This window comes from Mycolicibacterium arcueilense (genome assembly GCF_058536225.1).
The window spans coordinates 113,590-342,762 of sequence record NZ_JBZTYL010000026.1 but is presented as its reverse complement, the minus strand read 5'-3'; the positions used below and the strand labels follow the sequence as shown (position 1 = coordinate 342,762).

Below are 229,173 nucleotides of genomic sequence, written 5' to 3'. Positions count from 1 at the left end.
AGTGCCCGTACAGCGGCGGCGGTTCGACTCGATCCGCATGAGCGACCGGATACCCGATCGCTACAGTCCCGGCCGCGAACGCACCGACGAGGGCCATCCGCACGGCACTAGTCATCTTTGTCGTCATCACGGTGCGCAGCCTCGATCACTTCGGGTGGCACGGGCTTGGCGAGCCAGGCACGAATCCGCAGCAACCCACCGGCGACGGCCCCGATGGCGAACACCGCGGCAAGCACCCAGAGCGCAACGGACACGAGGCCGATTATCGCGCGGTCATAGCGGTCTACGTGCGGTTTCGGACCCGACGGGCCCGACCGGTTTACCGACGGGTCGGCGACTGCTGGGTATCGACTACATCTCGGCGCGGGCCGACAACCGAATTTCGGAGGACAGTGGTGTACATCACACCGACGAAAAGGAAGTCGGCTTGAACGAAAGGCAGCGAGATGATCGGAGCAATTATCAGCGCAATCGTCGTCGGCGCGATTATCGGCGTCCTTGCGCGACTCATCATGCCCGGTAGGCAGAACTTGAGCACACTCATGACCGTTTTGCTCGGGATCGCCGGAGCCCTGCTCGGCTCCTGGATCACTTCGGCCTTCGGATACAGCAACGCGAACGGCGGGTTCCAGATCATCCCGTTCGTCGTGGGCGTCGTGGTGGCGATCGTGCTGATCGCGGTCTACACCGGCCTTTCGGGCCGACGTGGCACGCCCGTCGGTCACTGAAGCAGGGCACCTGGGCTCCGCCGATCCCTCCCAGGATCGGCGGAGTCGCTCGTGCATATGCCGTACATATGCCGTGGCCGAGCAGATGCGAATTCCCGGGAGACGTATCGCCGATAATCGCGGAGCCGAAATTCGTACCTCTGCCCGTCAAAACGAATATGGCGGTTCTAGGTTGCGCATCCGACCGAATCGCCGGAGCCCGAGCCTCGTCTCCCGTTGCGACCTGATTAGATCTCGTTGACTAAGTCAGGCTTTTGAGCAACGGGGGCGACGATGGGTGATCCGCAGGGAGGCAGCGGCTGGCAGCAGATTCCGTCGCCGAATATGCCGCCTCAGCCGTACCCGGGCCAACCTGTCCCCGGGCAGCCCTACGCCCCTGTCTACTACGCTCCGCCCCCGCCGCCCAAGAATCAGAAGATCTGGCTGTGGGTTCTGCTCGCGATCCTGACCGTCATTGTCCTCGCCGTCGGGGGCTTCATCGGCTTCAAATTCTACGAACGGAGCCGCGGCGTGACCGTCAGCTACGAAGTCACCGGCACCGGCACTGCACAGATCGTCTTCCCAGGCAACGAATTTGTGGAAAAGGTCGACCTGCCGTGGAGTAAGGAAGTCACTCACACCCGGCCTAATGAGTTCCTGCTGATCGCACGTCCCCTGACCGCAGGCGCCGTCGTGACCTGCACGGTGAAAATCGCCGCCAAGGTCATCGTCACGGACACCACGAAAGATTCGTCACCTGCCCTTTGTCAGGGACGCGTTGAGATCCGCTGAACCTGGAGCACCAGGAAATGCCTAGCCGACCAGACTCGCCACCGACCAGAACTGGTCGGCCGGCCGCGGGACCGAGATCCACGGACCGGGCGAGGCCCTGCTGCTGGCGATGACGGGACGGGTCGGTGCGGTCGCTGCCGAGTTACAAGGTCCGGGCCTGGCGCACCTGCGCAGACGATGACACCCAGCCAGAACTTCCCCTCGTCGATTTCCACCTGAGGGTCGTCACCACGCGCAATCTGCGACCCTGGGGTAGAAATCGGCGCGCAGCGGCTCGCAGGGTCGAGAAGCGGCACCGACCATCACGACCCCGTCTCGAACGGCTTGCGATCTGTGCCGCAGGGATGCTCCAAGGTTGCCATCCGCCTACCGTGAGTAACAGGTGCGGACCGTCGACCGATCTTGAAGATGGCAGCGCAAGCAGACAACTACGCGCACCGCTGCCGTAAAGCCACCGCACTTGTGCAGGAGACGAATGCCCGCTACGACCCTGATCGCAGGCACCTGCGCACCGGAATTCGCCCGGGTGCGCGATGCCTTCGCGGACAACTTCGCCCACCACAAAGAGGTCGGCGCCGCTGTCGCGGTCTGGGTTGAGGGCGATCTGGTGGTCAACCTGTGGGGCGGATCGGCCGATGCCGCAGGCAGCCGGCCATGGCAGCAGGACACCCTGGCCAGCGTGTACTCGGGATCCAAGGGGTTGTTGAGCACCTGCGTCCACCTGTTGGCCGACCGCGGTGAGATCGATCTGGATGCACCGATCGCGCGGTACTGGCCCGAGTTCGGCCAGGCCGGAAAGCAGAACATCACCGTCGCGATGGTGCTGGGCCATCGCTCGGGCGTGATCGGTCCGCGCGAACCGATGGACTGGCGACAGGTGACCGACTGGGACGCAGTGTGCGCCCGGATCGCGGCCGCGACTCCGTGGTGGCCGCCCGGCAGCGCGCAGGGCTATCAGGTGGTGACGTTCGGGTTCATCCTCGGCGAGGTGGTGCGCCGGGTAACCGGCCGCACCATCGGTCAGTACCTGCGCACCGAGGTCGCCGAACCGTTGGGCGCCGATATCCACATCGGTTTGCCCGCCTGGCAGCATCACCGGTGCGCCGAGATGGTGAACAAGCCGTCGGTACGCAGCCTGCTGGCCGACAACCACGTCGACGGACCGCCGGCCTCGCTTGCCGACCATCCGATGGCCGGCTGGGCGGTGTCGATGGACTTCGTGCCCGATGACGAACTGGGCGTGCAAGCTCTGGACGCGTGGCGCGCAGCGGAATTCCCGAGCACCAACGCACACGTCTCGGCACTCGGCATGGCGACCGTCTACAACGCACTGGCCCAGGAGAAGTTGCTCACCCGGGAGCACATGGAGCGCTGCCGGGTCTCGCAGGGCGGTTTCGACGCCGACGTGGTGTTGGGTGCGCGGGTCGCCGATCACGGCTGGGGTCTGGGTTACATGCTCAACCAGCGCGGGGTCGCCGGACCCAACACCGGCATCTTCGGGCACGGCGGGTCGGGCGGTTCGTTCGCCTTCGTCGACCTGGAGCACCGGATCGGATACGCGTACGTGATGAACTATTTCGACGCCACCAAGTGCAATGCCGACCCCCGTACGGTCGCCCTGTCGAACGAGGTTTACTCCGCTCTCGGCGTAATTTGAGTTCCCTTCGAGAACCCGGAAGCACTGGTTCCCGTCGGTACGCTAGACGCCATGAACAGCGTTTTGCTGGTACTCATCGTCCTGGTCATCGCTGCGATCGCGTTCGCTGTCTACAGCTCGTCGCAGGCCAACGGTCGCCGCTCCGCGGAGTCACTGGCCGACGCCAAGGCTGACGCCCGCCGGCTGATCGAGCGTCTCGGCGGGCAGGTGCTCAACCTGACCGGCTCCGACGACGCATCCAAGCAGGCGCTGGCCGACGCCTCGGAGCGCTACACCGCGGCGTCCTCCCAGATCGATCAGGCCACCACCACCAAACAGGCCGCGCTGGCCAAGGAGAGCGCCATCGAGGGGCTCTACTACGTGCGCGCGGCCCGCACCGCGATGGGCATGGATCCGGGTCCGGAGCTGGAGTCGTTGACCGGGCAGCGCTCGGCCGGCGAGGTCACCGAGGACCGCCGGGTCAACTTCGAGGGCCGCGAGATCGAGGCCTCCCCCACCCCATCGCAGCGCACCCCGAACTACTACCCCGGCGGCCGCGTAGCCGGGCGCCCGGTGCCCGCCGGCTGGTATTCCGAGCCGTGGTGGAAGCCGGCGCTGGTGGCCGGTGCCTGGGGCCTGGGCTCGGTGCTGCTTTTCGACGCGATGTTCTCGGGTATGCACGGAGTCGGCTACGGCGCTCAGGGCTTCGAAAGTGGTTACGGTGACGGCTATTCCGATGGTTTCGCCGCAGGCCAGGACGGTGGCGGCTTCGACGGTGGCGATACCGGCGGAGCCGACGGCGGCGGCGACTGGGGCGGCACCGATGCCAGCGGCTGGGACAGCGGCGGTTTCGATGGTGGCGGCTTCGGCGACTTCGGCGGTGATTTCGGGGGCTTCTGACCCGCGGAACCCCTAGAGGCGGCTCTCCAGACGCGCCGAGACACCGGCCTCTTGCAGATCCAGGCGCTCGAGCATGGCCCGCACCGCTTCGTCCTCGATCCGGCCCTCGTCGCGCTCGGTGATGAGCGCCCCGCGTTGTGCCGCAAGCACATCGCGGTACAGACTCGAGAACACCGTGGCCCGTTTGGTGAGCGCCTCGGGGTCCGGCATCTCGTCGGCGTCCTGTGAATGCCGGGCGATCACCGCCCGAATCTCGGTCACCAGATGGGGATCCAGTCCGTCGGGCGGGTCTGCCTCGAACGCGTCGAGCACGTCGTCGGCCGCGTCGTGCACCACCCGTTCGGCCTTGATTTCCTCTTCCCGGTCGGCGGCATGGTCGTCGCAGAACCGGGACAGGTTGAGCCGGCGGATCAGCAGCGGCAGGGTCCAGCCCTGGATCAGCAGAGTGCCCACGCTCACCACGAACGCGATGGCCTGGATGGTGGCGCGTTCCGGGAACGGCTCGCCGGTTGCCGTGGTGGCCGGGATCGCGGCGGCCGCCGCCAACGTCACCACGCCGCGCATCCCGGTCCAGGACACCACGAGGTTCTCCCGCCAACTCAGCGAGCGGCGATCGATCATCCTGCGCCAGCGCGCCCTGGGCTTTCGTCTGCGCACACCGAGTGCGCCGCGTGAGCCGTCGGGCACCGGCACGCTGAACTTGCTCTCGACGTGCCGGGAAAGCTTGTTGCGCCCGAACATCAGGAACACCGACAGCGGGCGGATGAACAGCACGATCACCAACACGATCATCGAAGCGATCGCCACCTCGGCCAGCGACTCGTGGGCCTCGTTCAGATGTTCCAGGACGAACCGCAGATGCAGCCCGATGTAGGCGAACACGAACGCCTCGAGCAGCACATCCAACGAGTTCCAGACGTACCGCTCCTGCAGCCGGGTCTGGTACCCCGCTCCCATCGCACCGTTACCGACGACGAAGCCCGCGACCACCACCGCCAACACCCCGGAGGCGTGCAGTTCCTCGGCGGTGATGAACGCCGCGAACGGGACCACCAGGCCCTGCACGGTTTCCAGGCCCGGATTGTCCAGATGCTTGCGAATCCACAGCGTCAGATATCCGAGCAGTGCCCCGACCAGCGGGCCGATGGTGGCGCTGTAACCGAACAGCAGGAACGGATTCTCGATGAAGGTGTGGCTGCCTGCCACCTGCGCCACCGCGATGGAGAACAGGGTGAGCGCGGCCGCGTCGTTGATCAGGCTCTCGCCGGTGAGGATCGCCATCACCCGTTTGGGCAGACCGAGCTTGCGCCCGACCGCGACGGCGGTCACCGCGTCGGGTGGCGCGACGATCGCACCGAGGACCAGCGCCAGGCCGAAGGTCAACGGCACCAACACCAGCCAGGACGACACCGCTGCCACGGCGAAGGCCGTCACCACGACGAGACCGACACCGAGGCCCAGGATCGGGCGGATGTTGCGGAAGAACGTCGGGAACGAGAAGTCCAGCGCGGCTGAATACAGCAGCGGAGGCAGCACCACCGTCAGCAGGATGTGGGAATCGAGTTCGGGAGGTTCGAAGCCGGGGAGGAACGAGACCAGGCTGCCGATGACAACGATGATCAGGGCGGGTTCCTGGCCACGCCGATGCGCGGCCGCGGTGACGAGGATGGCTCCGACGACGACGAGGATCAATTCCACCGGGAGATTGTCCCGTGTCCGTGACGCCGGCGCGCACTCACACCTGGCAGTCGGGGCACCAGAACAGGTTGCGGGCCTCCAGTTCTGCGGTACGCACTGCTCCGCCGCACACCCGGCACGCCTCCCCTGCCCGGCGATACACGTAGGTGCGGGGCCGGCCGGGACCGTAGGACGGCGCCCCGTGATCGTGCTCGGGGCGGACGACGACGATCTTGCCGCGGCGCACGCCGACCTTCATCAGCTCGACGAGATCGGTCCACATGTCGTTGAATTCGGTCTGGCTCAGGTGGGTGCCCGGCCGGTACGGGTCGATGTGATGACGGAACAGCAACTCGCTGCGATATACGTTTCCGACGCCGGCGATCACCGACTGGTCCATCAGCAGCGCACCAATTGACCTGCGCGACTTACTGATCCGCTTCCAGGCCAACGAAGGGTCGGCATCTTTGCGCAGCGGGTCGGGACCGAGCCGCGCGACCACGTCGGCGATCTCGGGCTCGGCGATCACCTCACACACCGTGGGGCCGCGCAGATCAGTGCCGTACTCGGTGCCGACGATCCGCATCCGGACCTGGCCGACCGGCAGTCCCAGAGGAACGGGCGCCTCGGTGAACGTCCCGTACAGGCCGAGGTGGATGTGTACGACGTGCCCACCGGCGTAGTGGTGGAACAGGTGCTTGCCCCAGGCGTCGGCTTGCTTGAACACCTGGCCGTTGACCGCGGCCGCACCGTCGGCGAAGCGGCCCTGCGGGCTGGACACCACCACCGGCGCCCGGCCGAACCGCTTCTGGTGCAGCCGGGCCAACCGGTGCAGGGTGTGCCCTTCGGGCATGGGTCAGGCAGGCGCGCCGGGGACCGGCGGGGCCACGTGGTCCTTCTCGTACTCGGCCAGGATGTCGATGCGGCGCTGGTGGCGCTCGGCCTCCGACCACGGCGTCGACAGGAACGCGTCGACGATGGCCAGCGCTTCCTCCTCGGTGTGCATGCGGCCGCCGAGGCCCATCAGCTGCGCGTTGTTGTGCTCGCGGGCCAGCTTGGCGGTCTCGACGCTCCAGGCCAGGGCGCAGCGGGCGCCGGGCACCTTGTTCGCGGCGATCTGCTCACCGTTGCCGGAGCCGCCGAGCACGATGCCCAGGCTGCCGGGATCGGCGACGGTCTTGACCGCGGCGTCGATGCAGAACGCCGGGTAGTCATCATCGGCGTCGTAGGTGTAGGCACCGCAGTCGATCGGCTCGTGGCCGGTCTTCTTGAGGTGCTCGATGATGGTCTGCTTGAACTCGAATCCGGCGTGGTCGGCACCGATGTAGACGCGCATGCCGGTAACCCTAACGCGTCTTCAGGTCGCCACAGCACCAGCTCGAATACCTGCCAGCAGCAGATCGAGCATTCGCTGCGCCTGCTCGGCCGAGCCGCTGGCCAGGAAGATCCCGAGCAGGCTCGACACCACGTCCTCGACCCGCACATCGGCGCGCAGACTTCCATCGGTGATGCCGGCGTCGAGCAGGGTCTGGACGGCACCGGTGACGCTCGCCTTGGTGTCGCGGTGGTCGACCGCGCCGGATTCGAAGATGGTGCGCAGCGATTCGGCCATGCCCTTCTTGGCCGCGACGAACGTGGCGTAGCGGTCCATCCAGCGGCGCAGTGCGACCGGCGGTTGGTACCGGCTGGACAGCTCGGCCGCGGACGCGGAGACCTCGGCCAGTTCGGCACGGTAGACGGCCTCGGTGAGGGCCTCGCGGCTGGGGAAGTGACGGTAGAGCGTCCCGATGCCGACACCGGCGTCGCGGGCGATGGCCTCCAGCGACACGGCACCGTCCGATACGGCGAACGCTGACGCGGCGGCCGCGAGCAGGCGTTCCCTGTTGCGTCGCGCGTCGGCCCGTTCAGCCATAGCGGAGGCTCCTCCGTTTTGCTAGCGTGGTGAAACGGAGGTCCCTCCGCATCACTTCCGAGTATCGCATCCCAGGAGCGCACCATGACCACATCGCACCCCGGCGGCACCGGCACGATCGGCGGACACTTTGTCGGGCGGATCGGCTACGGCGCCATGGGGCTCGGACGCGAGCTCCCCCAGGCCGACGCCACCGCCGTGCTGCACCGTGCCGTCGAGCTCGGCGTCAACCACATCGATACGGCGTCCTTCTACGACGACGGTGTGGTGAACAGCCGTATCCGCGACGCGCTGGCCCCGTACCGGGACGATCTGCTCATCGTGAGCAAGGTCGGCGCCCGGCCGGCCACCGGACCGATACCTCTCGCACTCGCCCAGCATCCGGCCGACCTGCGCCACGCCGTCGAGCTGGACCTGGCCGGCCTCGGCCTGGACCAGATTCCGGTGGTGAACCTGCGGCGCGCCGACATCGGCCCCGGGTTGGTCGCCGAGGGCGATCAGATCGTTGATCTGGACGATCAGTTGGCGGAGATGATCGCGCTGCGCGACGAAGGCAAGATCGGCGCGATCGGGATCAGCAACATCGACCTGGAGACCCTGCGCCGGGCGCTGCCCGCCGGCATCGTGTGCGTGCAGAACGCCTACAGCCTGATCAACCGCAGCCATGAGGACGAACTGGCGCTGTGCGTCGAACAGGGCATCGCCTGGGTGCCGTTCTTCCCGCTGGGCTCGGCATTCCCGGGCTTTCCGAAGGTCGCCGAAAACGCTGTGGTGCAACGGATCGCCGCGGACCTCGGCGTCAGCGGCGCACAGGTCGGGCTGGCATGGTTACTCGCGCACGCGCCCAATACCCTGCTCATCGCCGGGACGACGTCGATCGCCCACCTGGAGGAGAACCTGGCGGCCGGCGACCTCGTGCTCAACGAGCAGCAACTGGCCGATCTCGATGCCGTCGATGCCGTCGATGCCGCGCTACCCGATGGTGATGGCGTCCAGGCGTTCCTTGATGAAGGCCGATGACGTCACGGGCTCCAGACCCGCGACCTTGCCGATGGGCGGCTCCAGCGGGGTGACGAGCGCGTCGTGGTTGGCCTCGTAGAAGTAGATCAGCGAGACCAGGTCCTCCTCGGGGGCGTGCGACTGGGGCGGCAGCACGCGGTGCCGGCCCGACGGCCACCGCCGGCCGCTCCAATACTCCAGCAGGTCACCGATGTTGACCGTGAGCGATCCCGGCTCCCACGGCGCGTTCTCCCAACCCTCCTGCTCGGAGTACACCTGCAGCCCGCCGGCACCGGGTTCGCGGTCCAGGATCGTCACGGTGCCGAAGTCGGTGTGCGGTCCGATCCGGAACTGTCCGGGCTCGGGCTCCCCGACCACGCTGACCGGCGGGTAGTGGTTGATGTTCATCGTCCACGTCGGCCGGTCAGCCAGTGCGACAAAGGGATTGCCCGTCAGTCCGAGGGCGTGCGCGAACAGCGCCAGCAGGTCGTCGGAGACCTTGCGCATCGCGGCGGTGTACTCGTCGACCAATCTCTGCAGCGCGGGCACCTCGGCCGGCCACACGTTGGGGGCGAACCAGATCCGGTCCACCTCGGAGTCGCCGGTCGCGGTTTCGGCGCCCAGGCTGTAACTCTCCTTGAGATCGGGCGGGGTCTCGGTGCCCTCGGCGTAACCGTTGGCCTCGGCCCCGGGCCCGATCCAGCCGTGCCCGCCGACCGGTACCGAGTAGCGCTGTTTGACCTCGTCGGGCAGGGCGAAGAACTCGCGACTCGCCGCGCGCACCTTGCTGGCCAGGTCAGTGTCGACGCCGTGTCCGGTGACCACGATGAACCCGGCGCGCTGCAGGCCGGCGTCGACCTCGGCGGCAACCGCGTCGGCTTCTGCCCCACCGGCATACCAGCGAGACATGTCCACAGTTGCGATGGCACTCATTCGCCGATGTCCTCCGCCCACAGATCCGGCCGCTCGGCGATGAAGTCCTCCATCATCGCCACGCAACGTTCGTCGTCGAGCAGGGTGACCGCGACGCCGTGCTCGGCCAGCCAGTCGTGCCCGCCGGTGAAGGTCCGGCTCTCCCCGATCACCAGGGCGCCGATGTTGAACTGACGCACCAGCCCGCTGCAGTACCAGCAGGGCGAGAGGGTGGTCACCATGATGGTCGACCGGTAGCCGCGTTGGCGCCCAGCGGCCCGGAAGGCGTCGGTCTCGGCATGGATCGACGGATCGTCGTTCTGCACGCGCCGGTTGTGCCCGGCGCCCAGCAGTGTTCCGTCCGAACCGAACAGTGCCGCGCCGATCGGAATGCCGCCTTCGGCCAACCCTTTTCGCGCCTCCTCGACAGCGACGTCGAGCATCTGCTCCGGGGTCATGCCGGCACCTTCCGTTCCGCGGTGAGCTTGGACCGGCACAACAGAAGATAGCTTGCTCCGGCGATGAGGAAGCCGACGAAGAACGTGATGTCACCCAACTGCGGAACCTCCCGCGCGATGTACCCGACGAACTTCGTCTGGTTGCAGAACAGTGTCACGGACACCACCAGGCCGAGCAGGAACGACACCAGGCCGGCCCAGTTGGTGTAGGACCGGTCGTAGAGGAAGTGCGCCACGGGCTGGTCACCGCGCAGGTACTCGTCGGCGAACATCACACCGAGCCACGGTCCGATCCAGTACGCGATGATCAGCAGGAACGCCTCGTAGCTCGCCGCCGCGTCGGCCAGTGCCCACCAGGCGATGAGAAATCCGACGATCCCGAAGAATGCGGTCGCCAGGGCCCGCGCGATGTGATGCGGCAGTTTGATCCCGATTGTCACGAAAGCCATTGCGCCCGAATAGATGTTGATCGCGTTGGCGGCAATCGCCCCGATGGCGATGGCCAGCAGGGTCAGGCTGGCCAGCCACGGCGCCAGCTCTGCGGTGAACGCGGACGTGGGATTGTCCGAGATGGCGGGACCGATGGTCACCGACGCGGCACCCACCGTCTGCAGCAGCATGCAGGACACGAACAGTCCTGCCGCAGCGAAGAATCCGGTGCGTGGGCCGGCCTCGGACCGCGGGAGGTAGCGCGTGTAGTCGGCGGCATAGGGCGCCCACCCCGCGACGTAGCCGAACGCGGTGCCCACGGTGAGCAGGAAACCTCCCATGCCGCCGACACCGCCCGTGACCGCCGGTGCGCCCAGGTCCGCTTTGCTCAGGATCACCACCGAGGTGATGGCGAAGATGACGGCGAGTACCGGGAACGCCCAGCGTTCGAAGGCCTGCACCAGGTTGTGCCCGAACACTGCCAGCGCGGTCTGCACCACGACCACGAGAACCAGGGCGAGCACCGGCGCGATGCCGAACAGTGTGGACAACGCGAATGCGCCGCTGACGCTGTTCGTGGCGAACCAGCCGATGCCCGCGGTCACCGTCATCAGCAGCGACGGCACGGCATTGCCCCGGAAGCCGAATGCCAGCCGGCCCAGCACCATCTGCGGAACACCGTGCAGTGGCCCGCGTTTGGACAGGAAGTAATGCGCAAGCGCGCCGAGTCCGGTGCCGACCGCCAGGCCGGCCACCGCCTGCCAGAACGTCATGCCGTAGACGGAGACCGCCAGCACACCCAGGAAGATGGTGGCGAATTCCAGGTTCGGCGACGTCCAGGTCCAGAACAACTGGCTGGGTTTTCCGTGCCGGTCGGCGTCGGCGATGTGCTCGTTGCCGCCCGGTTCCACGGCGGCGATTCGGTCCCGGTACGAGCCGTCGGTGCTGGGCTCAGCCGCTGTCATCCGTACACCGTGGCGTGAGCCACGGTGTTACGCAACCGGAATCGCGATTTTGGGTGAAGTTCACCCTCACTCGAACTGCGGCGCCTCGGTACGCGACCGCTTGAGCTCCCAGAAATGCGGGTAGGACGCGAACGTCACCGATGCGTCCCAGAGCTTGCCGGCCTCTTCGCCGCGCGGGATCTTGGAGAGCACCGGGCCGAAGAACGCGACGCCGTTGACGTGGATGGTCGGGGTGCCGACGTCGTCACCGACGGCGTCCATGCCGGCGTGGTGGCTCTTGCGCAACGCCTCGTCGTACTTGTCGGTGTCGGCAGCCTCGGCCAGCTCGGCGGGCAGGCCGACTTCCTCGAGTGCCTGCGCGATGACGGTGTCGAGGTCCTTGTTGTCCTGGTTGTGGATCCGGAAGCCCATCGCGGTGTAGAGCGGGCCGAGGATCTCCGGCCCCTTGAGCTGCTCGGCGGCGATGGCGACCCGAACCGGGCCCCACGCCTTCTTCATCAGTTCCTGATAGTTCTCGGGCAGGTCGCGGCCCTCGTTGAGCACAGCGAGGCTCATGACGTGGAACTGCACGTCGATATCGCGGACCTTCTCGACTTCGAGGATCCAGCGCGAGGTGATCCAGCACCACGGGCACAGCGGGTCGAACCAGAAGCCGGCGGTGTCCTTGTGGCCTGAGGCCTTCTGATCTTGGGGAGCCATCTACGCGTTCCTCTCGGTGTGGTTCAAGGCACAGCTGCGTTCAACACAACTGTGCCCCCGTATTGAGATGTTCCCGATGCGAGTAACTATCCGGGGACCGTTTACGACAACAATGGTGACTGACCGCTCGACAAGCATGTCGACGTCACGGCAGTGGCACAGGAAACGCATAGTGCGCGAACTTTTATCGAAACGTGTTGTTCCTGTGACCCTGGTGAACCACTGTTGCCCAAGTGAGCAGAGCGATCTAAGGGTTCTGCGTGACAGCTGAGGAGCTGAATATGGCCGCTCGCGCCCTCCTGACCGCCGTAGGTGTTGTTTCCGTCGCTCTCGCGGTGGCCGTCCCGGCACAGGCCGATCCGGCCCCGGCACCGGTCCCGGACCCGACGACCGACAGCTCGTTCTTGAACGCCCTGAACAACGCCGGGGTGGGCTACGGCGACCCCGGCGCGGCCGTCCAGATGGGCCAGGAGGTCTGTCCGATGTTGGTCGAGCCCGGCAAGGACTTCGCGTCGGTGGCCTCCCAGATGCGCGGTGACGGCGGCATGTCGCCCCAGATGGCGTCGTTCTTCACGGGCATCGCCATCCAGATGTACTGCCCGCAGATGATGTCGTCGATCGGCGACGGCTCGATCCTGAACAACCTCGGCGCGCTCAACGGACTCGCCGGGATCGCCGGCTTCCCCCAGTAGGCCGACTCCAGCCGACGTCCAGCCACTAGGTTGGACGCGTGGCACTTCCGAATCTCACCCGCGATCAGGCCGTAGAGCGCGCAGCTCTGGTGACGGTCGACAACTACCACGTCGTCCTCGACCTCACCGACGGCAATGGCAAACCCGGCGAACGCACCTTCCGGTCCACCACCACCGTGAAGTTCGATGCCCTCGCCGGCGCCGACACCTTCATCGACCTGGCGGCCGATACCGTCCACAGCGCGACGCTCAACGGCACCGCGCTCGATGTGTCGGGCTACGACGAATCCACCGGCATCGCGCTCACCGGGCTGGCCGCGAACAACGTCCTGGTGGTCGAAGCCGACTGCCTGTACTCCAACACCGGCGAGGGCCTGCACCGGTTCGTCGACCCTGTCGACAACGAGGTCTACCTGTACTCGCAGTTCGAGACCGCCGACGCCAAGCGGATGTTCGCCTGCTTCGACCAGCCCGACCTGAAGGCCACGTTCGACGTTCAGGTCACCGCACCGTCGCACTGGCAGGTGATCTCCAACGGCGCGACCGCCACCGCCGAACCCAACGGCTCGGGCACCGTGCACACCTTCGCCACCACGCCGAAGATGAGCACCTATCTGGCGGCGCTGATCGCCGGACCGTACGCGGTGTGGCGCGACTCGTATTCCGATGAGCACGGCGAGATCCCGCTGGGCATCTTCTGCCGGGCCTCGCTGGCCGAGTTCATGGACGCCGAGCGGCTTTTCACCGAGACCAAGCAGGGCTTCGGTTTCTACCACGCCAACTTCGGCACGCCGTACGCCTTCGGCAAGTACGACCAGCTTTTCGTGCCCGAGTTCAACGCGGGTGCCATGGAGAATGCCGGCGCGGTGACGTTCCTGGAGGACTACGTCTTCCGGTCGAAGGTCACCCGGGCCTCCTACGAGCGGCGCGCCGAGACCGTCCTGCACGAGATGGCACACATGTGGTTCGGCGACCTGGTCACCATGCAGTGGTGGGATGACCTGTGGCTCAACGAGTCCTTCGCGACGTTCGCGTCGGTGCTGTGCCAGGCCGAGGCCACCGAGTACGACACCGCCTGGACCACCTTCGCCAACGTCGAGAAGTCCTGGGCCTACCGCCAGGATCAGCTGCCCTCGACCCACCCGGTCGCCGCCGACATCCCTGATCTGGCCGCCGTGGAGGTCAACTTCGACGGCATCACCTACGCCAAGGGCGCCTCGGTGCTCAAGCAGCTGGTGGCCTACGTCGGGCTCGAGCAGTTCCTGGCCGGATTGCGCGACTACTTCCGGGACCACGCCTTCGCCAACGCCACGTTCGGCGACCTGTTGGGCGCTCTCGAGAAGTCCTCTGGCCGTGACCTGTCCGGCTGGGGCCAACAGTGGCTCAAGACAACGGGTTTGAACACGCTGCGGGCCGACTTCGACGTGGACGATTCGGGTGCATTCACCCGGTTCGCCGTCGCACAGTCGGGGGCCGCCCCGGGCGCCGGGGAAACCCGCGTGCACCGCCTGGCCGTCGGCATCTACGACGACGACCCGGCCGGCTCGGGCAAGCTCGTCCGCGTACACCGCGAGGAACTCGACGTCGACGGACCGATCACGGATGTCCCTGCCCTGGTGGGCATTTCGCGCGGAAAGCTGATCCTGGTCAACGACGATGACCTGACCTACTGCTCCCTGCGGCTCGATCCGGCGTCACTGTCGACCGTGGTGTCACGGATCGCCGACATCGCCGATCCCCTCCCCCGGACGCTGGCCTGGTCGGCAGCCTGGGAGATGACCCGCGAAGCCGAGATGAAAGCCCGCGACTTCGTCGCGCTGGTGATGAGCGGCATCCACGCCGAAACCGAGGTCGGCGTCGCGCAGCGACTGCTGATGCAGGCCCAGACCGCGCTGAGCTCCTACGCCGATCCGGGCTGGGCCACCGAGATCGGCTGGCCCGCATTCGGCGATGCTCTGCTCGATCGGGCGCGCGAGTCCGCCCCCGGTTCTGATCATCAGCTCGCCTTCGTGAACGCGCTGTGCACCTCGGTGCTGTCGTCCAACCACGTCGCCGTGCTGTCGACCCTGCTCGACAACGAACCCGCCGCGGTGAACATGGCAGGCCTGGTGATCGACACCGATCTGCGCTGGCGGATCGTCACCGCGCTGGCCCGCAACGGGCAGATCGACGCGGACGGCCCCGAAACGCCGTTCATCGACGCCGAGGCCGAGGCCGACCCGACCGCGGCCGGTAAGCGTCACGCCGCCGCGGCCTCGGCGGCCCGCCCGCAGGACGAGGTGAAGTCCGCGGCCTGGGAGCAGGTCATCGAGGACGACACGATCGCCAACATCACCACCCGCGCGATCGTCGGCGGTTTCGTGCAGCCCGGCCAATCCGAGTTGCTGGCGCCGTTCACGACGCGCTACTTCGCCGCGATCTCCGGGGTCTGGGAGCGGCGGTCCAGCGAGGTCGCGCAGACCGTGGTGATCGGCCTGTATCCGTCGTGGGACATCAGCCGCAACGGGCTCGACGCGGCGGACGCGTTCCTGTCCGATCCCGAGGTGCCGCCGGCGCTACGCCGTCTGGTGATCGAGGGACGCGCCGGTGTGGAGCGCTCCCTCCGCGCCCGCGCCTTCGACGTCAGCTGATTCGTACCGCGAGCGTGCGCGTCTGCACCCCGACACGCCGTGTCAGAGCAGCACTCTGCGCACGCTCGCGGGCCTCATACCCTTGATCGGTGGCCGTCAGCAGAACCCGCGCAGCGCGGGCCGCCCGCAAGCGCAAGCGTCGGATGGATCTCGTCGTGCACGACCTCACCGACGAGCAGTGGGATGCCATCAAGACGGCATGGGGCGGGTGCGCCTACTGCGGCAGCACCGGTGGACCGTTCCAGAAGGACTGCGTGATGGCCATCTCGCGCGGCGGGCGCTACACCGTGGACAACGTGGTGCCGGCCTGCGCCTCGTGCAACGCCAGCAAGTGCAACTTCGAGGTCAGCACCTGGATGCGACGCAAACGGTTCGACGAGCGGATGTTCTTGACCCGCTATGTGGAGATCCGCCGAGAACTGACGGGTTAGCGGCGCCCACAAAAGCAACGAGCGTGCGTGGCCGTCGGTCGACAGCCACGCACGCTCGCAGTGCGTAAGTAGAAACGATCAGGCAGGAGAAACGCCGGCCGACAGCACGCGTACGGCGCTGATCAGACCGTCGATCAAGTTGCCTTCCTTGAAGGAGGCGGCGGCCGCCGAGACGCCCAGCGGGGCAGCCTCTTCGATGCCACGGCCCTTGACGTCGGCGCCGTAGACCACCTCGATGGCGTGCTGGTCGGGTGAGACCGCGAGCAGCACCGCGTTGTCGGGGGTCGGCACCTTGGCCAGGATCGTGCGGGCCGTGGCCGCGGTGTCCGCGCCCAGGTCGCCGATGTAGATCGCGAACCGGGCCTTGGCCGCGCGCGAACCGTACTTCAGCGCGTCGTCGAGGACGACGAGGTCCATCGTCGGGAACGGGTAGTGCACCGACAGCTCACCGGGCTCGGTGACGCCCGAGATCCGACCGCTGTACGTCAGGGCGTAGCCGTAGGGCAGGTCCAGGTCCTGCGTGGCAGTCGCCAGTTCACCACTTGCCACTTGCGCCGCCTCCGATCGTCACGCCGTGTGAATCATGCCCGCCGTGCCCGTGATCCTGTGGCTCCTCGGCGGCCCACAGGATGGGCTCGTGGGTCCACGGCTCGGACATCTTGTAGGTAGCCGGGTGCGGTCCCTTGCGGGTCATGAAGATCAACGCCAGGACCACGAACAACAACAGCGGAACCCCTCCGAGGAGGGAATGGGTAAGTGCTGTGCTCACGCGCAAACCGTATCAGCCGCGATGCGCCGGCGCGCCGAGTGTGCCCAGCAAGTCGGGCATCATGCCGCTCCCTCGCCGAGATAGCGCACCCAGGCCGGGTCCAGCTCCTTGATCGTCGACAGCAAGCGCCAGTGCTGCCCCTTCGGCGGCATCGGCACGCACCGCAGTGACCAGCCCAGTTCAGCCAGCAGCCGGTCGGCCTTACGGTGGTTGCACGGTCCACAGGCCGCCACACAGTTCTCCCACGAGTGCTCGCCACCGCGGCTGCGCGGGATCACGTGGTCGACCGTGTCGGCCCGCCCACCGCAGTACGCGCAGCGGAAGCGGTCGCGGTGCATGAGCGCCGCGCGGGTCATCGGGATGCGGGCCCGGTACGGCACCCGGACGAAGGTGCGCAGCCGGATCACCGAGGGCACCACGATCGTGCGGGTGGCCGAGTGGATGACGGGCCCCGCCGGGTCGTCGTGCACGACGTCGGCTTTGCCGCACATCACCATGATCACCGCGCGCCGCAGCGGAAGTGCGGTGAGCGGTTCATAGGTGGAGTTGAGGAGCAGGACGCGACGGCGGCCCCACAAGGACGCATCGGGCGCGGCGGTCGGAAGGATCTCGACGCTGTGGAGGGGGCGATTTGGCACATGGGGTCCCGATGGGCCGGGAATGTGGCCGGTCCGTCGTATATGGCCTTTTTTGCTGTGCGCCATGGAGCCTCCGAGGAGACAGTCCACCACGGATCCCGGCAATACGCACGAAAATTCTTCGGGTGTTCGCAGGTCAGTCCAATGAACATGAGGTGACCAGACCTCCGTGACCGGCCCCGACGGCCTCTCGGGTCACAATGGACCACAATGAGTGACGTGACGCAGGTGCAGCGATCTTTCTACGACGAAGTCGGGGGCCACGAGACATTCGCAGCGATCGTGTCGCGGTTCTACCAACTGGTGCGCGAGGACGAGATCCTGCTGCCGCTGTATCCCGAGGACGACATCGACGGCGCCGAGGAGCGGCTGCGGATGTTCCTTGAGCAGTACTGGGGCGGGCCCAGGACGTACTCCGACCAGCGCGGCCACCCCCGGCTGCGGATGCGGCACGCCCCGTTCCGGATCGGGTACCTCGAGCGGGACGCCTGGCTGCGCTGCATGCACACCGCGGTGGCCTCCATCGATTCGGAGACGCTCGACGACCCGCACCGCCGTGCGCTGCTGGACTACCTGAACATGGCCGCAGACTCGATGGTCAATTCGGCGTTCTGACATGCGCCGGTGGTGGGCGGACGCGGTTTTCTACCAGGTCTATCCCCGCTCGTTCGCCGACAGCAACGGCGACGGGGTCGGCGATCTCGACGGGGTGACCGCCAGGCTCGACTACCTCGCGGCACTCGGCGTCGACGCCCTGTGGCTCAACCCGGTCATGGTCTCGCCGATGGCCGACCATGGCTACGACGTCGCCGACCCGCGTGATGTCGACCCGCTGTTCGGTGGTCTCGATGCGCTGGACCGTTTGATCGGCGCGGCACACTCCCGGAACATCAAGGTCACCATGGACCTGGTGCCCAACCACACCAGTTCGGCGCACCCGTGGTTCGTCGAGGCGCTGGCGGATCCGCGACGGCGCGACCGCTACATCTTCCGCGACGGCCGCGGCCCCCGCGGTGACGCACCACCCAACAACTGGGTGTCGGTGTTCGGCGGGCCGGCCTGGACGCGTGTCACCGAGCCCGACGGCACACCGGGCCAGTGGTACCTGCACCTGTTCGACCCGGCCCAGCCCGACCTGAACTGGAACCACCCTGAGGTGTTCGAGGATCTGGAGAAGACCCTGCGGTTCTGGCTCGACCGCGGAGTCGACGGGTTCCGCATCGATGTGGCCCACGGCATGGCCAAGCCACCCGAACTGCCCGACATGGCGGTCACCGACACTGCGCTGCTGCGCAACAGCGAGGACGACCCGCGATTCGACAACGACAGCGTGCACGACATCCACCGGTTCATCCGCACGGTGTTGGACGACTATCCCGACGCCGTGGCCGTCGGCGAGGTGTGGGTGCACGGCAACGAACGCTTCGCCAGGTATCTGCGCCCCGATGAGTTGCACCTGGGCTTCAATTTCCGTCTGGTGCAAGCCGATTTCGACGCCGGCGACGTTCACGACGCGATCGACAACGCTATGGCAGCGGCCGACCTCGCCGGGGCGACACCGACGTGGACGCTGTCCAACCACGACGTCGAACGCGAGGTCAGCCGATACGGCGGCGGTGTCCGAGGGTTGGCGCGGGCCCGGGCGATGGCCCTGGTGATGCTGGCCCTGCCGGGCGCGGTGTTCGTCTACAACGGCGAGGAACTCGGGCTGCCCAATGTCGGACTGCCCGATGACGTGCTCCAGGATCCGGTGTGGGAGCGCTCGGGGCACACCGAACGCGGGCGTGACGGGTGCCGGGTGCCGATGCCGTGGTCGGGTGACACCCCGCCGTTCGGGTTCTCCACCAGCGCCGACACCTGGCTGCCGATGCCAGCCGAGTGGGCATCGTTGACGGTGCAGCGCCAGCAGACCGATCCGGCGTCGACGCTGGAGTTCTACCGGCGGGCCATCCAGTTACGTTCCAGCCGTGCGGAATTCGCCGACGGAATCGAACTGGTTACCTCCGACGGACTACTCTCGTTGCGGCGTGAAGGTGGCCTGCTGTGCGTGCTCAACGCGGGCACCGCTGCGGCGCCGCTGCCGCCTGGTGAAGTTCTGCTGACCAGCGCAGAGTTGATCGCCGGAAGTCTGCCGCCGGACGCCGCCGCCTGGCTTACCGGGAGCTGACCGAAAGTCGAGTAGCGAACTACTCATGTTTAGCGCCGCGTCGGCATCGCAGTATCGAGACAGTCACAGAACCGAACTCGATACCACCGGAGGACGACATGGTCGATGCGAACTACGCCAAAATGCTGTGGCTGCAGGCGAACACGGTGCGGGACCACGACGGTGCCGACGAAATTCAGGTCAGCAGGGCTGACGGGGTCATCTTCGAACGGCTCCGGATGAGGCCCGGTGATGTCTATTCGTTCGACGATGACCGCCTGCTGCCATTCAACGGATCCCAAGCTCCCATCGACATCGAATTGTTCGAGGTGGATGAGACCGGGCCGGACGACCGCAGAATCGGGGCGGCGAGGATCACCGCTGCCGAGCTCGGCCGTGGCGAGCGCACCCAGCGAATCGCCGGCGCCGGATCCGTGTACTCCCTCACCTACAAGGTGATCTGACCTCCGGTGAACGACCGGATCCGTTTCAAACCACAAGTACGACAGAAGGATTCATCATGCCTTTGCTCTCGCTGTATTCCAACGACCTTCCCGATTTCTACATCGTCGAACGGAGCGGGCTCGCCGATATCGCCAAGATAGAGACCGACACCGACCGCGGCGACGCCACCTTCGAATGGACCGGGGCCCACCTGCGTATCGGCGAAACCGGCCAACTGCGCCGCGCCGCTGCACCACTCGGCTTCGTCCTGCGTATCGCGACATTCGACAACTACCGCATTCACGGCAAGTACTTCGACGGCATCATCGACCCCGATGTCAAAGAAGAGGTTCGGGAGGAATCGACCTTCGTCCTGGAGAAGGGCGTCATCGATCCCAACCAGTTCTCGTTCCGGTCGGTGAAGTTCCCGGACCTGTACATCCGGCACCAGAACTTCCAACTCTTCGCGACACCTGTCAACGCCCCGGCCGAACTGCAGGCCGCTACATTCAGGCCCGCGGCACCTCTGCAACCGGCCAACCCCTAGGGGCACGCTCAGCCCAGGATCAGGGCGGCACTCTCGCGGCGGCGGTACACCGAACCGAACCGCGCGTCGATGCGCAGCCACGAGGGGTGAGCGCGGACCCGGACGATCTCCTCTTCGCTCACCTCGTTGCCGGTCTGCGGCAGAAAACCCATGGCGGTCAAAGCGAATACACATCGCATGGGCACCCCGACAGCCTCGTCGCCCGAGCTGACCGCGATGACCTCCTGGTCCATCAGAGACGCCGGCGGCCCGTGGGCACTGCCGTGTTCGCGGGCCAGTGCACCGCCCTGCTGAGCCAGGTCGAGCATCACCCGGGCCGGAACGTCGTCGAGGTGGACGAATCCTTCCTCGGGCGGCAGACCACCGCGCCAGGCCGAGTCCATCGGGAAGCCGGGGTCGACGTATCCGTCTGCGGCAGTGGACAACCCGGCCACCAGGGCGTCGGCTCCCGCGGACAGGTCCGACGGGCGCACCTGACCGGTCACCACTCGGCTGGCCAGCACCTCCAACCCGGTGGCCACCCAGGCCACGGCCGCATGGGTCCCGGCGCGCTCCCGCAACCGCACCACCGCAGCATCGTCCAACCGCAGGGCACGGTCGAGGAACGTCGCGAGATCCTCACGGTCTCGCGGATTGTCGATCCACAGACCGCGCTCGGGTGTGGTCATCGCAGATGGCTCTCCAGGTAGCTGCGCTGCTCGGGAGTCAGGCGTTCCAGCCGTTGCTCGGCGATGTGCACTGCGGCCAACTGGGTCTCGCCGATCACCGACGGCTTGGAGTCAGGAGCGGCGTGAAGCGAGCGCACCTCGTAGCCGATGGTGAAATCCACGGCCCGCACCCGCTTGCACCACATGGTCACCTGCAGCGGTGAGTCCACGAGCCGCAACTGCCCCTTGTAGGCGATGCTGACGTCGGCGATCAGCAGGCCGATGGTCTCGATCGTGGCGCCGAACGGTTCACGCAGAAACGGAATCCGGGCCTCTTCGAGCAGCGTCACCATCGTGGCGTGATTGATGTGCTGGTACATGTCGATGTCCGACCAGCGCACGTGCACCGGCGTTGTAAAACTCACGCAGTCGTTCCCGTTCCACTCGTTCGTGTCATGCTGCGGATCTGCCGCGCCGCCACAGACAGCGTCGCCAGGTCCTGCTCACCATCTTCGTATATCTCGGCCAGCGTGCGGCGAGCGCGGGTCACCCGGGAGCTGTTGGTCAACTCCCACTCGGCGATCTTCTCCTCACCGGTCTCGTTGGGTTCGCCGACGGCGAGCACATCGAAGCACAGGGCCCGCAGCGAACCGTAGATGTCGTCACGAATAGCCAGCCGCGCCAACGAATGCCAGCGATCGTCGCGGCTCAGCCGGGAGACCGCAGTGAGCAGCCCGTCAGAGCTGAGGTGGTCCATCAACGCGAAGTAGGCGTCGGCCACTTCGGTGGGCTCACGGTCCACGATGTCGGAGATGTCGATCACGTCGAGCAGGCTGTACTGGTAGAGCCCGGTCGCCACCGCATAGGCCAGGTCGTTGGGCACGCCCTGTGCGGCGAACTCCCCGGCTTCTTTGGCCACGATCGCCTTGTCATCGCCGCGCAGCCACTGCGCCATGTCGGGGCGCAGGGCGGCCACCTTCGCGGCGAACCGGTTGATCTCGGCGCCGACAGCCAACGGCTGCGGCCGGTAGTTGAGTAGCCAGCGCCCGGCCCGGTCGACCAGCCGGCGCAGATCGAGGGTCATCCGGTCGGTGACTGACACCGGCACCCCGGCTTCTCCGGCGGCCTGGATCTGGCGCCACACGTCGCCGATCCCGAAGATGGCATCGGTGGCGACATAGCTGCGCACCGCGTCGACCGGACCGACACCGACGTCCTCGGTGATGCGGTAGGCGTAGCTGATCCCGCTCGTGTCGACGAGATCGTTGACCAGCATGGTGGTGGTGATCTCCCGGCGCAGCTGGTGCGACCGGATCTCGCCGGGGAATTGTTCGCGCAGCTTCTCCGGGAAGTACTGCGGTAGCCGGGCGGCGAACACCTCCTGATCGGGCAGATCACTGGCCAGCACGTCGGCTTTGAGCTCGAGCTTGACGTGTGCCATCAGCGTGGCCAATTCCGGTGAGGTCAAACCGATTCCGGCGTCGGCTCGGCGTCGGATCTCCTTCTCCGAGGGCAACGCCTCCAGCTCGCGGTTGAGCCCGCGGTTGGCCACGAACTCCTTGATCATCCGGGCGTGCACCGACAGCATGCTCGCGGCGTTGGCCCGGCTGGTGCCCATCAGATCGTTCTGATGCTTGTTGTCGGTCAGCACCAGCGCGCCGACCTCATCGGTCATCGACAGCAAGAGACCCGTTCGTTCCTGCGCGCTGACCTTCTCGGCGGTGACCAGTGAGTCGATCAGGATCTTGATGTTGACCTCGTGGTCCGAGCAGTCGACGCCTGCGGAGTTGTCCAACGCATCGGTATTGATCCGTCCGCCGGCCAGGTCGAACTCGATCCGCCCCAGCGATGTCACGCCGAGGTTGCCGCCCTCGCCGATCACCTTGGCGCGCACCTCGTTACCGCACACCCGGATCTGGTCGTTGGCGCGATCGCCGACGTCGGCCTCGGTCTCGGCCTTCACGTACGTGCCGATGCCGCCGTTCCACAGCAGGTCTACCGGAGCCTTGAGGATGGACTTCATCAGCGCCGGCGGCGTGAGTTCCTCGATGTCGTCGTCGATCCCGAGTGCCGCCCGGGCCTGCCGGCTGATCGGGATGGACTTCTGCTGACGGCTGTAGACACCGCCGCCCTCGCTGATCAGCGTGGCGTCGTAGTCTTCCCAGCTGGACCGTGGCAGCTCGAACAGGCGCTTGCGTTCCACCCAGGATGTGGCGGCGTCGGGGTTGGGATCGAGGAAGATGTGCCGGTGGTCGAATGCCCCGATCAGCCGGATGTGCTTCGAGAGCAGCATGCCGTTGCCGAACACGTCGCCGCTCATGTCGCCGACGCCGACGACGGTGAAGTCCTGGCTCTGGGTGTCCACCCCCATCTCGCGGAAGTGCCGCTTCACCGACTCCCAGGCGCCCTTGGCAGTGATGCCCATGGCCTTGTGGTCGTACCCGATGGAACCGCCGGAGGCGAACGCGTCACCCAGCCAGAACCCGTAGGACTTGGCGACTTCGTTGGCGATATCGGAGAACGTGGCCGTGCCCTTGTCGGCCGCAACCACCAGATAGGCGTCCTCCCCGTCACGTCGCACCACCTGCGGTGGCGTGACGACGGCGCCGGTTCCCTTGTCGACGTTGTCGGTCACGTCGAGCAGCCCGGAGATGAAAAGTTGGTAGCAGGCAACCCCTTCGGCGCGGGTGGCATCCCGGTCGACGGCAGCGTCGCCGGTCGGCTCAGGCGGCCGTTTGACCACGAACCCACCCTTGGCGCCGACCGGCACGATGACGGCGTTCTTCACGGCCTGTGCCTTGACCAGGCCGAGGATCTCGGTGCGGAAGTCTTCGCGACGGTCCGACCAGCGCAACCCGCCGCGGGCCACGAACCCGAACCGCAGGTGCACGCCCTCCACCCGCGGCGAGTACACGAAGATCTCGAACTTGGGCCGTGGCAGGGGCAGCTCGTTGATCAGGCCGGGGTTGAGCTTCATCGCCACGACACCGCGTTGCCGCGCCGAATTCGGGTCCTGCACAAAATAGTTGGTGCGCAGCGTGGCCTGGATCAGGGTGGCGAAGGCACGCAGTACCCGGTCGGTGTCCAGACTCACCAGGGCATCGATGTCTTCGGCCACCGCCGCGGCGGTTCCCTGTGCGTCGCGGGTCCCCGAGGTGTCCTCGGACGGATCGAACAGCGCCTCGAACAGCTGCAGCAGCGACTGTGTGGTGTGCGGATTCTCGTTGACCACCGATTCGATGTGCGACTGGCTGTACGGAAAACCCGCCTGGCGCAGGTATTTCGCGTAGGCGCGCAGGATCACGACCTGCTGCCAGGTCAAATCGGCGCGCAACACCAGTTCGTTGAACCGGTCCACCTCGACCCAGCCGTTCCAGATCGCGGTCACCGCATCGGCGAATCGTTGGGCCGTGGCCTCGCGCGAGGCCGCATCGGGCGCCGCGGGCAGACTGCGCTGCCGGGCGACCTTGAACTGGTAGATCCAGGCCGGCAGGCCGTCGGCCCGGGTCACCGTGTAGGGACGTTCTTCGAGCACCACGACGCCCATCGACTGCAGCATCGGCAGCAGCTCGCTCAGCGAGGCCGACTGACCGCCCAGGTACCAGGTGAGCTGGGCGAGGCCGTCGTCCCCGCCTTCCCTGAACACCAGCTTTACTGAATTGTCCTGCAGCGCTTCGATGATCGCAATGTCAGCGATGGCATCCACCGGAGCAACGGCTTGCTTGTAGTCCTCTGGAAAGGCCGAGGCATAGTGCTCGACGGCGGCCGGGGTGAGCGCCGCGTGTGCCGCGGCGCTGGTCATGCGGTCACCCCAGTTGCGGGTGGCCTCGGTCAGTAGGTTCTGGATGCGGTTCTCGTTCTCGGTGGAGGTGTCCACAGCGTGCGAGACCGTACCGTCGGGCAGGCGCACGATGAAATGAACTACCGCCCACGGTGATTCACTGACCCGAGCCGAGTAGTCGATGCTCTCCCCGCCGAGTTCGCGCACCAGGATGTCCTGCATTTCCAACCGCACCGCGGTGGTGTAGCGGTCGCGCGGCAGGTACACCAGGCAGGACACGAAGTGCGCCAACTGATCCGCGCGCAGGAACAGCAGGGTACGGCGGCGCGACCCGAGGTCGACCACGGTCAGCGCCATGTCCAAGAGCTGTTTGGAACTCAACGCGAACAGTTCGGGGCGCGGGATGGTCTGGACGATGTCACGCAGCAGCTGGGCGGGATGGCTGGGATCGCGCCGGGCCATCGCCAGCGCTTCCTCGACGCGCCGCGAGATCAGCGGGATCTCCAGCACGTTGGCGTTCATCGCGGCCACCGTGAACAACCCGACAAAGCGGTGTTCTGTAGCAATGACATCACTCCGCCCGCCGGAGCTCTCGCGTACCACGACGATGTACGGGTAGGCGCCGTAGCGCACATAGCTCGGCATCGTGGCCTGCGCCAGCACCATCAGGTCGTCGGCGGCGGTCAGCGGCGGGAGCACATCGTCGCGCAACTTGAGTACACCGAGCCGGCTGGCCGGATCGACGGAGGCCTGCCCGTCGCTGATCGCGCACTGCTGGTAACCCAACAGCACGAAGTGTCCGTCGGACAGCCAGCGCAGTAGGGCTGCGACGTCCCGGCGGTCGGCGTTGGGAAACCGGCCCTCCACATCGGTGGCCACGTCATTGGCCAGGGCATGCAGGGCGGCGCCCATGGCTGCCGCATCCAGCCCGATCTGACGGGCCTCTGCCAGTACCCCGGGCACCAGCCCGACCACCTCGGTGAGCGCGGGCCCGTCGGCCGCCCCGTTGACCGGGACCAGGATCCAGCACTCGTCGACGCCGTCGACTCCGGTTGCTTCGGACGCGGGCTGGAAATCCTGCAGCACCCCGTCGGCATCGCGGTGCACCCGGAAGACCGGGTTCATGATGGCGGGATAGGCGACGCCGTGCCGGTGCAGCAACACCGTCACCGAATCCACCAGCATCGCCGCCTGCTCGGTGACGATCTGCAGCGCCGGGCCGGAATCACTGTCGCCCGGATACACGATGACCTTGGTCTCCCCCGGCGCACGCTGGCCGCCCAACGCGTAGTGGGCGGCCACCGTGCCATCGGAGACCAGTCGTTCGGCCGCCGCGGTCTGCGGACCGGTCGCGGCGAGGCCGGGCGCATCAGCCTGCGGAGCCCGGTATGTGGACAGGAACGCCACCGCGAGCCGGTGGATCACCTCAGGCGGCGCCTGCGAGCGATCCCGGTCGCTAACTACCTGTCCCCGAAGAGCTCCCGGTTCGGCCGCCATACGGATCACTCCTGACTCACGCCCATACACCGGCATTGGTGCATAGCTGCGACATTAGTAGCGTCACGGATCCCGCTGCGCTGATTATCCCGTCACGGGTCAGTCGCGGGTCAGTCTCCGGTGGGTCACCCGGTGCGGACGTGCCGCTTCGGCACCGAGACGTTGGATCTTGTTCTCCTCGTAGGCACCGAAGTTGCCCTCGAACCAGAACCACTTGGCCTCGTTGTCGTCGTCGCCTTCCCACGCCAGGATGTGCGTGCAGGTGCGGTCCAGGAACCACCGGTCGTGGCTGATCACCACGGCGCAGCCGGGGAATTGCTCGAGTGCGTTCTCCAGCGACGACAGCGTCTCGACGTCGAGATCGTTGGTCGGCTCGTCGAGCAGGATCAGGTTGCCGCCCTCTTTGAGCGTCAGCGCCAGGTTCAGCCGGTTGCGCTCACCGCCGGACAGCACACCCGCGGGCTTTTGCTGGTCCGGTCCCTTGAACCCGAACGCCGACACGTAGGCCCGCGACGGGATCTCGTTCTGGCCGACCTCGATGTAGTCGAGCTTGTCGGAGACCACTTCCCAGACCGTCTTCTTGGGGTCGATGCCCGCACGGCTCTGGTCGACGTAGGACAGCTTGACCGTGTCGCCGACCTTGACCGTGCCGCTGTCGGGCTGTTCCAACCCGACGATGGTCTTGAACAGCGTGGTCTTGCCGACGCCGTTGGGGCCGATGACGCCGACGATGCCGTTGCGCGGCAGCGTGAAGGACAGGTCCTTGATCAGCGTGCGGCCCTCGAAGCCCTTGTCCAGGTGCTCCACCTCGACCACGACATTGCCCAGCCGCGGCGGCGTGGGGATCTGGATCTCCTCGAAGTCGAGCTTCCGGGTCTTCTCGGCCTCGGCGACCATCTCCTCGTACCGGCCGAGACGGGCCTTGTTCTTGGCCTGACGGGCCTTGGCGCCCGAGCGGACCCAGGCCAGCTCGTCCTTGAGCCGCTTCTGCAGCTTCTGGTCCTTCTTGCCCTGGACCTCAAGGCGCTCGGCCTTCTTCTCCAGGTAGGTCGAGTAGTTGCCCTCATACGGGTAGGCCCGGCCGCGGTCGAGTTCGAGGATCCACTCAGCGACGTTGTCGAGGAAGTACCGGTCGTGGGTGACGGCCAGGATGGCACCCTTGTAGGCGGCCAGGTGCTGCTCGAGCCACAGCACGCTCTCGGCGTCGAGGTGGTTGGTCGGCTCGTCGAGCAGCAGCAGGTCCGGCTTGCTCAGCAGCAGCTTGCACAGTGCGACGCGGCGGCGCTCACCACCGGAGAGGTGGGTGACCGGCTCGTCCGGCGGCGGGCAGCGCAGCGCGTCCATGGCCTGCTCGAGCTGGGAGTCGATGTCCCAGGCGTCGGCCGCGTCCAGTTCCTCCTGCAGGTGGCCCATCTCCTCCATGAGCTCGTCGGAGTAGTCGGTGGCCATCAGCTCGGCGACCTCGTTGTACCGGTTGAGCTTGCCCTTGATCGCCACACCGGCCTCGACGTTCTCGCGGACCGTCTTGGTCTCGTCGAGCTGCGGCTCCTGCATCAGGATGCCGACCGAGGCGCCGGGTGCGAGCAGCGCGTCGCCGTTGTTGGCATGGTCGATGCCGGCCATGATCTTCAGCACACTCGACTTACCAGCCCCGTTGGGACCGACGACGCCGATCTTCGCGCCGGGCAGGAAGTTCAGGCTGACGTCGTCAAGGATGACCTTGTCGCCGTGCGCCTTGCGAACCTTGCGCATCGTGTAGATGAATTCGGCCATGCCGTGATGTGCCTTTCTGAAACTCTTCGGGGATATCGGATGGGCGCTCGCGCGAAAGGTTGCGTCAAGCCCAACTCACTCGCGCCCATCCTATGCGCGCCCGAAACCCGCTAAGCCGACAGTGGCAGGTCGCCCTCGTCCGGCTCGGTCTCGGGCGCGTCGCCGGCGACGGGTTCGGGCTCGAGTACCGGGCCGGCCGACGGCTTCGGCAACGGCGCCACCCTGGCCGTGCAACGCGACAAATCGGGCCCGACCGCGGTCGCGCGCACCTCGACCGACGACCGGCGGACACCCTCTTTGTCCTCGTACTCATCGGTGTGGACCTGCCCGACCACGATCACGGCGTCGCCCTTCATCAGAGAGGCGCTGGTGCCGGTGGCGAGATTTCCCCAGCAGTTGACCGTGACGTAGAGCGAGTTGCCATGCTCCCAGGTGCCGTCAGGCATGCGGCGCCGCGAATTGCTGGCCACCCGGAACTTGTACAGCTCCTGATCGCCGAATCGCCGCCGGACCGGGTCGGTGATGATGTTGCCCACGATGGTGAACGGGGTCTCGAACATTTCTGATTCCTTTCGCTTCATCCAGTGGCCGGCGCCGAAGCGTCGTGACCGCCTTACGCAGCCATTGACCGTCGGGACCCCGACGCTCGGCCGGCACGCGAACCCGACGAAGACGTCAGTTGTGGATGAAACGCGGGCTGGGGATGAATCCCAGGAAGTCCTATCCGGACTGGTGATCGCGGCGCGCCATCTCGGCGAGCATGGCGTTGTAGGCCGCCAGATCGGCGTCGTCATCGCGGTCCGCGGCCCGGTCCAACCGCTTGGCGGTGCGTTGATCGCTGCGCCGCCACTGGATCAGCAGGGCCAGCATCACGATCACCAGCGGGACTTCCCCGGCCGCCCAGGCGATGCCGCCGCCGAGGTGCTGGTCTCCGATCAGGTCGGTATGCCACGGCAATTGCAGTGACCGGTAGAAGCTTTCGCCCAGCACAGTCTGCATGCCCATCATCACCACGCCGAAGAAGGCGTGCAGCGGCAACGAGGCGAACACCATCCCGATCTTGACCAGGTGCGGGACCGGCCTCGGGGTGGGGTCCACGCCGATGACCACCCAGTAGAAGAGGTAACCCGACAGCAGGAAGTGCACGTTCATCAGGATGTGTGCGGCGTGGTTGCTGACCGCGGCGTCGAATATGCCGCCGAAGTACAGACCGTAGAAACCCGCCACGAACAGCACAGTCGCTACGACGGGCTGGGTCAGGAACTGCGACACCTTGGAATGCAGCGCCGCGAGCAGCCATTCTCGGGGACCGGGTGGTGATCCCCGGCCCACCGCGGGTAGCGCCCGCAGCGCCAGGGTCACCGGGGCGCCGAGCACCAGCAGAACGGGTACCAGCATCGACAGCAGCATGTGGGCGATCATGTGCATGCTGAACATCGCCGGCATGTAGCGGCCGAGCCCCGACGAGGTGGTGAACAGCAGCGCCGCGCAGCCCAGCAGCCAGGCGAACGTGCGGCCCACCGGCCAGGCGTCACCGCGCCGCCGCAGCCGGTACACCGCGGCCAGGTATGCCACCGCCGCGATGATCGCCGTCGTCCCGAACAGCAAGTCGAACCGCCAGTCGAACAACACCCGCGCGACCGTCGGCGGCCCGGCGAAGTCGTATCCGATCGCGACCTCGGTGGGGCTGGGAATTCTCGGTTCCGGCGGCGGTGGGGTACGGCCCAGGCCGACGGCGATACCGAACGTGACGCCGAACAGCGCGGCCTCGGTCAGCGCCAGCCGGATCAGCGGTGTGCGTGCGCCGGGATCGGTGGCCAGGGCGGTCAGACTGACCCGGCGCTGTCGCCAGCCCAACACACCGAGCAGGCTCAGCGCGACGATCTTGCCCACCAGCAGCCAGCCGTAGTTGGTGCGCACCAGATCGGGAAGCTGGATCCGCACCAGCGCGTTGAGCACGCCGCTGATGGCCATCGCGACGAAACACCACAGCGCCAGCGCCGAGAAGCGTCGCGCGGCCAGGGCGGTGTTGGAGCCGTCAGAGGCGGCCCCGCCCCCGGCCCGGATGGCGTGGGCCAACAATGCCAGCAGACCGCCGGCCCACAGCGCGGCCGCCACCAGGTGGATCAACAGGCTGTTGGTGGCCAGATCGTGCGCGCCGCCGGCCGACGAGTGTCCGGTCAGGACCAGCGGCATCAGCGTGAGCAGGGATCCGGCCAGCAGCACCGGTGTCCACCCCCACCGCAGCACCGGAAGGCTTGCGATAGTGACACCGGCGGCCAGGATCGCCGTCCAGCGCCAGGCTGCGGAGACGTCGACCAGACTCGCGGCCGACCACACGTCCACCGGGCCGAGGTGATCGAGCAGTGGCTGGCCGGACACGTCGGAGACGGTCAGCGGGACCAGCAGCGCGGCGCACACCGTCCACACGCCCGAGGCGGCCGTACCGAGCCGCAGCGCCCGGTATCCGGCCACGTCGAGCACGCCGTTGGTCTGGGGTGCCACCAGGAACGCGGCGAACAAGAAGGATCCGACCGCGACGACGGCGGCAATCTCGCCGGCGGCCCGGACGAAGGGCAGTCCGTAGGTGGTGACGGGGCCGGGATCGGGCAGACCGGTGGCGGTCAGGGCGTCGGCGAGCGCCAGCGCCCCGATGCCTGCGGCCACTGCCCCGGCCAGCAGCCCCACGCCGACCAGCACAGGCCACACCACGCTGCTGCGCACGCTGGATGCGGTCACCTGGCCGGCAGAAGTCATGGTCCAAGGGTATGGCGTGGGGACCAGCACACCCCGGCCGCCAGACGAAAGGTGAGTCCGGCGGCTAGTCCGACGGGTCCGACTCGGCGCGCCGTTGCTTGTCCCGGTAGTAGAACTGCTCACGGGCGATCTCGTCGACCTTGTCCATATCGGCAACGATCCCGCGTAGTTCATCGCGGAAAGCGTTGCGGCGCTCTTGCAGATCCGGACCGCTGACCAGCAGGTTCTGATCGGCTGCCACCTGCCGCGCCGTGGCGAACAGCAACGCCGACACGGACTCGTTGCTGCCCACCCGGCCCTGGGCGACGTACTGCCGTCCCACACCCAGCGCGCGCTTGGTCAGATCCCGCTCACCGATCTCGGCCGGTGCGTCGCGCAGCACGTCGGCGACGATCCCGTAGGCCTCGAAGAACGGACGCAGCATGGCGCCCACCAACAGCGGTCGCTTGCTGCGCAACATCTGATAGATCTCGTCACCCCCGGCGGAGACCTTCGCTTCCCAGCCTCCGGCCGCCTGCCCTTCGGGCGTGCGGTCGTACCACGACAGCTCCTCGGCGACGTTGTCGCGGAACGCCGCCGAATCGGCGAAGTAGAAGTCGAACTTGAGCAGGTCACGCAGCCGCATCACCTGGTCCCAGAACGCCTGCAGCGGATCGGTCGCCGCACGGGCCGAGTACGCCAGAGCCAGCTCCACGATCGAGGTCTCCTGGAAGGCGTGGATCAGGGAGTTGCGGTAGAAGGCCGCCTCCAGTTCGTCCTCGGGGGCGATCCGCCACACCGGCTCGCGCCCGCTGTCCACCAGCGTCACCGGGTGCCCGCCGGAGAGCGCGTCGACGGCCGAGCGCACGCCCTCGGCGGTCCGTAGCCGCAGCGCACTGTTGGTCATCGGGGTGTTCTTGCGTTCCAGGTAATCCAGTGAGTCCTGCAGCGTGTGGTGCAGTTGGTCGAGGGTCAGGGCGACGCCGCGGGCGCCCAGCAGCAGCGCCGAGACCAGGTTGGTCGCGTTGACCGGGGTGACCCGCAGAATCCGCCAGGCCACTTCGAAGGCCATCTTCTGCATGGCCAGGCGTTTGGCTGCCTCGTCGTGGGCCATCTCACCGTTCGGCTCACCGAGGTGTTCGCGCATCGAAACCGCTTCGGGGAAGCGGACATAGATCTTGCCGTAGTTGCGTTCGCCCTGCGCCTTGATGAAGTTGTACAGCCAGCTCAGACCCTCGGGGGTCTTCTCGCCACCCCGGGCGTATGCGGCGTACTCGGCGGTCTCGTGCAGCTGGTCGAAACTGATCGACACCGGTTGCAGCAGGATGTCCTCACTGCGGCCGTCGAGATAGGCGTTGGCGACGTAGGCGAGCAGTCCGAGCTTGGGCGGCAACATCTTTCCGGTTCGGGACCGGGTGCCCTCGATGGACCAGTTCAGGTTGAACCGCTTCTCCACGATGTAGCCGACGTACTGCCGCAGCACGTACTTGTACAGCGGGTCGTCGAGCTTGCGACGCAGGAAGATGACACCGGAATGCCGGAACAACGGACCCATCAGGCCGAACGAGAGGTTTATCCCGGCGAACGTGTACACCGGGGGAAGCCGGTTCTCCTGCATGGCCACCGGGACGATGACTCCGTCGAGATACGACCGGTGGGAGAATAGCAACACCGCCGGATGCTGTTCCAGGGCATGGCGCATCGACTCGATCTCGGAACGGTCGTAGTCGATACGCGGATCGAAGCCACGACTGAAGATGGCCCGGCCCATCGTCGGGATCAGGTCCACCGAGAACCGACTCCACCCCGTGGAGAGCTCGTCGAGCATCTCCCCGGCCTTCTCCACCGTCGCCCCCGGAATCTGCTCCAGGCCTTGACGGAATCGCGCCGAGTCCAGCATCTCCGGCTTGACCAGCCGCGGCGACTTGTACTCGGGGCCGAGCAGCCGAAGCTCCACCCGTTCGATCGCCAGTACCGCCCGACGAAGGACGAATCGGGCGAATTCCCTGGGGTTTTCGGCGACCGTGGTCTCGCTCCACTGCTTGCGCAGTTCCGATACCTTGGCCGGTTCACCGGCGACGATCCGGGCGCGCGACGGGTCCTTACGCAGGATGCGCCGCTGCAGGGCCTCCGGCGGCCGGTAGGTGTCGCGGCCGGAGATCAACCCCACCACCTTCAACCGGGTGGGTAACCCGCCGGGCACCCAGAACACCCGGACCGGAACCACCAGCCGGTCCTCGTCCGATTCCAGCTCCTCGACCAAGCGGGCCACCGCCCCGGGGGCGGGTTCGTCGGTGGCCGGCAGCTGCAGTACCTCGACGGTCGTGTCGGGATGTTCACGCCGCTGTGTCTTGAGCCAGTCGTTGAGCAGTTCGAGCTCGGCCGGTGACGACGCCGATGCGAGCACCAGCGCGTCGTCGGTGGTGCTGAAGCTGGGGTAATCGTCGATACCCGTGGTCACGGTCGGCCCTTGGGAGTCGACCGTGAGGACGAGCCGGAGGGTGAGGTATCCGGTTCGGGGGCAGCCTTTTTCGCGGACGCTTTCTTCGCGGACGCTTTCTTCGCGGGAGCTTTCTTCGCCGGTGCCTTCTTGGCCGCCCGGCGTGGAGCGGCCTTCGCCACCGGCGTCCGGGTGTAGATGTCGAAGGTGGGCAGCTCGTCGTCCGGCCAGGATCTCAGGGTGTCGAGATAGATCTCGCGGACCTCGGCGATGCGGTCGGAGATGTTCTCGACGGTCCAGTCGTCCACCGAGATCGGCGGATACACCGCGACGTCCACCTTGCCCGGGTTGAATGTGCTGGAATCGCGGGCCGCGATCACCTCGGCGTTGCGGATCACGATCGGCACGATGGGCACACCCGCGGCCATGGCGATGCGGAACGGCCCCTTCTTGAACGGTCCCACCTCGGTGGTGTCCAGCCGGGTGCCCTCGGGGGCGATCAGGATCGAGAGACCCTTGCGGGCAAGCTCTTCCACGCGGTGCAGGCTTTCGACGGCCTTCTCCGGGTCGTCGCGGTCGATGAATGCCGCATCCATGACCTTCCCGAGTGGACCCATCAGCGGGTTGCGCTCGAGCTCCTTCTTCCCGACGCCGGTGAAGTCCACGCCGACCAGCCGGCCCGCGATCATCGGGTCGGCCTGATTGCGGTGGTTGAAGATGAAGACCGCGGGGCGTTGCGCGGTCAGATTCTCCTCGCCGAGGACGTTGAGCTCGATGCCCGTGGTGAGCATGAGCAGCTTGCTCCAGTTCGAGGTGAAGAAGTTGACCCCGGTGCGCTTGTTGCGGGTCAACAACCCGAGTCCGATCGCGCCGGCTGCGACGGTCGGGATGGTGGCCAGGCTGGCGAGCGTCCGCAGTTGCGAGACCGGGCTGCTGCCGCTGCGGCTGCTGAACTTCAGCACCGGCCAGCCACGCTTGGCGGCGACGGCGGCCAACTTGCCTGCCGGATTCGTCGGCCGCGGATGGCCCACCAGATACATCAGGGCGACGTCCTCGTCGCCGTCGGCGTAGAAGTAACTCTTGGTCAGGTCCACTCCGTTGGCGGACGAGAAGTTCTGCACCGCGCGGGCTTTGCCGGCACCCCAGATGACCGGTCTCTCGACTTCGCCGGTGATCAGGCCGTCCTCGTCGGTCTCGAACTTGTTGCACAGCACGTTGTCGATGCCGAGAAAGCGGGCCACCGGCTCCACTTGAACCGTCAGCGCCGAGGAACTCAGCACCACGGTGTGGCCACGGGCCATGTGCGCACGCACCATGGCCCGCATCTCCGGGTACATGCGTCCCTGCACATGCTGGACGAACAACCGCTCGCCCAGCTCGTCGAGATCGCTGAGCGAGTTGCCCCGCAGCATCCGGGCGCCCTTACCGATCAGGTCCTCGAACTCGGAACGCCCGAGCTGGTGGTTGAGCCCGGCCTGCACCATCCCGATGAACTCACCGACGCCCATCTGACCGCGGCGCAACCGGTCCCGGGTCATGATCACTCCGGTGAAGCCGGCCACCAGCGTCCCGTCCAGGTCGAAGAACGCGCCGATCTCCGGACCCTCGGGGCTGCCCTCGATCTCGGCCAGGGTGCCGGGCAGCCGCATCTGCTTGGTAACGCGGGGCTCCGGGGACGGGTCTTTCGAAGTCACTGTGCCGCACTCCCGTTCGTCGCCGAAGTGTCATCACTGAACGAGGCCGGCTCCGCGCGGCCGTCGCCGCCGAGCGCCAGCACCTCGTCGAATCCCGCGAGCAGGCACCGGGCGAACAGCTGATCGTCGGTGATGGCGGCGCGGTCGTAGCGGGCGGTGACCGTGATGTACCCGGACCTCGAGATCAGCACCACCATCATCGCGACGCCGGGCAGCGGGCCTATTCCGTAGTGGCGCAGGATCTTTGCCCCGGCGATGAAGGTGTCCCCCGGCCAGACCGGGACATTGCTGGCCTGCACGTCGGAGTTCACGACCGAACCGGCCACCGTCTCCAGTACGGCATCGGGCAGCAGGCTCAGCACGGGTGCGACCGCGCCGACCACGTCGATGGCGCGCTCCTCGCGCTTGCTCGTCATCTGCGACCGAACCGCCTTGATCCGGGTCTCCGGGTCGACGATTCCGACAGGCGCGGCGAGGTTGATCCCGGCGAAGCGGTTGCCGCCCGCCGGGTCGTCCTGCGAGCGCAGGTTGACCGGTACGGCCATGGGCAGCGTCTCGATCGAGATGCCTTTGGCGTCGTGATAGAGCCTCAGTGCGCCGCACAGCCCGGCCAGGTAGGCATCGTTGATCGAACCGCCGGCGGCCTTGGCTGCCCGGTGCAGGTCGGAGAAAGGAATGTCGATCGCCTCCGTGCGCGACGACAGGCTTCGGCGGCGCAGCAGCGGCGAGGGGTGCGCGGCCGGCCCCATCACCCGAGCGCCGGACATCGCGTAGTCGACCACCCCACTGACCGCCGAGACCGGGTCGCGCACCACCTTGGTCACCGTCCGGGCCGCCTGTCCGAGCACGCCGAGCACGCCGCCGGCGATCGATCCGGGGAGCCGGTTGATGCCCTCCCGCATCAGGTCGTTGGGCGACAGGTCCTGCGGGATGGGTAACGGTGCAGCGGCGGCCGGTTCGGGATCACGCTCGAGGTCGTAGATGTTGGCGAACATCTCGACCATCCCGACACCGTCGGACACCGCGTGGCTCAGATGGAGAATGGTCGCCGCCCGGCCATCGGGCAGCCCTTCGACCAAGGTGGCGTTCCACAACGGCCGGTTGATGTCCATCGGCGACTGCAGCGCAACCTCGGCCAGATCGAACACGTCGCGCAACGTGCCGGGCGCAGGAACCCGCACCCGTCGCACGTGGTAGTCGAGATTGAAGTCGGGGTCGACGACCCAGCGCGGAGCGGCCGTCGGCAGGGTGGGCATGACGACCTTCTGGCGCAGCCGCAGAACCTTGCGCGACGCGTGATCCAGACGGGCCCGGAAACGGTCCCAATCCGGTGTGGTGTCGAGGATCTCGACGCCGAGGATCCCGGACCGGGTGCGCGGGTTTGCCTCTCCCCGATGCAACAGCTGATCGACTGCGCTCAGTTCTTCGGGCAGTCCCGCCGCGTCCAACTCCGGCACGTCGCTCATCGCGTGGTCCCTCTCCCCTCCCCATGGCGGCCAATGCAGCGTCCACGCTAGTCCGCCACCGGCCCCGTGGGTCCGCTTTGCCGGGCGTCCGTGGCGCGTCACCGCCCCTTCACGCCGAAGTACGGGTTTCGCCGATCGGCGGGAGGCGTTTGTCCGGTAGGTCACGAAACGAGGCGGCCGTCAGAATCCGTTTCTGCTGACCGTTCTTGGTCGGCGTGATCCGGAGATTGACGGAGACGCCGTGATCGGTGGGCCGGATGTAGTAGCACTCGTCGGTGTCCGGGCAGTAGATGCAGATGAGGTCGATCGCGTCCTTGTCGATCGGCGTGCTGTGCGCGCCACGGCGATCGGCCCAGGTGGACCGGAAGTTGAGTCTGACCGGAACAGCACGTAAAAACCCATGCCAACCAGGTCGGCGTGCGCCTTGGCGACGCCGAGGTCGCCTTTGTCTTTGGTGTGATGTCGACCCACTTACTCGCCCGTTTCATCGGTTGGGGTTCGAGCAGCCCACGTGGTGCATATCCGTTTCGGTAACGACACCCCACGCGGTGTAAATTGTGGTGGTCCGACTTGCCCCCGTGGCGCAACGGATAGCGCATCCGGTTTCTACCCGGTCGGTTGCAGGTTCGAATCCTGTCGGGGGTGCCACGTCTCGTTCGTTTGACGTGTGCTTCTCATTCTTGAGCGCACGATACCCCGCACATCCGACAACTCCATGTCGGTCGAGTGCTCGCTCAATACAACTCGCTCGATACAAAAGGCGAGCCTGAATCTCACGCAGCTCGTCTGATTAGCGGACGCGCTCGGCAGCATGCTCGCTTCGACGCAGGGGCCTTCAACGTTGCCGCCTACTCGGCGGATATGACCGAGAACCACTTTCCATCTGTGTGACGTCGGCTGATGGTTGACACTTGTCTCGGTTGATCCTTGACGCGGCACGAAGCCCAATCTCCACAAGCTGAAGATTGACGTGCATTAAGGTCTGTCTGTCCTGGTACCCGACAGTTCGGAGACGACATGAGCACCTATCGGACGATCGTTGTCGGGACCGACGGCTCCGACTCGTCGCTACGTGCGGTCCACCGCGCCGCCGAGATCGCCACGCAGGAGAACGCGAAGCTGATCATCGCGAGCGCTCATCAGCCCGTGGCCGAAAAGGGCGGCTGGTCGCGACCACCGTCGCCCGATCATGTGGTCGATACCCGTGCGGAGGACAGCCTCAAGAGCGAGGGCTACCGGATGCACGGCGCTGCCCCGGTCTACGAGATCCTCCAGGTGGCGCGCGACCGGGCCAAGGCCGCCGGTGCCGGGGACATCGTCGAGCGGGCGGTCGAGGGTGCGCCGGTCGACGCCCTGGTGAGACTCGCCAAAGATGTCGACGCGGATCTGATCGTCGTCGGCGACATCGGGCTGGACTCGGTCGCCGGGCGCCTGTTGGGCTCGGTGCCTGCGACCATTGCTCGTCGAGTGAAGATCGACATTCTCATCGTCCACACCGCGAACTAGGACGCCTCGCCTACATCGCCACCCACATCAGCTGGTCGTCGTCGGCGACGACGGTGCCTGCGGTCGGGGCGGCGAAGTGGGTGCCGAGCAGCAGGGCCTGTTCGCCGGCGACGCTCTGCAGTAGCCGGGCGCGGGTCACCGCAGCCGCGTCCGGATCGTCGTCGGGCAGCGCCTGTACGTCCGGATGCGTGATCTGCAGCGGATGGTGGATGACGTCCCCACTGATCACCGCCACCTCGCCGCCGGATTCGAGCCGCACCGCGGTGTGCCCCGGGGTGTGACCGGGCGTCGCGATCAGCCGGATCTCGTCGGTGATGGCGTGGTCCATCTCGGTGAGCCGCAGGACATCGTGTGCGACAAGCGGTTCGACGGTCTCGTCGGCCGCGCGGTTCGGCGCCGAGGAATGGCGCCACGACGTGTACTCGTTGGCGGTGAGGAGGTAGGTCGCGTTCGGATAGGTGGGGATCCAGGCGCCGTCGTGCCGGGTCGTGTGGCGTCCGGCATGGTCGAGGTGCAGATGGGTGCAGACGACGGTGGTCACGTCGTCGGGGGTGAATCCGACTGTGGCCAGCGACTGTCGGTACTGGTCGGGGTCGATGGGGATTTGGTAGGGCAGGTCGTGGCCTTCGCCGAAGCAGCAGTCGACCACGACGAGATCCTCACCAGATTCGATGAAGAACGACTGGATGGCCACCAGCAGATTGCCGGCGTCGTCGACGTAGTGGGGATGTAACCAGCGCGGGAGTTCCGCCGGCAGCCCGCGAAACACCCGGTCAGGCCGGGTCGGCACCACCGTCTCCAGGACGGAATGAACTGTCAGCGTGCCGATGGTCCACTTCTGCATGGCTCACCGTATGAGACAAATCATTTGGATACAAGGCTCGGCGTGGCCGCCTGAACGGTCGGTCATCTGGCACACTCGGATGCGTGGCGCAGCCAAACGTCCGGTTCCAGCGACTCGCCGAACAGGTCGCCGACCAGTTGCGGCGCCAGATCCTCACCGGGGAACTACCCGACGGCAGCATCCTGCCCAAGGAGGACGAACTTCTGGTCGAGTACCCGATCAGCAAGCCGTCCCTACGCGAGGCGATGCGCATCCTCGAGGCCGAGGGGCTGCTGACGGTACGACGCGGCAAGCTCGGCGGTGCCGTGGTTCACCGGCCCGATTCCGCAAACCTGGCCTACACCATGGGGCTGGTGCTGGGCGCCGGGCAGGTCGGGCTCGCCGATGTGGGTACCGCGCTGCTGCAGGTCGAGCCGGCCTGCGCCGCACTCTGCGCCCAACGCGCCGACCGGAAACGCACCGTCGTCCCGATTCTCCGTGAGCTACACGAAGAATCGGTCAGGTCCGTGTCAGATCTGCTGCAGGCCACCTCGGCGAGTCGGCGTTATCACGAGGCGCTGGTGCGCCACTGCGGCAACGAGACGATGATCATCCTGGCGGGCGCCTTGGAGGCTTTGTGGTCCGCCCATGAGCAAAACTGGTCGGCCCAGGTGACGGATCACTCGACGGTGCCGGTCGAGGAACGCAGAGCGGTCCTGGAAGATCACCGTCAGGTGATCGACGCGATCGATGTGGGCGACGCGCAACGGGCCCGCGATCTGGCCGCGGCGCATCTGGTCAGTGCCCAGCAGTACCCGGGTGTCGACGGCATCGTCGATCCGACGATGGTGCGCACCTGGGCGCAGTCGAGTCCGCGGCGACCGTGAGCGGGGCCGCCCCGTGCGACCGTTGACAGCGGTTCTTATTTTCATATGATTTGGTGATGAAGGCTGGCGACGCCGCGCATGCTGCCGACGCAGCCCACTACCGCACGGCCGGATGGTGGTCGGACCGCACACTCTCGCAGACCGTGCGCGAACACGCCCTCGCCCATCCCGACAAGCCGGCCTATGTCGACTACCCCAACACCACGTTCACCTGGCGCGAATTCGACCGTGCCGCATCGCTACTCGCTGCCCAACTGGCCGGCCTTGGCGTCACGCTCGGTGATCGCGTCGCGGTCTGGCACGGCGACACCGCAGCCATCCATGTGTTGTTCGTGGCGATCGAACGGTGCGGCGCCGTCGTGGTCGGGATCGGCGCCCGCGCCGGGACCCGCGAGGCCACCCAGATCCTGCGGACCACCCAGCCGCGTCTGCTGATCAGTGACGCGGCGCGGCACCCGTCGGCCCAAACCACCGTGTCCGGACTGACCGACGAGATCAGCGCGCTGGTGTTGGACGGTTTGTCCCTCGCCACTGACACCCCGTCGCGACCACCGGCCGCGGGTGTCGGCGCCGACGAGGTATTCCTGATCAACTCCACCTCGGGGACCACGGGCCTACCCAAATGCGTTGTGCATACCCAGAACCGGTGGCACTACTTTCACCAGCGGGCGGTCGCCAACGGCGCGCTGACGTCGGATGACATCTTCCTGCCCGTCATCCCAGCACCGTTCGGGTTCGGCATCTGGACCGCCCACACCACCCCGATCTACCTCGGTGCCACCACGATCCTGCTGGAAAAGTTCGACGCGAAGGCCGCATGTGAGGCGATCGCACGCCACCGGGTAAGCGTGTTGTGCTGTGTCAGTACCCAATTGATGATGATCATGGCCGACCGGGCGTCACGCGAGTACGACCTGAGCTCGCTGCGCGTGGTCTTCACCGGCGGCGAGGCCCTGCCGTATCGGCGCGCCGCCGACTTCGAGGAACTCACCGGCGCCACCATCCTGCAGTTCTACGGCTCCAACGAAACCGGTCTGCTGAGCGGGACGACACTGCAGGATTCCCGGGAACGCAGGCTGCGCACCGCCGGCCGACTGGTGCCGGAGATGGCGGTGCGCCTGTTCGACGGTGATGACGACGTGACTTCGACCGGGCGTGGACAACCGGCCTGCCGTGGGCCGGCCACCAGCCTCGGTTATCTCGGCGGGGTCGACCACGACAAGCTCTACACCCCGGACGGCTGGATGCGGATGGGCGACATCTGTGAGGTCGACGCCGAGGGCTATCTGTCGGTCACCGGCCGCACCTCGGATTTCATCGTGCGCGGCGGCAAGAACATCAGTGCGGGTGAGGTCGAGGATGCGGTGACGACGCATCCGGCCGTGGCCGTCGCGGCCGCGGTGGCCATGCCCGACCCGGTCTTCGGCGAGAAGGTCTGCATCTACGTAGAACCTGCCAATGGGCAGGCGATCGATCTCCCTGGGCTCGTCGAGCACCTCCTGGCCGAGGGCATGTCGAAGGAACTGCTTCCCGAGCAGCTCATCGTGCTCGATGAGCTGCCCCGGTCATCGGGCGGAAAGATCGCCAAAGGACAACTCCGCGAAGATATCCGGACGCGGTTGGGAGACAGCTATGAGCGTCGGTGAGATGCGCGAGGGCGGGCTGAAAGTGTGGTCTCCGTCGGTGACCCCGCCGATCGGGGTCGACCTGACCGAGGAGCAGACGCTGGCCGTGGCGTTCCGGCACCTTGCCGGTATCGGATTCGCCGAGAACATGGCCGGCCACATCACCTGGCAGCCCGAAGGCCGCACCGAGATGCTGGTCAATCCGTGGGGCCTGTGGTGGCAGGAGCTCACCGCATCCGACATCTGCGTCGTCGACGAGGATGCGCACGTGGTGCGGGGACGCTGGGATGTCACCCCGGCCATCCACATCCACACCGAACTGCACCGCAGGCGCGCCGACGCCCGCGTCGTGATCCACAACCATCCCTATTACGTGAGCCTCATCGCGGCGCTGGGAAAGCTGCCGGACCTGGTGCATCAGACCGGGTCGCTGTTCCTCGACGACATGTGTCTGGTCGAAACCTATGACGGTGAGGTCGATTCGGCGCCGCGGGCCAGTGAACTCGCCGAGCGGATCGGCAGTGCGAATCTCACCGTCCTGGCCAATCACGGCGTCATCACCACCGGAGGCACCGTGGCCGAGGCGGTGTACCGGGCCGCATCGATCGACCGGGTGTGCAAGCTGGCCTACCAGGTGATGCTGACCGGCCGCGAGCCCACCGCGATGAATCGGTCCGACATGTACGGCATGAAGGCCTCGCTCATCGAGCGGGCCGCCGATGTGTACTGGGCCGGAGCGGCCCGCATGACCATGAAGGCCGACCCTGAAGTTCTGACCTGAGGCAGCAAGGAGATTCAGCCCATGAAGTCCATCGACGAACTCGCCGGCAATCTCGACTTCACCACCGCGCAGAAGGGGTCGGAACGCACGGTCACGTTTCTGCCGGAACCCGAACGGGCCGAACGCCTCTACACCGTGATCTCCGTCGACGATCACATCGTCGAGCCGCCCGACACCTTCACCGGCCGCGTGCCCCGCAAGTTCGCCGACCGTGCCCCGAAGGTGGTCGATACCGAGAACGGCGGGCAGACCTGGATGTACGACGGGCAGTCGCTGCCCAACGTGGGATTCAACGCCGTTGTGGGACGGCCCGTGGACGAATATGGTTTCGAGCCCGCCCGTTTCGACGAGATGCGCCGCGGTGCCTGGGACATTCACGAGCGCGTCAGGGACATGGATCTCAACGGCGTGTACGCCTCGCTCAACTTCCCGTCATTCCTGCCCGGGTTCGCCGGCCAACGGCTGCAGCAGGTGACCAAGGACCGGGACCTGGCGATGGCGGCCGTGCGGGCCTGGAACGACTGGCACCTCGAAGCGTGGGCCGGGGCCTACCCCGATCGGATCATCCCGTGCCAGCTGCCATGGCTGCTCGACCCCGAGGTCGGCGCGCAGATGATCTACGAAAACGCCGAACGCGGCTTCCACGCCGTGACGTTCAGCGAGAACCCGGCCATGCTCGGGCTGCCGACCATCCACTCCGGGTACTGGGAACCGATGATGGCGGCGTGCGCCGAGACAGGCACCGTGGTCAACCTGCACATCGGCTCCTCCGGTTCGGCGCCGTCCACCACCGACGACGCACCACCGGACGTGCAGGGTGTGCTGTTCTTCGCCTACGCCATCACCGCCGCGGTGGACTGGCTGTACTCGGGTCTGCCCAGCCGGTACCCCGATCTCAAGATCTGCCTGTCGGAGGGCGGAATCGGTTGGGTCGCAGGGCTACTCGACCGGCTCGACCACATGCTCAGCTACCACCAGATGTACGGAACCTGGAAGGCGTTGGGCGAAACCCTCTCCCCCGCCGAGGTGTTCACCAGGAACTTCTGGTTCTGCGCGGTCGAGGACCAGTCGTCGTTCATCCAGCACGAGCGCATCGGCACCGGCAACATCCTGCTCGAAGCCGACTACCCGCACTGCGATTCAACCTGGCCGCACACCCAGCGCATCATCCACGAACAGATCCAGGGCCTGCCCGCCGAGGTGATCCGGAAGATCACCTGGGAGAACGCCTCCCGGCTCTACCAGCATCCGGTGCCGCCGGCCGTGCAGAACGACCCGAACGCCTACTGAGCGATGACCGAACCGCTGCGCATCGCCGTCCTCGACGACTACCAGGGCATCGCCGACACCGTCGACTGGTCACCGATCCCCCGCCCGGTGCAGATCACCGCCCTCAGGGAACACGTCACGCCCGGCCCGGTATTGGTCGAGACCCTGGCCGACCACGAGGTCGTCGTCGCGATGCGGGAGCGCACCCCGCTCGACGGAGTACTGCTCGCCGAGCTGCCCGCGCTCAAACTGCTCGTGACGACCGGGCCTTTCAACGCCGCGATCGACGTCGCCGCGGCAGGGCGCCTCGGCATCACCGTCTCGGGCACCGGCGGTGCCGTCACCCCGACCGTCGAACACACCTGGGCACTGATCCTCGGGCTGCAGCGCCACCTGACCACCGAGGATCAGCGCATCCGCGACGGGCTGTGGCAGAGCACCATCGGCGCCGACCTGCACGGGGCGACCCTCGGCCTGGTCGGGGTGGGGCGAATCGGCAGCCGGGTCGCCGCGATCGGCAAGGCCTTCGGCATGGAGGTCATCGCATGGAGCCCCAACCTCACCGACGAGCGCGCTGCCAAGGCCGGTGTCGCACGGGTGGACCGCGACACCCTGTTCGCAGACGCCGACGTGGTGTCGCTGCACATGGTGCTGGCCGATTCGACCCGTGGACTGGTGGGCCGCGCCGAGCTGGCCGCGATGAAGCCGACGGCGATCCTGGTGAACACCTCGCGAGGCGGCCTCATCGATGAGCCGGCCCTCGTCGAAGCCCTGCACAGCAACCAGATTCGCGGTGCAGCGCTCGACGTCTACCAGCACGAGCCGCTACCGGCGGGCAACCCACTGACGTCCTTGCCCAACACGCTGCTGACGCCGCACCTCGGCTACGTCACCCACACCGTCATGTCCATCTTCTACCGCGACATCGTCGAGGACATTGCCGCCTACTGTGCCGGCGCCCCTGTGCGACTGCTGACCGCGTAGGGGCGTCACAGGTCCGAGGCGGCTCTCGATTGCGGCGGCAAACCGCGAACAGTGTCGACGGGCTTCCTAGGCCGTCCACTTCGACGCCCAATCTTGTTCGCTGGAGCCAGATCCCGGAGGCCGTGTGCGCTGCACACTGCCTCGTGGGGGGCTAAAAATTCCGTTTGGGAAGTAACTGTGAGGAAGATCAAAATTCCTTAATGGAACGTTGTCGATCCACTAAGGGCCTGTTACGTTCAGCCGATCAAAACGCGGTCGGATGGGGTTTTCCGTCGGCATGCGCCGAACCGGAGAGGTGGATTTTGCCGTGGCTACGCTATTTCGGCTCGCCAAACGCTTCTGGATTCCCTTGGTGTTGGTGGCAGCGCTTGCCGTCAGCGGCTTCGCGATGAACCGGATGCACGGCATCTTCGGGACCCACATCAACACCGATCCCGGTCAGTCGGCCGGGGACGACATCGTCGAGTTCAACCCCAAGCGCGTCGTCTATGAGATCGAGGGCCCGAGCGGGACCAGCGGGCACGTCAGCTTCCTGGATGCCGACGCCCAACCGCACACCGAGAGTTTCAGCACGCTGCCCTGGCGGCACGAGGTGGTCACCACCTTGCCGACAGTGTTCGCGAATGTGGTTGCACAAGGAGATAGCAACGTGATCACCTGCCGGATCATCGTCAACGGCGACGTGCGTGACGAGCAGACCGTGAACCAGCACGACGCCCAGGCCTTCTGCTTGGACAAGGCCGCATGAGCAACCACGCCGCCACCCCTGAACACAAGGGAATCGCCCGCGTCATCCGCGTGGCCGCGATCCCGATCATCCTGGCGTGGGTCATCCTCGTCGTCGTCCTGAACGCGGTGGTCCCCCAGCTCGAGGTCGTCGGACACGAGCACGCCGTGTCGCTGTCGCCACAGGACGCACCGGCGTTGGTGGCGATGAAGAAGATCGGCGAGCGCTTCGACCAATTCGACTCGGACACCATCGCGATGGTGGTGCTGGAGGGCGACCAGCCGCTGGGCACCGAAGCCCATCACTACTACGACAAACTGGTTCGCACGCTTCAGGCCGATACCGAACACGTTCAGCACGTACAGAACTACTGGGGCGACCTGATCACCGCTGCCGGCTCGCAGAGCACCGACGGCAAGGCCGCCTACGTACAGGTCAACCTCGCCGGCAACCAGGGCGAGACGCTGGCCAACGAATCGGTCGCCGCAGTACGCAAGATCATCGACGACTCGCACCCGCCTGCGGGCGTGAAAGCCTATGTCACCGGCCAAGGTCCGCTCACCACGGACATGAACGAGGCCGGCGACAAGAGCATGGTCAAGATCACCTTCGTCACGATCGCGGTGATCGCGGTGATGCTGATCGTCGTCTACCGGTCGTTCGCCACCATGCTGCTGATGCTGATCGTGGTGCTGTTGGAGATGTCGGCCTCGCGTGGTGTGGTGGCCGCGATCGGCCACGCCGGGATGCTCGGTTTGTCGACATTCTCGGTGAGCTTGCTGACCTCGTTGGCCATCGCGGCGGGCACCGACTACGCCATCTTCCTCGTCGGCCGGTATCAGGAGGCCAGACAAAAGGGCCAGGAGCGAGAAGATGCCTATTACACCGCATTTCACGGTGTCGGCCACGTCATCCTCGGTTCCGGTCTCACCGTTGCCGGCGCCATGCTCTGCCTGCACTTCACCCGCTTGAACTACTTCAGCTCCATGGGTGTCCCCAGCGCCATCGGCATGTCCGTGGTGGTGCTGGCCTCTCTCACGCTCGCACCGGCGATGCTGGTGGTCGGCAGCCGGTTCGGCTTGCTCGACGCCAAGCGCGAGATCCGCTCGCGGGGTTGGCGCAGGCTCGGCACTTCGGTGGTGCGCTGGCCGGTGCCGATTCTGGCCGCCGCCATCGCCGTGGCGCTCGTCGGACTGCTGGCGCTGCCCGGCTACAAGACGTCCTACAACGAGCGGCTCTACATCCCCAAGGATCTGCCGTCCAACGTCGGATATGCCGCCGCTGAACGACATTTCACGTCCGCCCGGATGAATCCAGATCTGCTGCTCGTGGATGCGGGCCGGGATCTGCGCAACCCGGCCGACATGATCGTGCTGGACAAGATCGCTCGTGAGCTGATCCGCGTTCCCGGCATCGCCCGCGTGCAGAGCATCACCCGACCGCTGGGCCGTCCCATCGCGCACAGCTCGGTGCCCTTCCAGGTGAGCATGCAATCGGTGTCGATGACCGAGAACCTGCAGTTCCTCCGTGAGCGCATGGGCGACATGAACACGCTGACCGATGATCTCGGCCGAATGATCGTGATCATGGAGAACATGCTGGGTCTGATGAACCGGATGACCGGCATCACCCACGAACTCACTGCAAGCATGAACGACATGCAGGCCAGCACCAACGAAATGCGGGATCACATGGCTGATTTCGACGATTTCATGCGGCCGATGCGGAACTACCTGTACTGGGAACCGCACTGCTACGACATCCCGATGTGCCAATCCATGCGCTCACTGTTCGACGGGCTCGACGGCATCGACACCATGACCGAAACCCTCGCGGAATCGGTGAAGAACATGAACGAGATGGACCAGCTGATGCCGCAGCTGGTGGCGCAACTACCGCCGATGATCGCCATCTCGAAGTCCATGCAGGGCACCATGAAGACGATGTTCAGCACGTTCAACGGGCTGGTCGACCAGATCGGCAAGATGACCGACACGGCATCGGTGATGGGTCAGGCATTCGACGACGCCCGCAATGACGATTCGTTCTACCTGCCGCCCGAAGCATTCGACAACCCGGACTTCAAGCGCGGGCTTGACCTGATGGTCTCTCCGGACGGCCAGGCCGCGCAGTTCATCATCACCCACGACGTGGATCCGGCTACCTCCGAAGGCATTTCGCACGTCGACCCGCTCCTGAAGACGGCGCGCGAAGCGATCAAGACGACGCCGCTGGCCGACGCCAAGATCTACCTCGGCGGCACCGCGGCCACCTACAAGGACATCCAGGTCGGCGCGCAGTGGGATCTGCTGATCTCAGCCTGCGGCGCGATCACGTTGATCTTCATCGTCATGCTGTTGATCACCCGCGCCCTGATCGCATCGTTCGTGATCGTCGGCACCGTGATCCTGTCCCTGGCAGCGTCGTTCGGCCTGTCGGTGCTGGTGTGGCAGTACCTGCTCGGAATCGATCTGCACTGGATGACGCTGGCGTTCTCGGTCATCATCCTGCTGGCGGTCGGATCCGACTACAACCTGCTGGTGGTCTCCCGGATGAAGGAAGAGGTCAGCGCGGGCATCAACACCGGCATCATCCGGGCCATGGGCGCCACGGGCGGCGTGGTGACCGCCGCCGGCCTCGTGTTCGCCTTCACGATGGCTTCGATGGCCACCAGTGATCTGATCGCGATCGGCCAGGGCGGCACCACCATCGGCCTGGGCCTGCTGTTCGACACCCTCGTCGTTCGCTCGCTGATGACTCCCACGATTGCCGCGATCCTCGGCCGCTGGTTCTGGTGGCCGCTGCCGATACGTCAGCGGCCGGCGCGTTTCCTCTCCGATCGGACCACACCGATACCGGTGACGAGAATGTCGTGACCCGCGTCGATACCATCGACGCATGAGCACAGGCGAGCTCTCGGCCACCCAGGCGCGCACCCGTGGTGCGATCATCGAGGCCGCCGCCGCAGTCCTAGCTGACGACCGGACCGCGACGTTGCCTGATATCGCCAAGGCGGCCGGGGTCGGCCGCACCACGGTGCACCGCTACTTTCCCGACCGGGAATGCCTGATCAACGCGACGATTCTCGACTCGGTACAGGTCGTGACCAGCGCCGTGGCCGCTGCCGCACCCGAGGATGGCTGCGCGGTCGACGCCATGCGGCGCGTCATCAACGCGATGATCTCGGTCGGCAACCGGCTGCTGTTCCTGTTCGACGACCCGAACGTTCTGCGCGGACTGCCACCCGAGGCGGTGCCGGACAACAGCTATCTCACCAGCCTGATCGAACGCGGCCAGGCGGAGGGGGTATTCGATCCCGAGTCGAGCACCCAGTGGCTCGAACACGCGCTCTACGGTCTGGTGATGTGGGCGTGCCAGGACTCCAAGGACGGCCTCATGCCGCAGCATGCGGCCGCACCCGCCGTCATCCGCACCTTCGAGCGCGGCGTGCGTTGCCGCGACTGACTCAGTGCGCCCCTCGATGCGCCCCGAACTCCTCGGCGAGGAACGCCAGCAGCACGTCGTTGAACTCTCCGGCATGGCTGATCGGGATCCCGTGGGGCCCACCGGCGATGACGTGCAGGCGGCTGTCGCGCAACGCCTCGTGGGTGCGTAGCCCGGACCCCTCCAACGGCACAGTCGTGTCCGCGTCTCCGTGAATCACCAGACTAGGCACTGTGACTCGAGGCAGGTCCTCGCGGAAGTCGGTATTGCCGAAGGCGGTGAGACAGGCGAGCGCGGCGTGCTTGTTGGCCTGACCGCACATCGCCAGCGTGTGCCGGCGTTGATCCTCGCTGATCACCAATTCTCCGTTGACCGAGAAGACGTCGGTCATCAACTGGTCGTAGAAGGCATCCTGGTTCTTCGTCAACGACATTGCCATCTGGGCCGCCTCCGCCTTACCCAGCGGCCCGGCGGGATTGTCGCGAGAATGCAGCATGTAGGGAGTTACCGACGACGCAAACACCGCACTGCGGACCCGTGCGGTGCCTTTGCGGGCGCAATAGCTGGCCACTTCTCCCCCACCCATCGAGAAGCCGACCAGTGTCGCATCGTGCAGGTCGATTTCCTCCATCAGTACCGACAGGTCATCCGATAGGGATTCGTAGGTGTATCCCACCAACGATGTGTCGCTGCGACCGAAACCTCGGCGGTCATAGGTGATCACCCGGTAGCCGGCCGCTGCCAGCGCCTCGACCTGTGGAGCCCAGGACTCCCCGGTGAGTGGCCAGCCATGGATCAACACCACAGGCCGCCCGTCACCGCCGGTGTCCTCGACGTGCAGATCGATCGATCGAAGCAGACCGCGATATGCGGTGATCGCCGTCATGGGCAGCATCCCTCCAGCCGTCTCGGTATCCGGTCAGCTCAGTGCATTACCCGGTCGCCTCCGGCCGAAACCTGCGTCACAACAGGCTCACGCCCGGTCGGCCACGCCCGGCTTGTCGCTGTCTGCCAGTTCGCGGAACGCCGCGGTGAAGACTGTCGCGCCGCGGAGAAGGTCGTCGCGCTCACGGCGCCCGATTGCCGCGGTCACGTCCCGGAAGAGCGCGACACGATGAGCGACGAGATCCTGCAGGATGGCTCGGCCGTCGTCGGTCAGATCCAGCCGGGTGGCCCGGCGGTTCTGCGGGGAGACGCCCCGGCTGATCAGCCCGGCCTCGGCCAGCCGGTCGGCGAGACGGCTTGCCGTCGACACGGCTACCTGGAGATCTTGAGCCAGCTCGCTGACCAGGCACGGACCTATCCGTCCCAACGACTGCAGAGCCCGCAGCGAGGACAGTCCGATGCGTTTCTCGAAATGCTCAAGGGCCATGACGTTGACCGCGAGAAGGCCGCGCGTGGCGCGTTCGAGCCGCACGGCGTATTCGTCGGCGTCGTCCACCCCGTGGGGGTCGGTCATCGAGGAGTCGGCTTTCACTATTCGCACAGCTTACTTGCAGTTCGCAAATTATGCGGGTCGCATAACTTGCCGGTTTGGACCACCGCGGCAATGGAAACCCTTGCCCTATCCCCCACCCAGTACTCGAAGCGGAGGGCAATGTCTCGAGATCGTCGCAGTGCAACAGCCGACGTGGGACGGCTGCGCCGGGTGAGCCTGAATCCGCCGCACTGGCGTCAGGCGCGGTGGATGTTGCGCAGTGAGGCCGTACCTGCGATCGCCATCGGAATCGCCGGACTGGTCGACACTTACCTCGGACCGTCCTGGCTTCCGCTGACCCCCGCGTTGAGCGGGACCCTGCTCGCCATCGGGGTCGCGGCGGCGATCGCATCGGCGTGGCGACGCGTTGCCGTGTACTTCACCGCAGCACTCGCCACTGCGTCGTTGTTCTTGGTGATCATCTCGGCGGTCGCGGCCGCCCACCACCAGCCCGGCCCGCTGGCCCTCACCAACGCCGCCATCCTGCTGTGGGCACTGCTGTTCTGCTATCACGTCGCGGTCGGAATGTGGCTGGTACCAGACCGCATCGGCGGACCGGCCTGGGTTCCGCAGCGGAACGCATCCCGCACTCCACGCGGCGCCTCTGGATACCGACCATGACCGGGCGAATCTACGAACCGCACGTGTTGCGGGAGTACGCATTGTTGGCCGACGGGCACCGTGGAGCGCTGATCGGACCCAGTGGCGACGTGTGCTGGATGTGCGCCCCCGGATGGGACGACGACGCGGTGTTCGCGTCCCTGATCGGCGGACGAAGCGTTTTCGCGATAACTCCCAGCGAGCAGTTCGTCTGGGGTGGGCATTACGAGGAAGGCAGTCTGATCTGGCGATCCCGCTGGGTCACCCGCGACAGCATCATCGAGTGCCGCGAAGCCCTCGCCTTTCCTGGTGACGTGCGGCGAGCGGTTCTGCTGCGCAGGCTCACGGCGGTTCGCGGGGACGCCCGTGCCGAGGCGGTGTTCTCACCGGCGGCCCGCTTCGGGCAGCGGGCCATGACGCACCTCGCCCGCGACCACGAGGACCGCTGGCATGCCATGGTCGGAGAGTTGCAGATGCGGCTGACGGGACTGCCGCACGCCGCGGTGTCCCGTGATCGCGGGGTCTCCCTGAACGCCGAACTCCACGTTCCTGAAGGCGCGTTCGTCGACCTCGTCGTGGAACTGTCGGTCCCGGGCCCTGCCGGTCCGCCCCCTGACCCCGACGTGCTGTGGGCGCGCACCGAAACCCACTGGCGCGCAGAAGTTCCCGCGCTGAGCATGAGCATCGCGCCCCGGGACGCCCGGCACTCCTACGCGGTGCTGCGAGGCATGACGCCTCCCGGCGGGGGAACTGTGGCGGCGGCGACGATGAGCCTGCCCGAACGCGCCGATGCCGGCCGCAACTACGACTACCGCTACGTGTGGATCCGCGATCAGTGCTACGTCGGACAGGCTGCGGCCGTCGATGCCGCGCATCCCCTGCTCGATGATGCGGTGGGCTTCGTCGCCCGGCAGTTGCTCGCCGACGGCGCGGATCTCAAACCGGTGTACACCGTCAACGGTGGGCCCGTCCCCGACGAACGCTCGCTGCGGCTGCCCGGATACCCCGGCGGTTCCGACGTTCTCGGAAACCGAGCCCACAGTCAGTTCCAGTTGGACATCTTCGGCGAGGCGCTGTTGTTGTTCGCTGCATCGGCCCGCCACGGCCACATCGACGGCCCGTTGCTCCGCGCCGGCAGTGCAGCCATCGACGCCATCGGATCGCGATGGCGTGAACCGGATGCCGGCATCTGGGAGATCGAGACACAGCGGTGGGCGCACTCACGGCTGATGTGCGTGGCTGGGCTACGGGCGATCGCGCCGTACGTCCGGGGATCCGAAGCCGCCTCGGCCGAATCTCTGGCCGAGGCCATACTCGCGAGCTGTGCGGACTGCCATCACCCGAGCGGCCGCTGGCAACGCGCACCCGACGACCCGCGGGTAGACGCGGCGCTGCTGATCGCCGCGATCCGCGGCGCGATACCGGTGGACGACCCGCGCAGCATCGGCACGCTGCGCGCGATCGCCTCCGAACTCACCGACGACGGCTTCGTCTACCGGTTCCGCCACGACGATCGTCCATTGTCCGCCACCGAGGGTGCATTTGTGTTGTGCGGCTTCTGGTCTGCCGTGGCCAACCACCAGCTGGGCAATGCGGTGATCGCCGGACGCTACTTCGAACGCAACCGCGCGGCCTGTGGGCCCCCGGCGCTGCTCTGCGAAGAGTACGACGTGATCGAACACCAGCTTCGAGGCAACATCCCGCAGGCATTCGCCCACGCACAGCTCATCGAAACGTCGCTCCGGCTGGCCGAGGAGCCCGCCGTCCACGGAAAGGAGTCACCGTGTCCACCAGATCATCTCGATCGCCTCGCACCGTCGTGATCACCGGGGCCAGCGCCGGCGTCGGCCGCGCAGCGGCCCGGGCATTCGGGGCTCGCGGCGACCGCGTCGCGCTCCTGGCGCGCGGCGAGGCCGGCCTGACGGCCGGCGCCGAGGAAATCGAAAAGGCCGGCGGGAAAGCCATTCCCATCGTCACCGACGTGTCCGACCCGGATCAGGTCGAAGCGGCCGCGGCCAGAGCCGAGGACGCTTTCGGGCCCATCGATGTCTGGGTCAACTCCGCGTTCTGTTCGGTCTTCGCTCCATTCGCCACCATCACCCCCGAGGAGTTCCGGCGGGTCACCGAGGTCACCTACCTCGGATTCGTATACGGGACCATGGCCGCACTGGCTCGCATGCGTCCCCGCGATGCCGGGACGATCGTCCAAGTCGGCTCGGCCCTCAGTGTTCGGTCCATTCCCCTGCAGTCGGCATACTGCGGTGCCAAGCACGGCATCAACGGTTTCACCGAGTCACTGCGCACCGAACTGCTGCACGAGCACAGCAACGTTCACGTCACCGTGGTACAGATGCCCGCCTTGAACACTCCGCAGTTCTCCTGGGTTCGCTCGCGGCTTCCCAACCGGCCACAGCCGGTCCCACCCATCTATCAGCCCGAAATCGCTGCGAGAGCAATTGTTTTCGCGGCCGACCATCCGAAACGGAAAGAATACTGGCCCGGAATCAGTACCGCCGCCACCATCATGGGTCAACGGCTGATGCCGGCCCTGCTGGACAGATACCTGGCCAGAACGGGTTACGACAGCCAACAGACCGACGAGCCGGCAGACGACCAGCGGCCGGACAACCTGTTCTCCCCGCTGGACGATACGGCCGGAACCGACCACGGCGCGCACGGAACTTTCGACAGCCGGGCGCACCGACGCTCACCGCAGCAGTGGCTCACCCAGCACGTGCGCCCGGTCGGGGCGGTGGCTGCCGGCGCGGCCGCGATGGCCGCGGCCGGCTGGAACCTACGACACCTCAACGAATCCGATCAAAGGAGTGCTCATGTCTGACACAGTCGGCGACGTCCTGTTGGCCCGCTTGCGCGAGTGGGGAGTATCGCAGGTCTTCGGTTATCCAGGTGACGGGATCAACGGCCTCCTCGCGGCGTGGCAACGCGCGGAGAACCGGCCGCAGTTCGTGCAGGCCCGCCACGAGGAGATGGCCGCATTCGAAGCAGTCGGGTTCGCCAAATTCTCCGGCCAGGTGGGAGTGTGTGTCGCGACCAGCGGCCCGGGCGCCGTCCACCTGCTCAATGGTCTGTACGACGCCAAACTCGACCACGTTCCGGTAGTGGCCATCGTGGGGCAGACCGAGCGCTCCGCCATGGGCGGCTCCTACCAACAGGAAATCGATCTGCTCAGCCTCTACAAGGACGTGTGCAGTGATTACATCCAGATGTGCACCGTTCCACAACAATTGCCGAATCTGATCGACCGTGCCATCCGTATCGCCCTCAGTGCCAAATCTCCGACCGGCATCATCGTGCCCTCCGACGTGTTCGACCTCGAATACCAGCCGCCCGCGCATGCCTTCAAGCAAGTTCCGTCCAGCATGGGCATGTCAGCGTCGCGAGTCACCCCCGACGAGGACGCGGTGCGCCAAGCCGCCGACCTGCTCAACTCGGGCAGCAAGGCGGCGATGTTGGTGGGTCAGGGCGCACGGGGTTGCGAGGCAGAACTCGCCGAGGTAGCCGACCTGTTGGGCGCGGGCGCCGCAAAAGCACTGTTGGGGAAGGATGTTCTTCCTGACGATCTTCCGTGGGTCACAGGCTCCATCGGCCTGCTCGGAACCACGGCCAGCTGGTATCTGATGTCGCACTGCGACACCCTGCTCACCGTGGGATCCAACTTTCCCTACACCCAGTTCCTGCCCGATCTGGACCAGGCGCGCGCGGTCCAGATCGACCGCTCCGGTGCATGGATCGGCATGCGCTATCCCTACGAACTCAACCTCGTCGGCGACGCCAAGGCAACACTGCAGGCCTTGATCCCGTTGCTGCGCCGCCAATCCGACCGCTCATGGCGCGAGCGCATCGAGGACCACGTCTCCAGCTGGTGGACCACGGTGCAACGTACCGCGATGACGAGTGCCGACCCGGTCAACCCCATGCGGATCTTCTGGGAGTTCTCCCAGCGCATTCCTTCCGATGCCATCGTCACGGCGGATTCCGGTTCGGCGGCGAACTGGTATGCCCGGCACGTCAAATTCCCGGCCGGAGTTCGCGGTTCGCTCTCGGGCACGCTGGCCACCATGGGGCCGGGGGTGCCCTATGCCATCGGTGCGAAGTGGGCCCACCCCGAGCGGCCTTCCATCGCGTTCGTCGGCGACGGAGCCATGCAGATGAACGGTATGGCCGAGCTGATCACCATCGCCAAGTACTGGCACCAGTGGGCAGATCCCCGCTTGGTCATCGCAGTGCTGCACAACAACGATCTCAACCAGGTCACCTGGGAGATGCGGGCCATGCAGAACTCCCCCAAGTTCCCGCAATCGCAGGATCTTCCGGACGTGGACTACGCCGCCTTCGCCCGCAGCCTCGGACTGCACGGCACCAACATCGACGATCCCGACGCCCTCGGAGGAGCCTGGGACCAGGCCCTCGGCGCCGATCGCCCCACCGTGCTCGACGTGCGGTGCGATCCCGACGTGCCACCGATCCCGCCGCACGCCACCTATGACCAGGCCAAGTCCCTGGTCGAGGCGGTCATCGGCGGCGACGAAGATGCCAAGGGTTTCATCAAGCAGGGCGTCAAGCAGAAACTGCAGCAGTACCTTCCGCATGAGAAGCGGGACCGGTCATGAACCCCGTCGCGGCCGCCCTGCGGGCGGTTCGGACCGGCCGCTTCGAGCGCACGTTGTCGGTGCTCACCGCCGCAGGCGCTGCCATCACCACCGCCGAGATCTACCTGTCTCACGATGCGGCGAGTTTCGGCAACCGGATGATGTACTGGCCGGTGTTCATCGTGCCGACCGCCGTGCCGGCCGGGGTGGCGTCGTTCTTCTCCGCCCGCGCCGCGCACACCGTGCTTCCCGCCGCCAGCGCCCTGATCGTCGCCAACGGTCTGCAGGGGACGTATCTGCATCTGCGGGGAGTCCGGCAGCGCCCAGGCGGCGTGACGCGTTACAACCTGGAATCCGGTCCTCCGACGTTCGCTCCCCTGTTGGCGTCGCTGGTGGGTGGTATGGGACTACTGGCCGCGGTGCTGCGTCGTGAGCAGATCCCGGGCGACGGGGGTTGAGGCCCATGCGGTTTCGCACTCCGGACCGCCACGGCATCACACCTCAAGGCCGCGGCAGGTTCGCCGACTTCGACGTGTTGGCCCGAGCCGACGACTGGGATCAGGTGACGGCCGGTGCGGTGCTGTCCCGGCTGGCGCTGCCCGCGGACCTGGCCTTCTTCACCCCGGCCGAGGTCGCGGTGGCCAAACCGATGCTGGACCTGCTGCTGGCCCAGGACGACGGACCACGCGTCCCGGTGCTGGCCATGATCGACGCCCGGTTGGCCACCGACGAAACCGACGGTTGGCACTACGACGACATGCCTGAGGACGGGCAGGCCTGGCGGGACAGTCTGGCCTGTCTGGATGCCGACGCCTGCGGGCACTACGGGGCGGGTTTCGCCGAACTGGACCGTCACCGTCAGGCCCGGCTGCTGCAGGATGTCCAAGACCTGGCCGCGCGCGGTGATCGGTGGCACAAAACATCGGCGTCCCATATCTGGAGTCTGTGGACTCGCTTCGCCTGCACCGCGTTCTACTCGCATCCATGGGCCTGGAACGAGATCGGCTTCCCCGGTCCGGCCTACCCGCGCGGATATCTCAATCCCGGCATCAACGCCCGCGAACGATTCGAGGTGGATGATCACCACCCAGCCGACCCGGTTCCGTTCGCCGGCCGCGTCGAGCGTGCCCGCCGCCTCGACGACGATCTGCCCGACCGGAGCTCAGATGGATAGCCTGAGCGAGGTCCGCCGCCGCAATGCCTCAGCTTGGCTCATCCCCAACGACGGGTCCCGCACCAATCACCGGCTGCGAGCCGATATGCGCCGCTACGGCACCGACGACGAGGTCGACGTGGTGATCGTCGGCGCCGGCGCCGGGGGCGCGACTCTGGGCCAACGGCTGGCGCGGGCCGGCTGGACCGTGGTACTGATCGACGCCGGCCCATTCTGGAACCCCGATACGGACTGGGTCAGTGACGAACGAGGATCCCACGGGCTGTACTGGACAGACCCGCGCCAGATCGGCGGCGCGAATCCGGTTCCCTTGGGCTCAAACAATTCTGGACGCGGCGTGGGCGGTTCGATGGTGCACTACGCCGGCTACACGCCCCGCTTCCATCCGTCTGACTTCCGCACCCACAGTCTTGACGGGGTCGGTGCAGACTGGCCGATCGGCTACGGGGATCTCCGTGGCTACTACGAGCAGATCGAGGCCGAACTTCCGGTCGCGGGACAGGACTGGCCGTGGGGTGACCCCCACGCGTACCCGCACAGCCCGCACCCGGTGAGCGGCAATGGACTGGTGGCCCTCCGCGGAGCGCGCAGCCTCGGAATCGAGATGCGGGTCGGGCCCGTGGCGATTCCCAACGGGCGCTTCGGTAACCGACCGCACTGTATCTACCGCGGCTTCTGCATCCAGGGCTGCAAGGTCAATGCCAAGGCCAGTCCGTTGATCACCCACATCCCCGATGCCCTGGCCCACGGGGCCGAAGTCCGGCCCGACAGCCATGTCACCCGAGTCCTGGTGGACGACCGGCAGAGACGGGCCACCGGCGTCGAGTACCTGCACGACGGAACCCTGCACCGGCAACGTGCGCACGCTGTCGTGGTCGCAGGGTACGCCATCGAAACCCCTCGACTGCTGATGCTTTCGGCCACCGACAGCTATCCCGAAGGACTCGGCAATGAGAACGACCAGCTCGGGCGGAACGTCATGGTGCAGGGAGCCCCACAGGTGGCCGGGCGCTTCGACGACGAGATCCGGATGTACAAGGCACCGCCGCCGGAAGCCAGCACCGAACAATTCTACGAAACCGATCCGACGAAGCCGTACCGACGCGGGTTCTCTGTCCAGAACGTCAGCCCCCTGCCGATCACCTGGTCTGAACATGTTGCAGCCCAGGGACACTGGGGAAAGACGCTGCGCGAGTACATGCGTGACTACATCCACTGGGCGACCTTGGGCGCCCTGTGCGAACTGCTCCCCCAGCCGGACAATCGGGTGACTCTGTCAGACGAGAAGGACCGCCACGGACTGCCGGTGGCGCATTTCAGCTACAGCCAGTGCGACAACGACAAGTCACTCATCGCCGCTGCTACCGAGGTGATGTCCAACATGCTGCGTGCCGCCGGCGCAGAGGAAGTGATCGCCATCGAACGCTATGCCCACCTGGTGGGCGGTGCGCGGATGGCAACCCGGCCCGAGGACGGTGTGATCGACAGTGACCACAGGGTCTTCGGTGTGAACCGGCTCTACGTGGTGGACGGCAGTGTGATGCCCACCCAAGGCGCGGCAAACCCCGCCTTGACCATCATGGCGCTGGCCGCCCGCGCGGCTGACCTCATGGCCGGACACGCCGCGCGAACCTGAACCTGCTTCCGTAAAAGGTCGGCACACCAATGAATTCCACTTCGATCACCCGCCTCGATGTCACCACCTACAGCGTCCCCACGCCCGGCCCGGAGTCAGATGGGACCCTGACTTGGGACGCCACCTGCGCGGTCGTCGTGCACGCCGGCGCCGCGGGCGCCACCGGAACCGGTTGGACCTACAGTTCTCCTGCCGCTGCCACTGTCATCGCGCACCACCTTCGCGACATCGTGCTCGGGCAGCGTCCCGACGACATTGCTGCCGTCTGGGGCGCCATGCACCGAGCGTGCCGCAACTACGGCACGCGTGGTCTGGTCATGCAGGCGCTCAGTGCCGTCGACATCGCGCTGTGGGACCTCAAGGCCCGGCTCTACGGCCGGTCGCTGAGCAACCTGATGGGCGGGGTGCGTTCCGCCGTGCCCGTCTACGGGTCCGGTGGATTCACCAACCTCGACCACGACCAGCTCGGCAAACAGATCGAACAATGGCAGGCTGCCGGATGCACCGCGATGAAGATCAAGATCGGCCAGGACTGGGGCGCTGACGCCGCCCGCGACCTGTCCCGCATCGAAGACCTCCGGAATCTTGCCGGCGCCGGTGTGGAGCTCATGGTGGATGCCAACGGCGCCTACACACCGGCTCAGGCCCGGCGGATCGGCCACCGGTTGGACGATCTCGGTGTCACCTGGTTCGAGGAGCCGGTCAGCAGCGATGACACCGATTCACTCGGTCTGTTGCGCCACACGCTGCGCTGCGATGTCGCGGCAGGCGAATACATCTCAGATCGTTACGACGCCCGGCGACTGGCCCCGGCCGTCGACTGCCTGCAACTGGATGTCACGCGATGCGGCGGTTACACCGGGTGGTTGGCGGCCGCGTCCGTGGCGGCGGCGCACAATCTTCAGGTATCCGCACACTGCGCTCCCGCGCTGCATCTGCCGGTCGCCGTCGGCATCGCGCATGTACGCCACATCGAATACTTCATCGACCATGTCCGACTGGACAAGATCTTGTTCGACGGCGTTCCGGCGGCCACGGACGGACACCTGCATGTCGACAGTTCGGTGTCCGGCCATGGCATGACAGTGTCCGAGCGCGCGTCGGACTACCTGCTTGGCTGAGCGGTCACCTCCGCCAGAACAGATGATGGGTGACCGCGCCACCGGGGCTGGGGACCACATCGTGGTGATAGCGGTCGTCCAGCTCATCGGGCGATTCCCAGAGCCGAGACCCGCTGCCCAACTCAGTCGGGGCCACTGCCACATGCAGGGCGTCGACCAGGTCGGCGTCGAGGAACTCGCGGATGGTGCTCGCTCCCCCACCCAACCGGACGTCCTTGCCCTGAGCGGCAGTCCGCGCCTGCTCCAGAACCGTCGCCGGATCGGCGTTGACGAAGTGGAACGTGGTGTCGGACAAGGTCAACGACGGCCGCTCATGATGAGTCATGACAAACACCGGCGTGTGAAACGGCGGCTCCTCGCCCCACCAGCCCTGCCAGTCGGTGTGATCCTCCCACGGGCCGCGGTACGGACTGAACTTGTTGCGGCCCATGATCTCGGCACCGATGTTGTGGTGGAAGTCCCGGGTGAGGTAGTCGTCGAGACCGCGACTCCCGCCCGGCTCCGTCCGGTTGGGCCAGCTTGCCGTTGCACCGGCCCAGGCGAACATCTCGCCCGGCTCGGCATGACCGAACGGTCGCTCGAAACTCTGGTTCTCGCCGGCGCCGAACCCGTCGCCGGAGACGTTGAAGTTCTGGACTTTGAGCAGCTGGGCCACGCGTTCTCTCCCGTTCAGTCAACAATGGATGCTGATTGGACTCGAGAACAGGGTAGAACTCATCGCATCCGGCGGGCACTACCGCGTGGCCTCCAGTTGACGACGGACTTCGAGTCGACGCAGTTTTCCCGACGAGGTGCGGGGCAACGACCCCGGTGACATCAACACCACATCGGCGGGCGTGACACCACACACGGACACCACGCGGCGGATCACGGCACTGCGAGTGGTGTCCTGTTCGGTCCCGATGAACTCCGCTGCCACCAGCAGACGCGATTGCGCGGCGCCGGATTCCGTGCCGACGGCGACGACCGCCCCTTCGCGGACACCGTCCACCTCGCCGACGACTTGTTCGATCTCGGTCGGGAAAATGTTGCGTCCGGCGATCGTGATGACCTCCTTGGAGCGCCCACAGATGACCAATGCGCCGTCTACGAGATAGCCGATGTCGCCGGTCGGGAACCACCGGCCACTGCTCCCGGCATCGACCGGAGCGTTCCCCAGGTAGGACGCCATCATCGACGAACCACGGATCTCCACCTCACCCGATGCGCCGGACTCATCGTGCGCAGACGGGACGATGCGGATCTCCATGCCCGGCACCGGGCGTCCCAGCAAGGCGTAGCGCCGGCCGGTGGCAGAAGTGCCTTGGGCCACGGGGGCACTGATCCGCAGGCCTTCTCCGGGCGTGGGAATGGTCACCGCACAGGTTGCCTCGGCCATCCCGTACGCGGGCGCCATGGCTCGCGCGTCGAATCCGAATCTGCTCATTCCGACGGCAAACCGATCGACACCGGCACAGTCGACGGGCTCACCACCGTTGATCGCGATGCGCACCGCGCCGAGGTCGACATCGGAGACACGGTTGGCGAAACGGCCGAGCACCGAGTAGCCGAAGTTCGGCCCGGCAGTGAACGTCGCCGACGATTCGGACAGCCATTCTGCCCACCGCAGTGGCGCAGCCGAGAAGGCGCCCGTGGGCGCCAGCCACAGCGGCATACCCGACATCGTCGACGCCAGAACCATCGCCAGGCCCATGTCGTGATAGACCGGCAGCCAGGAGCAGCCGACATCGTTGCGGCTCAATGACAATCGCTGTGTGACAGCCAAAATGTTGTTGAGTACCGCCTCGGGTGCCAGCACCGCAGTCCGCGGCGTCCCGGTGGACCCGGCTGTGCCCTGCAGGATCGCCACATCCGCGTTATCGGGATACCGAAGCTGTGTCGATGTCGATGTCCGTGCGGCTTCTGCGACATCGCACACGGTCAGTGGTGAGCCCGCATCCCGCAACAGCTGCAGGGTGGTGCCGTAGCTGAACACCGTCGTCACGCCGATGCTGCTGAACCGGGACATCGTTGCACGCGCCCACTCGGATGGTTCGGCACCACGCTGGGGCCGGGGCAGCAGCGACACACCCGAACCCGCCAGCCACGAGCCTTGAATGGCGGCAATCAATTCCACCGTCGGTTCGCCCACCAGACCGACCGCGCCCGGCTGGTCACGGCCCAACAGGTAGGCCGCAATGTGCTCGGCGAGCCCGTGTACTTCGGGCCAGGGGCGGCGCTGCCAGGTATCGGTGTCGCGATCCAGGACCACCAGATCGTGCGGAGAGCCGACCATCGCCTCCCGCAGAGCACCTGCGAGCGGGTTCATACTGCACTCCTCTGGTCGATAACCGACTGCAGATCGCCCACGGTGCTGCAGGTGATGAGGTCCTCCTCGCTGAGCTGCACACCGAACTTCTCCTCGATGGTCACCAGCCCCACTGCGAAAGAAACCGAATCCATGCCGAGGTCATCGACGAGACGCGTACTGGCACTGAGTGATTGACATGGAAGTTCGAGATCGTCACGCAGAATCGAGACCAGCCCGTCAGATACAGCGGGCGATGTGGATGAATCGGTAGCGGTCATATGTGAATATCCGGCTGGTCGGCGGGACCCAGCCTCACCTTTCGTTTGCTTCTTTTGTTGGATCGAACCGGCCGTCGTCAGCCGGGTCGAGGAAGGGGGCTCAGGGCATCCATTTCCGGGCGGTGTCCCGGTCGAGTTGGTAGAGCGCCATCCTGCGGTTGGACATCTCGTGTTCACCGAGAAACCGACAACCGGCGAACTCACACAACCCACGCACGGTGGTGTTGCGGTGGTCTGGGTCGAACATGATCCGCTCACAACCGGGATCGGCGGCCAGAACACTCGCGACGATCTTGGGCAGCAACATCGGGCCGAGGCCTCGGTTGACCAGCTCTTCGTCGGCTATCGCCCCGTGCAGGCCGAGATCGTGCGGTTCACTGTCATATCGGTCGGCAATGGAATCCTTGGCGGCGCGGTAGATTTCAAGGTAACCGCGATCTATCCCACCGATGCTCAAGACCAGTGGCAGCGAGTAGTTGCCGTCCACCTGAGCTTTCAGATGCCTACGCCAACGCTCGACCGGCCAGTCATACTCCCAAGCCTTGGCCAGATGCGGGCGATTCATCCACTCAGTGATCATCACGGCATCCTGGTTGGTGGCCACCCGAATCTTGCTCGGCCGCATCAGTTGTGGAATCGGAGGACCCGGGGTACGCCGCACCGCCTCGGAAACATTCTTGAGTTCCCTTGGCAGCACCGGGTAGTCATCCAGCCGCGACGCGTTAGTCACGCCGTTCGCCGTGGCCGAGTCAATGAAATACCAGTTGCGCTGTGCTGCAGCACTTCATCACACGTCAAAGCCCATCCCCCTGTCTCGGGCGCAGGTCGGGGGCGCCACGTCAGTGGGGCGCCGCGCTCCAACCCGCAGCCTCCTTCGATCAGCGAGGGGAGCCTAACCAATGAATTTCCTATGATGGGGGCTCCCCTTTTCGGAGCGTGCACCCGCTCATCGGCCGCCTGAAACGGCCGTCAATATTTGACGCGAACTTCAAAAGTGCCGAGCAACAGCATTTTTCGCACTCTCAGCAACCGCTGCACCGCCTCCACACACGGCGAGTAATCTGACGCTGACGATTCGGGCCGCTGCGACGCGGTCTGACCACCACGGCGAACAGTGGTGCGACGTGGCCGGGGTGGTTGTGGTCGGCTTTCCTCATCGCCGGGCTCATCACAGCCAAGTCTGCGCAACACCTGCCGGAACCGAACACAGCCGAAGTCCAGAAAACAATCGTTACGGGCCCGGTCGGTGGCGGCGGTCAGCCCCAGATCGCCTGCAGCATCATGATGGTGTCCAGTGTCTCGACGACGTCGTGAACCCGGATGACATCGACGCCGGCGGCCCAGGCGGGTGCGACCACGGCCAGCGAGCCGGCCAGCCGATGATCGACTTCGCGGCCGGTGACGTGCCCGATGAATGATTTTCGGCTGACACCGAGCAGCACCGGAAATCCGTGGGTGCACAGTTCAGGAAGCCGCCGCAGCAACTCCAGGTTATGCTCGGTCGATTTCCCGAATCCAATGCCCGGGTCGATCCACACCGGCCCGGCACCACCGGCGGTGGCCGTTTGTGCGACCCCGGTGACCAGGCTCGCCACCTCACTGACCACATCCTCATACTCGGGGAACACTCCGGCGAGGACGGGCACCGTGTGCGAGTGCATGCTCACGTACCCGACGCCGAGTCTCCCGGCGAGGTCATAGAGTTTGCCCGAGACGTCATTGATGATGCCCGCCCCGGCCCGCACCGCCGCCTCGGCCACCTCCCGGTTGCGGGTGTCCACTGACACCGTGCCCAGGTGCGCCAGACCGGCGACAACGGGGAGCACGCGATCCATTTCCTGGTCTACCGATACCGGCACGGCACCCGGTCGCGTGGATTCGCCACCGACGTCCACCGCCCACGCCCCGCCCTCGAACATGCGTTGTCCCGCCACGACTGCCAGCGCAGTGACGTCGAATCTACTGTCAGCCCAAAAGGAATCGGGGGTGGCATTCAGGACACCCATCACCCGCATCTGAGTGGGATTGGACCGTACCGGCACCAGGCCACGGAGACGGTCGTTCATCGCGATCCGATCAGGGCACCTGATCCGGTGACCAATAGGCCAACATCTCGGCGAACGTCTCGAAGGCAGGTTTCGAAACACCGTACGGTGCTTCGAAATGCAGGCTCAGCGGGTATCCGAGGCTGCCCACTCCATCGATGACTTTCTTGTAGAGGTCGACCAGTTGCCGCCGCTTGACGGCGGGCTCACTGGCGGCCAGCGATTTGACGAAGGCCTGTTCACGCGCGGCGGTTTCGTTACCCGGGTCCTGGATGAGCCAGTCGATGAGTCCGACCCTCGTCTCCACCTTCGGCACGAAACCGAACGACAGCAGAACCTCTGGTCGGTGATCAGTTTCCCGGGCGAACTCACCCAGAAAGTCGACCACCGCGTCGGAATACAACAGTTGGGTCATGGCGAACGTGGCGCCCTTGTCGCATTTGACGGAGAACCGGCTCTGTTCGTCTGCGCGGGTCGGGATCAGGATCACTCCGCGGTTGGCCACCAGGCCGTCGAACTTCGCAAGGGCATCGGTGGGTGCTACACCCGCACCGTCCCCATCGCTCATGGTGCGCGGCACGCCGACAAAGATGACCCCGTCGAATCCGGACTCTCCGAGGCCGGTCAGCCGTTGGCGCAAGGATGTCTCGTCGGAGAACGAGGTGACCTGAGTGCACAACCCACGCACGCCCGGCAGTTCGGGTTTCAGGATGGACCAGTAAGGGAGAACGTCCATCTTCGGCTTCATCTCTATGGGACGGTCGCCATCCTCGGCGATCATCGCCGGGATCATGACGTGCCCGAGACGTTCGCCGATGCCGCATTCCACGGAAAGCCGTGCCACCTTCTGGGCTTCCGCCACGGCAGTGCTCTCTCCGCGATCGAGATTGGGTGGCACCAGCTCGAGCGCCACGGTACTCATTGCCACAAGTACCTACTGACCGACGACGACAAGGAGGTCGCCGCCTTCGACTTGCGCGGTCCGGGCGACCGCGATTCTGGTGACGGTGCCGGATTGCGGAGCCGTGATGGCCGCTTCCATCTTCATCGCCTCGATGGTCGCGATGGACTGACCTGCCTCGACGGTGTCTCCCTCGGCGACATTGACCGTAACCACACCGGCAAACGGAGCACCGATGTGCGCCGGGTTCGCCCGGTCAGCCTTCTCGGCCGCCGGGACCTCACTGGCAATACTGCGGTCCCGCACCATGATCGGGCGCAACTGCCCGTTGAGGATGCACATCACCGTGCGCATTCCCCGCTCGTCGGGCTCGGAGATCGCCTCCAGGCCGATCAGTAGTTCGACACCGGGTTCGAGTTTGACCCGGTGCTCCTCACCGTGACGCAGACCGTAGAAGAACTGGTTGGCGCTCAGTCGCGAGGTATCGCCGTACTCGTCGCGATGCGACTCGAACTCCGCTGTGGGCCCCGGGAACAGCAGCCGGTTCAGGGTCGCCTGACGCTTCGGTCCCGGCGCGGCCAAAACGGTTTCGTCCTCAGCGGACAGTTCCTGGATCGGCTTGGCCGGACCCCTGCCGTCGAGAGCCCTGGTGCGCAACGGTTCCGGCCAACCACCCGGAGGATCCCCCAGTTCGCCACGCAAGAACCCGATCACACTGTCGGGGATGTCGTACCGATCCGGGTAGGCCGCGAAGTCATCGGCATCTATCCCCGCTCCGACCAGCGCCAGTGCCAGATCCCCCACCACCTTGCTCGACGGGGTGACCTTCACCAACCGGCCCAACATGCGGTCGGCGGCAGCGTAGTTCGCTTCGATGTCCTCGAAACGACCACCAAGACCGAGCGCGATGGCCTGCTGACGCAGATTGCTCAGCTGACCGCCCGGGATCTCGTGGGTGTACACACGACCCGTCGGAGAAGGAGGACCCGATGCCGCAACGTCAAAGGGCGCATAGACCTTGCGTAGCGCCTCCCAGTAGGGCTCCAGGTCACACACCGCATCCAGCGACAGCCCGGTGTCGTACTCGGTGTGCGCGGCAGCGGCCACGATCGAGGACAACGCCGGCTGACTTGTCGTGCCCGCCAACGGAGCTGCCGCGCCATCAACGGCATCGGCACCGGCCATCCACGCCGCGACATAGGTGGCCAGCTGCCCACCCGGAGTGTCATGGGTGTGCACGTGCACCGGGAGGTCGAACCGTGACTTCAGGGCAGACACCAGCGTCGCGGCCGCGGGTGCCCGCAGCAGGCCGGCCATATCCTTGATCGCGAGCACGTGAGCGCCGGCCTCGACGATCTGCTCGGCCAGGCGGAGGTAGTAGTCCAACGTGTAGAGCGACTCACGTGGGTCGGATAAGTCTCCGGTGTAGGACATCGCGACTTCTGCCACCGTGGTGCCGGTGTTGCGGACCGCGTCGATGGCCGGGCGCATCGAATCCAGGTTGTTCAGCGCGTCGAAAATCCGGAAGATGTCTACGCCGGTTGCCGCTGCCTCATCGATGAACGCACGTGTCACGGTCTCCGGATACGGCGTGTAGCCCACCGTGTTCCGCCCCCGCAACAACATCTGCAGACAGATGTTGGGCAGTGCTTCACGCAACGCCGCCAAGCGCTCCCAGGGATCCTGCTTGAGGAATCGCAGCGAGACGTCGTAGGTGGCGCCGCCCCAGCACTCGACGGACAGCAGCTGCGGCATCGTCCGGGCGATGTACGGGGCGACGCGCAGCAGTCCACTGGTGCGCAGCCGGGTGGCGAGCAGCGATTGATGCGCGTCGCGAAAGGTGGTGTCGGTGATACCGATTGCATTGCCGTCCCGTAGCCAGGCGGCGAACCCTTCGGGGCCCAACTCGGTCAAGCACTGCTTGGATCCCGAGGGCGGAGCCACGCTCAAGTCGCACGCGGGAAGCTTGTCGCGAGGGTAGACCGCTGACGGCCGCGGACCGTGCGGCTGGTTGACGGTCACATCGGCCAGGTAATTGAGAATTCTGGTGCCGCGGTCGGCACTGCCGCGCGCCGTGAGCAGCTGGGGCCGCTGCTCGATGAAGGACGTCGTCACCCGCCCGGCGACAAAGTCCGGGTCCTCCAGAACGGCAGCCAGGAACGGGATGTTGGTCGATACCCCGCGAATCCTGAACTCCGCCACGGCTCGCCGCGCCCGCACCACTGCCGTCGAGAAGTCACGGCCGCGGCAGGTCAGCTTCACCAACATCGAATCGAAATGCGCAGCCACCTCAGCGCCCAGATTGGTGCCGCCATCCAGCCGAACACCGGCGCCGCCCGGTGACCGATATCCGGTGATGCGTCCGGTGTCGGGACGGAATCCATTGGAAGGGTCCTCGGTGGTGATCCGGCACTGCAGGGCAGCACCGCGAATCTTCAACGCGTCCTGAGCGAGTCCGAGATCGGGTAGCGACTCGCCGTCCGCGATGCGCAGCTGACTCGATACCAGATCGACATCGGTGATCTCCTCGGTCACCGTGTGCTCCACCTGAATCCGGGGGTTGCACTCGATGAACACGTGCCGCCCCTGCTCATCGAGCAGGAACTCCACCGTTCCCGCGCACGAGTACCCGATCTGACGGGCGAAGGCCACCGCGTCGGCGCAGATCCTTTCCCGCAGTTCCGGATCCAGATTGGGGGCGGGCGCCAGCTCGATGACTTTCTGGTGGCGCCGCTGCAGGCTGCAGTCCCGCTCGAAGAGGTGGATCACGTTGCCCTGGGTATCGGCCAGGATCTGCACCTCGATGTGGCGCGGGTTGATCACCGCCTGTTCGAGGAAAACCGTGGGATCCCCGAATGCCGACTCCGCTTCCCGGCTTGCTGCCTCGATCGCCTCTTTCAGATCGGCCGGATCGTTGACCCGCCGCATCCCCCGGCCACCGCCCCCCGCAACGGCCTTGACGAACACCGGGAAACTCATCGACTCAGCGGCTGCCAGCAGCTCGGAGACCGAACTCGACGGGGCCGAAGACGCGAGCACCGGAAGCCCGGCCTTGCGGGCCTCGGCGATGGCGCGGGCCTTGTTCCCGGTCAGCTCCAGCACCTCGGCCGAGGGCCCGACAAAGGCGATACCGGCTTGATCGCAGGCCCGGGCCAGCTCCGGGTTCTCCGAGAGAAACCCGTAGCCGGGATAAATCGCATCGGCGCCCGCATGTAGCGCTACCCGAATGATCTCATCGACCGAGAGATAGGCCCTGACCGGATGTCCTTCCTCACCAATCTGATACGACTCGTCAGCTTTCAGCCTGTGCTGAGAATTGCGATCCTCGTACGGATAGACCGCGACCGTTGCCAGACCGAGTTCGTAGGCCGCGCGAAACGCGCGGATGGCGATCTCTCCCCGGTTGGCGACCAGAACCTTGTCGACCACTGTTTCCCTTTCCTATCCCGCGAGCAGTCCCCCGCAAGCGGGGCCCCCAGCTTGGGTACCCGTCCGGGGTGCTTTCCGGGTACCTGTACGTCTGCTCGTCGGAAAAACACGCAGGCTACGCGAGCGCCCGTTGCGGCTGTCCGCTGTATTCACTGAGGGGCCGGATGAGCGCGTTCGAGCCCGCCTGCTCCATGATGTGGGCAGTCCAGCCGGTGATCCGGCTCATCACGAAAAGCGGTGTGAAGCTGGGGATGTCGAATCCCATGAGGTAATACGCCGGCCCGGTCGGGAAGTCCAGGTTGGGCTTGATTCCCGTGGCGGCGAGCATGTTCTGCTCCAGGCGCTCGTATATGTCCAGCCACCGCTGACCCTCGCGAACGGCGGCTACACACTGCAGAGCGGCCTTCATCGTGGGCACCCGGGAATCACCGTTCTTGTAGACCCGGTGCCCGAAACCCATCACTTTGTCCTTGCGGGACAGCTTGCCGTGCAACCATTCCGCGGCATTCTCGGCACTACCGATCTCGAGCATGTCGTGCATGACGGCCTCGTTGGCGCCACCGTGCAAAGAGCCCTTGAGCGCACCGATCGCCGCCGTCACGGCGCTGTAGATGTCGGACTGTGTTGAGGTGACCACCCGCGCGGCGAACGTGGAGGCGTTGAAGCTGTGCTCGGCGTACAGGATCATCGACTGCTCGAACGCCTCTACGATCACCGGGTCCGGCAGCGCGCCGAAGCACATGTTGAGGAAGTTCTCCGAGTAGCCCATGTGGCTGTGCGGGGCAATCGGTTCCAGGCCCCGGCGCCGGCGCATGTCGGCGGCGACGATGGTCGGCAGCACTGCGAACATCCGCAGCGATTTAGCGAAATTGGCCGACGGGGTACTGTCGTCCTCCTCCGGGTCTTCGGCGCCGAGATAGCTGATCGCGGTGCGGACCACGTCCATCGGGTGGCAGGTGTCGGGGATCTTGGCCAACAATGACTGCATCGACCGGTCGATGCGCCGGGACGCCCGCTCCCGCTGGCTGAACAGGGCCAGTTCCTGGTCGGTGGGGAGTTCACCGTGCCACAGCAGGTAGGCGACCTGCTCGAAACTGCAGTGTGCCGCCAGGTCCTGAACGGCATAACCCCGGTAGGTCAGTGAGTTGGTTTCCGGGACCACCTTGGAGATCGCGGTGGTGTCGACCACCACGCCCGCCAGTCCCTTGTGGATGCTCGGCTTACCTGTGTCGTTCGCGGTAACGGTCATCGTGTCGCCCCTTGCAGCGAGAAATTGTAGATATCCGAGTCGAACTGGTTGTAGTCGTTGTAGCGCAGGAGCTCGTAGAGCCGACTCCGGTGTTGCATCTGGTCGAGCAGCCCGGATTGTGTTCCTGCCGAGGCGATCTCGCGTAGGCCGACCTCGACGGCGTACATCGCCAGACGCAGCGTGGTCACCGGGTAGATCACCATGTTGTAGCCGATCTCGGATAACTGCTGTGCCGTGAGCAGCTCGGACTTTCCGAACTCGGTCATGTTGGCCAGCAGCGGAACGTCCACTGCCTCGCGGAACTGTTCGAAATCCGCCGGGGTGTGCAGAGCCTCGGTGAAGATCAGGTCGGCCCCGGCGTCGGCGTAGGCCTTGGCCCGGTCGATCGCCGCGGAGATCCCCTCGATCCCCGCCGCATCCGTACGGGCACAGATGATGAAGTTGGGATCCCGCCGTGCCGAGACAGCAGCACGCAACCGCTTGACCATCTCGGTGGTCTCCACCACGGCTTTGCCGTCGAGGTGTCCGCACCGCTTCGGGTTCACCTGGTCTTCCAGATGCAGCCCGGCCAGCCCCGCGTCTTCGAGCAGTGTCACGGTGCGGGCCGCGCTCATCGGCTCCCCGAAGCCGGTGTCGGCATCGATGAGGGTCGGAAGATCGGTGGCCGAAGCAATCTGGGCACCACGGCCTGTCACCTCGGTCAGCGTCGTCAGGCCGATGTCGGGCAGACCCAGGTCTGCGGACAAGACAGCACCGGAGACATAGACGCCATCGAAGCCGATCTCGGCGACGAGCTTGGCCACCAGCGGCGAGAATGCCCCCGGAAAGCGCAGGAGCCGACCGGACTCCAACCCGCGGCGGAACTTTCGGCGCTTCTCGGAAGCCGGAGTGGCCGCACCGAGGAGGCCGGAAGCGCTCATCGGAAAATCCCAGAGGGAATCGTCGGCGCCTTGTCCAGCACCCGCGGATCGACGCGGACATTGAGGGCACCGAGTCCACCGGACTTGGTCGCCGAGACATTCTCGACGGCAGACAGGAAACGCTTCTGCTCCTCAGGTTCGACTACACCTTCGGCCAGCTCGGCGAACTTGGCGACATACTGCTCGCGCTCGAAGGGTCGGGCACCGAGCGGGTGGGCGTCGGCGACCGCTAGCTCATCGACGATCGTCTCGCCACTCTTGAGAGTGATGACAGCCTTGGCGCCGAATGCCTTTTCGGCCGGATCATTCGAGTGGTAGCGCCGAGTCCATTCCGGATCCTCGACCGTGGAGATCTTGCGCCACAGCTCGATGGTGTCCGGCCGGTGCGCCCGCTCGGGCGCGTACGACCGCTCGTGGTGCCAGGTGCCGTCCTGCAATGCGACGGCGAAGATGTACATCACCGAGTGATCGAGGGTTTCGCGGGACGCGTCAGGATCGAACTTCTGCGGATCATTGGATCCGGTGCCGATCACGACGTGAGTGTGATTGCTGGTGTGCAGCACGATCGTGGCGATCTGATCGAGATCACCGATACGCTCGCGCATCCGGCGGGCCAGGTCGATCGGCGCTTGACTCTGATACTCGGCCGAATGTTCCTTGGTGTAGGTGTCCAGGATGGCGCGCTTGGGTTCGCCCGGTCCCGGCAACGGAACCCGGTAGGTGTGCTCGGGACCGGCGAGCATCCAGGCGATCACCCCGTCCTCACCCTCCCAGATCGGGGCGGGCGATCCCTCGCCGCGCATCGCACGGTCGACGGCCTCGATCGCGACCTTGCCTGCCCACGCCGGGGCGAACGCTTTCCAGCTGGAGATGAGCCCCTTGCGCGACTGGCGGGTGGCGGTGGTCAGGTGCAGGGCCTGACCGATTGCGGCGTAGATGGTTTCGGGGTCGAGCCGCAGCATGGTGCCCAGGCCGGCGGCGACCGACGGTCCCAGGTGGGCGACGTGGTCGATCTTGTGCTTGTGCAGGCAGATTCCCTTGACCAGGTCCACCTGCACCTCGTACGCGGTGGCGATACCCCGGATCAGGTCGGCGCCGTTCACCCCGAGCTGCTGGGCCACGGCGACCAGCGCGGGAATGTTGTCACCCGGGTGGGAGTACTCGGCGGCCAGGAAGGTGTCGTGGAAATCCAGCTCGCGGACTGCGACGCCGTTGGCCCACGCGGCCCACTCCGGTGAGACCGTGCCCTCGACGCCGAACACTCCTGCGCCCCTCGGTGTCTTGTGCGCGAGCGCCTGGGCACGGGCCACCGTCACCGGCCGGCGAATCACCGACGCGGCCGACACCGCGGCGTTGTCGATGATCCGGTTGATCACCATCGCCTCGGTCTCCGGCAGCACGGCCACCGGGTCGGCAGCGATCTCGGCGATCTTCCAAGCCAAGTGTTCGCTGCGCGGGAAGTCCTCGGCGCTGCGCCGTGTTCTGACGTCGTATTCAAGCATGATCCGCACGGTACGCAGCTGCAACCACCAGGGAAATACCCTGTAAATGCGTATTTCTGTGTCCTTTGACGGCCTTTTTTGCGAACATTGCGAAACCCGATCGGGGTAGCCTCGGCAGCGGTGACGAAGACATTCGCCGGCGCCCGTCTGCGACGGCTACGTGACGAGAGAGGCCTCACGCAGGTCGCGCTGGCGCGTGCGCTGGGACTGTCGACGAGCTACGTCAACCAGCTGGAGAACGATCAGCGTCCGATCACGGTCCCGGTGTTGCTCGCCCTGGCCGACCGCTTCGACCTGCCGACTCAGTACTTCACACCCGATGCCGACGCCCGGCTGGTGTCGGATCTGCGCGAGATTCTGGCCGACGGCCCGACCACCTCGACCCAGATCGAAGAGCTCGTCGCACGCATGCCCGAGGTGGGCCAGGCAATGGTCACCATGCACCGCCGGTTGCACGACGCCACTGCCGAGCTGGAGGCCGTCCACGGCCGCACCAACCTGGATGCACAAGCCGGCACCCAGCAGCCGATGCCGTTCGAAGAGGTACGTGATTTCTTCTACGACCGGCGCAATTACATCGATGCGCTCGACCGCGCCGCCGAGGACCTGTTCACCCGTCACCGTCTCCAGATCGGCGGCCTCGACCGGCAACTGGCCGATCTGTTGTCCACCGAGTTCGGCATCTCGGTGATCGTGGACAACGGAGATGTCCTGGGGTCCAACGTCAAACGCCGCTACCAGCCCGAAGCCGGCACACTCCACGTGGCGCGATGGCTGCTGCCCGGCCAGCGCGCATTCCAGCTCGCCACCCAGATTGCCCTGCTGCTGCACTCTGAGCTGATCAACTCCATCGTGGCCACCGATGACCAGTTGAGCTCGGAGGCAAGGGATGTCGCACGGATCGGCCTGGCCAACTACTTCGCCGGCGCGCTGTTACTCCCCTACCGGATGTTCCTGTCCGCCGCCGAGGATCTGCGCTACGACATCGACCAGCTCGCCCGGCGGTTCGAGATGGGGTTCGAGACGATCTGTCATCGGCTGTCCACCCTGCAGCGGCCGGATGCGCGTGGCGTGCCGTTCATCTTCGTTCGCACCGACAGCGCGGGAAACATCTCGAAGCGGCAGTCCGCCACCGCCTTTCACTTCTCCCGGGTGGGCGGAAACTGTCCGCTCTGGGTGGTGCACCACGCGTTCTCCCGTCCCGGCGAGTTCTTGACCCAGGTCGCTCAGATGCCTGACGGCCGGAACTATTTCTGGATCGCGAGAACGTCGGCGTCGGCACCGAGCCGATATCTGGGTACACCCAAGAGTTTCGCCGTCGGGCTCGGCTGCGATCTGAGCCATGCCCACAAGCTCGTCTACTCGGCGGGCATCGATCTGAGCGATCCCGAAGCCACGGTGCCCATCGGCGCGGGTTGCCGGATCTGTGACCGACCGGCCTGCCCGCAACGGGCGTTCCCCTATGTGGGCAGACCGGTGCAGGTCGACGCGCGCACCAGCAGCAATCTGCCCTACTCACCGACGGTGTGACCGACGCTGTCGACGTTCGGGGCGGTGGAGCCCAGCAGGTGTGCAATCCGCGAGGTCAATGCGGGAGAATGGCCCGGTGGACTGCGTAGTGGCACGAGAGGCGCTTTCGGCGCGCCTCGATGGGGAGCGTGAGCCGGTCCCCTCTGCCCGCGTCGACGAGCATCTGCGTGACTGCCGGGAGTGTGCCGACTGGTACGACCGGGCGGGAGCGCTCGGGCTGCAATTGCGCGACCTGGCCGACACCGGACTGATCGGTGCCGTCAGCGGACGCCCGAACCGCAGGGCCAGTGCGCTGAGCGGACTCTGGCACCGGCTGAGCCCACACCTGTTGACCACCGCGATCATCACCATCGGGATCGTCCAGCTCGGCTTGGCGGTCGCGCAGGTGGCAGGCATCAATTTCGGGATGGTTGCCGCCCACCACGGCTCTGCCAGCGGAGCCCACTTGCTGAACGAGTCCACGGCGTGGTCGGCGGCGCTGGGAATCGCGACGATTGCGATGGCCTTCCGCCGTCGAATCGCGCCCGGTCTGGCCTGCGTGCTGGTGATCTACTGCGGATTCCTCACCTACTACGTGGTGTCGGATGCGCTGGCGGGACTCGTCACCCCGGTCCGGGTCCTGAGTCATGTCCCGGTGGCGCTGGCTGCGATCGTCTCGATCTGGGCGTCGCGCACCAAGCGACCGAATGACCCGTCGCCCAGGGCGCATGGTGAGGACGACGTATCGGGCCAGGCTGCACCGACCCGTCGTCACCTCCGCGCCGCGGATGACCCGGCCGCCTGAGCCGTTACACCATCACGCCGAACATGATCGCCATACCGGCGGCCATCATTGCCCGGCATAACGTGCCGAAATGCGAGAACGGCGAAGTGTCGGACTGCTGACGTGCCGCGAAGTAGCGGTACAGCCACCCGGCGGCGGCGATCACGAAACCGATGATCAACAGCCAGTTGACGGCAGGGATCCAGAGCGGCGGCTGCGCCGCGACGTGTTCCATGGCCATCGCCGTGCCGCCATGGTGTCCGGCCATGTGCATGGCATGCATGTCCTGACCGCCTGCGGCGACCGTTTCGGTATGGCGCCCAAACACATTGCCGTTCATGGCGGCGTACATCCAGGCCATCGCCAGCATCATCGCGGCGTGATAGCCGTCGACCACCCGCCCGTGGGTCGTCGCGGACCTCAGCACGCCGGCCAGGAACCAGACCGCGGCGCCCACGAAGAAAAACATCGGGCCGAGTGTGGGCAGTTCGGTCCCTCGCGGCCAGGCCATCACCATCATTGCGATGGCCATCGCCATATGCAGCAGCTGGCTCATCACAACGCTCGGCCTGCCACGCGAGCCCACCAGCGCGTAGGCGCACTCGACCGCACTCAACGCGAACAACCCCGTCACAACCCAGCGGAGTGCAAGATCGGCGATCATTCCGGGTCCTGTCTACAAGAGTGTCGGGGGTCTTCGTCTCTTGGTCGCAGACGAGAGTGCCAGAGTTCCCGCACTCACCAGCACTACGACACGTTGTCGTAGAATCGCATGGCCGCGACGTTTGGTTCGTTTGCGCGGCGGAAGGCCGGTTCGACTATGGCGCGTGTGCGCATGTCCACTGCGGCCGGGGTGTGGCGGGGACGCCTGACACTGCTCGGCATCGTCGCAGGTTGCACTGTGGTGTTGTCCATGAGTGGTGCGCACCTGGGCGCGCAGCGGCTGGCCGCTGCAGGCATCGCTGACCCGGGAACCGCCACCAGCGCAGCTCGGCTGCTCGGGCACTGGGCCGGCACTTTGGCGGCTGTGCTGTGCGTAGGGGCACTCGTCTGGATTGTGACGACCGCGACACCTCGCGACGACGGACGGATCGACGCGGCAACCTTTCCGGTGCATCTGCTTGTCGAACGCATCGCCATCGTCTGGGCTTGCTGCGCCACCGCGATGATCGTCATCTCGGCGTCCGCCGACGCGGGGATTCCCGTCGGCCGGCTTGTCTCCGGGCCCGGCCTCGGTAGCACCATCGCGGCCTCAGAGGTCGCCCGCGGCTGGTGCGTGACAGCGATATGCGCGCTGGTGTTGGCGGTCGGCGTGCGGTTCACGCTCCGCTGGATCGGTCATTGTGTGGCACTGCTGCCTGCGTTGATCGGCGTGATCGCGGTACCGGTGACCGGGAACGCCGGGCAGGGACCGGATCACGACATCGCCACGAGCGCCGTCATCGTGTTCTCGGTGGCGATGGCGGTGTGGGCCGGAACGAAGATCGTCTCCGCGGTACTACAGGACGCCGTGTTCCGACGCCGGATCCAGGCATTGCAGGTGACGTGCGGTGCGGTCGCCCTCGTCTACGGCGCACTCCTGGCCACACTGATGTTGGGCGGTTTGCCGATCCTGGGGTCGGCCTACGGGCAGGCCGTGGTGGTCGCCGGGGTGCTGCTCGCACTGGTGTGGGTCGGCGACGGCGTACTCCTGTTGGCGCGGCGCACCCCGTCGCGACTGGTCGACAGTGTGTCCGCGGCGGCGATGATCGTCGTCACCGCCGCAGTGGCGCTCGCCGCGAACAGTGTGCCTCCCCGATTCACGGTCCACGAGTTCACCACGTGGGACGTCTTTTTGGGCTACCAGCTCGATGCGCCGCCGAGTCCGGTCAGCCTGATGACCGAGTGGCGGTTCGACCCCCTGATCGGGACCGCAGCCATCGTGCTTGCACTCGGCTACCTCGTCGCGGTGGTTCGGCTGCGGCGACGAGGTGACCAGTGGCCGGTGGGACGCACGATCGCCTGGACTCTGGGTTGCGCCGCCTTGCTGATCACCACGAGCTCCGGAGTACGGGCCTACGGATCAGCGATGTTCAGCGTGCACATGGGCGAACACATGGCACTGAACATGTTCGTCCCGGTACTCCTGGTGCTCGGCGCACCTGTCACGCTCGCGCTGCGGGTGCTGCCCTCCACGCCGAAAGACGAAACGCCTGGTCCCCGCGAGTGGCTGGTGTGGTTCGTGCACGCCCCGGTGACGCGGTTCCTGTCTCACCCAGTGACCGCGTTCCTCTTGTTCGTCGGATCGCTGTACCTCGTGTACTTCACGCCCCTGTTCGACACCTTGATCCGGTATCACTGGGGCCACGAGTTCATGAGCGTGCATTTCCTGCTGACCGGCTACCTGTATTACTGGGGAATCATCGGCATCGACCCAGGTCCGCGGCGACTCCCCTTCCTGGGGCGGCTCGGGCTCCTGTTCGCGGTGATGCCGTTCCATGCCTTCTTCGGCATCGCCACGATGACGATGACCTCGTCTCTGGGCGAGAGCTTCTACCGGTCCGTCAATCTACCTTGGTTGCAGAGCATTTCGGATGACCAACATCTGGGCGGCGCCATCGCGTGGGGCTCGAGCGAGCTGCCGGTGATCATCGTGGTGATAGCCCTGGTCGCCCAGTGGGCACGTCAGGACCGCCGGGCGGGTGCACGCGAGGACCGCCACAGCGATCGCGGGTACGACGACGAACTCGACGCCTACAACGCCATGCTCAGCGAGCTCGCTCGTAACCGGCGTTGACTCCTAGGTCATTCGGCAGCGTCGGAACCGCACGTGCAGTTGCTCCCGCAGGTGCAGTTTTCACACGTACAGTTCGGGTTGTCGCACTTGGCCGACTCCGCGGTTTCATTGCTGGTCATGCATATGAGGTTACGCCCAAGGGTTGCCGATCAGGCCACAACGGAACTAATCACGTCGTGCTCCCGACCAATCAGCAGGGCCATCGAGAACCGCAGTGCGCAACTGCCTCTCGTGCCCGCACTGAAGGCGTAGCTACGAGCCGTGGGGGAACCACAACCATGCAGCAGTCGCATCGATTGCCCGCGCCCCGGGTGGAACTGTGGGAGTGGCAGCGGCTGGGACGGTGCCGAGATTCCGGGCAGGCGATCTTCTTCTTCGGCCCGGACGGGGAAGATCGGCGCACCCGGAACCGAAGGGTTCAGCAGGCCAAGCGGGTGTGCGCAGACTGCCCGGTACAGTCGACATGTCGTGACCATGCGCTCGCCGCAGCCGAGCAGCACGGTATCTGGGGCGGCCTGACCCCAAGCGAACGCGACGCGATTCTCGAGGATTCGCCGCCCCGCCACGCCCCTATGGTCCAGGCCAGGTAGTCAAACACATTGATGAGCGAGGTATCTCGGTGACGACGAGGCAGACAAGCGACGCGATCGAGACCGAACTACGGGCGATCGAGCGCCGGGTCTTCGAAGACGTCTGGATCAGCACCACGCGCGCCCGCGCTCTGGCCGCACTTGCCACCGCTCTGACGGTGAGCGCCGTGGCACTACAGGCGACCGGCGCGGCACCTGCCGGCGGTACGCGCAACGGGCACTGGATATCCCTGGTGGCGTTCTCCCTGTTCGCCTTCGCGGCATCGGGATCGGCATTCGCTCTGCTGCGCCGCCGATTTCGATGGTGCTGTATGGCGATGTGCGCGTCGGCTGTCGCCACCGTGGTCGGCGCCGGGGCGTTCTGGTGGCATCACACCACACATACCGCTTCCTGGATTCCGGCAGCACTGGGCACGCTCACCGTTGCGGCACTGACCGCAGCATGGCTGGGTGTGTGTCTGGCCCCGCTGGCCTCGTCTCAGCCGGATATGCGCGCTGCCGGCAACTGAGCGTCACCGAACGTATTCGGTTGCATCGTGCCGTAATTGCGCAACCGCAGGCTGTTCGAGACCACCAGGAAAGACGACACCGCCATCGCCGCACCGGCGATCAACGGGTTCAGCAGGCCGGCCGCGGCGACCGGGATGGCCGCGATGTTGTACCCGAAGGCCCAGATCATGTTGACCCGAATGGTCCGCATCGTCGCCCGGGCCAGGCCCAATGCCTGCGGCACCGAATCGAGGTTGTCGCGAACCAGGATGATGTCGGCCGCGCCGATGGCCACGTCAGTCCCGCGGCCGATGGCCAGGCCCAGGTCTGCACAGGCCAACGCGGGACCGTCGTTGATCCCGTCGCCGACCATGGCCACCACCCGGCCCTGGTCGCGCAGCTTCTCGATCGCGCCGACCTTGTCCTCCGGCAGCACCTCGGCGACGACATCGTCGATGCCCACGGCCGCGCCGATCGCGGCGGCCGTGGCGGCGTTGTCCCCCGTCAGCAGCATGGTCTTCATGCCCTCGGCGTGGAGCTGAGCGATCGCACCGGCCGCCGAATCCTTGACGGCGTCGGCGACACAGATGGCACCGCGGACGGCATCGCCGCAGGCGACGAACACCACCGTCTGCCCCCGTGACTCGCCGAGCTTGCGGGCGGCCGCCAGATCGGCGGGCACCACCCGGTCCCGGGTCACCCAGGCCGGACGCCCGACCGCCACGGCAACCCCATCCACCGAACCGGTCACACCGTGGCCGGCGAACGCCTGGAAGTCCTCCACTGCGGCGATGTCCCGACCCGCACGGGCGGTGACGATCGCATGGGCCACCGGATGCTCGGATGCCGACTCGACCGCCGCCGCATATGCGAGAACGTCGTCCTCGTCCCATCCGTCGCCCGCTGCGACGACGACGGTGATGACCTGGGGCTGTCCGGTGGTCAGGGTGCCGGTCTTGTCGAAGACGACCGTGTCGACGGCGCGGATGGCCTCCAGTGCGCGATGGCCCTTGAGGAAGATGCCGAGTTGAGCGCCCCGCCCCGAGGCCACCATCATCGCCGTCGGGGTCGCCAACCCCAGCGCGCACGGGCAGGCGATCACCAGGACCGCCAGGGCAGCCGATACAGCTCGGTTGACATCTCCATCGGCCAGCAGCCAACCGATCGCGGTTGCCGCGGCGATCACGAGCACACAGGGCACGAATACCGCGGCGATGCGGTCAGCCAGTCTCTGCGCGTCGGCCTTCTGTGCCTGCGCCTGCTCCACGAGGCGGACCATCCCGGCGAACCGGGTATCGGGTCCCACCGCGGCGGCCTCCACGACCAGGCGACCGTCGAGGACGACGGTGCCACCCACGACACTCGAACCTTCGTGGGTCTGGACCGGTTTCGATTCTCCGGTCATGGCGCTGACGTCGACCGCGGCCGCCCCGCTCACCACGAGACCGTCGGCCGCGATGGCCTCACCAGGACGGACGACGAACCGCTGCCCCTCTTTGAGCTCGTCCGCGGGCAACACCAGTTCGCCGCCATCGGCAAGCAGCACCGTCACCGACTTGGCGCCCAGTGCGGCAAGTGCGCGCAGCGCTCCTCCGGCGCGCGAGCGTGCCCGGGCTTCGAAGTAGCGGCCGGCGAGTACGAAAACCGTTACGCCCGCGGCGACCTCGAGGTAGATCGCATCGCTGCCGAGCAGCGCCTGCCAGATCCCCGCAGCGTGGTAGGTCTGGTGATCGAAGAAGATCGTGTACATCGACCACACGGTGGCCGCGGTCACGCCGATGGAGATCAAGGTCTCCATGGTCGAGGTGCCGTGCCGGGCGTTGCGCAGCGCAGTGCGGTGGAACGGCCATGCCGCCCACGTCACGATCGGTGCCGCCAACGCGGTGAGCACCCACTGCCATCCGGCGAAACGGGTGTCGGGCACCACGGCAAACATCACCGACAGATCGGCGAGGGGAATGAACAACACGGCGGCGATCGCGAGGCGCCGGAGCAGGCTGTGGGCATGGTCGGCATCGGGGTCGACGTCGGTCGTCGAGCGCTCGGTACGGGGGGCCGCCTGGTAACCGGCCCGCTCGATGACCGAACACAGCTGCTCGACACCGATGTCCGGGGCGGCTTCCACCGTGGCGACGCGTGTGGCGAAGTTCACTGACGCCCGTACCCCGTCGACCTTGTTGAGTTTGTTCTCCACGCGGGCAGCGCAGGCCCCGCACGACATTCCTGTGACGTCGAGCGCAATGCGCTGAGTCACCTCTTTGTCGGGGACAGTTGCTGTTGTCACCACCACTCCCAATTGCTCACTCATCACGTCGGTGGCCTACAACACCGACTGACGTCACCGATTACATAGTCGGTCCAGCCCGATGCCGAGTTCCCGGGCGTCATCGAATAATGTCGATGGCTGTGACTACCGAACGCAGCGAGGATCACGTTACGCGGCTGGCCTTCGCCGCCGGCCGCGGTGATTCGGCGGCGCTCGAGCAATTCATCCGGGCCACCCAGACCGACGTCTGGCGAACGGTCGCCTACCTGGGCGATTCCGGGTCTGCCGACGACCTGACTCAAGAGACGTTCATGCGCGCCATCACCGCGCTGCCCCGGTTCAGCGGCCGGTCCTCGGCCCGCACCTGGCTGCTGTCGATCGCTCGGCGGGTCGTGGTCGACCAGATTCGGCACAAGCAGAGCCGGCCGCGGACACAGCACGGAGTGGACGTCGAGCAGGTTCTCGAGAGCTACCGCCCGGTGGGTGGTTTCGAGAAGATGGTCGAGATTCGCCTTCTGTTGGACGGACTCGATCCCGACCGGCGGCACGCGCTGTTGCTGACCCAGGTCCTCGGCTTGTCCTACGCGGAAGCGGCCGAGGTGTGCGGCTGCCCGGTCGGCACCATCCGTTCACGGGTCGCCCGCGCCCGCGAAGACCTGATCGCGGCGGCCGAACGGGACGATCTGACCGGCTAGCGTTGCCGGCGGTGCTGTCGCCATCCCGCAACGACGTCCACGGCCACGAACACCACCAGGCTGACACCCAGCAACGGGATGAACCAGCCGACGGCGGCGGCCAGAAGGACCACCGCGACCGCCGCGCCGGGCGGTAGGCCGGTGAGGACACCGCGACGCGGTGCAACACCCACCAGGGCGCGGCCGGCGGTGGGCCGGCGGTGCCACCACAGCAGGTAACCGCGCACGATCACGGTGACCAACGCGACCGCAAGGCCAAACAACACGAGCTGGTTGGCGACCCCGAACAGCAGTCCCATATGCAGCTGGATGCCCCATGCGGAAAGCTTTGCCGCCAAGGGCCAGTCGGCGAACCACGAGATGTCGGTCACCTTTGCGGAGGTTCCGTCGATCGCCACTGCGTTGTTCGACATCACCCAGGGCTGCCGGGTCTGCGCCACGGTGAACGCGGTGTGCGGGTCGGCGGGAATCCCGACCTCGACATTGCCGCCGACCCCGGCCTCGCGCGCGGCCTTCAGCACCCTGTCGATGTCGCCCACCAGCGACGCGTCGGCCGCGTGTGCGGTGGCGGGGGCCGCAACACCGTGATGCCCCTCGTGACCGGACATGGGGCCGGGCACATCTGCGGGTGCGCCGCCGAGCGTCGTCGACACGGTGGGTGTCGTCCACGACAGCGCGGCACGCAGAGCGGTCACGTTGTCGCCGGCGAACCGTGACCAGGTGAGGCCCGTGGCCGACAGGAACAGCAATCCGACGGCGATCCAGATCCCCACCGCCCCATGCCAGTTCAACGCGCGTGCTCGACCCCGGAGGGCGCCGTCGAGCATCAACAGCCTGGGCTTTGGGCCACCGCGCCGCGACATCCGCCGGTATCTGCCCCACCACAGGAACACCCCGGCCAGTGCGATCAGCCACAGCCACGACGCCGCGAGTTCGCTGTACATGCGGCCCGGCTCGCCGAGATGCAGGCTGCGGTGCATCTGATCGATCCAGGTCCGCAGTGGCAGTGCGCCGCTGCTCCCGTACACCGTGAGTTCCCCGTGCGAGGCGCCCGTCACCGGGTCGATGAAAACGGCATGCCGTTCGGACTCACCCAAAGACGGATCGTCGAACATGACGCGCGTGGTCTCACCCGGCCCGGTTGCCGGACGAACCGCGGTGACCGCGAGATCGGGCCGCGCGGCCTGGGCGGTGCGGATCTGTTCGGCGACCGGCAGCATGTCACCGCTGTTGTGGGTTTGAAGTTGATCCCGGTAGACGAACTGCTCAATGGTGGGTGCGATCGCGTACAGGCCGCCACTGATCGCCGCGATCAGCAGGAAGGGCCCGACGAAGATCCCGGCATAGAAGTGCAGACGCAGCAGGAACGCGCGGTAATGCGTGGTCCCGGCCGGTATCGAGATCGGTGGTTCCGGTGTCGTGGTCTCATCAGTGGCTGTCGACGGGTTCTCGCCCATGGCTCCTCAGCGGTCGAACGGTTCCTCGATAAGAGTGGTCGTTCGCGCCGCCTCGACAGTTCCCGACAGAAATTCAGCCGCCCATGTGCCCGACGGTCACCCAGCGGACGGCCCTCGAGACCAAGGAGCGTTTCGGGGACGGCTCCTCGAGTGCGGATTCGGGAGCGGTGCGCTCTTCGGCGTGGTAGCCGGCCTGCTCAACGGCATCGCAGAGGTCGGCCACACTGATGTCGGGGCCGGCATCGATGGTCGCGATCTTGGTGGAGATGGCGACCGAGGCCTGCACCCCGTCGATCTTGTTCAGCGCGTTCTCGACTCGGCGCGAACACGCTCCGCAGGACATTCCTGTCACGTCGAGTCGGATCCGTCGGGTACCTGATGTCTCGGTACGGTGTGCGGCCACGTCTGTCACTGCCATCCCTCACTGTCTAACGGCGTCTGGTTGATAAGTCGTTGCGCAAGCGGGTTGAGTTCCCGAGCATCCCTGGGTGAGCAGTGCCCGCACCGACGGCGGTACCGCCACGAGCTCGCCGACGAATCGCACATCCAGCGGCAGAGCCGGATACGCGGAGAGGTACTCCGCATAGGTGCGTCCATCGAGCTGCTGGCCCAACCCGATCCACGCGTCGATCACCGACCAACGCCGCGGATTGGCTCTTGCCCAATCGCTTTCGTCCAGCCGGCGCTTCCACTCGTGACTGTCGACCTCTTCGGAGGCAATCGTGCCGAGCAACTGCCGGTAGGCCACCGTCTGCCCGCGCATCACCTCGATCCCGGAACCCAGCTCGTCCGGCCCACCGAACTCGGGCAATCTGCGAAGTATGCTCTCCGCCGCCGCGCGGCCGGTCGTCACTTCCTCGATCAACTCCAGCACCGGATAGGCCTGTAGCGCACGGCAGGCATCGGCAACGGCCACCAGGATGTCGGCGGACCCGCGCACTTGCTCGGCTGTTCCCAGAACCCGGGGCAGGCGCACGATGGTGAAGTCGAGGTCTCGACCGGCCCCGACCACTGCCAGTTCCGCGAGGGCCTTGGAGGCCGCGTAGGGGTACGGAGCCCGACGCGGGTCGACGACTTGTGGCGAGGAGACGTCCGCATTGACGACATAGGACGACAGGTGCACCAGCCGGGCACCGGTCGCCGCACACGAATCGGTCATCGTCGCCACCAATTCCACATTGGCCGTACGGAGTTCGCGGTAGGGAACCACGACGTTGGTGTTCCCAATGCAGTTGACGACGGTCTGGGCACCGGTCTCGCGGATCAGCGCCTCCAACTCGAGCGGACCGAAACCGTGGACGAGGGGCTCGATGCGGACGCCTGGCGTGCCGCGAAGCGCTGGCCAGACCTCGTTGTCGGGTAGGGCCGATCTCATGGCCAGCACCACGTCGGGGCGCGGCGCAGCCGACCGGGTGAGCTCCAGAATCGCCTCGGCGAATCCGGTGCCCAGCACTCCGGACGCACCCACCACCAGGACGGGCTCCGCACCATGGGCTGATGGTCGCCGCGGTTTCGGTGCCGCAAGGGCGCCCCGCGTCGACAGAGCGGTGAAGTCGCGCTCGATCTCTGTCGCCGTGTCGGCGTCCATCCAGTCGCCGATGACCGACATGTCGTCCACCAGGTTCGCCGCGGAATCGGCACTGATGAGGTCCAGAATCGACACCTGCCGACCGAGATACGTGCGGGTATCGGGCAGGATCCGCACGAGATCCAGCGACCCGATGCCTTCCCGCAAGAGCGACGCATGCGGTGTGATCGACCGCTCGAGGCGGGCGCTCCAGAGGGTGGCGAGACCAGTTGCCAGTTCGCCGTGTTCATCGACGTGGGTTCCCGAGCCGGGTGCAACAGATCTCGGCAGCCTCGCGGTGTCGATCTTTCCGCCGGGCTTTCGCGGAATGCTCGCGACGCTGGACACAGAGAACGACGGCACCCGCGAATCCACCAGGATGTTCCTGATACGCGCTGCCGCAGCGAGGTCTTCATCACCGTCGCGGGTTCGCTGGGTTTCGAACCAGACCCCCAGACCGCCGTTGTGAAGCTCGACGGCAACGTCGACCACGGTCGGGTCGGCACCGATGCGTCGGGTGATCTCGGCGGTGTCGACGCGCTTGCCCGCGATCTTGACGATCGCGTCCTTACGCCCCGCGAACATCGGGTATCCGTCGCCGTCGATCGTCACCCGGTCCGCAGTCGAAAAGGCCCGCTGCCGCCGGCCGTCGGGCGTCACGACCCAGCCAAAACTGGCACTGTCCACACCGAGGTAGCCGCCGGCCACCATCTCCCCCATCACCACGACTTCGCCGAACGCGATCACCACCGCATTCGGAACGAGTGGTCGGCCCAGGCGACGGCGTGCACCGTACGAGATCACCTGGCCGCCTTCGATGATCGGCAAGTAGGTCACCACAACGGTGGTCTCTGTCGGGCCATAGCTCGACACCAGCGACACATTCTCGGCGCCCGCCGTGTTGATCCACTTGTCGACGGCGGTCGGACGCACCGGCTCGCCGCCGATCACAATCTGTCGGAGTCGAGAGCCACCGACTCCGGCGATCGCCTCGACATCCTCACCCCACAGCTGCCACAACGCGGTGGGCAGATCGACGATGGTGGCTCCACTTTTCACCAGATCATCGGTAAGAGCCTGCAGATCAGCGCCTTTCACTGCGGCTGAACGAACGACACTCGCCCCGGCCAGCGCGGTACCGAACACTTCTTCGACGCTGATATCCGATGTCAGCGGCGCACATTGGAGGACTGTATCATCCGGTCCCCAGCCATATGCCCGGGTCGCACCGACGCAGAACGCCGCGAGTGCACCGTGGCTGACGTGCACGAGTTTGGGTTCCCCGGTCGATCCCGACGTCGGCATGACGTAGGCGGTCCTGGTAGCGAGGTTCGGGTCCATTGCCGTCTGTTCGACACGGGCCTCCACCAGCCGGCGATGGTCCCCGCCGGGACGCGGCAGGATGGTCGCCGATGCGAGATCGACGATGTGTGCCGAGATCCCGTTGCCGGATCGGTTGATCCGTTCGGCCCGCGATTCCAGCTGATCATCGCGGTCGCAGACGCTGTACCCGCAGCCCGCCAAGTGACACCCGAGCAAGAGGCCGATGGTCTTGTCGGTGCCGTCGTCGGTGAACACCACCACATCGCCCGGTGCCACGCCGATTTCGAGCAGCCAGGCGATCGAGGAATCGACGTGGGCGTGGCGTCGACGACATTCAGCGGCGGTCTCGGGGCGGTCGAGAAACCACGCGGATGCCGACGGTGCCGCAGGCTCAGATTCTTCCGCAACCGGGCACAGTGACCCGTCCTTGGCAACCGGTCGCCATGCGCCGACCGTCATCGCGATCGGGGAATCCCACATCGCCGGCATCGATTTCAGGGCGGCCGCGATCCGGGTCGCCACGTTCGAGACATTCTCCCGGGGTGGATCGGGCCGATTCCACGTGTTGAGGGTCAGTGTGCGGCGGTCCTCGTCGAGCACCGCCGCCACGGTGATGCCCTCTACCGGTCCGATATCCGACGTCACCGGTGCGTCCGACAAGAACGGCGCCAGTTCAGGCGCACAGGGCTCACGCAGAAAATTGAGCGTCAACGTTTCCACCGAGATGGTCCGATTGATCGCCAGATACATTCGGCGGTAGCGCTCTTCGCGTAGCCACCGGCGCCGGCCGGCCTTGACATAGCCCCGGTCTACACCACGCACCACGTCGGCCACCGAGGCGTACGGAGAGAATCGGACCGGCTGCGCCATCGAGTTGACCAGGCACGTCGCGACATCGAGGTCAGGATCACCGAATCGGTTGTCGACCGCATGTACCAGCAGGCTCTCGGTGGTGTGACGAAGGCTCGCGTCCACCGCCGTTGCCGCCGCGGCGACGAGCATGTTGAGCGGGATGTGCTCCCGGGACGCCACATTGACAATCTGGTCGTAGTCTTCGCCGCGGATCACCGCAGTTTCGACGAGAACCCCTCTGGCCGCGGTGATGGGAACGTCGGCGGCACGTCCGTGGCGGCCCTCCTCGGCGCCCGCGGAGAGCTCCCGCTGCACAACGGAGGTGAGCCGCGCGAGAGATTCGTCGATCCGGGTCGCCTCTCGGCGGTGAGCGGTGGCGATACCGCTCAAACCGGCGCGGACACAGGCGGGGTCACCGAGGTCGGCACCGGAGAGGAAGCGCCCCAGGTCGGCTTCGATGATGCCGATCGCTCCCCCGTCGAGCAGGATGTGATGTGCGTGGGCAGCAAGGCCGATCACCAGGCCACTGCCGTCGAGATGCACGGTATAGCGCGCCAATGGCGTAGCGCAGATGCCCGATTCCCACTCGTACGGCAGCTCGGCGAAGGCGTCACTGCCGGACATGTGCACGACATCGTCGGCGTCGAGCCGGGGCACGAGCTCGGGATAACTGCCGGGTTCGGATGGCTCCGCCAGCACACACAGCAGAATCGGGTTGGCGCGGATGGACTTCCGTAGAGCGGCCAGGAACTCCGTCTGCGGCATCGGACGCAACCGGTAGTGCCTTCCGATCAGGTACAGACGCGGATCAGCGTCCTGCAGCACCCCGTTGTAGATGTTCTGCTGTGATCGGCTCAGCGGAATCCGTTGCGGATGAGGCCCTTCAGACAGGTTCACCCAGCTTCTCCAACTCGTGGACCCATCCCGCGAGCGAAAGGTTTTCCGCCAGCCGCCGCGAAACATCCGATTCCCGATCGATGCCGAGCTGCTTCATCAACAGTACGAAGCGAACCGAGTCCAGCCCGAGATCTCGTAGGTCGGTGGCGTCACCGTCGATGAGATCTGACTCGTCGACGTAGAGCACCTCAGCGAGTGCAGCGAGGATTCTGCTTCGCGACGTCTCACCCACCGGTTATCACACCCAAGGCCGCCCGCCTGATCTTGCCGGACTGGGTGCGTGGAATCTCCTGCACGAACCGGATTGTCGACGGCCGGGCCATCGGCTCCGATTCCTCCCGGAAGCGGGCCGCAATGGCGTGTTTGAGCTTCCTGGCTCCGGGATCGTCGATGTCCATCGACGTCACCACGGCCAGACCCACCAGCGCGCCGAACTCTTCGTCGGGGATCTCGAAGCAGGCTGCCTCTTCGACGCCCGCCACCCCCTCGGCGATTCGATCAACCTCATCGGGCGCGATGTTGACCCCTCCGGAGATGATCATCTCCGACGACCGCCCCCTGATGTAGAAGAAGCCATCGTCGTGACGATCGAGAAGGTCTCCGGTGTTCACCCACCCGTCGACCAGGGCTTCGGCGGTGCGGTCGGCGTCTTCCCAGTACCCCAACATGTTCGCCGGGGACTTGATCCACAGCGTGCCCGAAGATGCCGAACCGGAGGAGGACCTGGTGGGCGGACCGCTGCCGTCACCGTCCAGGTGGACCTCCACGCCGGGATACGGCCGCCCGACCGCCCCAGCTTCGATCCTGGCGATCGACCCGTCCTCGGTGGGAAGACACAATGCGGTGCAGCCTGTTTCGCTGAGCCCGTATACCTGAGCGGTATGAACCCCGGCAGCTTCGACAAAGCTGACATCGGAGGCAACCGCACGGGATCCCCCGTAACCCACCATGCGCAGTGCTGGCGGGACCGGTTTTCCGGCGGCCCGCAGTTCGGCCACGAGACGGGTCAGGAGCGTGGGCACCAGGCACGTCGTTGCGACGTCGTTCGCGGTGAGGATCTCCGCGATCGACGCGGAAGTCTCACCGCCGGTGATGCAGAGGCCGCCCTGCATCAGGCAATTGAGGATCCACCAGAGACCGCCGATGTGCGTCGCGGGCAACGGTGAGTAGGTCGTTTCGCCGACGACCCAGTCAACCCAGGTCAATTGCTCGCGCTGCAGTATGTCGGCAATGGAGTAGAAGGTGCGGTTGGGCAACAACACGGCTTTCGGCGCACCGGTGGTGCCGCTGGTGAAGATCATCGCCAGCGGATGATCCGCTCCATCAAGGTTGCCGGACGACGGATCTGACACGGGTTGGTCAGCGCGGACAGCCGCGCCGGCGACGATGGTGACCTCGAAGGCAGGGATTTCCCGGAGAGAACTCGAGAGATCAGACCGCTGCAGCCGGCAACCCGGTGCGATCAGAATCGCAGCGGGGTTGGTGATCTCGCCGAACCGGTCAACGGTCGCCGGAGGCAACCCGCCGTCCACCATGACCGCGATCGCGCCCACTGCCGCACAGGCCAGCACGGACAGGTAGGTCTCGGGTCCATTGTCCGAGACGACGAACACACGGTGTCCCCGGGCGACCGATCGGGAGGCGAGATCGGCTGCCAGCCTGTCCACTTCGGCCATCAGCTCCCGGTACCGAATCGAGCTGGTTCCGTCGCAGCGACGGAGGGCGATCGCCTCGGGACGTTGTCGCGCCCGCTCAGCGATGCGTTCCAGCACCGTGGATGGTGGGGGTGTCATAGCCATCTTGCTCTCGTAGAAGGTCAGGGGATGTTGAGTGCGGCCAGTTCAACTTCACCGGATGCGGCGCCCCCGTCCTCATCCCAGAATTCCACCGTGCACGGAATCTTGAGATAGCGAATCGTCCGGTCGACCACCTCGAAGTCCTTGCACAGCAACCGCGCCGAGAACCTCTGGGACTTGATCGGACGCTTGAACCGCGATTTGGTCGTCTTGATCAACATGCTGGGGAGTTGATAGTTGAAGTAGTCCTCGATCGACCAGCCCCGGAATTCGGGTATCACCTCGTTGAGGATGGCCGGCGCGAACGCACTGTAGGCGAGTTGGTTGAAGCACAGAACCCACTCGGCGGCGTTGAAGTGGCCGGTGTCCCGGATGTATGCGGGCTCTTTGATGCTGAAGTTCCCAGTGGCGGATACCGAGGTCTCGGTGGCCTCGTACTCCGCGTCGAGAAGATACCGGCACCCTTTGTAGGAATAGGGTTCCAACACCTTGACCAGCAGATCCTCGGGGATCGGCGCCATGCGGGTGATGTCGTACCCACTCGTGACCACAGACAGTGTTTCGGCGGTGCTCATGCTCATACCCCATATCCCGGTGTTGTGAGGCCGTCCAGCATGGTCAGCCGATGTGTAGTCAAAGTTCCTGGCGTCGTTCCGTGTTTCGCCCGGTGCATCAGAACCCGGTTGTCCCACAACACGACATCGCCCACTTCGTAGTGCTGGGCATGGATGAACGGCGAGGTGAAATCCGGATCGAGCTGTCCGGTGGCGGTCATGAGTTCCTGCAGCACGGTGGGCTCCAGGACGCGTCCGTTCCGGTCCTCGATCTTCGTGGTGCCCGATGCGCAGATGTAGAGAATTTCCTGCCCGGTCTTCGGGTGTCTGATCACCGTCGGCCAGGCGATCGGAGGAGTGGTCTTGGAGATCTCATCCCACACCTCGCCGATCGGCTTGTACACGTCATGCGGGCGAATCTTGATGTGCCGCCGAGGATCATGGGTGGCGAAGGTGCCACGGACCGGGTCGCGCACAGCATCAGGCAGAGACTCCCACACCTTGTTGAGGTCGATGAAGTAGGTTCCGCGGTCAGTCCCCGGCACGGCCAGTGGCACCACCATCGAGAACGCGAACGGCTCGGGCATGAACATGTAGTCGATGTGCCAGAACGCGCCGGTCCTCGGGACGCCGTTCCCCTCCTCGGTGGAGGAAACGAAGATCTCCGGGTGGTCTTTGTGGTGATAGATCGGCTCGTAGTACGTGACGACGTCGCCGACGATGCGGCCCAACCGCAGGAATTCCTCGGGAGTCGGATGAACGTCTTTCAGGATCACCAGCTTGTTCTGATAGACGACCTCCCGGATCTCTTCCCTGGTGATGTCGTCGAGATTCTTGGGGTCGATTCCCGTGACTTGCGCCCCGAGCCCCTCCCCCAACACATTCAGCGTCAACTCTTCTCCTCGTTCGGCACCGTGGAGCGCCGGTGGTGCGACTATCGGATTGGTCGAATCAAACTCGTTGAAAGTTCCGGCTATTCGCGATTTTTCTGTGAACTACCTGTCCAGGTGGCCGGCAGCATGGGCATGGATTCTCCGGAACTGTCAGACCGAACCATCCCCGCCGCGGGTGCACTCGTGGCGACCGCAGCGGCCCCGGAGAACCCGAGAGGGGTTACCCCCTGCGTGCTGGAGATCAGTGACGCGGGCCGGCCGCCATCGGGGACCTCCGCTGCCTCGGTGTCCTCCAGAAATTCGTAGCGGTAGCTGCGGGCGCGGTCTCGGTTGCGACGTGCCTGCTTTCGACGGGTGCGCGCGACGACCGCTGCCCTGGCCGCCGCGACGGTGGTCAAGGTATCCGCCATTTCTCCAGGGGATTTCGCGCCAACCCTCGGGCCTGCCGCCACCGCCGGTGGATCCAGACCCGGTAGGGCGTAGCCGACAAAGGATGGGCCTGCCGGCCCGCCCGCCGCACCAGGACTGCTCGGGGCGGGTACACCTGACCCCGCACCGGTCTGCGGAACTGCTGTTGACCCCGTGGACAGGGGCGGCGGCATGCCGACATCAACCGACCCGCCGGCGCGATGGCCTGCGTGGACTTCGGCGGGTCCCGGCATCGGCCCAGGCGCCGGAACCCGGTTCTGCAGCAGCGTCAGTGCGCTCAGCGCGCCGAGGGCACTGAGCGCCGGCGCGAAGAACGGTAGGAGCAGTAGCGAATACGAGGCGTAGTACGGATACCAGAGCATGTCGTAGAGCACCAGCGCGATGGCGGCGAGGATGGCGGTCTCGGCCGGGTCGAAACCCAGTTGCCCGAAGAACTGTTGGAACGTTTCAAGGAGCTGTTGGGGATTTCCGGCTCCCGAAATGAGGTCCGAGATCAGCTTCCAGATGTCGCTCAGTTGCAGGTCACCGGAGGTTGCGCTCGACGTGTTCTGCTGCTCGCTTCGTGCTTCACCCCCCGGCGCCAGGATCGACGGAGCCGGCCGGGTCGGCGGAACCGCCGAATACGCGCTCGCGGCCACCGCGTCATAGGTGGCCATCGATTCGGCCGCCTGCAACCACATCCGCACGTAATCGGCCTCGTTGAGTGCGATCGGGATGGTGTTGATACCGAAGAAGTTGGTGGCCAGCAGCACACCGTGGGTGACGTGGTTGACGGCGAGTTCCGCCAGGGTCGGCATGGTTGCCAGGGCGCTGCTGTACGCCGCAGCGACCGTCTGATGCTGCGCGGCGGTGACGGCGCTGTCGGCTGAGGCCTGCTCCAGCCATGCCAGGTAAGGGCCGTGGGCTGCCACATACTGTGCAGCGCTCGGTCCTTCCCAACTGCCGACCTGCACAGCGGCCAGGATCTGCGTGAGTTCTACCGCCGCTGCGCTGTATTGCGCGCTCAAGTCCTGCCACTGGGCAGCCGCGGCCACCAGCGAGCCTGGGCCCGGCCCGGCGGTCAACAAAGCCGAATGCACCTCTGGAGGCACCGCAAACCAGAGCGGTGCGGTCACGTCATCACCTCCTCGCATGAGCGTTGATTGCGACCACACAGCCCGGTACGCGTTGCCTCGTAATTCAGCTAGTCGGGCCCGAACGCCGGAAAGTTCCCGAGTTGTCGGTATTGACCGGTCAACCGGGGCAATGACTCTCGACGGCGCGACACGTGTGCGGCTGCTGGTGCGTTCACGGGTACGGTCGGCGCATGCCAGTCGTCGACGCTCGTCACCTGACCGCGATCTCAGAGACCGCGCTACTGACACTTCACCAGAGAGCAGCCGAGGCAGCCCGCCCCGACGGCATCATCGAGGACCCGCTGGCGATCGCCCTGCGTGACAGCCTCGGGTACGACTACCAGCATTTCGGCCGTACCCACCAGGCCACCGCCCTGCGGGCCGTCGCGTTCGACAACGCCACGCGCCGCTATCTGCAGGTGCGGCCGCGCGCCACCGTGGTGGCCCTGGCCGAGGGGCTGCAGACCAGCTTCTGGCGCCTCGACAACGGCGAGATGAGTTGGCTCTCTGTGGATCTGGAGCCCATTGTGCAGCTTCGTCGGCAACTACTTCCGCCCTCGGGCAGACTCCGCCACCTGGCACAGTCCGCGTTCGACTATTCCTGGATGGATCAGGTCGACCCCACCAACGGTGTGCTCATCACCGCCGAGGGGTTGTTCCAATACCTGGAGCGCGACGCGGTGCTGGATCTCATCGCGACATGTGCCGCCAGGTTCCCCGGAGGACAGCTGATCTTCGACAGCGTCCCGCGATTTCTGAGCTGGTACTCGCAGCGACGCGGCATCAAACTCAGCAAGGAGTACACCGCGCCGCCGATGCCGTTCTCATTCACCGCCGACCGGTATGACGAGCTGCGTGCCATCCCCGGCGTTCGCGCCGTCCACGAACTCGAGATGCCGGCGGGGCGCGGCAAGGTCCTGTCGAGCGCAGCGGCGCTCATCTACCGATCCCGCTCGCTCGAGCGCTTCCGAGCACCGACCAATGTCGTCGAGTTCGGTTGACACGTCGGAGTTGTGAGCCGAACGTGGGCCTACACGACGCCAATCAGCGCGGCGCGGGCCAATACCTCTTCGGCCTTCTTGACATGAGCGGCGTCAACGAGCACACCCTCGACTCCAACCGCCCCACGACCCGCTGCCTCGGCCTCCCGGTACGCCGCGACGTTGCGGTGCGCCAACGCGATCTCTTCGGCTGACGGGGCGAACACGGCATTGGCGACCGGGACCTGATTCGGATGGATCGCCCACTTTCCGGTGTAGCCGTACAGCGACGATCGACGCGCCTCGGCCTCATAGCCGGCGACGTCCGCATAGTCGGGGTAAGGAGAGTCGATGGCGTCGATTCCGGCAATTCGCGCCGCGACCATGATCTTGTTGCGTGCATACGCCCAGAAGTCACCGGTGTACTCACCCATCGGCACGAAATTGGTGTCCACCCGTGCGCCCTGCGACAGAGAGAAGTCGCCGACGCCGAAAATCACCGCGTCCAGTCGGGGGCTCGCCCGTACGATCTCCTCGGCATTGGCGAGTCCTTCGACCTCCTCGATCAATACCTCAAGCCGAATCTTCTTCTCCAAGGAGAGCTTTTCCTCCAACTGGGTGAGCAGCAGGTCGACCCACCACACGTCCTTGGCGGTGCGGGCCTTGGGAATCACGATGGTGTCGAGTTGGGCACCGGCATGAGTGACGACCTCGATGATGTCGTCGTGGCACCACGGGGTGTCGAGGCCGTTGATCCGGATCGCGCGTGCGGTCCGGCCCCAGTCGAGCTCGGTCAGTGCCCGGATGGCCTTGGCCCGCGACTCCACCTTGAGCCCTACCGGAGTCGCGTCCTCCAGATCGAGGAACACCAAGTCGGCACCACAGGTGACGCCCTTGACGAACATGTGGTCGTTGCAGGCAGGCAAGGCGAGCTCAGAACGACGAACCAGATTGGCCATGAGATGTGAATTCCTTTGCATAACTGACTGTTAGAGCACACCAGCGGTGTGCAAGCGATCGACTTCTTCAGCTGCCAGGCCCAACAGCTCGTGGTAGACCTCGGCGTTGTGTTCACCGAGGCGGGGGCCCAGCGAGTCCACCCTCCCGGCGTTCCCCGAGAACCTCGGGACGGGAGCCTGCACCGTCATGGCGCCGAGTTCGTCGTCGGCGACTGATACGAACACCTGTCGATGCTGCAGTTGCTCGTCAGCCACCAGGTCGGCAATCTCGTACACTGGCGCCGCGGCCACTTCGGCTGCGTCGAACACCGCCATCGCCTCCGACAAGGTTTGCGCAGCAACCCATTCCGCCACAACAGCGTCAACTTCCGCAGCGCGCGCCAGCCGGCGCTGCGGATCGGAGAAATCGGCATCGGACACCAGGTCGTCGCGCCCGATGGCGCGGAAGACTCTCAACGCCAGGCTCGGCGAGCTTCCGGACATGGCCAGCCAACGCCCATCGGACGTGCGATAGGTGTTGCGGGGCGCCGATATGTCCCAGCGATTGCCGGCCCGGTGTGGAACGATACCGAGCTGGTCATAGCTCAACAGGTTCTGCTCCAGCAGTCGAGCCAGAGGGTCGACGAGATTGATGTCGATCAATTGACCACCGGCGCCGTGCACGTCGCGGTGATAGAGCGCCATCATCACGGCATAGGCGGCGTTCAGCGACGCCACCCCATCGGCGAGCATGAAAGGAGGCAGAGTCGGTGGACCTTCGGCTTCGCCTGTCACATGGGCGAATCCGCTCATCGCCTCGCCCAGCGTGCCGAACCCGGGGCGCGCACTCTTGGGTCCGGACAGCCCATACCCGGTGATGTGCAGCATCACGATGCGGTCGTTGATCAACCGCAACGACTGGTAATCCAGGCCCCATTTGGCGAGGGTTTGCGGCCGGGTGTTGACGATGACGACATCCGACTTCTCGACCAGGCGCCGCACCAGATCCTGACCTTCGGTCACGCGCAGATTAGCGGTCACCGATTTCTTGTTGCGGGACACTGACTTCCACATCAACCCGACACCGTCGCGCTGACTACCCCAGGTGCGGATGGGATCGCCCTGGCCGGGCTGTTCGACCTTGATGACCTCGGCGCCGAACTCGCCCAGATACGTCGCGGCGAGCGGGGCTGCGGCCAGTGTCGCCAGGTCGAGCACCCGGATTCCGCTGAGCATGGCCCCCATCTACGACGCCGAACTGGTGAGTGCGCCGGCAGGCCGATCCAGACCCAGGTGGTCACGCAGAGTGGATCCGGTGTATTCGGTACGGAACAATCCCCGATGCTGCAGCTCGGGCACCACCATCCGCACGAAGTCCTCGTAGGATCCCGGTGAATGCGTTGCGGCCATGACGAATCCGTCGCACGCACCGCTGGTGAACCACTCCTCCATCTGGTCTGCCACCTGCTTGCCGGTGCCGACGAAGCGCGGACCTTGCAGCAGAGTCGCGCGGTGCCCGGCCAGGTCACGCACCGTCACCCTGTCCCCACCGATATGGGCCCGCAGATTCTGTACCAGCCCCCGGATGCCCGAGACCGAGGCGATCAGCTCATCGGTCACCGGATCATCGAGGTCATGCTGGGCGAAGTCATAGTTCATGAGCTCCGACAGCAGGGTCAGCGAGGCCATGGGGTCCACCAGGTCGTTGAGGAACATGTCCTCACGTTCCTTGGCATGGGACTCCGTCTCTCCCACCACCGCGTAGGCCATCGGACAGATCCGCACCGAGGCCGGGTCGCGGCCCGCCTCGGCGATCCGTGCTTTCTGATCGCTGTAATGCGAGCGGGCCACGTCAATTCCGGGATCACCGGTGAAGATGAGATCTGCCCAGCGCGAGGCGAACTCGCGACCGCGGCCTGAGGACCCCGCCTGCAGGATCACCGGACGGCCCTGCGGTGTGCGCGGAACCGTCAGCGGCCCGCGGGTGGAGAAGTAGCGACCGACGTGCCCGAGTTCATGCACTTTGCCGGGGTCGGCATAGAGCCCGGAGACCCGATCGTGCTGGATCGCACCGTCCTCCCAGGTGTCCCAGAGTCCGGCGACAACGTCGAGAAACTCGTCGGCACGGTCGTAGCGTTCGTCGTGACCGAGATGGGTGTCGATCCCGAAATTTTGCGCCTCGCTGTCGTTGACGGAGGTGACCACGTTCCAGGCTGCACGTCCTCGAGACAGGTGGTCGAGCGTTGCGAAGGTCCGAGCGACGTGGAATGGGGCGTAGTACGTGGTCGAGTAGGTCGCGCCCAGTCCGATATGCGAGGTGGTCTGCGCGAGTACTCCGAGGATGACGCTCAAATCGAGCTTGACCGGCCGCGCCCCGTAGCGGACCGCCTCGGCGACGGAACCCCCGTAGATGCCGGGCATCGCCAGCCGGTCGTCGAAGAACATCAGGTCGAAACAACCCTCTTCCAACTGGCGACCGAGCTTCGCGTAGTACGAAGCGTCGAGATAGCCGTGTTCGGTTGCGGGGTGACGCCACGAACCGGCGTACACCGAAGTGCTTCCTGCCTGCATGAACGCCACGAGCGACATCTGATCGGTACGCATTACTGGAATCTAACATCTGATATATCAGATATCAAGGATGATGTTCGGTCGGTCGGTACGCTGCACGGATGACCCCGCTTGATATCTCGGGCACCGTGCGCGAGCGCGCGGCTCGCGAGTTGCGCGACCGGATCATCACCGGCGTGCTCGCGCCCGGGTCACGCATCGACCTCGACGCCATCACCGAAGAGTTCGCGACCAGTCGCACCCCGGTCCGGGAGGCGCTGCTGGAACTGTCCTTCGAAGGCCTGGTGCGTGTCGCGCCCCGCAGCGGGATCACCGTCATCGGCGTCAACTCCGAAGACGTGACCGACAGCTTCACCATCCTCGGTGTCCTCACCGGGCAGGCCGCTGCCTGGGCCGCCCACCGGGTCACACCCGACGAACTGGCTCGGCTACGCGAGTTGGCCGCCGACGTGGCCCGGCGGTCGGGCGAGGACAGCATCGGCGAGGCAAACTGGCTGTTCCACCAGGAGATTCACCGCGCCGCCCACTCCCCTCGCTTGCTGGCCCAGATCCGGCAGGCCGCACGGGTGGTGCCGTCCAATTTCCTGACTGTGTTTCCCGAGCATGAGAAGCACTCGCTCGACGAACATGAGCAGCTGCTGGACGCCCTGGAGGCCAAGGACGCCGAGGCTGCCCGCACCATTGCCGAACGCCACGTCCTGGAGGCCGGGCGCTCGTTGGCGGCCTGGCTCAACGCTCAGACCGCCACGAGCTGACCCGGACACCGGGGCTACCCCGCGCGCACCTTCGCGGTAGCGGTGACCAGATGCTTGAGCGACTCGGTCACCTCATCAGTGGTCCGGGTCTTCAAGCCGCAGTCGGGATTGACCCAGAGCCGCTCGGCCGGAACGGCTTTGAGCGCCTCCCGCAATGATGTGGCGATCTCGTCGACCCCGGGCACCCGGGGCGAGTGGATGTCGTACACACCCGGGCCGACGCTGTTGGAGAAGCCGATGCCGTTGAGGTCATCGAGCACCTCCATATGCGATCGGGCCGCCTCGATCGACGTAACGTCGGCATCCAGGTCGGCGATCGCCCCGATCACCTCACCGAACTCCGAATAGCACAGGTGCGTGTGGATCTGCGTGGAGTCCGCAACCCCGGAGGTGGACAGCCGGAACGCATCGACCGCCCAACTCAGATAGGCCTCCTTGTCCTTGGTGCGCAGCGGCAGCAGTTCGCGTAGGGCGGGCTCGTCGACCTGGATGATCGCGATACCTGCCGACTGCAGGTCCACCGTCTCGTCCCGGATTGCCAGGGCGACCTGAAAAGCGGTGTCGGCCAACGGCTGGTCATCGCGGACGAAAGACCAAGCCAAGATAGTCACCGGCCCGGTGAGCATTCCTTTGACCGGCTTGTCGGTGAGCGACTGCGCGTAGGTAGCCCAGTCAACCGTCATCGGCTGCTGACGAGTGACGTCACCGAACAACACCGGCGGACGTACGCAACGGCTGCCATACGACTGGACCCACCCGTTCTTGGTGGCGAAGAAGCCGTCGAGCTGCTCGGCGAAATACTGCACCATGTCGTTGCGTTCGGGTTCACCGTGCACGAGCACGTCCAACCCGAGCTGCTCCTGCAGCCGGATCACCGATTCGACCTCGGCCTCCATCCGGTAGCGGTACTCGGCCTCGTCGATCTCGCCGGCCACCAGCGCCGCCCGTGCCTTGCGAATGTCGACGGTCTGCGGGAACGAGCCGATTGTGGTGGTCGGCAGAGACGGCAGACTGAGCCGCTCATCCTGCGCCCGGCGACGTTCGGTGGCGGCGCCGCGGCTGATGCCACCCGCCAGGACGGACTGCAGCCGAGCCCGGACGCTGTCATTGTGCAGCCGGGGATCGCCGGCCCGCGACGCGGCCGCAGCGTTGGATGACTCGATCTCGGCGGCGACCTTCTCTTCGCCGTCGCGCAGCGCTACCGCCAGAGTCGCCACCTCGAAGACCTTCTCAGCGCCGAATGCCAGCCAGCTGCGCAGCGCGTCATCGAGACCGTCTTCCGGATCGAGGGTGTAGGGCACATGCAGAGTCGAGCATGACGTCGAAACTGCAACTGCCTTGGCATTTCCGCGCAGTGCCGTCAGGGTGTGCAGCGCGTTTTCAAGATTCGTACGCCAGATGTTGCGCCCGTCGACCACGCCCGCCACCAGCAGCTTGTCCGCAAGCTCGGGGACCGCTGAAAGCGCCTTGGCAGATCCGGCCACCAGATCGATGCCAATCCCTTCGACCGGCGTCCGCGCCAGAGCGGGCAACGCATCGGTGAGTTCACCGAAGTAGGTGGCGACGAAGATCGCCGGCCGCTTCGCCAACTCAGCCAGCCGGGTGTAGGTGCGCTCAGCCAGCTCGGCAGCATTGTCGAGGATGTCGGTCACCAGGACGGGTTCGTCGATCTGTACCCACGTGACTCCCTTGCCGGCGAGCACTGCGAGCAACTCGGCGTACACGCCGACGAGCTCATCCAGCCTGGAGATGGGAGCGTCGGCACCCTCGACCGCCTTGGACAGGGCGAGGAACGTGATCGGGCCGACAAGCACCGGTCGAGCCGGAACACCCTGGGCTGCAGCTTCTTCCAGTTCACCGAGCACCTTCGCCGGATTGAGCGCGAAGGTGGTGTCCGGTCCGATCTCGGGCACGATGTAGTGGTAGTTGGTGTCGAACCACTTGGTCATTTCCAGTGGCGCGATGTCGTCGTTCCCGCGCGCAGCAGCAAAGTAGCGGTCGAGATCATCGGCAATGCCGTGGACACGGGCCGGCAGGGCACCGACCAGGACTGCGGTGTCGAGCACCTGGTCGTAGTAAGAGAAGTCGTTGACCGGGATCGAATCCAACCCGGCCGCCGCCAGTGCCTTCCAGGTGTCGCGCCGCAACGTGGCGGCTACGGACTCCAGTTCGGCGCGATCGATTCGCCCGGCCCAGTACTTCTCGACGGCACGCTTGAGTTCACGATTGGGCCCGATTCGGGGTGACCCCAGAATGGTGGCGGAAAAAGGTATTGCGGTTGTGCTCATGACGAGGTCCTTCAACGTACGAAGAGGATGGCCACCGCCAGGAGACACCGACCGAACGCGACCACCCGCCACGAGTGAGCCACTTTCGGCCACTGCCCATTCCGCGAGGCGATGAACCACCGGACGCGGCGCGCCCGGTACGGCTGGCAGGTCTTCGGACTCACAGGCACGCACGAAACCGTGCACCTACTGGCCGTCGCTTCCCAGCCGCGCAATCCTGCGTGCCAGTGCTGATGACGGCGGTCGTTCCTGCATACCGCTGCGGGACAGTCCCGGATTCTCACCGGGTTCCCTCTCGCGTCGCATCTCAATCAGCCTGCGACGCTCGATGTCGGCACCGTAAACGCCCCAGTGCCGACAAACCAACTGCGTGGCTCAGACTACCCCGTGGTCAGCACCGCTCATCGAGGCATCGCGGCCTTGATCTTGTCCACCACATCGGCGGCCTGGGTGACCGAGGATCCGGCCGGCTTGCACGCCTGGATGTCCATGACGAGGTTGGCGGCGGCGGCCAGCGCGCGCTGGCAGTCGCGGGTCTGGTCACCGTCGACGCGGGTGAATGGCAGGGTGAGTTCGTCTTCGGTCTGTGTGAGCGCCCCGCTCTTCCAATTGGGCAGCGGTTCACCGTTCAGCGTGATGTTCACCTTGTGGTCGGTGCACTTGGACCACCGTTCCGCCGACTGAGCAAGGAAGTCGTCGGCGTCCTGCGCAGACGGAAAGATCACCACCGACTGCACCAGCAGGTTGTCCCAGTTGTCATTGTCCGGCGACCGGAGCAGCACCTGGCGCATGGCGGCCCAGTGATCCCCGTAGATGGCGGACTCGTTCACCTGCCAGGCACCGAGGCAATTCAGATTGGGGAGCAGGTTGCGATGGTCGCTCATATCGGTCACGGGTGGGTGCGCCGTCATCCCCTCGGTTCCCATCAGGCTGTTGACCTCTTCGGTGCTGAGCAGCAGCCCCTCGAGTGCCGACTTGGGCACGTCCTTCGGCCCCTGGACCGTGTCGCCGTTGCCGGAACAACTGGTGGCCATCAGCACGAGTGCAACCAACGAGATCACGAGCCGGATCACGGTAATCCTTTACTGCAGGCACGGTGCACCGCGCGTCGGGTGGGTGAATGTTCGAAGGTGGCAGGTGCCGGCCAGGCCGCGATTACCCAATCATTCCAACGTGATTGGCGTTTCGTCAGGCGTGGGTACCCGCGGCGGCACAGGCCATCTGCGCGTTGTTGGCATCGTTGTTGAGCTGGGTGGCCGTGTCGTTGAGCGATTGACCGCCGGTCCGCAGCCCCATCTTCAGCAGCAGCTTGGTGGCACCGAAAGACCATGAGCGCATCGGGTTGGCGATGTCGGGCGACAGCCCCGGCGTGCCTGCGGCGTTCATCGCCGACGCGGCAGCTTCACGCAGCGCCGTCCGGCCGCTGGTGTTCGTCGTGCTGATGGTCGGATCCCCGTAGTCGGGGCGTTCCACACCTTCGATCGAATCGGCGAAATCGCCGTAGTAGGTCGATGCCGAGTCGAGCGCGGTGGCGAACGTCGAGCAAGCCGTAACCGCAGGCACGCCAGGGTCATCCGTGCTCGCAACCGGCACCGGCACCGGACCTGCAACCGGTGCACCCGCCGCCACCGGCGGCAGCTCGGGCACACCGGGCGCCGCCGGCCCCGGTGCGCCGGCTTCATCGCCGGGTTCCGCGAACGCTGTGGGCACGGCACCGAACCCAATGCTGAAGGCAATGAGCAGCGATGCGATGCCTCGCTCGTACACCTGAGACGACCTCAACGATTCCTCCGTCAGTCGGATAGCAGTTCGGCGCCGGGCGCCACAGTTGACGTCCGCGCCTCATCGACGCATCTGCCGTCCCCCCGGATGCACCACACGGTCGAGGGTCCATATGTCCAAAAGGTGAACACCCGGCCAACCCGCTCCCCCTAACGGTCGTCCATTCTGTGCCGACCGTCGCCTCCGATGCCTCATATATGTAATGCGCTGCAGCACACGACATTTCCCAGCAACCTCACAGGTTGGGCGATTCCAGCCCGACGGAAATGAGGTGGGAACTGTTGGGACGTTGTTCACCAAACCGAAACGCGACCGGTTCATGATTCGTCGCGACAGATTCCTTGGGCCCTTTGATTTTTGACGACCACGGCGCGTCGCATAACGCAGGGCCCAGAACCACGAGAGGCGCAAGTTCACGCATGTTGAGTCGTTTTGCCCCCCTGGCTGCAGTCTGCATGTTGGCCCCTGTAGCGATTGCGCCCCTTGCATATGCAGATCCCCCGCCCCCGCCGGACCCGGCAGCCCCCGTCGCCGCGCCCGCAGGGCCCCCACCGGACACCGGCGCGGTGCCGTCGTCGCCTCCCGGCGTCCTGGACACCCCCGACGGCTGGCATGTCACGGTGGCCGGCTCCAACGAGACCCTGCTCCCGGTCGCCCCGCTGACCACCGCGATCTCGTCACGCGAGTACCTCGTCGGCGGCACCTTCAACGGGAAGGTGTCGGGCGGCGGCAAGACCAAGCTGACCGGCGGCACACTTGAGGCCGGGGCCCAGATCGGTTGCGGCATCATCAGCGACGAAACGGAGATCAACCCCGGTATCAGCTTCTCGCCGAGCCTCAAGATTCCGTTCACCGGGTCCGCCGGCGATGTCGGTGCCGGTACGGGTATCAGCTTGCAGGGCAAGGTGTACCTGAAGCCGGGAACGGTCACCATCGTCCCGATCGACAAGAAGTCGTTCAAGGGCTCGGGTACCCGCGTGACGATCACGGGCGTTCGCATCAAGTTCGATCAGTGCGCCGGCCAGTCGTTCATCCGGACCTACGCGACCATGACGAGTTCCACCGACAACACCGACGACGTCATCACCTACCTCGGCGTCACCAAGGCCGTCTGACCTCGGCCCGGAAACGACACCGACCATGAATCACACCGATCATGACGCTGATCCCTCGGATTCGACCCCCACGAGAGGCACAAGTTCCCGCATGTTGAATCGTTTCGCCACCCTGGCTGCTGTCTGCATGTTGGCCCCGGTTGCGTTGGCGCCCCTCGCGTCAGCCGACCCGCCACCGCCGCCGCCGGACCCCGCGGCTGTCGACGCCGGCCCACCGCCGGACAACGGCCTGGTCGCATCCGCCGAGCCGGGCGTGGTCACCACACCGGACGGCTGGAAGCTCACGGTCTCGGCCAAAGACGAGAGCCAGCTGCCGATCGCGCCGCTGACCACCGCCGCGTCGTCACGCGAATACCTTGTCGCAGCGACGTTTACCGGCACCGTCACCGGCGGCGGGTCCACCTCGCTCACCGGCGGCACGCTGGACACCGGCTACCAGATCGGCTGCGGTATCGAGCTGGGACAGGTCCGCCTCATCGGATCGATCGGTCTGAGCACGTCGGGCTCGACGCTGGCCGGCATCATCCCGACCGGTGTGAGCATGCCGATGTCGGGCACTATCGAGATCCACGCCAAGCCCGGCACCGTCACCAACGTCTCGGTGAACAAGAAGTCGTTCAAGGCCGCGCCGGTGCGCGTCACGGTGAAGGACGTCCACATCAAGATCGACGGCTGCGTCGGCCAATCATTCCTGCGCTCGTACGCAACCCTGACCAGCTCCACCACCGACACCGACGATGTGGTCGCGTACTACGGCGTCACCAAGGCAGTCTGACGGGCTGGATGTGAGAGCGAAACACGAAGGCATGAGCGAGAACCCGGACGGCACATTCGCGGTCAAGCACGCGATGGCCACCCTCGCCGCAGCCGGGCTGTTCGTGGTCGGCGCGGCGGTTGCCTGCTCGGCAACCGCCGCGGCCGACCCGGCACCGCCGGAGGTTCCAGGTGCGCCTGCAGTCGCCGCCCCGGCCCCGGCCCCTGAACTGGCACCGCCGCCACCACCCGGGCCGCCGGTGCCCATGATGGGCGCACCGCTCGGGCCGAACGGTCTGTCGGTTCTCGGCCAGACGGGCACCGACACGGCGCCAGGCAGGCTCGGCGTCCCCAACGGGGTCGACATGAGTCCTGGCGCGCTACTGGGCCAGTACGAAGCTCCGTCGGCCCCGGGCGGACCGGCGCCGACCAACGCTCCCAACCTCAGGGCGTTCAACAACGGAAACTTCTTCCCGCAGAACGAGAAGCCGGCAGCGCCCGGCCAGGGCACTGTCGTGGGTGTCGCACCGGGCCAGGAGAACGCGGACATCTCCGGGCTCGACTGGATGCGGCAGATGCACACGATGTACCGCAACGGGAACCTGCGTGGTGCAGCGCTGGGTCAGGTGCCCAAAGAACAACTGGGTGAACCACTTCCGGGTACCGCTCCCCCGCCCGGGACCAACATTCCGTCGGGTCTGGGCGAGAATCTGCCGGACCCGGCGGCGCCACCTCCGGCACCGGGAGCACCGCTGCCCCCAGCGGATCCAGTCCCCCCACCGCCTGCTCCGTGAGACATTCGGGCAGCATCCGGTTATCTCCGGATGCTGCCCGATTTCTATTCCCCGGCAAATGTCACCTGCACGATTTTTGATAACTATCTGTTAACTCTCTGTACATCCGGAATACACTGACTGGTAACGGTCGGGGCTGCCGGTGAGAGCGACAGCATGAGATCCGACCGCCGGGAGGATCGAAATGTTGACGATGACTCGATGTTCGAAGGTCGCCGGTCTGGCCGTGCTTATTCCGGCCATTGCGATCGGGGGCGCTCCATTGGCCGCGGCGGACCCGCAGAGCAATGACCAGGCCGACCAGATCATCTCGGCCCTCAGCAACGAGGGCTACAACGTGGCGGTCAACTGGATCGGCGGCAAGAGCACGCTGTCGTTGTCGCTGTGTCGAGTCAATTCGATCCACAACCCCAACCGCGGCTCTCCGGCCCTGCCCAAGTCCGAGGTAACGGTCTACGTGGATGTGCAATGCCCGGACGAGGGCTCGAATTCGTGAACTGCGCGTGAATCGCTCAGCCGAGCAACAACTCCGTCATGCCCTTTCCCGGCGGAATAGACTGACACAAGCCGATCCGACCGCCGGAAGGGCCACCATGCGACGAGTAGTGCGTTGCGCGAAGGTGTTCGCACCCTTCGCAGCACTGTGTGCCGGCATCGTCCTCGCTCCGTCGGCAGTGGCGGACCCGACGACAGGCACTCGATCGGCTGCCGACACGATCAACGACCTGACTGCCAAGGGCTATGACGTCCAGATCAACTGGGTAAGTGGGGTCAGCAGTGAACCGCTCACGCGCTGCCGGGCGACAGCGGTTCACAACCCCGACCGATCTCCGGGTACCGATGCGGCGAATACCACTGTCTACGTAGACGTCTCGTGCCCCAACGGACCCGATGATGACGTGTGGGGCGGTATCGGAATCGGGTTCGGCTGACCTACCGTAGACGCTCCGTCAGCACGAATCAGAACGCTGCCCCGTTGGGCGCCGAGGTGGTGGCGTAGGGATTCGACATGGTCGTCGTCGGCGGCGCGGTTGTGTCGGCCGGGGCTTCCGGCGGTGGCGGTGGCGTAATCGATGTGCCGATGTCCTCGCTGGTGCTCACCGGCGTCCGCGGTGCAGTGCTCGTGGTCGTGGTCACCGCCCGCGACGAAGGCTTCACCGGCGTCACCGGGGTCAGCCGATCAGGTTGAGGGGGCAGCACCGACTGGTGTGACGTCATCAGGACCGCGAACACCAACGCGCCGATGGCCACCACACCACCGATCCCGGCGACGACCATTGCGGCGGGAGTCTCGTGCCATGGCGTTCTCGGCTGGGCCTCGGCCGGATCGACCCGATGATCCAGATCAACTTCCGGCATGCCACTCCGAACTCCGGGCGGCGCCGTTGAACGGAAAACCCGACAGCGACAACGTAATCAGCCAGACCACACCGGCCAGCACGGCCAGATCCGCCACATTGAACACAGGCATCGGGCCGATGGCCAGAAAGTCGACCACGTGCCCTCGCATCGGGCCGGGGGCACGGAAGAACCGGTCGACGAGGTTGCCTGCAGCACCACCCAGGATGATCCCCAGGCCAAGGGCCCACCACCGAGAGCGGACGTTCACACCGATCCAGGCGATGGCCGCAGCCACCGATAGGACAACGATGGTCAGCAGCACGGTCCGGTCCGCGGCCATCGACATGGCCGCACCGGAATTGCGGGTGAGCTCGCAGGACAGCCAGCTGCCCAGCAACGGGACGGGATGGCCGGGTTCGAGCGTGCCGACGGCAAGCGCCTTGGTCCCCAGGTCGAGCAGGAAGATCGCCCCGGCAGCCATGAACAGGAGACGACGACGCGTCGGCTTTGCCGACTGCGCGCCAGAAATACCGGCAATGTCAGCCGTCACCGAATCATTGTCCGCTCACACCGGCCGGACCGCTGGGCAATGAGGCCGACGTTTCGATGAACATTTGTGGTCACCCGCACGGAGGCTAGGCACCGACTGCCACGCGCCGAATGTCACGCCAGAGTGGCGCGCGAGCGCGGGCGCCACTCTGGCGTGACGCTCACCGGGCAATGCGCACGGAGGCTAGGGTGGCTTCGTGCCGGATTCAGTGTTGGTCAGCGTCGACGATCACATCGCAGTCATCACCGTCAACGATCCCGATCGCCGCAATGCGGTGACTTTCGAGATGTCGGCGGCCCTGCGCGCTGCAGTCGAGGGCGCCGAGGCCAACCCCGACGTGCACGCCGTGATCGTCACGGGTGCGGGCAAGGCGTTCTGCGCCGGAGCCGACCTCACCGCGCTCGGCGAGGCCACCGAGGACGGGCTGCGCAAGATCTACGACGGGTTCCTGGCGGTCGCCAACTGCACGCTGCCGACGATCGCCGCGGTCAACGGCGCCGCAGTCGGGGCCGGCCTGAACCTGGCGCTGGCCGCCGACATCCGCATCGCCGGCCCGGGCGCGCTGTTCGATCCACGGTTCCAGAAGCTGGGCATCCACCCCGGCGGCGGCGCCACCTGGATGCTGCAGCGAGGCGTCGGCCCACAGGTGGCCCGAGCGGCACTGTTGTTCGGTATGCGCTTCGACGCCGAATCCGCGGTGCGCCACGGATTGGCGCTGTCGATCGCCGAAGATCCGGTGGGTGCGGCGCGCATGCTCGCCGCGGGTCCCGCCGGTGCTCCGCGCGACGTGGTGATCGCCACGAAGGCCTCGATGCGGGCCACCGCCGATCCGGGCACGGTCGACACCGACCAGCACGGGACCGCCGTTGACATCGAACTCGGTCCGCAGGCACGCTCGATCGAATCTCCCGAGTTCGCAGCGCGTTTGGCTGCCGCCAAGCGGAAGTAGCGGGCTACAACTCTCCCTACAGGTCCAGCACAGCGAGCTCGGGCGCCTCGACCAGGGTGCGCAGGTCGCCCAGGAATGCCGCGGCCTGCGCGCCGTCGACGACGCGGTGGTCGAATACACACGTCAATGACATGGTCGGGCGGGCCGCAACCGCACCGTCAACAACGACCGGGCGCGGTTTGATCGAACCCATGCCCAGAATCGCCGCCTCCGGATAGTTGATCACCGGTACGCCGTCGTCCAGGCCGAGAGCACCGAAGTTCGACACCGTGAACGTCGACCCGCTGAGCTCCGCCGGGCTGAGCGTGCCGGCTCTGGCCCGCTCGACGAGCCTGGCCACCGCACCGGCCAACTGCCGGGTCGTCATCGTCTGCGCGTCACGGACCACGGGAACCAGCAGTCCGCGCGGCGCGGCCACCCCGAAGCCCAGATGCACGGCCGGATGCCGGTGGATCTGAGCACCTTCCGTGGTTTCCAGCCACGTGGAGTTCAGCAGCTGATGCCGCCCCAGCGCCACCACCAGCAGCCGCAGCGTCAGTACGAACGGCGTGACGGGCAGCTCGGCATCGGCAGCCCGGATCCGGTCGCGCAGCTGCAACAACGCGCTGCAATCGACTTCGACACGGGCATGGGCATCAGGAATTTCCTTGTGCGACAGAGACATCCTTCGCGCCATGGCGGCCTGCACGCCAGTGACGTCGAGGTTCTCCGAGCTACCCGCGGCGGCCAGCACATCGTCACGGGTGACGATCCCCTCGGGCCCCGATCCCGGGGCAAGTGCGTCGAGGTCCACATGCAGATCGGCTGCCAGTTTCCGCACCGGTGGTTTGGCACGGGCCCGGTCACCCGTTGCCGGCGCCCGCCTACTGGCATCCATGCTGTCATCGGTGCCGTATCCGACCAGTACCGATTTACGTGGCGTCGCACCATTCTTCGCCGGAGGAGTGGGGGTATCGGCCGGCTCACCGGCATCGATGCGGACCAGCAACGTCCCGACGGTCAAGGTGTCCCCTGCCGCGCCGCCGAGTTCGAGCACCTGCCCGGCGAACGGGCTCGGGATCTCCACCTCGGCCTTGTTGGTCTCGACGGTGCACAGCGTCTGGTTGAGCTCGACCGTGTCGCCCACCGCGACACTCCAGCTGGTGATGGTGGCGTCCTGCAGCCCCTCGCCGAGATCGGGGACCAGGAACTCCCGGTTCACGGCTGTTCCAGCGCACGCTCGACACAGTCGAGCAACCGGTCGACGCCGGGCAGCCACGCCTTCTCCAGCCGGGCCGGCGGATACGGTGTGTCAAAACCCGTGGCGCGCAACACCGGTGCCTCAAGGTCGTAAAAACACTCCTCGGAGATCCGGGCAGCAAGTTCGGCACCGAAGCCCAGGGTCCGAGGGCCTTCGTGCATCACCACCGCACGACCGGTGCGCTGCACCGCGGCCGCGACCGTGTCGAAGTCGAGCGGGTTGAGTGAGCGCAGATCCACCACCTCCAGGCTCCAGCCGCGGTCGGCGGCCAGCTCGGCGGCGTTGAGCGCGGTGCCCACCAGCCCGCCGTAGGTGATGACCGTTACGTCGGTTCCGTTGCGCCGCACGGCGGCCCGGCCGATCGGCGGCGCCGGTGCGCTGGTGTCGACGAGTTCGCGGGCCCAGTAGCGCCGCTTGGGCTCCAGGAAGATCACCGGGTCGGGGCTGCTGATCGCATACCGCAGCAGCCAGTAGGCATCCGACGGGGTCGACGGTACGACGACCTTGAGACCGGCGGTGTGCAGCCAGTACGACTCGGTGGACTCCGAGTGATGCTCGACCGCGCCGATACCGCCGAACGACGGAATCCGCACCGTCACCGGCATCTTCACGTCACCGTGGGTGCGCATGTGGTATTTCGCCAGGTGGCTGGCGATCTGGTCGAAGGCCGGATAGCTGAATCCGTCGAACTGCATCTCCGGAACCGGGATGAAACCGCGGATCGCCAGGCCGATGGAGATACCGATGATCGCCGACTCGGCCAGCGGAGTGTCGAAGCACCGCTCGGCACCGAAGGTTTCGGCCAGCCCCTCGGTGACTCGGAAGACGCCGCCGAGGGTCGCGACGTCCTCGCCGAACACGAGGACATGTTCATCGACGGCCATGGAATCACGCAGCGCCCGGTTGATGGCCGCGACCATCGTCAGCTCGGTCGGCACCGGCATGACATCCGGCGGCGGAGGCATCTTGAGCAGAGTCAGCTCCGGCTCCCACGGGTCCGGCGAATCACCCTGAGCGGCAGGACGATCGATGATCTGGGTCATGGTCTCACGCCTCCTTCGCCAGTTCGGCCGACAGTTGATCGCGTTGACGTGCCAGATCCGGGGTGATCTCGGCATACACGTTGTCGAACAGCTCGGCCGGATCGGCATCCGCGGCTCCGACGATCGTGTCGCGCAACTCTGCGCGCAGCCGGAGTGACCGCGACGCGACGCGTTGCTCCAGACGGTCGTCGAGCACACCGGTGGTCTGGAGGTAGGTGCGGTAGCGCGCGATCGGATCACGGGCCAGCCAGTCATCGAGCTCGGTGGCCGACCGGTAGCGGGTGGGATCGTCGGAGGTGGTGTGCGGGCCCATCCGGTAGGTGACGGCCTCGATGAGCGTGGGACCGCCGCCCTGCCGGGCTCGTTCGGCCGCCTCTGCCATCACCGCATAGCAGGCCAGTACGTCGTTACCGTCGACGCGGACACCCGGCATGCCATAGCCGGTGGCCCGATGTGCGATCGACGGCCCGGCCTGTTGCCTGCTGACCGGCACGGAGATCGCCCACTGGTTGTTCTGCACGAAGAAGACGCACGGCGCCTTGAACACCGAAGCGAAGTTGAGCGCTTCGTGCGCGTCACCCTCACTCGTCGCGCCGTCGCCGAGAAATGCGACGGTCACCGAATCCTCGCCGAGACGTTGGGCAGCCATCGCCGCGCCGACGGCGTGAAGTCCGTGCGTGCCGATCGGAATCGCGATCGGGGCGACGCAGCGGCTGGTGAACTCCGTGCCCCCGTGCCACTTGCCCCGCCACACCGCACCCATCTGGCCGGGCGTGATGCCGCGCAGCAAGAACGCGCCGATCTCCCGGTACTGCGGGAACAGCCAGTCCGTCTTGCGCAGACAGGCCGTGGCCCCGATCTGTGCGGCCTCCTGACCACGACACGACGCGTACAGCGCCAGCTCACCCTGCCGTTGCAGGTTGATGAATTCCGTGTCCAGATCGCGGGTGACCACCATGGACTCGTAGAGCCAGGCCAGGGTCTCGTGGGGCAGATCGCGGCTGAAGCGGGTCTCGCCGGTGGGTGACCCGTCCGCGTCCACCAGACGTACCGGATCCAGATCGACACCCGGTGCCGCATACATCCCAGCCATACCGCCTCCTTCTCAGGTGACGGCATGTCGCGCCGCCAGTCCGTGAGGTGCTCAGAGCAGCGGCGGTACGTGCAAAACCCCTGGTGAGAGGCTTCCGGCTAATGCCTGGGTGTGGCGCTAGTCAGACGATCCGCTCGGCCCGTCGCAGCACTGGGGCATATCGCCATTATGCGCCCGAACCGAGTTCGGCCGGGTCCATCGCCGGTAACGATTGGAGGCGTGTCGGCCCAAATCAGGGCGCCAGAGCGACGATCCGCTCGGCCCGGCGCAGCACCGGGGCGTCGACCATCAGACCGTCGTGCTGGAAGACGCCACGTTCGGTAGCCACCCGGTCGAGCACTGCCCGTGCCCAGCTGATCTGCTCATCGGTCGGCGCATAGGCCGAGCGGATGACGGCGACCTGCGTGGGGTGGATCGCCACCTTGGCGTCGAATCCGACCGCTACCGCGTCATCGGACTCGGCCCGCAGGCCATCGAGATCCTTGATGTCGAGGTACACCGAATCCAGCGCCAGCTTCCCGTAGGCCTTGGCCGCCAGCAGGGTCTGCGACCGCACGTGCTGGGCGACGTCGCGGTAGGTGCCGTCAGGCCGGCGGTTGGCGGTGCCGCCGGTGACCGCGAACAGATCCTCGGCTCCCCACATCACCGCGAAGGCGTTGTCGGGCTGCACCAACTCGACGACGTTCAGCGCGGCCAGCGGGGTCTCGATCAACACCACGACATCCAGCGGGGCCAGCGCGCGCACCTGATCGGCATGCTCGGTCTTGGCCAGCATCACGGTGGTGTAATCGGTTGCGGCGACTGCCTTCAGGTCCAGCTCGTGATCGGCGCTGTCGGTCGGGTTGACCCGCACCACGGTGCGGGCCGGATCCAGCCGCGTGTCGATCAAGGCCTGGCGAGCGGCGGGGCGGTCCTTGGCCGCACACCCGTCCTCGAGGTCGAGGATCACCACATCAGCTGCCGCCGCGGCCTTTTCGAACCGTTCCGGCCGGTCGGCCGGGCAGAACAGCCAGCCGGGTCCGTTGTTGCCCAGTGTCATCAGGAATCCCCCTCCGGGCGCATCCGCATCAGGGCCTTGCGGGTAGCCGTGGCCACGATGTCACCGTGCTGGTTGCGTCCGGTGTGCACGAACGTGACGATACCCTCGCCGGGACGGCTCTTGGATGCCCGCTTCTCGGTGACGACGGTCTCGGCGTAGAGCGTATCGCCATGAAACATCGGCTTGGGGAAGGCGATTTCGGAGAACCCGAGGTTGCCGACGGTGGTGCCCTGCGTGAGCTGGGAGACAGAGAGCCCGACCAGGGTGGCCAGCGTGAACATCGAGTTCACCAGCCGCTGGTTGAACGGCGGCTGCTGCTCGGACCAGGAAGCATCGAGGTGTAGCGCCTGGGTGTTCATGGTCACCGCGGTGAACAGTGTGTTGTCGGCCTCGGTGATGGTGCGCCCGGGCCGGTGCAGGTAGCGCACCCCGGTCTCGAACTCCTCGAACCACAGCCCACGCTGTTCGATCACTCGCTCCTCGGTCACAGACCCGCCTCCCGCGCGATCAGCATCAGCTGCACTTCGGTTGTCCCCTCACCGATTTCGAGAATCTTGCTGTCCCGGTAGTGACGCGCCACCGGGTATTCGTTCATGAAACCGTAGCCGCCGAAGATCTGGGTGGCGTCGCGGGCGTTGTCCATCGCCGCCTCGCTGGAGACCAGCTTGGCCACCGACGCCGCCTTCTTGAACGGCTTGCCGGACAGCATCAACGCCGCGGCGTCGTAGTAGGCGGCGCGGGCGGTGTGAGCCCGGGCCTCCATCCGGGCGATCTTGAAGGCGATGGCCTGGTAGGTACCGATGGCCGCACCGAAGGCCTGACGCTCCTTGGCGTACTTGACGCACTCGTCCACGCAGCCCTGCGCGACACCGACGGACAGCGCCGCGATGGCGATGCGGCCCTCGTCGAGGATGCGCAGGAAGTTGGCGTAGCCGCGGCCGCGTTCGCCGAGCAGGTTTTCGGCGGGCACACGGACGTCGTCGAAGCTGAGCGGGTGGGTGTCCGAGGCGTTCCAGCCGACCTTGTTGTAGGCCGGTTCGGCGGTGAACCCTTCGATCGGCACGGGGACCAAGATCGAGGAGATCTCCTTCTTGCTCTGCCGATTCCCCGAGTCGCTTCGCTCCTGCCCGCCGGATCCTCCCGCTTCGCCGGTAACCGCCGTGACCGTGACCAGCTTGGTGATGTCGGTGCCGGAGTTGGTGATGAACTGCTTGGAACCGTTGATCACCCAGTGGCCATCGTCCATTTTCGCGGTGGTCTTGGTGGCACCCGCGTCGCTGCCGCCCCCGGCCTCGGTCAGACCGAACGCACCCAGTGCCTTACCGCTGGCCAGCAGCGGCAGCCACTCTTCCTTCTGCGCGTCATTACCGAAGCGGTACACCGGCATGGCACCCAGTGAGACTCCGGCCTCGAGCGTGATGGCCACGCTCTGGTCCACCTTGCCGAGTTCCTCCAGGGCCAGGCAGAGCGCGAAGTAGTCGCCGCCCATGCCGCCGTACTCCTCGGGGAACGGCAGCCCGAACAGCCCCATGTCGGCCATACCGGCCACGACCTCATACGGGAACGAGTGTTCCTCATCGTGTTTCGCGGCCACCGGGGCGACGACGCTCTGGGCGAAGTCGCGGACGGTGTTGGCCAGTTCCGCGTAATGGTCCGGCAGCGTGCCGGTGGACAGAAAGTCCGTCATTGCTCGTTCTCCTGTGTTGCAGCGGTAATCCGGGCCAGCGGCTGGCCCACCTTGACCTGGTCGCCGACGGCGACAAGTAGCTCGGCCACACCATCGGTGGGTGCCGTCAGGGCATGCTCCATCTTCATCGCCTCCACGGTGACGACCATGGTTCCGGCGGACACCTCGGTGCCGCTCGCAACGCCCACGGCGACAACCGATCCCGGCATGGGACTGACGAGTTCGGCGTCACCGCTGTGCTCGTCATCGGGGCGCACCGGCGCCTCGCGGACCTCCTCGACGAGGTAACTGCGTCCGGCGCCGGAGAGCCACAGCTGACCTACCCCCCCGCTCAGTTGCGCGGCGACCAGGTACTCGGCCCGCATGCCGTCGAGGGTGAGGGTGAACTGATCTCCGACGAATGCTGCACTGACGGTGTGGGTTTCACCGTGCTCGACGGTGGCGGTGGCCTGACCGGGAGTGCCGGTGAGGTGCACGTGGTCGGTGCGGTCGCCGGCCCTCAGCCGGAATGCCGCCGGGGCACGCTCCCCCACCCGCCAGCCGGTCGGCCGTGCCCACAGATCGTCGCCGGCCTCGGTCCAGTTGCTGATCCACTGGTAGGCCGCCGCGGCGATCAACTCGGCGTCGCCGAGTACCTGAGGCGCGAAATCCGGTGCCCGACGGTCCAACAGGCCGGTGTCCAGCCGGCCGGCGGCCACATCGGGATCGGCCAGCAGGAAGCGCAGGAACTCGGTGTTGGTGGTCAGGCCCAGTACCGCGGTATCGGCCAGCGCCCGGTCCAGCTTGTGCAGCGCCGCGGCCCGGTCGGCGCCGTAGGCGATGACCTTCGAGAGCATCGGGTCGTAATCGCTGCCGACGACGGTGCCCGCGGCCAGGCCGGAATCCACCCGCACACCGGGTCCGGTCGGCTCGCGCAATCCCAGTACCGGCCCACCGGTGGGAAGGAAGCCGTTCGCGGGGTCCTCGGCGTACACCCGGGCCTCGATGGCATGTCCGGTCATGACGATGTCGTCCTGGCCGAGCACGAGCTTCTCCCCCGCGGCAATGCGCACCTGCTGCTCCACCAGGTCCACACCGGTCACCATTTCGGTGACCGGGTGTTCCACCTGAAGCCGGGTGTTCATCTCCATGAAGAAGAACTCGTCGGGTGCATCCGCGGACACGATGAACTCCACCGTGCCGGCGCCCGTGTAGTCGACGCTACGCGCGGTGTCGCAGGCGGCGGCCCCGATACGAGCCCGGGTGGCCGGATCCAGCAGGGGTGACGGCGCTTCCTCGATGACCTTCTGGTGGCGGCGCTGCAGGCTGCATTCGCGCTCACCGAGGTGGATCACGTTGCCGTGGCCGTCGGCGAGCACCTGCACCTCGATATGGCGGGGCCGCAACACGAATCGTTCCAGAAACAGGGTGTCGTCACCGAACGCGGCCGCGGCCTCGCGACGGGCGCTGATCAGCGCAGCAGGCAGGTCGGAAGCCTGTTCGACCACACGCATGCCCTTGCCGCCACCGCCTGCCGACGGCTTCACCAGAACGGGGAACCCGACCTCGGGTGCGCCCGCGATCAGCTCGTCATCGGTCAGGCCCGGACGCGAGATGCCGGGTACGACGGGGACGCCGAACGCAGACACCGCGGCCTTGGCCGCGATCTTGTCGCCCATGGTGGCGATCGCCGAAGCGGGCGGGCCGATGAACACGATGCCCGCGGCCTGCAGTGCGGCGGCGAACTCGGCGTTCTCGGAAAGGAATCCGTAGCCGGGGTGCACCGCCTGTGCACCGGTGCGCTGCGCAGCCGAAACCACCGCGTCGATGTCGAGGTAGCTCTGCCGGGCCGCAGCCGGTCCGATACGGACGGCCACGTCGGCCTCTGCAACATGTCGGGCTCCGGCGTCGGCGTCGCTGAACACCGCCACCGATCGGACGCCCATGGCCCGCAGGGTGCGGATGACCCGCACCGCGATCTCGCCACGGTTGGCGACGAGGACTGTATCGAACAGAGAGAGGCTCATCATCACATCCGGAATACGCCGTAGGAGACCGGCTCCAGCGGAGCCTGGCCGACAACCGAAAGAGCAAGTCCGAGCACAGTTCTGGTGTCGGCCGGGTCGATCACCCCGTCGTCCCAGATCCGGGCCGTCGAGTAGTACGGGTTGCCCTGGTGCTCGTACTGGGCGCGGATCGGCGCCTTGAACTGCTCTTCTTCCTCGGCGCTCATGTCGCCGCGCACCGTGGCCAGCACCGAAGCGGCCTGCTCGCCGCCCATCACCGAGATGCGGGCATTGGGCCACATCCACAGGAACCGTGGCGAATAGGCACGCCCGCACATCGAGTAGTTGCCGGCCCCGTAGGAGCCGCCGATCACCACGGTCAGCTTCGGCACCCGGGCACAGGCCACCGCGGTGACCATCTTGGCGCCGTGCTTGGCGATACCCGAGGCCTCGTAGTCGCGGCCGACCATGAACCCGGCGATGTTCTGCAGGAACAGCAGCGGTGTCTTGCGCTTGTCACACAGCTCGATGAAATGCGCTCCCTTGAGCGCGGACTCGCCGAACAGCACACCGTTGTTGGCGACGATGCCGACCGGGTGGCCGTGGATGTGGGCGAACCCGGTGACCAGCGTGGTGCCGTACTCGGCCTTGAACTCGCTGAACTCGCCACCGTCGACGATCCGGGTGATCACCTCGTGCACGTCATACGGCACGCGGGAGTCGACCGGGACCACGTCGTAGAGCTCGGTCTGGTCGGCGACGGCGTCCACGGTGGGCGTCACGGCCCACGGCGGGGCCTCGGCCGGCCCCAGGGTGGCGACGATGTTGCGCACGATCCGCAGCGCGTCCCGGTCGTCGTGAGCCAGGTGGTCGGTGACACCGGAGGTCTTGGAATGCAGGTCCCCGCCGCCGAGGTCCTCGGCGGTGACGACCTCACCGGTGGCGGCCTTCACCAGCGGCGGACCTCCCAGAAAGATCGTGCCCTGGTTACGCACGATGACGGCCTCATCGCTCATCGCAGGCACGTAGGCGCCACCCGCGGTGCACGAGCCGAGCACCGCGGCGATCTGCGCGATGCCCTGCGCGCTCATCGTGGCCTGGTTGTAGAAGATCCGGCCGAAGTGCTCTCGGTCGGGGAACACCTCATCTTGACGCGGCAGGAAGGCACCGCCGGAGTCGACGAGATAGATGCACGGCAGTTTGTTCTGCAGCGCGATCTCCTGCGCACGCAGGTGCTTCTTGACCGTGACCGGGTAGTACGTGCCGCCCTTGACGGTCGCGTCGTTGGCCACGATCAGGCATTCCCGGCCCGACACCCGGCCGATGCCCGCGATCATCCCGGCACCGGGACATTCGTCGTCGTACATCCCGTCGGCAGCCAGTGCGGCGATTTCCAGGAACGGGCTGCCCGGGTCCAGCAGCCCGTCAACCCGGTCGCGGGGCAGCAATTTGCCCCGGTCGACGTGGCGTTGACGGGCTCGCTCGGGGCCGCCGAGGGCGGCGGTGGCGAGCTTGGCGCGCAACTGCCCAACCAGCGCCTGATGCTCGTCGCGGTGCGATGACAAGGCAGCTCCCATTTCGGTTAATGACAACTAACTCGTGTTAGGTTAGTTTTCATTAACTGAGTTGTCTACCCCCGGAGGCGCCATGTCCGACAGCGCCGTCACCCGTCGCAGCAAGGCCAAGTCCGACCGCCGCAGCCAACTGATCGCTGCCGCCGAACGGCTTGTGGCCGAACGCGGTTACCTCGCGGTACGCCTGGAGGACATCTGCTCTGCGGTCGGCATCTCCGGGCCGGCCATCTACCGGCACTTCCCCAACAAAGAGGCCCTGCTGGTCGAACTGCTGGTCGGGATCAGTACCCGCCTGCTCGCGGGAGCGCAGGAGGTCACCGCCCGCAGCGCCCCGCCCGCAGACACCCTGAACGGCCTCGTGGATTTCCATCTCGACTTCGTCTTCGGTGAGCCCGACCTGATCCGCATCCAGGACCGCGACCTGGCCCATCTCCCCGACGCCGCCAAGCGTCAGGTGCGGCGGTCCCAGCGACAGTACGTCGAGATCTGGGTGGCGGTCCTGACCCAGGTGAACCCGGATCTGGCCGAGGACGACGCCCGCGTCATGGCTCACGCCGCGTTCGGCCTGCTGAACTCCACCCCCTACAGCGTGAGACCCGCTGTCCCCAAGACACATTCACGTGCGGTACTGCGCCGGATGACGCTGGCCGCACTCACCGCCGACTAGACACCGAACGCCTTGGACAGCCAGCGGGTCGCCACATCGACCAGCACGGCGCGGTTCTCCCGCTTGACGATCTCGTGGCCGTCGTCGTCGAAGATCAGCAGTTCTGCGGTGCGCCCGAGTGCCATCAGTGCCTCGTACATCTGACGGGATTCATCGGGCGGCACGTTCGTGTCGTTGCCGCCGTGCACCAGCAGCAGCGGGGCGATCATGGCATCCGCCCTCGGCAGCGGCGAAAGCCGTTCCAGCAGATCACGATCCGCCACCGGATGGCCGTATTCGGGGTAGGACGCCGCGGCGATCCACTGCTCGGTGGTGTGATAGAAGCTGTTCAGGTCGCTCATCCCGCAGATGCTGATGCCGGCGACGAACAGTTCCGGGTGGAAAGCCAACGCCGCCTGGGTCAGATAGCCGCCGTACGACCAGCCGGTACAGGCCAGCCGATCGGCCGGCGCGACACCCTGGTCCACCAGATACTGCGCGCAATCGGCGACATCGTCGATCGCGGCGAACCGCAGCTCCTTGTCATCGGCGTGCACGAAAGCCCGGCCGAACCCGCCCGAGCCGCGCACGTTCGGCGTCAGCACCGCAAAACCCGCCTCCAGCAGCGCCGGGAAGATCTCGTTGTATTCCGGCCGCGCCTGCCCCTCGGGGCCACCGTGCAGGAACATCACCGCACCCACCGTCTCGCCCTGCGGCCGGTACAACCACCCGGTGAGCTCCAGCCCGTCGCGTGCGGTGATCCGCTCCAAGGTCGGCGCCGCGGTCAGGGGCCCGCTGCTGGGCTCCCGGTCGATCCGCTCCCATTCCAGCGAACGCGGGTCGACGAGTTCGACGGTGCGCGGCAACGACGGCCCCTGCACGGTCACCGCCACCATGGACCCGCCCGCACTGATGCTCAGCTCACCGGCGACCGGGCCGGGCATGGGAATCGGTGCCGACAGCGATTCGTCGGCATATTCCAGGATCTGCAGCTCGCTGCGGCCGTCGATGTTCCACAACAACGCGACGGTGGACAGATCGTCACTGACCACGAACTCGTCGAGCTCGTAGCCGGCCCGCTCGGCGACGACGTGATACGTCACACCCTCGGCGGTCACCGTCACCTCCAGCAGACGGGCGTGCGCGGCGCCGTTGTCACTGCGGATCAGGGCCCGCACAAAGCCTTCGGTGCTGCCCGGCTCATAGGTGCTGGCCGGGTAGTACAGGGTGGTCTCACCGTCGAAGCCGCTGCGGAGCCTTCGCGGGGTGTGATCGTCGAGGATCACACCGAAATCGGTGACCGACCCGGGATCCGATGGCAGCAGCGCGATCTCGGTCAGGCCCCACAACATGATGAGCTCCTGGTACCCGCGCGGCCCGACCCGCACCAGCGAGGCGCCCGCCCACGCGTCGACCAGCCGGCCGCCCGACCGTCGGTCGAGTATGAGGGTGCCACCGGTGGCCGGATCGATCAGGCACGAGCTGCCGACGCCATCCTCTCCGGTGAGGATCGCCGCGACCTGGGTGCCGTCCCAACTGATCAGTTCGGCGGTGCCCTCCGCGTCGGGCGGCCAGTAGTCGATCCGGCGCGCGTCACGGTCGTCGGGATCGGTCGTCACCACCCAGATCTGGCTGCGGGTCCCACCTTCGGGTGCCACCTGGCACGCCAGCCAGTGGCCGTCGGCGGAATGGATGACCTTCGTCACGGGCCCGACCACGGGCAGCTCGACGTCGCGCGAGGAACTGGCCCGCCACCCGCGCAGGAAGCGCTGCACCGCCCGCGGATAGCCGCCATCGTCGACCAAGTGGGCAAATGCCGTCGCATCCGGTGACAACGACGCGCCGTAGTTCACCCGCACATGCCGATCTGCGGCCACCTCGCGTCCTCCCGTCATTTGCGCAGTCCACTCCAGCATCTCTCATCACCACGCGATCCCTGGGACCTCGGCCGCAGCGGACTGAGCATCCGCACAGGTACCCTCGCAGCCATGAGGTGGGCATGACCGATTCACCACGCCGCGACGGGTCCGAGCCGACCCAATCGTTCGGTAGCGGCTACCCCGTGGACTATCCAGATCCGGCGTACTCGAACCAGCCGCCGTATCAGGGCGCGTACCCGGCTGTGCCCGGTCCGGCGCCGCAGGCTGCCCCGAATCCCACCCAACAGCTACCGCCCTACTCTCCCTATGGGCATGACGCGGGCGCAACCGGCCAGCCGCCGGGCGCTCCCACTCCGCCGCCGGGAACACCGCCGGAGCCCGACGGCCCCGAGCCCCGGCTCTGGTTGTGGATCCTGGCTGCCGTGGCGGTCCTGGTCGCGCTGGGCCTCGTCGTCGCACTGGTGATCGCCAACGGCTCCAGCCAGGAGACCGTGGTCGCGCCGCAACCGATCACCCCGCAGCCCAGCTTCAGCACGTCACCGAAGACACCCACCACGACCTCGCGGGCGCCCCGCCCGGTCCCGGCGCCCACCACGGCCCCACCCACGGAGACCACGCCCGGGCCCACCGAGACGGTCACCTACGAGGTCGCCGGTGAGGGCCGGGCCATCAACATCACCTACCTGGACACCGGCAACGTGCTGCAAACGGAGTTCAACGTCATGCTGCCCTGGAGCAAGCAGGTCGAACTGGCTCAACCGGCGACCGAGACCGCCAGCGTGAGCGTCGTGAACTTCGGCCCCGAGGTGGCGTGCACCGTGACCGTCAACGGCGTGCAGACCCAACATCGGACCGGCTCGGGAATCACCATCTGCGTCGGTACGGCCTGAGCCCGGCTCAGTGCGCCGGCACGGCGGGGCTGGGCTGCCGTGCCGGCACCCGCACGGCCAACATGCCCGCCAGTCCCAGCGCCAGCACCAGCACCAGTCCGCCCATCCCGGCCCGGTCGGCGCCGAACACATTGATGAAAATGGAGAACAGCAACGGCGCCAGGGGGGACGCTGCGCGTCCGACGGTGGTGTAGAGCCCGAACGCGACGCCCTCCTTGCCGTCCGCGGTGATCCGCAGCATCAAGGTGCGGGCCGAGGCCAGCGTCGGCCCGATGAACAGACACAGCAACAGGCCGCACACCCAGAAGGCCACCGGTCCTGACAGCACCAGCAAGGCCAGCCCCACCGCGATCAGGAAGACCAACGATCCGACGATGACGGACTTGGAACCGATCCGGTCATCGAGCTGCCCACCGATGACGGCCCCGAGCGCGGCGATCACACAGGCACTGATCCCGAACAACAGCACGTCTGCCTCGGAGATGCCGTAGACGCTGACCCCCAGCACCGCGCCGAAGGTGAACACCCCGGCCAGCCCATCGCGGAACACCGCGCTGGCCAGCAGGTAGTAGACGACGTTGTGGTCGCGTTGCCACTCGCCGCGGATCTCGGACCACAACTTGCGGTAGGCGCCGAAGAAGCCGACCCGCTCAACAGGGGGCGCATCTTTCACCGGCGGCACCATCACGAACAACGGCAGCGCGAACAACGCAAACCAGACCGCGGTGAGCAGCATCACCGCTCGCACGTTCTGTCCGTCTTCGGTCTGGATGCCCAGCATCCCCCCGTCACCGGCCATGAATCCGACGTAGGCCAGCAGCAACAGCACGACGCTGCCCCCGTAGCCCATCGCCAGGCCGAGCCCGGAGATCCGCCCTGACGTCTCCGGGGTGGACAGCTGTCGCAGCATGGCGTTGTAGGGCACGGTGGCCAGCTCGTTGCAGGCCGCGGTGCAGGCCAACAGGATCAACCCCGGCAGAAGGTAACGGTGGTCGTCGCGGATCAGGCTCATCGCCGCGGTGAACGCCACGGCGGCACCCGTCATCACCGCCAGTACCCGACGCCGCCGCTGCGGCGCGTCGACCCAGATCCCGACGGCGGGCGCCAGCAGAGCCACCGCGAGACCGACGGCGAACATGGCCCAGCCCAGCCAACTGGCCGGCGAGGTGTCGCCGGGCAAGTCCGATCCGACGCCTTTCGTCAGATACACCGAGAACACAAACGTGATGACGATGGCGTTCAGCCCAGTCGCGCCGCAGTCCCACAGTGCCCACGCGAGCACCCTCGCCCGCCGGGGGTTAGTCATGACCGACACCTTATGGGTTCGGGCGCCTTCTAGGATTGGCCGCATGCCAGTACCCGCACCCAGTCCGGATGCCCGTGCCGTCGTCACCGGCGCCTCGCAGAACATCGGCGAAGCGTTGGCCACCGAACTCGCTGCCCGCGGCCACCACCTGATCATCACCGCCCGACGGGAGGACGTACTGACGTCACTCGCGCAGCGCCTCACCGAGCGTTACGGGGTCACCGTCGAGGTGCGCGCCGTCGACCTCGCCGATCCCGCGGCCCGAGGCGTCCTGTGCGACGAACTCGCCCAGCGCGAGATCTCGATCCTGTGCGCCAACGCGGGCACCGCGACCTTCGGCCCGGTCAACGACCTCGACCCGGCCGGTGAGAAGGCACAGGTGCAGCTCAACGTCCTCGGTGTGCACGATCTGGTGCTGGCCGTGCTGCCCGGAATGGTCAAGCGCGGCTCCGGCGGCATCCTGACCTCCGGATCGGCGGCCGGTAATTCACCGATCCCCAACAACGCCACCTACGCGGCGACCAAGGCGTTCGCCAATACCTTCAGCGAGTCACTGCGCGGCGAACTCAAGGGCGCGGGCGTACACGTCACGGTGCTGGCGCCGGGCCCGGTGCGTACCGACCTGCCCGACGAGTCCGAGCAGTCTCTGGTCGAGCGGCTGATCCCCGACTTCCTGTGGATCTCAACCGAATACACCGCCAAGCTGTCGCTGGACGGTCTGGAGAAGAACAAAATGCGGGTGGTGCCCGGCGTGACCTCCAAGGCCATGTCGATGGCCAGCGGATACGCACCGCGGGCGATCGTCACCCCGATCGTGGGCGCCGTGTACAAGAAGCTCGGCGGCGGCTAGAGCTTCCCACCCCTCTGCGGCGAAACGGCATTCCAGCAGCGAAATATCGAGTAACGCCCTGCCGGAATGCCGTTTCGGCGGATACGCGGACTACCGGCTCCAGCCTGATTCGCCGCTCAGCGGCGGCGGCCCGTCCCGAAGATGCTGCGGGTGATCTCGCGACCGATCACGGTGCCCGCCGAGCGCATGGCGCTCTTGAACGCCGAGCTCTTGAGCACCTGCTCGAGCATCCCCGGCTCGGCCGGTTGCGCCGGGGCCGGCATGGCCTCGATCTCACCTGACGCCTCGACACCGCCGAAGCCGCCCGGATCCTCCGGCGACGGTGGCGGGGCCAGCTTGGCGGCCAGTTGCTCGTAGGCCGAATCCCGGTCCACCGTCTGGCCATACGTCGCCTGCAGCGGGCTGGCCTTGGCGGCAGCGGTGATCGCGTCATTGCCGATCGTGTCCATCAACGACCGCGGCGCCCGCATCCTCGTCCACGCCACCGGCGTCGGCGCACCCTTCTCCGAGAGCACCGTGACCACTGCCTCGCCGATACCCAACGACGTCAGCGCCTTCTCCAGGTCGTAGACATCGGTCTTCGGGTATGTGCGCACGGTCTTCGACAGCGCCTTCTGGTCGTCCGGGGTGAAGGCGCGCAACGCATGCTGCACCCGGGCACCCAGCTGTGAGAGCACCTCGTTGGGCACATCGGTGGGCAGCTGCGTGCAGAAGAACACGCCGACGCCCTTGGAGCGGATCAACTTGACGGTCTGCTCGACCTGCTCCAGGAACGCCTTGGACGCGTCGGTGAAAAGCAGATGCGCCTCATCGAAGATGAAGACCAACTTCGGCTTGTCGATGTCACCGACCTCGGGCAGCGACGTGAACAGATCGGCCAGCACCCACATCAGGAACGTCGAGAACATCACCGGACGCGCGGCCTGCGAACCCAACTCCAGCAGGCTGATGATGCCGCGGCCCTGCGCGTCGGTGCGCAGCAGATCCTTGGGCTCGAGTTCCGGTTCGCCGAAGAACGAATCGGCGCCCTCGGCCTCCAGGTTGACCAGGGCCCGCAGGATGACACCCGCCGTCGTAGTCGACACCGCGCCCAGGGCCTTGAGCTCGGGCTTGCCCTCGTCGCTGGTAAGGAACTGGATCACCGAACGCAGGTCCTTGATGTCCAGCAGCGGCAAGCCCTTCTGATCGGCCCAGTGGAAGATCAGGCCGAGCGTGGACTCCTGAGTTGCGTTGAGCCCCAGAACCTTTGACAGCAGGATCGGTCCGAAGCTGGTGATCGTGGCCCGCACCGGGACCCCGATCCCTTCGGTGCCCAGCGACAGGAACTCCACCGGGAAGGCGGTCGGCGCCCAGCTGTCGCCGGTGTCCTTGGCCCGCTGCGCGGTCTTGTCGTTGGCCTCGCCGGGCTTCGACAGTCCCGACAGATCGCCCTTCACGTCGGCCATCACCACCGGGACACCCGCCGCGGACAACTGCTCGGCGATCACCTGCAGCGTCTTGGTCTTGCCGGTACCCGTGGCACCCGCGATCAAGCCGTGCCGGTTGACCGTGGCCAGCGGGATGCGGACCTGCGCGCTCGGGTCGACAGTGCCGCCTGCGTCGTCGGGGACGAAAACAGTTCCCAGCTCCAACGCCCGGCCTTCGACTGCGTAACCGGCAGCAATCTGCTGCGCGGGGGTGGCTGTCGATTCGGTGGTCATGCCGCGGTCCTCCCAGTTTTCGCGAACGAGCCAATCGGGCTTTGACACTACTTGTCAGGCGGCGCGCGCGGTGGGTGTGACGGCTCGTTGTCACGTGTAGGAATACTGTGGATCTTCGTGCGAGACGAACTGGTATGGATCGACTGCGAGATGACCGGCCTGGACCTCAAGTCCGATCGGCTGATCGAGATCGCGGTTCTGGTAACCGACGCTGACCTGAACATCCTCGGTGACGGCCTTGACGTGGTCATTCACACCGACGACGAGGCGCTGTCCTCCATGGTCGACGTGGTCAAACAGATGCACACCAGGTCCGGGTTGATCGAAGAAGTCCGGGTGTCGACCGTCGACGTGGCCACCGCCGAGCAGATGGTGCTCGACTACATCCGCGAGCACGTCAAGACCGCCAAGGCCGCTCCCCTGGCCGGCAACTCGATCGCGACAGACCGTGGCTTCATCGCCCGCGACATGCCCAAACTCGACGATTACCTGCACTACCGGATGATCGATGTCAGCTCGATCAAGGAGCTGTGCCGCCGCTGGTACCCCCGGATCTACTTCGGCCAGCCGGAGAAAGGTCTCGCACACCGCGCCCTGGCCGACATCCACGAGTCGATCCGCGAACTCAAGTACTACCGCTCGACCGCGTTCGTCGCGCAGCCCGGGCCGTCTACCAGCGATATCGCTGCGATCGCCGCCGAGCTCGGCCCGCCGAAGGACGACGCGACCGAAACCGATTCGGCGGTACAGCACCCAAGCAGTTAGTATCTACGAGCCGCATATGCTCCAGAGGCAGAGCGGCGATGGTGGCTGTAGTTCAGTTGGTAGAGCACCAGGTTGTGATCCTGGCTGTCGCGGGTTCGAGTCCCGTCAGCCACCCCGATATCGGGAACGCCGTCTGCGCAAGCAGGCGGCGTTTCTGGTTTCCGGCGTCCTTGCCGTCAACCAATCCCAGGATCACTCCATCGAGCGATGATCTGACCGGCGAAATCAAGCATCTCGTCCAGGCTGGGGAACATGGCGAAGGGATCCACGATCGCCTCGTCGGCACCGGACCCGGCCAGACGCTCGAGCCTGTCGGCGACAGAGTCGACGGACGTACCCGGATCGAGGTTGATCCGCATGGCCTTCTTCAGCGCGTCAGGATCGCGGCCGGCGTCCTTCGCCTCCCAGCGGGCAATCGACCACAGGTGGTCGGTGATCTCGTCCTGCAGTCCCTCGACTCCCAGCCAGCCGGTGCCGCTGCGGCCGACCCGGCGCATCGCCGCCTCGCTGACACCGCCGATCCAGATGGGCGGACCACCGGCCTGGACCGGGCGAAGGTCGGCATGCACCGGCGGCAGTGAGAAGAACTCGCTTTCCCAGGAAACCGGGGTCGTCGTCCACCACTCGTGCAGGAACGCCAACAGGTCGTCGAGCTGCCGCCCGCGCCGGCGCCAGTCCGCGCTGCGGGCGATGTCATGTTCGTCCTTCATCCACCCGATTCCCACGCCGACGTCAAGGCGGCCTTCGCTGAGCACGTCGAGTGTGGTCAGCATCCGGGCCAGGTGCACCGGCTCGTAGTAGAACGTGCTGAGCGTGCTGGCGTTCAGCCGCACCCGACTGGTTGCCGCCGCGGCGACCGTCCACAGCAGCACCGGGTCGAGGTAACGGGTCATCTGTCGCGGGTACGGCTGCTCTTTGCCCGGGTAGGTGCTGTGCATGTCGACCGGCGTGACCAGGCGATCGCCGACCCAGAGTGTGTCGTAGCCAAGGTCTTCGAGTCCGCGGCAGAACCCACGGAGACCCTCGGCGCTGCTGATTGCGGGCCCGACTATCGGAAGCGCGAAACCAAGCTTCATCAAGAAAATCCTTTCATTGATACGTCAACCACTACTGGGGTCCGGGCCGACGGTGCGGCTCAGGCGGGACGGCTGGCACCGAGGGCAAAGCCGAAGTCCCCCACCCCATTTCGGGCGAGGCCCATCATGACCAGGCCCGTTCCTTCCAGCCAGTGCGCCATGTTCAAGCCGCCTACGTCGAGCGGGCGCAGCCCGAGGCTCGCGATGAACTCCGTTACGTCCCCTTTCGCGCGCACGTCGTCGCCGGCGATGAAGACGTCGAGCGGCCGGCCCTGGTCGAGGACGACACCGAAGATGGTGTTGAACGCCTTCACCACGCTGGCGCTGGCCGGTGCCGCCTTGGCGACTTCCTGTGCGACTGAGGTGTCCTCGGGGATGGCCAGCCCGTCGGCCGCGGCATTGAAGGGGTTGCTGATGTCGACGATGACCTTGCCCGCCAGGGCGTCTCCGTACTGGGTGACGACCGGAACGACGTTCGCGTACAGGAGGGACATGATGACGATGTCCCCGGCCGGGACGGCGCCGAACTCTCCCGTCGTCGTCCTCCCGCCGAGCGCCTTGGCCAGGTCGGAGGCCTTGGTCTGATCTCGGCCGGTGATCTCGACGGTATTGCCACCCGCCACCGCCAGTGCGCCTATGGCGCGGGCCATGTTTCCCGTGCCGATGATGCTGATGCTGCTCATGAGATATCCAATCTGGTCAAAAAAGGTTGATGCATCAACCTTAAGCTGAATTGGGTGATGCGTCAACCAAAAGAGTTAGAATGGAGCCGATGGAACCGAACTGGCTGAGCCCGAGCGAAGACCGCGCCTGGCGGGCCTTCATGCATGCCCACCATCAACTCGTTGCGCACCTGAACAGAGGTCTGCAGGAATCGGGCCTATCCGGGGCCGATTACGAGGTCCTGGCGGTGTTGTCCGGTCACGACGGGGACCGCATGCCCGCCCACGAGCTGTGCAATGCACTGGACTGGGAGAAGAGCCGGGTCTCCCACCAGGTGCGGCGTATGCAGAACGACGGACTGATCAGCCGCGAGCCCAACCCCGACGACGCCCGCAGCACCATGGTCCGACTGCTACCGGCCGGCCGCGCCGCCATCGAGAAGGCAGCGCCCAGGCACGTCGACGACGTCCGCCGGAATTTCATCGACCTACTCAGCCCGGCCGAGCTCGACATGCTCGCCGCCCTCAACGAACGAGTCCTGCGCCATCTGGCCAAAGGCAACGACGACTCCCACGCCGAAGGCGAGTCCTCGTAACCCTTGTCAGCCTGAGGATTTCAACTCCAGCCCAGGCCTCCCCCCGGGGCGGCTGGAGCTCAATCCTTGACGTCCGGGTCCCAGGTGGATGGCAACAGTGGCACCGTCGAACCATCGCCGAACTCGGCGCCGCCCAACGTCGTCAAGCCCGTCGTCGTCGCATCCTTCTGGTCCCGCGCACCGGAAAATCCCAGCGCCCCCGCACCGCGGTCCGAGGCCATCGGCGATGTCTCCGGAGCAGCATCCCCGGGCAGGTCAGCTTGCAGGTCCATGTATTCGTAGCCGTAGCCCTTCTCGCGTATCGCTGCGCGTCGCCGGCGGCGGGCGCGCGCCTCGCGGGCTGTTTCCCCGGCAGCGGCCACAGCGGCATCGGGTTCGGAAGCTTTCTTCTTGGCGGCGGCCGCGGCGTTGGCCCGGGCCGCGGCCGGAACGGCGGCGCCCGGCGCGCCGATCAGATAGGGCGGGAAGAATCCCGGTCCACCACCCGGAGCAGCCGACGGCGCCGATGCGGAGGCGACGGGTGCCGACGCCGACGCACCGGTCGAGGGGGCGGCGGGCGCCGACGGCGCGGTCGGAGACGGCGTCCCGCTCGCCACCGTCGATGCGCTCCCGGCCGCCGGCCATGATTCAGGGTCGGTGCCGGCCGGAATTTCCGCCCCAACCAAGGCGGGCGGCTGGATTGCGGCCAGACCGGTGATCGCCCACCCCAGGTTGGCGATCACGACGCTCAGGGCGGGCTGAATCAGGGCCGGGGACAACTGAACAACGACCTGCAGCAGCTGCGCCGCATGGAACGCCATGTCGGCCAACACCATCGGCAGGTTGGTCAACAACGCAGCAGGGTCGTTCAGCAGGTTGTCGATCAGCAGGCCGATGTTCTCGATCTGCTCTTGGCCGACTTCCAGCCACCACCGCGGGTCCAGTGGGCTCAGGTCACCGTGGCCATGGTCGTCGTGGTCATGATCGTGGTCGCCGTCGTGATCGTGATCGTGGTCGCCGTCGTGATCATGGTCATCGTCGTGGTCATGTTCGTCGTGCAGGATCCGCGGCGCCGCCCGGGTGACTGGCGCGGATGCCACGGCCGTCTCGGAGACTCCTTGGTAGACGGTCATCGTGGTGGCGGCCTGAATCCACATCCGCACGTAGTCGGCCTCGTTCACCGCGATCGGGATGGTGTTGATCCCAAAGAAGTTGGTAGACACCAGGACCGCCTGCCGTGCATGGTTGGCGGCCAACTCGGCCAGGGTGGGCATCGCCGCCAATGCACTGGTGTAAGCGGCGGCGGCGGTTTCATGCTGGACGGCGATCGCCGAGCTGTCGGCGCTGACCTGCTGCAACCACGCCAGATACGGCAGGTGAGCAGCCAGGTACTGTTCCGCACTCGGACCCTGCCATGCCCCCGCTTGCACCGCACCCAGCACTGCCGCGAGTTCTGCTGCCACCGCGGCATATTCGACGCTCAACGACGACCACGCGCCGGCCGCAGCCAACATCGCACCGGGACCCGGGCCGCTGGTCAGCAACGCTGAATGCACCTCTGGCGGTGAGGCCATCCATACCGCGACCATGAGGACCCTCCTTGTAGACCGGCTACCCGAAGCGTCCAAGCTATTGAATATGATTGTCATTATCAATGAATCATTTGAAACTCATAGAATGCCGAGCGGAAGCAGCGTCAACGGCAACGTCGCCACACCGACGTTTCATCGCGGACATCATGCATCGCGTGCGGGCAGCCCTGGCCCACCAAAGGGGCCCAAAGGCCTTGTGAGCGAAAGGCCCTCACGACCCTCGAGGTATCGCAGCGACCGGAGTCACCGGCCGAGTGAGTTGCGGACTATGGCGTGTCTGTTAATTGCTGACGCGGTAGAAGGTGGTGACGGATCCTCAGCCTGGCTGCCTCCGTGCCGAGTCTCGTGAATCGGACCTTGTCCGGGAAAATCAAGTCTCCCTGTGTGCCACAACACCATTAATATTGATTAGACATGCTCTACGTCTAGGATTGCGGCCACATGCTGGCAGTAATCCTAGGCGTAAGCGCTTTCAGGGTTGAATTAGCTGCGCTTTGGCCAGGGTCCGCTGCGACACCGTGGCCAGCGCCTTGGGTCTGCCGATTTTGTCAGACACACCCTAGTCCGCCGCGTCGACCCGCCGACGAATACGCGGCGCCAGTTGCACGATCTCGGGCACCACGGTCGGATTCTCGTAGGCGGTGGTCACCAGCGACACCAAGGTGTTGGCGACGTCGCGCAGGGCCGACATCCGGGCCGGCAGGGCCCCCTGGGCCACCCACGTCTTCACCAATTGGTCCAGCAGATCGCGGTCCGCACCGCGCAGGATCTCGGTGTCGTCGGTGGGGCCGACGCCCACCCGGATCAGCGACAGCTCGGGATGCTCGATGCGCCAGGAGTGCAGGATCTCGTCGAGCGCGGCCTTGCTCGCGCTGTATGCCGCCACACCGGCCCGCGGACGCCCCACGTCATAGCTCGACGCGACCAGCACCACACCGTTCTCGGACAGCCGCGGTGTCGCCGCCCGCAATACGTTGTTGGCACCCACCGTGTTGACGCTGAACGCGTGCAACCAGGTGGCGACGTCGGTGTCCTCGATGTAGGCGAAGGGGATCACGGTGCTCGTGAACACCACGGCGTCCAGGCCGCCCAGCGCGTCCGCCGCCTCGTTGACCACGCGACTGATGGCCGAGGAGTCCTCGACGTCGAGCTCGAAGGCGAATCCGCCGATGGCGTCTGCCAGGGAATTCAGCAGATCGACGCGTCGCGCGGCGACGGCGACCTTGGCGCCGCGTTCGGTGGCACTGACCGCAACAGCGTGGCCGATGCCCGAGGAAGCACCGACGACGAGGAGACGCAGCCCGGCTGCATCGGCTCGCTGACCGCTCATTCTGGATCAACCTCCATGGTTCATCTCAAGGTGTTAGGTCACCCTTCGCTCGTCGGACATTACCGGGTGCGATGAATTCCGGACGCTCGGCGGGTCCACTTGAGAGAACGAGATTCTCCGAGCAGCAGTCAGGAGCCCTTCATGACGACAGGAAAACCGCCGATAGTCGACCAGCAGGCGTGGCGCACCGCGCTCGACGACCTGCGGCGCCGGGAGAAGGCCGCCACCCGGGAACTGGACGCGATCGCCGCCGCGCGCCGCCGGCTGCCGATGGTGGAGCTGCCGGACTACACGCTGATCGGCGCCGACGGGCCGGTGCGCCTGGCCGATGTATTCGACGGACGCGCTCAGCTGATCACCTACCACCACATGTGGACCGACGGTGCCGAATGGCAGTGCGGCGGCTGCACCGGCTTCACGTCCCAGTTCACGCGTCTCGACTTCCTGGACAACTACGACGCCCGCTTCGTCATCGTCACCAACGGGCCCATCGAGGAGGCGCTGGCGTACCGCGAGAAGGTCGGCAACCGGATGGACTGGTTCTCCTCATCGGAGAGCTCCTTCGGGTCCGACGTCGACGCCGGCCCGGGCGAAGACTTCGCAGTCAACGTCTTCTTTCGCGACGGCGAAACCGTCTACCGCACCTGGCACACCAACGGCCGTGGCACCGAACAACTCAGCCACTCGTTCGCGCTGATCGACCTGCTGCCGTGGGGCCGGCAGGAACAGTGGCAGGACTCCCCCGACGGCTGGCCCAAACAGCCGACCTACTCGGGCTGGCTCGACAGCCCCGACATCGCCCACCTGTACGGAAAGGACTCCCTGTGACCACATCAACCGATCAGCAGCGCTACGTCGTCACCCGCACCATCTCCGCCTCCCCAGCCCAGGTGTTCGCCGTCCTGGCCGATCCGGCCCGGCATTGCGACACCGAGCCCGGCGACTGGGTACGCGACGCGATCGACCCCGAACCCATCACCGGGACCGGTCAGATCTTCGCGGTCAACATGTTCCTACCGGCGGCCGGTGGCCACTACGTCATGCACAACCTGGTGACCGAGTTCGACCAGGACCGGACCATCGCCTGGTTGCCCGGCCAGCTCGACGAGCAGGGCCACCATGCGCCCGGTGGGTGGTGGTGGCGGTACGACCTGGCCCCCAACGGAGACCAGACCGACGTCACCCTCACCTACGACTGGACCGACACCCCGCAGAGCTTCCGCGACCAGATCGGCGGGATGCCACCGTTCGGCTCCGACTTCCTCGACGAATCGCTTGCGGCACTGGATCGTTCATCCAAGTAGTCAGGCCGGCACCCGGTCCAGGAACCCGAGAACGGTCTGGATCCGGCCCTCACCGTCAGTGGCGAGGACGTCGAATCCGACCACTACCGGATCGGCGTCGCGCGGACCGAGCCCCCACTGGAAACGCGCCTGCCGGTGGTGGGTATCGGGCCCGCTGACAAGGGTGAACACGAATCCCGGAAACTGGGAGTGGACGGCCTCGATGGCGCCCGAGATGCCGTCGTGCCCGCTCACCTCAGCCAGCGGATCGGTGTAGGTGACGCCCGCCGACCAATGCCGTTCCAACAGGGCCCGTCGTTCGACGGCATCGGTGGCATTCCAGGTGCTGAGGTACGCGGTGACGGTGTCATTGAGCTCGGCCATTTCGCCTCTTTCACGGTAATCGACTGGGACTCAGCCAGATTCACCGATCTGAAGCGGGATGTCGATTACCGCAGGGGTAATCGGGTCAGGTGCTGGCGTTGCCGGTGCGCCACTGGTCCCACGGGATGTTCCAGTCCCCCAGGCCCTCGGTCCCCGGCAACACCGAGCCCACTGTGTTGACGACCTCGACGATGTCGCCGCGTTTGGTGTTCTCGTAGAACCACCGGGCGTTCGCCGTGCTGACATTGAGGCAGCCATGGCTGACGTTGCTGTACCCCTGGCTGCCGACCGACCACGGGGCACCGTGCACGTAGATGCCGCTGTAGGACATCTGGGTCGCGAAGTCGACCTCGGTGCGATAACCGTTCGGCGAGTTGACCGGCACCCCGTAGGTGGAGGAATCCATCACCATATGGTCGAAACGATCGCCGACGATGTAGACGCCGTTGTTGGTCGGAGAACTGTTCTTACCCATGGAGATCGGCATGGCCTTGACGACCTCGCCGTTGCGCCGGACGGTCAGTGTCTTGGTGGTGTCATCGGCCTGCGCGATCACCTCGTCACCGATCGTGAAGTGGGTCGTGACGTTGCCCTGGCCGAACAGCCCATCGCCCAACGCGACACCGTAGGTGTTGACCGTGACGTCGACCGAGGTGCCAGGTTTCCAGTATTTCGCGGGCCGCCAACGGACTTCCCGGTTGTTGAGCCAGTAGAACGCACCTTCGACCGGCGGATCGGTCTTGACCGTGACGGCACGTTGGGCAGCCAGTCGATCGGAGATGTTCTCGTCGAACCGGATTGCCACCGGCTGCCCCACCCCGACCACTTCCCCGTTGTTCGGCAGGACATACGGCATCGTCAAGTTGGCCGGCGAGTGCGTCTCGAACCGCAGTCTGCGGTTGGCGACGCCACCGAGGCCCAGAGACTGCGCGTTGAGGGTGTACTGCTCGTTGTAGTCGAGCGGGTCGGTGGTGGACCACGTCAGCCCGTCGGCACTGAACTTGCCTGCGACGCTGGCGCCTTCTTCGTTGGTCATGGTGACGCCACCGAGCACACCGTTCTCCGCGCTCACCGTGACCGGCGCGTCGACGGTTACCCCGACCGCACCATCGGTCACCGAGGCGTTGACCCTGGGCACCAACAAATCCCCGTAGGGGGTGCCCTTGTCGGTGATCACCGGTGCCGGCCCCTGTGGGTCTTCACCCCCGCACGCGGTAAGCCCCAACATCATTGCCGGCACCATGGCAACCACTGCCCGCCGGAACACACCCCGATACGGACGGGTCACCGTCTGGGCCTGCCCCATGGTCGTCCTACCCCTCGGATGGTCGATAGCAAATTCTTGGCAATAGTCTAAGGGTTCCGGCCGGATCGGGCCGATCAGAAGCCCGTCCCAGCCCCGCCACCAGCGGATTTCACTGTTGAGAGAAACTCCTGTTATTGTCTCTCTCGCGCGCCGTTAGCTCAGTTGGTAGAGCAGCTGACTCTTAATCAGCGGGTCCGGGGTTCGAAACCCTGACGGCGCACCAACCAAAAACCCTGCCTCGGCAGGGTTTTTGCGTTTCAGGGTCTCAGAGTTACTGGGATTGCTCACCTGTCAGGCTCGGTACCTCTCGGCCAGTCGGTCGTCGATGCTGGGTTCAGCCTCTTCCAACAACATCTCCACGGCCCCGGCCAGATGCGCGGCCGCATAGCCGTGATCCCGGTACTGCTCGCTCTTGAAGCGGTCGAGCTCCCTGCGCAGATCGCCCAGGGTTTCGTCGCTCACATGCGCCATATGGCTACCTCCCGTCGGTGTGACCACGGCTCACATCACCTTGCGGAGGTTCGACATGAGCCATTGGGTGTCGTCAGCGAATCCCGACGATGAGCCCGTCGGGATCGGCTCTACCGGCGATAGCCCATGCAGCAATCCTGGCAAACGGAAAATAAGTTAGCTGCAACGCAATACCCCCTTGTCACACGATTGTCCCGTGTTGCGGTCGGGATCAAGACCCAGGGCCGCCTCCCCGATCCTGACCCGACGTCGACCTTAGCTGGACACCTATGCACTAGCAACCGGTTCGACCAGAAAGACGCGTTCCCGCCCTGCTATGCAGGAGATTTCAGCTATCGCACCTCGTCTGCACCGAGTTGCACAGGACACCGGCGATTACCAGACCGACACATGTTTGCCAATCGTTTTCCCCACCAAATCGGCGTGGATCAGGACGGAACAGCTGACCGCGCGTCACGCGACGCCAACATTCCAGCAAACTTTTCAGTGGATCGGTCCGATTACGTCCGTCGCCACGCACTCAGTTTCCATCCGCCACCAGGGCCGTCGGCCGAATTTGCGGTGAGCGGTACTCGTAACAGTCAGACACCCGTCGCCGACATACCTCGATAATGTGCTGATAACCGTGACGCAACCCGGCAAGTTGGGGTAATACTCCATTGTTGACGTAGTCGTAAGTTACTGCCTAGAATCCATCTTCAGCGCTTCCGCTGGTCAGACGCTAGAAACCGTGTTAATATCAAGTTAGCTGATTAATTGCGATCCGGTACCGCGTGGCGATTACGCCAAGATGAGGGGTGTTAGCTGATGCCTGCCGTAGGTGGCGCCGATCCCACAGCTGCAGCGACCGCCGCATTTGTTGCTGCGAACCAGCCCGTCATGGTGTATACCTGCAGCCGTCTGGGCCGCATCGCCAATCCCCCGAGTTTCTCGTTGGCGGACTGGCTCCTGTTCCGCCGCCGCTGAGCGGCGTATTCAGCTGGAGCCGCTGAGCGGCGTATCAAGCCGGAGCCGCTGCTCCGGGCGTCTCCGCAGGGCACACAACGCGCGCCCCGCGGATCGACACTCAGCGCCGCTTGATCCGTCGCACGACGACGAACACCACCAGCACTCCCGCACCGGCCAATGACGCCGTCACGGCGGGCTTCTTGATGAAGCCGATCACCGCCGACTTGAAATCGTCGGCCAGACGCTGCGGGTTGGCCCGCTCTGCCAGGGAGTCGACAGTCACCGCCAGCTGATCGCGAGCCTGATCGATGTCCCGCTTGATGCTCTCCGGGTCCCGGTTCGCCACTGTTTGCTCCTCCAAGCCGCTCCACGTCGTGCTGCCCTGCCGCACTACCCTAGATCAGCCGGCGCCGTGACGACGGAACCGGTCGACAAGAAGGGATACCCACGAATGCCGCAAACCCCGCGCCTCGAGGTGGGAGACACCGCCCCGGCTTTCAGCCTGCCCGACGCCGACGGCAACATCGTCAAGCTCTCCGACTACAAGGGCCGCAAGGTCATCGTGTACTTCTACCCCGCGGCGTCAACGCCCGGATGCACCAAGCAGGCGTGCGATTTCCGGGACAGTCTCACCGAACTCAATGGCGCCGGCCTCGATGTCATCGGCATCTCCCCCGACAAGCCGGAGAAGCTCGCCAAGTTCCGCGACAAGGAAGAGCTCACCTTCCCGTTGCTGTCCGATCCGGACCGTGAGGTGTTGACGGCCTGGGGTGCATTCGGCGAAAAGACCATGTACGGCAAGACGGTTCAGGGTGTGATCCGCTCGACGTTCGTCGTGGACGAGAAGGGCAAGATCGCCGTCGCGCAGTACAACGTGCGGGCCACCGGCCACGTCGCCAAGCTGCGCCGCGACCTGTCGGTCTGACACCGGTCAGGACTGGGTCGTCAGCAGGAACGTCAGGTAGCCGAGGTAGGCCGTGATCATCGCGGCCCCCTCGGCTCGGTGCACCCGCCGACCGGAGACGAAGATCGGGATACAGGCCAGGCTCGCCGCGACCATCAGTGGGATGTCGATCCACACGAGGTTGTGGGTCAGCTCGAGGCCCCGCGCGGGCACCAGGCACGTGATTCCCAGGATCAGCAGGATGTTGTAAACGCTGCTGCCGAGGAGGTTACCTACCGCGATGTCACGTTCGCCGCGCACCGTCGAGACGATCGTCGTGACCAACTCCGGGGCCGAGGTTCCGATCGCCACGACGGTCAGGCCGATGAGCGCGTCCGACACCCCGAATCCGCGGGCGATCCCCACCGCCCCGCCGACCAACCATTCGGCCCCGAGAATCACCACGGCGATACCGCTGACCGTCATGACCGTATCCTGAAGTGCGCCACGGCCAATCGGTTTCGTCTTGGCACCGCTTGACTGTCCCGTCGGGAAGGCTTCGGCGTATCCGGCGACGGTGGCCCGGCTCTCCCGCCGCGACATGCGGATCAGCACAGCGGTGTAGACGAGGGCTCCGGACACCAGGATCAGCCCGTCCACGCGCGACAACACCCCGTTGACGGCCAACACCCAGAGCAGCACCGCGGCTCCCGCCATCACCGGCAGGTCGAAGCGCAAGGTGCGCTGCTCGATCGCCAGCGGACGGATCAACGCGCTGAGCCCGAGGATGAACAAGATGTTGACGACGTTGGTGCCGGCGATGTTGCCGACGGCCAGTTCGCCGCTGCCGGTGGTCGCGGCGGTGATGCCGACAGCGAGTTCGGGAAGACTGGTGCCGATCGACACCACGGTCAGACCGATCAGGATCGGGCTGATTCCCAGGCGCGCTGCAAGTTTCGCACCGCCGCGGACCATCACCTCGGCGCCGATCGCCAAGGCGATCAGGCCGACGACGAACCAGCCGACGCTGCTGGCCATCTCGGGCTAACGGCCCAGCGCCTCGAGCAGTAACGCTTCGGCCGTCGCCGCTTTCTCGAGAACCCCGAGATGCAGGCTCTCGTTCACGCTGTGCGCCTGGGTGCCCGGGTCCTCCACGCCGGTCACCAGAATCGTCGCGGCCGGGAAGGCTTCGGCGAATTCGGCGATGAAGGGAATCGATCCGCCCATGCCCATGTCCACCGGGTCGGAGCCCCAGGCGGTCCGGAACGCCGTGCGAGCCGCGTCGTACACCGCACCCGAGGCATCGATCGCGTAGGGCTGGCCCACGTCGCCGGGAGTCACGATGACCTGGGCTCCCCAGGGCACATGGGATTCGAGGTGACGGGTCAACGCCTCCAGATGCGCGTGGGCGTCACCGCCGGGCGCGACCCGCATGCTGATCTTGGCGCGGGCCCGCGGGATCAGCGTGTTCGACGACTTGTCGATGGATGTGGTGTCGATGCCGATGACGGTGATCGCGGGCTTGGCCCACATGCGTTGCACCACTGAGCCGGAACCGATTTCGGCCACCCCGTCCAGCAGACCGGATTCCTGGCGGACCCAGTGCGCACCGCGGTCGACATCAGCCGCGGTCGTTTCGTGCAGACCGGCGACCGCGACATTGCCGTCGTCGTCGTGCAAGCTGGCCAGCAGGCGGACCAACACGCTCAACGCATCCGGCACCACCCCACCCCACAGGCCCGAATGCAGGCCGTGATCCAGGGTCGCCACCTCGACCACGCAATCGGCCAGGCCGCGCAGGGTCACCGTCAGCGCCGGGATCTCGATGCTCCAGTTGTCGGAGTCGGCGATGACGATCACATCGGCAGCCAGGGCCTCTTTGTGCGCAGCCAGGAGTGCGCCCAGTGACGGCGACCCGGATTCCTCCTCGCCTTCGACGAAGACCGTGACACCGACCGGAGGCTTGCCGTCGAAGGCCCGGATCGCCGCCAGATGGGTTGCGATACCGGCCTTGTCGTCGGCGGTGCCGCGGCCGTAGAGCCGGCCGTCACGTTCGGTGGGCTCGAACGGTGCGGAATCCCACTGGGCCGGATCCCCTTCGGGCTGCACATCGTGGTGGGCGTACAGCAGCACCGTAGGGGCTCCCGCCGGTGGCGGGTAATGCGCGATGACGGCCGGCGCGCCGCCTTCGCTGACAATGCGGACGTCGGGAAAGCCTGCATCCGACAACAGCTTTGCGACCGCCTCGGCGCTGCGGTGCACTTCGTCGCGCCGGGCCGGGTCGGCCCACACCGACTGGATGCGGACCAGATCCTCCAGATCGGACCGTACCGACGGCAACACCTGCTGCACCCGCGCCACGACGTCACTCATGGTGACGACACTAGCCGCACTGTCGAACGCCGCGAACGTGCGCGAAGCGCGGCCCGATCACGGCGTGTCGGACAGCAGACGCGCACGCTCGCGGTGCAGAGGGTTAGAGCTCCTCGATGATCGCCACCGCGGCGGCGGTGTCGGCCTCGTGGGTGAGCGAGACGTGAATGGTCACGGTTTCGAGGTGCTTGGCGATCTCGCCGGACAGCCGCACCTTGGGCCGACCCCACATGTCGGTGACCACCTCGATGTCGCGGTGGATCCCCTCCGGCAGGGCCGGCCGCTTGGAGAACCGTGAGCTGGACCAGGCCTTGATCACGGCTTCCTTGGCCGCCCACCGGGCCGCCAGGTGCCGGGCCGCCGACGAACTCTTGTCCGCGGCGTCCCGGCGCTCACCCGGCGTGAACGTCTCGGCGAATACGGTTCCCGGCCGGTCCACCTGCTCGGCGAAATCAGGTATGGAAACCACATCGATGCCTATGCCCATAATCGCCATGGAAGCGAACCTAGCTCACCTCTCCGTGCCCGCACTCACCGCACATAGAGATCGTCGTCACCGAGGCGGGCGTCCGCGTTCAGCAACATCGCGGCTTCCTGACGCTTCTCCGGCACATCGTGGTCGAAGCGGCGGTCGGCGGGCTTCTCGTACATCGGACGCCCGCCGGCGATCGCTCCGGCCAGGCGGCGCTGACCGGCCAGCGTGCGCTGCTCGGCGCGCTTGCGGTAGTCGTCGCGCTCGGCCGGATCCAGTGACGCGATGAACGCCTCCGGATGCACCAGGGCAACCAGACCCGACACGTGACCGAACCCGAGGCTGGTGACCAGACCGGCCTTGAGCGGGAACTTCCCGCGCAGGTCGAGGGCCTCGCGCACCCAGACGAAGTGGCCGGAGGTGGCCAGCTCGTCGTCGACGCAGTCCAGGCTGCGGTTCGGCGGGATCACGCCGTCGCGCAGGATCTGGCACAGACCCATCATCTGGAACACCGCCGCGCCGCCCTTGGCGTGCCCGGTCAGCGTCTTCTGGCTGACGATGAACAGCGGCGCACCCTGCGAACGGCCCATCGAGTCGGCCAGCCGCTCGTGCAGCTCGGTCTCGTTGGGATCGTTGGCCAGCGTCGAGGTGTCGTGCTTGGAGATCACCGCGATGTCGTCGGCGCCGACACCCAGCTTGGCCAACGAGCGAGCCAGCTGCGAGTCCTTGCCGCCACGCCCGGCACCAAGGGCACCCAGGCCCGGAGCCGGGATCGAGGTGTGCACACCGTCGGCGAAGCTCTGCGCGTAGCCGACCACGGCCAGCACCGGCAGACCCATCTTGGCGGCCAGATCACCGCGGGCCAGCAGGATGGTGCCACCGCCCTGGGCTTCCAGGAAGCCGAGACGACGACGGTCGTTGGCGCGGGAGAACTTCGAGTCGCTGATGCCCTTGGCCCGCATCATCTCGGTGTCGGCCGTGGCGGCCATGTCACCGAAGCCGATGATGGCTTCCAGGGTCAGATCGTCGAAGCCGCCGGCGATCACCAGGTCGGCCTTGCCGAGGCGGATCTTGTCCACACCTTCCTCGACCGAGACGGCCGCGGTGGCGCAGGCGCCGACGGGGTGGACCATGGCGCCGTAGCCACCGACATAGCTCTGCATGACGTGTGCCGCAACGACGTTGGGCAGCACCTCCTGCAGGATGTCGTTCGGCTTGGCGCGGCCCAGCAGGTTGCCGTGGTACATGGTCTGCATCGAGGTCATGCCGCCCATGCCGGTGCCCTGCGTGGAGGCCACCAGGCTCGGGTGAACCCAACGCATCAGCTCGGTCGGGGTGAAGCCCGAGGACAGGAACGCGTCGACGGTGGCGACGATGTTCCACAGCGCAACCCGGTCGATCGAGTTGGCCATGTCCGGGGTGATGCCCCACACCGTCGGGTCGAAGCCGGTCGGGATCTGGGCACCGACCGTGCGCGACAGTTTGGTCTTGCGCGGAACCCGAATCTCGGTGCCCGCCTTGCGGATCACCTGCCAGTCACTGGAATCGGGAACCGGCCGGGCCACCGTGTGTTCGGGGTCGAAGGACACGAATGCCCGGGCATCGGCCTCACTGGAGACGACGAAGCTGAAGTCCTTGTCCAGGAACACGCTGACCAGCAGCGGCGAGGCGTGATCGGGGTCGATCGCACCGTCGTCCACGAATTCGCGGATGCCGCAACGTTCCACCACGGCGTCGTGGTAGCGCTCCACGATCTCCGATTCGGGCACCAGGTCACCGGTCGTCGTGTCGTACCAGCCGGCCTTGGGATCGTCTTCCCACTTGACCAGACCGGTAGTCCAGGCCAGTTCCAGCACGCCGGCCGCCGACAACTCGCCGGAGACCTCCATCTCGAAGCGGGTACGCGACGAGCCGTACGGCCCGAGCTCGGCACCACCGACGATCACCACCAGGTCGGCCGGGTCGACGTCGAGGTCGGCCCACTCCGGCGCGGGCGCCGGGTTGTGTCCGCGCGGCGGGGACGGCAGCGCCGCAACGGTGTTGCTACCGCCTTCCTCGTCCTCGGATTCGGCTGCGGCGCTGGACATGTCCTCGCGAGCCTTGGCAGCCAGCTCGGCCATGTCGATCTTGATGTCGCCCAGTCCGCCGGTCAGGTCGGCCTTGATCGGCGCGTTGGCCGCGGCCACCTTGGACTCCACCGTGCACAGGTTCAGCAGCATGGCTGCCATCTCCGCGGTGCTGTAGGTGGTGACGCCGGCCTCCTCGACCGCGCTGACGATGGCGTCGTTGTGCCCCATCAGCCCGGTGCCCTTGGTCCAGCCGATCAGCGCGTGCGCCAGGCTGACCCGCTCGGCCCACGAGCTTTCCGCGCTCCAGCGGTTCACCAGCGCGTCGAGCGCTGACTTGGATTCGCCGTACGCGCCGTCGCCGCCGAACATGCCGCGGTTGGGCGAGCCCGGCAGCACCACATGCAGGCGCGAGGCGATGTCACGCTCGGCACCGATCGTCGACAGCCCGCCGATGAGCCGCTGCACGGCCCACAGCAGGACCTTCATCTCCATCTCGGAGCGTGAACCCGCTTCGGAGAGGTCCCCGGCCACGCGCGGCGCGGCGAACGGGAACAGCAGCGTCGGGGTCTGCGCATCCTTGAGGTGGATCGATTGCGGCCCAAGGCTTTCGATCTGCTCGCTACTGACCCACTCGGCCAGCTTGTCGATGTCGGAGTAGGACGCCATGTTGGCCGGGACCACCCACAGGGTGGCGCCGAAGCGGGCGTTCTCGCGGTAGAGCTTCTTGTAGAACGCCAGCCGGTCGTCGTCCAGACGCGAGGTGGTGGCGATGACGGTGGCACCGCCGTCGAGCAGCTGCCCGACGACCGAAGAGGCGATAGAGCCCTTCGACGCACCGGTCACCACGGCGACCTCGTTGGTGTAGCGCCCCTTGCCCGGGTTCTCCGCACCGGCCGCGATGCGACCGAACAACGACGCGTGGATGGTGCGCCCGGCAGCGAGCGCCTTGCCCTGCCACCAATTCGCCTGCGTGGCAACGGCATGCCCGGCACCCTCGAACCGCTCCGACAGGTGCGGCCAGTCGGCGTCGATCTCACCCTCGTCTGCCAGCCACAGCTTGACCAGGTCCTCACGTGCGCTCGCCCAGCGGTCGTCGAACACGACGGCCTTCTTGGCATCGAACGCCGGAGCCACCAATCGCGGCCAATCCGAACCGAGTTCGGTGGTGACCAGGTCGATCAGCTCGGCATCGGTGGCAGCCTCGGGGGCGCCCACGGGCGCATCCAGACCGAGCTGACCCAGAATCGTGCGCGCGGCCGAGGCCAGCACGCCGTCGGGACCGGTGACCTTCTCGGCGAACTCGTTCAGCGCGGCCGAATCCACCACACCGCCACCACCGGCTCCGCCGGCCGAGGGCAGGCTCACCGGGACACCCCGACGCGCACCCACCGCGGCGACCGCGGCGTCGATGACCTTGTCGACGTCAGCGGCACTCGCCAGCGCGCCCGGGTGCAGACCACCCAGATCGCCGCCGCGAACGCTGCTGCCTTCACGGGTGCCCATGGCCACCTCGACGGTGACGTGCTTGGCCCAGCCCGGTCCGAGTTCCCAGGTCTTGGTGACCCGCTCGGCGATGTAGCCCGGACGCTTGCCCGACGGGCCGAAGACCGTGCGCAGCTGATCGTTGATGGCGTCCGAGAGCACCGGACCGAACGGCTTGTAGGTCCGGGCCAGCTTGCTGACCTGTCCCTTGAGCGCGCCCAGATCCGCCTCGGCGGCACCGTCGATGGCACCCAGGTTCAGCTCGGAGCCCAGGTCGACCAGCAGCTGGTTGCGACGCGAGGACGCACCGTCGGTGATGGACTCGATGGAGTCCAGCGCCTCGATCTGGTCGATGCGCATCTTGGCGCTCAGCGCGATGAGGCCCACCGTGGCGTCGGCCGCGTCGAACGTGATGTCGTCGGGCCGTGGGCCGCCGGACGGAGCAGCCGGGGCGGCCGCGGGCGCCGGGGCTGCCTCGGCCGCAGGGGCGGCTTCAGCGGACGGGCTCGCCGGGCTTTCGTCGACCTCGGGCTCCGGCTCCGGATCGGTGTCGCTGGCGAACAGCACCGCGGCATCGCGCTCGGCGTTGAGCACCTCGACGGTGCTATGGGCGTATTCGGGCAGCTTGAGCGTGTTGGTGGCCAGGCCGGCGACGGTCGGCGCGTTCTTCACGCCGATCTCGACGAACCGCTCCACTCCGAGTCCGCCTGCGGCCTCCTCGATGAACAGCAGGTCCTGGGTCTCGATCCAGCGCACCGGGCTGGCGAACTGCCAGGCCAGCAGCTCGATGACGACCTTGCGGCACAACTCGATCGGACGCTCGTTACGCCAGGTGTCGTAGTCGGCGAGGATCTCGTCGAGCGGCTCGGCCGGCACCAGATCTCGGATTTCCTGAATGAAGTCGCGGTCCAGTGTGAACGGCCGGGGCACCAGGTTCGGGATGTAGCGGCCGACGACCAACTCCGGGTCGCGATCGCGCGGCAGGACGCGTTCCAGGCTGCGCCGGAAATCGTCCACGCCCACGCGCAGCACGCTGGAGTGGAACGGCACGTCGATGCCGGGCACCAGGATGAACGACCGCTTGCCGCCGCTGATCTCGCGACGACGCTCGACCTCTTCCTCCAGCGCCTCCAGACCGCGCACCGTTCCGGCGATCGCGTACTGCGAACCACGCAGGTTGAAGTTCACGATCTGCAGGAATTCACCTGTACGTGTAGCGATCTCGGCGACGAAGCTCTCGACGTCCTCATCGGCGAGGTCGATCTGCGACGGCCGGATCGCGGCCAGCCGGTAGTTGGACCGGCCCCGCTCGTCACGCGGCACGATGTCGTGCATCTTGGAGCCGCGGTGGAACACCGCCTCCAGCAGACCTTCGAGCTCGATCACTCCGGAAACGCAAGCCAGCGCGGTGTACTCACCGACGGAGTGACCGCAGGCGATCGCCCCTTCGACGAACGCACCCTGCTCGCGCATCTCGGCAACCTGGGCCGCGGCCGTCGTGGCCATGGCGACCTGGGTGAACTGCGTCAGGTACAGCACGCCCTCGGGGTGCTCGTAATGCACACCGGAGGCGATCAGCGACGTCGGGTTGTCGCGGACCACGTGCAGCACCGAGAAGCCGAGCGTCTCTCGGGTGAACTTGTCGGCCTTGTCCCACACCTTGCGGGCGGCCTTGGACCGGGCCCGGACCTCCATGCCCATGCCCTTGGACTGAATGCCCTGGCCGGGGAACGCGTAGACGGTCTTGGGTGCGGCCAGGCGTGCGGTGGCGGCCATCACCAGCTCGGAGCCGATGCGGGCCTGAACCTCGACAACCTCTGCGCCGACGTCGATTCCGACCCGGTCGACGCGGAAGTCGACCTCGTCGCCCGGCTTGACCATGCCCAGGAAGCGGGCGGTCCAGCCGACCAGCTTGGCCGGCGGAATCGGCTTGCCGTCGGTGGCGGTGACGACGTGCTGCGCGGCGGCGGACAGCCACATGCCGTGCACGATGGGCGATTCCAGACCGGCCAGCAGCGCGGCGGCCCGGTCGGTGTGGATCGGGTTGTGGTCACCGGACACCACGGCGAACGGCCGCATGTCCACGGGCGCACCGACGGTGACGTCGCGACGACGACGACGCGGGGTGTCGGTGGCGTTGTCCGAGATCGCGCCGCCGGCCCGGACCGGGTCGGTCAGCTCGGCCTCACCGGTGCGGCCGCGGATCGCGAACCGCTCCTCGAGCTTGGCCAGCTCGGTGCCATCTGCACTGGTCACGGTCACCGAAACCGGCACAACGCGGCCAACTTCGGTGTCATGTGCCGCCGAAGCTGTTGCGGTGACGGTCAATTCGGCGGGCTCGGTCGGGAGCGCCGACAACAGGTGCGCGGCGTGGTCCAGGTGCACGAGGCTCAGCAGACCCTCGACGACCGGGAATCCGGAGTCGGTGGCGGCGGAACCGATCGCGGCGAAGACCGCGGGCCAGCAGCGGCCGACCAGCGCGTCGGGGACGACGGTGAGCGTCGGCGCCAGCGGGGCACCGAAGGTGGCGGTGACGCCGGTGTGGTCGGCGACCTGCTCCGGGTTCCAGGCGACGGTGACCGTGGCGGCCCCGTCGACGACAGGAGGCAGGGCGTCCGGTCCGTCGACACCCGCGGCGATGGCGAGCACGGACCGCATTGCGGTCGCCGCATCGGCGACCTCGACGACCGGTGCGCCACCGCTACGGATGGCATCGGTGAGGGTGAACCGGATGTCGATCCAGGTTCCCGACAGCGGCACCGACAGCACCACGTGCCGATCGTCGGCGACCTCGAGCCGCGCTCCCGTGGACGGGTTTGTAGCGGAACGGTTCTCGTTCACCTGCCACGCAGAGGCGGGGGCGATCCGGTGCACCGGGTTGACCGAGGTGCGCCCGGCCCACAACACGTCGGGAGCGTCAAGCAGCACGGCCAACGGACCGGTCACGTCGTCGCGGCCCTGACGGCGCGACAGCACGGCCTGCGGCTGGGCACCGGCGGCCAGCGCCTCGTCGACGGCGGTCTGCTCGAAGCGGTCCAGCAGTTCGCCGACGGGCTCGTCGACCCGGGTGATGCCGGCCACCGCTTCGGTACCGGGGATGACGCAGACCTGATCGGCCGCGTAGCGCGCATCGTGGGCCTGCCACAGCGAGTCACTGCGCCACCAGCGGCGCACGTCCTTGTCGATCACCGGGACGAAGTTGACCGGCTTGCCCAGCGACTTGCACAGCTCGACGAAGAACGGCACGTCGGCCGGGTGCAGCTGCACCGATGCGGCGTCCGGGTAGGCCGAGACCAGCGCGGCCAGCGCGGTCTTCGGGTCCTCCAGCAGTGCCTCGCCGTCGCCGGCGGCATCGAACAGCGTCTCGATGGAGCCGAAATCCTGTGCACTCAAACGCGCTTCGGCGCGCTTGAGCATCTGCTCGAAGCGGTCGCGCCAGGTGATGTCCAGCCACGGCGAGTGCTCGCGCTTGGTGTCGGCGGTGCTGTTGCCCTCGCCGATCGCCAGCTCGATGTAGCGACGCAGCCACTGCAGGTAGGTCATGTCGGCGACATCACCGAAGTACGGCTTGGCGGTGTCGGCCATCGCGGCGATGATCTCGTCGCGACGGGCGGCCACCGAATCGGCGTCACCGGCCACCTCGTCGAGCAGCCGGCCGCAACGCGACGCGGTGTTGTCGATCTCGTGGATGTCGGCGCCGAGCTGGCTGCGCCCGGAGGCCATGCCGCCCGAGGCCTTGCCTGCCCCCACCCATGCGTCGGTGCCCTTGGTGTCCACCAGCAGCTGCTTGACCTGCGGGCTGGTGGTCGCTTCAAGGGTGGCCATGGCGGCGGTGCCGACCAGGATGCCGTCGATCGGCATCAGCGGGTAACCGTGGGCGGCCGACCAGCGTCCGGACAGGTACTCGGCGGAGCGCTCGGGGGTGCCGATGCCGCCGCCGACGCAGATGGTGATGTTGGACCGGCTGCGCAGCTCGGAGTAGGTGGCCAGCAGCAGGTCGTCGAGGTCCTCCCACGAGTGGTGGCCACCCGCGCGGCCGCCCTCGATGTGGACGATCACCGGCTTGGTGGGCACCTCGGCCGCGATCCGGATGACCGAGCGGATCTGCTCGACGGTGCCCGGCTTGAACACCACGTGGCTGATGCCGAGGTCGTTGAGTTCGCCGATCAGCTCGACGGCCTCTTCGAGGTCCGGGATACCGGCACTGACGATGACGCCGTCGATCGGCGCGCCGGACTGGCGGGCGCGCTGCACCAGACGCTTGCCACCGACCTGCAGCTTCCACAGGTAAGGATCGAGGAACAAGGTGTTGAACTGGATCGCCCGGCCGGGCTCCAACAGCTCACCCAGCTCGGCGATGCGATCGTTGAAGATCGGCTCGGTGACCTGTCCGCCACCCGCGAGTTCGGCCCAGTGGCCGGCGTTTGCTGCGGCCGCGACGATCTTGGCGTCGACAGTGGTGGGGGTCATACCGGCCAGCAGGATCGGCGAACGTCCGGTGAGACGGGTGAACTTGGTCGAGAGCTTGACCGAACCGTCGGGCAGGCTGACCACGGTCGGGGCGTAGCTCGACCACGGGCGGGCCACCTCTGGCACCGCGCCGATGGTGAACAGGTTGCGCTGGCCACCGCGGGTTGCGGCGGGCACGATCCCGATGCCGAGGCCGCGGACCACCGGGGCGGTCAGGCGGGTCAGGATGTCGCCGGGGCCGAGGTCAAGAATCCATCGAGCTCCAGCATCGCTGATCTCGGTGATCTCGTCGACCCAGTCCACCTGGCTGACCAGGATGGACTCGGTCATCGCGCGGGCGAGTTCGACGTCGATGCCGACGGCCTCGGCCCAGCGGGCGACGATCTCGATGCCGTCGGCCAGACGCGGAGTGTGGAATCCGACCTCGACCTGCACCGGGTCGAAGACCGGGGCGAAGACCGCGCCGCCGCGGACTTTGCTCTTGCGCTCGGCCTCTTCCTTCTCAGCGATCTGGTTGCAGTACAGCTCGAACCGCGACAGCTGCTCGGGCGTGCCGGTGATCACAACGGAACGCCGACCGTTGCGGATGGACAGCACCGGGGGCAGCACGGTGCGCACGTCCTGGCTGAACTCTTCGAGCAGCTCGTAGATGCGCTCGGGCTCGGCATTGGTCACCGACACCATCGGCGGGCGGTCACCCAGCACGGTGATCCCGCGACGACGGGCGACCAGGGTGCCTGCTGCGCCGATCAGCTGCGCCAGCGCCAGCAGCTGCACGTCCTTGGCACCCTTGGCGGCCAGGGCCTCGACGGCCAGCACGCCCTGGGAATGCCCGGCGACGGCCACCGGCGGGGTGGCGGCCAGGTCCATGCCCTGACGGGCCAGTGCGCGCACCGCAGCGATCTGGGTGAGCAGGACGCCGGGCACCGACACCGCGGCAGAGGTCAGCTGCTTGTCGGAGGGCACCGGCTCCTCGGCGGCCAGCGCGCGGACCCACTGCAGGGGCTCGAACCCGATGGGCCGGACCACGACGAGCTCGGCGGCCACCGGCTCGAGCAGCAGCTCGGCCTCGCCGGCCAGGGTCGCCAGTTCGGCCTCGATACCGGCCGAGGACACCAACTCCTCAAGAGTCTCCAGCCAGGCGCTGCCCTGGCCACCAAACGCGACGGCGTAGGGCTCACCGGCGCTCAGCCGGTCCACGAGAGCGTGGGTGGAGTCAGCCTGCCGACCGTCGGATCCTGAGTCGTCGTTGCGACCGGCGGACACCCGGTCGTGTTCATAGATCGTCACTGGCGCTATCTCCTCGGTGCTGCTGTGGTTCTGCGGTGAATGGTGTCGCGTGTGGCTGTCGCGTGCGGTCTTGGTTATCTGTCTGCATGTCTGGGGCGGTGTGGCTGCCCGGCGACAGGCCAACGGCGATTCAGCGTCGAATCAGGCGGGGAACGCGGTGCCGCCGGAGTCCTCCGGACGGTGTCACGCACATTCCCGCCGTACTAAGAGTGTCATAAGAGGTGGTGGGCTTTTTCCGCCCAGATTGGTTACTGGCGAGTTCTACGCATGGGTAACCGCCGGTAACGTAACGCGGCGTCGAGTAGCGCCCAAAGACATTCGGGACAAACGTCCTGTTGGCAGGTGGTTACGGTCGAGTAGGGATAACTGCGCAGATCAAGGCAGTATTGTTATCGAATCGTTATCTAAATTTTCCGCCGCATCCGGGGCCGCGAACCGGCCGCGAACCAGCAGACAATCGAGCCGATTCTGTCTAGCGAATCACACGCACTCGGGCCGAAAGTTTGCTGGAATATCTTACTCGCCGGTAACTATTCAGTCCCACTGGCCGGATCTCGGCTTCAGGACATGGTTGATGTCGACGCCGATGCCCCCGACTTTGCGCTTGTCGATCTCGACCTGATGCAGGGGCGCGACCCACCGTTGACTTCCGGTGGATGGACGATCAATCAGCGGTGCCCACGCCCGCACGTAGGGCCCGGTCCACCCCGGCCGAGACCACCGCCCGGGCCAGCTCGGGCAGACCGGCATCCGAAGGGGCCCCCTGACATTCAGCGACGGCAGCGGCAGCCGACTCGGCCAGATGATCGATCTCCGGCCCTGTCACCCGAGCGAGGTGGGCCATGCTGCGGACGAGACGCCGATGGTCCTCCGCGCCGTTGATGAGCGCGACCAAGGCGGGATCGGTCACTTCGATAGAACCGTCCACGACGTCCGCCAACCCGAACTCCACAAGCGTCCGGGCGTCATCTCCGGCCGGGTCCACGTTCAAAACCAGCGTCGTCGGCCGGTACCAGTCCGAAGCCCGGACTCCCAAGGCCTCGGCCAGATCCTTGCCGCCGCGCAACGCGACGAAGAACTCGGCGATGTGCGCCGAATTGAATCCCTTGGCCAGTAGCTGGCTGATCGATGTCAACTGATGCAGGTGCCGCTCACCGTAATACGCCGAGCGCCCGACGCGCCGCGGCGAATCGAGTAACCCGCGTTCACGATAAGCGCGGATATTGCGAGCGCTGACGCCGGAAATTCGCGCCAGGTCTTCAAGACGGTACTCAGCCAAGCCGGCGCCCTCCGCGTCGGTTTGAACAGCGATTCATGCCGACACCCTACTCCCCGGTTATTGGTGCGAGCGAATTCGCAGCTACAGCATTCCATCATCCGATGGCAGGATCTGCAGCGCGACCAGCTGCGGATATGTCTGCCACCCTCTCTCAACTTGTACATGAGAGTGCATTTTCAGCCAACTTGGTGAATCGATGGAAAACCGGGTTGGAGGCGAAATTCACAACGGTGACAAACGGGCGCTGTCGCTCGAACGCCTACGGTGAGAGACCATGTACGTCTGCCCCGCGAAACACATTTGACGAAAGGTGCCCGCGTGCGTCCCTGGATCGTTTGGGCCACCGGGCTGCTCGCGTACATCATCGCCGTTCTCGACCGCACCACCCTCGGCGTCTCGGGCCTGCAGGCAGCCGACAGATTTGCCGCAAGCCCGGGCGTGCTGTCCACATTCGTGGTGTTGCAGGTGATCGTCTACGCCGCGGCGCAGGTTCCCGCCGGACTATTGTTGGACCGCTTCGGTTCCCGGGTTCTCATCGTCTGCGGGGCCGCGCTGATGACCGCGGGGCAGCTCGTGCTCGCACTCAGCGAGTCACTACCCGCAGCCATCGGTGCGCGGGCCATCGTCGGCCTCGGCGACGCACTGACCTTCATCTCGGTTCTCCGTCTGGTGCCCCATTGGTTCGAGCCGGCTCGTGTCCCGTTGGTGGCCCAGTTGACCGGCATCTGCGGCCAGCTCGGCCAGGTGCTCTCCGCGGTCCCGTTTCTGGCGATCCTCACTGGTAGGGGCTGGACGCCCGCCTATCTGTCGGTCGCCGCATTCGGCCTGGTGGTGATCGTGTTGGCACTGGCGCTGATCCGCAACACACCGCACGGTTCGGCGATGACACCCGAACCGATCTCGATGCACACCACCCTGTCTCGCATCAAGACCGTCTGGCTCCGACCCGGCACCCGGCTCGGGTTCTTCACCCACATGGGCACCCAGTTCTCGGTGACGGTCTTCGCGTTGATGTGGGGGGTGCCCTATCTCACCGTGGCGCAAGGGCTTTCGGAGACAGCGGCGGGGACGCTGCTGACCGTCTCGGTGGTGGCCGCCATCTCCGCCGGGATCATGATCGGCATCTTCACCGGGCGCCATCCGCACCGCAGATCACGCCTGGTGCTCTGGATCATCGCCAGTAATGCCTTGGTGTGGACCGTGGTGCTGGCTCTGCCCGGCCCGGCGCCGGTGTGGTTGTTGGTGGTGCTCATCGTCGTCATCTCAGTGGGTGGCCCCGGGTCGATGGTCGGCTTCGACTTCGCCCGCACGTTCAATCCGAGTCATAACCTCGGCACCGCGCAGGGCATGGTGAACATGGGCGGTTTCCTGGCGGCGCTGCTGGTGATGCAGGCCATGGGACTGATCCTGTCCGGAACCGACAGCTACTCGTTCGCCTCGTTCCGCGTGGCCTGGTCCGTCCAGTACGCGGTGTGGATCCTGGCCACCGTCGGAATCCTGATCACCCGCCACAAGACGCGCCGCCTACTGGCAGCCGAGCAGGAACGAATGCTGTTGGAGAGCTTCGAAACTCATCCCGGTCGATGAACGTCCAGACGCCGACGGACGATCGCCGCTGCGTGGCGGTGCCCGACGGCCTCGAACCCTACGACGACGACCACGGGAGCCGCGGTGACGACCAACAGGCACACCGCCATCGACGTCCCAGATGCGGCCAGCGCCACCGCAGCCACAAGCGCGGCCCCGGCCAGCACCAGCAACAGCGCGTGGAGCAGATCTGCCTCGCCCACCAGACATGAGTAGATGACGAACATCGACAACAGGTAGATGCCCACCGGAATCGCGACCGCCAGCACGGTGCCGACGGAATCCAGCTTCGACTGGCCGTCGACGTAGTAGGCGGCCACGTGGAGTCCGGCGCCGGTCGCGACGATCGCACCGAACACCGCCACGTGCAGATAGCCGTACCAGAACGAGAGTTGGCGCCTGGCATGTAGCAAGTCGCCGGCCGGAATCAGGAAATACACCCACCACATACCGAAGGTCAGGCCGGTGCCGGCAGCCACCAGCAGGATGGCATCGGTGGACCAGCCGTGCTCCCCCACCGCTGCGGTCAACGACGCCACGGTGCCGACCACACCTTCACCCAGCGCGATGATCGCGAGCAGTCCGTATCGTTCCGCGACGTGATGGGCGTGCCATGGCGTGCCTCCCATGCGCCGCTCGGCCAGCAGCGGGCCACTGATCTCCACCACCACCAGCCCCAGCGCGGTGGCGAAGAAGACCGGAACCGAGGTCTCCACGAAGATCTGGACGATCCAGCCGATCTGGGCGACGACGACTGCACAGGCGTACGTCAGGCAGGCGGACCGATGTTGTCGATCCTGCGCAGCAGCCCGTAACCACTGCCCCACCAGGGCAATTCGCATCACCACATACCCGGCCACCAGCACCGAGTTGTCGACGTGCCCACCGTGTTCGACCGACGCGAACATCGCCGGTATGCCGAGCGAGAGAATGATGACGCCGACCATCTGCAGCATCGTCATGACGCGGTACACCCAGTCGTCGGTGTCATAGGCAGACGCGAACCAGGTGAAGTTCATCCACGCCCACCAGATCGCGAATGCAGCGAAGGCAAAGCCCACCAGACCAGCCGACACATGCCCCTCGGCCATCAGATGCGCGAACTGTGCGGCGGCCACCCCGAAGGCGATGACAAACGTCAGGTCGAACAGCAGTTCCAACGGACTCGCCACCCGGTGCTGCTCGTGCGGGTCGCGTCCGGACATCCTGCTCAGGCGGTGGGATTGAACCGGGTTCGATGTTTCTTCGTTCAACCTGATGTGTCCCTTTCTCACCACGATTTCCCGCAATTCCATCGCATCCGGGCGCAGGACAGTGGATTGCCGACGGCGTGGTGGGCAGAAACTCACCGAAATACAAGTAGTCGACTACTGATGCCAGGGCGCCGGCCTCACTCGAGGATGTGTATATGTCCAAGCAATTCAGGCTGAACCTCCTCGGCGAGTTCGCCGTGTATCGAGACACTGAACCGCTGGTATTGCCGCCGTCGTGTCGCCGGTTGGTGGCCCTGGCCGCGGTGAAGCGCCGTGAGCTGCACCGCAGCTGGGTCTGTGACTTGCTGTGGCCGGGCAGCCCTCCGCACAAGGCGGTGTCCTCGCTGCGTTCTGCGCTGTGGCGGTTACGGCCGCTGGGAGCCGACGCGTTGCTCGTCGTGCGACACCAGTACGTCAGCCTGGCGCCCGAGGTGACGGTCGACTGGCACGAAGCGGTCGCCTTGCACGAGGCGCTGACCATGATCGAAGGACGACCGGTGCCCGCGGGCGCTCATCCGACCCTGCACCGGCTGGTGCGCAGCGGCGACCTGCTCGAAGGCTGGACGGATTCCTGGTGCAAGACCGAGCGTGACCGCTACCGAGCCATCCAGCAGTCCGTTCGGGACACCCCCGACAGCGCCGTGCCGAGACAGGTAACGCACTACGCGGTCGGAGGCTCTGCGCATCGTCCCGCCGCCCGCGGGGGCCTCCGCCACAACGACAACGCATGGTGCCGACCGTGAGTGCGTTGCTGCTCGGCCTCGTCGTGGTCAGCGCATTCGCGACCGCGTTGGCGGTGCACGAGCTGCAGACGTGGCTGGAGCGCTGGGAGTACGAGCGTCACGCTCAGGATTGACGCCGGTCGGTGGAAGGTCCCGCTACACAGGATCGAACGACGAGATCAACCAGTTGCCGTCGATCTTGCTCAGTCCCACTTTGACCGCGCTGGCCGTGAAGCTCCCGTTGGGGTTCTCGGCGCTCGTGGTGGCCTGGTTGACGAACACCAGCGCCACGGCTGAATCCGGATGGATCTCCGAGATGGCCGAGCGCACCACCGCAGCGGTGGTCTTGACCGATTTCTGTTTTGCCGCCGGAGCGACGATCTCCTCGGTGAACTGGGTGTAGTAGGACAGGAAATCGCCGGTCAGATGAGTCTTGGCCGCTGTGAAGTCCCGGTCGAGACTGTCCGGCGCGTAGCTCAGCAGGGCCACGGTGCCGTCGCTCGCCGCCTTGAGCACCGTCGCCGACGCTGCCTCACCGGTCTGCTGGTCGTTGCGGAACTGCGCGAAGTACAGCCACCCGGCGAGAGCTGCTGACGCGATCAGCGCCACCACCAGGGCCAGCGGGACCCACAGCTTCGCCAGCCTCTGCGACCACCCTGACGCGGGCTCGTCGGCTGCGGTGTCGGTGACGTCCTCGGCCTCGTCGGGGCTGTGGATCTCGACTTCCGTCTCGGTGTCGTCGATCTCGACTGCCGTCTCGGTGTCTTCTTTCTCGACTGCCGTCTCGGTGTCGTTCTGGGTCTTCTTGATGTCCACGGTCACGGCACGAACTCGACTTTCGACAGCTTGATCTGGTCGCCTTCGCGGACCATGTCAACGGCCACCCGCCACGGCCGCGGTTGCTTGTTGGCACCTGTGGTGTTGGTGACCTGGGTGTTGACCGCGACCAGGACCACAGCTTTGTCATCGCTCATGGTGTCCACAGCGGCGGCGGTCACTTTCGCCTCGGTCACCACCTTGGCATCCTGGGCCAGCTTGACGAAGTCTTTCGACTGCGACTCGAAATCCTCCCGGAACTCGCCCGTCGAGTTGTCGAGGATGTTCTTGACGGCGTCCTGGGCGTGGTTGAAATCGAGCGACATGAGCGTCACGACGGTCTGGCGGGCGGCGGCGGTGTATTCCGCCGCGAGTTGCTGGCGGTGCTCGGCTTGACGGTGGTGCCAGATCATCCAGCCGCTGGCGACGAGCAGGCCCACGATGACGATGATCGTCAGGCAGCTCGCCAGCATCTTCCAGAACAGGCGTGAGACCCGCACCCGCGGCAGGCGACGTGACGACGCGCCCTCGACGGCTCCTGCCTCTGCATCTACGCCGGCAGTTTCGGTGATCTCAGGGGTCTCGGACCCTTCGGCGTCCGCGGTGTCGTCGGCATCTTCGGCCACCGTCGTGACCACGTCCTCGTCCGCGGCAGCCTGGTTGCGCAGCCGAATGGCGCGGGCCCTGGCGCGTGCGGCAGCCGCTACGGCCTCGGCCTCTGCGGCCTCAGCCTCGGCCAACTCGGCCTGTTCGAGTGCGTCGCCTGGCGACGCGTCATCTTCGCTAGTATCGAGTACCGGCGACGAAGGCTTGCGGGACGGCATGCCGACCTCCTGTCCGTTCAGCAGCCTGCTTAACGAGAATAACGTTATCAGTTTGCGGTAGTGACCCGAGAGTACATCATCGACAGCAGGCGCTTAAATGGCCATTTACCTGCGGAAATGATGTTTACGTGCTGTGCGTTCACTTAGCCCGGGCTGGTAGTTATCCGGGACTCAAGCTGGTTCTTCATCACCTTGCCGGTGGCATTGAGCGGTAGTTCGTCGAGGAACTCGACATACCGAGGCACTTTGTAGCCAGCCATGCGCTCGCGGCTCCACGCGATGAGGTCCGCGGCAGCCACAGGCGAGACCGCGGGCTCGTCCCGCAGCACCACGAACGCCTTGCCGACCTGGCCCATCCGCTCGTCGGCGACGCCGATGACGGCAACCTGGGCGATCGCCGGATGCTCCAGCAGGAATCCTTCGATCTCCGCGGGGTAGGCGTTGAAGCCGCCGACGATGAACATGTCCTTCTTGCGCCCGACGATCCGCAGCCGGCCGGATTCGGTGAACTCGCCGAGATCTCCGGTGTGCAACCAGCCGTCGGGGTCGATCGCCTCGGCGGTCGCGGCCGGATCGTCGAGGTAGCCCTGCATCACGTTGTATCCGCGCACCAGCACCTCGGCGTCATCGGCGATGCGCACCTCGACCTCCCCGCACGGAAGTCCGGCGGTGGTGGCCACCTCCTCGGCCGAGTCACCGGGTCGCGACAACGTGACGTTGCCTGCCTCGGTGAGCCCGTACCCGGTCATCAGCGTCTGGAACGGCAACTCCTCGCGGATGCGTCGCACCAGCTCCACCGGAATGTCGGCGGCGCCGGTCACCCCGGCACGCAACGTCGCCAGCCGGTCGCGGTCGGCGACGGCCAGCAGCGAGTGGTACAGCGTGGGTGGCCCGGGCAGCATCGTGATGCGCTCGCGCTCAATGAGTTCCACGACACTGTCGACGTCGAACACCCCGACCGGCAACATGGTCGCACCGCGGAGGAAGGACGCCACCAACCCGGCCTTCAACCCGAAGGTGTGGAAGTACGGGTTGATCATCAGATAGCGGTCACCCTCGCGCAGATCCGCCAGGGTGGCCCACTCCTCGTACGCCCGCAGCGTCTGACGATGATTCATCATCGCGCCCTTGGGCCTGCCGGTGGTACCCGACGTGAAGATGACGTCGGAGACGTCAGTGGGGCTCACATCCCGGGTGAACGGGGTTCCACTGCTCAAGAAGTCCGACTTCAGATCGATGGTCGGAACATCGAGATCGGTCCCGGCGAACGTGAAATCCTGCCCCAGGAAACCCTTTTGGATCATCACCGCCTTGGCACCGCTGCGCGCGACCACATCGGCGGCCTCGTCGGCCTTGAACCTCGTATTGACCGGAACCAGGACACCGCCGGCGGCCATGATCCCGAATGCGGCGATGATCCACTCGGCCGAGTTGGGCGCCCAGACCGCGACCCGGTCCCCCTTGTCGACGCCGAACTCGGCGAACGCACCCGCGGCTTTCCGGATACGCTCGCCGACCTCGGCAAAGGACAGGCGCAGCGGACCGTCGACGACAGCTTCGGCATCGCCGAAACGGTCCGCTGCACCCAAGACCATCGCGGGGATGGTCTGTGGTTGTCCGATGTGTCCAGTCACTTAGGTCGTGACGAGGCGACCGAGGTTTCCACCCATGATCTTGGCCTGATCCTCGACAGCGAGGTGCTCAAGCGCAGTCACGTAGTGGGTGGGCTCGGCCAGACCCTCCGGGTGCGGCCAGTCGGAGCCGTACAGCACCTGGTCGACACCGATCAGGTTGATCAGGTCGTCGATGCCTTCCTCGTAGAACGGGCTGACATAGATGCGGTTCTTGATCTCTTCGATCGGGTTGCCGAGGAACGCCTCGGGAGCCTTCTTGTAGACCTCGGCCATCGAATCCAGCAGCGGGAACATCCATTTCGAGCCGGCTTCGACGATGCCGACCTTGAGCTTCGGATGGCGGAACAGCGCACCGTGGATCACCCAGGAAGCCACGGCATCCTGGATCGGGCGCCACTCGTTGAGGATCGACATGGCGTTGGTCTGGAACGGCAGCATCTCCTGCACGGTGCCGTCCCATTCCGAGGTGTAGCGCGAGTACCCGCTGTCGGAGGAGTGCATGCCGACGAACACGTCGTACTCGACGCAGCGCTCCCAGAAGGGGTCGAACTCGGGCAACGCGAACGAGCGCGGGCCGCGGAAACCGGGCACCGGCGCCGGGCGGACCAGGATGGCGCGGGCACCGCGCTTGACGGCCCACTCCAACTCCTCGATCGCCTTCTCGACGATCGGCAGGGTGATGACCGGGGTGACGAAGATCCGGTTCTGGTAGTTGAAGCCCCAGACCTCGTCCAGCCACTGGTTGAGCGAGTGGATGATGACGTGGATGGCGACCGGGTTGTCGCGCAGCCGCTCCTCGATGAGGCTGGCCAGCGTCGGGAACATCAGCGAGCGGTCGACGCCGAGTTCGTTCATCAGCTCCAGACGCGGCCCCGGCTCGAAGAAGGCCGGGATGGACCGCATCGGCTCACCGAACAGCTCACGCTTGCTCTTGCCGTCCGGGTTGCCGAACTTGAAGTACTCCTCCCATGCGCCGGGCTTGGCGACATGCGAGAACGTGGGGTTCGGGATGTAGTTGCTGATGTGGCCGTCGATCGCGATCTTGGTACGTCCGTTGACCTCGACGTACTGGACGATGTCCTTGTACTCCTTGGGGAGGTACTTGGTCATGGCCTCCGGCGGCTCGTACAGGTGGTTGTCCGCGTCGAACAGCGGAAACGGAATGTCGACCCTATGCGACAGTTGTCCCATGGAAAACTCCTTTGCAATTCACGAGAATCATATTCTCACTTGCTAGCTGCCGCAATGCCCAGCACGCCACAGAGACTGCTCAGCGGGCGATTGCAGCAATCTGTTGACGGATGACGAACTTCTGCACCTTGCCGCTGGCCGTACGGGGCAAGTCTTCGGCCAGATGTAGCTCTTCCGGCCACTTCTGCCGGGCCACTCCGTTGGACTCGAAATGCGACCGGACCTGATCGAGAGTCGGCATCATGCCGCCGTCGCGCACGCGGAGTACCGCGGCCACCCGCTCCCCCAGACGCGCATCCGGCGCGGCCACCACGATCGCCTCGATCACATCGGGCAGTCCGAGCAGCACCTCCTCCACCTCCAGTGCGCTGATGTTCTCGCCACCCCGGATGATCAGATCAGTGGTGCGGTCGGTGATCGTCAGATAGCCGTCGTCGTCGAGCACCCCGATATCCCCGGTGCGGTACCAGCCGTCGGCGTCGAAATGCTTTGCGGTCAGGGCATCGTCGGTGTAGCCCAGGCAGAGGTCCGGCCCGCGGCTGAAGATCTCGCCGTCCGGGCCGAGCCGGATCTCCACGCCGGGACGCACATTGCCGTCGGTGTACAGGCGCTTGGCCTCGGGGGCCCCTGCGCCGGACCCGGTGATCGACGGATGCTCGGTGCTCCCATAGGAACGGAAGACGAACAGGCCCAGATCGGCCAGGCGCCGGGTGACGGCCGCGGGCACCGTCGAGCCGCCGAGGCCGACAGTGGTGAACCGGGCCAGATGGCGTTCGTTGAACTGCGGATGGTCCATCAGGCTGGTGACGAAATACGGTGGCCCACCGCCGATCGACAATTCGTCCTGCTCGATCAGCTCCAGCACCTTGCCCGGATCCCACACGTCGCACAGATCGATCGGCGCACCTTCGAGCACCGGGATCAGAAACGCGCCGAGCATCCCGATGAAGTGCCCGACGGGCGTGGCCGTGAGCTGACGGCCACGGTCCGGCGGGTAGTTCTCCAGCAACTGGCGGGTTTCGAAGCCCAGCGTCTGGTGGCTGTGGATGACACCCTTGGGTTCGCGGGTGGTTCCGGAGGTGAACGCGATCAGGGCCGGCGCGGCCGGATCCGCGGTCAGCGTGCCACTCATCGGCTCGTCGGCGAGAAGCTCGGTGAAGGAAAGTTGACCGACCAGCCCGACGATCGGCACCTCGGCACACAGGTCAGGCTGGTACGTCATCCGGCCGAACTGTTCGGTGGTGATGAACACCTTCGGCTGCGCCGTGGCCATGATGTGGCCGAGTTCCTTGCGTCCGTAGAAGTGCACGATCGGCACCGTCACGGTCCCGAGGAACGCCGAGGCCCAGAACGCGACCGCGGCCTCCATCCAGTTCGGCAACTGCATGGCCACGACGTCGCCGGGCCCGACTCCACGATCACGAAGCCCGGCCGCCAGCCGTCGAGCGGTGCGCTCGACCTCGCCGAAGGTGCCGCGGTACGGACGCGTCGCGGAATGCACGTAGAAGCCGGCATCGGGGCTGGCAGCCAGGCCGTCGGCCAGCATCTGGCCCAGGGTTTCGGGCCGCCACCAGCCTTCTTCGACGTACCGTTTGGTCAGCTCAACGGGGATGTCGCGCACAACGGTGATGTTATTCTCATCAAACGAGAATGCCAATCCCGGAACTGGAGAACGTTTGATGGTCGACCTCGAAATCGACGGCGAACTGGCGGTCATCACGATCGACCGCCCGCAGGCACGCAACGCCATCTCGCTGGACACCATGGATGCGCTGAACAAGGCGTTGGACGGCGCCGCAGGCGCGTCCGCTCTGGTGATCACCGGCGGCGGCGACCGCGCCTTTGTCTCCGGAGGTGACCTCAAGGAACTGGCGGCATTGCGCACGGAACTCGAGGCGTCCGAGATGGCCTGGCGGATGCGCACGATCTGCGACCGCATCGCCGGATTCGACGGACCGGTCATCGCCGCGCTCAACGGCCATGCCCTGGGCGGCGGGGCCGAAGTCGCCGTGGCAGCAGACATCCGAATCGCCGCCGATGACATCAAGATCGGCTTCAACCAGGTGGCCCTGGCGATCATGCCCGCCTGGGGCGGGGCCGAACGGCTCGCCACCCTGGTCGGTCGCAGCCGGGCCCTGCTACTCGCCGGAACCGGCCGGATCCTCGGTGCCCGCGAGGCGGAGCAGTTCGGCCTGATCGACCAGGTAGTTCCCCGCGCCGAGTTCGCCGAGACCTGGCGATCCACGGCGCAGTTACTGGCCCGGCGTCAGGCCGGCGAGGTCAAACGGGTGATCAACGGCGTGTCCACCACCGAGGCCGTTTCGGCCTTCGCCCGGCTCTGGTGCTCCGACGAGCACTGGGCCGCCGCGGACAAGGTGATGAACAAGGGTAAGTAGGCCTGGCGGGCGACGTCAGGGAACGTGCACGCAGCCCACGCCGGGAACGCAGCCGCCACCGCCACCGGGTCCGCCGCCACCGGTCGGGCCGCCCGGAATCGAGCCGCCGCCACCGCCCGGTCCGCCACTGCCGGTCGGGCCACCGGGAATCTGACCGCCGCCACCGCCGGGGCCACCACCACCGGTCGGGCCACCGGGAATCGAACCACCCCCGCCTTCGGGACCGCCGCCACCCGTGGGTCCACCCGGAACGGTGCCTTCGCCGCCGGGGGCAGGAGCAGTGGTCTCCACAGTGGTGGGTGTGGTGACTGTGGTGGGCGTGGTGACAGATGTCGTCGACGGGGCGGTGTCCTCACTTGACCCGCAACCGGCGAGTGGCGCCGCAGTGAGCGCGATGCCCATCCCGACGGTCATCGACCACTTCCGGATACGGACCCAAGGGTCGCCGTTGCGGGTTGCCCTCACGGGCCGGGTTAATGACATGGTCAGACTCCAGTTTCAGCCAGGGCACTTTTTGCGCTCGGAACGACTGAGTTCCCACTGACCGCCGGCTTGAATCATCGCCGGCAGGCATACGTCACCACACCCCGATCAGCCGCCCAATTCGCGGACCGGGTCACTGCCGTCCCAGGTGACAGCCTGTTCCCGTACATAGGCGCCCATGCCGCCGGAGGATTCGGTCAGTTCCATGATCTCGACGATCGCTGCGCCGGTCGGCGGTTCGAAGTAGGCGAAGCGCACGCCCTCGGCCTCCCCGCCCGACCACACCAGTGGCCAACCGGCCTCGGCGAGCTTTGCCATCGCCTTATCGAAATCGGCTGTCCAGTAGGCGAGTTGGTGAAAGCCGCCGGCTGGAGCGCCGGCGAGGAACTCGGTGAAGATGCTGGGCGTGTCATCGAGTTGTTGGATCAACTCGACCTGCAGGTCACCGCTGTTGGACAACGCGAGAGACAGCTTCACCTCACACGGGTCACCGCGGTAGCGCACTCGCTGCGGCAGGTTGCGGATCACGAACCACGGGCCGACGCCCATCCTCAGCCAGCCCGATATCGCGTCGTCCAGGTCGGTGACCACGTACCCGATCTGGCGGACCTCCCCCGGTAGAACCTCGCTCACGCCGACTCCCTCCGCTGTCCCGTCTGAACTGCCCACGAGAGACTACCGAGAGTCGGTTCTCACTAGACGAGAATTGCATTTCCAGTTATCGTCAGCGACGTGTCAACACAGATTGCTCTGGCGCCCGAGATCTCGACGTGGCCTGACGCCGAACCCCAGCTGATCGGCAGCCGTTGCACCGACTGCGCCGCCACCACCTTCCCCGCCCAGGCCCGGTGCCCCAAGTGCTCCGGCGCCAACACCGAACAGGTGAACCTGCCCCGACGCGGCACCGTCATCGCCTGGACCACCCAGGGCTTCCCACCCGGCGCCCCCTACAAGGGGCCCACCGGCAAGAACTTCGTCCCCTTCGGCGTCGGCCTGGTCGAACTCACCGACGACACCGGACCCGTCCTGCGCGTCGAAGGACGCCTCACCGAAAACGACCCCGCCAAACTGCAATTCGGCATGGACGTCGAACTCACCATGATCCCGTTCACCACCGACGAAGAAGGCAACGACATCTTCACGTTCGCCTTCCAACCCGTCTAGAAGGGCACGCACATGACCAACGATGTAGCCATCATCGGCGTCGGCCTGCACCCGTTCGGCCGCTTCGACAAGACCGCGATGCAGATGGGTGCCGAGGCGATCCAATTCGCGCTCGAGGATGCGGGCCTGGAGTGGAAGGACATCCAGTTCGGGTTCGGCGGCAGCTATGAGGTGTCCAATCCGGATGCGGTCACCCGCCTGGTCGGGCTGACCGGCATCACCTTCACCAACGTGTTCAACGCGTGTGCCACCGCGGCCAGCGCCATCCAACAGACCGCCGACACCATCCGGTTGGGCAAGTACGACATCGGCATCGCGATCGGTCTGGACAAGCACCCGCGCGGTGCCTTCACCGACGATCCGGCGAAACTCGCACTGCCGCAGTGGTATGCCGAGAACGGCCAGTTCGTAACCACCAAGTTTTTTGGCATGAAGGCCAACCACTACATCCACAAGCACAACATCTCCGAGGAGACGCTGGCCCGGGTGGCCAACAAGAACTTCCGCAACGGTGAGCTGAACCCGAATGCGTTCCGGCGCAAGGAGATCTCGGTCGAGGAGATCATGGCGTCGCCGGTGCTGAACTACCCGCTGCGGCAGTACATGTTCTGCGCCCCCGACGAGGGTGCGGCCGCGGTGATCATGTGTCGCGCCGACATCGCGCACAAGTACACCGACAAGCCGGTTTATGTGCGGGCCAGCGAGATCCGTACGCGCACCTACGGGGCCTACGAGGTGCACGGCACCTCGGCACCAATGGATGAGGATCCCTCGCCGACCGCATATGCGGCCAAGGCCGCCTATGAGGCCGCGGGCATCGGTCCCGAGGACGTCGACATCGCCCAACTGCAGGACACCGACGCCGGCGCCGAGGTGATCCACATGGCCGAGACGGGCCTGTGCGCCGACGGCGACCAGGAGAAGCTACTGCTCGAAGGCGCGACGGAGATCAACGGCACGATGCCGGTCAACACCGACGGCGGCCTGATCGCCAACGGCGAGCCGATCGGCGCCTCCGGCCTTCGCCAGATGCACGAGCTCGTGCGTCAGCTTCGCGGCGAGGCGGGCGAGCGTCAGGTACCGGGCAACCCGCGCGTCGGCCTGGCCCAGGTCTACGGCGCGCCGGGAACAGCCTCGGCCACCATCCTCTCGCTCTAGCTTTCCGAGCCACCGGTGAACGTCCCCCGCAACCTTGGTTTCGGGGGACGTTCGCTGGGGGCCCCTCCCGCTTGCGGGGGAGCGCTCGGGCAGACGCGTGCCTCAGGCCGGCAGTTCCAGCGGCTGCGGCTCACCTTCCAGACGTCGCAGCCAGTCCTCGCAGAACTGAAGCACCTCGGCGTGACCTGCCGTCATGCCGAGCGCCTGCTCCATCACCATCACCCGCGACACACTGGCTGCGATGAATGTCCACACGATCGGGGGCACCTCGGACGCATCGACGCCGTAGCGCTGCAGCGCTGCCTCGATCGCCTTGGTCTCCGCCTCACGGAACATCTCGGCGTAGCGGCCGATCTCAGCCCGCAGCACCGGTCGGTGATTGGCAAGCCCGGTCATCTCCATCGTCAAGCGCGTAGCGCTCGGGTCTGTGCCGAACCGCCACAGCGCCCACAACGGCTGCGGCGAGTTCAGGGCCTCGGCCTGCGCAGCCAACCCCTCGTCCGCCCGCCGCACGAACACGGCCAGGAACAGGTCGTCCATCGTGCGGAAGTAGTAATGCACCAGCTGGGGCTTGAGCCCGGCCCGTTCTGCCACCCGCCGGGACGTGACCGCGACGTACCCTTCCTCGATCATCAGCGCCTCGGCAGCGTCGAGCAGCACGATCCGGTTCTTCGCGTCCGGCGCCCCGATCCTTCGCGCCGATGCCATCGATCCTCCTTGCACCTTGTCGTCGACAACGTCTGGCTGATCGTAACTTTCGCCCAGCCAGGTGATCTTGACCACGACTCTACCGTCATGCTAAGCAGGTGCTCAGCAATTTTCGAAAATTCTTCGCACGGTGCAGCCCGTCGCGAAACCACTGCAGCGCACATTGATTTCGGGAGGCAGCGCACATCATGAGCGAGACCAATTACGACACCATCGACTATTTCACCGACCAGTCGCTGGTACCCGACCCGCACCCGTACTTCGACCACCTGCGCAGCAAGTGTCCGGTCGTGACCGAACCGAACTACGGCGTCATGGCGATCACCGGGTTCGAGGAGGCCACCACGGTCCTCAAGGACACCGACACCTTCTCGTCCTGCATCGCCGTGGCCGGACCATTCCCGCCGCTGCCCTTCACGCCTGAAGGCGACGACATCACCGAGCAGATCACCGCGCACCGCTCGCAGATGCCGATGTTCGAGCACATGGTGACCATGGACCCGCCCGACCACACCAATGCCCGTTCCCTGCTCAATCGGCTGCTCACGCCGCGCCGGTTGAAGGAGAACGAGGACTTCATGTGGCGGCTCGCCGACCAGTGCCTCGACGATTTCATCGCCGACGGCAAGTGTGAGTTCCTCAGCGCCTACGCAAAGCCCTTCTCACTCCTGGTGATCGCCGACATGCTCGGCGTGCCGGAAGAAGACCACGAGGAGTTCCGGACCGTGCTGGGCGCCCCCCGGCCCGGAGCTCAGGTGGGCTCCCTCGACGGCGACCTCGTGGCCAGCAATCCATTGGAATGGCTGGACGAGAAGTTCATCAGCTACCTCGAGGACCGGCGCAAGGAACCCCGCGACGACGTGCTGACTGCACTCGCCACGGCGAACTACCCGGACGGCTCCGTACCGCCCGTCATCGAGGTGGTCCGGTCGGCGACCTTCCTCTTCGCCGCCGGCCAGGAGACCACCACCAAGCTGCTCTCGGCCTCGCTGCGCGTACTCGGCGACCGCCCTGACATCCAGCAGGCCCTGCGCGACGACCGTAGCCGCATCCCGACCTTCGTCGAGGAAGCCCTCCGGATGGACGCTCCGGTCAAGAGCCAATTTCGGTTGGCCAAGAAGAACACCAAGCTCGGCGACATCGACGTTCCCGCGGGCACCACCATGATGGTGTGCCCGGGCGCGGTGAACCGCGACCCGGTCCGCTTCGAAGACCCGCACACCTTCAGCCTCGACCGCAAGAACGTGCGCGAGCACATCGCGTTCGGCCGCGGCGTGCACAGCTGCCCGGGTGGTCCGCTGGCCCGCGTCGAGGGCCGGGTGTCGTTGGAGCGGATCCTGGACCGCATGGCCGATATCGCCATCGACGAGGAGTTCCACGGCCCCGCCGACGATCGGCGCTACACCTACGAGCCGACCTTCATCCTGCGTGGCCTGACCGACCTGAACATCACATTCAAGCCGGTGCGCTGACCGCGCGGCTCGACTGACGATTTCGCGGATCTCATCTTCGCCGTATTTGTTATTCTCCAATCGCGAGAATGACAATCTCTCTGGCGAAGATGAGATTCCGGTTTCAGCACGGTGAAGCGTGTTCTCGTTCTATAGTCAGCCGACCAGTGCTCCGATCCGTGGAGGTGTGCCTGTGAAGTCCAGCTTGATCCGCGTGGCGATGAGCGCCGCGCTCGGGTTGGGGACAGCAATCGCCTTGGCGCCGCCATCGCAGGCCATGTATTTCGGCAACTACAACCTCAACATGCCGGATCGCAGGGATTTCCACACCTGGATCTGGTCGGCCATCACGCCGTGCCGCGATCCGGGGTCGGACGTCCGGCAGCACGACTGCATCACCATCCGGACGATCCCGCAGCCGGTCGCCAAGGCTGTCCCCAACACGGGGAACGCAAAGCTGGTCGACGGTCGCTACACCTTGACGATCGATGAGTTCTACGGCCTGCGGTGCGGGGACATCTACTATGGACCGACGATTCCGACCCATGATGTGTACACGTGGGACGCGAACACCCTCGCGGGCGAGATGGTGTCCACGTTCGACGCGGGTTGCGACGGCGCTCCCGGTGGCTCATTCACCTACCCGTTCACGCTGACGAGGATGTGACCGATGCGCCATCTGATGAGCCGAGCCCTGACCTTCGCGACGGCCTCCGCGCTGGCGGCCGGCGCGATCGCCACGGCCGCACCGGCATTCGCCGACGATCCGGAACCGGTGGGACCGCCGCTGCGTCACGTGCAATACACCGTCACCGCCGATGCGCCGTACTGGGCTCACATCTATTACCGCGACACCGATCCGGTTCAGTTCTCGGACTACAGCCACAATCCGTATCAATTCAGCCCGAGAGCCGACGTGGACGTGGCACCGGACAAACCATGGGTATTTGATGCCATGCTTGCGGATCCCGACCTGTGGGCCATGGTGCTGGTACAGAGCGGCGAGTCGCCCAATCTCCCCACGCCCGGGTTCAACTGCAAACTGGCGGTCGACGGCGTGGTGGTCAAGACCAACAGCGGCCCCAAGGGCGCGCTGTGTTCGATCCGGAACTGGTAGACCCCAGCTCAAAGCCGAATGGCTTGGGGGCGACGCGTTTCGCGTCGCCCCCAAGCCATTTCTACAGTTCTTGACTCAGGCGTCGCCGCGAAGCCAGCGCGTCTCACCGTTCATCGGGACGCAGCTCAGGAACAGGCCGTCCGGGGCCTGCGCCACCGAGTTCTGTTCGTTGATGCACAGACTGTTCTCGTCGCGGATGCCCACCATGGGTGGCGACCGGAACCACCGTGGCTCGTAGCGCCGCGGGGAGCCGCAGAACACCAGGCGTCCCCAACCGTTGCGGGCGTCCACGCCGAACACGTAGTAGGAGGTGTTGTCGCACGGAGCGCCGAGTACTGCGTTCGGGTTGATCCCCGGCGTGCAAAAAGCGTCATTACACGTCTGCGGTCCCGCGTTCGCCTGCGGAGCAGCCAGCATCCCGGCGACAATCACTGAAGCGGTCGCCATCACCGTCACACGCACGTTGCTACTTTCGCATAGCTGGAAATTAAACTCTCAGTTTTGGAGAATATTACTACGAAGCACCCGCCGCTGGTCCCCAAGCCGACAGCGTGATGGGCTGGCGTCGCCGAATCGATCATGGACCCGGCATTGATAGTGATATTCTCCCAAACTGAGAACATGGCTACCGCCTCGTCAGGCCGGCCAGAAGGAGCGTCCATGTCTGTCTCCCGGGTGAGTGCTGGTGCGGTGGCCATAGCCGCAGCGGCAGTTGTCGGCCTGAGCGGCGCCGCCCCCGCGGTCGCCGGCGAGCAATGGGGTATCAACGGCACTTTTGCCACATCGTCCAACGGCGAATGGGCCAGGATCAACGACCGCTACGAGAACCAGCCCTCCACCCGTAGCACGTGGACCATCTCGACCCAGTGCATCTCCCCCACCGAATGCAGCGGCACGGTGAACAGCGACGCGGGCTGGAATGCACCCATCTACACGACCAACGGCCTCTGGTACGTCAAGCGGGTCGTACCCAACTGGCGCTTCTGCGCCGACGGCACCCCCGTCGAGGGCATGCAGATCTACAAGATCTACCCGGTGGGCTTCGACGGCCACGTGGACCTGGCCTCGACCGAATACACCGGCGAGGACGTGACCACCGGCCCGAGCGGCTCATGTGGGCGCAACCAGTGGCCCGCCGTCCGGATGCCGTTCTACATGCGGCCCGCCTAGCCGAAAACCACACACAGACAAAAGAACTGGCCCCGGGCGGTTGCCCCGGGGCCAGTTCTTTTGGTATCCCGCCTACGTCGGCATCAGGTCCTGCCATGACTTGGGTGCGGACACCAGATCTGTCTGCTTGTATAGGTTGCCGTCAGGACCCATGTACTCCCCGGTGCGGGGGTTGTACTTCGCGATCGCCACCGACGGCCGGTTTCCGGCACCGCCCTCGAAGGCACTCGGCGCAACGCCTGGTTGTGCGGGCATGGGTAGCTCAGGCGCGTCCGGGAACACCCCCTGCCCGTGGGGGACGGGCGGAATCTCGGTCGCTTGTGGCTGGTCCGCCGCAGGCACGGGTACTGCGTTGGGATCTCCTGGCGGTGGCGGTGGCACGCCGGGCACTGGCGGCTCCAGGTACATCGGCTGCCCCGGCAGCATCGACCCCGGATTGGTCCCGGCGAAGTTCGGCGCCGGCTGCGGTTCGGGCGCTGCGCCCGGCGGCGGAGCCGTCACCCCCGGCGGCAGCGGAGTGCCCCCGAGCGGCCCGAAGATCTTCTCGTCCGGTAGCACCCGGGTATCCGGAGGTACGCCCTGGGCGATCAGGCTGGGGTCAAGCGGGTACGGGCCGAGCGCATGCTGGCGCTGCGCGATCGGCTGGAAACCCTTTGGGTCGTTACACAACTCGACCGTGGGCGCCCGCTTGCCCGGATGCCCCATGCACGGGTAATTTCGCGCACCGCGGACACCGATCGGGGAATCCTGCGGCAGCTTGCAGTAGATGTTGTCCGGTGTGTCTATGACGGTGGTGTCGGCCGGTGAGCGCCAGGCCGACGGCGGCAGGAAGCCCACCGTGCAGGTCGGCGGATCACCCAGGCCCAGCGAGAAGTCTGCCATCGGCAGACCGCTCGTATTGTTGGTCGGCGCGTAGGTTTGCAGCTGGGCAACGTACGGCGGCAACAACACCAACAACTGCTCGATCGACGGGTTGTAGGTGACCGCGATCTGGCCGAACGTGGTCAGATTCGCCAGCAGGATCGGCAGGGTCGGCTTGATCTGCTCGAGCAGCTTGGTGGTCTCCTGGGCGAACCCCGGGCCGTTGCGCAGCAGCGAGCGCACCTCGGGATCGTTCTCGGCGACCTGCCCGGTGATACCGGCCATGCTGGCCGCCCAAGTCCGGATCGAATCGGTGGTCTGGGCCTGCGCATCGAGGAAAGGCTTCGAGTCGTCGATCAACGCACGCGTCTGGTCGGAAACCGCATTGGAGTCCCTGGTGATCGTCGATGCCGAGTCCAGCAACGAGCCGAAGTCGTAGCCGGTTCCGTTGAACGCGTTGTAGGACTCGTCGAGCAGCTGGCTCAGCTTGTCCTTCGGGATGGTGTCCACCAGGGCGCTGAGCTGATCGAGCATCGGTCCGACCTGCTGCGGAATCTTGGTGTTCGACATCGCGATCACCGACCCGTTGTCTAGGTAGGGCCCAGAGTTGGTGCGCGGCAACAACTCAACGTACTGCTCGCCGACCGCCGACATGCTGCGGACCTCGGCGGCCAGATCCGCAGGCACCTTTGGCGAGCGGTCCAGGGACAGCGTCGCCTCAGCCCCCTTGTCGGTCAGCTCCACCGACGTGACCTTGCCGATCTGGGACCCGCGATAGGTGACATTGCCGAACTGGTAGAGACCGCCGGTCGCCGGCAGTTCCATCTTCACGGTGATGCGACCGATGCCGAGCAGCGTCGGCACCTGCATGTAGGCGAACAGCATGACGGCCACACCGACCACGGAGGCGACGGTGAAGAGGATCAACTGAGTCCGGATGAAGCGGGTGAGCATTTATCCGCCACCCCCTGTCGATGGAGTAGGTGCAGTAGGTGGTGCCGGCTGCTCAGCTGAAGCCGGACCGCCTTGCTGCGCATAGGGTCCGGCGAACACGGATGTCGATGGACTCGACGGTGCAGCCGGCTGCGCCATGCCACCGGGCATGGTCATCGGCGCCGGAGGCACCACCGGGAGCACCGGGCCCGAGTAGGTCGGCGCTGGGAGATCCGGTGGTGGCGGTCCGTCCGGAGCCGGCGGCAACCCATCCGGCGGCGGCGGAGCGACCCCGGTCTTGAGCGGGTCATAGGTGTAGTTCAGGTATCCCGGATCCCCCGGCACCGGAACGTTCTGCGCGTCCCCCTGCTCCCAGCGGGTCCCCATCATCAGGCTGCGCTTGAGGTGCGGGATGGTCATGTCGAAGTACGCGAACAGGTTGTAGTAGTCCCCTCGGATCACCCGGTCCATGAAGCTCTGGGTGAACGGGAAATGCGGGGCATATTCGAGCGCCGCAGTCAGGTCTGGCCCGACGTTGGCCAGCGCCTTCAGCGCGGGCTCCAGGTTCTTGAGGTTCCTGACCAGATCAGCCTGCGACTCATTGACGAATTGGTTGGCGGTGGCACTGAAGGTTCCGAGCTTCTGAAGCGCGGTGGTGAATCGCGGCCGCTCCTTGATCAATACGTCGAGTGCCGGCGGAATCTTCTCCAGTGCGCGCGTGATGACATCGCGTTGCCCGGCGAAGGTCGAGGCCAGCTGATTCAGGCCCTGGATGGACGCGACAATGTTGTCGCGCTGGGCATCCAGCGCCCCGACGAAGGTATCCAGTCGGGTGAGCAGGTCGCGGAAATCAGTTTCCCGGCCGTTGATCGCAGCACTGAAGTTGTGGATGATGTCGCCCATCTGTCCCAGGCCGCCGCCGTTCACCACGGCGGCCAGCGAGGACAGCGTCTGCTCTGTTGTCGGATATGTCGACGAGTTGTTGAGCGCAATCGTCGCGCCAGGAGCGAGCTCCCCCTCGGGAGCCTGACCTGCCGGCGGGTTGATCGCCAGATGCATCGAGCCCAAGAGGCTGGTCTGTCCGATGGTGGCCACCACGTTGGCCGGCACCGCAACTCCCGGCTGCACCGAGAACTCGACGTCGGCGTGCCAGTCCTTCACTGACAGGCTCCGCACGCTGCCGACGACGACGTCATTCATCATCACCGGTGAATTCGGTTCCAGCGTCGCCACATTCGCGATCTCGACGTGGTAGACGCTGGAGTCCGCCCCACGTCCGACCGCCCCGGGGAGGGGCAGCGAGTTGACGCCCTGAAAGGCACACCCGCTGGCGGTCAACGCGACGCAGGATCCGACGGCGATCGCCAGTCGTACCGGCTTTCCCCTGCTCATGCTGGAGGCGTCCCTTCTGCTGGTGCGGGGGCCGCAGGCGCCGGGGATTCGGCGGCCAGCGGACCGGGTGGCGGCCCCGGAGGCGGTCCCGGCTGTCCGCCAGTCGGATTGAGCATGTCCGACACCGTGTTCGGCATGTTGGGCGGATAGAACTCGCCACCCGGCAAGAGCTGCTGGGCTCCTGGCGGCGCCACCCCGGGCTCCCGGCCGGTGAACGGCGGAGGCGGTTCGGGCCCCGGGTTGTAAGCCGAGATCGCCGGTGGAGTCTCGGGAGCGGTAGGTGACCCACCCTCGCCGCCGGGCATCAGACTCGGTTCGGAGTACTCGAGCTGCTCGGGGCTTGCCGACGGCATCAGGTACGGCGAGATCGGGAACGGCAGGTAGTTGAAGTTGATCAGCCGCAATGCCGGCCCGAGGTACTGCGAGCAGAGCTTCGCGGTCTCCGGTGCCGTTGTGTTCTCCACGGCACCGATGGCGCCGCAGATGAACTCGACCGGATTGGAGAAGTTGTTCATCACGAACTGGCCGACAGCGCTGCCCGTGTCCGGGTTGTAGATGTTGTAGCCGTTCATGAACGCGTTGGGTGCGACGTGAAGTAGCTGCTCGATGTGCATCTTGTTGTCGACCAGGTTCTGCGTGACATTGGCCAGCCGCTGCACCTGTTCGGAGGTCTGATCACGGGATCCCGCGACGAATCGCTGCACCTCGACGACCGCGACCGACAGGTTGGTCAGCGCCGCGTCGAGGTCGGATCGGCTGCCGTCGACCACACTGGTCAGGGTCGCCAGCCGATTCTGGAACTGCACCACCTGCTGGTTGCTGTCCCGCAACGCGGTGACGAACGTCTGCAGGTTCTTGATGATGTCGACGATGTTGCCGCTACCCTCGGCCAGCACTCGGGCAACGCCGGACAACTGCGAAATGGTCTGGCGCAGTTTGTCTCCGTTGCCGGCCATCGCATCGGCCGTGCTGTTGATGAACCGGGACACCGACGTCCCGTCGACGCCGCTTTGTGGCCCCAGGTCGGTGGACAGCCGCATGAGCTGTTCCTTTACCTGATCCCATTCCACCGGAACGGCGGTGCGGTCCAGTCCGATCACCGCGTCGTCAGGCAGCGTCGGGCCACTCGACCGGTACGCCGGCGCCAGCTGTACATAGCGTGCGGCCACCAGGTTCTGGGCCACGATCACCGCTTTGGCGTCCGCGGGAATCGGTACGTCGTGGTCAAGCTTGAGGGTCACCCGGGTCTGGACGCCCTCGGGTTTGATGGACTCGATGGTGCCGACCTTGACGCCGGACACCCGGACGTCGTCACCCGGATAGACGCCGGTGGCCGAGGTGAACATCGCGGAGATGGTCTTCTGCCCGAAGAATGTCTGACGCAGCAGCACTACCGTGCCGACGACCAACAGGGCGACCAACGTCACCGCAAGCCACTTACCGAGACGACTGCGGTTCATCAGCGCGAACCTCCCGGAATTCCGTTGTAGGGCAAGGGCAATTCGGCCCGCGGGCCGGCATTGTCCGGTGGCTGGCCGGCATTCGTCCCCCGCCGGAATCCGAACGCGTAGTCCATGAACGGCTGCAGCAACTGTGCGGGCTGCAGGTTCGGAACATAGGCGTTGTAGTAGGCACCGTTCGCCAGCGTCTCGGCCTGAGACAGCTGGAACTTGTTCAAGTTCGGCAACGCCTTGGTGATGTTGTCGCGATTGCGTTCCAGCATCGCGGTCACCGAGTTGAGCCGCTTGAGTGTCGGCGCCAGCTGTGCCTCGTTGTCGGCGACGAGTCCAGACAGTTGCTGCGAGACCGCGGCGGTGTTCGCCAGCAGGTCGACGATGGCCTGGCGCCGGTCGTTGAGCACACCGAGCAGATCATTGGCGTTGAGGATCAACGTGTTCAGCTGGTCGCTGCGCTGCGATAACACCACGGTCACGTCGCTGGCACTCTTGAGCAGGTCGGCCAGACTCTCGTTGCGCCCGTTGATCGATTTCGACAGCCGACTCAGGCCGTCGAACGTCGGCCCGAGCTTCGGCGCGACCTGATCGACGGTCGCCGACAGCGTATCCAGGGACTGGTTCAGCGAAGCCGTATCGGTACCCGCCGAATTGGTGGTCAGGTCACTGACGGCGTCGGTCAGCGAGTACGGCGACGACGTCCGTGACGTGGGGATCACGTCGGTGGTACGCAGCGTGCCGGCGCCGTCGGACTCCAACGTCAGCACCCGCTCACCCAGCAGCGAGCCGGTACGGATATGCGCCGTCGTCAGCGACCCCAGCGGGTACTTGCCTTCGGTGGTGAACGTGACCAACGCGTCGCCGTTCTCCAGCGACACGTCGGTGACCGCACCGATCTTGATTCCGGACAAGGTGACGTCGTTGCCGGCGGCGATACCGCCGGCCTCGGTGAACAGTGCCTGATGGCGCACCGAGGATGCCCACTGCTGCAGCCTTTCGGGCTGGAGGCCGACGGCGATGATGAGCATCATCAGCACGACGCCGATGAAACCTGCCTTGATCAGGTTTGATTCGCGGTACTTGAGCATCAGGGCTCCGCGCACCTCCCGCCTTCTTGTTTGATCATCGGGAAGTGCGCAGTGCGCCCCTGTAGATCGGTGACACGGATGGAAAGTCCGCAGATGTAGTACATGATCCAGCTGCCGTAGGAGCCCAGCCGGGCCAGCTTGCGGAAGTTGTCAGGGGCCTTCTGCAGACCCCGGTCCAGGACGATCTGATGGTCATCGAGCAAAGGCGCCAGCCGGTTCATCTGGTCGACGGTGCCCTTGAGCGGTGGCCGTGCCTCAGTGAGAAGACTTGCGAGCGAGGCAGTTCCGTTGTCGAGCTGAGTCACCGCGGTGCCCAGCGGGTCGCGGTCCTGCGACAGACCGCTGATCAACTGTTCGAGACGGTCAACGGTTCCGTCGAACTTCTTACCGTCCTTGGCCAGCGTGCCGACCACCGAGTTCAGGTTGTCGATCAGCTGCTGGATGACCTGGTCGTTGTTGGCCAACGTGTTCGAGAACGACGAGGTCTTGCTCAGCAGCGAATCCAGGGTGTCGCCCTGCCCTTGGAAGATCTGGATCAGCGAGGACGTCAACGCATTGACGTCCTGGGGATTGAGTCCCTGGATCACCGGACGCAGGCCGCCGAGCAGCAGATCGAGGTCCAGCGCACTTGCGGTGCGGTCCTTCGGGATCTGAGAGCCTGCGGGCAGCAGTTTCGTCGAGCCGGGGCTGTCGACCAGTTCCAGGTAGCGGTCCCCGACCAGGTTCAGGTAGCGAATCGCGGCCTTGGTGCTCGTTGTCAGGGCAACGCTACGGTCGGTGTCGAAGTCGACCAGGACCGACTTGTCCGGTTGCAACGAAACGCTTTTCACCGTACCCACTCGGACCCCGGCAACACGCACCGAGTCCCCGGCCTCCAGTCGGGAGGCATCGCCGAACACTGCCGAGTAGCCCGAGTAGGAACCGCCGCGGTACTCCGAGAACGTCATGAACAGGAAAGCTGTGAGAACCGCCATCACCACCGCGAAGGACGCGAACTTGATGAATGTGCTTCTGCCGCGCGTCATCCCGGTTGTCCGATCTGCATGGTGTTACGTGGCGGACCGTCGAGCGGACCGAACAGAATCTGCTTGAGCCCGTCGGAGTTGAGCAGGATGCCCTGGTTGCCGTACTTGAACGGGTTGGCGTTGGTATCGGTGACGAGGTACTTGGCCTTGTTGCCGAATCCGATGTACGGCAGGCCCATGCAGTGCGGGCCGCCCTTGGCTGCCACCTTGGGTAGGTTCTGCGGGTAGCGGTAGCGCTCGATGCCCAGGGTGAATGCCACGTTGACCACAACGCCGGGTTCCATCTGCGGCGGCTGGTGGTAGAGGTACAGCATGCCCTTGAGGCCGCACTCGATTCCGGGTGCGTACTCGTTGAGCAGATCGGTGGTGGGTGCCAACAGGTTCAGCGTGGTGCTGAGCGCCTGCCGGTTGCCGCCGATGACGTCGTTGCCGGCGTCGGCCAGGCCGATCGAGCTGACCAGGAAGTTGTCCAGGTTCTGCTGCTCGGCCACGATGCTGTCGCTCAGCTTGTTGGTGTTTTCGACGGTCCTGAGCAGATCGGGTGCCGCGTCACCATAGGCCCGTGATACCGCAGCCATGCTCTCGATGTCGCCGGTCAGATTGGGCAGGCTCGGCTCGATCTTCTTCAATACCGCATCGAAGTCGGACAGGGACTGCCCCATCGCCTCCCCGCGTCCGGAGAAGGCTGAGGACAGCGCGCCCAGGGTTTCGTTGAGCTTCGCCGGGTCGATCTTGTTCAACACATTGGTCAATTGCTGGAAGACCGTGTTCATCTCGACGGTGACATGGTCGCCCTGCAGGATCTGACCGGGGCGGAGCTTGTCGGACGACGGCTTGTCCGGTGCAACAAGCTGGACGTACTTGGCGCCGAACACTGTCGTCGAGGCGATATCGGCCTGAACGTTGTCGGGGATCAGGCGAAGCTGGGACGGGTTCATCGCCAGGTGCAGCACGGCCTTGCCGTCGGCGCGCTGCTCTATCGAGCTGACGGTGCCAACCTGCACGCCACGCATCTTCACCTTGGCGTCCGGGTTCATCACCAGGCCCGCCCGGTCCGAGATCAGCGTGATGGGCTCAGTCTTGGTGAAGCTGCCGCGGAACAGCGCGACCGCCAGGCCGAAGATCAGACCTATCGCGACCACGGTCGCCAGGCCTGCCAACGGCCGCGCGGAGCTCCGCGCGCCGAAGCTGCGTCCGGGTCGTGCCGCCACCGGCACTGCGCTACTTGTGGTTTCGGACCGGTGGGCTGGACCCGGTCCTACGTTTCGTGTCAACTCTTCTCCCTATCCCGACAGGTTGAAGTTGCCGTTGGAGCCGTAGACGGACAGTGACACCAGCAGGGTCACCGAGACCACGACGATCAGCGAGGTTCGTACGGCGTTGCCGACCGCGACGCCGACCCCGGATGGCCCGCCGGAGGCGAAGTAGCCGAAGTAGGTGTGGATCAGCAGGATGGTGATGGCCATCAGGACGGCCTGCAGGAACGACCACAGCAGGTCGATCGGGTTGAGGAACGTCGTGAAGTAGTGGTCGTACAGGCCGCCCGACTGCCCGAGCAGCACCACGGTGGTGAACTGGGACGCCAGGAAGGACAGGATCACCGCGATCGCGTACAGCGGGGTGATGGCGATCATCCCCGCCACGATGCGGGTGGACACCAGGTATTCGACGGGCCGGATCGCCATGGCCTCCAGCGCGTCGATTTCCTCGTTGATCCGCATCGCACCGAGCTGGGCGGTGACGCCGGCGCCGAAGGTGGCGGCCAGGCCGATGCCGGCCACCACCGGCGCGGCGATCCGGACGTTGATGAAGGCCGCCAGGAACCCGGTCAAGGCTTCGATGCCGATGTTGCCCAGCGACGAATAGCCCTGGATGGCCAGTACACCGCCGGTGGCCAGGGTCAGGAACCCGACAATGACGACGGTTCCGCCGATCATGGCCAAGGTGCCTGCACCCATGCTGATTTCGGCGATCAGCCGGACCAGTTCCTTGCGGTAGTGCAACGCCGCGTGCGGGGTGCCCGCCAGTGCCTTGAGGTAGAACAGCGTGTGATCGCCGATCCGGCTCAGCGTCGACACCGGCTTGTTGAACTGCCTGCTGACCCGCGGATAGGTCGACCGCAGGATCGTCATCGTTCCCATTGCGTCCCCTGCCTCAGTGCGCCGTCATGCGGATACCGATGGCCGTGACGACCACGTTGATGACGAACAGGGCCATGAAGGCGTACACCACGGTTTCGTTGACGGCGTTGCCGACTGCCTTGGCACCGCCGCCCGTGATCGTCAATCCGCGATAGCAGGCCACCAGTCCGGCGATCAGGCCGAAGAGCGCGGCCTTGACGCACGAGATGATCACCTCCGGCACACCGGTCAGCAGGGTGATCCCGGCCGCGAAGGCACCCGGGTTCACGTCCTGGATGAACACCGAGAACACGTAGCCACCCAGGATGCCGATGATCACCACCAGGCTGTTGAGCAGCAGGGCCACCAGGCCCGAAGCCAGCATCCGCGGCGTCACCAGACGCTGGATCGGATTGATGCCGAGCACCTCCATGGCGTCGATCTCCTCGCGGATGGTGCGCGAACCCAGATCCGCGCACATCGCCGTCGCCCCGGCGCCGGCGACGATCAGCACCGTCACCATCGGGCCCAACTGGGTCACCGCACCGAAGGCAGCGCCCGCGCCCGACAGGTCGGCCGCACCGAGCTCGCGCAGCAGGATGTTGAGGGTGAAGCTGACCAGCACGGTGAACGGGATCGCCACCAACAGCGTCGGCGCCATCGACACGCGTGCCACAAACCAACACTGCTCGAGGAACTCCCGGCCCTGGAACGGACGCTTGAAGATGAACCGGATGGCGTCCAGCGACATCGCGAACAGCGCCCCGACGGCCTGCATCGGGCCCGACAGGTTGCGTAGCGATACTCCGGTTGACCATTTATCTGCCATCAGAACTCCTGTCCCGGCACGTCGCTGCCGACACCGCGGTCGGTGCGCCGATGTTAAGTGCTTCACCGCACGGGTGCTCGAACGGAACTACTACATGCGGTGCGGCCGGCAGCCCGGGTCGGGTCATGCCGCAACCTCCGCGCCGGCACGTGCCAACCGGCCGGTTGGGCGCTCGGACACATGCGAATATGACTGGAGCACATTGCCTTTCATGAGGAAGAGCAAGTGCGGGGTGCGTTCGGACATCTGACGCACCTCCTGTTTCCCGCGGGCCTCGTGCGTTTCACCGGACGCACCGGTGAAACCGGACAGATTTCCCCCCGTGACCGGCCCCCGAGTGCCTGATGCTATCGGACCCGGTATCTGTCGCGGAGGCAAATAACGTAGAACTTGCTCGGGTAGTTGACAATTGGGTCGGCCCAGGTCGCATGCAGCACCGTTCGTGTCGTGGGCTGCAGTGGCAGCAGCCCACGACGGACAACGAGCGGCGGAAGCGACGAGAGGCATGACGGAGGCGGCCTAGGTGACCGCGCCGGCGGTTTTGAGTTCGATGATGCGATCCCAGTCCAGACCGAGTTCGACCAGGATGTCGTCGGTTTGTTCGGCGAAGCCCGGGGCCGGTCCGGTGCTCGGCGCCGTGACGTCGAATTGCACTGGGTTGGCGACCAACTCAAGCTCGCCCGCCTGCACCAGGTACTCGTTGGCCCGAATCTGGGCATCCTGTCCCGCCTGCAGGGTGTCCTGCACCGGAGCCCACGGACCGGCGAGCGTGGTGAATCGCTCGCTCCACTCTGGCAAAGTTCGCTTCTTCATCGCCTCGGTGAGGATCTCGACCGCGTCGGGCGTGTTCTCCGCGAACGATTCGGCAGTCGCGAACCGCGGATCGTCGATGTAGCTCTCCAGATCCATGTGCCGGCACACGTCGGCCCAGAACTTGGTCGGCTGCATCATCACGAACGAGATGTAGCGGTCGTCGGCGGTTCCGTACAACCCGACGAGCGGATTGATCGGCGACCCGTGCACACCCGGAGGGGGTGTCACCATCAACTGGTTCAGGTGCTGGGTCAACGCCACGGTGTGGCCCATCGACCACAGGCCACTGCCGAGCAGGGACACGTCGACCACCGACGGCTCGCCGGTGCGCTCACGCTTGAACAGCGCCGCCGCGATGCCGCCGGCCAGGTTCGTGCCCGAGATGGTGTCCCCGTAGGCCGGCCCGGGCGGTGCGATCATTCCCGCCATCCCGGCCGGGGTGATGGTCGCGGCGGTGCCGGCGCGGCACCAGAAGGCGGTCATGTCGTAACCGCCCTTCACCGACTCCTCACCGCGCGGGCCCAGCGCACTGCCGCGGGCGTAGATGATGTTCGGGTTCACCGCGCGGATGTCGTCGACGTCGATGCCGAACTTCTGCCGGTGGCCGGGCAGGAAGCTGGTGAGGAACACGTCGGCGTTTTTCGCCAGCTCGAGCAGGATCTCTTTGCCTTCCGGCACCGACATGTCCAGGCCGATGCTGCGCTTGCCGCGGTTGGCGTGCTCGATGTTCGGGTTGGGGTCGCCCTCGACCTTGAGCGGCCCAGTCTGACGCAGGCCGCGTTGCGGGTCGCCGGTGACGGCGTGCTCGACCTTGATGACGTCGGCACCCCACTCCCCCAGCACGGCTCCCGCCGAGGGGACGAAGCCGTACATCGCGACCTCGAGAACGCGGACGCCCTGCAGCGGGCCGGTCATGACAACACCCGCGCGAACGTCTTGGACTCCATGAACTCTTCGAGTCCTGCGGTCCCCATTTCCCGACCGATGCCCGACTGTTTGTATCCGCCGAACGGACTGTCGGGGCTGAAGTAGTTGCCGCCGTTGATCGAGAAGGTGCCGGTCCGGATCCGTCGGGCCACGGCCAGAGCGCGGTCCTCGCTGCCGAACACCGCGCCGGAAAGCCCGTAGATCGAGTTGTTGGCGATGCGTACCGCGTCGTCGTCGTCCTCGTAGGCGATCACCGCGAGCACCGGTCCGAAGACCTCTTCCTGGGCGATCTCGCTGTCCGGGTCCACATCGGCCAGCAGCGTGGGCGTGTAGAAGTAGCCGGGGTCGACCTTCTCACCGCCGGTCACCAGGGTGGCCCCGGCCTCGACGGCGCGCTTGACCATGCCGTCGACCTTGTCGCGCTGCTTCTCGCTGATCAGTGGACCCATGTAGGTCTTGGGGTCGGTCGGGTCGCCGAACCGCACGTGCCCGAAGTTCGCCTTGATCAGTTCGACGATCTCGTCCTTGTGTTTGGCCGGCACGAGCAGCCGTGAGGTCAGCGCGCAGCCCTGACCCGCGTGGGTGACCATGCTGAAGGCCGAGAACACCGCGGCGGTGTTGAAGTCGGCATCGTCGAGGACGATCGCGGCGGACTTGCCGCCGAGCTCCAGGAACACCTTCTTCAAGGTCTCACTCGCCGCGGCCATGATGCGCCGGCCGGTGGGCGTGGAACCGGTGAAGGTCACCATGTCGACGTCCGGGCTGGTGGTGAGCACCGCGCCCACCTCCGGGTCGGCACCCGACAGCACGTTGACGACGCCGGCCGGGATGTCGGTGTGGTTGGCGATCAGCTCGCCGAGAGCCAGCGTGATCAGCGGGGTGTCCGGAGCGGACTTCAGCACCACGGTGCAGCCGGCGGCCAGCGCGGGCGCCAGCTTGGCCAGGGCCAGCTGGTTCGGATAGTTGTAGGCGATGATCGCGGCCACCACGCCGCCCGCTTCCTTCTCTACCCACCGGTGATGCTGCATGCCGCGGCTCTCGATGTTCCCGAGGTCCTCGGTCAGCGGGTAGGTCCTGAGCAGGTCGGCGTAGTACCGCACGATGTCGATCGGTCCGTCCAGCTGGGCACCGGCGCACAATGCCGCGGTGGCTCCCACCTCGGTGGTGGTCAGCGCGGCCAGTTCGTCGCGGTTCTCGACCAGCGCCCGGTGCAGCTGCTCCAGGCAATGGACCCGGAACTCGGCGTTGGTGGACCAGTCGGTGTGGTCGAATGCCTGCCTGGCCGCGGCGACCGCAGCCTGGGCATCGGCGACCGTTGCGTCCGGCGCGTAGCCGAACACCTCACCGGTAGCTGGATTGACGGAAGGAAACGTCCGCGGCGTCTCGCGCAGCTCTCCGCCGATCAACAACTTCCGGTCAGCCCGCTGTTCTGCCGCGATGGTCGGCGCTTCCTGCTGCATCATCCTCCTCAGGCGATTCCCTACTGTGATGGAAACTGCATTCTCATCACCGGCGAATCATACATTCGCTCGATGAGAACTCAAGTGAAAGCTAGATCAGCTAGTCATGCCCTATTCGCTGCAGATCCACTATCTACACAGGAGGCGCTCACGTTGAGCCCGGATCTTGCGGGGAACACCGCTCCGAGAGTACGGTTCTCATAATCGGAAGGATGATTCTTGACCCTTGAGAAAGTCCGGCCCCGCCCGGCGACCGGAGAACTGTCATGAAGAATGCCGTTGTCACTGGAGGAGGTTCCGGTATCGGAGCGGCCATCGCCGCCCGGTTGCGCGCCGACGGCCTCAATGTCGCGGTTCTCGACCTACAGCCCTCGGATGACGAGTTCGCCCATGTCGCCGACGTGACCGATCGCGCCGCCGTCGACGCCGCGCTCAATGCCGTTCGTGCCCAACTCGGTCCGATCTCGGTGTTGGTCAATGCGGCGGGCCTGGACTGCTTCAAGCGTTTCAGCGACGTCTCGTTCGAGAAGTGGCAGCAGATCATCGACGTCAATCTCAACGGCGTATTCCACTGCATCCAGGCGGTATTGCCCGACATGCTCGAGGCCGGCTGGGGTCGCATCGTCAACATCTCGTCGTCGAGCACGCATTCCGGCCAGCCCTTCATGTCGCCCTATGTCGCGGCGAAGTCCGCGGTGAACGGCTTGACCAAGAGCCTGGCGCTGGAACTCGGCCCCAACGGCATCACCGTGAATGCCGTGCCGCCGGGCTTCATCGACACCCCGATGCTGCGCAAGGCCGAAGGTAAGGGCTTCCTCGGAGACACCGACAAGCAGATCGCGCAGACGCCGGTGCGCCGGATGGGCAAGCCCGAGGACATCGCCGCCGCCTGTGCCTTCTTCGTCTCCGAAGAGGCGGGCTACATCACCGGCCAGATCCTCGGCGTCAACGGCGGCCGTAACACCTGACGCGCAGGCGCACCCGAAACATCATCAGCGAAAGGACAATTGTGGGAAACAGCGGAGAAGGCAGGGTTGCCGGGAAAGTCGCGTTCATCACCGGCGCGGCACGCGGCCAGGGCCGCAGTCACGCGATCCGGCTGGCCGAAGAGGGCGCCGACATCATCGCGGTCGACATCTGTAAGAACTACGACACCGTCGGCTATGCGATGGCCACGGCCGAAGACCTCGAAGAGACCAAGAACTACGTCGAGAAGACCGGGCGACGCATCGTCACCGCCCAGGCCGATGTCCGCAACGAGGCCGAACTGCGCAGCGCGCTGGACTCCGGACTCGCGGAGTTCGGCAAGGTCGACATCGTCGTCGCGCAGGCCGGCATCGCTGCGATGAAGGGTCAGCCTGCGATGCAGGCGTGGACCGACGGCATCAACACCAACTTCGTCGGCACCATCAACGCCATCCAGGTCGCGCTGCCACACCTCAAGGAAGGCGCTTCGATCATCGCGACAGCTTCTGCCGCCGCGCTGATGGACGCCCACAACAAGCCCAACCCGGGCGCCGATCCGGGCGGCATGGGCTACATGATCTCCAAGCGGTTGATCTCCGAATACGTGCATGCGCTGGCCACCGAACTTGCGGTGCGCGGCATCCGCGCCAACGTCATCCACCCGACCAACTGCAACACCAACATGCTGCAGAGCGAGCCGATGTACCGCTCGTTCCGGCCGGACCTGGAGAACCCCACCCGCGCCGATGCCGAGCCGGTGTTCGGTGTGCAGCAGGCAATGAAGGTCAACTTCATCGAGCCCGAGGACATCAGCAACGCCGTGCTGTGGCTGGCCTCGGAAGAGTCCCGCTACGTCACCGGCATGCAACTGCGGGTCGACGCCGGCGGTTACCTCAAGTGGTACGACTACCACGTGTGATGCCGGATCAATTGGTTCGAAAGGAGCTGAAGTAGTGAAGGTTTCGGTCGATGCCAGCCGCTGCCAGGGGCATACCCTGTGCGCGATGATCGCACCCGACTCGTTCGAACTCGACGATGTCGACGGTCATTCATCTCCGGTGTCGGACGTGGTGCCTGCCGACCAGGAGGACGCGGTCCGAGAAGCAGCGCACTCCTGCCCCGAGCAGGCCATCCTCATCGAGGAATGACGCCGGCCCGATCAGGCCCGCCAATGACAAAGGGAGACAACGCCGTGAGTATCGACCGTGATGTCGTTACCGACGACGACCGCAAGAAACACAAGATCCACTTCGACCGGCATACCCCGGAGTACCGGGAGCAGTTCCAGGACATCACCGAGGAAATGCAGGCCAAGTGCCCGATGGCCTGGACCGATGTCTACAACGGGCACTGGATCGCCGCGGACAGCAAGCATGTGTTCGAGCTGGCTCGCTGTCCAGCGGTGTCCAATCACCACGACATCAGCGGTGAGACCCCATTTCAGGGCATCACCATCCCAAAGGCCAGCCGTGCCACCGTCGTTCGTGGCGGCATCCTGGAGATGGACGAGCCGGAGCACAGCGCCTACCGCGGTGCACTGAACCCGTACCTGTCCCCTGCCGCCATCAAGCGGTGGGTGCCGTTCGTCGATGAGATCACCCGCGCCGCACTCGACGAGCACATCGAGTCCGGCGAGATCGACTTCGTCGAGCATCTGGCCAACGTGGTGCCCGCGGTGTTCACCCTGGCCATGATGGGCATCGAGCTCAAGAAGTGGAACGTCTACAGCGAGCCCACCCATGCGTCGGTGTACACACCCGAACACTCCCCCGATCGCGAGAAGATCAACGAGCAGCACCGCGAGATGGGTATCGACATCATCAACAACATGATGGAGATCCGGGAGACGCCGCGGCCCGGACTGGTCAACGCGATGCTGCAACTACGCATCGATGGTGAACCGGCGCCGGACATGGAGATCCTCGGCAACCTCGGGCTGGTCATCGGCGGCGGTTTCGACACCACCACAGCACTCACCGCGCATGCGTTGGAATGGCTGGGCGAGCACCCCGATGAGCGCACCCGGCTGAGCGACGAGCGTGACACCCTTCTCGACCCGGCCACCGAGGAATTCCTGCGTTTCTTCACTCCGGCGCCCGGCGACGGCCGGACGTTCTCCGAGGACGTCGAGGTCGAGGGGCAGCAGTTCAAGCAGTTCGAGCGGCTGTGGCTGTCCTGGGCGATGGCCAACCGCGACCCGTCGGTGTTCGACAAGCCCAACGAGATCGTCCTGGATCGGAAGGGCAACCGGCACTTCAGCTTCGGCATCGGAGTGCACCGCTGTGTGGGTTCGAACGTGGCGCGCACGGTGTTCAAGTCGATGCTCACCGCGGTCCTGGACCGGATGCCGGACTATGTGTGCGACCCCGAGGGCACCGTGCACTACGACACGATCGGCGTCATTCAGGGCATGCGAAATCTGCCGGCGCGCTTCACGCCGGGGAAGAAGCTGGGTCCCGGCCTGGACGAGACCCTTGAGAAGCTGCAGCGCATCTGTAATGAACAGGAGTTGGCCCGGCCGATCACCGAGCGCAAGGAAGCCGCCGTCATCGACTGACGCGGACCGGAAGCGGTTTCGCTAGGACGCCTTGTACGTCTGCCGCCTGTTAGCCTCGAATGAGGTCGGGTCCGGCAAACGTACAAGGCGTCGCCTTCTTGGGCGAACAACATGGGGGTTTCCAGCAGGTGAGCAAGTCTTTCAAGTACATCGCGGCCGCTCTCGGCGGTCTGGCCCTGTCCGTTCCGCTGGTGACGGGAGTGGCATCCGCCCAACCCGATTTCAGCGGCGTGGTCAACACGACATGCAGCTACGAGCAGGTCATGGCGGCGCTCAACGCGCAGCGTCCGGATCTGGCCCAGCAGTTCAACGCATCCCCGTTCGCGCAGGGTGCGTTGCGTAACTTCCTGGCGTCGGGCCCGGCCCAGCGCCAGCAGACGGTGGCTCAGCTGCAGGCCAGCCCGGCCGCTCAGGAGTACTTCGGGCCGATCAACTCGATCGCGGGCAGCTGCAACAACTACTGAGATCGCGGGTCGGCGGTAACGCCCTTCGCTACTTCCGCAGCGTGAACTGATTGACGTCGAGGTATCCGCCGCGGAAGAGGTCCGGACAACCGGTGAGGTACTTCATGTACCGGTCGTACACCTGTTGGGACTGCAGGGCGATGGCCTGGTCACGATGTGCCTCCAGGTTGGCCGCCCACTCCTCCAAGGTCCTCGGGTAGTACTGGCCGATCGGCTGCACCCTGGCCACCTCGAACCCGGCTTCTCGGGCATGTTCCTCGACCATCGGTGTCGTGGGCAACCGGCCGCCTGGGAAGATCTCGGCCATGATGAATTTGACGAACCGGGCCACGTTCAGGGTCAACGGGATTCCCAGCCGGACCGCGTCGGCCTGCGTGATGCCGCAGATCGTGTGCAACAGCATCGACCCGCCGGCCGGGAGCGCGTTGTAGGCCATCTTGAAGAAGGCCGGATAACGTTCGTGGCCGAAGTGCTCGAACGCACCGATCGACACGATCCGGTCGACCTTCTCGTCGAATTCCTCCCAGCCCTGCAGTCGCACCTCGACACGGTGGCCGTTCGGGACCTTGGCCAGCTTGGCCTCGGCGTAGTCGCGCTGTGACCGGCTGAGAGTGAGACCGATGACGTCGACGTCATACGTCTCGACGGCGCGCTGCAATCCCCCGCCCCAGCCACAGCCGATGTCGAGCAGCGTCATGCCGGGCTGAAGATCCAACTTGGACAGCGCCAGATCGAACTTCGCGTTCTGCCCCTCCTCGAGCGACATGCCGGCACGATCGAAGTACGAGCACGTGTAGCCCATCGTGGGACCCAGGAACAGCTCGAAGAACTCGTCTGAGATGTCGTAGATCGACTGCAACGTCTCATAATGTGGGCGTAGCGACGCCATGTGTTGCGATGCTAGCCCCCTCGGCTCCGCTACCGCGGTTGATTGGCGACCCCGGGGAACAACTGCTCGGTCGGTCCCACGGTCACCCATCCGCCCAGTTTGGTGACCAGATGCGGTGCGAAGACCGAGGCGTAAACCGCGTGCCCGACCACGATGACGGCGATCACCGAAACCACCGCCGACTGCACCCGGGTCTTCGAGATCTTGTCCGCCCACACCTCGATGACGTTGCGGCCCTGCTCATCGGTCCGGCCCAGCAGGTAGGTGAACACCATCATCTGCACTCCCATAGCGATGGCGTCGTAGATCGGGTACTGGTGCTTGGTCCCCTCCCACAGGCCGAGGCCTTCGATCACGTAGCCGTAGTAGAACAGGCCGAGCCGCGCGCCGATGATCGCGTTGAAGAACAGCGCCCAGCAGAACCCGACGGCGAAGCCCACCAGCAACAGTGTCTGTGGACGTCGCCAGTGCCACTTCCGGATCGCCGACCGCCCCAGCGCCGCACCGATGATCGCCGGTAGGACGAAGTACCCCATGTACCCGACCGGTACCGCCGAGGGCAGCCCGCCCCAGGTCATGTTGAGCGGCCACCACGACGGCATCCGCGGGAGCGCCGGCGGGAACTGGGCGTACATCGCCCAGTCGTAGGGCGCCTCGATCCAGGAAAACGAGAGTGCCGAGATACACAGCAGCAGCAACGGGTGCAACCGGCCGCGGCGCACGCTCAGGTAGATGCCCACGGCAAGAAAACCCAGACCGGTGATGTAGGCGAAGGCCACACCGGCATTGATGAGGAACTGCACGTTCACGCCTCGACCTCCGAGCCCGATGCGGGCTGCGGCGGCGTGCCACGCGCCTCCGGATCGAAATACAGCACCAGACCCACGATCAGGACTATCAAGCCAAACAGGGTGCCCAACATGATGATTGCGCCCACTGCCACCTCCTGGGGACACGAGTTTCGCGACTTTTAATAGTGGACACTATTAAAAGTCGTGGGTCAAGGTCGCCTAGGCTGAAAGTGGAGACGGCCGGGTACGGACAGTCAGGAGATCGGCGATGCCGCAGGGACGTTCGGGTGCGGCCACACGCCGACCCCGTGGTGAGGCCCGCAGACTCCTGCTCGACGCGGCGCGTGAACTGTTCTCCCGCCAGGGTTATCGCAGCACCACCACCCGCGAGATCGCCTTGGCCGCCGATGTCAGTGAATACCTGTTGTTTCGTCACTTCGGTTCCAAGGCCGGGCTGTTCCGGGAAGCCATGGTGCTTCCCTTCACCGATTTCGTCGACGACTTCGGACAGACCTGGCAGGCCGTGGTGCCCGAAGAGACCGACGAGGAAGAGCTGACCCGGCAGTTCGCCGGGCGACTCTACGATGTGCTCCTGCAGCACAAAGGCCTGCTGTTGACCCTCGTCGCGTCGGACGGGCTCAGCGAGGAAGACGCCGAGAACACCGGTATTGCCGACATCAGACGAGCTCTTGGCCTGCTCGGCCAAATCAGCACGGAGGGCATGCAATTGCGTGGATTTCGATCGACGCAACCGGACCTGCGAGCCCATTCTGCAGTGGCGTTGATCGTCGGCATGGTGGCGTTGCGCTCGACCTTTTTCGACGATCGCCCCCCGGCGCGGGAGGCGATCGTCGACGAGCTCGTGCAGGCACTCCTCCATGGCTTCCTGCACCGACCCGGGTGAGACCTACTGAGGTCCGTTGGGCCACTTGAGCAGTGAACCCGCATCGACACGGATGTGCTGGCCGGTGATGTACCGGCTGTCGTCGCTGGCGAGGAACACCCCGAGATTGGCCATGTCCTCCGGTTCGATGTACGGAATCGGCATGGCCTGGAACAGGTTGAACAGCGGCTCGGCATCTTCGCGGGTGGCCGTCTTGCCTGCGGCTTTGAGATCGGGGCGGAACACCCCGTACATGCCCTCGTTCTGCAGCAGGTGAGTGTTGCAGTTGGTCGGATGGATCGCGTTGACCCGAATCATCCTCGACGCCAGGTGAAGACACATCTCGTTGACGTACTCGATAACCATCCGCTTGCTCCAACCGTAACCAGCGCCACCCGGACCCATGTCGGGACTGGTGGTGGTACCGCGGATCATGCCGGCGGTGGAACCGGTGACGATGATCGATGCGCCGTCGGGCAGATGCGGTATCGCCACCGCGACGGTGTTCATCACCCCCAGTAGGTCGACGTCGGAGGCATCGACGAAACCCATCGGATCGGGATTGCCCATCGCCATCGGCAGGATGCCGGCATTGGCAACCACGATGTCGATCTTGCCGAGATCGGCGATGCCCGCTTCGACCGCATCGCGCAGTTCGTGGCGCTCGCGGACATCGGCGACCCGCGCGACGACACGTCGGCCGAGTTCCTTGATCGACCGTTCGGTCTCGGCGAGATCCTCGGGTGTGGCCAGTGGATAGGGATTGGACGGGATGTCGCGGCAGATGTCGACGGCGACGATGTCGGCGCCCTCTCTGGCCATCGCGATTGCATGCGCCCGCCCCTGCCCGCGGGCTGCACCGGTGATGAAAGCGACCTTGCCGTCGAGCTTTCCGGTCATGTGGTGCTCCTTTTCTCTGGCGAGTCTGCGTCTGCTCGCGGTGTCAGTGCAGCGGTGTGAAGGTGATGTGCAGCGTGCTGAGCCCACGCATGATGAAGGTCGGTTCGTAGGTGTAGTCACGGTTGTCCGACGGGCCGTGATGCTCAGTCGAGATCGTGATGTCACCCATCCGGTCGAGGATCCGGTTGAGCGAGATCCGGCCCTCCGCGCGAGCCAGCGGGGCACCCGGGCAGGAGTGGACACCGCGGATGAACGCGATCTGTTCGCGCACGTTGGCCCGGTCGGTTCGGAAGGTGTTGGGCTCGGGGAACTTCCGTTCGTCGCGGTTGCACGCACCGGGAAGGACCATGACGGTGGTCCCCGCCGGAACCTCGACATCACCGATGCTGGTGGTCTTGCCGGCCATCCGGAAGTGCGACTTGACGGGGCTTTCCAGGCGCAGCGTCTCCTCGAGGAAGGCCGGTATCTTGCTGCGGTCCTCGCGCAGCAGCTTCTCGAATCCCGGGTTGTCACCGATGAACCGCACCGCCGAGCTCACCAGCTTGGTGGTGGTCTCCGTTCCCGCGGCAAACAGGAACGTCGACAGGTTCATCACGTCCTCGATCTCGGGCGTCGAGCCGTCCTCATATTTGGCCTGTGCCAACCCCGTCAGGACGTCGTCGCGTGGCGTGCGCCTGCGGTCCTCGATGTAGGCGTAGAACTTCTCGTTGAGCCACTGCAGGGGATTGTGCGTCGTCGGTGCCTCCTTGCCGAGTTCACCGACCGTCTCAAGCGCGAACGCCGCCTTGAACTCCTCGTGATCCTCGGCCGGTACGCCCAGCAGATCGGCGATCACCAGCAGCGAGAACGGCTTTGCGTAGTCGGCCAGGAATTCGCAGCCGCCCTTGTCGATGAAGGTGTCGAGCTGCTGATCTGCCAGCCGCCACATGAACTCCTCGTTCTCCTTGAGGCGTTTCGGCGTGATCAGCTTGTTCATCAGACCGCGGGTGCGGGTGTGTACCGGCGGATCCTGTGAGGTGATGTGCTCGGCCATCGGCACCGCGGCGCGGTGCTGCTCGATCAGGTCGGTGACGTCGTCGCTGTCCCCCGGCCCGAACGGCATCCCCGAGAACGGGCCCGCGACCGACACACAGGAAGAGAAAGCCGGGTCTTTGTAAACGGCCAGGGCCTCGTCGTAGCCTGTCACTGCCAGGACGTTGAACGGGGTCGCCTGGGTGACAGGGCACTTCGACCGAAGATGGTCGAAGTAGGGGTACGGGTCGGGCACCAGTGACTCGTCGGTGAAGAAATCCACCGTCTCGAAGTCGGCACGGCTTTGGGTCATTGATTCGCCTCCTGTACGGGTCGGCTGGAAACTGCTTCCGAGACCTGCCCGGCGCTGAGATCCATGATCGTGCCGAGGTTTTCGGCAATGTCCTCGGCGGTCAACGAGGTCTGGCTGATGCCCTGCGAAGCCACCACAGCGATCCTGGCAACTCCGCCGAGGCCGACCCGCAGGATCTCCCCGGACAGCCGGCAGGAATCGTGTGCCAGGAATGCCGCCGCGGGCGCGCACAGGTCAGGCGGCATGGCGGCGTTGATCTGGTCCATGAGTTCTGTCGAAATGCCGTGGTTGGCGGCGATCTTGTCGGATTGCGCCGCCGACATCCTGGTGAACGCGCGCGGCGCGATCGCATTCACGAGGATCCCGTGTGCCGCACCCTCGCCGGCGAGGGTGCGGGTCAACCCGAAGACCGCGCCCTTGGCGCCGCCGTAGCCGGTGTGTTCGGGTATCCCGCCCAGCATGGCCTCGGACACGGTGTTGACTACCCTGCCGTAGCCGGCCTGCACGAGATGCGGCCAGGCCGCCCTGGTCACGAAAAGCGTTCCGAAGTAATGGACGTCGAGCATCGAGCGGAACTGATCGGTGCTGAGGTCGAGGAGAGCGCCCGCGACGTGGATACCCGCGTTGTTGATCAGAGCATCGAGGCGCCCGTAGGTCTGCAGGGCGGTGTCGACGATCGCGGCGGCTCCGGCCTCGTCGGCTACCGACGCGAAGCAGGGCACCGCCTGACCGCCTGCCGCCTTGATCTCCGCAACCACCTCGGTGGCCGGTCCAGCCGAGGAGCCGGCACCGTCGATGTCCACGCCGTAGTCGGCGACGACGACGCGCGCGCCCTTCGAGGCCAGCAACAGTGCATGACTACGGCCGACGCCTCTGCCCCCGCCTGTCACGATCACCACCCGACCGTCGTAACGGAGTTCGGTCATCGGGCGGCCGCATCGAACAGCACCGGTAGCGAGGTCGGCGACCGGAAGACCTGCCCGCGGATGTGCGCGTCGCCTCCGTCCGGGTCCAGCCGCAGATTGGGCAGCCGATCGAGCAGAAGGTTGATGGCGGTGCGCATTTCCAGCCGTGCCAGGTGCATGCCCAGACACACGTGGACACCGTGACCCCAGCCGAGGTTCCCTTTGGCGGTCCGAAAGATGTCGAACTCGTCGGGGTTCTCCCACCGATCGTCCTGCCGGTTCGCCGAGCCGAGCATCGGCATCACCGAACAGCCTTCGGGGATGTGCACCCCGCCGAGCTCGGTGTCGCAGGTGCTGGTCCGAGTGATGGTCAACAGCGGCGGATTCCAGCGCACCGCCTCCTCGATGGCCTGTGGCAGCAGTGATCTGTCAGCCCGGATCGCCTCCAGCTGCGTCGGGTCCGAGAGCAACCCGAACAGCAGGTTGCCCAGTGACCGGTACGTCGTCTCCACTCCGGCAGGCAACAGCAGCCGGAGGAAGGAGAAGATCTCTTCATCGGTGAGCTTCTCGCCGTCGATCTCGGCCTCGGCGAGAAGGCTGATCATGTCGTCCTTCGGCTCGGCCCGACGGGCCTGCAGGATCGGATCGAAGTACTCGCACAACGCGGCCGAAGCCGCCAGACCGCGCTCGGGATTCAGGATCCAACTCAGCAGCGAGATGGACCAGCGCTGGAACTGGGGATAGTCGGCTTCCGGCAATCCCAACAGCCCCGCGATGATCCGGCTCGGATAGTCGAAGGTGAACTCCTTGACCAGGTCGGCCCTACCCTTGCCCGCGAACTTGTCGATGAGCTCGTTGCCGACTCGGCCGACCAGTTCGTCTTCCCAACGCGTCAAGGCCTTCTGCGAGAACGCCTTCGACACCAACGAACGCAACCGGCCGTGCACCGGTTCGTCCATGCCCAGCATCACGCGCTCGCCGAGCACCGGACCGAACGCTGCGATGACACCCGACGACGAGAACGTCACGTTGTCGCGCAGCATCTGCTGGGCGTCCTCGTAGCGGTACACGATGAAGACGGGCTTGCCCGCTTCTCCCGGCATCGCGGACATGTCGATCCGCTGGATCGGTTCCTCACGGCGAAGCCTGGCGAGCTCCGGGAACGGATCCCGCACATCTCCCGAGACGGCGTCGTCGAACGAGCCGAAGTCCTCCAGGTCGTCAAATAGCTGTGACAAAGCTGTCTCCTCCTAGCCGGCCGGGTATGCGACGGACTTGATCTCGGTGTACTGCTCGAATCCGGCGATGCCGTTCTGGCGGCCGACGCCGCTGTTCTTGTAACCGCCGAACGGGGTGTCCGCGCCGTAACCTGCGGTGCCGTTGAGCCCGATGAACCCGGCGCGCAGCCGGCGCGCGACGGCGAGCGACCGCTCCAGCGAGCCCGACATGACGTTGCCGGCGAGCCCGTACGGGCTGTCGTTGGCGATCCGGACGGCGTCATCCTCGTCCTCGTAGGGGATGACGACGAGAACCGGTCCGAAGATCTCCTCCTGCGCGATGGTCATCGAGTTGTCGACATCGGTGAAAAGGGTTGGGCTGACCCAGAAACCCTTGGCATAGAGACCGAGAGCCGTCGGCGCCTGCGTACTGCCGACGAGCAACGTGGCACCTTCGTCGACACCCTTCGCGATGTAGCCGAGGATGCGGGCTTGCTGTTTGGCTGAAATGACCGGGCCGCAGAGAGTTCCGGGATCCTGCGGATCGCCGGGGGTGATGTTCTCGTAGATGGCCTTGAGGATCGCCACACCTTCGTCGTAGCGGGAGCGCGGCAACAGCATTCGAGTGGGAGCCGCGCAGCCCTGCCCGGCGTGCAGCAACGGGCCGATACCGATCAAGCATGCGGTGTTGAAATCCGCATCTTCCAGCACGATCGTCGCCGACTTGCCACCCAGTTCGAGGAACAGCCGCTTCATCGTCGCGGCACCTTTTTCCATGATGCGCCGACCCACAGCCGTGGAGCCGGTGAACGAGATCATGTCGACCTTGGGTGACAGGGTTAGTTCCTCGCCGACGAGATGGTCCGATGCCGTCACCACATTCACCACACCCGCTGGGATATCGGTGTTCTCGGCGATCAGCCGGCCGAGCCGCGTGGCATTGAACGGCGTGTCGGGTGCAGGCTTGAGCACCACGGTGTTACCGGTCGCCAGGGCCTGCCCCAGCTTGTTGACGGCGACCTCGAACGGGAAGTTCCACGGCACGATGGCACCGACCACGCCGACCGGCTCGTGCCATACCTTGCGGGTGGTGTTCACGCCGGTGACGGAGACGACGGTATCGCCCAGATCGGTTTCCCACGGAAAGGTGTCGATCAGCCGGGCCGGGTATTTGAGCCCGTCGGCGAACGGAGCGTCGAGTTGGGGACCGTGTGTCACGGCGCGCGGTGCACCGACTTCGGCGATGAGTTCCTCGCGCAGCTCCTCCAGTTCGCCCTCGATCGCCTCGTGCAGTTGCTCAAGGCACCGCTTGCGGAGTTGATGATCGGTCGACCAGTCGGTCTCGTCGAACGACCGGCGGGCCGCGTCGATGGCCCGGTTCATGTCGGCCTTCGACGCGTCCGAGACCTCACCGAGCACGTCCTCATTCGCCGGGTTGATGTTGGCGAACGCTCCTGCCTCACCTTCGACGAGCTTGCCGTCGATCAACATCCTCGCTTCGAAGTCAGTCATGGCCTGCGCCTTCCCCTCGTAATGCGCCGAACCGCGGGATGCCCATCATCAGTCGGGTCATCTGGTGCAACCCCGCCGTGGGCAGCAACCGGTTGGCGATCAACAACATTCGTGCGTCCGGGCCGACAGCGGTCTTGACGAAGGGTTTCGGGCTGTCGAGTGCCTTGGCCAGTCCCACGGCGAATTTCTCGGGGGGCCGGGCCGCGCGCTTCATCATGGCCCGCCCCCGCTTGTCCATCGTGCGGTGGTGGCGAGCATAGGGTCCGTTCAGGTCGCGGACGTCCGTCGTGCCCGCGTCGGTGATGATCTCCGTGTCGTAGGTACCGGTGACCAGAATCGTGACGCCGATCCCGAACGGCCCGACCTCGCCGGCCATCGACTCCCCCCACCGTTCCAGCGCCCCTTTGACCGCCGAATATGGTGCGGTGGCCGGCATTCCACGAACCCCGGCAGCACTGGAGATCAGCACGATGCGGCCCCGCCCGGCGTCTCGCATCGACGGCAGCAGTGCCTTGGTGAGCGCCACCGGGCCGAAGACGTTGGTCTCGAACATGCGCTCCCACAGATCCGCGGGCGTCTCCTCGACCATTCCGGCCGCCGAGATCCCGGCGTTGTGAACCACCGCATGCGGTGCGCCGACGGTTTCGGTGATGCCCTTGGCCGCCGCGGCGATCGAAGCGGCGTCGGTGAGGTCCAGCTGGATGCCGATCAGCCGCTCGTCATCATCCCTCGCGCCCGTCGCCTCCCGCAGCAGTGTCATCCCGCGATCCGGCGAGCGCATCGCAGCCACCACGCGCCACCCCTCGCGATAAAGGTGCGTGGCCGATGCGAAGCCGAGCCCACGGGACGCACCCGTGATGAGGACTGTGCGCTCAGCCATGCTGGTTCCCCGTTGCGCACCGATCGCTCTTCGAACCCAACTCGACGTCGGGGTTACGCGACGGTCCCTGCTGCCAGGTGGACCACTTGCCCACCGAGTACGGCCCCTCGGCACCGTTGGCCCGGTAGTAGCCCTGGGGGTCGTAGATCTTGGCCTCGGGATACGGCCACGGGCAGGCGACCGAGGTGGCGAGCCCGCTGGCCTTGATCGCCCAGAACCAGCCACCGTAGGCGAAGTACGACACGTTGATGATCGCGAACATCACCACAAACGCGCCGAGTACGGGCTTCGTCGGGAAGAGCCTCGCCTTCGCAGCGAGCTTCTCGGCCACCGACTTTCCCGTGTCGTCGCGATAGACGAGGATGGCCGCCGGGATCATCACGAACGTCACCGAGAGCGATTCCCAGATGAGCGGGAACTGGAAAGTGCTGCCGGGGAACAATGTTCCGAACGGAATCGCCTGCGAGTAGATGTACAGGCCGGTCCGCACCAGGCTGACTTCCAGCATGGCATCGAAGATGAACCCGATCACCAGCACCAGGGCGCCCAGGCTGACCAGCGGGTGCCGGGTGACGAACGCTTCCGGGCCGCGCTTGGCCTGCAGCTTGCGCAGAATCCAGATCGCCGGGAAGTACGGCCCGAAGTAGAACAACACGTAGCCGAACACGATGAACGGTTCCACCGTCGGCGACATCATGATCAGGTACCAGTTCTCTGGCCAGTGCAGCAGCATCGGGTTGTACACCGCGTACGGCGACCAGTTCATGATCGGGTCCTGCCAGACGATCAGCGTCGTGCACAGGACCATGAGCAGTACCGGACTGCCGGGGTTTCTCCGCCAGCCGACGATGAACATGACGGTGAACACCACGACGATGGTCACGGCACCCACCTGCGGGATGATCTGCCAGTGATCGAACGCGGTCAGGAACCCGACCGGGCGAGGCCGCCCGTCGACGTTCGGGTTGGCCACGCGCGGGTCCACGTCGGTGCGGCCGACTGCGATGAACAGGCCGAGAAAGCCGAGCCACGCGAGAAGAGCGATCACCCGGCCCCAGTTCGGGCCTTTGCGCGCCGGTCGGTCGACCCGGGTTTCTGACGGTGGGGATTCCTGTGTCGTCATGTCATTCCGCTCCGAACCGGTCGACCAGGTGCGAATTGATGCCGTCCGCATCGAGGGTCCGCGCGACCAGATATCCCGGCCCCATCCATGCGCGTCGCGTCCACTTCCCCAGGGACACCCGGGTTCCCGGCGCGCCGGATGCCGCGGGCATCATCTTCACGCGCTCCAGCGCTTCTTTGACCCCGCGCGGGCTCAACGGATGCGCATCGGTGAAGGCGCGCACCAGCGTGGCAGCGACGTCGTGGTTGACCACCGACACGCAGTACTCGGGGCGACTCCCGTTGTACCGCTTCGCATACCGGTCCAACCAGGCCTGTCCGACGGCGTTTCCCTCGTCGTACTGGTCGACCCCGACCCAGCCCAGAAACGCATTCCACATGATCGGGTTGACCCACGCATTCTGGAATGCGGTGGTGGTGAAACGCGGGGGGTCCCAGTTGACGGCCTCAAGTGCGGGGTTGATGAAGACAATGCCGAAACCGAAACCGAGATGCACGATCGCCTCGGCCTTCGCCTCGTGCAGGGTGCTCACCGCGGCGCTGATGTCCTGGGCGGTCTGTGCGATCGCGGCTTCCGCGACGATACGAATACCCTTGCGCGCACATGCAGTTCGCAAGTTTTTCAAATAGCTGTCACCGATGAGGTTCTGCTCGACCAGGACGCCGATCTCGGTCAGGCCCCGCTTGGATACCAGATCCGCCAGGAAGATGGGTTCGTCGGTCATCGACCCCTGGGGGAAGGCGAATGTCCACTCACCCAGCCAGTCGTCGGTTCCCGTGACGCTGATCGCCGGCACCTTGAAGCGGTCCTCGATCGCCTCCCGCAGTGGCACGCAGTTGTCGGTGATGTTCGGCCCGAACACCACCAGGCAGCCCTCGTCGACCAGCTCGCCGTAGGCGTCGATGACTGCCTTGACCGACCCCTTCGGCAGACCCTCCACCTCGCGGTAGATCATCTGCACCGGCCGATCCATCAGCCCCTGCGCGACTGCCTCCTCGAACACCAGGTCAAACGTCTGGGTGAACGAGGCCATCAGTTCTTCCGGAAAACCCGGCGGCAGGGTGAAGTCCATCAAATAGCCGACTTTGATGGGCTGCGCAGTGCTCTCGTATGACATCTGACCTCCATGTTTCGGCACTCATCGCAAGGGCGCCGTGGGCAGACCTAATATTTGTTCAGACACTAATGGCGGCCGGGCACACCGTCAATCACTGGATGCGGATCCGCCCAGGTAGACGTCGATCAACTCGTGCAGACCGCGGCCTACCGCAACGTCATCGGTCAGCGGTCCCGCGACCGCCACCCTGGCCGCCACCGCGATCGGCAGGCCTTCGGCGATGAGCCGTCCCGCCGCGATCAACACTCGGGTCGATGCGACCTCACGCAGGCCGCCGGTCTCCAGGCGCCGGATAGCCTGGCCGAACCGCACCAACTCGACAGCCGTGGCATGATCCACGCCCGCCTCGTGAGCGATGATCCCCTCTTCGACATCGGGATCCGGAAAACCGAACTCGATGGCCACCATCCGTTGACGCGTCGAATCCTTGAGGTCTTTGAGGACACTCTGGTAGCCCGGGTTGTAGGACATGACCAGACCGAATCCCGGTGCCGCATCGAGCGTGATGCCGAGACGTTCGATGGGCAGCTGGCGCCGGTAGTCGGACAGAGGGTGCAACACCACCGTGGTGTCCTGCCGGGCTTCGACCACCTCGTCCAGGTAGCAGATCGCGCCTTCCCGCACGGCGCGGGTCAGCGGCCCGTCCACCCACACCGTCTCGTCGCCGCGTAACAGATACCGACCCACGAGGTCAGCGGTGGTGAGGTCGTCATGGCAGGAGACGGTGATCAGCGGGCGGCCGAGATCGTGAGCCATCGCCTCGACGAAGCGCGTCTTGCCGCACCCCGTCGGCCCCTTCAGGACCAGCGAAAGACCCTGGCGGTAGGCCGCCTTGAACACGATCTCCTCGTTGCCGACCGGTCGGTAATAGGGACGTGCACTCAGAGCCTGTGAACTGGCGCCGTTCTGGTGAGCGAGCCCGGACTCGTTGGCCATCAACACACCTTTCGTCGTAGCCGCAACGCTGCGGTACGGAAGCGAGCCTATCGCGGAACAGATGTTTGTTTCAACCATTCTTCATAACGAAGCTCGACATATCCGGTCAGACCCAATGACATTCTGGGACTTGCCATCACGACACTCGGCGACGAACCTCGCCGGAACGAATCGCGGAGCGGAACACCGGCCCGATCACGCCGGCGAGCTGATCGGGACCGGAGATGGTGGCGTGAGCGGCACTCCCGAACACCCGACGCAACGACCCCGCGTCGGTGCTGGCGCCGATGGTCAGACATACGCAGCCGGTCCCCCGGTGCCGCGCCTCGGTCAAGGCGCGCCTGGCATCGGCGGCGCCGTAGGCGCGTTCATAGCCGTGGTCGTAGGCCAGTCCGTCAGACAGCACGACCAGTAACCGCCGCGAGGTGCCACCGCGCTCCTCCAAGACCGCCGAACCATGCCGGATCGCCGCTCCGAGACGCGAATATGCACCCGGTTCAAGGCTGTTCAGTCGCCGGAACACCTGCGCATCCAGGTGGTCATCGAACCGTTTCACCGGAACCATGGTCACCGCCGACCGGCCCTGGGAGTAATAGGCATACAGCGACACCCGGTCCCCGAGGTCGTGGAGCGCCACCATCAGATGGGCGACTGCCGTGCGCTGCTGTTGATGCACAGTGCGCCCGACGGTGCCCGGCTCAGCGGCCGAACCGGAGATGTCCAACAGCAACAGCACCGACAGATCCCGCCGGCGGCGCAGACTGTCCAGGTAGACGTTCTCGTCGGGCACCGATCCGGCCCGGACTTCGACGCGAGCCTCCAGCGCGGCGTCGATGTCGATGTCGTCGCCCTGCGGTTGCCGATGACGCCGGTGCAGTCCCATGCCGAGACGTGCCAGGGGGCGCCGCACGCTGATCGCATCCTCGATCTGCTGGGTCGCGTGCGGCTTGATCTGCGGGTCAGCCTCGCGGACGGTGCACCAGTCGGGTCGATAGACCCGGCGTTCGGCGTTCCACTCCGGATACTTCACCCCGTCGGTCTTGACGTCGACGATTTCCTCCGACGACACCGTGGCCAGCGAGGAGACCGCGTGCGCCCCGCGTTTCGTCGAGTTGGTTCGGTGCGTCGGCGAATCGGCGCCGGGCGGTCCCTCACCGCTGCCACCCGACTTGCGCGACGACGCCAAGAGTTTCTTGAGCCATTTTCCGATGGCCCCACCCCCACCGACGGGGCTGGAGAACAGATCGGGATCATCGGAGTCGTCGACGTCGTCAGGATCGAGTTCCTCCAGTTCCCTCTTGTCATCGCGCCGCGGCACATGTGCCACCTGCTGCTCCTCGGCCGGCTTGGCCGCCGCGCACGCCGCCAGGACCTTCCTGGCCTGGATCGCACCGAATCCCGCCGGCGGATCGGGTAACGCACCCTTTCCGCGCGCGATCGCCAGGGACGCAGCGGGTGAATCGCTGCGCGCACCGACGTGTCGATCCGCCAACGTAGCCAGGGCATTTGGCAGAAAGGCGGCATTCGAAAGCAACGCCCGGTGGCCCTCCACTGCCAGGTAGCGCCTGGCCACCCGCCGATGCCGGATCAGCATGCCGACCACCTCGGGGTCCAGGCTGCCCGCCGCGATCAGTGACGCCTGCACGGCTACCGATTCCAGCCGAATGCGGGCGGATGCCGAGGGGTCGATGAACACGGTCTGTCCGTCGGTCCACGGCGCGGCACCTGGGGCGGTCGCGGTCACCGCGACCGGGCGATCCGCGAGGGCGGACGCCAGCATGCCCAACCCGGCGAACCGGCCGTCGTCACCGCCATCGGGCACCTGACACCTCCGCATCCGCGCGTCGTTGACCAAATATCTGTTCCACCGTAGAGTTCGGGCCGACCGGAGTCAATGAACCGACCCGGAACATCAACTGGCAAGGGCTACAAAGTGATCGACTTCAACGACCAGGTCGCGGTGGTGACCGGTGCCGGACGCGGCCTCGGCCGGGTATACGCCCTCGAGCTGGCACGGCGTGGCGCCGCAGTGGTGGTCAACGACCTGGGCGGGTCCATGTCCGGCGACGGTTCGGACGTCGCGGTGGCCGATCAGGTTGTCGGCGAGATCGTCGCCTCCGGCGGTACCGCGGTGGCGTCCTACGATTCGGTCGACAGTCCCGAAGGTGGCGAGGCGATCGTGCGCACCGCCGTCGAACAGTTCGGTCGGCTCGACGCCGTGGTCAGCAACGCGGGCATCTTCAACAGCATCCCGTTCGACGAGCTCTCCGCCGAAGACTGGCGTCGCATGCTGCGAGTGCACCTCGACGGCGGCTTCTATCTGTCCCAGCCTGCGTTCCGGGTGATGAAGAACCAGGGCTACGGCCGGTTCGTGTTCATCGCCTCGTCGGCAGGGATGTTCGGTCAGCACCTCGAAGCCCATTACGCTGCGGCCAAGGCGGGCCTGGTCGGCCTCGCCAATGTGATCGCGCTCGAGGGCGCACCGCACGGAATCCTGGCCAACACCGTACTGCCGTTCGGTATCTCCAGGATGGTCACCGAAACGCTCGGCGATCCGAAAGCGCTTGAGGACAACGGCTTCTTCAAGGCGATCCGGCCTGAGCTGGTGGCACCCCTGGTGGCGTACCTGGCCAGCCGAGACTGCGAGTTCAGTCATCAGAACTTCTCTGCCTGCGCCGGCCGGTTCGCCCGGGTGTTCGTCGGGCTGGGTGAGGGCTGGCTGGCACCCGCCGACAGCAACCCGACCGCCGACGATGTCGCCGCTCATCTGTCGGAAGTGGCTGCGACAGAGCCGTTCACCGTTCCGGGGTCGATCTACGACGAGGTGTTCGCGGTTACCGAGCGGCTCGGCGTCACCGCATGAGCTCTGTGGCGGTGCCGCCGCCGGCGCAATCGGCGCCTCCGCCCGCCACGCCAGTACCGGCCCTGAACCGGGCCATCCGGCCACGCGGGATCCCCAGCCCACCAGCGCCGTTCTGGTAGCCTCTAACCAAATATTGGGTCAGTGACTCAAAACGTATGACGGGAGCCAGCAATCATCGTGGAGCCGCTGTGGGCAGTCCCCAGGTAACGCCTGGGGAGCGCAAGACGCTCAAGCGCACCCCAGGTCGCGCAACCGACGCCGGCTCCGCAGCTGAGGATCGCACGCGCCGCACCGAGATCCTCCAGACCGCCGCATCGTTGATCGCCACGTCGGGCCTTCGCACGTCGCTGCAGGAGATCGCCGACGCGGCCGGAATTCTTCCGGGCAGCCTCTATCACCATTTCGAATCCAAGGAAGCCATCCTGGTCGAACTGCTCGCGCGGTATCACGAGGATCTCGACCGCATTGCCGGGCAGGCCCAGAGCCGGCTGGACGGTCCCGATCCGGCGTCGCCGTTCGACCGTATCGCCGAACTCGGCTCGGATATCGCGCGGTGCGCCGTCGCGCACCGTGCCGCGCTTCAGATGTCGTTCTACGAGAGCCCGAGTTCGAACCCCGACCTCGTCGCCCTGGCGCAACGCCGTCCGACTGCGACGCTCGATGCCATGCAGCAGACGTTGCGAGCCGCCCGCTGGGCCGGCTACCTGCGCTCGGATATCGATCTGGCCGTTCTGGCCGACCGGATCTGCCAGACCATGCTGCAGGTCGGCCTCGACGTCATGCGCCACAATGCCGCACCGGAGAAGGTCGCCACCCTGCTGTGCCGGATTCTGTTGGAGGGCTTGTCCACCGGGCGGCCCACCGACGCCGAACTCGACAAGTCCGTCCCGTTCGCGGCGGCCGACGCGGTGGTGCGCACCTGGATCGAGGAAGCCCGCTCCGAGGCCGACGACAAGACCGCTCATATCCGCGCCGTCGCGCGGGCGGAGTTCGGCCGTCGCGGCTACGAGAGCACGACCGTGCGCGACATCGCCTCCGCGGCAGGCATGGGTACCGGCACCGTCTACCGGCTGATCGGGTCGAAGGACGAACTGCTCGCAGCCATCATGCAGTCGTTCGGCGAGAAGATCGCGGTCGGCTGGACGGAGGTTCTCCGCTCCGAGGGCGCGACAGTGGAGAAACTCGATGCGTTGAGTTGGATCCACACCAATGCGCTGGACCAGTTCGGCGACGAGTTCCGGATCCAGCTGGCCTGGATGCGTCAGTCGCCCCCTGATACCCCCAACCCGGGCTGGCTGTTCACCAAGCGGGTCAAACAAGTGAAATCGCTTCTCTCCGAGGCCATCAAGGCCGGGGAGATCAGCATCGACAGTCCGTCGAACGAGATGCTGGCCCGGACGGTCATCGGCGTGGGCTGGATCCCCGAGAACATCCTGCGGCAGTTGGGTACCCGGGCAGCGCAGATCCATGTGCGGGATACGAGCCTGCGCGGTGTCGTCGCGCCCTGACTGCGGGCTAGTCGAAAGCGTGTCGCGGCAACGTATTCGGTATGTCGAGTGAGCTCAACAAGCCTGCGGGTGCGTCGACGACGTAGGGAATCGCATTGACCACCCGCATCGCGGTGGCCGCCATGGCTGCCTGCCCGGCGCCGTGCCCCTCGGCCTCCCCCAGGTTCATCACGCAGTGGACATCGGGATCTCCCTCGATGTCCACCCGATAGGTGGCGTCGAATTCTGACGCCGGCCAGTCGAGTGCGACGTCCCGCGACATCCGGATGATGTGCTCGATCACGATGGCCTCGCGGCCGTTCACCACGCCGGCAGCGCGTGTGCACACGGCACCGCAAGTTCCCGCGACGATGGTCCCGAACGCCACCTCGATGTCGCGGTCGGTGATCCGCCGGTCGAGCGATCCGCGGATCTCGGACACCTCGGCGCCCAGCGCGTCGGCCATCAGATGAATCGGGGCCTTCCACGCCATCTCGATGAAGCCGGGGGTCTTCAGCATCGGTTCGAAATCCAGTGGGCGTCCGAAACCCATCCCGTCCATCATCACGTCGGCCACCGGGTAGTGGTCGTTGAGGGACACCTCGGTCACGGTGACACGGTCGATCTTCTTCGACTGCGTCGCCAGCATGAGTGCCAACTGATCCGAGGCAAATCCGGGAAATACGCCCGACGCATAGAACGACGAGTTCCCGGCCTTGGCCGCGGCTTCCAGCTGGTCTCGCCATTCTGCCGAGTAGTACGCCGGTGGGTACACCAGTGCCGTCGATGTCGTTGAGACGACGTTGATTCCGGCGTTCAACAGTCGCAGATAGTCCGGCACCGCGCCGGCGTCGCGGTCCGGCCCGCTCGCCGCGTACACCACGCAGTCGGGTGACAACGCGATCAGCGCATCGGCATCGTCGGTGGCGGTTATCCCGAGCGCCGGCCGTCCGGCCAGCTCACCCGCGTCGCGGCCGACCTTCGCCGCCGAGTGCACCCAGACGCCGACCAGTTCGAGATCAGGGCGCTGGGTGACCGCGTCGATCGCGATCGACCCGACACCGCCGGTTGCCCAGACGACGGTCCGCAAAGTCCTTCCCATGACGCACTCCTCTCGGTGGCGACTGCTCATTGGCGTTCGGCCACCATGGCCGCCCGCTCGAGGTAGGACCAGGCGACATCCGGCGGCAACCCGCCACACAGCGGCAGCAGCGGTAGTGGCCTGCCGTTCCGGACGTAACCGGCAGCCTCGTCGATGGTCAGGATCTGGTACGGCCCGCCGGCTTGCCGCAGTGCCGCCACGTCATCGGCTCGCGAGATGCTGGCGACCGTATCGTCACCGTGCCGGTAGGACGCCGCGGTGCGCGCATCATGAAGAAGGTAGGGACCCAACTCATCCCACGCCCGGTCCAGATCGTCGGCCACGAATATCGCGGTGGGTGTGTTCGGTACCGGGAACTGGATCACGCCGGGCTCGTGGCCGTTGGCCCGACATTCGGCCTCGTAGAACTCCTTGAGCCCCGGGGCGGCCGTCTGCGAGATGAACCCGAGGCCGTGCCGCGCCGCGCGTCGCGCTGCGGCCCGGCTACCGCCCGCGATCAGCAGGTACGGTCCGGACGGACCTGCACATCCGGGCGTCACCGTGATCCTTCGGCCGTCATGCTCGACGGTCTCCCCCGCCAGCAGTCGCAGCAGCAGCGTCAGTTTCTCGTCGGCCAGCTTGCCGCGGGCACTCATGTCCACACCGAAATGCTCGTACTCCTCGGCACGGTGCCCGATCCCGAATGCATACGAGACCCGACCCCGACTGATGAGGTCCAGCGCACAGATCTCCTCGGCCAGCCGGACCGGATCCCAGAACGGAATCGGCACGGCAGCAAGCAGAATCGCCAGACTGCTGGTGCGGGCCGCGATCGCCGAGGCGAAGATGTGCGGCGCGGCCAGGTGCCCGTCGGCGGTGCCGTGGTGCTCGGACAGCACCGTCATCACCGCACCCCGGGTTTCGGCCCAGGCGCACATGTCGATCGCGACACCGTAGAGGTCGGTCGCCGGAGTATGCGGGGCACGCATATCGAAGCGCAGCGTGAGCATCACGCCGACTGTAACCTAAGTTTTGTTCCGCGTCACCGGGTATCTCGCCTCCACTGTCACGCCAGAATGGCTGTCGAGCTCGGAAGCCACTCTGGCGTGACGCTGGAGGTCTAAAGCCGCTCAGCGTCGCGGCAAGCCCAGCACCTGGGTCGCGATGATGTTGCGCTGGATCTCCGAGGTTCCACCGGCGATCGTGCCGCCGAAGCTCCGGGCGTAGCGCTCGAACCAGCTGGAGAAGTAGTGGTCGAGGTTCATGTGCTCGTACGGGCCCGACGTGGCCGGGTGGATCAATCCGTCGGGACCGGCGGCGGTCAGCGCGTTCTCGAACGCGCTGCGCTCGGCCTCGGACCCGAACAGCTTGAGCACCGACACCGAGGCCGTGTCCATCTCACCGCGCGACGCTTTGGCCAGCGCCGCAGATCCCATGGCCCGCAAGGCCTGGTAGTCCATGATCGTGGTGGCGTACTGGTCGCGCTCCAGCTCTGTGCGCGGATGAAAGTCGGCCAGCATGTTGTCGATCCGGTCGGCGAAACCGAGCCACATCATGGTGCGCTCGTGGCCGAGCGAGCCGTTGGCCACACCCCAGCCGCCGTTCAGCGGGCCGACCAGGTTCTCGGCGGGCACCCTGGCGTCGGTGAAGAAGACCTCGTTGAAGTCGAGGTTCTCCTCGCCAGTCATGTCGGCGAACGGCCGGCACACCACACCGGGAGTGTCGGTCGGGACGATCAACACGCTGATTCCCTTGTGCTTCGGCGCATCCGGGTCGGTGCGCACGAAGGTCAGCAGCCAATCGGCGTCATGGGCACCCGAGGTCCACACCTTCTGGCCGTTGACGACGAAATGGTCACCATCGAGGACAGCCCGGGTGCGCAACGACGCGAGATCCGAACCGGCGCTCGGCTCACTCATACCCAGCGATGCTGTCTTCTCACCGCGCAGCACAGGCACGGCCCAGCGACGCTTCTGCTCTTCGGAACCGAACGAAAGCAGTGATGCCGCAATGATGTTGACACCCTGCGGGTTGAAGCTGTGATAGATCCGGCGCCGGCACAGCTCATCGAGGTGGACGAAGGTCTGCACCACGGTGGCATTGCGCCCACCGAACTCGGGCGGTTGCGCGGGCAGCAGCCACCCGTTGTCGAAGAGCAGCCGCTGCCAGTCACGGGCCCACTGCGGCATGTGCGACACCGACCGGGGCCGCTCCAGCGTCTGGGCTTCCGAAGGAAGGTTGGCATCGAGGAATGCGGAGAACTCCGCGCGGAACTCCTCGACGTCGGAATCGTATGTCAGCTGCATTTACAGTCCCCTGTAGGTCGTGCGGTACTCGGCGGCGATCAACGCGCGGTGCTCGGCGGCGCCGCCCAACAGCAGCTCGCCGGACTTGGCCCGCTTGAGCGCGAACTGCACGTCGTTCTCCCACGTGAAGCCCATCGCGCCGAACAACTGCAGGCCGTGGCGGAACACCACTGCCTGACATTCCCCGGCTGCGGCCTTGGCCATGGCCGACGCCAACCGCCGGCGCGGGTCATCGGCCGCGATGGTCAACGCCGCGAAATACGACAAGGCCCGTGCTCTTTCTATGGCGACGTGCATGTCGACGGCCTTGTGCTGCACGGCCTGGAACGTTCCGATTGCCACTCCGAACTGCTGACGCTGCTTGACGTGTTCGAGGGCCAGATCCAGGACCCGCTGGCAGGCACCGACCATGGTGATGGCCATCCCCGTCAAGGCCAGGTGGTGCGCCTTCTCGGTATCCACGTGTACGCGGTCGGTGTCGTCGACGTGCACGTTGTCGAACGACACTTCGGCCACATGCAGCACCGGATCGAAGATCGAGCTGCGAACGACGACCACCTTGGCCGCGTCGACCAGGAACACGCCACCGTCGGTGACCACGGCGAGGTTCTGCGCCCGGTCGCCGTCGAGCACGTGCCGGGCGGTCCCGGTCAGCACCCAGCCGGTGGCATCCCGGTTAGCCGTCACACCGCTGTAGACCGCAGCACCGGCCTTGGCCGCGTCGAAGCGGTCCCCCGCCAGAGGTGCGTATTGCGTCATGGTCGCCAGGTAGGGAGTCAGATCTGTGGCCCGACCGAGTTCTTCGAGCACGATCGCCAACTCGACGGCGTTCTCCGAGTCGGTGAGCTCAGTCCAGCCCTGGTCGATGTAGCTCTGCCACAGCGGTGTCGGATCGACACCCTGCTCGGCCACCTCACGGACCAGCGTGGCCGGGCACTGTTTGGTCACCGCATCGCGCACGGTTTCCTGCCATAGCCGCTGATCGGCATCGAATTCGAGTAGCACCCGCCGCCTCCTGCTGCACTGTCACGTTCGGACGAGAATATCATTCTCTTTCTATGTTGTGACATTCTCCTCTGGCAAGTGGGCGTTCTCCGAAGCTCGCCGCTAGGCGACCGACCAGCACCGCAGCTACCTGCGCGTAAGCGCTGTCGCCATCCGAGAACTATGTTCTTGCAATAGAAGAATATGGATCTAGACTGGCGATACGGTCCGGCGTGAAAGCACGTCGCCAATCGCGGTGTGCACAGCTCGTTCCCGGACGAACATCGGAGGACAGTCTTGGCAATCAACGACCCGGCGCAACCCGGCGGTGCGAGAACGCCCGTCATCGACGCGAGCGTTCACGTCTTCTTCGGATCCAACAAGGACCTGCGGCAGAACTTCCTCAAGGAACCGTTCGCCAGCCGCGGCTTCCCCGATTACGAGATGAACTGGTACGGCGCACCGGGTGGCGAATACGCCAAGGACACCAAGGGGCCGGACCGTCAGTACCCCGGTTCCGATCCCGATATCGCCGCGCGGCATCTGTTCACCGAGCGGGGCGTCGACATCGCGATCCTGCACCCGATGACCCGCGGCATCATGCCCGACCGCCACCTCGGCTCGGCGCTGGCCGCCGCACACAACGCCATGATGGTGACCCGTTGGCTCGAACACGCCGAACATGGTGAGCGGTTCCGCGGCACCATCCGGGTGAACCCGGACGACATCGCCGGCGCCCTGCGCGAGATCGACAAATACAAGGACCACCCCCGCGTCGTGCAGATCGGCATCCCGATGCAGTCCCGCGAGCTGTACGGCAAGCCGCAGTTCTGGCCGCTGTGGGACGCCGCCGCCGAGGCCGGGCTCCCGGTGGCCGTGCACATCGAGGGCGGGGCGGGCATCCAGTTCGCGCCGACCCCGTCGGGCAAGACCCGAACCTATGAGCAGTACCTGGGCTTCATGGCGCTCAACTACATCTATCACCTGATGAACATGATCGCCGAGGGCGTGTTCGAGCGGACGCCGACGCTGAAGTTCGTCTGGGCCGACGGTGCCGCGGATCTGTTGACGCCGTTCATGTGGCGGATGGACTGCTTCGGCCGTCCCCACCTGGAGCAGACGCCGTGGGCGCCCAAGATGCCCAGCGACTATCTGCCCGGGCACGTGTACTTCGTCCAGGGCGCACTGGACGGACCAGGTGACACCGAGTTTGCCGGCGAGTGGTTCGGCTTCACCGGCAAGGAAGACATGGTGATGTTCGGCTCCAGCTACCCGCACTGGCAACTGAACGAGCCCGAGGTCCCCAGCGCGTTCAGCGCCGAACAGCGCGACAAGTTGTTGTGGCGCAACGCGGCCGGACTTTACGGCCTGGACAAGGCTCTTGCAGACCTGGTCCCATCGTCCGCGGTCGCGGCGCAGTAGGCACTCGAGGGAGGCACAGTACAGATGTCCATCACAACCAACCCTAGGGTGCCCGCAGCCGAACGGATCGCAGTCCGTTGCGTCGACTCCGACGTGCACCCCATGCCGCGACGCGGCGAGCTGATCGAGTACATCCCCGAGCCCTGGCGCAGCAAGTACTTTCTGAGCCACAAGGTCGGCGATCAGATCTACTATGACGCCCCGGACTACGCACACGCCTTTGCCATGCGGGTGGATGCTTTCCCGCCGGATGGCGAATTCGCCTGCAGCGACCCGGATATGGCGCTGCGCCAGCTCGTCATGGAGGCTGGCTCCGACATCGCCATTCTCGAGCCGACGCACTCCGAGCAACGACTCGGTGAAGCCACTGCGGCCTACTGCACAGCCACCAACCTCTGGCTGGCCAACCACTGGCTGGACAGCCACAACAACTGGCACGAGCGCTGGCGTGGATCGATCTGCGTCGCGATCGAGGAACCGCAGACCGCTGTGGCCGAGATCGAGCAGTGGGCCGAACACCCCTATATGGCACAGGTTCTGATCAAGGCCGAGCCGCGTCCGTCGTGGGGCGACCCGAAGTACGACCCGGTCTGGGCCGCGGCCACCAAGCACGACATCACCGTGAGTTGCCACCTGTCGCGTGGCGAGTTCGAGACCCTCCCGACGCCGCCGGTCGGACTGCCCAGCTACAACCACGACTTCATGGTGAGTTACTCGCTGCTCGCGGCCAATCAGGTGATGAGCCTGATCTTCGACGGGGTGTTCGACCGGTTCCCGACGCTGCGCATCGTGTTCATCGAGCACGCCTTCACCTGGATCCTGCCGCTGATGTGGCGCATGGATGCCCTCTATGAGAAGCGCAAATCCTGGATGGACATCAAGCGCAAGCCGAGTGAATACGTCAAGGAACACATCAAGTTCTCGACGCAGCCGCTGGACTATCCCGAGGACAAGACCGAACTGTCGCGGGCCTTCGAGTGGATGGAGTGCGAGAAAATCCTGCTGTATTCCAGCGACTACCCGCACTGGACTTTCGACGATCCCCGCTGGCTGGTCAAGCACCTGCCCGAGCATGCGCGGGAGGCCATCATGTTCCGCAACGGCATCGAGACCTACAAGCTGCCCGAGACCGTCCCGGTCCTCGAGGGACAGGCCCGGGTGTTCTGATGAACGAGCCCGCGAAGCGTCCCCGACTCGCGCAGGGGCGTGAGCATGCCGTCGCCACCGTCGACGAAATCCCGCCCGGCACACACAAACTGGTGCCGATCGGGCGTCACGGTGTCGGCGTGTACAACGTCAACGGCACGTTCTACGCCATCGCCAACTACTGTCCGCACGAGGGCGGCCCGCTGTGCTCCGGTCGTGCCCGTGGGCGCACGGTGGTCGACGACAAGGTGCCCGGCGACGCGGTAATGGTGCGCGACAAGGAGTTCATCTACTGTCCCTGGCACCAATGGGGTTTCGAGTTGGCAACCGGCACCACCGCGGTGAAGCCGGAGTGGAGTATCCGTACCTACCCGGTCCGTGTGGTTGGAGAAGATGTGTTGGTGATGGCCTGATGAGCGAGCTTGCGAGCGAATCAACGGTTCTGGCGGCAGTTCTGCAGCTCACGCCGGGCGAGAAGATCATGGAGATCAACGGCGGCAACGTCGTGTACGAACTCCTGGGCGACACCGGGGATTTCATCGCCCTGACCCCAGGTGGGCGGTTCAGCAAGGACATCCCGGGATTGCGGCCGTTGGCGGAAGCCCTGGTCGAGGGCGGCTACCGGGTGCTGTTGTGGGATCGGCCGAACTGCGGCAAGTCCGATGTGCAGTTCTACGGGCAGAGCGAATCACACATGCGGGCCGAGACGCTGTACCGGCTGATCACCGCCCTCGAAATCGGGCCGTGCTTTATCATCGGCGGCTCCGGTGGGGCGCGGGATTCGATGTTGACGACGATGCTCTATCCCGAGATCGTTCGAAAGCTGGTGGTGTGGAACATCGTCGGCGGTGTGTACGGATCGTTCGTACTCGGCGGCCACTACGTCACCCCGAGCATCCTGGCAGTCCGCGGGCTCGGAATCGAAGGATTGCTGAACGTGCCCGAATGGCGGGAACGGATCGCGGAGAACCCCGCGAACCGGGAGCGCCTGCTCGACCTCGACGCCGACGAGTTCCTGAAAGTCATGCTGCGGTGGCTCAATGCGTTCGTGTCGAAACCCGGCCAGACCATTCCGGGCGTTCCCGATGAGATGTTCGACAACATCACCGTTCCCACCCTGATCATCCGTGGTGGCGAAAACGACTGGGATCACCCCAAGCGCACCTCACTCGAAGTGAGCTGCCTGATCAAGGGTTCCGAGCTGATCGACCCGCCCTGGCCCGAGGACGCCTGGGAGCGGGCCGGCGAGAGATTCGCCCAAAGCGGCGGTAAGACCTTCTGCCTGTTCGACACCTGGGTGCAGGCGGCCCCGGCGATCATCGACTTCCTGAGGTCCTCGTGACGACGGTGCCGCCGAACCGTCACACCGTCCGGATGTGCACCTCGCAGTTCAACGAAGCCTCAAGGGCGGTGTGGACGCGGCTTTCCGGGATGCGAGCCAGATCGGCTTTGTCCAGCGTCACCGTCACCACGTCCCAGCCTTCTTCGTCGACGGTCCGCTCGATCTCACCGGTCAGGCCGAACCCGGCCAGCACACCCCGGACATCCTCATCGGTGCCGCGGCTGACGAAGGTGACCACCCCCGCCGTTGGACTGGTGCCAAATGCCTTGGCGCACAGTTCCATCGCGATGCCCTGCAGCTCTGGCGCATCGTTGCCGGCGATCAACACCTCGACCTCGCGGCGATGGCCGGGCAGTTCGGCGAGCTGGTTGTCCAGCACCTCGGCCCCCCGGTCGCCCAGCAACTCACGAAGCGTTGCCATGCCGTCGGACAGCTGCTCCGCACCGAGCTCACCAGCCGGGTCGACTCCGACGCGCACCACCGCAGTTCTCATGCCGGTAAGCCTAACCGGGGACGGGATGTGACCATGACAGCCGAACTCAGCGTCGCGGTATGGCCGGGGATCACCCCGCGCCTGCTCCGCGACCGGCCGGAGAGCCTGGCGGAATATCGGCAGTCCGGAGGCTATGGGGCCCTTGCCGATACGGATCACCTACTGGCCGAGGTTCAGGCCAGCGGGCTACTGGGCCGGGGTGGCGCGGCCTTTCCCTTGGCGGTGAAGCTGCAGACGGTGCGCGACAACGGGCGGGATGCCTCAGGCACAGTCGTGATCGCCAACGGTGAAGAGGGTGAGCCGGCTTCGATCAAAGACCGCTGGTTGCTGCGCAACCGCCCGCATGCCGTGCTGGACGGCCTGCGACTCGCTGCCGGGATTGTCGGCGCCGACCGCGCCGTCGTGTACGTATCGGATTCGTCGGCAGCCGACTGTGTTGAGCGCGCGCTCGACGAAATCTCCGCCGACCTGGACGGTGTGACGGTCGAACTACTCACCGTCGTACCGGGTTACGTGGCAGGCGAGGAAACCGCCGCGGTGCACGTGGTCAACGGCGGGCCGGCCAAACCCACCGACAAGCCCCCACGCCCTTTCGAGGAAGGGGTGGACGGGAAGCCGACGCTGATCAGCAATGTCGAGACACTGGCCCACCTGGCGTACCTCCACCAGCACGGCGCCCGGACGTTCCGGGAGTTGGGCACCGAGGCCTCACCCGGAACCTTCCTGGCCACGATCACCGGTGCCGGACGGGCGCCCGCGCTGTACGAGCTTCCGCACGGCATCGCATTCGCCGATCTGCTGACCCTGCACGGAGTGTCGCCCGACAACGTCCGCGGGGCCTTGATGGGTGGGTACTTCGCCGGGCTGGTCAACCGCGACATCGTCGACGCTACGCTGGATCACGAGACCGTCCGGGCATTGAACAGCGGGTTGGGCTGCGGCGCGATCGGCATCCTCACCGATGACTGCCCGGTCGCGGTCGCGGCCTCGGTGCTGGCCTACTTCGACCGGGAGAACGCCGGCCAGTGCGGGTCCTGCTTCAACGGGACCGCCGCGATGGCGGCCGTTGCGGTCGGACTGCGCGACGGTAACGCGACGCAAGAGGATCTCGATCGGCTGAAGCGCTGGTCGGTGGTGCTGCGGGGCCGCGGCGCCTGCGCGACGCTCGACGGCGCGGCGAATGTGGCAGCCAGCCTGCTGGCCCAGTTCCCCGATCACGTGCAGCGCCACCTCGAAAATGGCTGTCAGACCTGCCGTTCCGGTGCTTTCACCGCCGCACGGCCGTACGAAGTGGAGTCCGTGGAGGCGGTGGTGGCGGTATGAAGGTCAAGCTTGATCGCACGCTGTGCGATGGCTTCGGGTTGTGCGCCAAGCACGCACCGGAGTACTTCCCGCTGGACGACTGGGGCTACGCCTCGCTTGAGGGCGACGGCAACATCCCCGAAGCCGACGAGGACGCGGTCCGACGGGCCCTGCTGGACTGCCCGGTGCACGCGATCATCGAATTGCAGGACACGCGGGCCGAACGCGAGGCGGGTTGACCCGGCTCGGATAGGTCTCGGATGGGTAGAGGCTGGATCACCGATCCCGGAAACTGGTAACGTGATTCTCCACACAGAATAACCTGCTTACCACCGGAGTCGAGTTGTCACAGATACCGGGACGTCCGCTCCCGACGGTCACCACGCTCAACGAGTATTTCTGGACCGCGGGCGCCGACGGGGTGCTGCGAATCCAGGAGTGCCAGGACTGCAGCGCCCTCATCCACCCGCCGCAGCCGGTCTGCCGGTACTGCCGCAGCCGCAACATGGGAGTGCGCGACGTGTCCGGGCGCGGATCGCTCGCCGGGTTCACGGTCAATCACCGTTTCGGGTTCCCCGACCTGCCGCCGCCGTACGTCGTGGCCGAGGTTGCCATCGCCGAGGATCCCCGGGTCCGGCTGACGACCAACATCGTCGATTGCGAGCCGGACGATTTAAAACTAGGAATGCCGGTCGAGGTCGAGTTCCAGCACATCGAGGATGTCTGGCTGCCGGTGTTCAAGCCGTCGTCCGACACCACCTCAACCCCGCCGGTCGCCGAACCCGTCGCGCCCCAGGACGTCGTCAAATACGTCCGGCCGATGCTGACCAAGGAGAAATTCGAGGATCACTCGGCCATCACCGGGATCGGGATGTCCAAGATCGGTCGTCGACAGATGGTGCCGCCGCTGGCACTCACGATCGACGCCGCCGAAAAAGCGGTCGCTGATGCCGGTTTGACGTTCGACGACATCGATGGACTGTCCACCTACCCTGGCCTGGCGATCGCCGGTATGGGCGAAGGCGGCGTGAGCGCACTGGAGGGCGCACTCGGACTCCGGCCGACGTGGATCAACGGCGGCATGGACACCTTCGGCCCAGGCGGCTCGGTGATCGCGGCGATGATGGCCGTGGCCACCGGTATGGCGCGCCATGTGTTGTGCTTCCGCACGTTGTGGGAGGCGACGTTCGGCCAGCTGGTCAAGGAGGGCAAGATGTCCCCTCCGATGGGTGGCCGCAGCGACAACTGGCAGCATCCGTTCGGGTCCACCTCGGCGGCACATACGTTGGCGCAGAACGCCGGTCGCCACTTCGACCGGTACGGCACCACGCGGGAGACCCTCGGCTGGATCGCGCTCAATCAGCGCGCCAATGCGGCGCTGAACCCGACCGCCATCTACCGCGATCCGCTGACCATGGACGACTACCTGTCGGCCCGCATGATCACCACTCCCTTCGGTCTGTACGACTGCGACGTGCCGTGTGACGGTGCGGTGGCTGTCATTGTCTCGGCTGTGGACGCTGCGCGCGATCTGGCCAAGCCGCCGATCCTGTTCGAGGCCGTCGGCACCCAGATCATCGAACGACTCGACTGGGACCAGACCACGCTCACCCACGAGCCTCAGGTGCTCGGGCAGAGTGCACATATGTGGTCGCGAACCTCGTTGCGCCCCAGCGATGTCGACGTGGCCGAGCTCTACGACGGGTTCAGCTTCAACTGCCTGTCCTGGCTGGAGGGGCTGGGCTTCTGCGGCATCGGCGAGGCCAAGGACTTCCTCGACGGCGGCCACAACATCGCCCGCGACGGCATCATCCCGCTCAACACCCACGGCGGGCAGCTCTCGCACGGCCGTACCCACGGGATGGGGCTGATCCACGAGGCCGTCACCCAGCTGCGCGGCGAGGCCGGCGAACGTCAGGTCAAGGATGTGCGCGTCGCCGTGGCCAGCAGCGGCGGCCTGACCCCCAGCGGCGTGCTGCTGATGCGCAGGGACGACTAGGTCATGTCGTCGACGGCGAGCAAGGCCGATCCGCACCCCAGAGTGGTGATGGTCGATGGCGTTCCGATGTCGGCACTGGTCGCCGAGTCCCCCGACCCGCGCGCCGTCGTCGTCGCATTGCACGGCGGCGCCACCACGTCGGCCTACTTCGACTGCCCCGGCCACCCGGAGCTGTCCCTGTTGCGGACCGCCGTCGGCCAGGGGTACACCGTGATCGCGCTGGACCGCCCTGGCTACGGTGCATCCGCGGCCTACCCGGACGCCATGGCGCGACCCGAACAGCGGGTCGCGTTGGCGTTCGGGGCAATCCAGCGCATCGCCGGTACGGCTGAGCTGTTCGTCCTCGGCCATTCGATGGGCTGCGAATTGGCCCTGCACCTGGCCGTCCAGCGGCCCGAGGTGCTCGGTGTGTCACTGGCCGGCACCGGCCGCCGGTATCACCCGGCCGCTCAAGAGTTGCTGAAGGACGCCTCACCTGTGAACAGGCCACGCGGTCTGCGCGAGCTGTTGTGGGAACCGGCCCGGCTGTATCCGTCGGATGTGATCGGCGCCGGATTGTCTGCGGGTGGCACCGCCTACGAGGGTGATGTCGTCAAAACCTGGTCACGGCAGGAGTTTCCGGCACTGGCCGGCCAGACCACCGTGCCCGTGCAGTTCCTCGCGGGCGAGTACGAGAACGTCTGGGAGTCCGATGCCGAGGCACTGGCCGCGATCGGTGCGATGTTCACCGTCTCGCCGCGGATAGAAACTGGCGAACTGGCCGACAGCGGACACAACCTCAGCGTGGGGCTGACCGCCGATACCTATCACCGCAAGGTGCTGTCGTTCGCCGATGAGTGCGTGGCCAACCGTGGCCTCGCGCCGGCGAAAGGCACTGTGAATACCGAACTGGAAGTGGAGGCAGGTTGATGCGAGTCGGATTTATCGGGCTGGGCAGCCAGGGGGCGCCGATGGCGCGACGGATCGTGGAAGGCGGATTCGAGACCACCCTGTGGGCCCGGCGCCCGGCCTCTCTGGAACCCTTCGCCGACACCGGCGCCAAGACCGCGGGCTCCCCCGCCGAACTGGCTGCCGCCAGCGATCTGGTCTGCCTGTGCGTGGTCGGCGACGACGACGTCCGTCAGGTGCTCGACGGCGAGTCGGGCGTGCTGGCCGGACTGGCCCCGGGCGGGGTCATCGCCATTCACTCGACCGTGCACCCCGACACCTGCCGCGAGCTCGCGGAAAAGGCCGCCGCCCAGGGAATCACCGTCATCGATGCCCCGGTGAGCGGTGGCGAACCCGCTGCCTCGGCCGGCACCCTGCTGGTGATGGTCGGCGGCGACGAAGACGTTGTCGAGCGCGTGCGTCCGGTGTTCGCCACCTACGCCGACCCGATCGTGCACCTGGGCGGCGTAGGCGCCGGCCAGGTCGCCAAGATCCTCAACAACCTGCTGTTCAGCGCCAACCTGGGCGCGGCCATGAGTGCGCTGGAACTCGGTGAGGCACTGGGAGTTCCGCGTCAGGCACTATGCGAGGTGATCTCACGCGGTTCGGCCACCAGCAAGGCACTCAACAGCATCGCGATGTTCGGCGGGACGCTGGACAACCTGGCACCGATCGCCGGGGCGCTGCTGCAGAAGGACTGCAGGCATGCCGCCAGCCTGGCCGATGACGCCTCGGCTCCCCAGGGCGCGGTGTTTGATGCGGCGGACAATGCCCTGGCCATCATGAACCATCCCCGCTGATGCGCGTCGGTTTCATCGGAGCAGGCCGGATGGGCACACCGATGGTGCGCCGCCTGGCGGGTGCCGGGCACCAGGTGCGGGCATTGGGACGCGACGACGAAAAGCGGGCCGCGGTAGCCGAACTCGGCGCTGAGCCGGTGAGCTCGCCACTCGCGGCGGTCACAGGCGCGGACGTGACGATCGTCTGTGTGTTCACCGATGAGCAGGTCAGGGAACTCTGCCCGGATCTGATCGACGAGATGCCGGAAGGATCGGTGCTCGTGCTGCACACCACCGGCAGTCCTCGCACCGCCGAGGCCCTCGCCGAGCGAGGGGCGGCGCGCGGCATCGCCGTCATCGACGCTCCGGTCAGCGGCGGACCGCACGACATCGCCGCCGGGACCGTCACGGTGTTCGCGGGTGGTGACACCGACGCGGTGGCCCGCGCCCGTGAGGTGCTGACGGCCTATGCCGATCCGGTACTGCACGTCGGCCCGGTCGGCGCCGGGCAGCGGGTGAAGCTGGTGAACAACGCGTTGTTCGCCGCGCAGATCGGCGCCGTGGCCGAGGGCGTGCGCCTGGGCGATCGCCTTGGCATCGACGAGGCGACACTGCTGACCGCCCTCACGCACGGCAGTGCGGCCAGCCGTGCCCTTGGCGGTATCGCCGCCACCGGCTCGGCCGACGCCTTCATCGATCGGGTCGGCGAATTCATCGGCAAGGACGTCGCGGTGGTCCGCAGGACAGCCTCTGAACTGGACAGCGACCTCGGCCGGCTCGAGGGACTCCTCGACGCCGCCGTCAGGTAACCCAATCGGACGTCACGACCTGATCAGCACCCATTTTGTGCTTTTCAAACACTCTCAACAGAGTTACTGTTAGCGTTACAGTTCAACAGTTTCCCGTAACGTGTCACGACACTTCCGGCCCAGCCCGCCGCGAAGGAGGAGCCAGCCCAATGACCAAGGCCCAGGTGATCTTCGATCCGTTCTCCGAGGAGTTCTTCAACAACCCGTTCGACATGTACCGCCGGATGCGCGAGGACGCACCGCTGTATTACAACGAGGACTCCGACTTCTATGCCCTGACAAGGCATGAGGACGTGTCGGCAGCATTGAAGGACCACGAGGCGTTCTCCTCGTCGCGTGGCTGCGATCTGGCCATGGTCCAGAGCGACGAGCCGCCGCAGAAGTCGATCATCTTCATGGACCCACCCGATCACCGGCACATGCGCAGCCTGCTCAACAAGGCTTTCACCCCGCGCATGATCCAATCCCAGCGCGACACCGTCGTCGAACAGATCGACCACCACCTCGGCCTGATCGACTCCGACGAATTCGACGTCGTCCAGGACTTCTCCGGCCCCTTCCCGGTCGAGGTCATCACCCGGATGGCCGGCGTCGACCCGGAATACCGCCAGCAGGTCCGGCATTGGATCGACACCAGCCTGTCGCGTGAGCCGGGGCAGATCGGCTACTCCGAGGCCGGCATGCAGGCCAACATCGACACCGGCATCTACTACTACGGGCTGGTTCAGAAGCGCCGGGAAAACCCGCAGGACGACATGATCAGTCGGCTCATCGCCGCGGAGATCCCCGGCGAAGACGGCCAGATGCGCCGCCTCGACGACATCGAGATCACCGGATTCGCCACCCTTCTCGGTGGTGCGGGCGCGGAAACCGTCACCAAGCTCGTCGGCACCGCGATGGTGCTCTTCGCCCGCAACCCCGAGCAGTGGCAGAAACTGCTCGATGACCGTGAGAAGGTCGGGGCCGCTGTCGAGGAGTTGCTGCGCTTCGAGGGCCCGGTGCAGTACAACGTCCGCTACACCCTCAAGGACGCCCACGTGCCCAGCGGCACCATTCCGGCGGGCAAGGCGGTCTTCCTGATCAGTGCGGCGGCCAACCGCGATCCCGATGCGTTCACCGATGCCGATACCTTCGACATCGACCGCGACCGCACGGAGGCCCAGAACCTGGGGCTGGGCTACGGCATCCACAGCTGTCTCGGGGCGGCACTCGCCCGGATGGAGAGCGCCGTCGCCTTGGAGAAGCTGCTCGATTTCATGCCTCGCTACGAAGTCAAATGGGATGAGCTGCAACGGGTTCACATGCAGAATGTGGCGGGTTATTCGCACGTGCCGGTGAGGGTGTTGCGGTGATGGCGAAAAAGGTTCACGTCGATTTCGAGATCTGCGAGAGCAACGCGGTCTGCATGGGGATCATCCCCGAGGTGTTCGACCTCGACGATCAGGACTACCTGCATATCCTTCAGGAGGATGTGACGCCGGAGAACGAGGCGCAGATCCGCGAAGCGGTTCGGCAGTGCCCGCGCCAGGCCATCTCGATCGTGGACGAGTAGGCGTGCGGTTCGTCTTCGTACACGGCGGTTTTCACGCTGCCTGGTGCTGGGAGCGAACCATCGCCGAGCTGCAGAGTCTGGGTCATGACGGCGTCGCGGTAGATCTGCCCGGGCACGGCGCCCGGGTCGCCGAAGAGTCCACGCTGGCCAATCGGCGCGCCGCGATCCTCGACGTGATGCAAGCCGGGGATGTGCTGGTCGGGCATTCGGGCGGCGGGTTCGACGCCACCCTCGCCGCCGATGCGGCCCCGGAACTGGTGGGCCACATCGTGTACCTGGCCGCGGCGCTGCCCAGGGAGGGCCGCACGTATCCCGAGGCCATGGCCATGCGTTCGGCCGACGATGAGTTGGGCGGCGAGTTCGATGGTGATGTCGGCGAGATGCTGGGCTATCTGCATTTCGACGACGAAGGTGCGATGCACTTCGCCGACTTCGACGGCGCGTGGCGCTACTTCTACCACGATTGCGACGAGGCAACGGCCCGTTGGGCTTTCGAGCGTCTCGGCCCGGAGCGGTTCGGTGATACCACGGTCACGCCGGTGTCGGTGCCACAGTTCTGGGCGGCGGATCTCCCCCGTAGTTTCATCCGCTGCCTGCAGGATCGCTCGATGCCGCAATGGCTCGCCGACACGGTGACCAAACGTCTCGGTGTCGAGCAACTCACGATCGACGCGTCGCACTCCCCGTTCCTGAGCCGGCCACGTGAGCTCGCCGAGCTGTTGGTGCACGCCACCACGACGACGCCGATCGGCGCACTGACGCCGGCTTAGGTTCCCCTGCCACTACGCCGTCTTCGACACCTGGGTCGCGTCGAGCGAAGAACCACGACCCCAGCGTCGAAATCGGCGGCCCGGCACGGGCCCGCGCCCGGCCCTGGCTAGGCGGCGATTACCGACTTGCCGAACTGCTCAGTGGCCTCCAGTGCATGGGCCAGGCTGTCTCCGGGCAGGGCCACGTGGAGCCAGGTGACCCCGAGTGCGGCAAGCTTGTCCACGCCGGCCAGGTACGCGTCGGCGTTGAAATCGTCGCTGCCGGGGTTACCGCCTTCAAAGTTGTTGAACACGATGTCGATTCCGGCGGGATCGCGACCGACCGCGGTAAGCCGGGCCCGTAGATCCTCGATGCCGGCGGCCAGGGCGTCCAACGAGTCCATCGCGGCTGTTCCTGCGGTCTTGGCCAGGCCCGGTGGTGCGGCGAACGGGCACCAACCGTCGCCGTGCTTGGCGACCCGGGCCCGCGCCGCGGACGTGTTGCCGCCGATCCAGATCGGTGGATGCGGAGTCGCCCCCGGTCGCGGATGCGCGGTGATACCGCGTGCGCTGAAGTTCTTACCCTCGAAGGTGTAGTCATCGGTGGTCCAGATGCCACGGATCACCTCGAGGGCCTCGTCGAACAGTGCAGCGCGCTCGTCGAAGGAGACGCCGAGCGCGGCGAATTCCCGCTTGAGATAACCGACTCCGACGGCCAGCGTGAACCGGCCACCGGACAGCAGGTCCAAACTCGCACCAGATTTCGCCACCACGAAGGGATTCCGATACGGCAGCACCACGATGTTGGGCACCAGACGCAGCGTCGTGGTGTGCGCCGCGGCGAACGCCATGGCCACGAACGGGTCCAAGGCGTCGTGGCCGCCCGCATCGAGCCAGCGCTGAGATGGAGCGGGATGGTCGGTGAATCCGAAGCCGTCGAAACCCGCAGCCTCGGCCGCAGCGGCCATCGCGGCAACTCCGCTGCCACTCACCAGATCTGGATGGTACGGATGAGTGTGCATCGGGTACGTGATGCTGTAGCGCACTGCGGTCGCCCGATCAGGAGGGGAAGCCGGAGAGGATGACGCCGTTGCACTCCGCGGCGCCTTGGCGGACCTTGGCGGCCGCCTGGTAGGCGTCGGAGTAGTACCACTCGCGGGCGGCGTCAACGGATTCGAACTCGAGCACCACGGTCTGGGTGCCGTGCCAGGCGCCCTCGATCACCTCGGGCTTCTGGTCGACGGCCACGATGGTTGCGCCGCCCATCGCCTTCGACGCCAGTTTGGCGTACTCACCCATACCGGCCGGGTCTTTGATGTCCTCGGTGATGATGACGTAACCCTTGGCAGATGCCATTGCGAATCTCTTTCTCTAGTTGTCGATTTCGCTGATCGCCCGTTCCGGGCAGTTCTGTATCGCTTCGCGGGCGGCGTCTTCCAGCCCGGCCGGAACTTCTTCCGGGTCGGCCACGGCCCAACCGTCGTCTGACATCTCGAAGACCTCGGGGCACAGAGTCAGGCACATGCCGTGGCCGGCACAACGGTCCTCGTCAACCCGCACCTTCATCAGCTGTCGAACTCCAGATGCAGCTCGGTGAGCCCGCGCAGGATGAACGTCGGGATGTAGTTGTAGCGCCGTTCGCCGTCCGAGCCGTGCTTGGCCTCGGAGATGCGGATGTCGGTGGTGCGGTCCAACAGGCGCTCGAGGCCGACCCGGGTCTCGGCGCGTGCCAACGGGGCGCCGGGGCAGCTGTGGATGCCACGACCGAAAGCCAGGTGCTGGCGGGCGTTCTTGCGCGCCGGGTCGAAGGTGTCGGGATCCTCGAAGCGGCGAGGGTCGCGGTTGGCCGCACCGTTGAGCACCATCACCGTGGTGCCCGCGGTCAACTCGGTCTCACCGATGGTCACCGGGCAACGCGACAGCCGGAAGTCGCCCTTGACCGGGCTCTCGATCCGCAGCGCTTCCTCGATGAAGTTCGGGATCAGGCTGCGGTCGGCGCGCAGCCGCTGCTGGATTTCCGGCTGTTCACCGAGGACCTTCAGCGCGGTGCTGAGCAGGCGCACCGTGGTCTCCTGCCCGGCCGAGAAGACGTTGGTCGCCACCCTCGCGACATCGCCGACGTCGGGGATGCTGCCGTCGGGGAAGGTCGCCTCGGCGAGACCGGTGAGTACATCGTCGCGGGGGTTGGCCCGGCGATCCGAGATGTAATCAGAGAACTGACCGTAGAGGAACTCCAGCGGGCTGTGGGACAGCGACTCCTTGCTGGTGCTGCCGATGCCGCCGCCGGAATTCTGCTTGATGCCATTGACGAACGCTTCGCGATCCTCGTCTGGGATACCGAGGAGATCGGCGATCACCAACAGTGTGAACGGACCGGCGAAACCCTTGATGAACTCACCCCCGCCGGGCGCCAGGTAGCTGTCGAGCACTTCATCGGCCAACTGCCACATGGCGTCCTCGTTCTCTTTGAGGCGCTTGGGCGTGATGAGCCGCATCAACAGCGAGCGGTGATCGGTGTGGGTCGGCGGATCCAGCGTCGGCAGCTGATCACTGAACGGCAGATCATTGCGATGCTTGTCGATGAGCGCGGTGACCTCTTCGGCGCTGCGCCCTTCCAGCGGGACCGGGAACCCCGGGAAAGGCCCGGTGACCGACAGGCACGACGAGAAGGTCTCCTCGTCGTTGTAGACCTGCACGGCTTCGTCCCAGCCGGTCACCATGGTCACGTTGTAGTGGTCTTCCCGGCTGACTGGGCACTTGTTCCGCAGCGCCTCGAAGAACGGATACGGGTCGTCGACCAATCGTTCATCGCGGAAAAAATCGATACCCGTTGGGTCGATCGCCATCTGTTGCTCCCGTTCCAGCCACGCGTATGAGAATGCGCCTCTCATCTATGAATAGTAGATTTCCACAGCCCCGGTTGCGCGTCAACGTCGGACCCCAACCGATCAGCGACAAACAGCAAGAATAAGATTCTCGCCCTATCCACCCAGCATCGTCAGGCCGCCGTCGACAGCGATCAACTGACCGGTGATGAAGGCCGCCCCCTCGCCGGCCAGGAACACCAGAACCGGCCCCAGGTCGCGGGCCGGGTCCCCGAGTGCACCGCCCAACGGGATCGTCATCTTCATCTGCTGATCGACGAGCTTCGCGACCTCAGGGCCGAGGAACTCCCGAAGCCGATCCGCGCCGGGAGTCTCGACTGCCGGCGCGAGCGCGTTCACCGTCACCCGGTCCGCCGCCCACGCCTTGGCCGCAGATCGCGTCCAGGCCTGGACCGCACCCTTGGTCGCCGCGTACACGGCCGAGATGGCGCTGCCCATGACCGCCTCGGCCGAGCCGAAGTTGATGATGCGTCCGCCGGAACCGCGCATGGCCGCGTAGGCGGCCTGGTTGGCGAAGATGGTGACCTTGAGGTTGGTGTCGACCAGATAGTCGATCTCGGCCACCTCGATCTGCCCGGGGATGCCCGGTTGCCACAGGCCCGCCGCGTGCACCAGGACGTCGAGGCCGCCTATGGCCTGTGCCGCCGAGGTCACCATGGCGTCGACCGCGGCCGCATCGCGCAGGTCGCACTGTAGCCAGGTCACCGTCGCTCCGTCGGGCGGCGGAGTCCGGTGGTAGGTGGCCACGACGTCGGCGCCCGCGGCACTCAGCACATCCACGGCGGCCGCCCCAATACCCGAGGCGCCGCCGGTGACCAGAATCCGGCGACCGTGCAGCGGTTGGTTCATATTGAGATAGTTAGACAAACGTCAACTATTTTCAATAGTCGAATCCGTTGTTAGAGTCCGAATATGCCCAAGGAAGTCACGACAGACACTGCTGACAGCAGTCAACGTCGCGCCTCGTTCCAACGGGCCCGCTCGCACCAGACCAAACGCGACCTGGTCCAGGCCGCGATGGCGCTCTGGCGCACCAACGGATACGCCAAGACCACAGTGGCCGACATCTGCCGAGCCGCAGGGGTGTCCCGGGCGTTGTTCTACTTCTACTTCCCGGCCAAAGAAGACGTGCTGTTCGAGGTCGGCCTGACCTCGACCCGCCTGGCCCAGAAGCGCGTGAAGTCCCTGCTGACCGGCGATTACGACATGATGGCCGTCATCACGGAGGCACTCCGCAGCCTGGAACGGTCGATGGCGCGCAACCCACCAGAACTGATCGTCGAGACGATCCTGGAGGGGTACCGGCACGAGCACCGGATCCTGGCCGGCGACGTCGACCCCGATACGCAGGACGCCGACATGTTCGGCGAGTTGTTCACGCGCGCCCAGGCCGACGGCAAGCTCGGCGCACACGTCGACGTGCCGCACCTGTCCCGGCTGGCCCAGATCCTGGTCAGCGAAGGTGTCCGGCATTGGGCCGGGGGCAGCTACGGCGACCGCTCGTTCACCGAGCTCGTCGCACGCGACATCGGCGCGATGATCACCGGCTTCAACACCACCACCTAGCCACCTACAACCAGAGCGGAGGACCCCCGATGGCGTGGGATTTCGAGACCGACCCCGAGTATCAGGAATTGCTGGACTGGGCAGACGAATTTGTGACCGAGCAGGTCGAACCGCTCGACCTGGCGTGGCCGCACAAACAGTTCACCCCATTGGAGGGCAGCCGCCGGGAGGCCATCGACCCGCTCAAGGCACAGGTGCGTGAAAAAGGTTTGTGGGCCACTCATCTGGGCCCCGAGCTCGGCGGGCAGGGTCACGGGCAGCTCAAGCTCGCGCTGCTCAACGAGATCCTGGGCCGCTCGCAGTGGGCGCCCATCGTGTTCGGCTGTCAGGCCCCCGACACCGGCAATGCCGAGATCATCGCGCATTACGGGACCGAGCAACAGAAGAAGCGCTACCTGCATCCACTGCTCGAGGGAGAGTTGTTCTCCTGCTACTCGATGACCGAGCCGCACGCCGGTGCGGACCCCACCCTGTTCACCACGAGCGCGGTGAGAGATGGGGATGGGTCGAGCTGGATCATTAATGGCTGGAAGTTCTTCTCCTCCAACGCCGCAACCGCATCGTTCCTGATCGTCATGGTGGTGACCAATCCCGAGGTCAGCGCCTACCAGGGCATGTCGATGTTCCTGGTGCCCACCGACACCCCCGGCGTCAAGATCGTCCGCAACGTCGGTTTGTACGGTGAGCCGGACAACGAGGGCAGCCACGCGTTGATCCACTACGACAACGTCCGTGTTCCCGCCGAAGCTCTGTTGGGCGGCGAGGGCCGGGCGTTCGTCATCGCCCAGACACGGTTGGGCGGCGGCCGGATTCACCACGCGATGCGCACGATCGGCCTGGCCCAGAAGGCGCTCGACATGATGTGCGAACGTGCGCTCAGCCGCGAGACGCAGGGCAGCCGGCTATCCGACAAACAGTTCGTCCAGGGTTACATCGCCGACTCCTACGCCCAGTTGCTGCAATTCCGGCTGATGGTCCTCTACACCGCGTGGGAGATCGACAAGTACAACGACTACAAGAAGGTCCGCAAGGACATCGCCGCCGTCAAGGTGGCCATGCCCACCGTGCTGCACGACATCGCCTGGCGGGCAATGCAGATCCACGGCGCGCTGGGCGTCACCAACGAGATGCCCTTCCTCGGCATGGTCACCGGCGCCGCGGTGATGGGCCTGGCCGACGGTCCGACGGAGGTACATAAGACCACCGTCGCCCGGCAGGTGCTGCGCGACTACCAGCCGACCACCGACACCTGGCCCACCGAGTGGATCCCGCGCAAGCGCGACGCCGCGAAGGCCAAGTTCGCCGAATACCTGGAAGCTGAGGTGGGCAACCTGTGAGCACGATCGAAACTGCGCGCCTTGCCGATTGGATGGACAACGCCGGGCTGGCTGGCAAGGGCGAACCGCTGGAGGCCCGCTTCCTGTCCGGCGGAACCCAGAATGTCATCTACGAGATCCGCCGTGGCGAGCACACGTGCGTGCTGCGCATGCCGCCGGACGGCACCCCACCGGACCGGGACAAGGGGATCCTGCGGGAGTGGCGCATCATCGAGGCACTCGACGGCACGGAGGTCCCGCACACCGCAGCGGTCGGAGTCTGCGCCGATCCGCAGGTGCTGGGCCGGCCGTTCTATCTGATGGGATTCGTCGACGGCTGGTCGCCGATGGATACCCACGGTCGCTGGCCTGAGCCGTTCGACTCCGACCTGAGCACCCGGCCCGGGCTGAGTTATCAGCTGGCCGAGGGTATTGCGTTGCTGTCGAAGGTGGACTGGCAGGCCAAGGGGCTGAGCGATCTGGGCAGGCCCGACGGCTTTCACGAACGCCAGGTCGACCGCTGGATCGGATTCCTCGACCGGATCAAGAACCGTGAGTTGCCCGGGCTGGAGGTGGCCACGGACTGGCTGCGTGCCCACAAGCCGCTCGATTTCATCCCGGGCCTGATGCACGGGGACTACCAGTTCGCCAATGTCATGTACCGCCACGGCGCACCGGCCACGATGGCCGCGATCGTGGACTGGGAGATGGGCACCGTCGGCGACCCGAAGCTGGACCTTGCCTGGATGGTGCAATCGTGGCCCTCCGACACAGACAACCCGGAGCCGTCCGAGATGGGTTATGTCGACATGCGTGGGATGCCCTCGCGCGACGACGTCGTGGCGCACTACGCGAAGGTCTCCGGACGCCAGGTGGACGACCTCGACTACTACCTGGTGCTGGCGAAGTGGAAGCTGGCGATCGTCCTGGAGCAGGGTTTTCAGCGGGCGGGCGACGACGAGAAGCTGCTGGCATTCGGGCCGGTGGTCACCGAGCTGATGCGATCTGCCGCCGAACTCGCCGAATCCACCGACTACACGTGAAGGCCGCCGTCTGCCCCGAGTACGGGCCTCCGGATGTCGTTCGCCTCGACGACGTCCCCGCTCCCCCGCTGGAGTCCGGCCAGGTACGGGTCGAAGTCGGCGCGGCCGCGGTGAACTTCCCCGATGTACTGCTGGTCGCCGACAAGTACCAGATGCACGTACCGGTGCCGTTCATCCCGGGTAGTGAGTTCGCCGGGGTGGTCACCGAGGTCGCCCCTGACACCGACGGTTTCGCCGTCGGCGACCGGGTGACCGGAACCGGATTGTTCGGTGCGTTCGCCGAGCAGGTGTGCGTTGCGGCGTCGGGATTGGCCCGAATTCCCGACCATGTGGACGACGGCACCGCGGCGGCCTTCGGAGTGGCTCACCGCACCGCGTATCACACGTTGCGCTCGGTGGCCCGGATCCAACCCGCCGACGACGTGATCGTGCTGGGCGCCGGCGGCGGCGTGGGTCTTGCGGCGGTGCAGCTCGCAACCGCCCTCGGCGCACGGGTCACGGCAGTCGCCTCGTCTGACGAAAAGCTCTCCACCGCAGCTCAATACGGTGCCGTCTCGCTCGTCAACCACGCGCGCGGCGACCTGCGCGCCGCTCTGCGGGAAGCCCTGCCCGACGGCGCGCACGCCGTGCTCGACCCGGTCGGCGGGGACCTGTCCGAGCCGGCGTTACGGTCGCTGCGTCGCGGCGGCCGGTTCGTGACGATCGGCTACGCCTCTGGCGTCATTCCCCGCATCCCGCTGAACCTGGTTCTGGTCAAGGGAATTCACGTTCTGGGCTTTCAATTTCAGGACATCGCCCCGGACGAGTTCGCCCGCAACGAAGAGGAATTGCGGGATCTTCTGGCCACCGGCACCGTTCGACCACACATCGGTGCGGTCTATCCGCTCAGCGAAACCGCTGCGGCACTGTGCGAGGTGGCCTCCGGCAAAGCTGTCGGCAAGGTCGTGATCGACCTCAGGACTCCTTCGGCGGATAGAAGTATTCCCGCCACGCCGTGATCTTCTCGTCCCGCACCTCGTAGGCACCCATGACCGGCCAGCTCATCTGCTGTCCGTTCACGATCCAGTGATCGCGCCGTTCCATCAACACGACATCTCCGTCGACTGCGAGGTGCAGGATCTCCAGGTCGACGCATTTCCCGCCGGCGAAGAACACCTTCATCATCTCGTGAATCGCATCGCGCCCCGAGAGTTTCGGCCAGTCGGGGCCGATGTCAAAGGTGGCGTCGTCGGCGAAGTGACTCATGACCTCGTCGACGTCGTTGCTCCCCCATGCGGCGATCTCGGCGCGCACGATTTTCTCAGCGGTCATCAGTCCCCCGTCGGCCGTTGTGACAGAGATTTACACTAGCCCGCCCGAGTGTAATTCCGATAGACATCACTTCCGGACCAGCTCACCTTTCAATCCGCAACAGCCCGTATCGAATTCGATCCGATTCTGAGCGCCGGCGAGCCAATCCTTGACCGGGCTACCCCCGGCCTGCTAAGCAGGTGCACAGCCCATTCGATACGGTCAGGAGACCAGCCGTGCCCACGTCGACCGAAGCCGACCTGTACTACGACCCGTACAGCGTCGAGCTCAACATGGACCCCTATTCGGTGTTTGCCCGAATCAGGGAAGAAGCCCCGCTGTATTACAACGAGCAGCACGACTTCTACGCACTGAGCCGGTACGACGATGTCAACAAGGCGGTCATCGACCATGAGACATTCATCTCCGGGCGCGGAGCCCTGCTCGAGATCATCAAGTCCGGCATGGAGATACCGCCGGGAACACTGATCTTCGAGGATCCGCCGATCCACAACATTCACCGCAACCTGCTGTCGCGGGTGTTCACCCCGCGTAAGGTGCTGGCACTCGAACCGCAGATCCGAGAATTCACCGCGCGTTGCCTGGATCCGCTGATCGGGTCGGACAAGTTCGACTTCGTCAACGACCTGGGCGAACAGATGCCGATGCGCGTCATCGGCATGCTGCTGGGCATCCCCGAGGACCGGCAACGCGCCATCACCGACCACGGCGAGGAGACCCTGCAGGGGCAGACAGTCGACGCCCTGGCCACCGGTGAGGTGTTCGCGGAGTTCATCGACTGGCGCACCGAGCACCCGTCCGACGACATCATGACCGACCTGCTCAACGCCGAGTTCACCGACGAGACCGGCACCGTGCGCACGCTGCGTCGCGACGAGCTGCTGCTGTACCTGACGGTCATCGCAACAGCCGGCTCCGAGACCACCACGCGCCTGATCGGCTGGGCCGGAAAGACCCTGGCCGACGTCCCGGATCAACGTCGTGAGCTGGTGGAGAATCCTGAGCTCATCCCCCAGGCGATCGAGGAGATCCTGCGCTGGGAGCCGCCGGCACTGCAGATCGCCCGCTACGTCACCCGCGATGTCGAGTACTACGGCCGAACCGTTCCGGAGGGCTCGGCGATGCTCATGCTGGTCGGCGCGGCGAACCGCGACCACCGGCGGTTCGCACCGGACGGTGACGTCTTCGACATCCACCGGGAACAGAAGTCCCACATGACTTTCGGTGCAGGCACGCACTTCTGCATGGGCAACGCACTGGCCCGCCTGGAGGGGCGCATCGCCTTGGAGGAGATCCTCAAACGATTCCCGGAGTGGACTGTCGACTGGGCCAACGCCAAACCGTCGGAGACCGCCGCGGTGCGGGGCTGGTCAGCGATGCCCACTTTCGTCTAGCGCGCCGAGCGTGCACTCAGATCGCGAAATCGCGTGAATTCGCGATCTGTATGCACGCTCGGCGAGAGATCAGCTGGCCGGAATCAGATCCGCTGGCACCGAGCGACTGAGCATCGTGCCGCAACGGAACGCCTCGGTGTTGCCGACCACCTTGGCTTCGGGATCGTTGACCGCGGCGAGCGCCTGGGCCTTGAAAGCGCGTGCGGCGGCGGACAATTCGTGACGTACCGGGTCAACACTCAGATCGGCCGGACACTCGTCGCCCCACAGCGTCACCTCGGTGTGGCCCTGCTCCAGCGCCCCCAGGACGCCGCGTCGTACCCGCTCGTCGGTGTTGAACAGGTTGGCGGCCACCGCGACGGTCTGCGGATGCGGCCGGTCCTCCCAAGACTCCAGGACGGACTCCAGCGCAATGGTCTCGACCCCGAGGATCGCCAGCGGCCGGACATCCTCGTCGGCGCCGATCAGCACCGTGACATCCCACCCCGCCATCACCCGATCGACGAGCCAGCCGCCGGCGAACCGGACCGCGTCGACCACACAGGGGGCGACCACATCAAGCCGATACCGCATGTCGTCCTCCAATCTCACTGGACGGTCGCCCCGTTGCGGCCGTCCGGCTGCTCGATCTCCCGCCCCAGCATGTCGGCGTAGCTCTTGAACACGTCCGTCAACGGGAGCGAGGGATCGAGTAGCCATGAGGTCTCCATTCCATTGATGAATGCCAGGATCTCCACGGCCTTGGTGGCCGCGTCGAAGTCGGAGCGGTAGCGGCCACTGTGCTGGCCGCGGGTGATGATGTCGGTGACGATGTCGCGCGCAGCTTGCTGTCGTTTCAGCAAACGATCGTGCAGTGGCGCATCAGGTTGGATGTTCTCCACCAACAGAACCGTGAAGGTGCCGACCAGTTCAGGCGCCCGGACAAACCGCTCGGCAACCCGCTTGATCTCCTGAGCGAGATCGCCGGAGCGGTCGGCGTGGGTGTCGTCGTCATGGTCGCGGGCGTCGAGCACTGCGTTGAGCAGTTGTTCCTTGGACTCGAAGTGGTGCAGCAGACCGGCCGGGGTGACGCCGACCTCCCGGGCTATCTGAGCCAGCGAGGTGTTGCGCCAACCATTGCGGGCGAGCAGCTTCTCAGCCACAGAAAGTATCCGCTGCCTGCGGTCTTCCCCCTTGGCCAGGAGCGTCTCATAGGGCCGTGCGCCCTGAGAGGACACCTCTGCCCCTGCAACTGAAGTCACCGAACTCCTTCGTCGAACCAACCTAGTGAACACACAGTAGGTTGGTTTGACCGTTGTGACAAGCGTCTCAGGAAAAGAAGTTTCCGACGGCCGTCACAGCCGCCGGATATACCCGCTCAGAGCCCCAGCGACTTGGCGATGATCACCTTCATGACCTCGCTGGTCCCGGCATAGATGCGCGCCACCCGGGCATCCGTGTAGAGCCGGGCGATGGGGTACTCCATCATGTAGCCGTACCCGCCGAAGAGCTGCAGGCAACGATCGATCACTCGCGCCTGCATCTCCGTGCAGAACAGTTTCACCCGGGCCGCGTCGGCACCGGACAGTTCGCCGTCGACGTGCAGGGCCACCGCCCGGTCGAGCATCGCCTGCGCCGCTTCGACCTCCGTCGAGCACGCCGCGAGTTCGAACTTGGTGTTCTGAAAAGACGCCACCGGTTGGCCGAACGCCTTGCGGTCCTTGGTGTAGCCGATCGCCGCCGCAATTGCCGAGCGCGCCTGAGCCACCGAACCCACCGCCACGGTGAGCCGCTCCTGGGCCAGGTTGTGGCCGAGGTAGCTGAAGGCCTCGCCCTCCTCCCCCAGCACGTTCGCCACGGGCACCCGGACGTCGGTGAACGACAGCTCGGCGGTGTCCTGCACCTTGCAGCCCATCTTCTCCAACTCGCGGCCCCGCTCGAAGCCCGCCATGCCGTCCTCGACGACCAGCAGTGTCAGCCCCTTGCGCCGGTTCTCCGGGTCGGTCGACGTCCGTGCCACGACAACCACCAGATCGGCCTGGATGCCGCCGGTGATGAACGTCTTGGCACCGTTGAGCACGTACTCGTCACCATCCCGGACCGCGGTGGTGCGCATTCCGGCCAGGTCCGAACCCGTTCCCGGCTCGGTCATCGCGACCGCGGTCAGCAGTGTGCCCGCGGCCAGCCCGGGGAACCACCGCTGCCGCTGCTCCTCGTTCGCGTAGTGCAGGAAGTACGGCAGGATCACCTCGAGCTGAGTCCGCACCGTCGACAACGTCACCAGTGCACGGGCCGCCTCCTCCTGCAGCACCACGTTGTAGCGGTAGTCGCCGATGCCGGCGCCGCCGTACTCCTCGGGGATCGCCATCCCGAGCATGCCGAGTTCACCCATCTGCTTGAAGACGTCACGGGGCATCCGTCCGCCCTTCTCCCACTCGGGATAGGCGGGGACGACTTCCTTCTCGATGAAATCCCGTGCGAGGGCGCGGAACGCCTCGTGGTCCTCGGTGAACAGGTTGCGTTGCACTACTTCTCCCTAGCGTCAGTCGATGAGCTCGACCAGCGTGGCGTTGGCGGTGCCGCCACCCTCACACATGGTCTGCAGTCCGTAACGAATTCCGTTGTCGCGCATGTGGTTGATCATCCGGGTCATCAGCACCGCACCCGACGCACCGAGCGGATGTCCGAGCGCGATGGCACCGCCGAGCGGGTTCAGTTTGGCCTCGTCGGCGCCGGTCTCGGCCAGCCAGGCCAGAGGCACGGGGGCAAATGCCTCGTTCACCTCGAACACGCCGACCTCGTCCAGACGCACGCCGGCCTTGTGCAGCACCTTCTCGGTCGCCGGGATGGGCCCGGTCAGCATCAACACCGGGTCCGCGCCCGTCACCACGCCCGCCCGGTACCGCGCGATGGGCGTAAGGCCCATTGCCAGAGCGGCTTCGGCCGTCATCACCAGCAGGGCCGCGGCACCGTCGGAGATCTGTGAGGAGTTGCCCGCGTGGATCACCCCGTCCTCGGCGAAGGCGGGCTTGAGACCGGCGAGCTTCTCCACCGTGCTGCCGCGGCGGACCCCTTCGTCGGCGACCACCGGATCAAGCTGGTCGGCGGGGTCGGGAAACACGGTGATCATCTGGTTCTCGAAGGCGCCGCGGTCCTGCGCCGCCGCGGCCCGCTCGTGCGAGGCGACGGAGTACTCGTCCAGCTGGGTCCGGCTGAAACCCCACTTCTGCGAGATCATCTCGGCCGAGATGC

Annotated in this window: 212 protein-coding genes, 3 tRNA genes and 1 riboswitch (2 of these 216 cut by a window edge); of the genes, 89 read left to right on the top strand and 126 right to left on the bottom strand. The window is 66.0% G+C overall.

The genetic code is table 11. The annotated features are described in order from the left end of the window. Positions 1-115 carry the beginning of an MBOE_33420 family protein gene (locus AC4LGL_RS25815; RefSeq protein WP_491841238.1) on the bottom strand. It extends 404 nt beyond the left edge of the window, so 115 of the gene's 519 nt are visible here — the first part of the coding sequence; it begins with the start codon at positions 113-115; its stop codon lies beyond the left edge, outside the window. Then, positions 108-254, bottom strand: coding sequence for a hypothetical protein (locus AC4LGL_RS25810; RefSeq protein WP_088304406.1), 147 nt, complete (start codon positions 252-254; stop codon positions 108-110). Before AC4LGL_RS25810 ends, AC4LGL_RS25815 begins: the two co-directional genes overlap by 8 nt. Positions 255-446: 192 nt before the next feature. On the opposite strand from AC4LGL_RS25810, the gene AC4LGL_RS25805 reads away from it, so the two are divergent. From AC4LGL_RS25805 to AC4LGL_RS25790, 4 genes are all read left to right on the top strand, one after another. After that, complete coding sequence (locus tag AC4LGL_RS25805) at positions 447-728, top strand: GlsB/YeaQ/YmgE family stress response membrane protein (RefSeq protein ID WP_039380771.1); 282 nt, start codon at positions 447-449, stop codon at positions 726-728. A gap of 273 nt (positions 729-1,001) precedes the next feature. Then, positions 1,002-1,499 (top strand): MmpS family transport accessory protein, encoded by a 498-nt coding sequence (locus tag AC4LGL_RS25800; protein ID WP_491841237.1) that lies wholly within the window; start codon positions 1,002-1,004, stop codon positions 1,497-1,499. A gap of 475 nt (positions 1,500-1,974) precedes the next feature. Continuing rightward, positions 1,975-3,156 (top strand): serine hydrolase domain-containing protein, encoded by a 1,182-nt coding sequence (locus tag AC4LGL_RS25795; RefSeq protein WP_491841236.1) that lies wholly within the window; start codon positions 1,975-1,977, stop codon positions 3,154-3,156. 51 nt (positions 3,157-3,207) lie between these two features. Beyond that, the gene (locus AC4LGL_RS25790) at positions 3,208-4,035 is read left to right on the top strand and encodes a DUF1542 domain-containing protein (protein ID WP_491841235.1); all 828 of its coding nucleotides are present in this window, start codon (positions 3,208-3,210) and stop codon (positions 4,033-4,035) included. 12 nt (positions 4,036-4,047) lie between these two features. Here AC4LGL_RS25790 and AC4LGL_RS25785 read toward each other — a convergent pair whose 3' ends face one another. Genes AC4LGL_RS25785 through AC4LGL_RS25770 form a run of 4 tightly spaced genes read right to left on the bottom strand, consistent with a single transcriptional unit; the run spans position 4,048 to position 7,624 of the window. Beyond that, positions 4,048-5,733 (bottom strand): cation:proton antiporter, encoded by a 1,686-nt coding sequence (locus AC4LGL_RS25785; protein WP_491841234.1) that lies wholly within the window; start codon positions 5,731-5,733, stop codon positions 4,048-4,050. A gap of 37 nt (positions 5,734-5,770) precedes the next feature. Then, positions 5,771-6,565, bottom strand: a complete 795-nt coding sequence (locus AC4LGL_RS25780; protein ID WP_491841233.1) for an Fpg/Nei family DNA glycosylase — start codon at positions 6,563-6,565, stop codon at positions 5,771-5,773. Between the two features lie 3 nt (positions 6,566-6,568). Beyond that, the gene (locus tag AC4LGL_RS25775; protein ID WP_003879932.1) at positions 6,569-7,048 is read right to left on the bottom strand and encodes a ribose-5-phosphate isomerase; all 480 of its coding nucleotides are present in this window, start codon (positions 7,046-7,048) and stop codon (positions 6,569-6,571) included. 21 nt (positions 7,049-7,069) lie between these two features. Beyond that, entirely contained in the window at positions 7,070-7,624 is a 555-nt protein-coding gene (locus AC4LGL_RS25770) for a TetR/AcrR family transcriptional regulator (protein ID WP_491841232.1), read from the bottom strand. Between the two features lie 84 nt (positions 7,625-7,708). Between AC4LGL_RS25770 and AC4LGL_RS25765 the strand changes: the two genes are divergently transcribed. After that, positions 7,709-8,644, top strand: a complete 936-nt coding sequence (locus AC4LGL_RS25765) for an aldo/keto reductase (RefSeq protein ID WP_491841231.1) — start codon at positions 7,709-7,711, stop codon at positions 8,642-8,644. On the opposite strand, the gene AC4LGL_RS25760 is transcribed toward AC4LGL_RS25765, so the two are convergent. From AC4LGL_RS25760 to AC4LGL_RS25745, 4 genes are all read right to left on the bottom strand, one after another. Continuing rightward, positions 8,597-9,556 carry an isopenicillin N synthase family dioxygenase gene (locus AC4LGL_RS25760; RefSeq protein ID WP_491841230.1) on the bottom strand — a complete coding sequence of 320 codons (960 nt, stop codon included), beginning with the start codon at positions 9,554-9,556 and terminating at the stop codon, positions 8,597-8,599. The two genes, AC4LGL_RS25765 and AC4LGL_RS25760, sit on opposite strands and share 48 nt — an antisense overlap. Beyond that, on the bottom strand, positions 9,553-9,993 hold the full coding sequence (locus AC4LGL_RS25755; RefSeq protein ID WP_055115642.1) for a nucleoside deaminase: 441 nt from the start codon (positions 9,991-9,993) through the stop codon (positions 9,553-9,555). The genes AC4LGL_RS25760 and AC4LGL_RS25755 overlap by 4 nt, the downstream gene beginning before the upstream one ends. After that, the gene (locus AC4LGL_RS25750; RefSeq protein WP_491841229.1) at positions 9,990-11,387 is read right to left on the bottom strand and encodes a purine-cytosine permease family protein; all 1,398 of its coding nucleotides are present in this window, start codon (positions 11,385-11,387) and stop codon (positions 9,990-9,992) included. The genes AC4LGL_RS25755 and AC4LGL_RS25750 overlap by 4 nt, the downstream gene beginning before the upstream one ends. A 66-nt stretch (positions 11,388-11,453) precedes the next feature. Next, positions 11,454-12,086: a mycothiol-dependent nitroreductase Rv2466c family protein gene (locus AC4LGL_RS25745; RefSeq protein WP_491841228.1), complete on the bottom strand. Its 633-nt coding sequence runs from the start codon at positions 12,084-12,086 to the stop codon at positions 11,454-11,456. 281 nt (positions 12,087-12,367) lie between these two features. Here AC4LGL_RS25745 and AC4LGL_RS25740 point away from each other — a divergent pair, with 281 nt between their 5' ends. The 3 genes from AC4LGL_RS25740 (at position 12,368) to AC4LGL_RS25730 (ending at position 15,839) form a co-directional block, all read left to right on the top strand. Further along, positions 12,368-12,778: a DUF732 domain-containing protein gene (locus AC4LGL_RS25740; RefSeq protein ID WP_491841227.1), complete on the top strand. Its 411-nt coding sequence runs from the start codon at positions 12,368-12,370 to the stop codon at positions 12,776-12,778. A gap of 38 nt (positions 12,779-12,816) precedes the next feature. Next, positions 12,817-15,408, top strand: a complete 2,592-nt coding sequence (gene pepN / locus AC4LGL_RS25735; RefSeq protein WP_491841226.1) for an aminopeptidase N — start codon at positions 12,817-12,819, stop codon at positions 15,406-15,408. An 89-nt stretch (positions 15,409-15,497) separates the two neighbouring features. Further along, positions 15,498-15,839, top strand: a complete 342-nt coding sequence (locus AC4LGL_RS25730; RefSeq protein WP_491841225.1) for an HNH endonuclease — start codon at positions 15,498-15,500, stop codon at positions 15,837-15,839. 78 nt (positions 15,840-15,917) lie between these two features. Here AC4LGL_RS25730 and AC4LGL_RS25725 read toward each other — a convergent pair whose 3' ends face one another. From AC4LGL_RS25725 to AC4LGL_RS25715, 3 genes are read right to left on the bottom strand one after another with little or no spacing between them, the layout of a single operon-like run. Then, positions 15,918-16,388, bottom strand: coding sequence for a DUF5130 domain-containing protein (locus AC4LGL_RS25725; protein WP_055115660.1), 471 nt, complete (start codon positions 16,386-16,388; stop codon positions 15,918-15,920). Next, complete coding sequence (gene ctaJ / locus AC4LGL_RS25720; RefSeq protein WP_055115662.1) at positions 16,375-16,608, bottom strand: aa3-type cytochrome oxidase subunit CtaJ; 234 nt, start codon at positions 16,606-16,608, stop codon at positions 16,375-16,377. Before ctaJ ends, AC4LGL_RS25725 begins: the two co-directional genes overlap by 14 nt. A gap of 59 nt (positions 16,609-16,667) precedes the next feature. Beyond that, complete coding sequence (locus AC4LGL_RS25715; RefSeq protein ID WP_491841224.1) at positions 16,668-17,312, bottom strand: HNH endonuclease; 645 nt, start codon at positions 17,310-17,312, stop codon at positions 16,668-16,670. Between the two features lie 144 nt (positions 17,313-17,456). On the opposite strand from AC4LGL_RS25715, the gene AC4LGL_RS25710 reads away from it, so the two are divergent. From AC4LGL_RS25710 to AC4LGL_RS25695, 4 genes are all read left to right on the top strand, one after another. Beyond that, a complete protein-coding gene (locus AC4LGL_RS25710; protein WP_491841223.1) occupies positions 17,457-17,861 on the top strand; it encodes a globin in 405 nt (134 codons plus the stop codon). Between the two features lies 1 nt (position 17,862). Next, a complete protein-coding gene (locus tag AC4LGL_RS25705; RefSeq protein WP_491841222.1) occupies positions 17,863-19,413 on the top strand; it encodes a glycoside hydrolase family 13 protein in 1,551 nt (516 codons plus the stop codon). 98 nt (positions 19,414-19,511) lie between these two features. After that, positions 19,512-19,856: a hypothetical protein gene (locus AC4LGL_RS25700; protein ID WP_491841221.1), complete on the top strand. Its 345-nt coding sequence runs from the start codon at positions 19,512-19,514 to the stop codon at positions 19,854-19,856. A 56-nt stretch (positions 19,857-19,912) separates the two neighbouring features. Further along, positions 19,913-20,383 (top strand): AbfB domain-containing protein, encoded by a 471-nt coding sequence (locus tag AC4LGL_RS25695; RefSeq protein WP_491841220.1) that lies wholly within the window; start codon positions 19,913-19,915, stop codon positions 20,381-20,383. A gap of 8 nt (positions 20,384-20,391) precedes the next feature. On the opposite strand, the gene AC4LGL_RS25690 is transcribed toward AC4LGL_RS25695, so the two are convergent. From AC4LGL_RS25690 to AC4LGL_RS25645, 10 genes are all read right to left on the bottom strand, one after another. After that, positions 20,392-21,051, bottom strand: coding sequence for a DUF8185 domain-containing protein (locus tag AC4LGL_RS25690; RefSeq protein WP_491841219.1), 660 nt, complete (start codon positions 21,049-21,051; stop codon positions 20,392-20,394). Next, positions 21,048-21,455: an acyl-CoA thioesterase gene (locus AC4LGL_RS25685; protein ID WP_491841218.1), complete on the bottom strand. Its 408-nt coding sequence runs from the start codon at positions 21,453-21,455 to the stop codon at positions 21,048-21,050. The genes AC4LGL_RS25690 and AC4LGL_RS25685 overlap by 4 nt, the downstream gene beginning before the upstream one ends. Next, a complete protein-coding gene (locus AC4LGL_RS25680; protein ID WP_491841217.1) occupies positions 21,452-26,308 on the bottom strand; it encodes an NAD-glutamate dehydrogenase in 4,857 nt (1,618 codons plus the stop codon). The genes AC4LGL_RS25685 and AC4LGL_RS25680 overlap by 4 nt, the downstream gene beginning before the upstream one ends. Positions 26,309-26,407: 99 nt before the next feature. Next, a complete protein-coding gene (gene ettA / locus AC4LGL_RS25675) occupies positions 26,408-28,081 on the bottom strand; it encodes an energy-dependent translational throttle protein EttA (RefSeq protein ID WP_491841216.1) in 1,674 nt (557 codons plus the stop codon). Between the two features lie 110 nt (positions 28,082-28,191). Continuing rightward, positions 28,192-28,641, bottom strand: a complete 450-nt coding sequence (locus tag AC4LGL_RS25670) for a single-stranded DNA-binding protein (protein ID WP_491841215.1) — start codon at positions 28,639-28,641, stop codon at positions 28,192-28,194. A gap of 160 nt (positions 28,642-28,801) precedes the next feature. Next, positions 28,802-30,838, bottom strand: coding sequence for a bifunctional copper resistance protein CopD/cytochrome c oxidase assembly protein (locus AC4LGL_RS25665; protein WP_491841214.1), 2,037 nt, complete (start codon positions 30,836-30,838; stop codon positions 28,802-28,804). A 64-nt stretch (positions 30,839-30,902) separates the two neighbouring features. Further along, positions 30,903-33,278, bottom strand: a complete 2,376-nt coding sequence (locus tag AC4LGL_RS25660) for a glycerol-3-phosphate 1-O-acyltransferase (protein ID WP_491841213.1) — start codon at positions 33,276-33,278, stop codon at positions 30,903-30,905. Further along, positions 33,275-34,906 (bottom strand): HAD-IB family hydrolase, encoded by a 1,632-nt coding sequence (locus AC4LGL_RS25655; RefSeq protein ID WP_491841400.1) that lies wholly within the window; start codon positions 34,904-34,906, stop codon positions 33,275-33,277. Before AC4LGL_RS25655 ends, AC4LGL_RS25660 begins: the two co-directional genes overlap by 4 nt. A 41-nt stretch (positions 34,907-34,947) precedes the next feature. Beyond that, positions 34,948-36,417 carry a wax ester/triacylglycerol synthase family O-acyltransferase gene (locus tag AC4LGL_RS25650; RefSeq protein WP_491841212.1) on the bottom strand — a complete coding sequence of 490 codons (1,470 nt, stop codon included), beginning with the start codon at positions 36,415-36,417 and terminating at the stop codon, positions 34,948-34,950. Between the two features lie 109 nt (positions 36,418-36,526). Then, on the bottom strand, positions 36,527-36,739 hold the full coding sequence (locus AC4LGL_RS25645) for a group I intron-associated PD-(D/E)XK endonuclease (RefSeq protein WP_491841399.1): 213 nt from the start codon (positions 36,737-36,739) through the stop codon (positions 36,527-36,529). Between the two features lie 250 nt (positions 36,740-36,989). On the opposite strand from AC4LGL_RS25645, the gene AC4LGL_RS25640 reads away from it, so the two are divergent. Next, a tRNA-Arg gene (locus tag AC4LGL_RS25640) sits at positions 36,990-37,065 on the top strand. A 369-nt stretch (positions 37,066-37,434) separates the two neighbouring features. Then, positions 37,435-37,923 carry a universal stress protein gene (locus AC4LGL_RS25635; protein WP_491841211.1) on the top strand — a complete coding sequence of 163 codons (489 nt, stop codon included), beginning with the start codon at positions 37,435-37,437 and terminating at the stop codon, positions 37,921-37,923. 10 nt (positions 37,924-37,933) lie between these two features. On the opposite strand, the gene AC4LGL_RS25630 is transcribed toward AC4LGL_RS25635, so the two are convergent. Then, positions 37,934-38,767: an MBL fold metallo-hydrolase gene (locus AC4LGL_RS25630; protein ID WP_491841210.1), complete on the bottom strand. Its 834-nt coding sequence runs from the start codon at positions 38,765-38,767 to the stop codon at positions 37,934-37,936. A gap of 83 nt (positions 38,768-38,850) precedes the next feature. Here AC4LGL_RS25630 and AC4LGL_RS25625 point away from each other — a divergent pair, with 83 nt between their 5' ends. The 8 genes from AC4LGL_RS25625 to AC4LGL_RS25590 all read left to right on the top strand — a co-directional run bounded on the left by AC4LGL_RS25625 (position 38,851) and on the right by AC4LGL_RS25590 (position 48,484). Further along, a complete protein-coding gene (locus AC4LGL_RS25625) occupies positions 38,851-39,633 on the top strand; it encodes a FadR/GntR family transcriptional regulator (protein WP_491841209.1) in 783 nt (260 codons plus the stop codon). A gap of 56 nt (positions 39,634-39,689) precedes the next feature. After that, complete coding sequence (locus AC4LGL_RS25620; RefSeq protein ID WP_491841208.1) at positions 39,690-41,279, top strand: class I adenylate-forming enzyme family protein; 1,590 nt, start codon at positions 39,690-39,692, stop codon at positions 41,277-41,279. After that, positions 41,266-42,039, top strand: coding sequence for a class II aldolase/adducin family protein (locus AC4LGL_RS25615; RefSeq protein ID WP_491841207.1), 774 nt, complete (start codon positions 41,266-41,268; stop codon positions 42,037-42,039). The genes AC4LGL_RS25620 and AC4LGL_RS25615 overlap by 14 nt, the downstream gene beginning before the upstream one ends. 21 nt (positions 42,040-42,060) lie before the next feature. Then, positions 42,061-43,329: an amidohydrolase family protein gene (locus tag AC4LGL_RS25610; protein ID WP_491841206.1), complete on the top strand. Its 1,269-nt coding sequence runs from the start codon at positions 42,061-42,063 to the stop codon at positions 43,327-43,329. Between the two features lie 3 nt (positions 43,330-43,332). After that, positions 43,333-44,292 (top strand): D-2-hydroxyacid dehydrogenase family protein, encoded by a 960-nt coding sequence (locus tag AC4LGL_RS25605; RefSeq protein WP_491841205.1) that lies wholly within the window; start codon positions 43,333-43,335, stop codon positions 44,290-44,292. Positions 44,293-44,569: 277 nt separating this feature from the next. Next, a complete protein-coding gene (locus AC4LGL_RS25600; protein WP_491841204.1) occupies positions 44,570-45,040 on the top strand; it encodes an MmpS family transport accessory protein in 471 nt (156 codons plus the stop codon). Next, positions 45,037-47,895, top strand: a complete 2,859-nt coding sequence (locus tag AC4LGL_RS25595; protein WP_491841203.1) for an MMPL/RND family transporter — start codon at positions 45,037-45,039, stop codon at positions 47,893-47,895. Before AC4LGL_RS25600 ends, AC4LGL_RS25595 begins: the two co-directional genes overlap by 4 nt. Before the next feature lie 22 nt (positions 47,896-47,917). Next, a complete protein-coding gene (locus AC4LGL_RS25590; RefSeq protein WP_491841202.1) occupies positions 47,918-48,484 on the top strand; it encodes a TetR/AcrR family transcriptional regulator in 567 nt (188 codons plus the stop codon). Between the two features lies 1 nt (position 48,485). Here AC4LGL_RS25590 and AC4LGL_RS25585 read toward each other — a convergent pair whose 3' ends face one another. Both AC4LGL_RS25585 and AC4LGL_RS25580 read right to left on the bottom strand, forming a co-directional pair. Beyond that, on the bottom strand, positions 48,486-49,349 hold the full coding sequence (locus tag AC4LGL_RS25585; protein ID WP_491841201.1) for an alpha/beta fold hydrolase: 864 nt from the start codon (positions 49,347-49,349) through the stop codon (positions 48,486-48,488). Positions 49,350-49,436: 87 nt separating this feature from the next. Further along, entirely contained in the window at positions 49,437-49,940 is a 504-nt protein-coding gene (locus AC4LGL_RS25580; protein ID WP_491841200.1) for a MarR family winged helix-turn-helix transcriptional regulator, read from the bottom strand. Between the two features lie 120 nt (positions 49,941-50,060). On the opposite strand from AC4LGL_RS25580, the gene AC4LGL_RS25575 reads away from it, so the two are divergent. The 8 genes from AC4LGL_RS25575 (at position 50,061) to AC4LGL_RS25540 (ending at position 59,081) form a co-directional block, all read left to right on the top strand. Further along, positions 50,061-50,561 carry a hypothetical protein gene (locus AC4LGL_RS25575; protein ID WP_491841199.1) on the top strand — a complete coding sequence of 167 codons (501 nt, stop codon included), beginning with the start codon at positions 50,061-50,063 and terminating at the stop codon, positions 50,559-50,561. Next, a complete protein-coding gene (locus AC4LGL_RS25570; protein WP_491841198.1) occupies positions 50,558-52,363 on the top strand; it encodes a glycoside hydrolase family 15 protein in 1,806 nt (601 codons plus the stop codon). Before AC4LGL_RS25575 ends, AC4LGL_RS25570 begins: the two co-directional genes overlap by 4 nt. Next, on the top strand, positions 52,324-53,379 hold the full coding sequence (locus AC4LGL_RS25565; RefSeq protein ID WP_491841197.1) for an SDR family oxidoreductase: 1,056 nt from the start codon (positions 52,324-52,326) through the stop codon (positions 53,377-53,379). The genes AC4LGL_RS25570 and AC4LGL_RS25565 overlap by 40 nt, the downstream gene beginning before the upstream one ends. Continuing rightward, the gene (locus AC4LGL_RS25560; protein WP_491841196.1) at positions 53,372-55,171 is read left to right on the top strand and encodes a thiamine pyrophosphate-requiring protein; all 1,800 of its coding nucleotides are present in this window, start codon (positions 53,372-53,374) and stop codon (positions 55,169-55,171) included. The genes AC4LGL_RS25565 and AC4LGL_RS25560 overlap by 8 nt, the downstream gene beginning before the upstream one ends. Next, on the top strand, positions 55,168-55,608 hold the full coding sequence (locus AC4LGL_RS25555; RefSeq protein ID WP_491841195.1) for a hypothetical protein: 441 nt from the start codon (positions 55,168-55,170) through the stop codon (positions 55,606-55,608). Before AC4LGL_RS25560 ends, AC4LGL_RS25555 begins: the two co-directional genes overlap by 4 nt. A 5-nt stretch (positions 55,609-55,613) precedes the next feature. Further along, the gene (locus AC4LGL_RS25550; RefSeq protein WP_491841194.1) at positions 55,614-56,324 is read left to right on the top strand and encodes a gluconate 2-dehydrogenase subunit 3 family protein; all 711 of its coding nucleotides are present in this window, start codon (positions 55,614-55,616) and stop codon (positions 56,322-56,324) included. Between the two features lie 85 nt (positions 56,325-56,409). After that, complete coding sequence (locus AC4LGL_RS25545; RefSeq protein WP_491841398.1) at positions 56,410-57,960, top strand: GMC family oxidoreductase; 1,551 nt, start codon at positions 56,410-56,412, stop codon at positions 57,958-57,960. A gap of 29 nt (positions 57,961-57,989) precedes the next feature. Beyond that, complete coding sequence (locus AC4LGL_RS25540; RefSeq protein WP_491841193.1) at positions 57,990-59,081, top strand: enolase C-terminal domain-like protein; 1,092 nt, start codon at positions 57,990-57,992, stop codon at positions 59,079-59,081. Between the two features lie 4 nt (positions 59,082-59,085). Here the strand turns inward: AC4LGL_RS25540 and AC4LGL_RS25535 are convergent, their stop codons facing one another. The 10 genes from AC4LGL_RS25535 to prpD form a co-directional block, all read right to left on the bottom strand. Beyond that, positions 59,086-59,736: a dihydrofolate reductase family protein gene (locus AC4LGL_RS25535; protein ID WP_491841192.1), complete on the bottom strand. Its 651-nt coding sequence runs from the start codon at positions 59,734-59,736 to the stop codon at positions 59,086-59,088. A gap of 78 nt (positions 59,737-59,814) precedes the next feature. After that, the gene (mbtM, locus tag AC4LGL_RS25530) at positions 59,815-61,389 is read right to left on the bottom strand and encodes a long-chain-fatty acid--ACP ligase MbtM (protein ID WP_491841191.1); all 1,575 of its coding nucleotides are present in this window, start codon (positions 61,387-61,389) and stop codon (positions 59,815-59,817) included. Next, positions 61,386-61,826, bottom strand: a complete 441-nt coding sequence (locus AC4LGL_RS25525) for an acyl carrier protein (protein WP_491841397.1) — start codon at positions 61,824-61,826, stop codon at positions 61,386-61,388. The genes mbtM and AC4LGL_RS25525 overlap by 4 nt, the downstream gene beginning before the upstream one ends. Next, on the bottom strand, positions 61,750-62,346 hold the full coding sequence (locus AC4LGL_RS25520; RefSeq protein WP_491841396.1) for a GNAT family N-acetyltransferase: 597 nt from the start codon (positions 62,344-62,346) through the stop codon (positions 61,750-61,752). Before AC4LGL_RS25520 ends, AC4LGL_RS25525 begins: the two co-directional genes overlap by 77 nt. A 559-nt stretch (positions 62,347-62,905) precedes the next feature. Further along, entirely contained in the window at positions 62,906-63,715 is an 810-nt protein-coding gene (gene folP / locus AC4LGL_RS25515; protein ID WP_491841190.1) for a dihydropteroate synthase, read from the bottom strand. Between the two features lie 10 nt (positions 63,716-63,725). Then, a complete protein-coding gene (locus AC4LGL_RS25510; protein ID WP_491841189.1) occupies positions 63,726-64,616 on the bottom strand; it encodes a mycobacterial-type methylenetetrahydrofolate reductase in 891 nt (296 codons plus the stop codon). Between the two features lie 12 nt (positions 64,617-64,628). Continuing rightward, positions 64,629-68,024 carry a pyruvate carboxylase gene (locus tag AC4LGL_RS25505; RefSeq protein WP_491841188.1) on the bottom strand — a complete coding sequence of 1,132 codons (3,396 nt, stop codon included), beginning with the start codon at positions 68,022-68,024 and terminating at the stop codon, positions 64,629-64,631. Positions 68,025-68,139: 115 nt separating this feature from the next. Beyond that, on the bottom strand, positions 68,140-69,273 hold the full coding sequence (locus AC4LGL_RS25500) for a bifunctional 2-methylcitrate synthase/citrate synthase (RefSeq protein ID WP_491841187.1): 1,134 nt from the start codon (positions 69,271-69,273) through the stop codon (positions 68,140-68,142). Next, the gene (prpB, locus tag AC4LGL_RS25495; protein ID WP_491841186.1) at positions 69,270-70,193 is read right to left on the bottom strand and encodes a methylisocitrate lyase; all 924 of its coding nucleotides are present in this window, start codon (positions 70,191-70,193) and stop codon (positions 69,270-69,272) included. Before prpB ends, AC4LGL_RS25500 begins: the two co-directional genes overlap by 4 nt. Next, entirely contained in the window at positions 70,190-71,695 is a 1,506-nt protein-coding gene (gene prpD, locus AC4LGL_RS25490; RefSeq protein WP_491841185.1) for a 2-methylcitrate dehydratase PrpD, read from the bottom strand. Before prpD ends, prpB begins: the two co-directional genes overlap by 4 nt. Positions 71,696-71,815: 120 nt before the next feature. Here prpD and AC4LGL_RS25485 point away from each other — a divergent pair, with 120 nt between their 5' ends. Further along, entirely contained in the window at positions 71,816-73,225 is a 1,410-nt protein-coding gene (locus AC4LGL_RS25485; RefSeq protein ID WP_491841184.1) for a short-chain fatty acyl-CoA regulator family protein, read from the top strand. A gap of 88 nt (positions 73,226-73,313) precedes the next feature. After that, positions 73,314-74,009: a DUF2275 domain-containing protein gene (locus AC4LGL_RS25480; protein ID WP_491841183.1), complete on the top strand. Its 696-nt coding sequence runs from the start codon at positions 73,314-73,316 to the stop codon at positions 74,007-74,009. A gap of 4 nt (positions 74,010-74,013) precedes the next feature. On the opposite strand, the gene AC4LGL_RS25475 is transcribed toward AC4LGL_RS25480, so the two are convergent. Beyond that, complete coding sequence (locus AC4LGL_RS25475; RefSeq protein WP_491841182.1) at positions 74,014-74,652, bottom strand: DUF5134 domain-containing protein; 639 nt, start codon at positions 74,650-74,652, stop codon at positions 74,014-74,016. Between the two features lie 156 nt (positions 74,653-74,808). Between AC4LGL_RS25475 and AC4LGL_RS25470 the strand changes: the two genes are divergently transcribed. From AC4LGL_RS25470 to AC4LGL_RS25460, 3 genes are all read left to right on the top strand, one after another. Further along, positions 74,809-76,764, top strand: coding sequence for a cytochrome c oxidase assembly protein (locus AC4LGL_RS25470; protein ID WP_491841181.1), 1,956 nt, complete (start codon positions 74,809-74,811; stop codon positions 76,762-76,764). Between the two features lie 278 nt (positions 76,765-77,042). Beyond that, entirely contained in the window at positions 77,043-77,354 is a 312-nt protein-coding gene (locus AC4LGL_RS25465) for a WhiB family transcriptional regulator (protein WP_491841180.1), read from the top strand. Between the two features lie 29 nt (positions 77,355-77,383). Continuing rightward, positions 77,384-77,863 (top strand): hypothetical protein, encoded by a 480-nt coding sequence (locus tag AC4LGL_RS25460; protein ID WP_491841179.1) that lies wholly within the window; start codon positions 77,384-77,386, stop codon positions 77,861-77,863. On the opposite strand, the gene AC4LGL_RS25455 is transcribed toward AC4LGL_RS25460, so the two are convergent. Continuing rightward, on the bottom strand, positions 77,833-80,151 hold the full coding sequence (locus AC4LGL_RS25455; protein ID WP_491841178.1) for a heavy metal translocating P-type ATPase: 2,319 nt from the start codon (positions 80,149-80,151) through the stop codon (positions 77,833-77,835). The genes AC4LGL_RS25460 and AC4LGL_RS25455 overlap by 31 nt on opposite strands. A gap of 86 nt (positions 80,152-80,237) precedes the next feature. On the opposite strand from AC4LGL_RS25455, the gene sigC reads away from it, so the two are divergent. Continuing rightward, complete coding sequence (sigC, locus tag AC4LGL_RS25450; protein ID WP_082449030.1) at positions 80,238-80,804, top strand: RNA polymerase sigma factor SigC; 567 nt, start codon at positions 80,238-80,240, stop codon at positions 80,802-80,804. Here sigC and AC4LGL_RS25445 read toward each other — a convergent pair. The 8 genes from AC4LGL_RS25445 to AC4LGL_RS25410 all read right to left on the bottom strand — a co-directional run bounded on the left by AC4LGL_RS25445 (position 80,801) and on the right by AC4LGL_RS25410 (position 91,687). Then, on the bottom strand, positions 80,801-82,261 hold the full coding sequence (locus AC4LGL_RS25445) for a PepSY-associated TM helix domain-containing protein (protein ID WP_491841177.1): 1,461 nt from the start codon (positions 82,259-82,261) through the stop codon (positions 80,801-80,803). The two genes, sigC and AC4LGL_RS25445, sit on opposite strands and share 4 nt — an antisense overlap. A gap of 73 nt (positions 82,262-82,334) precedes the next feature. After that, positions 82,335-82,679: a heavy-metal-associated domain-containing protein gene (locus tag AC4LGL_RS25440; protein ID WP_491841176.1), complete on the bottom strand. Its 345-nt coding sequence runs from the start codon at positions 82,677-82,679 to the stop codon at positions 82,335-82,337. A 3-nt stretch (positions 82,680-82,682) separates the two neighbouring features. Next, positions 82,683-86,900, bottom strand: a complete 4,218-nt coding sequence (locus AC4LGL_RS25435; RefSeq protein ID WP_491841175.1) for an AMP-binding protein — start codon at positions 86,898-86,900, stop codon at positions 82,683-82,685. After that, positions 86,887-87,132 (bottom strand): acyl carrier protein MmaB, encoded by a 246-nt coding sequence (mmaB, locus tag AC4LGL_RS25430; RefSeq protein WP_135358990.1) that lies wholly within the window; start codon positions 87,130-87,132, stop codon positions 86,887-86,889. Before mmaB ends, AC4LGL_RS25435 begins: the two co-directional genes overlap by 14 nt. Next, a complete protein-coding gene (gene fadD10, locus AC4LGL_RS25425; RefSeq protein ID WP_491841174.1) occupies positions 87,125-88,699 on the bottom strand; it encodes a fatty acid--CoA ligase FadD10 in 1,575 nt (524 codons plus the stop codon). Before fadD10 ends, mmaB begins: the two co-directional genes overlap by 8 nt. A 17-nt stretch (positions 88,700-88,716) precedes the next feature. Further along, entirely contained in the window at positions 88,717-89,271 is a 555-nt protein-coding gene (locus AC4LGL_RS25420) for an FcoT family thioesterase (RefSeq protein WP_491841173.1), read from the bottom strand. Positions 89,272-89,273: 2 nt separating this feature from the next. Further along, on the bottom strand, positions 89,274-90,143 hold the full coding sequence (gene scoE / locus AC4LGL_RS25415; RefSeq protein WP_491841172.1) for a (3R)-3-[(carboxymethyl)amino]fatty acid oxygenase/decarboxylase: 870 nt from the start codon (positions 90,141-90,143) through the stop codon (positions 89,274-89,276). Between the two features lie 80 nt (positions 90,144-90,223). After that, positions 90,224-91,687: a PPE family protein gene (locus AC4LGL_RS25410; RefSeq protein WP_491841171.1), complete on the bottom strand. Its 1,464-nt coding sequence runs from the start codon at positions 91,685-91,687 to the stop codon at positions 90,224-90,226. Positions 91,688-91,878: 191 nt separating this feature from the next. On the opposite strand from AC4LGL_RS25410, the gene AC4LGL_RS25405 reads away from it, so the two are divergent. Then, entirely contained in the window at positions 91,879-92,688 is an 810-nt protein-coding gene (locus AC4LGL_RS25405) for a class I SAM-dependent methyltransferase (protein WP_491841170.1), read from the top strand. A gap of 29 nt (positions 92,689-92,717) precedes the next feature. On the opposite strand, the gene AC4LGL_RS25400 is transcribed toward AC4LGL_RS25405, so the two are convergent. From AC4LGL_RS25400 to AC4LGL_RS25390, 3 genes are read right to left on the bottom strand one after another with little or no spacing between them, the layout of a single operon-like run. Then, positions 92,718-93,626, bottom strand: coding sequence for an HpcH/HpaI aldolase/citrate lyase family protein (locus AC4LGL_RS25400; RefSeq protein ID WP_491841169.1), 909 nt, complete (start codon positions 93,624-93,626; stop codon positions 92,718-92,720). Between the two features lie 30 nt (positions 93,627-93,656). Next, complete coding sequence (locus AC4LGL_RS25395; protein WP_491841168.1) at positions 93,657-94,841, bottom strand: CaiB/BaiF CoA transferase family protein; 1,185 nt, start codon at positions 94,839-94,841, stop codon at positions 93,657-93,659. A gap of 9 nt (positions 94,842-94,850) precedes the next feature. Next, on the bottom strand, positions 94,851-96,209 hold the full coding sequence (locus tag AC4LGL_RS25390) for an LLM class flavin-dependent oxidoreductase (protein ID WP_491841167.1): 1,359 nt from the start codon (positions 96,207-96,209) through the stop codon (positions 94,851-94,853). Between the two features lie 68 nt (positions 96,210-96,277). Here AC4LGL_RS25390 and AC4LGL_RS25385 point away from each other — a divergent pair, with 68 nt between their 5' ends. Continuing rightward, positions 96,278-96,931, top strand: coding sequence for a GntR family transcriptional regulator (locus AC4LGL_RS25385; RefSeq protein ID WP_491841166.1), 654 nt, complete (start codon positions 96,278-96,280; stop codon positions 96,929-96,931). Between the two features lie 14 nt (positions 96,932-96,945). On the opposite strand, the gene metE is transcribed toward AC4LGL_RS25385, so the two are convergent. From metE to AC4LGL_RS25370, 3 genes are all read right to left on the bottom strand, one after another. Beyond that, positions 96,946-99,219 (bottom strand): 5-methyltetrahydropteroyltriglutamate--homocysteine S-methyltransferase, encoded by a 2,274-nt coding sequence (gene metE, locus AC4LGL_RS25380; protein ID WP_491841165.1) that lies wholly within the window; start codon positions 99,217-99,219, stop codon positions 96,946-96,948. Positions 99,220-99,347: 128 nt separating this feature from the next. After that, positions 99,348-99,563: riboswitch (cobalamin riboswitch) on the bottom strand. Between the two features lie 57 nt (positions 99,564-99,620). Then, on the bottom strand, positions 99,621-100,292 hold the full coding sequence (locus AC4LGL_RS25375; protein WP_491841164.1) for a sensor domain-containing protein: 672 nt from the start codon (positions 100,290-100,292) through the stop codon (positions 99,621-99,623). Positions 100,293-100,407: 115 nt separating this feature from the next. Continuing rightward, positions 100,408-101,001 (bottom strand): Rv2240c family protein, encoded by a 594-nt coding sequence (locus tag AC4LGL_RS25370; RefSeq protein ID WP_491841163.1) that lies wholly within the window; start codon positions 100,999-101,001, stop codon positions 100,408-100,410. A 419-nt stretch (positions 101,002-101,420) separates the two neighbouring features. On the opposite strand from AC4LGL_RS25370, the gene AC4LGL_RS25365 reads away from it, so the two are divergent. The 5 genes from AC4LGL_RS25365 (at position 101,421) to AC4LGL_RS25345 (ending at position 104,595) form a co-directional block, all read left to right on the top strand. Further along, entirely contained in the window at positions 101,421-102,116 is a 696-nt protein-coding gene (locus AC4LGL_RS25365) for an MspA family porin (RefSeq protein ID WP_491841162.1), read from the top strand. Positions 102,117-102,207: 91 nt separating this feature from the next. Continuing rightward, positions 102,208-102,891, top strand: coding sequence for an MspA family porin (locus AC4LGL_RS25360; protein ID WP_491841161.1), 684 nt, complete (start codon positions 102,208-102,210; stop codon positions 102,889-102,891). Between the two features lie 31 nt (positions 102,892-102,922). Further along, complete coding sequence (locus tag AC4LGL_RS25355; RefSeq protein ID WP_491841160.1) at positions 102,923-103,663, top strand: hypothetical protein; 741 nt, start codon at positions 102,923-102,925, stop codon at positions 103,661-103,663. A gap of 184 nt (positions 103,664-103,847) precedes the next feature. Then, positions 103,848-104,159 (top strand): hypothetical protein, encoded by a 312-nt coding sequence (locus AC4LGL_RS25350; RefSeq protein WP_491841159.1) that lies wholly within the window; start codon positions 103,848-103,850, stop codon positions 104,157-104,159. 97 nt (positions 104,160-104,256) lie between these two features. After that, positions 104,257-104,595 (top strand): hypothetical protein, encoded by a 339-nt coding sequence (locus AC4LGL_RS25345; protein WP_491841158.1) that lies wholly within the window; start codon positions 104,257-104,259, stop codon positions 104,593-104,595. Positions 104,596-104,623: 28 nt separating this feature from the next. Here AC4LGL_RS25345 and AC4LGL_RS25340 read toward each other — a convergent pair whose 3' ends face one another. After that, a complete protein-coding gene (locus tag AC4LGL_RS25340) occupies positions 104,624-105,022 on the bottom strand; it encodes a hypothetical protein (protein ID WP_491841157.1) in 399 nt (132 codons plus the stop codon). Beyond that, positions 105,009-105,554 (bottom strand): signal peptidase II, encoded by a 546-nt coding sequence (locus AC4LGL_RS25335; RefSeq protein ID WP_491841156.1) that lies wholly within the window; start codon positions 105,552-105,554, stop codon positions 105,009-105,011. The genes AC4LGL_RS25340 and AC4LGL_RS25335 overlap by 14 nt, the downstream gene beginning before the upstream one ends. Positions 105,555-105,750: 196 nt before the next feature. On the opposite strand from AC4LGL_RS25335, the gene AC4LGL_RS25330 reads away from it, so the two are divergent. Next, positions 105,751-106,503, top strand: a complete 753-nt coding sequence (locus tag AC4LGL_RS25330; RefSeq protein ID WP_491841155.1) for an enoyl-CoA hydratase — start codon at positions 105,751-105,753, stop codon at positions 106,501-106,503. Positions 106,504-106,519: 16 nt separating this feature from the next. On the opposite strand, the gene AC4LGL_RS25325 is transcribed toward AC4LGL_RS25330, so the two are convergent. The 8 genes from AC4LGL_RS25325 to AC4LGL_RS25290 all read right to left on the bottom strand — a co-directional run bounded on the left by AC4LGL_RS25325 (position 106,520) and on the right by AC4LGL_RS25290 (position 116,167). Next, on the bottom strand, positions 106,520-107,704 hold the full coding sequence (locus AC4LGL_RS25325) for a dihydrolipoamide acetyltransferase family protein (protein WP_491841154.1): 1,185 nt from the start codon (positions 107,702-107,704) through the stop codon (positions 106,520-106,522). Next, the gene (locus AC4LGL_RS25320) at positions 107,701-108,708 is read right to left on the bottom strand and encodes an alpha-ketoacid dehydrogenase subunit beta (protein ID WP_491841395.1); all 1,008 of its coding nucleotides are present in this window, start codon (positions 108,706-108,708) and stop codon (positions 107,701-107,703) included. The genes AC4LGL_RS25325 and AC4LGL_RS25320 overlap by 4 nt, the downstream gene beginning before the upstream one ends. 82 nt (positions 108,709-108,790) lie before the next feature. After that, positions 108,791-109,879, bottom strand: a complete 1,089-nt coding sequence (gene pdhA, locus AC4LGL_RS25315) for a pyruvate dehydrogenase (acetyl-transferring) E1 component subunit alpha (protein ID WP_491841153.1) — start codon at positions 109,877-109,879, stop codon at positions 108,791-108,793. 232 nt (positions 109,880-110,111) lie between these two features. Then, on the bottom strand, positions 110,112-110,918 hold the full coding sequence (locus tag AC4LGL_RS25310) for an HpcH/HpaI aldolase/citrate lyase family protein (protein WP_491841152.1): 807 nt from the start codon (positions 110,916-110,918) through the stop codon (positions 110,112-110,114). Beyond that, entirely contained in the window at positions 110,918-111,406 is a 489-nt protein-coding gene (locus AC4LGL_RS25305; protein WP_491841151.1) for a MaoC family dehydratase, read from the bottom strand. The genes AC4LGL_RS25310 and AC4LGL_RS25305 overlap by 1 nt, the downstream gene beginning before the upstream one ends. Continuing rightward, positions 111,403-112,605 carry an acyl-CoA dehydrogenase family protein gene (locus AC4LGL_RS25300; protein WP_491841150.1) on the bottom strand — a complete coding sequence of 401 codons (1,203 nt, stop codon included), beginning with the start codon at positions 112,603-112,605 and terminating at the stop codon, positions 111,403-111,405. Before AC4LGL_RS25300 ends, AC4LGL_RS25305 begins: the two co-directional genes overlap by 4 nt. After that, positions 112,602-114,611 (bottom strand): acetyl/propionyl/methylcrotonyl-CoA carboxylase subunit alpha, encoded by a 2,010-nt coding sequence (locus AC4LGL_RS25295; protein WP_491841149.1) that lies wholly within the window; start codon positions 114,609-114,611, stop codon positions 112,602-112,604. Before AC4LGL_RS25295 ends, AC4LGL_RS25300 begins: the two co-directional genes overlap by 4 nt. Positions 114,612-114,613: 2 nt before the next feature. Then, positions 114,614-116,167, bottom strand: a complete 1,554-nt coding sequence (locus AC4LGL_RS25290; protein ID WP_491841148.1) for a carboxyl transferase domain-containing protein — start codon at positions 116,165-116,167, stop codon at positions 114,614-114,616. A 70-nt stretch (positions 116,168-116,237) separates the two neighbouring features. Here AC4LGL_RS25290 and AC4LGL_RS25285 point away from each other — a divergent pair, with 70 nt between their 5' ends. Next, positions 116,238-116,831 carry an SACE_7040 family transcriptional regulator gene (locus tag AC4LGL_RS25285; RefSeq protein WP_491841147.1) on the top strand — a complete coding sequence of 198 codons (594 nt, stop codon included), beginning with the start codon at positions 116,238-116,240 and terminating at the stop codon, positions 116,829-116,831. Here the strand turns inward: AC4LGL_RS25285 and AC4LGL_RS25280 are convergent. After that, positions 116,828-118,705 (bottom strand): alpha/beta hydrolase family protein, encoded by a 1,878-nt coding sequence (locus AC4LGL_RS25280; protein WP_491841146.1) that lies wholly within the window; start codon positions 118,703-118,705, stop codon positions 116,828-116,830. The genes AC4LGL_RS25285 and AC4LGL_RS25280 overlap by 4 nt on opposite strands. A gap of 104 nt (positions 118,706-118,809) precedes the next feature. Here AC4LGL_RS25280 and AC4LGL_RS25275 point away from each other — a divergent pair, with 104 nt between their 5' ends. Next, positions 118,810-119,580: an MmpS family transport accessory protein gene (locus AC4LGL_RS25275; RefSeq protein WP_491841145.1), complete on the top strand. Its 771-nt coding sequence runs from the start codon at positions 118,810-118,812 to the stop codon at positions 119,578-119,580. 7 nt (positions 119,581-119,587) lie between these two features. Here the strand turns inward: AC4LGL_RS25275 and AC4LGL_RS25270 are convergent, their stop codons facing one another. Beyond that, positions 119,588-120,886 (bottom strand): MFS transporter, encoded by a 1,299-nt coding sequence (locus AC4LGL_RS25270; RefSeq protein ID WP_491841144.1) that lies wholly within the window; start codon positions 120,884-120,886, stop codon positions 119,588-119,590. 43 nt (positions 120,887-120,929) lie between these two features. Between AC4LGL_RS25270 and cmrA the strand changes: the two genes are divergently transcribed. Further along, positions 120,930-121,736, top strand: coding sequence for a mycolate reductase (cmrA, locus tag AC4LGL_RS25265; protein WP_055115808.1), 807 nt, complete (start codon positions 120,930-120,932; stop codon positions 121,734-121,736). 116 nt (positions 121,737-121,852) lie between these two features. Here cmrA and AC4LGL_RS25260 read toward each other — a convergent pair whose 3' ends face one another. Continuing rightward, positions 121,853-123,436 (bottom strand): helicase HerA-like domain-containing protein, encoded by a 1,584-nt coding sequence (locus tag AC4LGL_RS25260; RefSeq protein ID WP_491841143.1) that lies wholly within the window; start codon positions 123,434-123,436, stop codon positions 121,853-121,855. A gap of 117 nt (positions 123,437-123,553) precedes the next feature. Between AC4LGL_RS25260 and orn the strand changes: the two genes are divergently transcribed. Further along, positions 123,554-124,201, top strand: a complete 648-nt coding sequence (gene orn / locus AC4LGL_RS25255; protein WP_491841142.1) for an oligoribonuclease — start codon at positions 123,554-123,556, stop codon at positions 124,199-124,201. Positions 124,202-124,242: 41 nt separating this feature from the next. Then, positions 124,243-124,315: transfer RNA gene (locus AC4LGL_RS25250), tRNA-His, on the top strand. A gap of 62 nt (positions 124,316-124,377) precedes the next feature. Here the strand turns inward: AC4LGL_RS25250 and AC4LGL_RS25245 are convergent. Both AC4LGL_RS25245 and AC4LGL_RS25240 read right to left on the bottom strand, forming a co-directional pair. After that, entirely contained in the window at positions 124,378-125,277 is a 900-nt protein-coding gene (locus tag AC4LGL_RS25245; RefSeq protein WP_491841141.1) for a TIGR03619 family F420-dependent LLM class oxidoreductase, read from the bottom strand. 59 nt (positions 125,278-125,336) lie between these two features. After that, on the bottom strand, positions 125,337-125,960 hold the full coding sequence (locus AC4LGL_RS25240) for an NADPH-dependent F420 reductase (protein WP_491841140.1): 624 nt from the start codon (positions 125,958-125,960) through the stop codon (positions 125,337-125,339). Positions 125,961-126,049: 89 nt separating this feature from the next. On the opposite strand from AC4LGL_RS25240, the gene AC4LGL_RS25235 reads away from it, so the two are divergent. After that, positions 126,050-126,535: a MarR family winged helix-turn-helix transcriptional regulator gene (locus AC4LGL_RS25235; RefSeq protein ID WP_491841139.1), complete on the top strand. Its 486-nt coding sequence runs from the start codon at positions 126,050-126,052 to the stop codon at positions 126,533-126,535. A 59-nt stretch (positions 126,536-126,594) separates the two neighbouring features. On the opposite strand, the gene AC4LGL_RS25230 is transcribed toward AC4LGL_RS25235, so the two are convergent. Then, the gene (locus AC4LGL_RS25230; protein WP_491841138.1) at positions 126,595-128,103 is read right to left on the bottom strand and encodes a PPE domain-containing protein; all 1,509 of its coding nucleotides are present in this window, start codon (positions 128,101-128,103) and stop codon (positions 126,595-126,597) included. A 562-nt stretch (positions 128,104-128,665) separates the two neighbouring features. Next, complete coding sequence (locus AC4LGL_RS25225; protein ID WP_491841137.1) at positions 128,666-129,436, bottom strand: SDR family oxidoreductase; 771 nt, start codon at positions 129,434-129,436, stop codon at positions 128,666-128,668. Between the two features lie 141 nt (positions 129,437-129,577). Between AC4LGL_RS25225 and AC4LGL_RS25220 the strand changes: the two genes are divergently transcribed. Further along, entirely contained in the window at positions 129,578-130,264 is a 687-nt protein-coding gene (locus AC4LGL_RS25220; RefSeq protein WP_491841136.1) for a DUF899 family protein, read from the top strand. Next, on the top strand, positions 130,261-130,740 hold the full coding sequence (locus AC4LGL_RS25215; RefSeq protein ID WP_135359013.1) for an SRPBCC family protein: 480 nt from the start codon (positions 130,261-130,263) through the stop codon (positions 130,738-130,740). The genes AC4LGL_RS25220 and AC4LGL_RS25215 overlap by 4 nt, the downstream gene beginning before the upstream one ends. On the opposite strand, the gene AC4LGL_RS25210 is transcribed toward AC4LGL_RS25215, so the two are convergent. Both AC4LGL_RS25210 and AC4LGL_RS25205 read right to left on the bottom strand, forming a co-directional pair. Beyond that, positions 130,741-131,103 carry a nuclear transport factor 2 family protein gene (locus AC4LGL_RS25210; protein ID WP_491841135.1) on the bottom strand — a complete coding sequence of 121 codons (363 nt, stop codon included), beginning with the start codon at positions 131,101-131,103 and terminating at the stop codon, positions 130,741-130,743. 85 nt (positions 131,104-131,188) lie between these two features. Continuing rightward, positions 131,189-132,409 (bottom strand): L,D-transpeptidase, encoded by a 1,221-nt coding sequence (locus AC4LGL_RS25205; RefSeq protein ID WP_491841134.1) that lies wholly within the window; start codon positions 132,407-132,409, stop codon positions 131,189-131,191. A gap of 147 nt (positions 132,410-132,556) precedes the next feature. Here AC4LGL_RS25205 and AC4LGL_RS25200 point away from each other — a divergent pair. Beyond that, positions 132,557-132,632: transfer RNA gene (locus AC4LGL_RS25200), tRNA-Lys, on the top strand. 68 nt (positions 132,633-132,700) lie between these two features. On the opposite strand, the gene AC4LGL_RS25195 is transcribed toward AC4LGL_RS25200, so the two are convergent. Together AC4LGL_RS25195 and AC4LGL_RS25190 are read right to left on the bottom strand one after the other, a co-directional pair. Then, positions 132,701-132,880, bottom strand: a complete 180-nt coding sequence (locus AC4LGL_RS25195; RefSeq protein WP_491841394.1) for a hypothetical protein — start codon at positions 132,878-132,880, stop codon at positions 132,701-132,703. Positions 132,881-133,946: 1,066 nt separating this feature from the next. Then, entirely contained in the window at positions 133,947-134,174 is a 228-nt protein-coding gene (locus tag AC4LGL_RS25190; protein WP_044524135.1) for a DUF3618 domain-containing protein, read from the bottom strand. A gap of 105 nt (positions 134,175-134,279) precedes the next feature. Here AC4LGL_RS25190 and bcp point away from each other — a divergent pair, with 105 nt between their 5' ends. Next, a complete protein-coding gene (gene bcp / locus AC4LGL_RS25185; RefSeq protein WP_491841133.1) occupies positions 134,280-134,753 on the top strand; it encodes a thioredoxin-dependent thiol peroxidase in 474 nt (157 codons plus the stop codon). 6 nt (positions 134,754-134,759) lie between these two features. Here the strand turns inward: bcp and AC4LGL_RS25180 are convergent, their stop codons facing one another. The 5 genes from AC4LGL_RS25180 to AC4LGL_RS25160 all read right to left on the bottom strand — a co-directional run bounded on the left by AC4LGL_RS25180 (position 134,760) and on the right by AC4LGL_RS25160 (position 148,146). Next, positions 134,760-135,749, bottom strand: coding sequence for a calcium/sodium antiporter (locus AC4LGL_RS25180; RefSeq protein ID WP_491841132.1), 990 nt, complete (start codon positions 135,747-135,749; stop codon positions 134,760-134,762). Positions 135,750-135,755: 6 nt separating this feature from the next. After that, positions 135,756-137,084, bottom strand: a complete 1,329-nt coding sequence (locus tag AC4LGL_RS25175) for a dipeptidase (RefSeq protein WP_491841131.1) — start codon at positions 137,082-137,084, stop codon at positions 135,756-135,758. Positions 137,085-137,187: 103 nt separating this feature from the next. Continuing rightward, entirely contained in the window at positions 137,188-137,580 is a 393-nt protein-coding gene (acpS, locus tag AC4LGL_RS25170) for a holo-ACP synthase AcpS (RefSeq protein ID WP_003880044.1), read from the bottom strand. 35 nt (positions 137,581-137,615) lie between these two features. After that, complete coding sequence (locus AC4LGL_RS25165) at positions 137,616-146,867, bottom strand: fatty acid synthase subunit beta domain-containing protein (RefSeq protein WP_491841130.1); 9,252 nt, start codon at positions 146,865-146,867, stop codon at positions 137,616-137,618. A gap of 664 nt (positions 146,868-147,531) precedes the next feature. Next, positions 147,532-148,146: a MerR family transcriptional regulator gene (locus AC4LGL_RS25160; protein ID WP_491841129.1), complete on the bottom strand. Its 615-nt coding sequence runs from the start codon at positions 148,144-148,146 to the stop codon at positions 147,532-147,534. A gap of 318 nt (positions 148,147-148,464) precedes the next feature. Between AC4LGL_RS25160 and AC4LGL_RS25155 the strand changes: the two genes are divergently transcribed. Beyond that, positions 148,465-149,733: an MFS transporter gene (locus tag AC4LGL_RS25155; RefSeq protein WP_491841128.1), complete on the top strand. Its 1,269-nt coding sequence runs from the start codon at positions 148,465-148,467 to the stop codon at positions 149,731-149,733. Here AC4LGL_RS25155 and AC4LGL_RS25150 read toward each other — a convergent pair. Next, positions 149,718-150,938, bottom strand: coding sequence for a low temperature requirement protein A (locus tag AC4LGL_RS25150; protein ID WP_491841127.1), 1,221 nt, complete (start codon positions 150,936-150,938; stop codon positions 149,718-149,720). The two genes, AC4LGL_RS25155 and AC4LGL_RS25150, sit on opposite strands and share 16 nt — an antisense overlap. 203 nt (positions 150,939-151,141) lie before the next feature. Here AC4LGL_RS25150 and AC4LGL_RS25145 point away from each other — a divergent pair, with 203 nt between their 5' ends. Then, the gene (locus AC4LGL_RS25145) at positions 151,142-151,729 is read left to right on the top strand and encodes an AfsR/SARP family transcriptional regulator (protein WP_491841126.1); all 588 of its coding nucleotides are present in this window, start codon (positions 151,142-151,144) and stop codon (positions 151,727-151,729) included. 135 nt (positions 151,730-151,864) lie between these two features. Here AC4LGL_RS25145 and AC4LGL_RS25140 read toward each other — a convergent pair whose 3' ends face one another. From AC4LGL_RS25140 to AC4LGL_RS25120, 5 genes are all read right to left on the bottom strand, one after another. Further along, entirely contained in the window at positions 151,865-152,530 is a 666-nt protein-coding gene (locus tag AC4LGL_RS25140; protein WP_491841125.1) for a twin-arginine translocation pathway signal, read from the bottom strand. After that, on the bottom strand, positions 152,527-153,348 hold the full coding sequence (locus tag AC4LGL_RS25135) for an Rv1363c family protein (protein WP_491841124.1): 822 nt from the start codon (positions 153,346-153,348) through the stop codon (positions 152,527-152,529). The genes AC4LGL_RS25140 and AC4LGL_RS25135 overlap by 4 nt, the downstream gene beginning before the upstream one ends. A gap of 143 nt (positions 153,349-153,491) precedes the next feature. Next, positions 153,492-154,970, bottom strand: coding sequence for a FadD3 family acyl-CoA ligase (locus AC4LGL_RS25130; RefSeq protein WP_491841393.1), 1,479 nt, complete (start codon positions 154,968-154,970; stop codon positions 153,492-153,494). Between the two features lie 12 nt (positions 154,971-154,982). After that, positions 154,983-156,173 carry an amidohydrolase family protein gene (locus tag AC4LGL_RS25125; protein WP_491841123.1) on the bottom strand — a complete coding sequence of 397 codons (1,191 nt, stop codon included), beginning with the start codon at positions 156,171-156,173 and terminating at the stop codon, positions 154,983-154,985. Positions 156,174-156,252: 79 nt separating this feature from the next. Then, complete coding sequence (locus AC4LGL_RS25120) at positions 156,253-157,794, bottom strand: AMP-binding protein (RefSeq protein WP_055120438.1); 1,542 nt, start codon at positions 157,792-157,794, stop codon at positions 156,253-156,255. A 58-nt stretch (positions 157,795-157,852) separates the two neighbouring features. Here AC4LGL_RS25120 and AC4LGL_RS25115 point away from each other — a divergent pair, with 58 nt between their 5' ends. Beyond that, complete coding sequence (locus tag AC4LGL_RS25115) at positions 157,853-158,569, top strand: enoyl-CoA hydratase/isomerase family protein (RefSeq protein WP_055115857.1); 717 nt, start codon at positions 157,853-157,855, stop codon at positions 158,567-158,569. Positions 158,570-158,584: 15 nt separating this feature from the next. Here the strand turns inward: AC4LGL_RS25115 and AC4LGL_RS25110 are convergent, their stop codons facing one another. Together AC4LGL_RS25110 and AC4LGL_RS25105 are read right to left on the bottom strand one after the other, a co-directional pair. Further along, a complete protein-coding gene (locus AC4LGL_RS25110; RefSeq protein WP_169618792.1) occupies positions 158,585-158,983 on the bottom strand; it encodes a hypothetical protein in 399 nt (132 codons plus the stop codon). A gap of 177 nt (positions 158,984-159,160) precedes the next feature. Continuing rightward, on the bottom strand, positions 159,161-159,685 hold the full coding sequence (locus AC4LGL_RS25105) for a VOC family protein (protein WP_135359019.1): 525 nt from the start codon (positions 159,683-159,685) through the stop codon (positions 159,161-159,163). A 99-nt stretch (positions 159,686-159,784) separates the two neighbouring features. Between AC4LGL_RS25105 and AC4LGL_RS25100 the strand changes: the two genes are divergently transcribed. After that, positions 159,785-160,216 (top strand): Zn-ribbon domain-containing OB-fold protein, encoded by a 432-nt coding sequence (locus tag AC4LGL_RS25100; RefSeq protein ID WP_491841122.1) that lies wholly within the window; start codon positions 159,785-159,787, stop codon positions 160,214-160,216. A gap of 12 nt (positions 160,217-160,228) precedes the next feature. Then, positions 160,229-161,374, top strand: a complete 1,146-nt coding sequence (locus tag AC4LGL_RS25095; protein WP_135359021.1) for a thiolase family protein — start codon at positions 160,229-160,231, stop codon at positions 161,372-161,374. Positions 161,375-161,476: 102 nt separating this feature from the next. Here the strand turns inward: AC4LGL_RS25095 and AC4LGL_RS25090 are convergent, their stop codons facing one another. Next, positions 161,477-162,082 (bottom strand): TetR/AcrR family transcriptional regulator, encoded by a 606-nt coding sequence (locus tag AC4LGL_RS25090; protein ID WP_088304717.1) that lies wholly within the window; start codon positions 162,080-162,082, stop codon positions 161,477-161,479. Between the two features lie 188 nt (positions 162,083-162,270). Between AC4LGL_RS25090 and AC4LGL_RS25085 the strand changes: the two genes are divergently transcribed. From AC4LGL_RS25085 to AC4LGL_RS25075, 3 genes are all read left to right on the top strand, one after another. Next, a complete protein-coding gene (locus tag AC4LGL_RS25085) occupies positions 162,271-163,554 on the top strand; it encodes a cytochrome P450 (RefSeq protein ID WP_088304691.1) in 1,284 nt (427 codons plus the stop codon). A 172-nt stretch (positions 163,555-163,726) separates the two neighbouring features. Beyond that, the gene (locus AC4LGL_RS25080) at positions 163,727-164,200 is read left to right on the top strand and encodes a hypothetical protein (protein ID WP_055115868.1); all 474 of its coding nucleotides are present in this window, start codon (positions 163,727-163,729) and stop codon (positions 164,198-164,200) included. 15 nt (positions 164,201-164,215) lie between these two features. After that, positions 164,216-164,650, top strand: coding sequence for an Rv2576c family protein (locus AC4LGL_RS25075; protein WP_088304716.1), 435 nt, complete (start codon positions 164,216-164,218; stop codon positions 164,648-164,650). A 75-nt stretch (positions 164,651-164,725) separates the two neighbouring features. Here the strand turns inward: AC4LGL_RS25075 and AC4LGL_RS25070 are convergent, their stop codons facing one another. Next, positions 164,726-165,097, bottom strand: coding sequence for a hypothetical protein (locus AC4LGL_RS25070; protein ID WP_044524129.1), 372 nt, complete (start codon positions 165,095-165,097; stop codon positions 164,726-164,728). Between the two features lie 213 nt (positions 165,098-165,310). Between AC4LGL_RS25070 and AC4LGL_RS25065 the strand changes: the two genes are divergently transcribed. Further along, complete coding sequence (locus AC4LGL_RS25065; protein ID WP_055115870.1) at positions 165,311-165,820, top strand: Rv2253/PknI dimerization domain-containing protein; 510 nt, start codon at positions 165,311-165,313, stop codon at positions 165,818-165,820. A gap of 72 nt (positions 165,821-165,892) precedes the next feature. On the opposite strand, the gene AC4LGL_RS25060 is transcribed toward AC4LGL_RS25065, so the two are convergent. From AC4LGL_RS25060 to AC4LGL_RS25015, 10 genes are all read right to left on the bottom strand, one after another. Further along, the gene (locus tag AC4LGL_RS25060; RefSeq protein ID WP_135359022.1) at positions 165,893-167,635 is read right to left on the bottom strand and encodes an MCE family protein; all 1,743 of its coding nucleotides are present in this window, start codon (positions 167,633-167,635) and stop codon (positions 165,893-165,895) included. Continuing rightward, on the bottom strand, positions 167,636-169,006 hold the full coding sequence (locus AC4LGL_RS25055) for an MCE family protein (RefSeq protein WP_135359023.1): 1,371 nt from the start codon (positions 169,004-169,006) through the stop codon (positions 167,636-167,638). Beyond that, on the bottom strand, positions 169,003-170,466 hold the full coding sequence (locus tag AC4LGL_RS25050; RefSeq protein ID WP_135359024.1) for an MCE family protein: 1,464 nt from the start codon (positions 170,464-170,466) through the stop codon (positions 169,003-169,005). The genes AC4LGL_RS25055 and AC4LGL_RS25050 overlap by 4 nt, the downstream gene beginning before the upstream one ends. Continuing rightward, complete coding sequence (locus AC4LGL_RS25045; protein ID WP_135359253.1) at positions 170,466-171,548, bottom strand: MCE family protein; 1,083 nt, start codon at positions 171,546-171,548, stop codon at positions 170,466-170,468. The genes AC4LGL_RS25050 and AC4LGL_RS25045 overlap by 1 nt, the downstream gene beginning before the upstream one ends. After that, positions 171,548-172,573 carry an MCE family protein gene (locus tag AC4LGL_RS25040; RefSeq protein WP_055115879.1) on the bottom strand — a complete coding sequence of 342 codons (1,026 nt, stop codon included), beginning with the start codon at positions 172,571-172,573 and terminating at the stop codon, positions 171,548-171,550. Before AC4LGL_RS25040 ends, AC4LGL_RS25045 begins: the two co-directional genes overlap by 1 nt. Next, positions 172,570-173,847, bottom strand: coding sequence for an MCE family protein (locus AC4LGL_RS25035; RefSeq protein ID WP_491841121.1), 1,278 nt, complete (start codon positions 173,845-173,847; stop codon positions 172,570-172,572). The genes AC4LGL_RS25040 and AC4LGL_RS25035 overlap by 4 nt, the downstream gene beginning before the upstream one ends. 9 nt (positions 173,848-173,856) lie before the next feature. After that, entirely contained in the window at positions 173,857-174,714 is an 858-nt protein-coding gene (locus AC4LGL_RS25030) for an MlaE family ABC transporter permease (protein WP_055115883.1), read from the bottom strand. 13 nt (positions 174,715-174,727) lie between these two features. Beyond that, positions 174,728-175,522 (bottom strand): MlaE family ABC transporter permease, encoded by a 795-nt coding sequence (locus AC4LGL_RS25025; RefSeq protein ID WP_055115885.1) that lies wholly within the window; start codon positions 175,520-175,522, stop codon positions 174,728-174,730. Between the two features lie 519 nt (positions 175,523-176,041). After that, positions 176,042-177,250: a CaiB/BaiF CoA transferase family protein gene (locus AC4LGL_RS25020; protein ID WP_491841120.1), complete on the bottom strand. Its 1,209-nt coding sequence runs from the start codon at positions 177,248-177,250 to the stop codon at positions 176,042-176,044. Further along, complete coding sequence (locus tag AC4LGL_RS25015) at positions 177,247-178,725, bottom strand: aldehyde dehydrogenase family protein (RefSeq protein WP_491841119.1); 1,479 nt, start codon at positions 178,723-178,725, stop codon at positions 177,247-177,249. The genes AC4LGL_RS25020 and AC4LGL_RS25015 overlap by 4 nt, the downstream gene beginning before the upstream one ends. A 263-nt stretch (positions 178,726-178,988) precedes the next feature. Between AC4LGL_RS25015 and AC4LGL_RS25010 the strand changes: the two genes are divergently transcribed. The 5 genes from AC4LGL_RS25010 to AC4LGL_RS24990 all read left to right on the top strand — a co-directional run bounded on the left by AC4LGL_RS25010 (position 178,989) and on the right by AC4LGL_RS24990 (position 182,709). Then, positions 178,989-179,690: an SDR family NAD(P)-dependent oxidoreductase gene (locus AC4LGL_RS25010; RefSeq protein WP_491841118.1), complete on the top strand. Its 702-nt coding sequence runs from the start codon at positions 178,989-178,991 to the stop codon at positions 179,688-179,690. A gap of 41 nt (positions 179,691-179,731) precedes the next feature. After that, the gene (locus AC4LGL_RS25005; RefSeq protein WP_491841117.1) at positions 179,732-180,607 is read left to right on the top strand and encodes a mycofactocin-coupled SDR family oxidoreductase; all 876 of its coding nucleotides are present in this window, start codon (positions 179,732-179,734) and stop codon (positions 180,605-180,607) included. Between the two features lie 34 nt (positions 180,608-180,641). Next, positions 180,642-180,836 carry a ferredoxin gene (locus tag AC4LGL_RS25000; RefSeq protein ID WP_491841116.1) on the top strand — a complete coding sequence of 65 codons (195 nt, stop codon included), beginning with the start codon at positions 180,642-180,644 and terminating at the stop codon, positions 180,834-180,836. Between the two features lie 44 nt (positions 180,837-180,880). Continuing rightward, entirely contained in the window at positions 180,881-182,245 is a 1,365-nt protein-coding gene (locus AC4LGL_RS24995) for a cytochrome P450 (RefSeq protein ID WP_491841115.1), read from the top strand. 128 nt (positions 182,246-182,373) lie between these two features. Then, on the top strand, positions 182,374-182,709 hold the full coding sequence (locus AC4LGL_RS24990) for a hemophore-related protein (RefSeq protein ID WP_064886229.1): 336 nt from the start codon (positions 182,374-182,376) through the stop codon (positions 182,707-182,709). A 28-nt stretch (positions 182,710-182,737) separates the two neighbouring features. Here the strand turns inward: AC4LGL_RS24990 and AC4LGL_RS24985 are convergent, their stop codons facing one another. From AC4LGL_RS24985 to AC4LGL_RS24975, 3 genes are read right to left on the bottom strand one after another with little or no spacing between them, the layout of a single operon-like run. Continuing rightward, positions 182,738-183,598 carry a cyclopropane mycolic acid synthase family methyltransferase gene (locus tag AC4LGL_RS24985; RefSeq protein ID WP_491841114.1) on the bottom strand — a complete coding sequence of 287 codons (861 nt, stop codon included), beginning with the start codon at positions 183,596-183,598 and terminating at the stop codon, positions 182,738-182,740. A gap of 29 nt (positions 183,599-183,627) precedes the next feature. Next, a complete protein-coding gene (locus tag AC4LGL_RS24980; RefSeq protein WP_491841113.1) occupies positions 183,628-184,407 on the bottom strand; it encodes a spirocyclase AveC family protein in 780 nt (259 codons plus the stop codon). Continuing rightward, positions 184,404-184,535 carry a hypothetical protein gene (locus AC4LGL_RS24975; protein WP_491841407.1) on the bottom strand — a complete coding sequence of 44 codons (132 nt, stop codon included), beginning with the start codon at positions 184,533-184,535 and terminating at the stop codon, positions 184,404-184,406. The genes AC4LGL_RS24980 and AC4LGL_RS24975 overlap by 4 nt, the downstream gene beginning before the upstream one ends. Positions 184,536-184,657: 122 nt before the next feature. Between AC4LGL_RS24975 and AC4LGL_RS24970 the strand changes: the two genes are divergently transcribed. After that, entirely contained in the window at positions 184,658-185,293 is a 636-nt protein-coding gene (locus tag AC4LGL_RS24970; protein ID WP_491841112.1) for a TetR/AcrR family transcriptional regulator, read from the top strand. A gap of 3 nt (positions 185,294-185,296) precedes the next feature. Here AC4LGL_RS24970 and AC4LGL_RS24965 read toward each other — a convergent pair whose 3' ends face one another. The 10 genes from AC4LGL_RS24965 to AC4LGL_RS24920 form a co-directional block, all read right to left on the bottom strand. Further along, on the bottom strand, positions 185,297-186,172 hold the full coding sequence (locus tag AC4LGL_RS24965) for a mycofactocin-coupled SDR family oxidoreductase (RefSeq protein ID WP_491841111.1): 876 nt from the start codon (positions 186,170-186,172) through the stop codon (positions 185,297-185,299). Positions 186,173-186,215: 43 nt separating this feature from the next. Beyond that, on the bottom strand, positions 186,216-187,496 hold the full coding sequence (locus tag AC4LGL_RS24960) for a cytochrome P450 (protein ID WP_491841110.1): 1,281 nt from the start codon (positions 187,494-187,496) through the stop codon (positions 186,216-186,218). After that, positions 187,493-188,422: an SDR family NAD(P)-dependent oxidoreductase gene (locus AC4LGL_RS24955; protein ID WP_491841109.1), complete on the bottom strand. Its 930-nt coding sequence runs from the start codon at positions 188,420-188,422 to the stop codon at positions 187,493-187,495. Before AC4LGL_RS24955 ends, AC4LGL_RS24960 begins: the two co-directional genes overlap by 4 nt. Then, positions 188,419-189,639 (bottom strand): cytochrome P450, encoded by a 1,221-nt coding sequence (locus AC4LGL_RS24950; protein ID WP_491841108.1) that lies wholly within the window; start codon positions 189,637-189,639, stop codon positions 188,419-188,421. The genes AC4LGL_RS24955 and AC4LGL_RS24950 overlap by 4 nt, the downstream gene beginning before the upstream one ends. 12 nt (positions 189,640-189,651) lie before the next feature. Continuing rightward, the gene (locus tag AC4LGL_RS24945; protein WP_491841107.1) at positions 189,652-191,130 is read right to left on the bottom strand and encodes an aldehyde dehydrogenase family protein; all 1,479 of its coding nucleotides are present in this window, start codon (positions 191,128-191,130) and stop codon (positions 189,652-189,654) included. Then, a complete protein-coding gene (locus tag AC4LGL_RS24940; protein ID WP_491841106.1) occupies positions 191,123-192,010 on the bottom strand; it encodes an SDR family oxidoreductase in 888 nt (295 codons plus the stop codon). The genes AC4LGL_RS24945 and AC4LGL_RS24940 overlap by 8 nt, the downstream gene beginning before the upstream one ends. Further along, a complete protein-coding gene (locus tag AC4LGL_RS24935; RefSeq protein WP_491841105.1) occupies positions 192,003-193,133 on the bottom strand; it encodes a spirocyclase AveC family protein in 1,131 nt (376 codons plus the stop codon). The genes AC4LGL_RS24940 and AC4LGL_RS24935 overlap by 8 nt, the downstream gene beginning before the upstream one ends. A gap of 1 nt (position 193,134) precedes the next feature. Further along, complete coding sequence (locus AC4LGL_RS24930) at positions 193,135-194,250, bottom strand: ABC transporter substrate-binding protein (protein WP_491841104.1); 1,116 nt, start codon at positions 194,248-194,250, stop codon at positions 193,135-193,137. 87 nt (positions 194,251-194,337) lie between these two features. Continuing rightward, a complete protein-coding gene (locus AC4LGL_RS24925; RefSeq protein ID WP_491841103.1) occupies positions 194,338-195,186 on the bottom strand; it encodes a CbbQ/NirQ/NorQ/GpvN family protein in 849 nt (282 codons plus the stop codon). A gap of 136 nt (positions 195,187-195,322) precedes the next feature. Beyond that, positions 195,323-197,023: a nitric oxide reductase activation protein NorD gene (locus tag AC4LGL_RS24920; RefSeq protein WP_491841102.1), complete on the bottom strand. Its 1,701-nt coding sequence runs from the start codon at positions 197,021-197,023 to the stop codon at positions 195,323-195,325. A 96-nt stretch (positions 197,024-197,119) separates the two neighbouring features. On the opposite strand from AC4LGL_RS24920, the gene AC4LGL_RS24915 reads away from it, so the two are divergent. After that, positions 197,120-198,049, top strand: a complete 930-nt coding sequence (locus AC4LGL_RS24915; protein ID WP_491841101.1) for an SDR family NAD(P)-dependent oxidoreductase — start codon at positions 197,120-197,122, stop codon at positions 198,047-198,049. 188 nt (positions 198,050-198,237) lie between these two features. Continuing rightward, positions 198,238-199,557: a TetR/AcrR family transcriptional regulator gene (locus AC4LGL_RS24910; RefSeq protein ID WP_491841100.1), complete on the top strand. Its 1,320-nt coding sequence runs from the start codon at positions 198,238-198,240 to the stop codon at positions 199,555-199,557. Positions 199,558-199,564: 7 nt separating this feature from the next. Here AC4LGL_RS24910 and AC4LGL_RS24905 read toward each other — a convergent pair whose 3' ends face one another. The 4 genes from AC4LGL_RS24905 to AC4LGL_RS24890 form a co-directional block, all read right to left on the bottom strand. Beyond that, entirely contained in the window at positions 199,565-200,638 is a 1,074-nt protein-coding gene (locus AC4LGL_RS24905) for an NAD(P)H-dependent amine dehydrogenase family protein (RefSeq protein WP_491841099.1), read from the bottom strand. Positions 200,639-200,664: 26 nt separating this feature from the next. After that, the gene (locus AC4LGL_RS24900; protein ID WP_491841098.1) at positions 200,665-201,627 is read right to left on the bottom strand and encodes an LLM class flavin-dependent oxidoreductase; all 963 of its coding nucleotides are present in this window, start codon (positions 201,625-201,627) and stop codon (positions 200,665-200,667) included. Between the two features lie 120 nt (positions 201,628-201,747). After that, complete coding sequence (locus AC4LGL_RS24895) at positions 201,748-202,923, bottom strand: acyl-CoA dehydrogenase family protein (RefSeq protein ID WP_055115917.1); 1,176 nt, start codon at positions 202,921-202,923, stop codon at positions 201,748-201,750. Continuing rightward, positions 202,924-203,928: an acyl-CoA dehydrogenase family protein gene (locus tag AC4LGL_RS24890; RefSeq protein ID WP_491841097.1), complete on the bottom strand. Its 1,005-nt coding sequence runs from the start codon at positions 203,926-203,928 to the stop codon at positions 202,924-202,926. A gap of 276 nt (positions 203,929-204,204) precedes the next feature. Here AC4LGL_RS24890 and AC4LGL_RS24885 point away from each other — a divergent pair, with 276 nt between their 5' ends. The 4 genes from AC4LGL_RS24885 to AC4LGL_RS24870 are packed head-to-tail and all read left to right on the top strand — an operon-like array spanning position 204,205 to position 207,817. Beyond that, a complete protein-coding gene (locus AC4LGL_RS24885; protein ID WP_491841096.1) occupies positions 204,205-205,329 on the top strand; it encodes an amidohydrolase family protein in 1,125 nt (374 codons plus the stop codon). 24 nt (positions 205,330-205,353) lie between these two features. Continuing rightward, entirely contained in the window at positions 205,354-206,496 is a 1,143-nt protein-coding gene (locus AC4LGL_RS24880) for an amidohydrolase family protein (protein ID WP_491841095.1), read from the top strand. Then, positions 206,496-206,888, top strand: coding sequence for a Rieske (2Fe-2S) protein (locus AC4LGL_RS24875; RefSeq protein ID WP_491841094.1), 393 nt, complete (start codon positions 206,496-206,498; stop codon positions 206,886-206,888). The genes AC4LGL_RS24880 and AC4LGL_RS24875 overlap by 1 nt, the downstream gene beginning before the upstream one ends. Further along, the gene (locus AC4LGL_RS24870) at positions 206,888-207,817 is read left to right on the top strand and encodes an alpha/beta fold hydrolase (RefSeq protein WP_491841093.1); all 930 of its coding nucleotides are present in this window, start codon (positions 206,888-206,890) and stop codon (positions 207,815-207,817) included. The genes AC4LGL_RS24875 and AC4LGL_RS24870 overlap by 1 nt, the downstream gene beginning before the upstream one ends. Positions 207,818-207,836: 19 nt before the next feature. Here AC4LGL_RS24870 and AC4LGL_RS24865 read toward each other — a convergent pair whose 3' ends face one another. Next, positions 207,837-208,310, bottom strand: coding sequence for a hypothetical protein (locus tag AC4LGL_RS24865; RefSeq protein ID WP_491841092.1), 474 nt, complete (start codon positions 208,308-208,310; stop codon positions 207,837-207,839). Positions 208,311-208,343: 33 nt separating this feature from the next. Between AC4LGL_RS24865 and AC4LGL_RS24860 the strand changes: the two genes are divergently transcribed. From AC4LGL_RS24860 to AC4LGL_RS24820, 9 genes are all read left to right on the top strand, one after another. Further along, entirely contained in the window at positions 208,344-209,633 is a 1,290-nt protein-coding gene (locus AC4LGL_RS24860; RefSeq protein ID WP_491841091.1) for an NADH-ubiquinone oxidoreductase-F iron-sulfur binding region domain-containing protein, read from the top strand. Next, positions 209,630-209,851 (top strand): ferredoxin, encoded by a 222-nt coding sequence (locus AC4LGL_RS24855; protein WP_491841090.1) that lies wholly within the window; start codon positions 209,630-209,632, stop codon positions 209,849-209,851. The genes AC4LGL_RS24860 and AC4LGL_RS24855 overlap by 4 nt, the downstream gene beginning before the upstream one ends. Positions 209,852-209,955: 104 nt before the next feature. Continuing rightward, the gene (locus AC4LGL_RS24850; RefSeq protein ID WP_491841089.1) at positions 209,956-211,611 is read left to right on the top strand and encodes a thiolase C-terminal domain-containing protein; all 1,656 of its coding nucleotides are present in this window, start codon (positions 209,956-209,958) and stop codon (positions 211,609-211,611) included. A gap of 3 nt (positions 211,612-211,614) precedes the next feature. Further along, a complete protein-coding gene (locus AC4LGL_RS24845) occupies positions 211,615-212,520 on the top strand; it encodes an alpha/beta fold hydrolase (RefSeq protein WP_491841088.1) in 906 nt (301 codons plus the stop codon). Next, a complete protein-coding gene (locus tag AC4LGL_RS24840) occupies positions 212,520-213,338 on the top strand; it encodes an NAD(P)-dependent oxidoreductase (RefSeq protein ID WP_491841087.1) in 819 nt (272 codons plus the stop codon). Before AC4LGL_RS24845 ends, AC4LGL_RS24840 begins: the two co-directional genes overlap by 1 nt. Continuing rightward, the gene (locus tag AC4LGL_RS24835) at positions 213,338-214,126 is read left to right on the top strand and encodes an NAD(P)-dependent oxidoreductase (RefSeq protein ID WP_491841086.1); all 789 of its coding nucleotides are present in this window, start codon (positions 213,338-213,340) and stop codon (positions 214,124-214,126) included. Before AC4LGL_RS24840 ends, AC4LGL_RS24835 begins: the two co-directional genes overlap by 1 nt. Positions 214,127-214,275: 149 nt before the next feature. Beyond that, positions 214,276-215,478, top strand: a complete 1,203-nt coding sequence (locus AC4LGL_RS24830) for a cytochrome P450 (RefSeq protein WP_491841085.1) — start codon at positions 214,276-214,278, stop codon at positions 215,476-215,478. Next, positions 215,478-215,678, top strand: a complete 201-nt coding sequence (locus AC4LGL_RS24825) for a ferredoxin (protein ID WP_055115942.1) — start codon at positions 215,478-215,480, stop codon at positions 215,676-215,678. Before AC4LGL_RS24830 ends, AC4LGL_RS24825 begins: the two co-directional genes overlap by 1 nt. Before the next feature lie 2 nt (positions 215,679-215,680). Continuing rightward, positions 215,681-216,448 carry an alpha/beta fold hydrolase gene (locus AC4LGL_RS24820; protein WP_491841084.1) on the top strand — a complete coding sequence of 256 codons (768 nt, stop codon included), beginning with the start codon at positions 215,681-215,683 and terminating at the stop codon, positions 216,446-216,448. Positions 216,449-216,555: 107 nt separating this feature from the next. Here AC4LGL_RS24820 and AC4LGL_RS24815 read toward each other — a convergent pair whose 3' ends face one another. The 5 genes from AC4LGL_RS24815 to AC4LGL_RS24795 all read right to left on the bottom strand — a co-directional run bounded on the left by AC4LGL_RS24815 (position 216,556) and on the right by AC4LGL_RS24795 (position 220,161). Further along, on the bottom strand, positions 216,556-217,449 hold the full coding sequence (locus AC4LGL_RS24815) for an LLM class F420-dependent oxidoreductase (RefSeq protein WP_491841083.1): 894 nt from the start codon (positions 217,447-217,449) through the stop codon (positions 216,556-216,558). Positions 217,450-217,486: 37 nt separating this feature from the next. Then, on the bottom strand, positions 217,487-217,783 hold the full coding sequence (locus tag AC4LGL_RS24810; RefSeq protein ID WP_003880116.1) for a DUF1330 domain-containing protein: 297 nt from the start codon (positions 217,781-217,783) through the stop codon (positions 217,487-217,489). Between the two features lie 15 nt (positions 217,784-217,798). Then, complete coding sequence (locus AC4LGL_RS24805) at positions 217,799-217,993, bottom strand: ferredoxin (RefSeq protein ID WP_055115949.1); 195 nt, start codon at positions 217,991-217,993, stop codon at positions 217,799-217,801. After that, positions 217,993-219,273 carry a cytochrome P450 gene (locus tag AC4LGL_RS24800; RefSeq protein ID WP_491841392.1) on the bottom strand — a complete coding sequence of 427 codons (1,281 nt, stop codon included), beginning with the start codon at positions 219,271-219,273 and terminating at the stop codon, positions 217,993-217,995. Before AC4LGL_RS24800 ends, AC4LGL_RS24805 begins: the two co-directional genes overlap by 1 nt. A 135-nt stretch (positions 219,274-219,408) precedes the next feature. Continuing rightward, positions 219,409-220,161: an SDR family NAD(P)-dependent oxidoreductase gene (locus tag AC4LGL_RS24795; RefSeq protein ID WP_491841082.1), complete on the bottom strand. Its 753-nt coding sequence runs from the start codon at positions 220,159-220,161 to the stop codon at positions 219,409-219,411. 63 nt (positions 220,162-220,224) lie between these two features. On the opposite strand from AC4LGL_RS24795, the gene AC4LGL_RS24790 reads away from it, so the two are divergent. Genes AC4LGL_RS24790 through AC4LGL_RS24775 form a run of 4 tightly spaced genes read left to right on the top strand, consistent with a single transcriptional unit; the run spans position 220,225 to position 224,235 of the window. Further along, positions 220,225-220,878: a TetR/AcrR family transcriptional regulator gene (locus AC4LGL_RS24790; RefSeq protein ID WP_491841081.1), complete on the top strand. Its 654-nt coding sequence runs from the start codon at positions 220,225-220,227 to the stop codon at positions 220,876-220,878. Positions 220,879-220,907: 29 nt separating this feature from the next. Next, the gene (locus tag AC4LGL_RS24785; RefSeq protein WP_491841080.1) at positions 220,908-222,215 is read left to right on the top strand and encodes an acyl-CoA dehydrogenase family protein; all 1,308 of its coding nucleotides are present in this window, start codon (positions 220,908-220,910) and stop codon (positions 222,213-222,215) included. Continuing rightward, positions 222,212-223,237, top strand: a complete 1,026-nt coding sequence (locus tag AC4LGL_RS24780; RefSeq protein ID WP_491841079.1) for a phosphotransferase family protein — start codon at positions 222,212-222,214, stop codon at positions 223,235-223,237. The genes AC4LGL_RS24785 and AC4LGL_RS24780 overlap by 4 nt, the downstream gene beginning before the upstream one ends. Then, entirely contained in the window at positions 223,234-224,235 is a 1,002-nt protein-coding gene (locus AC4LGL_RS24775) for an NADPH:quinone oxidoreductase family protein (protein WP_491841078.1), read from the top strand. Before AC4LGL_RS24780 ends, AC4LGL_RS24775 begins: the two co-directional genes overlap by 4 nt. On the opposite strand, the gene AC4LGL_RS24770 is transcribed toward AC4LGL_RS24775, so the two are convergent. Beyond that, positions 224,192-224,548, bottom strand: a complete 357-nt coding sequence (locus AC4LGL_RS24770; RefSeq protein ID WP_491841077.1) for a limonene-1,2-epoxide hydrolase family protein — start codon at positions 224,546-224,548, stop codon at positions 224,192-224,194. The two genes, AC4LGL_RS24775 and AC4LGL_RS24770, sit on opposite strands and share 44 nt — an antisense overlap. 272 nt (positions 224,549-224,820) lie before the next feature. Between AC4LGL_RS24770 and AC4LGL_RS24765 the strand changes: the two genes are divergently transcribed. Next, positions 224,821-225,942 carry a cytochrome P450 gene (locus AC4LGL_RS24765; protein WP_491841391.1) on the top strand — a complete coding sequence of 374 codons (1,122 nt, stop codon included), beginning with the start codon at positions 224,821-224,823 and terminating at the stop codon, positions 225,940-225,942. A 69-nt stretch (positions 225,943-226,011) separates the two neighbouring features. On the opposite strand, the gene AC4LGL_RS24760 is transcribed toward AC4LGL_RS24765, so the two are convergent. The 4 genes from AC4LGL_RS24760 to AC4LGL_RS24745 all read right to left on the bottom strand — a co-directional run. Continuing rightward, positions 226,012-226,515 carry a hypothetical protein gene (locus tag AC4LGL_RS24760; RefSeq protein ID WP_055120461.1) on the bottom strand — a complete coding sequence of 168 codons (504 nt, stop codon included), beginning with the start codon at positions 226,513-226,515 and terminating at the stop codon, positions 226,012-226,014. Between the two features lie 14 nt (positions 226,516-226,529). After that, positions 226,530-227,183 (bottom strand): TetR/AcrR family transcriptional regulator, encoded by a 654-nt coding sequence (locus AC4LGL_RS24755; RefSeq protein WP_491841076.1) that lies wholly within the window; start codon positions 227,181-227,183, stop codon positions 226,530-226,532. Positions 227,184-227,299: 116 nt separating this feature from the next. Continuing rightward, a complete protein-coding gene (locus AC4LGL_RS24750) occupies positions 227,300-228,448 on the bottom strand; it encodes an acyl-CoA dehydrogenase family protein (protein ID WP_055115964.1) in 1,149 nt (382 codons plus the stop codon). Between the two features lie 15 nt (positions 228,449-228,463). After that, on the bottom strand, positions 228,464-229,173 hold the 3' portion of the coding sequence (locus AC4LGL_RS24745; protein WP_491841075.1) for a thiolase family protein. 448 nt of this gene lie beyond the right edge of the window; 710 of the gene's 1,158 nt are visible here — the last part of the coding sequence; its start codon lies off the right edge, out of view; the stop codon is at positions 228,464-228,466.

Bases quoted from the DNA above. Each gene is read 5' to 3' on its own strand.
- AC4LGL_RS25260 (WP_491841143.1), bottom strand. From the start codon at position 123,436: ATGACCACCGAATCGACAGCCACCCCCGCGCAGCAGATTGCTGCCGGT.
- AC4LGL_RS25010 (WP_491841118.1), top strand. From the start codon at position 178,989: ATGAAGAATGCCGTTGTCACTGGAGGAGGTTCCGGTATCGGAGCGGCC.
- AC4LGL_RS25020 (WP_491841120.1), bottom strand. From the start codon at position 177,250: ATGACCGGCCCGCTGCAGGGCGTCCGCGTTCTCGAGGTCGCGATGTAC.
- metE (WP_491841165.1), bottom strand. From the start codon at position 99,219: ATGAGCACAACCGCAATACCTTTTTCCGCCACCATTCTGGGGTCACCC.
- AC4LGL_RS24970 (WP_491841112.1), top strand. From the start codon at position 184,658: ATGCCGCAGGGACGTTCGGGTGCGGCCACACGCCGACCCCGTGGTGAG.
- pdhA (WP_491841153.1), bottom strand. From the start codon at position 109,879: ATGGCTGGGATGTATGCGGCACCGGGTGTCGATCTGGATCCGGTACGT.
- AC4LGL_RS25360 (WP_491841161.1), top strand. From the start codon at position 102,208: ATGTTGAATCGTTTCGCCACCCTGGCTGCTGTCTGCATGTTGGCCCCG.
- AC4LGL_RS25715 (WP_491841224.1), bottom strand. From the start codon at position 17,312: ATGGCGCACAGCAAAAAAGGCCATATACGACGGACCGGCCACATTCCC.
- AC4LGL_RS25150 (WP_491841127.1), bottom strand. From the start codon at position 150,938: ATGTCCGGACGCGACCCGCACGAGCAGCACCGGGTGGCGAGTCCGTTG.
- AC4LGL_RS24845 (WP_491841088.1), top strand. From the start codon at position 211,615: ATGTCGTCGACGGCGAGCAAGGCCGATCCGCACCCCAGAGTGGTGATG.
- AC4LGL_RS25780 (WP_491841233.1), bottom strand. From the start codon at position 6,565: ATGCCCGAAGGGCACACCCTGCACCGGTTGGCCCGGCTGCACCAGAAG.
- AC4LGL_RS25055 (WP_135359023.1), bottom strand. From the start codon at position 169,006: ATGAGCAGGGGAAAGCCGGTACGACTGGCGATCGCCGTCGGATCCTGC.
- prpB (WP_491841186.1), bottom strand. From the start codon at position 70,193: ATGAGCGCTTCCGGCCTCCTCGGTGCGGCCACTCCGGCTTCCGAGAAG.
- AC4LGL_RS25365 (WP_491841162.1), top strand. From the start codon at position 101,421: ATGTTGAGTCGTTTTGCCCCCCTGGCTGCAGTCTGCATGTTGGCCCCT.
- AC4LGL_RS25245 (WP_491841141.1), bottom strand. From the start codon at position 125,277: ATGAAGCTTGGTTTCGCGCTTCCGATAGTCGGGCCCGCAATCAGCAGC.
- AC4LGL_RS25475 (WP_491841182.1), bottom strand. From the start codon at position 74,652: ATGATCGCCGATCTTGCACTCCGCTGGGTTGTGACGGGGTTGTTCGCG.
- AC4LGL_RS25115 (WP_055115857.1), top strand. From the start codon at position 157,853: ATGGTCGACCTCGAAATCGACGGCGAACTGGCGGTCATCACGATCGAC.
- AC4LGL_RS25700 (WP_491841221.1), top strand. From the start codon at position 19,512: ATGGTCGATGCGAACTACGCCAAAATGCTGTGGCTGCAGGCGAACACG.
- AC4LGL_RS25145 (WP_491841126.1), top strand. From the start codon at position 151,142: ATGTCCAAGCAATTCAGGCTGAACCTCCTCGGCGAGTTCGCCGTGTAT.
- AC4LGL_RS25745 (WP_491841228.1), bottom strand. From the start codon at position 12,086: ATGGCTCCCCAAGATCAGAAGGCCTCAGGCCACAAGGACACCGCCGGC.
- AC4LGL_RS25210 (WP_491841135.1), bottom strand. From the start codon at position 131,103: ATGGCCGAGCTCAATGACACCGTCACCGCGTACCTCAGCACCTGGAAT.
- AC4LGL_RS24925 (WP_491841103.1), bottom strand. From the start codon at position 195,186: ATGGCCAACGAGTCCGGGCTCGCTCACCAGAACGGCGCCAGTTCACAG.
- AC4LGL_RS25790 (WP_491841235.1), top strand. From the start codon at position 3,208: ATGAACAGCGTTTTGCTGGTACTCATCGTCCTGGTCATCGCTGCGATC.
- AC4LGL_RS24920 (WP_491841102.1), bottom strand. From the start codon at position 197,023: ATGCGGAGGTGTCAGGTGCCCGATGGCGGTGACGACGGCCGGTTCGCC.
- AC4LGL_RS25550 (WP_491841194.1), top strand. From the start codon at position 55,614: ATGCGGTTTCGCACTCCGGACCGCCACGGCATCACACCTCAAGGCCGC.
- AC4LGL_RS25030 (WP_055115883.1), bottom strand. From the start codon at position 174,714: ATGGGAACGATGACGATCCTGCGGTCGACCTATCCGCGGGTCAGCAGG.
- AC4LGL_RS24965 (WP_491841111.1), bottom strand. From the start codon at position 186,172: ATGACCGGAAAGCTCGACGGCAAGGTCGCTTTCATCACCGGTGCAGCC.
- AC4LGL_RS25075 (WP_088304716.1), top strand. From the start codon at position 164,216: ATGAGCCGAGCCCTGACCTTCGCGACGGCCTCCGCGCTGGCGGCCGGC.
- AC4LGL_RS25445 (WP_491841177.1), bottom strand. From the start codon at position 82,261: ATGGGCGAGAACCCGTCGACAGCCACTGATGAGACCACGACACCGGAA.
- AC4LGL_RS25015 (WP_491841119.1), bottom strand. From the start codon at position 178,725: ATGATGCAGCAGGAAGCGCCGACCATCGCGGCAGAACAGCGGGCTGAC.
- AC4LGL_RS25290 (WP_491841148.1), bottom strand. From the start codon at position 116,167: ATGGGAGCTGCCTTGTCATCGCACCGCGACGAGCATCAGGCGCTGGTT.
- AC4LGL_RS25650 (WP_491841212.1), bottom strand. From the start codon at position 36,417: ATGAGCGACGTGCCGGAGTTGGACGCGGCGGGACTGCCCGAAGAACTG.
- AC4LGL_RS25390 (WP_491841167.1), bottom strand. From the start codon at position 96,209: ATGCGTACCGATCAGATGTCGCTCGTGGCGTTCATGCAGGCAGGAAGC.
- AC4LGL_RS25400 (WP_491841169.1), bottom strand. From the start codon at position 93,626: ATGGCCAATCTGGTTCGTCGTTCTGAGCTCGCCTTGCCTGCCTGCAAC.
- AC4LGL_RS25320 (WP_491841395.1), bottom strand. From the start codon at position 108,708: ATGCCTCCGCCGCCGGATGTCATGCCGGTGCCGACCGAGCTGACGATG.
- AC4LGL_RS25615 (WP_491841207.1), top strand. From the start codon at position 41,266: ATGAGCGTCGGTGAGATGCGCGAGGGCGGGCTGAAAGTGTGGTCTCCG.
- AC4LGL_RS25635 (WP_491841211.1), top strand. From the start codon at position 37,435: ATGAGCACCTATCGGACGATCGTTGTCGGGACCGACGGCTCCGACTCG.
- AC4LGL_RS25585 (WP_491841201.1), bottom strand. From the start codon at position 49,349: ATGACGGCGATCACCGCATATCGCGGTCTGCTTCGATCGATCGATCTG.
- AC4LGL_RS24790 (WP_491841081.1), top strand. From the start codon at position 220,225: ATGCCCAAGGAAGTCACGACAGACACTGCTGACAGCAGTCAACGTCGC.
- AC4LGL_RS24905 (WP_491841099.1), bottom strand. From the start codon at position 200,638: ATGGGAAGGACTTTGCGGACCGTCGTCTGGGCAACCGGCGGTGTCGGG.
- AC4LGL_RS24830 (WP_491841085.1), top strand. From the start codon at position 214,276: ATGACCAAGGCCCAGGTGATCTTCGATCCGTTCTCCGAGGAGTTCTTC.
- AC4LGL_RS25765 (WP_491841231.1), top strand. From the start codon at position 7,709: ATGACCACATCGCACCCCGGCGGCACCGGCACGATCGGCGGACACTTT.
- AC4LGL_RS25575 (WP_491841199.1), top strand. From the start codon at position 50,061: ATGTCTCGAGATCGTCGCAGTGCAACAGCCGACGTGGGACGGCTGCGC.
- AC4LGL_RS25510 (WP_491841189.1), bottom strand. From the start codon at position 64,616: ATGAGTACCGTGGCGCTCGAGCTGGTGCCACCCAATCTCGATCGCGGA.
- AC4LGL_RS25605 (WP_491841205.1), top strand. From the start codon at position 43,333: ATGACCGAACCGCTGCGCATCGCCGTCCTCGACGACTACCAGGGCATC.
- AC4LGL_RS25090 (WP_088304717.1), bottom strand. From the start codon at position 162,082: ATGGCATCGGCGCGAAGGATCGGGGCGCCGGACGCGAAGAACCGGATC.
- AC4LGL_RS25620 (WP_491841208.1), top strand. From the start codon at position 39,690: ATGAAGGCTGGCGACGCCGCGCATGCTGCCGACGCAGCCCACTACCGC.
- AC4LGL_RS25610 (WP_491841206.1), top strand. From the start codon at position 42,061: ATGAAGTCCATCGACGAACTCGCCGGCAATCTCGACTTCACCACCGCG.
- AC4LGL_RS24805 (WP_055115949.1), bottom strand. From the start codon at position 217,993: ATGAAGGTGCGGGTTGACGAGGACCGTTGTGCCGGCCACGGCATGTGC.
- AC4LGL_RS25395 (WP_491841168.1), bottom strand. From the start codon at position 94,841: ATGCTCAGCGGAATCCGGGTGCTCGACCTGGCGACACTGGCCGCAGCC.
- AC4LGL_RS25630 (WP_491841210.1), bottom strand. From the start codon at position 38,767: ATGCAGAAGTGGACCATCGGCACGCTGACAGTTCATTCCGTCCTGGAG.
- AC4LGL_RS25280 (WP_491841146.1), bottom strand. From the start codon at position 118,705: ATGACGGGAGGACGCGAGGTGGCCGCAGATCGGCATGTGCGGGTGAAC.
- AC4LGL_RS25270 (WP_491841144.1), bottom strand. From the start codon at position 120,886: ATGACTAACCCCCGGCGGGCGAGGGTGCTCGCGTGGGCACTGTGGGAC.
- AC4LGL_RS25420 (WP_491841173.1), bottom strand. From the start codon at position 89,271: ATGAGCACCGCCGAAACACTGTCTGTGGTCACGAGTGGGTACGACATC.
- AC4LGL_RS25655 (WP_491841400.1), bottom strand. From the start codon at position 34,906: ATGCGGCTGCCCGGCACCCTGGCCGAGATCGAGGGCAGCCCCGAGGGT.
- AC4LGL_RS25045 (WP_135359253.1), bottom strand. From the start codon at position 171,548: ATGCTCAAGTACCGCGAATCAAACCTGATCAAGGCAGGTTTCATCGGC.
- AC4LGL_RS25300 (WP_491841150.1), bottom strand. From the start codon at position 112,605: ATGACGGACTTTCTGTCCACCGGCACGCTGCCGGACCATTACGCGGAA.
- AC4LGL_RS24795 (WP_491841082.1), bottom strand. From the start codon at position 220,161: ATGAACCAACCGCTGCACGGTCGCCGGATTCTGGTCACCGGCGGCGCC.
- AC4LGL_RS25670 (WP_491841215.1), bottom strand. From the start codon at position 28,641: ATGTTCGAGACCCCGTTCACCATCGTGGGCAACATCATCACCGACCCG.
- AC4LGL_RS25755 (WP_055115642.1), bottom strand. From the start codon at position 9,993: ATGACCCCGGAGCAGATGCTCGACGTCGCTGTCGAGGAGGCGCGAAAA.
- AC4LGL_RS25770 (WP_491841232.1), bottom strand. From the start codon at position 7,624: ATGGCTGAACGGGCCGACGCGCGACGCAACAGGGAACGCCTGCTCGCG.
- AC4LGL_RS25665 (WP_491841214.1), bottom strand. From the start codon at position 30,838: ATGACTTCTGCCGGCCAGGTGACCGCATCCAGCGTGCGCAGCAGCGTG.
- AC4LGL_RS24930 (WP_491841104.1), bottom strand. From the start codon at position 194,250: ATGTCATACGAGAGCACTGCGCAGCCCATCAAAGTCGGCTATTTGATG.
- AC4LGL_RS24800 (WP_491841392.1), bottom strand. From the start codon at position 219,273: ATGGCGATCGACCCAACGGGTATCGATTTTTTCCGCGATGAACGATTG.
- AC4LGL_RS25230 (WP_491841138.1), bottom strand. From the start codon at position 128,103: ATGGTCGCGGTATGGATGGCCTCACCGCCAGAGGTGCATTCAGCGTTG.
- AC4LGL_RS25465 (WP_491841180.1), top strand. From the start codon at position 77,043: ATGCAGCAGTCGCATCGATTGCCCGCGCCCCGGGTGGAACTGTGGGAG.
- AC4LGL_RS24770 (WP_491841077.1), bottom strand. From the start codon at position 224,548: ATGACCGCTGAGAAAATCGTGCGCGCCGAGATCGCCGCATGGGGGAGC.
- AC4LGL_RS25220 (WP_491841136.1), top strand. From the start codon at position 129,578: ATGACGACAGGAAAACCGCCGATAGTCGACCAGCAGGCGTGGCGCACC.
- AC4LGL_RS24855 (WP_491841090.1), top strand. From the start codon at position 209,630: ATGAAGGTCAAGCTTGATCGCACGCTGTGCGATGGCTTCGGGTTGTGC.
- AC4LGL_RS25225 (WP_491841137.1), bottom strand. From the start codon at position 129,436: ATGAGCGGTCAGCGAGCCGATGCAGCCGGGCTGCGTCTCCTCGTCGTC.
- AC4LGL_RS25695 (WP_491841220.1), top strand. From the start codon at position 19,913: ATGCCTTTGCTCTCGCTGTATTCCAACGACCTTCCCGATTTCTACATC.
- AC4LGL_RS25085 (WP_088304691.1), top strand. From the start codon at position 162,271: ATGAGCGAGACCAATTACGACACCATCGACTATTTCACCGACCAGTCG.
- AC4LGL_RS24895 (WP_055115917.1), bottom strand. From the start codon at position 202,923: ATGCAGCTGACATACGATTCCGACGTCGAGGAGTTCCGCGCGGAGTTC.
- AC4LGL_RS25405 (WP_491841170.1), top strand. From the start codon at position 91,879: ATGCCAGTCGTCGACGCTCGTCACCTGACCGCGATCTCAGAGACCGCG.
- AC4LGL_RS25180 (WP_491841132.1), bottom strand. From the start codon at position 135,749: ATGGCCAGCAGCGTCGGCTGGTTCGTCGTCGGCCTGATCGCCTTGGCG.
- AC4LGL_RS24810 (WP_003880116.1), bottom strand. From the start codon at position 217,783: ATGGCATCTGCCAAGGGTTACGTCATCATCACCGAGGACATCAAAGAC.
- AC4LGL_RS24865 (WP_491841092.1), bottom strand. From the start codon at position 208,310: ATGAGAACTGCGGTGGTGCGCGTCGGAGTCGACCCGGCTGGTGAGCTC.
- AC4LGL_RS25110 (WP_169618792.1), bottom strand. From the start codon at position 158,983: ATGACCGTCGGGATGGGCATCGCGCTCACTGCGGCGCCACTCGCCGGT.
- AC4LGL_RS25680 (WP_491841217.1), bottom strand. From the start codon at position 26,308: ATGGCGGCCGAACCGGGAGCTCTTCGGGGACAGGTAGTTAGCGACCGG.
- AC4LGL_RS25540 (WP_491841193.1), top strand. From the start codon at position 57,990: ATGAATTCCACTTCGATCACCCGCCTCGATGTCACCACCTACAGCGTC.
- AC4LGL_RS24785 (WP_491841080.1), top strand. From the start codon at position 220,908: ATGGCGTGGGATTTCGAGACCGACCCCGAGTATCAGGAATTGCTGGAC.
- AC4LGL_RS24825 (WP_055115942.1), top strand. From the start codon at position 215,478: ATGGCGAAAAAGGTTCACGTCGATTTCGAGATCTGCGAGAGCAACGCG.
- AC4LGL_RS25135 (WP_491841124.1), bottom strand. From the start codon at position 153,348: ATGCCGTCCCGCAAGCCTTCGTCGCCGGTACTCGATACTAGCGAAGAT.
- AC4LGL_RS25040 (WP_055115879.1), bottom strand. From the start codon at position 172,573: ATGACGCGCGGCAGAAGCACATTCATCAAGTTCGCGTCCTTCGCGGTG.
- AC4LGL_RS25065 (WP_055115870.1), top strand. From the start codon at position 165,311: ATGTCTGTCTCCCGGGTGAGTGCTGGTGCGGTGGCCATAGCCGCAGCG.
- sigC (WP_082449030.1), top strand. From the start codon at position 80,238: ATGTCGATGGCTGTGACTACCGAACGCAGCGAGGATCACGTTACGCGG.
- AC4LGL_RS25710 (WP_491841223.1), top strand. From the start codon at position 17,457: ATGAGTGACGTGACGCAGGTGCAGCGATCTTTCTACGACGAAGTCGGG.
- bcp (WP_491841133.1), top strand. From the start codon at position 134,280: ATGCCGCAAACCCCGCGCCTCGAGGTGGGAGACACCGCCCCGGCTTTC.
- AC4LGL_RS25750 (WP_491841229.1), bottom strand. From the start codon at position 11,387: ATGACAGCGGCTGAGCCCAGCACCGACGGCTCGTACCGGGACCGAATC.
- AC4LGL_RS25350 (WP_491841159.1), top strand. From the start codon at position 103,848: ATGTTGACGATGACTCGATGTTCGAAGGTCGCCGGTCTGGCCGTGCTT.
- AC4LGL_RS25060 (WP_135359022.1), bottom strand. From the start codon at position 167,635: ATGCTCACCCGCTTCATCCGGACTCAGTTGATCCTCTTCACCGTCGCC.
- AC4LGL_RS25345 (WP_491841158.1), top strand. From the start codon at position 104,257: ATGCGACGAGTAGTGCGTTGCGCGAAGGTGTTCGCACCCTTCGCAGCA.
- AC4LGL_RS24765 (WP_491841391.1), top strand. From the start codon at position 224,821: ATGGACCCCTATTCGGTGTTTGCCCGAATCAGGGAAGAAGCCCCGCTG.
- AC4LGL_RS25470 (WP_491841181.1), top strand. From the start codon at position 74,809: ATGGCGCGTGTGCGCATGTCCACTGCGGCCGGGGTGTGGCGGGGACGC.
- AC4LGL_RS25050 (WP_135359024.1), bottom strand. From the start codon at position 170,466: ATGAACCGCAGTCGTCTCGGTAAGTGGCTTGCGGTGACGTTGGTCGCC.
- AC4LGL_RS25595 (WP_491841203.1), top strand. From the start codon at position 45,037: ATGAGCAACCACGCCGCCACCCCTGAACACAAGGGAATCGCCCGCGTC.
- AC4LGL_RS24935 (WP_491841105.1), bottom strand. From the start codon at position 193,133: ATGACGACACAGGAATCCCCACCGTCAGAAACCCGGGTCGACCGACCG.
- AC4LGL_RS25385 (WP_491841166.1), top strand. From the start codon at position 96,278: ATGACCCCGCTTGATATCTCGGGCACCGTGCGCGAGCGCGCGGCTCGC.
- AC4LGL_RS25800 (WP_491841237.1), top strand. From the start codon at position 1,002: ATGGGTGATCCGCAGGGAGGCAGCGGCTGGCAGCAGATTCCGTCGCCG.
- AC4LGL_RS25545 (WP_491841398.1), top strand. From the start codon at position 56,410: ATGCGCCGCTACGGCACCGACGACGAGGTCGACGTGGTGATCGTCGGC.
- AC4LGL_RS24760 (WP_055120461.1), bottom strand. From the start codon at position 226,515: ATGCGGTATCGGCTTGATGTGGTCGCCCCCTGTGTGGTCGACGCGGTC.
- AC4LGL_RS25760 (WP_491841230.1), bottom strand. From the start codon at position 9,556: ATGAGTGCCATCGCAACTGTGGACATGTCTCGCTGGTATGCCGGTGGG.
- AC4LGL_RS25705 (WP_491841222.1), top strand. From the start codon at position 17,863: ATGCGCCGGTGGTGGGCGGACGCGGTTTTCTACCAGGTCTATCCCCGC.
- prpD (WP_491841185.1), bottom strand. From the start codon at position 71,695: ATGCTTGAATACGACGTCAGAACACGGCGCAGCGCCGAGGACTTCCCG.
- AC4LGL_RS25235 (WP_491841139.1), top strand. From the start codon at position 126,050: ATGGAACCGAACTGGCTGAGCCCGAGCGAAGACCGCGCCTGGCGGGCC.
- mbtM (WP_491841191.1), bottom strand. From the start codon at position 61,389: ATGAACCCGCTCGCAGGTGCTCTGCGGGAGGCGATGGTCGGCTCTCCG.
- AC4LGL_RS24815 (WP_491841083.1), bottom strand. From the start codon at position 217,449: ATGCACACTCATCCGTACCATCCAGATCTGGTGAGTGGCAGCGGAGTT.
- AC4LGL_RS25560 (WP_491841196.1), top strand. From the start codon at position 53,372: ATGTCTGACACAGTCGGCGACGTCCTGTTGGCCCGCTTGCGCGAGTGG.
- AC4LGL_RS25240 (WP_491841140.1), bottom strand. From the start codon at position 125,960: ATGAGCAGCATCAGCATCATCGGCACGGGAAACATGGCCCGCGCCATA.
- AC4LGL_RS24945 (WP_491841107.1), bottom strand. From the start codon at position 191,130: ATGACTGACTTCGAAGCGAGGATGTTGATCGACGGCAAGCTCGTCGAA.
- AC4LGL_RS25740 (WP_491841227.1), top strand. From the start codon at position 12,368: ATGGCCGCTCGCGCCCTCCTGACCGCCGTAGGTGTTGTTTCCGTCGCT.
- AC4LGL_RS25195 (WP_491841394.1), bottom strand. From the start codon at position 132,880: ATGGCGCATGTGAGCGACGAAACCCTGGGCGATCTGCGCAGGGAGCTC.
- AC4LGL_RS25500 (WP_491841187.1), bottom strand. From the start codon at position 69,273: ATGACCGTTACCGCGAACGACACAGGTAAGCCGAGCATCCACAAGGGA.
- AC4LGL_RS25125 (WP_491841123.1), bottom strand. From the start codon at position 156,173: ATGGGACAACTGTCGCATAGGGTCGACATTCCGTTTCCGCTGTTCGAC.
- AC4LGL_RS24880 (WP_491841095.1), top strand. From the start codon at position 205,354: ATGTCCATCACAACCAACCCTAGGGTGCCCGCAGCCGAACGGATCGCA.
- AC4LGL_RS25690 (WP_491841219.1), bottom strand. From the start codon at position 21,051: ATGACCACACCCGAGCGCGGTCTGTGGATCGACAATCCGCGAGACCGT.
- AC4LGL_RS24900 (WP_491841098.1), bottom strand. From the start codon at position 201,627: ATGCTCACGCTGCGCTTCGATATGCGTGCCCCGCATACTCCGGCGACC.
- AC4LGL_RS25310 (WP_491841152.1), bottom strand. From the start codon at position 110,918: ATGACACTGGGCAACAACGGACCCGGCTGGCTGTTCTGCCCGGCCGAC.
- AC4LGL_RS24960 (WP_491841110.1), bottom strand. From the start codon at position 187,496: ATGACCCAAAGCCGTGCCGACTTCGAGACGGTGGATTTCTTCACCGAC.
- AC4LGL_RS25175 (WP_491841131.1), bottom strand. From the start codon at position 137,084: ATGAGTGACGTCGTGGCGCGGGTGCAGCAGGTGTTGCCGTCGGTACGG.
- AC4LGL_RS25205 (WP_491841134.1), bottom strand. From the start codon at position 132,409: ATGGGGCAGGCCCAGACGGTGACCCGTCCGTATCGGGGTGTGTTCCGG.
- AC4LGL_RS24985 (WP_491841114.1), bottom strand. From the start codon at position 183,598: ATGGCGTCGCTACGCCCACATTATGAGACGTTGCAGTCGATCTACGAC.
- folP (WP_491841190.1), bottom strand. From the start codon at position 63,715: ATGAACGACCGTCTCCGTGGCCTGGTGCCGGTACGGTCCAATCCCACT.
- AC4LGL_RS25285 (WP_491841147.1), top strand. From the start codon at position 116,238: ATGTCCGACAGCGCCGTCACCCGTCGCAGCAAGGCCAAGTCCGACCGC.
- AC4LGL_RS25275 (WP_491841145.1), top strand. From the start codon at position 118,810: ATGACCGATTCACCACGCCGCGACGGGTCCGAGCCGACCCAATCGTTC.
- AC4LGL_RS25590 (WP_491841202.1), top strand. From the start codon at position 47,918: ATGAGCACAGGCGAGCTCTCGGCCACCCAGGCGCGCACCCGTGGTGCG.
- AC4LGL_RS25600 (WP_491841204.1), top strand. From the start codon at position 44,570: ATGCGCCGAACCGGAGAGGTGGATTTTGCCGTGGCTACGCTATTTCGG.
- AC4LGL_RS24835 (WP_491841086.1), top strand. From the start codon at position 213,338: ATGCGCGTCGGTTTCATCGGAGCAGGCCGGATGGGCACACCGATGGTG.
- AC4LGL_RS25555 (WP_491841195.1), top strand. From the start codon at position 55,168: ATGAACCCCGTCGCGGCCGCCCTGCGGGCGGTTCGGACCGGCCGCTTC.
- AC4LGL_RS25295 (WP_491841149.1), bottom strand. From the start codon at position 114,611: ATGAGCCTCTCTCTGTTCGATACAGTCCTCGTCGCCAACCGTGGCGAG.
- AC4LGL_RS25070 (WP_044524129.1), bottom strand. From the start codon at position 165,097: ATGGCGACCGCTTCAGTGATTGTCGCCGGGATGCTGGCTGCTCCGCAG.
- AC4LGL_RS24860 (WP_491841091.1), top strand. From the start codon at position 208,344: ATGACAGCCGAACTCAGCGTCGCGGTATGGCCGGGGATCACCCCGCGC.
- AC4LGL_RS25805 (WP_039380771.1), top strand. From the start codon at position 447: ATGATCGGAGCAATTATCAGCGCAATCGTCGTCGGCGCGATTATCGGC.
- AC4LGL_RS24940 (WP_491841106.1), bottom strand. From the start codon at position 192,010: ATGGCTGAGCGCACAGTCCTCATCACGGGTGCGTCCCGTGGGCTCGGC.
- AC4LGL_RS24955 (WP_491841109.1), bottom strand. From the start codon at position 188,422: ATGACCGAACTCCGTTACGACGGTCGGGTGGTGATCGTGACAGGCGGG.
- AC4LGL_RS25795 (WP_491841236.1), top strand. From the start codon at position 1,975: ATGCCCGCTACGACCCTGATCGCAGGCACCTGCGCACCGGAATTCGCC.
- AC4LGL_RS25455 (WP_491841178.1), bottom strand. From the start codon at position 80,151: ATGAGTGAGCAATTGGGAGTGGTGGTGACAACAGCAACTGTCCCCGAC.
- AC4LGL_RS25570 (WP_491841198.1), top strand. From the start codon at position 50,558: ATGACCGGGCGAATCTACGAACCGCACGTGTTGCGGGAGTACGCATTG.
- AC4LGL_RS25775 (WP_003879932.1), bottom strand. From the start codon at position 7,048: ATGCGCGTCTACATCGGTGCCGACCACGCCGGATTCGAGTTCAAGCAG.
- AC4LGL_RS25355 (WP_491841160.1), top strand. From the start codon at position 102,923: ATGAGCGAGAACCCGGACGGCACATTCGCGGTCAAGCACGCGATGGCC.
- fadD10 (WP_491841174.1), bottom strand. From the start codon at position 88,699: ATGGCTATGACACCCCCACCATCCACGGTGCTGGAACGCATCGCTGAG.
- AC4LGL_RS24840 (WP_491841087.1), top strand. From the start codon at position 212,520: ATGCGAGTCGGATTTATCGGGCTGGGCAGCCAGGGGGCGCCGATGGCG.
- AC4LGL_RS25340 (WP_491841157.1), bottom strand. From the start codon at position 105,022: ATGCCGGAAGTTGATCTGGATCATCGGGTCGATCCGGCCGAGGCCCAG.
- AC4LGL_RS25440 (WP_491841176.1), bottom strand. From the start codon at position 82,679: ATGGCAGTGACAGACGTGGCCGCACACCGTACCGAGACATCAGGTACC.
- cmrA (WP_055115808.1), top strand. From the start codon at position 120,930: ATGCCAGTACCCGCACCCAGTCCGGATGCCCGTGCCGTCGTCACCGGC.
- AC4LGL_RS24875 (WP_491841094.1), top strand. From the start codon at position 206,496: ATGAACGAGCCCGCGAAGCGTCCCCGACTCGCGCAGGGGCGTGAGCAT.
- acpS (WP_003880044.1), bottom strand. From the start codon at position 137,580: ATGGCGATTATGGGCATAGGCATCGATGTGGTTTCCATACCTGATTTC.
- AC4LGL_RS25025 (WP_055115885.1), bottom strand. From the start codon at position 175,522: ATGGCAGATAAATGGTCAACCGGAGTATCGCTACGCAACCTGTCGGGC.
- AC4LGL_RS24870 (WP_491841093.1), top strand. From the start codon at position 206,888: ATGAGCGAGCTTGCGAGCGAATCAACGGTTCTGGCGGCAGTTCTGCAG.
- AC4LGL_RS25095 (WP_135359021.1), top strand. From the start codon at position 160,229: ATGACCAACGATGTAGCCATCATCGGCGTCGGCCTGCACCCGTTCGGC.
- ettA (WP_491841216.1), bottom strand. From the start codon at position 28,081: ATGGCCGAATTCATCTACACGATGCGCAAGGTTCGCAAGGCGCACGGC.